Below are 230,686 nucleotides of genomic sequence, written 5' to 3' on the forward strand. Positions count from 1 at the left end.
GTAGACTGCTTCTAATTTGGTCTCTAGTGAATATTTGGTCATAGAAAAACTGCACCTCCCATTGTTATGTGTGTCTAACAATTGGGGTGCAGTTCATTTGTGGTTTGGGTCTTTTTATTTACAAATATAGGGATTATTTATTTCGATTCCACCAATGAAGGGAACAGTTTAGATGCATGTAGGTCAGTCATAAACTGATCAAATGTAGGAATATCAATCTGTTGCTGTGCATCAGACAGCGCAACGGCTGGATTTGGATGTACTTCTACCATTACTGCATCTGCACCTGCAGCTAATGCTGCTTTGGCAAGTGGTACTAAGATATCACGGCGTCCAGCGGAGTGAGTAACGTCCACTACTACTGGAAGATGACTCTCATTTTTCAAGAGAGGTACAGCAGAGATATCGAGTGTATTTCGTGTCCATTTCTCGTAAGTACGAATACCACGTTCACATAAAATAACATTTTTATTACCACGAGATACGATGTACTCCGCAGCATGCAAAAATTCTTCCATGGTAGCAGACAAACCACGCTTGAGAAGCACAGGTGTATTCACATTCCCTGCTGCTTTTAACAGCTCAAAGTTTTGCATATTTCGAGCGCCAATTTGAATCACATCTACATATTTGGTTGCCAATTCAATATCACTTGGACTAACGATTTCACTGATGACTTGCAACTCGTATTCATCTGCAACACGACGAAGAATCTCAAGACCTTCGACACCCAGTCCTTGGAAGTCGTAGGGAGATGTACGAGGTTTAAATGCTCCACCACGCATCAATGTCACACCATTATTTTTCAATGCTTTGGCTACAGCACGCACTTGTTCTTCTGATTCTACAGAACAAGGTCCAGCTACAATCGTAGGAGTACCATTTCCTACTTGAGTAGAACCCAAGGTAACAACTGTATCTTCTGCTTGTTTTTTCCGACTGACCAATAAGTGCTTTTTGGAATCATCTTTTTGTAACTGCAAAGATGCTTTGAAAATTTGTTTGAAAAGGTGACGTACTGCATCATTTTCAAATGGTCCTTCATTATGTTCAACTAAGCGATCGAGCATTTCTTTTTCACGCTCAGGATCAAACTTAGTAACACCCTGTTTTGTTTTTATATCAGCAATTTCTTGTACAATACTAGCTCTTTTACTCAAAAGGGAAAGTAGCTCTAAATTAATAGAGTCTAATTCCTCACGTAATTGTTTTACATTAGCATCGCTCAAACTTACTCGCTCCCCTCAACTCTACTAAAATATTCATTCATTTTAACTGAAATATAGCTTTATGTCATCCATTATCAGAAAAAAAGGCAACTATTTTAGTTGCCTTTTTTTACTATTTCAATGTATATATATCTTCATCTGTCTCTACTTCATCTTCCATTTTAACTTGAGTTACGCCTTCTCCAACGTTATCTTTTATAGAAATCAATTTATCTTGAACTTTGTCTCTCACTTCAGCCATTTTCCCAATTACATCAGTACTTTGCGTCTTTACATCAAGTACGATTTTTTTCCCTTTATCTCGAACAAAACCAATGCTCTTGTTTATATCATTTCTTACCTCTTTACCTGCTTTAGGAGCTGTCAAATATGCCAAAGTCGCCCCTAATGCTACTCCTACTGCTGCACCAATCATAAAATCTTTAAGGTTTATTTGCGTATCATTTTTGGACATCTTGCATTCTCCTCTTTTCATTATTTTGTCGCCATTCTTGAACAAGGTTCATGGCAGCACCTACAACTGCTAGAATTCCTCCTAGCTTCTCTTTGTTTTCAGCAGCTGCTTTGGAAACAAAGGTGGAAACTTCATTCATTTGCTTCCCTATTTTATCGATTGCCTGAAATAATGTTTTCGTATTTTCCGTTTTGCTTTTTATATTTTCGACTACCGTTCTTGTCTCTGACACTAATCCATTTGTATTAGTGAGTAGATCATGTGTATCTTTTTCTAAAATAGTTGCAGTCTGATTTACTTGATTCAGTGTTTGCTTCAGCTGTTGCAAGGTACTGATAAGGTAGATTACCAGAAACACAACAGCCACTGCGATAACTCCTACACTTATTTCGATGATCACAGGGAACTCTCCTTTATCTCATTTGCAATACTGCATAAATTTGGATTACTTTTCATTTCTAGTCTCACACATCTATAATAGGATGTGAGGCACAATATATTAACACGAGGTGAAATTTTCATGGAACATACGATTGTTGTAATGAAAGGCGACCAAACTGGTCAAGAACTTTTAGATGAAGCATTACGCATCTTAGATCCTAGTGTCATTCAATTTGATTTGCAATTTGAAACATATGATCTTAGTTTAGAGAATAGACGTGCTACCAAAAACCAAGTGGTGCATGATGCAGCCAAAGCAATGAAACGTTTTGGCTTCGGTCTGAAAGCTGCAACGATAACTCCAGAAGAAAAAGGAGACATCGGCAGTCCTAATGCTATTTTGCGTAAAGAGACTGACGGAAAAGTAATTATTCGTACAGGACGACGTATTCCTGGTGTTCGACCAATTGGTGGTACATATGCTCCGATCTCTATCATTCGCATGGCAGTTGGTGATGCCTATGGTGCCAAAGAATGGCGTGAAGGAGACGGCATAGATGAAATCGCATATCGTACGGAAACCATCGATCGGAAAACTTGTCGTGCAGTAGCTGAATATTCTTTTCGTCATGCCAAAAAGATGAAAGCCAAAGTATTCGGTGGACCAAAATTTACCGTTAGTCCTATTTACGAAGGAATGCTGAAAGAAGAAATGGATGCAGCAAGCCTTCGTTATCCAGAAGTTCGTTATGAACCTCAATTAATTGATGCTACGTATGCATTGCTTCTCAACCATTCAGGTGATCCATTGGTTATTCCTGCTTTGAACCGAGATGGAGATTGTTTGAGTGATATGGTCTTGCAATTATTTGGTTCTCTTGCAGGAGCAGAATCGATCCTCCTTAGTTTTAATGAAAATTTTGAACCAGAGACCATCATGGCTGAAGCACCCCATGGGACGGCTCCATCCCTTTTTGGCAAAAACATTGCGAATCCCATGGCTATGATATTAGCTGGCGCGTCCTTACTCACCTATATGAATGATCCAAAGGCATTGACCGCTTCGCGTGCAATCTACGAAGCTACCATTGAAACCGTTCGTGAGGGAATAAGAACTGCTGATCTATCTGGTAGTGCGACAACTACTGAATTCACTAATGAAATCATTGCTAAAATACAAACGAAGTTGGAAGTATGGAATACATTGCAAGGATTTTAAACAAAAGCGACGGGAAATTTTCCGTCGCTTTCCTTATTTACTGTTTTCCTGAAAAGATAGAAATTTGTATGTAATCTAATTATATACTAACTCATAGAAAAAAACAGCCCTCATAATTAAAAGGCTGCTTTTTTTATCCTTTTTTAGCAGAATAAGAAAATTTATATTTTATCTTATCTGCAAAGCGACCGGGGTGGGGGGTGATTGTGAATCGACTAGGAGCGTAGCGACGTAGCGAGACTTGTGCCCTTGTCTATGGTGCATAAGTGCAACTAGACCTCTGACTTCGCCTTAAAAGGCTTACCAATCGGTAAGTCTTCTTTTACTTTTTTTTGCCTTGGTTTATACTCTTTTTGCCTTCTAATATATCTCTTCCTAATTGTGGATTAGCGCGAATGGTTTCCGCAAATTGGGTTACCTCTTCCACATCAACGTCCGCTTGAGTTACTCTCATTAAATACTCCACTACCATTGGCATTCCACCTTTGTCGAATGCTCTTTTGGCCCCATTCATGATCTGGCCTAACTGCTGCTCGCTTAAAACCTTCTGCCCCATAACTGTATTGATCATATTCGTTAACTGTCCCAAATTTGGTTCATTACTCATACCTACACCTCCATCTAATCTTCTTGGCTATCCTATGCCCATATGAAAAAAGTGGGTACGGATTTTTTTGCCTAATTCATCTGATATCTAGGTATAAGTTTGATCAAGCATAGAAAACACAGAATAAACTGAGAAAAATTAGCAAAAACATTTCAATCACATCTACTCCTTCATCCCATCATCACTTCACTTTTTTATGTACATCTTTTGCTAGTAGACAAAAACCTAAATTTACAATACAGGGCAAATACCTGTACAAAGCAAAACAAATCGGCATAAGGTAAATCAGCTACCGAATCAATAAATCGGTACAAAAAACGAATGCATTGTTAGGGAGGTTCTACTATGGGCGGCTTTTCAGGAGGAGGAATCGGCTGGGGCTGGCACCGTCTTCTCATCTTCATACTTGTAATAGCTACTATCTTTGTATTTGCTGGTGGTTTTGGATTCTCTGGAGGTTGCTGCTAAGTATTTAGTACAGGAGGTGATGCGATGAGATAAGGCGGTAGTGGTTTTGCTTAGATTCTACTGATTTCTTATTCGTTATCACTACCATCTTTCCCACTAAATATCATTAAAAAATTAGAAAACAGGAAAGGAGGTGTCAAAATGAGTGGTTTTTCAGGTGGATTTTTCGGTTGGCACCGTCTTCTGATTTTCTTACTTGTTATCGCTACCATCTTTGTCTTTGCAGCTGGTGGAGTTGGCAGAGGTTGTTGCTAATAAACCATTAGTTTAGTAAGGAGGTGAGACAATGGGCGGCTTTTCAGGAGGTTTCTTTGGTTGGCACCGTCTTCTGATTTTCTTACTTGTTATCGCTACCATCTTTGTCTTTGCAACAGGTGGAATCGGCAGAGGTTGTTGCTAATAAATTAATTAGGCTTGTGGGGAGGTGAGACAATGGGCGGCTTTTCAGGAGGTTTCTTTGGTTGGCACCGTCTTCTGATTTTCTTACTTGTTATTGCAACCATTTTCGTCTTTGCTGGTTGTTTCTAAAGAACGTATAAAATCAGCCTAGAGGTTTCTCTAGGCTGATTTTTCATTCAAAAAACCCTTTGATTTCTCAAAGGGTTTTCTTCGTCATGGTAAATGATGCAATCGAATCCCAGTTTTATCTTTTTCTAAAAGTTGTAGTAAAAGATGATATTCTTCAAGCAGCATAGATTCAAAAAAACGCATCTCTTTTTTTAACTTGGATTGCTCACTTTTATATATGCTTAATTCTTGCTCACAACTTGCTAATTTTTCTTCAATCTCTAAAAGGCGCTTCTGTAGTTGCTCTTCTTCCCTTTGAATAGCTCCCACCTCTTTTCTACACCTGCTTCCTTATCTTATGTAGAAGTGGTCGAATCTGCTTTCCCAACTATACTTTTGGTTAGAGAAGAGGCAACACCGCTTGCATTGGTTTCTTGTTTTAAGTGCTCTATAAGCTGCAAAAGCTCCTCATATCTCGTCTTTACTTCTTTTTGTACCCATTCTACAGAATTATTCTCTTGTTGAAATTTTTGATTATCTTTTTTGATGCCATCCACCTTTTGTTTTGTTTTTGCAATGGATTGCGTCAATTTTGCTATTTCTTTTTGCTGTTTTATCCATGCTTGCTCGGTATGCTTTAATAGATCAATCGCTTCTGAGAAAGTATCTACTTTTGATTTGCGTTTTTTTTCTAACTGCGTATAAACTCTTTTCTTTTTAGCTTCACTATAGGATGTTGGATTTTGGCCTCTCAGTACAGCATTCCAGCGAAACCCACAAGCACCTGCTGTTCGGCCAATCTTCTTCCCTACCTCTGAGAATGCTGTTAGTTGTGTACCTCCTTGGCTGATGGTGTAGAGTACTAATTCACTTAGTAATTGATCTTCTTCTGGAGTCCATCGTCTTCCTTTCACCTCATTCATCCTCCTCCATATCAATCATTTTTGCTCTCCTATTAAATTGATTATGTTTTTTTTCATAAAAAATACCCATGTGCAACAGAAGCAACATGAGTATTTACAACTTTATTTTATTTCTGGCAATTGGCAGATCGGTATGCCCAATTTTTGTAGTTCACTTAAGTCTAATAAAATTACTTTCTCAGGCAATTTTTGCAGGCACATTTCCAACCATTGCAGGATTCCTTTAACAGACACACCTTCACATTCTGGTTGATAAGGACTCAAATAACCAATCGCTGATTTTGATAATTTTCGTGCACCTTGCACTTTTCCGCGGTTTAACTGATGCATAATAGCCGCTATTTGAATCAGTCCATGATAAAAATCATTACTTCGATCTTGTTGCCATAATTCTTCTAATACTTCATGTGCTTCCCAGTACTCACCTTGATGATAATGCTGGAAAAATTGGACATATAAGGGATGATAAGTTTGCATATGTATTCCTCCAAAAGAAAAAGACCAGATCTCTGGTCACATGAAAGAGGGTCAAAAAAAGAAAATAGAAGCGTGGTAGCTTGTCACTGCTCAAAAGCAGCCTTGCTTGTAAGCAAGGAGGTCAGCCCTACTTACAGATGACATTGTACCATAACGAACGTTTTTTGTCGATATTGTGACTTTTCATTTGTGTTGTTTTCAGAATATAGCTATATGTGTTAATTGCTGTGTAATGCTTCTTGTTTCCAAAATAAAGTATTTGCTCTCTGCACGTCACTTATAAGATGTAATAATTCAGAGGTTACTTATACTACCATTTCCGTTTTTATCTGAGCAACAATGCATGATCCACTTTAATACAGCGATTCATAACTACGATTAATCCATTTTTTCGAGCAAGTTCTGCTGCTTCTTCATTTTCCACTCCAAGCTGCATCCAGATAGCTTTTGCTTTGATTTGTACCGCTTCCTCTGCAACCGGATATACGGTTTCACTTCTCCGAAAAACATCTACGATGTCAATGGAGTCCTTGATGTCCAACAAACTAGCATAAGGTTTCTCCCCTAAAACAGGTTCTGTTAACATAGGATTTACTGGGAAAATACGATAACCTGCTTGTTGTAGTGCTTCTGCGATCATATAGCTTGTCCGCTCAGGCTTATTGGAAAGCCCAACAACGGCAATATTTTTCGCTTCTTTGAGCAGAGTTGCTCGTTCTTGGTCACTTGGATTCATGTTTGTCATCCTTCTTTCGCCTTTTTTTACCAATCTTATCATACCCGGTACAGCCAAAAATACCTTTGGCAAAAATAAACGTACACCTTCATGTTCTTGTGAATACAGTATGAATTTATGATACGATAAGCTAGGTTAATTTGCATAGAAACAAAGGGGCTAGACGATGATACAGACATCAACAAACAAATGGGTAAACAAATTGGCAGTGCTTTATCAAACCCTTTCTTTAAACAGTGAACCGAATATAAAAAATAAGTGTATCGATCTTATGCAAAAAATAGATAATCAAGAGTTAGCTATTGCCTTTACAGGTCACTTCTCTGCAGGTAAATCTTCGCTAATGAATAATCTTTTTAACATTTCACTTTTACCTACAAGCCCTATTCCAACTAGTGCAAATGTAGTGAAGGTAAAGCATGGTGCGGATAAAATCCAGTTTCGTTACTTCGACGGTAGTATACAAGAAGTAGTAGGGTCCTATAACGAGGAAGCTTTTCAAGCATTGTGTCAAGACGGAGACCGGGCGACAGAAATCCTTATCGAGCGGATGGATATACCTCTTCCTTCTGGTGTTGCTGTAGTGGATACTCCTGGCGTTGATTCTACAGATGAAGCACATCGGATTGCTACAGAAGCAAGTCTGCATATATCTGATGTTATTTTTTATATGATGGATTACAATCATGTCCAAGCAGAAGGAAATTTAAAGTTTGTAAAGGAACTTACTGATCGGGGAAAACAAGTATATTTGATCATCAATCAAATTGATAAACATCGAGATACAGAGCTTTCTTTTGCCGACTTCCAACAAGGAGTTGGGACTTCTTTTGCTGCTTGGGACATTCGTGTTGCAGGTATATATTTTACCAGTCTCAAACAACCAAAACACCCACACAACCAACTTACGCAATTGAAAGAACTCTTACATCGCTTATATAAAAACAAAGATCAATTAATCGAGCAGAATGTAGAACGAGAAATGAATTACTTGATCCAACAATACATTGATAAAAAAATATCTGCGCTTCCCTCTTTGGAAACCCTACAATCGGAATTACAAACGAATCAAGATAAAAAATCAAATTACCAACGTCAACAGGAACAATGGAAAATCGAAAAACAACAAATCGCTGATCAACTGATGAAAGATCTCGATCACATTTTGCAAAATGCATACCTCATGCCTGCTAATTTGAGAGAACAGGCAAAAACATACTTGGAAGCGATGCAGCCTGACTTTAAAATGGGCTTATGGTTTGCAAAAAAGAAAACAGAACAAGAGCGATCGCATCGGGAAAAACAGTTTTTTCGTTCTCTGGTGGATACCATCTCTACTCAATTAACGGGACATATCGAAGATCTCGTAATCCAGCATGCAAAAAAACATGATATTTTTCAAACATCCTTCGCAGATGACATCCATGAGTCGATACCAGAAATCACACGCGAGTTATTGCGTAAGACAATTAAAAAAGGTGCAGGTATCAGCGGAAATTATGTTTTAACATATACCAATGATCTGGTAGAAGAGATCAAAACCCTCTATCGTGGTTTTGTGCGTCAATATTTATCCGATCATTTACCCCAGTTAGAAGCAGAAGTAGAGCGCAACATACAAAAGGTTGAAATGGAATGTAAAAAATTAGAAACCCGTCTTCAGCATGTTGAGCAAAATTTGCAGATGCATGCTGATATCACAGTCAAACAAAAAGAATTGCAAATGTTGTTGGAGAAAGATACTGTGCATGTTCCTGATCATGTTGTAAAAGAACTCTTACAGGCAAGAAAAACAAGGGGAGAGACAACCTCAATCTTGACAGAATCTTTCGTGACAAATCAAGAGAAAACTACTCCCCAAATCGAGGATTTGCCGATTAGCAGTAGTTCCATGAAGCACAAAGAACAGCTCCTGCTCCAAGCAGAAGAAACGTTAGCGCCTGTATCCGAACTACAGATCTTTTTTAAACAATTGAAATCAAAACGTCTCCAACTGGAACAGCAACAATTTACCGTCGCTTTGTTTGGTGCTTTTAGTGCGGGTAAATCTTCTTTTGCCAATGCACTATTAGGTGCTTCCGTTTTGCCTGTATCTCCAAATCCAACAACAGCTACAGTCTGTCGTATTTGTCCTCCTTCTACTGAGCATTTGCATGGGATGGCTACGGTTGCTTTTAAATCACAAAAAACACTGCATCAAGAATTGCAACACCTTTTTCAGTTATTCCGTAAAGAAACATTGCCAGCAGATATAGGAGAAGTGATAAACAAAATTCCATCCCTACTGGACAGTCCACTGGAGACAACACGACAAAAATTGGCTATCCCATTTTTGCGTGCGATTCAAGATGGCTATACAGAATTAGAGCATCAGTTAGGAAGAACGGTGTCCATGAAGCAAGCAGACGCTACCTTATATATGGCAGACGAGAGAAAATCAGCTTTTGTGGAAGAAGTATCGCTGTATTATGAGTCCAATTTGTCAAAACTGGGCATTACCTTGGTGGATACTCCCGGTGCTGATTCACTGCATGCTCGTCACACAGATGTTGCTTTTCGTTATATGAAACAAGCAGATGCCTTGCTATTTGTAACGTATTATAACCATGCCTTCTCTAAGGCCGATCGTGAGCTGCTTATCCAATTAGGAAGGGTCCAAGATTCCTTTGCACTGGATAAAATGTACTTTATTGTCAATGCTGCGGATCTAGCCTCTTCAATGGATGAATTAAACAAAGTAGTTGCCTATGTCGAATCACAACTAAATCAGTACGGTATACGACACCCGAGAATGTATCCTGTATCCAGCTTAGAATCGCTGGAAGACAAAATGCAAAATCGTGACTTAAATAGAGATTTTTCCCATTTCGAACAATCCTTTTTCCGCTTCATCCAAGAGGATTCGCGAGCTGCTACCACAGGACGTATGATTACAGATGTGCAACAAGCTGTTAATTGGATTGAAGAGATGTTGACTGCACTGCGGACGAGTGAATCAGAAAAAGAAGACCAGCAGCAACGCTGGAAACAGGCAGAAGACCGACTGGTACAAGTATTTTCTTCCTTATCGAGTACAATGGAAGAACGCAATCTCGTTCAAGAAATCAAAACACTGCTATATTATGTAGGTGAGCGTCTTCGATTGCGTTACTATGATGAGTTTGCTTTTTATATCAATCCATCTACCATTCGCCAATCAGGCAGAGCAGGACGAACACAACTAGCTACAGCAGCTAAAGAACTTCTTTCTTTTATTGGTAACGATTTGATACAAGAGTTTCGTGCGACTTCGCTGCGATTGGAAAAATGGGTGCAAACAGCCTTATCTACTTTTACAGACCAGCAAAGCACACACTACAAAACACAATTGTCAGGTTTGTCATTAGGCATGCCAAATGAATTCATCTTACCCGAGATAGATTGGACGCAACCTAATTGGGAAGAAAATCATCCTATTTTTCAAAAAGCAATCTCCTTGTATAAAAACAATCAATCTTTCTTTGAACAAAATGGCCGAGATCGGATGAAAGAACAACTGAAATTGCAAGTAGATGAAGTGATTACTTCCCACATCACGCAAATAACAGAGAAGTTGATTACTTCCTATACCACTGCTTGGAAACAAAACATCGATAACCTATCATCTGTATGGACCAAACAAGTAATCGATCATTTTGCACGTCTTCACACCAGTTTACAAGGAAACATCGATGAACAGCCACTAGTTGAATCAAAGAAGAAACTAGAACAAATATTAACGCAGCTATCATGAATAAAAGATTAAGGGAAACATGTATCTCAAAGCTATTCTTTTACAAATACAGATATAAAAAAGACAATCGAAGGAGCAAATGTTAAGAGCGACCGACCTTCATGTGCTATATGCATCATGATAGGTCGGTCGCTCTTTGTTTGATCCTGCCTCCAGGCAATAGATGTAGGGTTTACCTAAACTCTTTTCATTCACTTCTTCCATTATCAAGCAAAGGACTTTATCCCAATTTCTGATTGTTTGAAAATGCCAAAATCAATCATTAACATGTTGGTACAATATTTTTATTGCTTTTTCATCTGTTGTATCGTAACTAATAACCTCGATTGCATCGAGAAAAATCGTTGTTAGACCATCCTTTTCACCAAAGTAGGATACTTTAGAAATAGTGGCAGTTTCTTTCGTAACAGTTGAGACAAAAGCCATTCACCCAATCAACGTTTCCATTTTCTCCGTCACTAATTTGAATAGAAACAATTTTGTTATTTGCTTTTGCTCTTTTTAAAACCTCTAACCCTAGATTTTCACCTATGTTGTCATAATCAAATCGTAAGCTAGTATGCTCCTGATTCAGAGCATTGTAAAGTATTTCTAATCTCTGTCATATTTGGTATGTTGATCGATACGAAATCATCATCTATCCTTCCAACCACAAAACCATCTTCCAAGCCCTCTGAAGTTACATGCTTCATCTGAAAGTGTTCTTCTGTTATATACTCTATAAATCCAACCGCACAATGCTCTGGGTCAGAAAGATCTGTATAAACGGAGGTTAATTTATTGCTTGAACTAATTGATCCCACATTGGATGTATACTCATTTATGACAAACCATTCATTTATATTATAAATATTAACATTATAATAAATAACATACCTTCCGATTGGAATCTATCATCATGTCTCATTCTACTTCTAACCAGATTACAAGCTCAGTTTGACTTGTTCTACCGAAATACGACCGTCTCAAATCGTAATAACCTCTTAGGATGTTTAAAGAAATGGGAGAATAAAGCAAATTGGTCCCACAATGATAGCGAATGTCCAAAAGGTACAAAATCAAGTACAAGTTGGGCAAACTCCACAAGTAGGACTACTTCGTAGTTCCCAACAACGTCGGAATCGCTATTTACGTTGGTGGGAGCAAACGAACAGAAAACTGGAATAGACCTAATTTTAGTTCATATTTACTGAGTATTCCCGTATTTTGTTCATTAATCCCGATACCCTGAGTCGTAAAAGGTAGATTTATGTAATAGCTAACGTCTTTATTTTCCATTATTTGTTCTTCCTTTATCATTAGCTATTACTCCTACCTTAATTATTTTTTGGTATAGTGTCTGGAGGGACTTCTTGTATAACTTCAGGTGGTTTACTATCCTCAGTATTCTTACTCATCATATATGGAGCTATATGGAATGATAATCCAATTAGAAATAGTATTAATGACTTCCATCTTTTATCAAGCTTTAATTTTATATGCATCTTAGTTGGATATATTACTCCAACTAAGAAAAATACTAGTAATAGATTAACTATGGAAATTACTATTAATCCAAATCCCATTTTTATATTCCCTTCTTATATATATTATTAAAAGTCCAAACTGGTGTTTAAATGATACTTTTTTCTGGGTTCCCTCAAAATCAATAATTGCATTGGCTCCAAATGAAACATTACCTTCCCACGTGTACATACTATTTTATATTCTCCTTCACCATATTCAGAAGTTAGCTTTCCTTTTGAAACAATAATCTTAACTACTTCCTCATATGTCATACCTGTTACAATGCTTTCAAATTCTTTTCGTGTAAATTCTGGGTCATCTACTTGTTTTTTTGTCTTTGTTTCTTCTTTCTTAACTACTGCTGTACTTTTTCTACTACATTTTCAACGCCGATAGACTTATTAATAAGCGTTCTGCTGTTGGATATATACGGAACTTGAATGCCTTGTGCCGACCGGACATTATAGCAATAATTAGGGTTGGATATATCGTACAGTAATATTTATTATTTATAAACTATTATTTATTATAAAAACAAAAAGAGAGCTGGTCTTTGCGTACCAAGTCATTTCTTCCATTTACTAGATAGATGGCCCCAAAATCGCTCGTTGCTCCTTCTTGGGGTATTGGGATTAATGGAACAAAATACTGGAATAGGCATTATCGGATATGCGTAAAACCCTTGTGTAAAAGGGATTACTCGTTTCTCGTACGCTTCCTTTCTTTGTCTGATCAGTGGATTTAGCGGATATAAATATAACCAAATACAGCCCTTAATATCCGATAAGGCAGTAAATATAACTAAAATTCATGTCTGGTAAGGTCTATTTCAGTTTTCTGTTCGTTTGCTCCCTAAACCCCATGCACATCAACCTAAGAAAAGTGAATGTTGGAAGTGATGATGATGGTAGAAACAAGTCTTATGTTTTTGGAAAAATAGGCATATCAAATAAACCCTTAGCAGAATTTACAATTATATACTTTGAATTGGGTTACCCGAATCAAACCAGCTCTCTATGCTACTTTTGTGGTATACTCATAGACAACACCCAATATATCAAAGACCGTTTTTTTCTTGTAACGATGGGACTTTCGCCCGTTTTTTCCTAGCAGATGGAATAGGCGAAGGAGGATCTTTGCATAAGCTTGGGTGTTTTGCTGTTGTATTGCTTGATGAAACAAAGGAAAATAGGTTTGAATGATGCGGAAAGCCTTGTATTCGATTAACTCGATGTGTTTTTTACGTAGCAAAATCTCTCGCATTTGAAACAAGGTAGTGGAGCAGATCAGGATGGCGATAAGCTGTCTATACAGATGACATTCTAACCTCTCCCGTTTCACTTCCTTACATCGGTCGATCTGAAAAAACGATTTCCATGTTTTAAACACGATTTCCACTTGCCAGCGTAAGGAATAAAGGTCATGAATCCGTTCCTTTGGAACGATCTCCCAGGCAATATTGGTAATATAGACATTGATTCCCATTAACCGCTTACTCTTCTCCGAATAGGTTACTCCCTTTTTCTTCTCTTTATAGGCTAGGTCTTTTCGTCTTTTTTGTACTTGGACATCAGTAAGTCGATACAAAATGACGCGAGCGAGTAACTTTTTATCCTTTCCAATGTAAGCATCTCGGATTTCCACGGTTTCACCTGGTTGCATCCGTTGCATGAGTTCTTCCAAATCTAGCTGGATATATTCCGTTTGTTTCTTGATCGTTCCATCTCGAAAATATTCTGGTTCTGGATTCTTTTGATAGATTTGGTTATTTAGCTTTAAACGAGATACATAAGAAACACTCGCTGATCCATCTGATCCAGATCATCTAGTGAAAAATAGCCTAGGTCTCGTATACACAAGTCACCCGGTCGTAGCGTGGATAAACAAGTGGTACCAAAGGTTTTGTCGTTCTTTTTTAGGATTGGCTGGAATTATGTGCAAATCGACATCCAATGGTGTCGATTGAAGTAACACTAGATTATGAGATGAAATACCTGTTTCTTCCTCGATTTCTCGAAGTGACGCACTTACTAAAGAATTGTCTTCCCTCTCACAATGTCCTCCAGGCAAAAGCCACTTATTTAATGCTAAATGTTTGATATGAAGTACTTTCCCATCATTGCGAACCACAACACCACTTGTAGTGATGTGTATAGGCATATCTGAACGAGATGTTATATCAGAGCCATTTTGCAATAAATCTTCGTAATAGAACAGTTGACTTGCTTTTTCTCTTGAGAGAAGTTAGTCAACTCGCTATACAAAAACGCAACCCTATTACTGGACTTCCATTTATTTTTTACACAAAAAGCCTTTCTTCCTTTTTATTTCTCTATATGGTATGAAAAGGAATTTATTTTCTTTTGTCGAAACTTTTCTTAGAGATAAATACTAGGAGGATTATATATGAATTGGATAAAAATCAATGGTGGACGTGGTGATTGGACGAAAGCCAAAGAGGGAGAAAATTATCATGGTTATAGTAACAAAGAAAACGAAAAACCACTGGAAACATTGCTAAAAATGCCGAAAGACAAAGGGAAATTTTTCACCCCTGCTCCAAAAAAATGGTAGTTCCATAGTCCTTGTTAGAGGTCTATTTTTATTTTCGAAAGGATGAAAGCATGTTTTTGGTATGGATGATTATCATGTTAGGTGGATATGGTGTTGTCAGCTTATGCGCTATGGGCATTCTCTCCTTTTTCATCAAGAAATTGTCAAAAGAATTAGGCTGATATCATTTTGATTGTCGTCATGAAGATAACGAGTGTGGGAACTCCTTAGAAAAATTGTTCAACACTCGTTATCCGTTTTAACGCACAAAACCCTACTCTTCTTCGTATTATTCTTCTAGTTTCATTGGTACAGTGAATATTTCATCACCTGAATATTTGCTTTCCAGTCTGTTCCACTGCAACAAGTTCCAAACATGTCTTATGCCTAGTGATCGTTTCTATATATAGGAAACTCAATTTGTCATCGTCCCTCCTCTGCTTCCAACTCAAGTAATATATCTGATACATACTGTTCCAATTCATAGATCTTCTCCAACTCTAAGTTAGCAATAACTTTTATCATGGCGATATGTAAGTCTCGAACATCTACTATATTCGCTTGATGAACAAAACGCCATACATCATCCCATTCTTGTTGGGTGATCGGTAGACGGGCATCTCCTCGCTTTTGTGACATGCCATAATCAATAAACAAATGGATGGCATCCAACCATTCTTTTCTGGTTTTGGCATCGCGAAAAGATTCCATCAAAACCGGATACTGTTCTCCTTCACAGGAATAGACGATAAATCTAACAATCTTTTGGCAGATCTGTTTTACTTGTCCCTTTTCCATTTTCTCCTCCCTCTGTGGAACGATCATACATAAAAGCTGCGGTATTCCCCTCTAACGAGATAAAAAGCAGCACTTATATAAAAAATATCGATCATCCGTTTAAGAAAGATATAAATGCACAAATCCATTCATCAATCCGACTACACTCACTCTCCATCCATTTAGAAAATATCTTTCTAGTGAATAGAAAATCTATTCAATCTAAGATGATAAGTGAGGTGGATAAGGATGAATACTTTTATAAAAATGGTTTTTTGGGATATAGAAAATTTAATTTTCAGAATTATAATGAGAAGTGTCTGCGGCTGTTATTTATATCATACATATAAATTCTATTTAGTTCAAATATTTATATTTTTATGATTAGTTGTGTTTCCTGTGTACTACCACCTTCATGTATAAAATTTAAAAAGCGAATCCAAGTACTAAACATACAGCTTCTCTACTCCATCCTCCGGTCAATAAAAAAAATGATACTTAGTCTTCATTGCAGTGGAATCATCTGTTACCCTAACATATTATACAGCTTACTATTCGTAAAAACATACTGACGAGATGTCCAATTGACATCTCGTCAGTGAGCGAATTCTAGTGAACTAAGAAAAGAGGATTTTATGCATTTCAGGGATGGATTCAAACAGCCTAACGTGTTCTGCGAAGGAGTTTATATGGCATTTCAATGTCAAGTCCCAGTTGTTTCTTGGATCGTTTTGCAACTCGATATCCAATTCTATACCATCTGGAAAAAATACATCAATGTGATATTTTTTAGGTTTGATGGGATTCTGACGAAGAAGATCCTTCACTGAAGAGATCAGCTCTTGACAAGTAAAACCTTTTTTCAAATGTAGTTCGAATACCCCTTCCAAACGGTTGAACTCAACCCCACTAACGGCTACTTTGCTGTTCTTAGACATAAGGCCTCTTTCGCTCATGTAATGGACATTCTATCCACTACTAATATTTTACGTTACCATCATTTCAATGGATTTTCAATAAATACAGAGTTATCAAGAGTTAACGTGAAAAGGGGATGGTTCTTCTCTCGTCGCACAATCTTTTACCATATTTTTTAAAAAAGCCTGTTGACTATGACACTAATGTCATCGTTTAGAATCTCCTTAAACACTTTTGAGGAGATGAATAAAATGAGTCAAGTTAATACAAAAAATACAGGAGTAAGCGTTATTGGTCTGGGACAGATGGGCTCTGCACTTGTGAAAGCGTTTCTAACCAAGGGATACTCAACAACAGTATGGAATCGTTCACCAGAAAAGGCAAAAGATCTAGTAGCTCAAGGAGCGGTCTACACTCCTGATGTCGAAGAAGCAGTAGCGACCAATTCATTAGTGGTCATCTGTGTGTTAGATTATCAAGCAGTTCACGAAATTTTGGATACGGTGGGTAGTACTTTATCAAATCGAACTTTGGTAAATCTTACGAACGGTACTCCTGAACAGGCTCGTCTGTTAAAAGAAAGAGTGACACAATTAGGAGTAGAATATCTCGATGGTGGGATCATGGCAGTACCTTCCTTAATCACAAGATCAGAAGCAGTATTGCTATACAGCGGATCCCAGAAAGCATTTGAAATGCACCGACAAGCACTAGATAGTTTGGGCACTAGTAAATATCTAGGTACTGATTCTGGGCTTGCTGCACTAAATGATTTGGCTTTGCTCAGCGGAATGTATGGTATGTTTGGTGGATTTATCCATTCCGTAGCACTAGTTAGATCGGAGAAAGTCAATGCCACAGAATTCACCTCAGAGTTACTTATTCCATGGCTTCATGCAATGATGACCACTCTGCCTAAAATGGCTCAAATGATCGACTCTGGTGATTATAAAACAAAAGATGCTAATTTAGAGATGCAAGCATCTCTGGACACAATCGGTGATGTAAGTCGAGCACAAGGAATCAGCACAGAATTAACAGATCCTATATTCTCCCTTATGCAACGTCGCGTAGCAGATGGTCATGGCGATGATGATTTCCCTAGTGTAATTGAATTATTGAGACAGTCAACTAATTAATTTAATGCTATAGTACTAGATTGCATTTTCTCCATACTTGCTAAGTAATTCATTAGATCACCTGACTTTATAGTATACTTTGTGTGAAGGCGACATTGGAAAGGAGGATCTTTTTTTGAAGATAAGCGAATTATCTAAAATCACAGGTGCCAGTATTCGTTCCATACGCCATTATGAGAAGAGAAATTTACTTACTTCAACTCGTCTTGATAATGGATACCGAGAGTTTGATAAATCTGCGATTGATCGGATTAAAACGATACAAATTTACTTAGGACTAGGTTTAACTACAGAACAAATAGAAGAAATCTTCAACTGCATGGATACCGACATCAATGAGGATTATGACTTTTTTTGTGATGAGATGTTACGTTTATATAAAGACAAATTAGATGAAATAAATTCCAAAGTGAATGCACTGTCCGTTGTAAAACATCGTTTAGAAAAGCAAATTAGCCAATTTTAAAGCATTTAGTTTGAAAACCATAATGTGAGTTGCCACCCATTCATGGTGATTGAGATATAATTCCAAAGTTATTTCAAAATAAAAAGCTAACTCTTCTTTTAAATAGAAAAGTTAGCTTTTTAAATATTGGATTTCATATGTTTAATCCACCTCCTCTTTCATCTGTGACCAATAATGCCCTCGAACCACTAAGAAACAGATCAATTGCACAAGAAAAAAGGACCACATGAAGTAATTGTCGGCTGATATACATGGAAACCTTGCGACTTAACCATTACTTTCACTACCCCAATAGTATAAAAGATCGAAAAGGACAATAAATAGCATAAGGTCACAGTACTCTTTCATTACATATAAAATAAAAGCAATTGCGGCAAAGAGATCCTTATTTTTTATTCCAAAAGACATGTAACTACTTTTCATATTCGTCATCGTCATCAGAAATGGTTAGTAGTGCTTGTTTCTCCTTGTGAAGATGGTTTTATTTCTTTATTGCAAGCAAGCTGAGTACTTTCACATTCCTCAAGCACTTTCGTTTCTTTGCAAAGATCGCAAACAACCGCTCATTTAATGGCTATACAACCTAGATCTACAGGGTTATCTTTTATCAGAAGTGCAGTGGTTACTAGCGTAGCCATTTATTCGACTAGAGTTCCCATATAAGAAAATAAATTATTTACTAGAGTAATGGCTATAATTGAATTATTGGCAATAAAATGTTTAAATAATTTTAGATCCTTTGGAAAACAGAAAATAAAAGAAAAACCAAAGGAAATAACACAGACAAACACACACTGTACCAAGAGCTTTAAGGAGTATTCGTGTATCATCTCAACCTCCCAAAATATTTAGAGACAGCACGCAGGCGATCTGCCTCTCTTCGTGGCTCAGATAAAGAGGAGAACAAGTGGAATAATGAACCCAAACCGTTCTTTGACCTACTTCTCTGGAAGCTCGCCAAGAGCGATGGGGATCCAGAAGAGGATCAGCTGGTCTTCTCATCACTGAATATTCTGAGATATTCGTTTCTGCGAAACAAGAAGCTGTGTGCAAGAATTATCTTCTGGTCTGCTTTGACTTCGCTTGTGGGTGTCCTCAGCTACTACTTTCTGAAGTGTGGACTGGAAGCAGATAGTAGAGAAAGTCAAATCTTTTTTCTTGTGATAGCAGCCTTCTTTTATGCGCTCACCGGACCAAGTTTTCCCTTTCATCTGACTTTTTACGATGGAGCTATCCTAAAAGCGGTCATCCGAAAGGACTTGACCGCAAAAATAGCTCAGAAGCTGATCGGAGTAAACCGTGAGTCGCTTCGCAAGTACCTCAACAAAAATGGGACTCCTTCCACTTTGGCGAAGTCGATTCCTGATTCTGTCAGTAGTGACTTGCTTGTCGTGGTGAAAGATCCGCTGATCTGGTCTTTCAGTGTTGGGGCTCTCTGGATTCTCTCCTGGGAGTATGCAGTTGCTTTAGTAGCTGGCTGTGCCTTGATCTTGCGGTTGGCCAAGCCTGCGATCCGTAAAAACCAAATGATCAGTAAAGACGCAGAAAAGATCAGTTCCAAAGTCCAGATTACATTGGACTCTTGGGCACAACTTCCACGACTGCACAGTGATCGAGGAATTTGCCAGTCCACAGCACAAAAACTAAAAAAACTCACAGAAGAGGAGGAGACACTCTATCGGGGTAACTCCTTCCATCGAGCATGGCTTGTAGCAGGTCCTCGTTCCATTGGTATCTTTCTGCTGCTTGCCAGTCTGCTCCCCTATGCAGTCTTCGTCAAGCACAGTGAAACGATCGATGTCATCCTGCTTGCCTCTTTCTTTTTCAACGGTTTCTCGGCATTCATTTCATCAATTGACTTCACTATCCGCGTGGCAGAGATGCGAGGAGAGTTGGTAAAGCTGGGCGAACTGCGCACTCTTCCTGATCGTCCAAAGGGAAATGTGAAGATGCAGGGATTCGAAGGGTTTAACCTTCAGGATCTTCAAATTCACTATGAGAACAAGACCTTGTTCCCAGACGGTCTGAACCTTTCAATCGGAACAGGCATCCCTCCAACAAATGGACAACCGGGAAAATCCCATAAGGTCGCTTTCGTAGGACCTTCCGGATGTGGCAAGACATCTCTTTCTCGCTTGCTCGCGCGCGATTTGGAAAAAACTGATGAAGACAACGGTATCTGGACAGGAGAGTGCCTTGTCCAGACGAACGGAAAGGAATACTCGATTGATCAGATTGACCTATTCTCCTTTTCTCAGAACATCATCTCTGTTCCACAGGAGACAGAAGTACTCTCAGCTGAATCCGTCGAACGAAACATCGAGTTGGCGATCGAGGCGCTTCCTCTTGTCAAAAGGAAAGAAATCGTCCTTAGACTAATGAAGCGAATGCAATTGTCTTTGGAGAGTCTCGATGAGCTGTGCCAAGATCAATCAGGTGGACAGCAGAAGCGTATCCAGATCGCTTCCGCGCTGTCCATTCTTGAAAAGCGAATTGTAAGCAATCCTCATCCTTCAGCAATCCTGCTCGACGAAGCTTTGTCGCAGCTGGATCAAGAGACAGCCGTCTTTGTTCTGGAAGCAATCGAGGAGCTGGCAAATGAGTATGGCGACACGATCGTCATGATCGCTCACTCTGATTATGCCATCTTTGACGACTCTTATGTATATGTCTTCGGACCGGACGGTCAAGGAATTATCGAAGAGGGTTGGAAGTTGGAACTCGCAAGTAATCCATCTTCTTCTTACAACAAGGTCTTCAAGGCCAAGTTCAATCCCCAGAGCTAACCTTTTATAGGTTTATCTGGAACCTTCCTGACATGAGAGCCAAGAAGTTGGCAGCATGGCAGGAAGGATACAACATTTAAAAACTTAATATTCACAAACTTAAAGCGCTAATATTTCTAAAAAAAGGAGATAGATAGTATTATTTCTGTATATGGGATATGGCAACCAAAAGCAAAATTAGGGACATATTTAAATATTTTACATATGAAGAAAGGGCATGTAGTGAAAATTCCTTCTCTCCGCCCGAAGTTATGCTTTTTCTTTATCAGAGGCATAATAGTTAACTAGCCAGATCTTAGTAAAAATATCTTGTAATAACCATGCCGATAAAATCACTCCTGAAACGGGAAAAATATAACTAAATATGGAAGTTCGTCCTGCCCCGATCGCTTGTACTCCAATCAAATAAAACCAATTCGCAAACGTAGCCAATAATGAGAGATAGTGTAGATAAAACCTAAATTTCTAAATGCATCTGCATCAACTTTGTAATTTTCGGATCATCTTCTATAATCATAAGTGAAACACAGTGTTTCTCCTCACATCTTCACTTAATCAAATATCTTAAAGGAATAAGACGCTGCGATGCAAAAAATTCCTTCTCTGAATGTCCATAAGTAAAAAAATCAACGGTTGACGTTATATAAAACAATGCAATAAAATCGAAACTATACTATGCGTTACGATAAGTTTGTCGTCCTTATTTTACGAAATTTTTTTATTATTTTAATCCACCTCTAGAAAGGGACTTGAAGATGTTTTCGTTTGTTATCCCTTGTTATAATGAAGAACCTATTTTACATCGTTTCCACAAAGCAATTACTACTGTGCTCCAAGAGAACAATCTCCCCTATGAACTGATTTTCGTTAACGATGGTAGTAAAGATCGAACGGTTGAGATATTGAAAGAAATTACAGAGCATGATTCACGAGCGCATTACGTGTCCTTTAGCCGTAATTTTGGTAAAGAATCTGCGATGTTAGCTGGACTGAACTTTTCTTCAGGGGAAGCAGTCATGATTATGGACGCTGATTTGCAGCATCCACCTTTTTTGATTCCACAAATGGTTCAAGCTTATCGGGATGGCTATGATCAAGTGATCACAAAGCGTACCCGCAAAGGGGAAAGTGGTATACGCACTCTTTTTGCCAGACTTTATTACCGTTTGATGAATGGTATGATCGATGTCATGTTGACAGATGGTGTTGGAGACTTCCGTTTACTCAGTAGACGAGCAGTAGATGCACTCTTATCTCTTAAAGAATACAATCGATTTTCCAAAGGATTATTCTCTTGGATTGGCTTCCGAGAGTATGTGATAGAGTATGAAAATGTACGCCGTGAACAAGGAAAGAGTAAATGGTCATTTGGCCAATTATTAAACTATGCGATGGATGGATTGATCTCGTTTAATAACAAACCTCTTCGGCTTGCCATCTACATGGGATCATTTGTTACGATCGCAGATATCTTTTACATTCTCTACACCTTTATCCAGATTTTAAAAAATGGTGTCGTTGTACCTGGTTATTTTACCATCATCTCCTCTGTCGGTTTTCTTGGTGGAATTCAGCTGATCTCTATTGGAGTAATCGGAGAATATATTGGCAGGATTTACTATGAATCCAAAAAACGACCTCATTATATTATCGAAGAGAAAAAGATTCAGTCACAAACTAAGAAAAGAAAGAATTCATCAAAGAAAGAGTTGGCATACAACAAATAGGAAAAAGACCCCTTCTTGAATCACGAAAGGGTCTTTTTCCTATGTTCAACCTGTTGATTATACTGGAACTTCTTCAGGAGATCCTTGGGCTATATGCAGTGGTGGTGGAACGAGCCAGCCTTTCTTCTTCAACATTTTTAATAGCTTCGCTCCGTATTGTGCATCTACCATATGAAATTGTCCGAACAACATCGCAATATCTTCACGTATAGCTTTACCCATTGCTTGAGAGTAAGCAACAAGTCCTGTTGCAATATCTTTGGAAACTGTGACAGCAATCTCCGCATCGTTGATTCTAGCGCCAGCAGGAATCCCTTCTAAATCTGCTGTTGGTCTTTCTGGTGGTGCTGGTGGTAATGCAACTCCATTTGCTTTTAATATTTCTGTAAGTTGTTGAATATTAGGTCTGATGACATTTTCAATTTTATCTTCTAAAAAGCTTCTTAAATCACTATCACCTGTATGATTGATAAACACTTGATAGCCAGACAATACAGCTTGATGTCCTGCTAAAGTTGTAGATAAATCAAAAACTTCCCCGTAATGTAATGGCTCCTTTTGAGGATTACCACCTAATACACCCTTCATAAACATCATCCTTTTCCGTTATTCGACTAATAGGTTTCCTCTTTAAGGATATTTTATGCAGATGATTTTAAAATTGATGTTTGCGTATGAACCAAGACTATAAATGAGACTTTCTTGGGAGCCTAATCGCTTAACTACCATTCCCTCCAATCTTCTTAACTATTGTTAGATTCATATAAAAATAAAAAGAACTTGTCTCTGAGGAGACGGAGTTCTTCTTTCGATTAAAATATAAGGTATTCTTTTGCGATATCTATATAAAAAATACTTACTATTGGTATCTGAATCTGGGTACGCAGTCAAATTGCGTACCCCAGCATTTTTCGCTTACCTGATATGTACCTCTATATTTGTACCAGGAAGCTTTTTACGACAAGGTGCATTTTCCTCCATACGGCACACGTTTTCCCCTGTTCATTCACCCTTTCATAGGTAAAGCCACTCTTATTTATCATAAGATAGTCAGTCCTTGATTCCTTTACCCCTGTATCCATATTAAGAGGGTCGTGGTAATAACCTCCCCATCCAACTTGGAATTCATCTTCGTTATCAACCTTCACTTCGAGGTTATTGGGGATACCCTTGATTGTTACATTAGTGAGATAGGTTGGTGTTATATTTGCGGACACAGTACACTCTTAGTATGTTTGAAAGGGACTCCTGTCACCTATATGTTAGTTCGGAGATTGTGAAAAGACAATTTATTTTGTAAATCCTATTTGTTTTGCTTTTAGGTGCTTTCTACTTCAAACAAATCGAGTACTTCTCTTTTAGATGTACATAGTAAATAATAGTGGATAGATAATCCTGGTAACGAGGCTTGGAAGTGTGAATTGTATTATAAGAAGTGTGAATTGTATTATAAGATGTAGTTCTTTTCGATCAACGAAAAATGTTCTTTGATATCTACTTAGAAATGGAAATATCCAACCATGAAACGACTTAAATTAGTCAAAGCAGTACCCTCCAAGACTCAAGTTCTTGAGGGGCATCGAAGAAAGCCTGTTACTTAGGAGCGCGCCTCCACGTGGATGCACCCATCCTCGAGCCAAATCAAGATCTTCTGACCGTAGCTCTCCAGACTCTTCTTGCCACCTCCGGCAGACTCACGACTTTCTCCTTCTCTTTGTAGGGAAAAACATTTTCTTTATTATACCAAAACTATTTTTCATTTACTTCTTTTATTTCATATATTCATAGCTTTTTAAGAAGAACCGCTCGGCTTGGTAACCAATATCTTCTTTGATACTACATACGTAAATGGAATTGCAATCAAAGAAGCCAGCAGAGGAGCTATATTTTCATCCATTCCTAGTTTATCAACAAGCAAATACACACTGCTGGTCGTTACGGTAACATTTACCACATAAGTAAGGGGAAATTGAAAAAATTTCTTAAGACTTGGTTTTGTTTTATAAGTAAAATACGTATTCATAAAGTACGAGCCAATCATACTGAGCACAAAAGCACTGATATGGGAAACGAGATATATCAAATGAAAAACATGTAAAAATAGAAGGTAAAGCCCATAGTAAGTACCAGTATTTACAACCCCTACGATGCAAAAACGCATCAATGGATAATACTTTTGCAAATTCATTTGTTGCGCTCCTTCACTAGCCTTTTTTCATGCTGTATTATACCGCAAAAATATTGAAGTATGGTTATTTTTTTCATTTTCAGCTTGAAGTCCTTCTTTATTAATTATATAATTTTTATCAATTATTTAGAGATGGGAGAGAATAAGAATGACATCAAAACGTACGTTGTTTGATAAGATTTGGGATTCACATGTCGTCCACCAAGAAAGCGGTAAACCATCTCTCCTCTACATAGATCTGCATTTGATACACGAAGTCACATCTCCTCAAGCATTTGAAGGATTGCGGTTAGCAGGGCGATCCATTCGCAGACCAGACTTAACGGTGGGAACCGTAGATCATAATATTCCTACGACAGATCGATCATTACCTATCGCTGATCCGATCTCACGCCAGCAGATTGAAACGCTGAGAGAAAATTGTCAAAATCATAAAATAACTTTATACGACTTGGATAGTAGAAATCAAGGAATAGTCCATGTGATCGGACCAGAGCTTGGGCTTACCCTTCCAGGTAAAACAATTGTCTGCGGAGATAGTCATACTTCCACTCATGGGGCTTTTGGTGCTTTAGCTTTTGGGATCGGCACTAGTGAAGTTGAGCATGTGATGGCTACTCAGTGTTTGCCACAAGCTAAACCAAAAACAATGGAAGTGCATTTTAAAGGAAAACTACCTTATGGAGTAACAGCAAAAGATGTTGTGCTGCATCTGATCAATCAAATTGGAACTGCTGGTGCGACTGGCTATGTCGTCGAATATACCGGTGAAGTAATCCGTAACATGTCGATGGAAGAACGCATGACCATCTGTAATATGTCGATCGAGGCTGGTGCTCGTGCAGGCATGATCGCTCCAGATGAGACCACTTTCTCTTACTTGCTCGGTCGCAAACATTCCCCTAAAGGGAGCGCATGGGAACAAGCAATCGCCGCTTGGAAAGAACTTGTAACCGATGAAGGGGCTACTTATGATGCGCGTGTCGAAATAGATGTCAATGAGATCGCTCCACAAGTAACATGGGGAACAAGCCCAGGTATGGGAGCAGATATAACTAAATTGGTTCCAGATCCATCTTCTTTTGAAACGAATACAGAACAAAAAGCAGCTGAGTTAGCACTAGAGTATATGGGACTTACTGCTGGTACACCTATATCAGAAATAACAATCGATCGTGTCTTCATCGGTTCCTGTACCAACTCCCGTATCGAAGACTTACGAGCGGCAGCAGAAGTAGTCGCTGGATACCAAGTAGCAGCAACCGTTCAAGCGATGGTTGTACCTGGTTCCCAACAAGTGAAGGAACAAGCAGAAGAAGAAGGTTTGCATCAAATTTTCTTGGATGCAGGCTTCGAGTGGCGTGAAGCTGGTTGTAGTATGTGCTTAGGGATGAATCCAGATATTATCCAACCTGGTGAACGCTGCGCTTCTACTTCCAATCGTAACTTCGAAGGTCGGCAAGGCCGGGGTGGTCGAACTCACTTGGTTAGCCCTGTAATGGCAGCAGCAGCAGCGATCAAAGGACACTTTGTAGATATCCGTAATTGGAATTTCAATAGAAAGGGGCAGACCAATGGAATCCCTTCGTAAACATCGAGGCATTGTCGCACCACTTGATCGTGCACATGTTGATACAGATGCTATTATCCCAAAGCAATTTTTAAAACGAATTGAGCGCTCCGGTTTTGGTCAATTCCTATTTTATGAGTGGCGTTTTGATGAAGCAGGCAACCCTAATCCTGCATTTGTCCTCAATCAACCTGCTTATAAAGGAACATCTATTCTTTTAGCACGAGAAAACTTTGGCTGTGGTTCTTCCCGTGAGCACGCTCCATGGTCTTTGACTGACTTTGGCTTTCGGGTGGTCATTGCCCCATCTTTTGCAGATATTTTTTATAACAATTGTTTTCAAAATGGAATGTTGCCACTTGTGCTTCCTGAAAAGGAAGTACAGGAATTGTTTGAGCGAGCAGCTAAATATGACGGCTATCAAATAACAGTAGATGTGGAAAACTTGGTAGTTACAGATGATTACGGTTTCCAAACTACTTTTTCTCTTGACCCATATCGTCAACACTGCCTCGTTAATGGGTTGGATTTTATTGGTCTGACGCTTCAACATGAAGACAAGATAGCACAGTTTGAACAAACGAGACAACTAACCTATTAAAAAACGTATGGGCTTCTCATACGTTTTTTATCCATATTTCCCCTTATCGACGAGCACGGCGAAAAAACTGGCAATGTTCGATAAACAATCATATTAATAATCGTAGCCAAAACCACTTTCACTAAATCATATGGTAAAAAGGAAACAGAAGAGAACGAATGTTTCTAGATCAATCGTCATGTGGAGACGATCGTAAACCAACCAATGCTTACTATATGGATGACCCCAATACCACCTATAGCATATATAAAAATTGAACCTTCCCTCCACCTAACTAACGCTTAGAGGTGAGGGATTATAGCCCTTGGTACCCCAAGGAAGTGAATTATATAGTAATCTTAATATATAGAATTGTACACATGACAAGTAGGAGTCTTAGGTGGGTTTCGTGAACGCTTCCTTCGATCGTCTGATGGAAAAATTCGCTAACGACTGGAGCGCCAACAACCTCGAAGCTTTATGGGTAACTTGGAGCGAACTGGCTCTTAAGAAGAGTACCTACAAAAAGGACTCAAGGCTGCTTTTGAGGACAACATCCGTAAGCAAAACACTGGCTAAGTAGCAAAGATAAACGCACACAAAGATCATTCTTTCTTCCTCAGAACTTTTCATGGGTTTAGATGATCACAAAACTTGTGATTCGTCGGTTTGCCCGGTACCAATTTCCCATACCTTCTTGCCACCCCCTCAGATCCATTGAGCTGGTGATTGATTTTTAATATATAATACTCAGAAACATTTCTCCATCACTGAGAATTAATTGGCATTATACCAATACCCTTTTAAAAAACCTACGCTTTACTTGCTTTCTTTACTCTTTCCTGTGGTGAAAAAGAAGGCATTGCACGATAGAGAGAGTACGTCAAAATCGCAGCCAGCACAGCTTTTGCGATATCCCCCGGCAAAAACACCACAAATACTTTATTAAAAATATCCATACTAAACGGTAAATGAGACACAAACAAAAACCAAGGAAAACCGACTGCATTGATAACTACTACTGATCCGATCAAAAACACCAGCAGTAGTTTCCACCAAGCGACTTGCTTGTTTCTCCCCATTCGTTCCAGACTCCATCCTACTAAGAAGGCTGTGATAAGAAACCCGAAGATATATCCTCCTGTAGGGCCAAATAGTATCCCGATTCCTCCAGCACCACCGCTTAATACAGGCGCACCGACTGCTGCTAATAAAATCCAAACAAATACACTGATCGTCCCCCAACGAGAACCTAAAATAGCTCCAACAAGCAAAACCATCATCGTTTGCAATGTGATCGGAACAGGTCCAATCGGGATTGCAATCTGACCACTTATTGCTAATAGAGCAGCAAATAAAGCAGCAAGTATCATATTTCGAATTAAAATAGAAGAAGATGACATATAAACATATTCCTTTCTCATTTACATTCTTTATTAGGATAATTTTAAAAACTCCTATTGTCAACTAGTTTCATATTTATGGTTTACAATTAGAATAAAAAACTAAGTTCCATTAACGGAATGATCAATAATAAAATCAAATAAAAATAGAACCTATTTAAAATGTAAAATAGGTCCTATTGCGTAGGAACGGGCTATTAAAAGGACTGACTCTCTTCCCTTGATTCTATTTACAAAACTATTTTAAGAAACAATTGGTTTTTTGAGGAAAAACCCATAGCTTATGGCGGAAACAATTAACAAAACTGCACCAATAAGAAATACATATTCAAAAGATCCTGTGGATTGTACTACAGCACCTGTAACAATTGGGGCTAACGCTGCTCCAATAAAACCACCAAAGTTTTGAATCGAACCTAGAGAAGCTACCATATTTTTGGGTGCTACGTCAGTCGCCAACGTCCATATCACACCTGTCGGAACAGAAGAGGCGAAATATGCGAGGGATAATAATGCGACACAAGTATTAATATCTTTCACATATGGAATCGGAATAACCGCAATCGCTGCTATGATTGCACCGCAGACAAGTGGAATTTTACGAGCTTTAATGGGTTGAAACCCTTTTCGAATAAAATAATCAGATATAATACCCCCAAGTGGAACACCGATAATTCCCACTAAAAATGGAATCGAAGCAATCCACCCTGTCTTCATTAAACTTAAACCACGATCTGTTTCCAAATAACCAGGAAGCCATGTTAAAAATGTCCACATCGTATATACAAGACCAAAGTTACCGATAATCATGTACCAAGTAGATTTGAATTTAAACAGATCACGCCATCTTACTTGTGCCTCAGTTTCTTTTGCTTCAGAGAGTTTCTGCACTTCAACCATTATTTCGTTCTTTTTTGGATCGCGATATGTCATCAACCATACAACCATCACAACTATCCCTGCCACACCAACGATAATAAACATAATCTTCCAAGAAAAAGCTAGCATCAGTGCTGTTAGTAATGGTGGTGCAATCCCATTGGCAATCTGTGAACCTGTATTGATAATAGCCAATGGTGTTCCACGATCTTTCTTTGAAAACCAATTGTTAACTGCTTTTACCGCTGATGGAAAGAAAGGTGACTCTGAAACCCCCAGTAACACCCGCATCGTATAGAAAAGCGAGTAAGTATTTGTAAAAGCGGTTGCAATCGTAACCGCAGACCATAGACCACTAGCCCATGCAAACATTTTTTTGGGACCAAATTTGTCCACTAACCAACCAGCAGGAAGGTTAGCCAATGCATACGGCCATAAGAAAGCGGACAACAATACACCCATTTCTAACGGAGATAAACCAAACTCTTTGGCAATGGTAGTATTGGCTACACTTAAATTTGATCGATCTAAATAGTTTATAACAGCTCCAACTAAAATTAGAATGACAAAAAACCAGCGCTTCTTGTTTACTGCTGAATCTATTCGTAATGTTTCGGTCTGCTGATCAGCCATGATTGTCAGTCACTCCTTGTTGTAAAATGATCGTCTCATACTTTCACAGGTGTATACGCTTTCAATTTATGCTTGTTGTCCCACCTCCTTTAAAGCTACACACCCGAAGGCGTGCTATTTTAAAATACCTACGGTGAACTCTACCTCACTATGGCAACAGCCTGGAGAAATTCTTTTGCTGCAACTGTTACTTTGTCAAAATCGCCGTCTTTTTGAGCAGCTTTTGAAATATAGCTTCCTACTCCCACTCCCACACAGCCAGCATTTATCCATTCAGACACATTTTGCGGAGTAACTCCACCTGTTGGTATAATTGGTGCTTGTGGCAGTGGTGATTGGATTGATTTTACATATTGAGGACCTAATCCTTCAGCAGGGAACAACTTTACGAAATCAGCACCTGCTTCCAATGTCTCCACTATCTCTTTTGGAGTAAAAGCACCACTTATCGTTATCGCTTGGTAACGGTTAGCAACCTTGATTATTTCGTGATTTAAATGTGGACTGACTAAAAGCTCAGCTCCTGCTAAAATAGCCGCCCTAGCCGTTTCTCCATCCAATATTGTACCTGCTCCAATTAAAATCCCTGAATCTGCATATTTCTTTGCTAGTATTTGGATAACATCAAGTGCATTTGGTACACTCATGGTGATTTCTAATGCCTGAATACCGCCTTCAATCGCAGCTTCTGCAACTTTTAATGCCTCTTGCTCACTTTCTGAACGTATGATGAGAACGATACCCGTTTGCACGATTTTATTTAAGTTTTCCAGCTTTCTCCACATTTGTTCTTGCCTCCATCAAAATTGTTATCTTAGCGTATATTCCATACGCCCTATCATTCATCCATATACAGCCTCTCACCACTGTAACCGAGCTGTCGAGAAAGCTTCCATGCTGTTTCTTTCACTAATTGAATGATCATTTCTTTTCGTTCTGCTGATATAGTAGAGTAAATACTTGCCACACTGATCGCTGCCACAGGTTGGTTTGTATGATCATAGATAGCGGAACCGATGCAGTACATCTCTAAATTATCTTCGCGATCGTCAATCGAGTAACCCCGTTCGCGTATTTCCTTCCTATCTTGCAAAATATCCGACAGAGTCACTTTTGAATAAGGTGTTTTACTCATAATCTCATTATCACTGTAAATGTATTGAATTTTTTCGGTTGGCATTGCAGCTAATAATGCTTTTCCAAGACCAGTTGTATGCAATAATCGTCGAGACCCAAGCTTGGCTGTCGGTCGCATGACAGAATCACTTTCTGCTTTATCTAGATAAACAACTTTCCCCCTATCTTCTATCCCCAAAAAAACCGTACTTCCCGTTTTACGATTCAACTCCTGTAAAAATGGTCTTGCTAATTGAGGAATTCCCATATTAGAAAGATAGGACATACCTGTTTCAAAAGCCCCAAGTCCTAACCGATAAGTTTTTAACCGCTGATCTTCAAATTCAATAAAGCCTTTATAGAGTAAAGTCTGTACCAACTCATATCCACTGCTCCTAGGCATGTTCATCGCGGTACAAATTTCGTTTAACGTTAAAGCTGAATTACTTTTAGAAAGTAGAACTAGCAAATCCAACGTGCGTTCTGCTGATTTATTGATACGAAGTTTTTCCATATACACTCCTCAATCTATGATTCACATATGTGAAATTATTTCGGTATTTCGATTTCGTGGTTTTAGCATATTATATTATGGCGGTTAGTTCAATAACCTTTTTCAAGGTTACTATTTGTAAATATAATAAATGAATTATGATGTTGAATTATATCGTAAATCAGTATAAGCTAATGGGGGAACTTCGCAATAGAGAATTCAATTCGTATATGTGAATATAATAACGCTTTCATTTTAAGGAGGATCAGATGTTGGAACCAACTGTCATCTTTTTGATTGGTGCAGCTGCATCAGGAAAATCCACGATAGGTAAACGTATCGCATCCAAATATCATTTCTGTTACTTAGATAAAGATATGATTTGCAACAAATTTACTGGTCAGCTATTAGAGTCAAAAGGATACTCTCCTCATGAACGAGATGGCAATGAATTTTATAACGATGTTGTGATGGACTTGGAATATCAAACATTGCTTGATATTGCAAATGATAATCTACAGCTTGGGCAATCCGTCATTTTAGATGCCCCTTTTCTCGCTTATTTTTCAAATAGCGATTATATCCACCAGTTAAAAGAAAGATACGAATGGACAAATATAAAACCTCTGGTATTACAAGTCACAATTGATTTTGCTGTTTTAAAAGAGAGAATGCACTCTAGGGAACTTGATAGAGATCTATGGAAATTTGCCAATTGGAATACTTATGTAGAGAGTATCAAAGAAAGAAAATGCTTGTGGGAAGGCGCTGAAAGGAGACAATTTGATAATAGTTCTTCGGAGATAGATGAGAAGAGATTATATGAGGTGTTATCGTTTTAACAAAGATATATCTATATCAAAAACATCCAACACTATAAAGCATTTTATCTAATTTATCACTTATTTTTATCTGCCTATACTTTTTTACTAACTTCTACTCTTGCACATGACGTTATGTCATGTGCTTTAATCATGTATAGAGGAGGAGTCAGAAAATGTATACGGTAGGTGAATTAGCAAAGATTGCAGGTGTAACAGTTAGAACAATCCAATATTATGACCATATTCATTTACTTGCTGCGAAACGAAAAACTAATAAAAACTCCAGATTTTACACAGAAAATGATTTGGTGAAGTTACAACAAATTCTTTTTTATAAAAAAATAGGAATGTCTTTAAATGATATAAAGAAGTATCTCGTTCATCATGAGGATAATAATGATTTAAAACACATGTTAAAAATTCAAAAAGAAATATTGTTCAAAAAAGAGATGGAAATAAAAACAAGTATTGCAGTAATTGATGCAATCCTATCCACAATAGATATTCATGAGCTTTATGATCTGGAAGAGATGATAAAGGTAACCATAAATCTAAACAAAGATTCGATCTTCACTTATGCAAATATCGATTTTGATCCTGAGACAACATCAGTATTTCAAGATAGATTTACTGACGATGGAGAAGTGGTGGAAGTCTATTGGCGATGGAAACGATTGGTTTTAGAAGCTTTTTGCCTCATAAAAAACCACATCAAACCGGAAAGTAAAGCAGGTTATCAACTGGGCGAAAAATGGCATGCCTTTGTTCATTTGGCGACAAATAATAGTCCAGAAATAATGGAGGCATACACGAAAACATATAAAGAAAGTCATTTATGGCCCACAGAAGATAAATTCTTAATGGATTATTGTGTTAATTTCATGGAGAAGGCACATCAATATTATCTTACAAAAAAGGACGATTAGATAAATGGAAAATCCAGAGAAAAATATAGGGAACTTTATATCTGAAAAAGCAAAAACAGACTTCTATCAAGCTTACAACGAAGCGATAAGCCAACTTCCGAAACCGAACAAAATAAATAATATTAAAACCCAATATGGTATCGTAAGTGTCTATTCTTTTTATAAAAAAGAAAATGAACACAAAGAGCCTCTACTCTTATTACCTGGACGATCTGCGTCCACCCCCATGTGGAAACCAAATTTGGAAGGATTGATGAAGGAAAGACCTGTTTATACGATAGATGCACTTGGTGAACCTGGAATGAGTGAACAAACTAGGCGAATAGAAAATCGGTTTGATCAAGCAAAATGGCTCCATGAAGTGCTTGTCCACTTAAAACTAGAAAAAGTTCATTTGATGGGAGTCTCTTTTGGCGGATGGAATGCAATGAATTTAGCACTGCTTCACCCTCAACAAATCGCCTCTATTAGCTTGTTAGACCCTGTTTTTGTATTTGAACCAATTTCCTTCAAGATGATTGCAGCATCTATCCCAGCATCTATTCCTTTTGTCCCAAAGTTTATTCGAGAAAAGATGTTGAGCTATATCTCTGGTGGTGCCGAAGTAAATGATAGTGATCCTATCGCTAAATTAATCGAATCAGGAATGAGCAACTACAAGGTTAAATTACCGATTCCTGCTCCTTTCAAAGATTCAGAGTTAGAGGATCTGGATGTTCCAATCCTTGCAATAATGGCTGGAAAGAGTACCATGCATAATTCTGAGAAAGCAGTGAAACGAGGGAAAAAATTGGTTCGAAACATTCAAATAGAAGTTTGGCCTGATGCATCCCATGCGATAAACGGTGAGTTTCCAGATGAAGTGAATGAAAAAATAATTTCATTTATACAGAATGCCGCGTAAAAGGAGCTTGCGTAACTATAACTGGATTGTATATTCAATATTTAGACAGACAAACAAAGCCGACAGTTTTTTATCCTCTATCTGGATCGCTCCCTTACGGAGATAAAAAATAAAGACAACCAGCTAGGTTGCCTCATTTCATCGTAGTATAATAAGTTGTTAGCATCTTAATTGGATTGTTCGATCTGTTGTTTTAGCTGATGCCTGTCTACATGATTTGCTCTATTTTTACCTACAATGCGTTTCTGCTCTCGCCATGGTGACCCGTAGTAAGATGTATCTGCTCTACGCATTTAGCTATATCACTATTAATCTGTGATCCTTTCAATCGCAATAGCTTCCATTTGTGTTTTTTGCGAATATAGTATGCTTTCTTGCGATCACGCGCTTTTTGTTTTTTGGAACTATGGTAAGCTGCACCATCACACTCAATAACTAGCTTGTATTTGGTGATTGCTAAATCACAGCGGTAGGGTCCCATCACATACTGTGCTTTCACACGATATCCCGCTTTTTTTAATGCAACATAGAGTTTTCGTTCAATCGGGCTCTTTCGTGTACGGATATAATGAATATCCGGTAATTTCCCCGTTTTTAACCATTGGTAAAAAAACAAAATGATACTACCTATATCATCCCGAAATCGAATCCACTGAATGAATATTGGTGGCAATGACTACACTCCCAGTTAAAAAGAATCTATTTTTCTTCTATAAATGTATGGATCATCTTACTTTTATACCACTATGTAGCGTTTATTTTGAAACATTACATGGTGGCTTGTTCATATGGACAAGTATGCTTCTATCACTTGTATGCCTCCTTCTGTCCGTTGCTCCTCTCAATCGAATAAAGATTTATCAAGCAATGAAAACTTACATCTCCATCCTTCGTTTTTCTCTCTAATATTTCGGTTAGGAATATGAATTACTCCAGTCTATTTTCTCTCTTTTTCGGACGAAATAACAGTGAACTATATATTTTATTATAATACAAAAAAAAGACAAAACCCCTTATGTTACAAATAAACTTTTGTTTTTACATACCATATTCCGCTTATTTCTTGTCCTCATCCTTCGATAATAAGGCATAATGGGAGGCTATCAAAAAATTAAAAAAGAAATTGAATAAATATATATAGAAATGTATAATTATTCATTATGGCGATCAGCATGGACCTGTGAAACTAAAAAACGAAACAGGAGTTGGTTATGTAAATGAATATCTTGACGATTCCACCTCAACTCACATCATGTGAGGGGAAAGATTTGTTAACATTAACGGATTTCTCACCTGAAGAAATTACTAGCTTGTTAGATCTTGCCTATGTACTAAAAAAAGACCATAAGAATGGGACAACATATCAGCCTTTAGCTGGAAAAACACTGGCGATGATTTTTGATAAGCCTTCCACTAGAACGAGAGTTTCCTTCGAAGTAGGCATGGTGCAATTAGGCGGACATGTAATGAATCTCAATCGCCAAGATATTCAGATGGGGAGAGGGGAAACGGTTGAAGATACGGCAAAGGTACTCTCCCGCTATATTGACGGCATTTTAATTCGTACATTTGATCACCAAACGGTAGAAACGTTGGCTAAACATACGTCCATTCCTATCATCAACGGATTAACAGATCACTATCATCCGTGTCAAGCTCTTGCTGATCTTTTGACATTACAAGAAGAAAAGGGAAATCTGAGCGGTCTAAAACTGGCTTATATTGGGGATGGGAACAATGTGCTCCACTCTCTCATGCATGGAGCTGCCGCTACTGGTATTCATCTAGCTATCTCCACTCCACCTGGTTATGAACCACTGCCGATCGTTTGGAAAGAAGCAAATGAATTAGCGAAAAAAACAGGTTCTACCATTACATTCCATCCAAATCCATATACCGCTGCTGAAAATGCTGATGCAATTTATACAGATGTATGGGCGAGTATGGGGCAAGAAAAGGAAAAAGAAAAGCGACTTCAGGATTTCATGGACTATCAAGTGAATCAAGCATTGATGGACAAAGCCAAAACGGATGCTATCTTCTTGCATTGCTTACCTGCCTATCGAGAATGGGAAGTAACAGCAGAAGTGCTAGATGGTCCACAATCAGTCGTGTTCAACCAAGCAGAAAACAGACTACATGCCCAAAAAGCACTGCTAGTGGCCTTACTTGGAGAAAGACAAGTCGTTTCAAAAGAAATGGATCACTCCGCATAAGAACAAAAAATATTAGTCCTAATTTTCAAGTATCTTTCTATTCGTTATAATGATGAATAGGGAACAGTGTCACTCACCCGAAAGGATAAGTAAGGTAAATGGCAAGTCTCGAAGAGGTCAAGACAGCCTTGCGAGCCAAAGGTTTCTCCGATGTAACTATGCCGCCAGATGAGAAGCTGACTCGTCGACTGCAAAAGCAATCAGGAGAGACAGCTGAACAACAGGCCACCTTCTGGGCTGCAAGAAAACGATCTGACCGTCGTAGGTAAGCTGATCTTTACTTGTCTGCGCTCCCTTGCCAAACGCGAGGGGGCACCAACTAGGGAACTAGGCTTCTTCACAAGTTATATTTCCAAAAGCTGTCTATGATTAAAGAAAAAAAACAAAAAAGGGGCTGTAGCCCCTCCCCTTATGATGCAAATAAACTTCCATGTTGTTTTTGTTTCCACACATATCGATAAAATACATAGAGAACAATAAGCATGATAATATCGGAAATTGGATAAGAGAGCCAAATACCAAGCAAACCCAATGGTCCCGATAATACTGCCGCTACTGGTACCATAACCAACCAGATACAACTAATGATGATGATGGTTGGTATGACCACAGTCCCTGTTCCACGCATGATACTTGATAAAATCATCGCATTCCCCATGATCATCATCGCCCATAAAACTGCAAATAACACATCATGTGCCATCGCAACGGTGGAGGAATCACTTAGAAACCAATACAAAATAGGATTACTAAACAAATAGACCACACCGATCAAAACAATTCCAATCAAATAATTGAGTCCCAGTGCATGTCGCAATAGGGATTGCAATCGATGGCTCGCTTGAGCACCGACAAATTGTGCTGCAAACACACCTGCCGCCATGCCCAGACTTAGCATTGGCATCTGAACAAAGTTAAGCACTTGAATCACTGCTCCATATGCCGCAGTTGCCTGTTCACCATGCTGATTAACTAAAAATATCACTGCTACTTCCGATAACGAAATCGCGATCATCTGCACACTGGATGGAATACCGATCTTTATCAATAACTTCAATATGGGTAGGTTTAGTTTCAAGTTACGAAAAAAGCTTCGATCTAAAGCCAAAACATGCTTTTTCCATTTTAGGTAAAACAGCAGCGCTATAAAAGAGATCAAAGTTGCTAAAACATTGGAAATGGCTGCCCCAGTAAGCCCCATCTGCGGCAACCCAATCCAACCAAAAGTGAATGCAGGTGTGAGGACAATATTTAAAACGGTGCTGATCAACAAAAAGACAAAGGGTGTCTTTGCATCTCCTGTACCTCTTAAAATCGTTGTATAACTTACATAGACGAACACTAGTGGCAGACTTGCAAAGATAATCTTTCCAAACTCAGACGCTTCTGGTCGGATCGTCGGAGCGGCTCCGATCAACTGTAGAATGCCATCTATAAAAACAACACCGATAATCGCCATTACTACACCGAGTAAAAAAGAAAATTTGATTGTGGTATCTACTGTTTTCGTCAGTTCATTTGTTTTTCCAGCTCCATACGCCTGTCCGATCAGTACTAAACTTCCTGATCCCAGACCAATTACTAAGGAAATCAGAAAGAAACTTACAGGCAAAATAGTACTAACGGCAGCAAGAGAAGTTTCTCCCAACCCTTGACCTATGATCATCGTACTTACGACTCCGCCTAGCGATTGAAGGATATTGCTGAGCATTAGCGGTATAAGAAAAACAATGATGGGTTTCCACATCGATTTGTTTGGATCTAATAAGTCAGGATGGATGGTTTGTTTTGTTTTTGTAGAATTTTCTACTTCTATCGGCTCAAAAGGTACCTCTATTACTCCCACAGAAGTAGTAGTTTTTTTATTTTCTTCCATTTTTTATCACATCCTTTGAAACAATATAAAATTTTTGCAAAAAAACGTGCTGATATGTTTTTAATTTTTGCGAGTTTTATATAGATACGATAAGTTTATTTTCTTATCTACCCAAAAAAAGGAGCCATGTTGGCTCTTTTTCCAGCTTATCTATTATGGACAAGATGTATTTTGAAACTCTACAAGGTTAAAATTGTGATTATTTGGATAACAGACCTTTTGTTTGGTGCTATTTCCGTCACACCAGTTTTTATATAAGAATGAACTCAACATACCATCTACTAATCGAAGTTTATCACTAGAATATATGTTTGTAAATCATTTTTCTGTTAGACAGGTCCAAGTAAAAAGTGTTACTCGCTTAATGGCTTGGTGCTGGTGTTTTTATTATTAGGATTGCAATTATTTTTTACTAGCTAAATGCGCTCTATTATTAAATTCAATAAAATCCACGTTGATATTGAGTAACATATTGTCTTTTCCAGTCTCTTGATCTGTGACCAAAATAAAATCACGTCCAACCTGACGCAACACTCCATACACTACTCGGCTGTTCCTCTCTCTGTTCTTCTCATAAGTAAGATAAACGGTAATCGTTTGCCCAACGTTTTTAGAGAGTAAATCTTCTGAGTATTTCCTAGCAGCCTGCTGTGAGACTCCTGGTTCTTGTGGCTGATTTGCCAAGTATGCACCATACGGATCATACCAATACATATGTAACCCCCACTCTCCTTTTTAATATACTTCTGGACAACTTCTTGTTGTAGGTACATAGAAACAATGAGCTTTGTATCTTCCGCTACCTGCTTGACCGAACCACTTTGGCGGGCAATTTCCTGGTGGCTTAAAAAACCACAGCGCATTTGTCCCTGGGTCTTGCCGTCTGCCATCAATCACTTGTTGTGCTAAACGAACCTCTCGATCTCTAGCCCGCTGATAAAAATATGGTCTTGTAGTAGCTTCAAAGCCACCCGGTTTCTGGAACACCATTTTCGTAATCGTATCGATATCTTTAAAGTCTAAACATCTTACCTTCACTCGATTGACTCCGACATTGCCCACCAAAAGCATGCCTGTATTTCCATCTTCTTCTGCTTCAGCTCGCATCAATCGAGCCAAAAGCTGCACCTCTTCTGGCTTATAGCGGATAACTGCCATGATGTCATCACCTCTTAGCAAAACTTATGCAACCAAATATTGTTTTATCCCTATTTTCATGTGAATAATGGTTATTTGGTATTCTTTCATCCCCAAAAAAAGTGCAGACTAAATCTCATTGGAATTAAAAAAGATGACCTCTTGTAAATACAGAAATCATCTTCTCCATATGATATGAATTCCTCTTACCTCAAATGTTTATTTCTTTTGAGGTTGTTGCATAAATAAATTAGAAAACTGGATAAAGTCGCTTGATATATGTGCCTACGGCACAAGTCGCACTATGCCACTATAGTGGCAAGTTGCGCTATGTTTTCCGCGTCTGTGGTGGGAAAATACAAAGAACGCTCCATCCACTCAAAGCGCAGATGTGCCCTTGTCTGAGGCGCACATCTGCGCTTTTGATACGAATAATGCAACGGCCTCTTTTGTAAAATAAAATTAAACCCTTACTTGTTTCTTCAAAGAAAGAAAATTTTTATTTAAAGCATGTTCTACATATAACTGAGCACTATGCTCAATTGTTTCATCACTTGGTGCATGTATACCACCAAAAGCAAACGGTGGGAGAAAAACAGCACCGACATAATTCATTGTGATTTCGAATGGGCGAAGTAGTTCATTTATCGTGTATTTCATTTCACCCTCTGGTCGATATTCGGTTAACGGCTCGCCAGTAGAAGTTGCGATCATCAACTCTTTGCCATGCATTTTTTTCCCCTTTGATCCATATGCCCAGCCATAGGCTAACACGTCATCAAGCCATTTTTTAAGAAGCGGAGGACAACTGCACCAATAAAATGGAAATTGCAGAATAATTCGATCATGATCTTCAACGAGTTGCTGCTCTCTTTTCACATCTATGTTCCAGTCTGGATAAATCTCGTACAATCGATGTACCGTCACTCCATTTTCTTTTTCTATAACTTCTGTCCATCTCTTATTTGCCTGCGAGGCTGAAAGATTTGGATGGGCTACAATTACTAGTATTTTCATTTATCATCTCTCCTCTAAAAAATTTCTTGCATAGTAATAGACAAACATCTATTTTATTTTGTGACATTCATTTTTTAGAGGCTAAGATGTTTTAGTTTTTCTGGATTTGCAACCATGTAAATGTTTTTAATACCAGAATGAATCGGATCAAATTCAAAACAAATAGATAAAACTATCTTATTTCGTTTCGTAAGCAATAACCCAATTTCTCCATTTAACTGAACAGTACTTAATTCGCCTCGAAGCTCTCCTTTCCTATAGATCCCTTCTAATAAGGCAAGTATATTATATCTGCCTTCGATTGGTTTGATCGCAGCTCGTACCTTTCCTCCTCCATCTGTGGTAATGCGTGCATCTTCAAGCATCAAATGCAGAAAAGGCTTAAAGTTTCCTGTTTGAAGGCAATGAATAAAAGCATCTGCAAGCTGTTTGTTGCCTGATTCTTGCGATGAGACCGATGGCTGCTTTTCTGGTAGTTTTTTTCTGGCTCTACTATAGATTTTTCGACAATTCACTTCCGTTTTATGGATTATTTTTGATATTTCGTCATATTCGAAGGATAGCACTTCTCTTAAAATAAACACAGCTCGCTCAACAGGTGAGAGGTATTGAAGTAATACAAGGAAAGCATAGGAAATCATTTCTTTTTCTTCGGCCACAAAATCTGGTGCTTTTCCTAAATCTTTCATAAGAGGCTCAGGGAGCCAAGGTCCTATATACTGCTCTTTTTGGTGGCGAGCAGAATTTAGAACATTTATGCATCGATTGGTTACCATCTTTACTAAATACGTTTTTACATGATTGATTTTTTCTAAATCTGATTGATGCAAATTTAGAAAAACATCATGAATGATATCTTCTGCTTCTGTAACGGACCCTAACATTCGATACGCTAGTCCAAAGAGAGATGATTTATAGTCGTGATACAATTGTTCCAATTCCATCCTATCGTCCTCAATCATTTTGTATTTTACCTCTTTTTATAACCTAACATAAAAATCCATTCTTCCCTAGATACCAATAATTATCCAGTTAGAAAATGAATGTCACAAAACAAAGTAAGAGTTTGTCTATTATTATGCAAGAAATTTTTTAGAGAAGAGACGATTTCCACATAAGTTCCATAAATATCGGAGGTATAGGATGATCAAAGGATTATATGAAGGGCATTTGCCTGTGAGCGATCTGGACAGATCCATTCGATTCTATGAAAACTTAGGACTCGAATTTGCTTGTAGAGGAGAAGGGAGAGCTTTTCTCTGGATTGAAAAAGGAAAAAGTTGGCTGGGACTATGGGACTGCGAGCAAGTGAAGATTCCTTATCATGTATCGATACGTCATGTAGCTTTTCAAATTGATCTCGCAGATATGGAGAAAGCAAAGGAGTGGTTGAAGGAGAAGGGAATAGAAGTGGTGGATTTTTATGATTTCGAACCCGCACGACAACCATTAGTTCTCCCTCACTATCCTCAAGCACATGCAGCTATTTACTTTGAGGACCCTGATGGGAATCTACTCGAATTCATTGCGCCAGTTGAATTGGATGTTGAAAAATATTTTGACATGATGAAGTTGGATGACTGGTATACCGAAAGAGGCAATCCCGGAAAGAATCAAGATTAATCACATCAATTAGCTACATTGAAATTTGTAGAAGTACTTTAGAACAGTTAAAAAATCGACTAAATAAAACAACTAGAAAGGGTTTTCGATTTGGATATCAAAAACTATTTATCTCGAATCGGTTTAGATCAAGACATAAAAAACAACCTTGCCGGTTTAACACAATTACAACAAAACCATGTAACCCAAGTCCCGTTTGAAAACTTGGATATTTTACAAGCTATCCCTTTATCCCTTGATCCTAATGAGCTTTATAAAAAAATTGTGGTCCGAAGAAGAGGTGGAGTCTGCTACGAATTAAATGGTCTCTTTCATGTTTTACTTCGAAGACTTAACTTCGATGTATGCATGTGTGCAGCAACAGTATATTTGAATGGCTCATGGTTTATAGAGGGAACACATCTAACAAATATTGTCCATTTGAATGGAGAGAAATATTCAGTAGATGTTGGATTTGGCGGCAATACACCAAGTATCCCAATTCCTTTAACTGGTCAAAAAATTTATGCTGTAAATAACTATTATCGAGTGAAATCATTTTTAGAAGAACAGAATATGTGGGTTTTAGAAAAGAAAGAAGATAGGAACTGGATAGCGTTATATAAATTCTCACAAAAAGAGAAAATAATAGACGATTTTAAAGATGTGTGTGATTTTACGCAATACAGCGAACAATCTACTTTTAATAAGGTGCCTGTCATTATGAAAGTGAAAAATCAAGGAAGAATTACATTGCGTGATCAATCATTGACTATTGTTGAGGGGTTGAATAAAACCAAACGAATCATTGATCCTCGGGAAGTAAAAAGCATTTATAAAGACTTATTTGATTTAGAAATCTAAAAACAGACACCTTATATAGATAACAAAAATAGAAGAAATTCGATGCTGGATTTTAGCTGATAAGATACTAAATGAAAGGAGGGGAAAAATGGAAGGTTTTTTATTAGGGCTACTTTCTGCATTATCCTTTGGTACTGCTGATTTCGTAGCAGGTTTAACTAGTCGTAGAATCGGTAGTTACACTACTCTCTTTTATATGCAAATTGTTGGTGTCATTGGGTTGGGTGCCTACCTACTCTTTAACGGAAATTGGAATGTGTATATAGATCATATGGATGCTGTTGGAATGGCGATGCTCTTTATGGGGATCGATTTAATCGGTATACTTTGCTTATATCAAGGATTAGCTACGGGCAACATTTCTGTAGTGGCTCCGATCACTTCTAGCTTCGCTGCTGTAACAGTAACTCTTGCGGTTATTTTTGGTGAGCGTCCGTCTCTCATCGTGGTTATAGGTATCATATTATCTATTGCAGGTGTTATATTTGCTTCTCAAAAGTTCGGCTCAATATCAAATAAAGAAAAATTCACTCTATCAAATAAAGGAACTCTATGGGCAATACTGTCATCCTTATTTTTGGGGATTGCATTTTTCGGTCTAAAATACCCAACTTTAGAAATAGGTCCATTCATGACTGTCTGGATTGGACGATTACAATCTGTTATTCTTTTACCTTTGATACTTGTAATAGCAAATCAAAAATGGAGAAAACCAAAAAAGAAATCAATATATCAATTAATTTTAGTTGGAGCACTAGATGTAATTGCTATCCTTAGTTACAACTTTGGTCTACTTCAAGCAGATACTACTATTGTGATTACTTTGACATCCCTTTTTGCGGTAGTAACCATTATATGGGGATTACTTTTCTTATCAGAAAAATTGAAATGGAATCAGATAGTAGGTATTACTTCTATTTTAGCTGGATTAATACTCATTGCTCAGTAGAATCGATTATACCAGAAACAGAAAATAAGTGGAGGGTATTCCACTCAAACCTGAATCCCCTCCACTTATTTTGCTTATTCAGTCTCGCCTTATGATATTCTACTCAAATCGTTTACACGTAATAACAGAGAGAAAAACACTGAGAACACCCAACAAAACCAAAATAGTATATTGTTGATTGAATTGAAAGATAACAGCTGCATTTTGAATTTGCATGATCACGATCGCACTAATAACGGTTGAAACTGTTGTTCTTTTGACGATTCCAAAGTAAAACAAAGGAATGAAACTAATAAAATCCGTAGCTGCTGAATGGATGACCATATCTTCCCCAAACATTAAAATGTCTGAAGAAGCAGGTGAAGCCGTGATGATAGAAAAGGAAATCAATATACAATAGAAATGTTGCTGTACATAATAGGGAGAAAATCAACAAAACCTTGGCTAATATGATTTTTTCTCGCTTGAGGGGATAACTATATACAATAGAAATCGTTTTATTTTTGTATTCGTCAATGACAATTTGGTTAATCAACGTTGCTCCAAACAAAGTAAATGCCATACGGTGAATAAGATTAACTAAATGAACAGCAGATTCATAGCTCTCATTAAAGCCAAAATCAATCAAGGTGAGAAATAGAAAACTCGTTCTCAATACAGAGAATAGATAAATAATTGCCTCTATCATGATAGAATGTTTCTTTAGTTTATTCCATTCCAATGAAATGAGATTACTCAAGAGATCCACCCCCATGGATTTGATGAAAAAAGTAATCCTCCAAAGAACTGCTATGTCTGTGGATCTCTTCAATATCAATATCATTCGTAATCAATACTTTTGGATATTTCCTTTTGTGACTAGTTAGGTCATAAATGCGAATTTGGTTTTCTTCTTTTATTTTTAGATTAGAAATCTGAAGTTCATGTTCCAATATATATACTGCCTTCGTCACATCACTTGTGATCAGTTCCATATAATCTGTCTGTTTCTTTTGGATATCCCCAATAGTAACTTCGTCTAACATTTTCCCATCTTTTATAATCCCGATAGTATCGGCTATTTGTTCGATTCCTCCTAAGATATGGGTTGAAATCAAAAAAGTAATCCCATACTCTTGGTTCAATAATTTTATTAAATCCCAACAGATCAAGACCATTAATCGGTTCATCCAAAATGACCAACTCGGGTTTTGTAATAATGGGTCTTGCCATGCCCAATCGTTGTTTCATCCCGAGAGAGAAATTTTTCACAGCCTTATTCTTAATATTTGTGAGTCTACTATCTCCAACACTTGTTTGATAGCTTGATCATCATAACATCCTAAATATCCACAGTGGATCTTCAGATTCTGCCAAGCTGTTAAATGTTCATAAAAGATCGGATATTCAATAATACTCCCTACTCTATTTAATAGATTCTTTGTGCTTATCGTTAGTTTTTGCCCAAGCTCTGTCAATGTCATCAGCATTTTCATGATGGTTGTTAAAAGAAAATATCTGAACTACATTTCTAAAATGATTTTAGCACACGCTCTATTCCGCCTGTCGGCTTGACCCACTTATTTGGAAACATTTGTAGCCTACTAAGCGAACTCCTATTTGCATATAATAGGTAACACAACCATATGTTCGGGAAGAAGTGTTCGCAATGATATTGCTTGTAGATATTCAATCCTTTTATGCGAGTGTAGAAAAAGCACATAATCCAGATCTAAAAAATCGACCAGTAGTGGTCTCTGGTGATCCCAATCGCAGAAGTGGAGTTATCCTCGCAGCTTGTCCGATAGCTAAATCATATGGAATAAAAAATGCAGAAACATTATGGGAAGCGATGAAGGCTTGTCCAGAAGTGGTGGTAGTAAAACCAAGGATGGAGCTTTATCTTCAGATTTCGCTACAAATAACGGCTGTATTAGAACGATTTACCGATTTGGTAGAGCCGTACTCGATTGATGAACAATTTCTCGATGTAACCGGCAGCGAGCGGTTGTTTGGGAGTGCAGAGGAAATCAGCAAAAAAATTCAACAAGCGATTTATGAAGAAGCACATGTGTATGCAAGAGTAGGTATTGGACCGAACAAAGTACTCAGCAAAATGGCGTGTGATAACTTTGCTAAAAAAAATAAGCAAGGCATTTTTCGCCTTGATCAAACAAATATAAAAGAAACATTATGGACATTACCTGTTAGCAGCTGTTTTGGTGTAGGACGACGGATGACACGAAATCTCCAGCGAATTGGCATCACCACTATTGGAGAGTTAGCACAATACCCATTGGAAAAACTGCAAAAACATTGGGGTATCAATGGACATGTTCTGTGGATGACAGCAAATGGGATGGATTTATCTCCTGTCACCCTCTCCTCCTTTAGCAAACAAAAAGCGATTGGACACCATATGACACTGCCACGGGACTATCGAACCGCAGAAGAGATTGAAGTAATTTTGTTGGAGTTGTGTGAAGAAGTCTGCCGACGGGTGCGACGGCAACATCTAGCAGGAATAACTATTCATGTTGGTTGTCGAGGGGCTGATTTTGATATCCCAACCGGATTTTCGAGACAACAAAAATTACCTCAATCCCAAAATGAAACCATGCCTGTCTATCATGCAGCGAAACAACTCTTTCATCAATATTGGGATGGAGCCCCTATTCGTTCTGTTGGGGTTAGCCTTGGCGGGCTATCTCCAGAATCCCCGATGCAACTCGATCTATTTGCAGATCGCAGCAAGCAGCGTGCACTAGGAGCGGTGGTAGATGAACTCAAAGATCGATATGGAAGTACAGCCATCCTCCATGCCGCTTCGCTCACATCTGCTGGTCAAGCACTAGAGAGAGCGAAGAAGATTGGAGGACATTATCGATGAAGTTAGATCGAAAAAATCTCCTCTGGGAAGGGAGTCGCATGTTTCTGCCAGAACACCGGCGAGCATTGTTGCAACAAAGAAAAAATGCTACCAAGCTCGCTGTTCCAAAAATAGATGAACAACAATTAGAAACAATGACTTATATACTCCAAGAAGCTATTGAATACGAACAGCCAGTATTGGCTACCTATGTAACAACCTACGAAGTAACTTGTTTTTGTGGGTTTGTAGATAAAGTAAATCAGATGGAGAAATACATCCAATTGAGCAATGGAAGTCAAACAGAGAAAATTCCTTTTTATCTATTGGTGGATGTGACTTGGCCTTAATATGTGAGGAGGAAATAAGGCGGACGTGGATCAAGGAAGTCCTCCATCCACGCCCTAACACTGTCTACGACTTCTTGATCTGAATGGTGATCACACCATTACGCTGAGACTTCTTCATGACTTCCACATCCTTCGGGAGATGGATAATCAGAGGATCCTTCGGCTTGATCTTGACGAGATTGCCACTTCCCAGCAGACTGGTATGGCACTTCAGCACACCATCCTGCTGCCTGGCAAAGGTCCAGAACTCACCATCATGGCGCTTTGGAGAAACGATCACAATACCTGTGTCGTTAAGGGTTTCCGGACCTTCAACCTGGTAATCTCCTGACCAGCCACTGATCTGGATGGTGTGAACGTTGTTCAGATCGTGAGCTGCTCGTGTGATACTCACATGAACTCCAATTTAGGGAAATAGACAGAACTTTTCCAAATAAGTATATCTGATATATGTGATAAAAAACAAATATATCTTACAGAAAATAATAAATCGTGCCAAATAAATATACGTTTATATGTTTTTTCAGAGAAATTTATTTAATAAATTCCTTTAAACTATTTCACTTTATCGGATAATTTAGTAGAATGGTAATATTACCTTTCATTACATCCTAGAGGAGGAACTCTATTGAAACAATTAGGCGAAGAAATATTTACTTGGTTCAAAGAAAGCCGTCAAAACAATCCTGTTTATTATGACAAAGATTATGCCCTATGGTTTGGTGCGACCGGTACATGGCACGTTTTTAGAAATGAAGATGTAAGGTATGTATTTAGCAATCATCAGATTTTTTCTTCGGAATATATGCCAAAAGTACAAGACAATTACTTAGATAAAGCAATGTCTTCCAATGATCCACCCTTCCATAGAAAACTACGCTTACTTGTTTCACAAGCCTTCACTCCCAAAGCAATGATGGATTTACAACCTTGGATCGAAGAATATGTAGATCAATTATTGGACCAAGTTATTACAGATTCTGGAAAAATGGAATTTGTCCGTGATATCGCAGTTCCGATTCCTATGCAAGTTATTGCAAGAATGTTAGGGGTTCCAAACAAGGATCATGCTATGTTTAAAGACTGGAGTTTTAAAATCGTCAAACAACCAACCAACGAAGCTGAGGCCAAAGAGTTTATCGAAGCACAACAAGCGATGGGAGAATATTTCAGAGAAGTTATTAAAGAGCGTACGGAAAAACCTGAAAACGATATCATTTCCCAATTGATTCAAGTGGAACTCGATGGTCAAAAGCTAACGGAAGATGAGTTATTAGGATTTTGTGTAGTACTCTTATTGGCTGGTAATGAAACTACAACCAACTGGCTCAGCAGCACCATCTTGACATTAGCCGAAAATCCAGATATTCAAGAACGTCTAGCTAAAAATCCAGATGATATATCCCTACTACTAGAAGAAGTATTGCGTCTTCGATCCCCAGCACAATATCAGACTCGAAAAGCCAAACAAGATGTGGTGCTAGGTGGGCAGACCATCAAAAAAGGTGATCTAGTCGCAGCTTGGCAAGCATCAGCTAACCGAGATGAAAGTGTTTTCCCAAATGCAGATCAAGTAGATTTGGATCGGAAAAATATGGATCACGTTGCCTTTGGTCATGGAATCCATTTTTGTCTAGGAGCACCACTTGCACGAGTAGAAGCTAGTGTTACCATAAAAAAATTGTTAGAACGAATTAAAAATATTCGCCTACAATCAGAAGATATTGAACTGAATCAAAGCACGGTTACCTATTCTATCAAAGAACTACCTATACGATTTGATAGAGTTTAATCCAATCATATGATATAAAAACAAAGAAACCACCTTATTTTGAGAGGTGGTTTCTTGTACAAATGCGAAATTTATAAGCAATAGCATGAAATATTTTCATTTTAAATTTGATGACTGACTGGTATCAAAAGATACCCAGCCAGTCACTTCCCTCAAATAGATGATGGTCTGTACCAACGGACTTCTTCAGCCAGCTGGCCTTCCAGAGGCTGTGTAAAATCATGGACAAGAGACCTTAAATAGGCCTCGCTCGGATTGGAGCTGATCTTCTGTCTCATATCACAGATCGCCCTCCGCTCTTCCAGACTGTCCACACCCATCAAATACGCGTCGATCATCTCCAAAAATATATCTTGGAGGGTCATCCGCCCAGCCATGTTTTTTCTCCTAATGAGGTATGAAGTGGACTTTCCACTTCCCAAAGTATATGAAAGATGCCCTTTGTTCGAATAGTATATAAGGAAAATCTTAACGGCCAAATAAAAAAATATTTACGATTTCTTATTGTATGAAGGTTGTGAAATCAAAAAACCCCGAGATCTACGGTATAGAACTCAGGGCTTCCTATAATCATCATTAGACCAATATTTTTGATCTTCCCATTCCCAAAGTAGCTTGTACAATACGCTTTGCTGCATCAGGGGATGCTATGGGCAAGAAGCGATCAACTTCTTTCTGTTGATACATACGCGACTGAAAAAACTTTTCAATTTGTAAACAAACTGTATCTGGTCTCGTTTTAAAAGCAACTCGATGATGAACCAAATATTGTTGATTTGCTTCTTCTTGTCCAGGAAATGCCTCAAACAATAGCATGGGAAGTTGTTTTGCTAGTGCTTCTGTGATCGTCACTCCTCCTGGTTTGGTAACGAGTAAATCCGCGGCTGCCATAAATAGTTCCATATCAGATCTATATTGTTCCAATCGTATATGATCACCATATCTTTTGCGCTTCAAACGATCATAGAGCGATTCATTTGAACCGGTCAATATGACAAATTGCATATGAGACAATGCATCTAACTCATCAACCACTTGTTCCAAAGGTCCTAAACCAAAACCCCCTCCCATCACCAAAATGACAGGATCATAAAGTGGTAACGATAGACTCGTTCGTGCATCTTGTTTGCATGTACTTTCGTAGTATTTGGGTTCAATGGGTAAACCTGTCTCTAACACTTTGACACCCGAACGCCAACGCAAGCGGTCAATGATATTTCGTTTTAACATTTTTTTTGGCACACATAGTATATCTGGCAGTTCCACTAGCCACATCGGATGTAATTCATAGTCTGTCACTACACCAATAGTGGGAACTACTTCCCACTCTGTAGGGAGTAACAAGAGAGAAAATGGGTGTGTAGTAACGATTTTTGTCGGCTGAAACTGCTCCAGACGTGATAATATTTTTCCACGTATCGTCAGACCAACCTTCTCCACAAACTCTTTCGATACATAGCGAACCAACCGAAATTGATAGGTCCAATCGTATAAAAGATGATAAAGTGATGGAAATTTGACAAGCATACCTTGATAACCTGATTGCAGCAGGGGATGGAAGGTCTTGGGAATCAATTGCAAAAGGTCAATCGTATCTGTTATAGCCCCGGTTTGATGAAATTGTGTTTCCAATGCTTTCGCAGCAGCATTGTGTCCCATACCAAAGCCAAGGGAAAGTAATAAGACACGTTCCATATTAATTTGATCCCTCCCTTGTATCCATATATCCCATTATCCTTATTTTACAGCCTTGACACTTTTTATCATTAAGAAAAAAGCTATTAAGCGGAACGGCACACAACGTCCAATGGGATACTTTATATCTTTGTGAGCGAGAAAACCCCGAGCTTCAGCGATGGGGATGAAAGCAAACGTGTCAGACAAGGAAGGAGTGTTTTTTACCCCTCTCATAAGTTATCTGACATTTTTTGAAAAAAATCTTTACAAACACCCATTCGCATGGTAATATGCACCATGAGCAGCGATAACCAAGCTGCTTAAGGGATTAATGGAACATCTAAACCGTGGGGCTCACGGGGTTAGCTTGGTAATGAAGTGGTCATGAGACTACCGTCCCAAGAATCCCCCACATTCATGCGTGGGGAGTGGTCAAACAATTCCTCAGTCTGAGACTGTCCGTTCAGTTTGGATTTTAACACAAATTCGTCAGGCTTGCGAGAAAGATACTTCATCCCATTAGACAAAAAAGACCTATAGAAAAATTATCTGTTATTCTTTTCCAAGGATTGAAGGGACATCTGAATCAGTTCTTTTACCAACCGACCACCCATCGCTCCTCCAACCTTTCCTGCATCTTCTGATCGCAAATCACGATTGCTTCCTTTTTGCAAAGGTACTCCTAATTCTTTGGCTAATTCCAACTTCGCTTCTTCTTTATTGTCAAAAGAACGACCGAGATCTTCACTAATCAGTTTGGTTTGTAATTGATCCAATTGATTTCTAGCCCCTGGAACAAGGGGATTTCGTTTTCTTCTACGAGACACTCGCATACACCTCCTAGAACTAGTTTGCGAAAATAAAAGAAAAACATACTGGGCAATTGTCTGCAAACTCTGTATAATGGATATATAGATTCCGTCCGACAACCGGCTCTCGTAAAAGTCCGGTTCTAGCCGAAAGGCACTCACATGTTCGCAAAGATCTCCTCGGTCCTGCGCCGAGTCGAGAACCACACCAACACGGAGAACAGCCTCTTCAAGTGGCTGCTGCCGATGATCCTCGTGATCGCCGGCTCCTACAACTGGTTCTCCACCATCGGGTGGGGCTCCACTGTCGGCATCATCACCGTGTCCCTCCTGACCTTCGCGGTCAAGGAGAACCGACTGACCCACATGGGCCAGCTCGGCACCGCCTACGGTATGGGGTGGCTGACGTTCAACGTCGCCGCACCGCTGGTACTGATCGACGGCTGGCAGCGACCCATCATCGCTGTCCTCGCCGCGTTCTACCTCAGCATCAAGCTGAGCAACTGGATGGACCACCGGCTCAAGTACGCCGGTGTCGCCACCAGTGCGATGGGAGCGATCATGCTCATCTGCCACCTGTTCAGCGTGGTCGAGTTCACTTCGCGTGACATCACCATGCTCTTCATCTACGGTGTCACCGTCGCGGGTCTGCTGATCTACATCACGCGGCTGAAGTCGAACCAGTCCAATGCTGCTTCGGCTGCCACGACTCCGGTCACCAAGGCTGCTTCGGCTGCCACGACTCCGGTCACCAAGGCTGCTTCGGCTGCCATGACTCCGGTCACCAAGGCTGCTTCGGCTGCCACGACTCCGGTCACCAAGGCTGCTTCGGCTGCCAAGGCTCCGGTCACCAAGGCTGCTTCGGCTGCCACGACTCCGGTCACCAAGGCTGCTTCGGCTGCCACGGGTCGTTCCCGGAAGCGCACGCGCGGTGGTTCCACCACCCGCTGATCAGCGCCAACGGGCAACAAACTAAACCAAAATTCATCGAACACCATCGATAGAACAAAGGTTTAATACCCCCAGCTGAGACCACGATTAATGGGGGGATCGTGGTCAAAGCGAACATGTAACATGTTGGACGGAAGGTCGGTCTCTAGCTGCTGCAGCAACTAGAAACTGGCCACCGACAAAATTCTAACCTTCCTATAGATAGCAAGAAAAACAAGGAAAAGTCTTTCCTTGTTTTTTTATTTTAAAATGTACAAAATTTATACAAAAGCTGATATACTAACAGTAACTGTCCGACGTCCACAAAGTGGACTCACTTGCGAAGGAAGTACTTCGATGTCTCAGTTCGACCTGAACCAGATCAAGACCCAGCTCTCCGACGGCTTCCAGAAGCACCGGAAGCTCATCGTGACCGTGCTGCTGGTCGCTCTGGTGGTCGGTGTGATCATCCCCGTGGTCCTGTGGCTCCTCGAGAAGATCATCCTGGGTCTCATCATCGGCGGCGCGCTGATGGCTCTCTTCTACGTCCTCAACGGCAAGTTCCGGACGTGGGTCAACAACAAGATCAAGGGCTTCTTCCGGAAGTAACCCGGACGGCGGCCGCTCTCCCCTGCATCAAGCAGCGGGAGATCGGCCCCAGCAAATTCTAACCTTCACATATACGATAAAAACCAAGACTGGTTGTCAGGTCTTGGTTTTTCATTTTCATAATAAATAAAAACCTCCTTGCATTCATCCAGTAGTCATGATATTCTGTTTCTGATTGAAAATTGAAAGGGTGAACCAAAAGCCAATGATCTACTAATCCTATTTCCAAAAAACATTTCAATACGAAATTTTTTATCTGGATAGGATTGGTATGGGCTTTTATATATATGTGACAAAAACTCGGTATGCTCTGCACTTGGAGTGTATTCTCTTTTTGTCGCGCCTACCTCTCCTCTATCCAGAAATATGGATGGAGGTTTTTTTATGATATTGGAGATGAACCATGTAAAAAAGCAATTTGGAGACCGTCTGTTATTCTCAATTGACCAACTGCGGATCGGGAAAGGTGATCGCATTGGTTTAATCGGAAGAAATGGAACGGGGAAAACAACTTTACTAGACATCATTGCGGGGATACAAAATGTGGACGCAGGAGAGATCACAACACGAGCTACCATCGCCACTATTCCTCAAATACAAAAAAACAATCACTTTCAAAGCGGTGGAGAGATGACACAAACAGCTATTCAAGAAGCCTTTGCAAAAACACCTGATGTCTTGTTAGCTGATGAACCAACAAGCAACTTGGATATCAAAAGTATCAAACAGCTGGAACAAAAATTTCTTCGCTAGGTGCAATGGTCATTATCTCCCACGATCGATCCTTTCTCGATGCCATCTGCAACAAAATATGGGAAGTGGAGAATCAGGCTGTCACCGTTTTTTCAGGTAATTACCAAACGTATTCCACTTGGAAAAAACAACAGAAAAAAAACAAGCCGAAGAATATGAGCAATATCAAAAAAAGAAAAAACAGTTGGAACACGCTATCTTGCTAAAAAAACAAAAAGCAGAAAAGATGATCAAACCTCCATCAAAACGAATGGGAACCTCAGAAACCAGACTGTGGAAAGTGAATAAAGGAGTCCAACAAAAAGCAGTACACCAAACGATCGATGCCATAAAAACCCGCATAGACAAGTTAGAAAAAATAGAAAAACCACAAGAATTACCTGTAGTGAAAATGAATCTGCCGAGCGAATCACCTCTCACCAATAAAACGGTGATTCAAGCAAAGGAAATCTCTGCAGTCATCGATGGGAGAACGTTATGGAAAGATGCTTCTTTTACCATTCGCACAGGAACAAAAACAGCAATCATCGGTGAAAATGGTGCTGGAAAAACGACATTGCTCAAACGGTTTCTGCAAAACCACTTGGAAGGAATTCAAATTAGTGCAGGCGTAAAATGGGGATATTTTAGCCAGCAAATCGACATTCTCGATCCTGCGAAATCCATTTTAGACAATGTACAAGCAACAGCTGTCCAATCCGCAGAAATGGTACGAACTGTGCTAGCGCGACTTTTATTCACTGGTAACGATGTCTATAAACCTGTAGAAGTACTCAGCGGCGGTGAACAAGTAAAAGTAGCATTTGCTAAGATTTTTCTCAGTGACATGAATGTGTTAGTGATGGATGAACCAACTAATTTTTTAGATATGGAGAGCATCCACGCATTAGAACAACTGCTGTCTCACTATGAGGGAACCGTTATTTTTGTCTCTCATGATCGCCGGTTTATTCAAAATCTAGCTGATCATATTTTAGAGATTAAAAATAGTAAGATTACTTCCTATACCGGTTCTATAGAAGCTTACCAAGCAAAACAACAAAGTTCATCCCAGCCAAATGAAGAAGAACTGCTCCTTATCGAAACAAAGTTAACGGAAATTTTAAGCCGCTTAAGTATAGAGCCTTCAGCCGAGTTGGAAAAAGAATTTACAACGATCCTCCAACGTCGAAAGGAATTAAACCAACAAAAGAAAGGAGCAAAATAATATGCAGATCCATTTTCAAGAGTTTCAGCTTCCCTCTTCTTTAGCTGCTCCATATGGCATTACAGTCAGCAAGGAGGGAGAGGTTTGGTTTACGGCAAACAAAGGCAATAAGCTTGGAAAACTAACAGCAGATGGAAAACATACAGTAATCGACATTCCGACTAAAAATGCAGGACTTATGATCATCACTGCCACCACAAGTGGAGAGATTTGGTTTACAGAAAATCAAGCAAATCAAATCGGAAAAAGAGACGAAACTGGAAAGATCATGGAATATCCGCTGCCTACAGAAAACGCAGGACCTTATGGGATAGCCGAAGGATTAGCAGGAACGATCTGGTTTACAGCATTATTAGCAAATAAAATCGGAAAAAGAGATCCAAATGGGAAAATAAGTGAGTACGATATCCCTACTCCAAACTCCTATCCCTCGTTTTTGACACTTGGATCTGATGGGAATATTTGGTTCACGGAGAATACGGCTAACAAAATCGGAAAAATCACACCTGAGGGAAAGATTACAGAATATGTGATTCCTACACCTAATTCAGGACCAGTCGGGATTACCAGTGGTCCAGATGGATGCCTTTGGTTTGTAGAGATAAATGGAAATAAAATTGGAAGAATAAGCCCAGCAGGAGTGCTAACCGAATATCTCCTTCCTACTAAAAACGCAAGACCTCATGCCATCACTGCTGGGTTTTATGATGATCTATGGTTTAGCGAATGGGGCTGCAATCAGATTGGAAGAATTACGATAGATGGAGAGATAACGGAATATCCTATTCCGACTAAAAATGCAGAACCACATGGAATTATCAGCGGAAAAGATGGGGACATTTGGTTTGCTGAAGAATGTGGCAGTATTGGACGAATTTTAAGTTCAAAATAGCACGTTAAATCGAATACCGAAATGACGAAAACGGCTTTGTTTGAAACAAAGCCGTTTTTCTTACATAAAGAAAAGAATACATTTATCTTTGACTAACTGCTCCAACGCAAACTTATCTGGACCTAGAGGCACCACGGCGGTAGAGTAAAATACCTGTACCAACTAGTAGTAAAACAACACCACCGCCGATAGCAGAGATATAGTTTGTCGCTGTTTTAGGCAAGACCCCGCCTGCAATAGATGTATTTGGTATTGGCTTCACTTCAAATGAAGTGCTAGAAGATAACGGATTGTTTTTTTCATAAACTTTTCCATCCACAACACCTATAAACTGCACAAAAGCAATATACTGTCCTGCTTTAAGTTGTTTATCGAACGTATGGGATAGGGATAAAGCTGTTGCATTTTCTTTGATGTATTGAAATCCTTCTATCACCTTGGCATTTTTGGAACCTATACCAATCAACCACGCACCTTTCACTTTCTTAGCTTGTTTGATCGTTGCACTTACTTTGTGTTTTCCATTTACATACTGATGTTTCATGGTTAAAACTGGCTTTACGGGGTTTTCAACCGATTTTATCACAACAGGTGTGCTGGCAAATAAGGCATTATTTTCGCCATAAACTTTCTCATCCACAACGCCCACGAATTTCACAAAGGCAACATACTCTCCTGCTTTAAGTTGTTTATCGAACGTATGGGATAGAGATAAAGCTGTTGCATTTTCTTTGATGTATTGAAATCCTTCTATTGCTTTGGCATTTTTGGAACCTATACCGATCAACCAAGTACCTTTCACTTTCTTAGCCTGTTTGATCGTTGCATTTACTTTGTGTTTTCCATTTACATACTGATGTTTCATGGTTAAAACTGGCTTTACGGGGTTTTCAACCGATTTTATCACAACAGGTGTGCTGGCAAACAAGGCATTATTTTCGCCATAAACTTTCTCATCCACAACGCCCACGAATTTCACAAAGGCAACATACTCTCCTGCTTTAAGTTGGTTATCGAACGTATGGGATAGGGATAAAGCTGTTGCATTTTCTTTGATGTATTGAAATCCTTCTACTGCTTTGGCATTTTTTGAACCTATACCGATCAACCAAGTACCCTTCACTTTCTTAGCCTGTTTGATTGTGCCACTTACTTTGTGCTTTCCATTCACATCTTTATATTCTGCGGTTAAAACTGGTTTTACGGGATTATCAGGCGATTTTATCGTGACAAGTATGCTAGCAGACAATGCACTCTTTTTCCCATCCACAATACCTTTGAATTTAGCGAAGGCAATATACTCCCCTGGTTTTAGGTGTTTGTCAAAGGTATAGGAGACAGATAAATCCGTTGCATTTTTTTTGGAGTATCGAAATCCTTCTATCGCTTCCGTATCTTTTGAACCAACGCCAATCAGCCAAGTACCTTTCACTTTCTCAGCCTGTTTGATCGTAGCACTTACTTTGAGCTTTCCACCACCGTCTTCATGCTTGATGGTTAGAACTGGATTTGTAGGATTGTCAGCCGACTTAGAAGTTACAGGTACGCTGGCAAAAAGTGCGTTCGTTTTTCCGTCTTTTTCATCATAAAGTTTTCCATCTACCATACCCGTGAATTTAACAAAGGCAACATATTCTCCTGGTTCTAAGGCTTTATCAAATGTATAGGAAAGGGATAAATTCGTTACATTTTTTTTGGTATATAGAAAGTCTTCAAACGCTTCCGAATCCTTTGGGCCGATACCAATCATCCAATCGCCTTTTACTTTTTTACCATTTTTGATCGTTCCGCTTACTTGGTGTTTTCCATTTATATATTCATGTTTAATGGTTATACCTGCTTCAGAGGAAACCACATTCACTCCACTTGACTCTTTGGCGAATAAAGCACTAGGACTAACTATCAATAGATAAGAAAGGAGCATGTATACGGATACAAACAAAGAAAGTTTTCTCTTCACACCAGTCCCTCCTCTTCATTTATTTATATTTTAAAAATATTTCTACTTCAAACTTTATTTTAGTCCAGCAGACTTGTCAATTGATTTCCCTATTCCAATTAGGAATTTTTCCATTTAAAAAATGAATTCCTTGAGTGAAAAATAAAAAAGAGCAGATCACCTAATATCTGCTCTTTTTGTTACTCTTTAAAGAATACATGTTTACCGATTTTCACTGTTTTATGCTTCTTTGCTTCATCAAACATCCAACCGGAAGTAGCTATCTCTGGGTTAAAGTAAAAGGTAGCTCCCTTCGTTGGATCAACACCACGAAGTGCTTCACGAGCGGCTTTATATGCTTCTTTGCTTGGTTTCAAAGCAAATTGCCCATCACTGACTGCAGTAAATGCTTTTGGCTCATAAATAACTCCCTTGATCGTACGTGGAAATCCCTTCGTTTCTGTTCGATTTAAAATAACTGCTGAAACTGCTACTTTCCCCGAAAATTTCTCCCCACGAGCTTCACTATGAACAGCTTTCGCTAGAAGTCGTACTTCTTCCGATGTTGCATTTGTTGCTTTTAATTGATGGGTCTTTGTCTTTTTTGGTTGTACCTTTTGGGAATTCATTTTTGAAGTTGACGGAGTTGGTTTTCCTTGTTTGGCAGTGGTTAGTTGATGGAGTTTCGTTCTTGTATCCTGATTCAGAATCCCATTGATAGGCAAACGATGAATTGTTTGAAACTGTGCAATACTATTTCGTGTATAGTCATCATCAACACGATTGATTGGCTTACGATAAAAACCTAATTTCTTTAGACGCAGTTGTGCATCCCTTACTTGTAACGTCTTTTCCCTTTTCATATCTATAGTAGAATATGCCGAATGTGATGGTTGTAATTGTGTCGGCACATAAATAAAACTAAATAGTGATGAAAAAACAAGTACATATTTGGTAATAAACATGCGTGATGTCCTCCTCTTTCTTGTTTTGCCAATGGGATTCGGAACACTCGTCCCATTATAAGGGGATCATTACATGCAAACTACCGGCAAAGTTTTCCGTCCAACAATTGGATTTGACAAATAGAGGTAACGTTACTTAGATATCAAGCTAAGCAGTGTTTTTCTGATGGTCTACCAGAAGAAAAGACTCATTTCTATCACTGTTTAGGCGAATTGAGCTTTGTCGCACGGTTTGCTGGTTTTAGATCTGATAAAAGAAAGCTATTTCCTCTGATATAATAAAGATGCCCACACGCAAGCTACAAAAATATGAGGAATCATGGCTATACAAAAAAAATCCACATGGCTCTTCTGCTTGACGTTGTCGTTGCTCTATGCAGTGATCGTGAATGCATACTACCTATACCCCTTCTCAAGGGTGTTGGAGCAAGCAGGTTGGGGTGACAAGCTACATTGGATCGAGTTCTCCTTTGAGGCAGGCACATTGCTCGGCATGGTGGTGTTGATTCCACTGACTATATGGCACTTCCCGACCAAGTTACCTATGTATCACATCTGCCTGGGCATTGCTCGCCGCGATGCTGGGGACAGGCTATTTGATCGTGTTTCAAGTACCTGTGCTGTGGCTACTGATCAGCTTGCGTGCCATGACAGGTATTTGTGCAGCGATCTTGTTCCAAGTTTGTCTCGATTTCTTTCACTGGGGAATCTGGCAAAAGGGGAGCAAAACCAACTTTGAGCAGGCAATTGGTGAGGAGCAATCTCGCCGTAACAATCTCTGCATTTTGTTAGGCTCCTCATTCTATTTCGTGACGTTTTGGCAGTTGGGAACAAACGATAGTTCTCACCTAGCCTGGTTTTCTACGGTGCTTGGTGCGATGGTAGTATTCGCTCTCTTGACGTTGGGCACATACCGCTTTCCAAAGGAACTAACATTCCCAAAGCCCAAAGCATCCACGATCAAGGTTTCTGTACAACCGGTTTCGCTCAGCGGGCTCTTTACCCGTCTAGCGATGATTTACGCTCCAGCTTGGGCAATGCTGGTGGCTGTGAATACGTACTTGCAACGGTATCTTCCCACGTTTGTGATGATCCCACTGATCACCGTCTGCGGATTGGTTGTAGGAAGCATGCTAGGCAACAAGCTGGGTCTAAGTTGGCTCCATGTTGGAATAGCCTGATCGTTCAAACGGGATTTGGCTTGATAAGCGTCTGTCCAGTGCTATTCTGGGTTACCAAGTCACCGGTCGTCCTGGCACTAGCGCTGTTGATTCTTTGGATTGGTGCGTCTTTCCAGGGAGTTGTCATCAACCGAGTGCTTCTGGTGCATGTACCAGAGAAGCAGAAGATCCTAGTGCAAAATATACACTCGCTAGCCCACAAACCTGGGCTACTGTTGATCGCACCGATTGGTATGGTTGAGTCAGTCATAGGCACCCGTTGGATGTGGCTGACGATACTGGTACTCGTGCCGATCGGTATCTTCAGTGCTAAGCAATTTCGTCTGCTTCAGCCAAGTGAAGCGGATAAACAGGAGCGCCGGCATTCGTTTGCCGGTGTACTGCTAGGAGTTACCCTGCATTTCACCCGGCGGTGGTAAAAAAGAAAAATACCGTCGATAGCCCTTTGTGTAGCTAAATTGCACAGAGGGCATCCCATTTTACAGTTCTAGATTAAAAGAAAGAATACACAACAGCCAAACACATCGATCCTCGTCAGCAGTTGAGTAAGTTTTGATGTGAAAACGACGGACCAATAGGTGTCCTTTAAAACTAAGAACACAGGTGTCACAGTGGAGAGTGGAGAAAGGTAGATAGTCCTTCTTCTTCTCGTACTTCTTGTCTCAGATCTTCTTGCCTAGGGCCTTACCAGGGCTTCACATGGAACCTCAACGATAATAGAGAAATTCCGTTTTAAAAATAGTCAACCTGTTGAAGTCTGGGATGTAGGCACAAGTAGAATGAATTAACCTCCAAACAATGTAAAAAAAACTCTCTTCTTCTAAAAAAGATGTAAAGGCAATAAAAACAACCAACTACTTGGCGTACAATAGTCGGTTTAAACATGTCTAAAATGTGTCTGAACATACAATTTACTTATTGGGTACCGTAAGGAAAAGTTCATTTACAAATTAAGGGAATTATAAAGAAGCTTGTTCAATTTTATTCTCTTTTCGTTTCCAAATGTTTACATCATGTTTTGTTAAAAAGGTATCAAATTAAATAAATATAGTCCCGGCTATTTAGTCAGTCTGTTGCAAATACTTGATACTGCTATGATGAATTAAAGGAGAAGCCATGAATGGAATGCAAGAACTATTTACAAAGGAATCGTCTCGAAAATCGGCTTAGCGTTGCAAATCCGCATTTTCCTAACCATGTCTTAAATAGAGAAAAATTATCGATTGATAAAATTTATTATTTCTTATCTGCCAAAAAAAGCAGCCAAATAAATGGCTACTTTTTTGTAAGCATTTTTACTTTGCTGCTTGATAACGGTTGTTTACTTCATCCCAGTTTACTACATTCCAGAAAGCACTGATGTAGTCAGGACGCTTGTTTTGATAGTTGAGGTAATATGCATGCTCCCAAACATCTAAGCCGAGTACTGGTGTGGCTCCATCTGTAAGCGGGCTGTCTTGGTTTGCAGTAGAAGTAACGGCTAACTTGCCATCTTTGACAACAAGCCAAGCCCAACCACTACCAAAACGCTTAACAGCTGCATCAGCAAATTGTGCTTTTAATTCATCAAAGCTACCAAATGTGTCGTCAATCGCTTGTGCAATCTCACCAGTTGGCGCTCCGCCACCATTTGGGCTTAGAATTTGCCAGAAGAAGCTGTGGTTTGCATGTCCACCACCATTATTACGAACAGCAGTGCGAATTCCTTCTGGCAGTTTATCTAAATTAGCAACTAATTCTTCAATGGATTGATCTGCAACATCTTGTCCTTCTAATGCTGCATTTAAGTTGTTAACATATGTAGCGTGGTGACGGTCATGGTGGATTTCCATCGTCAATGCATCAATATGAGGTTCCAAGGCATCAAAAGCATATGGAAGTGCAGGTAGTTCATATTTTGGCATTCTAATTCCCTCCAAAAAGTAAGTTGCTAGTATTCTTTCTCTTCTATTATGCGAAAAAAAACTTCTTTTAGTCAACCCGTTATCAACGATCTTAGTTGCCTTACATCGTCTAAAATATAGTCTGCTCCAAGCTCTTCAAATTTTGCACGTGCAGCTTGTCCGGTAAGTCCTGTTAATGTCGCGGCGAACCGGCAGCCCATTTTACGTGCAGCTAGAAAATCGGCAACAGAGTCTCCCACTACTAATACTTTGTCCCCATTTTCAATTGGAAGAGCAAGCTGCAAAGCAAGATTATCTGTTGTCTTTTCTCCGAGATATCCCAATACATAAGTAAAAGGATGTGGTTTCCCAAGCGGAGCTTCCTCTGGGTACGTATTCTCAGCTAATACCACATCTGAGGCTGTTACTATTCGATTTTCAGCAAAATAAGGCAACAACTTCATTTCACGAAGCGGTACTTCCATTTCTAAAAGAGGTCTTCCCGTACCGATCCCGAGCGTTATGTTTTGTGCCTGTAGATCAGCGAATAATTGCTGAAGCTCTTCGATAGGAGCCAAAGCTATCTCTTGAAATAAGAAACCCTTTTTCCCTTTTGTTCGCGCGTAACCTTCTTCTTGCCGGAACAGGTCTTCGCCAAAATACCATTCTTGATAAACAGAACTTCCTAACTCCCAAAGAGAGCTGATTCGTGAGAAATAATCTACATCAATTCCATATTGTCTTTTTACAAATTGATTGAAGTATACCAACAATTGATCTCGATTTAACTCCCCTTGTGATTCGTCAAATATAGAAGTAAAGATAGAGAAATCCGGTTTCAATCCATATGTATGTTTTTTTAATTCTAAGAGAGATTGTTCTGTGATCGGCTGAGAAAGCCAGTCTCTCGCAAATGAAGCGTCCAGTTTTTCGAGCAGCATCATTAATTGTGTGGTAAAAACAAGGTATACCATATCCCAATTGGCATTGATTCCTCGATCCTTCATCCAATCTAGAATCTTATCATCTTGAAAAACTTGCTTACGGATGGATCGAATTGTTTCTTCCTTTGGTGTTGTGGAATATTGATTGTTTGTAAGATGTAAAAAATGAGGACCGTACAGCAACTCCCAAACCGCTAGCGCTGATGCGTCAAAGCAGCGTTCTTCACTCAATATGACTCCATCTACATCAAATAAGATAAGTTGATACATATCGCTTCATTCCCTTTCAAAAAACGCTTTAATTCTTCTATCTTAAATGAGTATAGAAATAGAGTAAAGAAAACTTATCAAGCTGAATTTCGTTTTCAAATGAAAATCCAACTTATCTTATCTTCCCCATAAAAACATCACCAAAGTTAGTTAATTTTTAACATTTATCCACTCCAAATAGATAAAAAATTCGGTATGATGAGAGTACCTTCATGTGGAATGAAGGCGAGTTAGATTTGGAGGGAATTTAATTTGAGAAAGTTTAGAATCATCGGTATTTTGGTTGCTTTCGCCATGGTAATGTCCTTTATAGGATTACCAAAAGAATCATTTGCAGCCCCTGTCACCAAACAAATTGAGGTAAATAAAACAACCAACTATTTATATCTGTATGAGAACGGCAAAGTAATAAAAAAATACCGTGTTGCAACAGGAAAAACCAAAGAATTAACTCCTGAAGGAACTTTTCCCCTTGTAGTGAAAATCAAAAACCCTAGTTGGAAGAATGTTCCACCGGGTCCTGACAATCCATTAGGCCCTCGTTGGAATGGAATCAGTGTCAATGGAGATAACGGTAGATCTTATGGGATTCACGGAACAAACAATCCTAAGTCTATTGGAACGTACGCTTCAAATGGTTGTATTCGTATGCTAAGTAATCAAGTAACAGAACTCTACGATCTGATCTATGAAGGTGTACCCGTTTGGATTCACACGGGGACAAGTAATGGTATCTGGCGCGGAGATATGAGTGTCGGTTTAAAGCCGTCCACTGGATCTGTGAAAACGGTAAAAGATACTTATGCTTGGACTGGTCCATCCACTGGTTCCTTTAAAATAACCGCTGTTGCTAAAAATAAAGCACTAACCCGTACTGGAGTTTCTGGCAATTACACCCAAGTAAAACTAGCAAATGGCCGCCTAGGATTTATCTACAATGGAGATCTCAGCACTGGGCTTACCTTTAAATCTGCTTCTGGTTATGCCGAAGTAACAGTTGATAAGGCAAACGTTCGACAATCTCCAAGTCTTTCTTCCAATGTGATCGAAAAAGCAAAAAAAGGTTCACGTTATACTTTGCTCGCTGATAACGGAGAATGGTATCAAGTAAAAACAGCAAATGGCAAGATTGCTTATCTCAGTCACTTGGTAGCAAAAAAATGGGTAGTCACCGTAACAGCAAGTGTTGCTAACATTCGTGCAACTGCGTCGATGAAAGCTCCAGTTGTTGCAAAGGCAAACCGAGGAACGACAATAACCAAACTAGGTATGGTAGGAGAATTCCATAAAATACGCCTTGCGGACGGCACGATTGCTTATATCCATAAAACGGTTGCAAAATAAGAAGAACGACTCTGTTTGATAGCAGAGTCGTTTTTTTGTGTAAATTTGACATAAAGACATTTTAAATCCTTTGTGTATACATGTCTATATTCACTAAACGAAAAGAAATATACTATCGGAAAATGAAAAAGGAAATGAATAAAATAACTTCAGAGCATCATTTTCAGATACTGTAAAAAAATCTCCTTTTGAGCGTAAAGTAGAGCGACCTGCCGACATCCAAAGTTGTCAGCAGGTCACATGGTGCCCCTTCACTCAGGAGTTAGCTTCCTTTCTTTTTTCCAAGCGCTGCATCTGTCAACGCCTTCTGAGACGGGGTCTGCTGAGGCTTCTTCTTCGTATTCGGTAGATTTCCCTTACGGTTCTCGCGACCCTGGTGGTTAATACTACCCATATTTAAGCATCTCCTAAAGAAGAGGAAAGCGGAAATTGATTTCCCGCCTTATTTTCATTTATTTTATTGATAATTTGTTTCATAAAAACATCCACTCTGTTTCCTAAATGTAAATTAACTGTATCCAAAACGAACACTTTGTGTGGGAGCATATATGTTTCATCACTGTTATCTATTCTGCAATTTCCTTTTTTTTGAAAAATAAAAGATAACTTGAGTTCAAACGCAATCTCAAGTTATTTCTAAGTAATCCTTAATCGATCCCGTTATTCATAAACTTTCCAAAATTAATGAAAAACGAACTGGGGCCAGCTCAGTGGCTGAGTCTGTGTAAAAACGGTTTCGCTTTATCTGCACCTTTGATACTTCACGATTATTGTCTCCACTTTGATGCCCACTCGTCCATTCCTTGTAAAACGTTTTGAAAATCCATCCCTTTTTCTGATAAGGAATATTCTACGGTTATTGGTACAGTAGGAAATACTTTACGTTCAACAATACCAAATTGCTCTAAGTGTCTAAGTACATCTGTTAAAGACTGTGTTTTGATAAATGGTACGATTCTTTGCAGCTGTTTAAACCTTTTGGGGCCCTTGTAGAGTTCCACAAACACCGAGTGTGTCCACTTTGCACGAAGAATTTGCAATACTTCACAAATTGGAGGATTTAGTTCTTCTTCCTCTAAGGTTCTCAAAACCCAAACCTCCTTACAAAAAATAAGTTATTCAAAATAAATGGATTTTATCCAGTTCATTTGCCTTCTTACATTATGATCATAAGCATTTTATACTTCACAGTAGAAAACAAATTATGCAATGTTACATGTATGGTATATCAAATAACTCTGCATGAAAACATGAAGGAGAGATTAACCATGATAACAAATCGAAAAATTATACTAATGAATAGACCAACAGGAAAACCGTATAAAACAAATTTTGAATTTACCGAAGAATCACTCCAGCCTATAACAAACAAAGAAGTAACAGTAAAAACCCATTACTTATCTGTTGATCCTTATTTGCGTAATACGATGCGAAAGGAAAAATTTGTAGGACCTCCCGCACCACTAGGCGAAGTATTTGGTGGCGGAGCTGTTGGAGAAGTAGTAGAAACCAATAGCGATCTATTTCAAAAAGGCGATTATGTTTCAGGTCATTGGGGCTGGCAGACATACGCAAATGTGGAAGATAATCAAATAACCAAATTAAATGCTGAATTAGCTCCTATTTCAACAGCACTTGGAGTTCTGGGAATTGCTGGTTTAACTGCATACTTTGGAATGATAGAAATTGGAAAACCAAAAGCAGGCGAAACCGTAGTCATATCTGGAGCTGCTGGATCAGTTGGAATGCTTGCTGGTCAAATTGCCAAAATACATGGGGCACGAGTAATTGGGATTGCTGGTTCAAATAAAAAAAATTGTTACCTAAAGAATGAGCTCCGTTTTGATGGAACGATTAATTACCAAGCCACAACTAATTTGAAATCAAGTTTACAGCAAGTTGCTCCTAATGGGATTGATGTGTACTTTGACAATGTTGGGGGAAATATTTCTGATGCTGTTATGCCACTTATTAATTCTGGTGCACGAATACCCATCAGTGGACAAATATCTCAATACAACCTGGAGAAACCTGAATTAGGTCCGAGGATTGGCATGTTCCTAGTCAAAAATAATGCTCTTATCCAAGGTTTTGCATATATGCAATATGAATCACATTTTCCATATGCATTAGAGACTTTGAGTAAATGGATCAAAGATAACAAACTTAAATATAAAGAACATATAGTAGAAGGTTTTGAAAATACCCCAAAAGCATTTGAAGGTCTATTTTCTGGTGAAAATATAGGAAAACTTCTCGTCAGGATATGATTACTCCAACTTTTTTACCATTTTATTGAAATTACAAAACCAGTTTGTGATAAAACACAAAGTGGTTTTGTTTGTATTTGCATTCCTATATAATAAAAAAGTGACAAAATTAAAAACATGAGGTGTACCAATGAAAAAACGGTTGAAATTTGGACTTATGCTGACTTTGTTATTTTCCGTCTTTCTTCTTACTACAGGTTGTTTCGGAGGTCTAGATGACGCCCAAAAAGCAAGTGCTACGTATATAAATGCATTTTTTGCTAAATCTGAAAAGCCAACCGCAGAGGAACGATATCAAAAAATAGTATCTGTTGTATCTGCTAATTATGATAATAGCCCAGCAGACCCAGAAAACACCAGTGAAGCCCTCAGTTTTATTCAGAAACAAATGTTCAATGGAATAAGTACTCCCTATTTTATAGCCGATAATCCTAAACAACCACAGTCCGACACACGCCGCGTTGTTATTGTGAGATTTCCAAAAGGAACATTTACAGAAGATGTATTTAGTGGCGGAAGTGATGAAGATTCTTATGTCAACTTTGTGATAAACAAAGAAGGAGATGATTGGAAAATCATCGATATGGACGATTTAAATAGTGAAGATAGAGAAGCAATGAAGAGAGAGAAAATCGAGTGGAATGAAGTGGAACCTACCGACTACTTAAACTAAAAAAGTTGGAGAGGTACCTCTCCAACTTTTTTAGTTTCTTTTATTTGCCCGCTTGAAACATACGATCCAATGCCATTTTCGACCAATATATAATCTCTGGATCCACTTCAATTTGGTTAACTGGATTTCCTTCTACCACACTCTCTAGCGCCCAAAGAAGATGAGGACGATCAATTCGATTCATTGTAAGACATGGACACATGGTTGTACTTAATAGCTCAATATGTTTATCTGGATGTTCCTTTGCTAGACGTCCTACCAAATTCACCTCTGTCCCAATCGCCCATTTGCTGCCAGCTGGAGCAGCCTCTATCTTTTTAATAATATAATCAGTTGAGCCGTTAAAATCGGATCGTTGGACAACTTCAAACGAACATTCTGGATGGACTAAAACTTTTATTTCGGGATCACGTTTTCGCACCTGTTCAATATGAGTGGTAGTAAACTTTTGATGAACACTACAATGACCTTTCCATAAAATCATGCGCACATCGTGTAAATCCCCTTTAACTGCTTCCAGTTTAGCAGTATGAGGGCTCCAAATTACCATTTGTTCGAGTGGAATATTTAACTGTCCAAAAGCCGTATTACGCCCTAAGTGTTGATCAGGTAGAAATAAAATTCGTTTCTTTTGCTTGAATGCCCAAGTCAACACCTCTTTTGCATTAGAGGAAGTACAGGTAGTTCCTCCATGACGACCAACGAAAGCTTTGATTGCAGCGGTTGAGTTTACATATGTGACTGGAATGATTGTCTCTCCAAACTCTTCTACTAATAAATCCCAAGCCTCTTCTACATCTTCTATATCCGCCATATCTGCCATGGAACAACCTGCTTGTAGATCTGGCAATATAATTATTTGTTCATCTGCAGCTAATGTATCTGCAGTTTCTGCCATAAAGTGAACTCCGCAGAAAATAATAACCTTTGCGTCCCGTTCTCTTGCACCAATTTGCGACAGCTTCAGCGAATCCCCACGAAAGTCGGCATATTGAATTACATCATCGCGTTGGTAGTGATGTCCGAGAATAACTAGATCGCTTCCTAGGATGGCTTTTGCACTTTGAATTCGTCGATCCAGTTCCTCATCAGAAAGTTGGCGATAAACTTCTGGAAGCTGCAGATCAGATTGCATATTAATCATTTATTTCTGTCCCCTCTTCGACAAAATCCAAGCTAATATCGAGCGCTGTTGCAGAATGAGTTAGGTAGCCTACAGAAACAGCATCTACTCCGGTTTCTGCGATACTACGGATCGTTTCAGGAGTGATTCCGCCTGATGCTTCTGTCCAAACTCTTCCATCAATCATGGCAACTGCTTTTCGCAGTGTCTGTACATCCATGTTATCTAGTAATAAAGCATGAATTGGTAATTGCACTGCTTCTGCAACCTGTTCCAATGTATCTGCTTCTACTTCAATTTGAACCATATGACCTACTTGCTCCCGAACTTTCTCGACAGCTCTTTCTAAACTGCCAGCAAACGCAATGTGGTTATCTTTCAACATAACGCCATGACTTAATCCAAAACGATGATTCGTACCTCCGCCCATTCGCACCGCGTATTTCTCAAGTTGTCTCAATCCTGGAGTGGTTTTCCGTGTATCTAATACACGACAGGATAAACCATCTAACTTATCTACCAACTGACGGGTGAGTGTAGCAATTCCAGACATACGTTGTAAAAGATTTAAGGCAACTCGTTCAGCAGTGAGAATTGCTTTGGTAGAACCTGTCATAACTGCAATCGTCTGAAACACTTCTACTTGTTGTCCTTCTGCCACAGCTGGCTGAAAATCAAAAAAGGGATCCAACTCTTGAAAAACTTGCGCAATAATTGGTAAACCAGCAATAACACCTGGTTGTTTTGCTAAAAGAATTGCTGAACTTTGGTGATTTGATTCTACCAACGATTCTGTTGTAATATCACCTGTCCCGATGTCTTCGTTCAACATATCACGAATGGATTGACGCAATTGAATTGGGTTCATGCTGTAGTTTCTCCTTCACTTTATACTGTCTTAAAGCCCAATCTACTAGTGTTTCAGGGTAATCCGATCGGAAATGTCCACCCCGGCTTTCTTCTCTCCAAAGAGCAGATTTTATAATTATTTGTGCAACTTGTAACATATTTTGGGATTCTAAATAAGTTGGTGGTAATTGTTCAGAAATGGATATTAATTCCTCTAGACCTTGTTCCATCTCCGATTTCACACGTACAATCCCGGCATATTTCCACAATATGTCTTGGATTTGTTGTTTCCATTTTTCTTCTTTTTGTTTATCATTGCACAATCTTATGGAGACTTCATCCTCTTGCCATGATGAAAAGAGAAGAGGTGGGAAAGAGATTATCTTTTTAGCAACTTGCCTAGCAAACACTGCTCCTTCCAATAAGGAATTACTCCCTAATCGATTTGCTCCATGCACTCCTGTACAAGCTACTTCTCCACATGCAAACAAACGGCTTATGGACGTTTGACCAGATAGATCTGTCTTTATTCCTCCCATAACAAAATGAGCAGCAGGTGTTACTGGGATCAGATCAACTCTTGGGTCAATTCCAACCTGCATACAAGTTGCAAATATCGTAGGAAATCGTTTTTCAAAATTTCCTTTGATACTAGTTGCATCTAGATAGACCTGATGTCCATTCTTTGTTTCTTGGTAGATCGCACGAGAAACTACATCTCTGGGAGCTAAATCACCCCACTCTGAATACTTCTTCATGAAGGGGACACATTCTTCTGTTACCAAAATTGCTCCTTCACCGCGTACTGCTTCAGAAATTAAAAACATCGGATTTTGATCTACGTTCAGGGCAGTGGGATGAAACTGAACAAATTCCATATCAGCTAATACTGCTCCTGCTCGATAAGCCATAGCGAGTCCATCGCCCGTTGACACTATATCATTGGTTGTATATCTATAAACTTGCCCGCAACCACCAGTAGCCAAAACAACACCAAAACGTGCAAAATAACGATTTGCCCCTGTTTCCTGATCTACCGTAAGTGCACCGACACACTGCTCGTTTTGCATGATGAGATCAACTACCATCGTATGGGATACAAATGAAATAGAAGGTTGCTTCTTTGCGCACAACAATAAGGAGTCCATAATTCCTTTTCCTGTTGCATCCCCAGTAACGTGTAAAATACGCGCTTTACTGTGAGACCCTTCTTTAGCTAATGCAAACTCGGCCCCTTCTCTATCAAATCGTGTCCCCCAATCTGCAAGTAGCGAAATAATCTCAGGTCCCTTACGAACAAGCATATCAACAGATTTCCCATCTGCGTGCCCAACACCTGTACGCATTGTATCCTCCAGATGTAATTCGGGAGAATCCTCGTCACCAATTGCTGCTGCAATACCTCCTTGCGCTCGATAAGAATTACATGCCTCTTCATTGGATTTTGTGATAATTATCACATGACCGTGCTGTGCAAGCGATAACGCAGTAGTTAATCCAGCTATTCCGCTGCCAATAACTAGGAAATCTGTCACTCTTGCTGTCATATTCGTGCATCCCTTCACAAAAAAATCATTTGTTCACACAACTATCACTTTTATTTTCGCAGGATCTGAGATAATGTCAACAAAAATTTCATCAGTCTGTACGGTTCTCTTTTCGATATAATGGTTAACGTGAAGTACAATGATATCGTCTATATAAGGAATGGATGGTGAACATGGCTCTGTATCTTGACTATGGTGCAACTAGTCCTGTACGAAAAGAAGTTTTAAACGCAATGCTTCCCTTTTTCTCAGAACGTTATGGAAATCCAGGCAGTATCCATGATATGGGAAGTCAAGCTTATACACATATACAGCTAGCTAGAGAGCAGTTAGCTTACGCTTTAGGAGCTTCATCATCCAGAGAAATTTTGTTTACCAGCAGTGGAACAGAAGCTAACAACTTAGCAATTATAGGAGCAGCTCTCCATAACAAAAAACGCGGTAACCACATCATAACTACAGCAATAGAACACCCCTCTGTATTGGAAGCATGTCGCTTTTTGGAGCAAAGCGGTTTTTTGATAACTTATCTGCCCGTTGATTCCTATGGGCGAATCAGTATATCTGATATGAAAAAAGCTATTAAAGCCGATACCATATTGGTCAGCGTCATGGCTGCAAATAATGAAGTAGGTACCATTCAACCTATTAAAGAAATTTCGTATTTGTTAAAAGGAAAAGATATTCTTTTTCATACAGATGCTGTACAATTTTTTGGTAAGTTACCTTGTAAAGTTACCGATTTGGGAGTTGATCTATTATCGACTGGTAGTCATAAAATATATGGCCCAAAAGGCATTGGGGCACTTTTTGTTCGAAAAGGAGTACGACTTCAACCGTTGCTATATGGCGGTGGGCAAGAAAGAAATTGGCGTCCAAGTACTTTAAATACACCTGCAATTGTGGGTTTCGGTAAAGCTGCATCACTTTTGACTGAAGAATTGGAAGAAGAGAGCATACGACAATGTCAGTTGCGTGACTACTGTTGGCAGCAATTGCAACAACTCGGGGATAATGTTGTTCTGAATGGACATCCGACGAATCGTCTACCAAATAATCTGAACGTAAGCTTTCAAAGGTTAGAAGGACAAGCGATCTTACTCGAATTAAATCGAAAGCAAATCTATGTTTCAAGCGGCTCGGCCTGTAGTGCTGGTAAACATGCCCCCTCTCATGTACTTATGGCAATGGGCAATGATTTGGATAATGCTTATCAAAGTTTACGATTTACTCTAGGAAGAGAAACAACGAAAGCTGATATCGATTACTTATTAACAGAACTAAAAAAAATTACCCATTATTTAAAATCAATTATATAGGAGGGATCAAATCATTAAATATGTGGAATAAATTTCCGAAAGCAGCGCGAAGCTTGCTTATCACAACCATTATCTCAGCTGTTTTATGGGTACTGTATATTCTTATGCAGCAATGGAATTACCAAAAGCCAGATCAAGTTTATCTTATTGGAACTAATCTGTCTTATGGATTATCTTTTTTATTTTTCTTTGTGTTGATTATATTTTTGCTTTCTTTTATTCAACATCGATTTGATGCGAAGAAATTGCGAGTTCGATTTATTTTCTTTTCCATTTTTTATCTCATCATGGGACCTTTAACCTTGCTTGGCTTTGATAACTATTTACTCCTTACACAAAAAGGAATTGCGTACAATAATTTTTTCGATATTGAAGATGCAAAAATAAAAGAATGGCATGAAATCAATCAATTAGAATTAGACTACATGATCAATGAACATAAAAACATCTATACCCAAGATGATCTTCGTCTTTTGTTTACCATCCGCTACGATGATGGTACATCGATTGATCTGAACAATTATAATTCACCACTTTATCGCAGAGACCAATTTTTGAAGATATATTCTGTATTGAAAAAGAATGACATCCTAATAAAAGTAAAAAACCCCTTACCTAAAAACTTTAATGATGCAGATTCTTATTTAAATACTTTATTTTCTACAAAGCCCACTTCATGAACGAAGTAGGCTTTGTATGGAAAAAAATGAAAGCGTTTTCTATTTTCTATTGATTATTATCAGAAAAATATATTAAATTTATATAAAAGGTCCTTTCATCTGATTGGAGAGCATCATGCGTGACCCTGACTTCTTCATCGAGCAGAGAAAGAAATGGAAGGGCTTGGGTAACAGTGGATTTTACTGATTATTACCCACCATAGCGACGACAGATACTTTTAAGGGGAGTATCTGTCGTCGCTGAAATTTTAGAAACTTCTATTTCTTTAAGTTTATAATTAACGATTTAACATTAATTTTTTCTATTATGATAAACTCTTCTCGAATATTATGATAAGACTTTGGTTTTGGCTTCCTACTTTACCTATCACTGCGTCTAATAAAACAACAGAAGGGCTTGATTAAATAGCATAGCTTACTTTGTGTTACTATTAGCTAGATCTTTAGAGGCTCTCTCAAAAGCAAATAAAATTGTCGCCATTAGTAAAGCTAGAATCACAAATCCTAATCCCATCCAACCAAGATTCAAAACAGATGATATGTTTATTACATATCCCCCTAATGCTGAACCTAATGCGAATCCAAATTGAATGAAAGACGTGTTTACACTTATACCAATATCGGGAGATCTCGGTACTTGTGTCACTAAATATAATTGCTGTGCCGGTGATGTACCCCACGTTGCCAACATCCAAATCATGATAACAGCAATGAAACCAACTAAAGATAATAGCCCACCAATCAAAGAAAGCAGCAGTAACATAATAGCTTGTAGTAGCAACCCTATAAAAATGGTAAACTTAGGTCCTTTTTTATCAACAGTCAACCCCCCTACTCTCGAGCCTAAAAAACTGCTTATACCTGCTAGAAGTAGAACTCCGCTAATTTCCGCGATGACAAGGTTTGATTGTCCTTGTAAAAAAGGGGTCAGGTACGTAAATAATGTTGAGTATCCACTTATATAAAACAGCGTGATGATCACAGTTATCACAACTTTTTTATTTTTTAATACCGATAATTGCTTCCCTATTGTGATAGATTCTTTTTCTTTTATAGACGGGACATTCTTAAAGACAAAAATAAAGGGTATGAGTGTCAATACTCCAGCTGCGATAAATAGTCCTCTCCATCCAATTATGCTGCTAAGAAAGGTTCCAATTGGAACACCCAGTACAAGAGAACTACTTAACCCCATCAAGATGATTCCTATCGCATTTCCTCTTTTATCTTTTTCAACAAGGCGTGTAGCTACAGCCATTGCAACTACTGTTACAATTCCCCCGCTGACCCCCTGTAAGACTCGTGTAAAGAGCATCATTTCATACGAAAAGCTTGAGAAGGATAAAAAAGTGCTTGCGATAAAAACAAGAAGCATAGAAAGTAATAGTTTTTTTCTGTCTACATTAATGGTCAGAGCGATAATAATAGGTGCACCAATTGCCGACGATAGAGCAAAAGTCGTTACAAGCAATCCAGTTGAAGAAGTCGATACATGGAGATCGCTAGAAACCATTTGTATAATACCTGTGATAATGTATTCAATCGTTCCGATTAGAAATACGGCAAGTGCAAGTATATAAACTAACATTCTATTTTTCATGGTTGTTCTCCCCGCTTTCGATCGGAATTTGAATTTCAATTAATTGAATGTCTTCATTCGCTGACATCGGCAGATACACTTCTCTTCCAGGTTGATCTATTTTGATCTGATATCCATTTCGCTCAATCCAAAATGCTAAATCAACACATGCAGTACACGCCCTAGCCGAATCTGAGCGAAAGAGAAGTGTTGCCATGGATGATTCTGCGGGTAAAGATTGTATATTAAGGTTTCCTGGAAGAAAAGAGCTGTCTCCTTTATAAGCGTAACCAACCTCCAATTCAAACTCATCATCTTTGTTATTCGACTCTCTCCATAAAACTATTTGCGGTTCTGTAATTATTGAGCGGTGTCGTTTTTCTAATAATTGATCGAGTGTGTTGAAAAGACTCGGTATGTCTTCCGTTGATCCAGTTGAATAGAACGAAACAATTTGTTGTGAATTAATGGCTTTAATAATTACCTCTTGCTCCTTCTCTGCACATCCTTCAGCTTCAATCAAATTCATGCGTTCTTTAATACGGTTTAATTTTGATTGCTCCATTTCAATCATCTGCTTGATTTCACATTTTTTAAGTTTGAACATTCCTCGAATCTGTTCCAAGGAAATATCTTCATGCAAAAGATGAGTAATTTGTTGTAGAGTAAAGCCTAATTCTTTATAAATAAGGATACGATTTGCTTCAAAAAGCTGTTCTGCGGAATAATATCGATACCTAGTGCCTTGATCAACTTTTACCGGTTTCAAAATCCCAATTTGATCGTAATATCGCAGTGTTTTCAACGGAATCTTGCTCAACATGGAAAACTCACTAATTCTAAACAATGTAATCCCCCAATTCGTATGTTTGTTTGAGTATATACCTTCCAGTACGGGGGAAAGTCAACATTTATAACAAACAGTCAAAGCCAACACTCAATCAGTCTCACTTTAAAAATTTTAATATTCCTTCAATTTGTCTGAGTAACTTCTACCTTATGGGCATTAGTTTAGGTCTACTCTTCAGTTGTTCGCAAACAGACCAAAATAAATTACATACAGTAGCAGGGAAATATCTTCACGCCTATATCAAAAAAAGCTTGAATTCCATAAAGAAATTCAAGCCGCTCATAAACTTTTTTACTTTGCCAATTCATAAATTGCTTGCGCATAGATCGCTATCGCACGAATCAAATCATCTACATCGATATATTCATCCGTTTGATGTGCCGTTTCTACTTTCCCTGGAAAAATCGGACCATATGCAACACAGGTAGGAAGTGCTCTTGCATAAGTCGCACCTGCTACCGCTAAGGACTGGGAAGGTTTACCTGTTTGTTCTTCATATACACGAGCTAAAGTTTGAACTAATGGATGATTGTTGTCAAAGGAATGCCCAGGTTTATTATCGACAGAAGTGGCTTCTAGTCCAAACGGAGTTATTTTTTCCTTTAACTGTTCAATCAATTGTTTCCCATCTGCATGTATGGGATAGCGTACATTTACCCGAATGTATTGTTCTTTTCCAAGTACATATCGATAGACACCAACATTCACCGTTAGTTTCCCAACAATATTATCCTCTGTCACCATATCTAGCTTTTCACCAAAAATCCCATCTATGAAACAATCGTTTATCATTTGTACATATTGATGACCTTGCCCGTCTAGTTGTAAAGCGACTAAAAATCTAGCTAATTCTAAAGCAGCACTCAGTCCTTTTTCTGGTTCTGAACCATGATGCGCTCGACCATGTAAAACCAGTTTGAGATGTTCATCAGCTTCTTCCGCATATCCTTCTATATGATGTTTCATTAAGAAATCTTGATATGCTTCCTTCAGTTCAAATACATCTCCACTGCCGCCTAAAATAGCTGTGGCGTATTCTGGAACCATGTTTACTCGTTGTCCAGACTCAAACTTTTGTAAGATCCACTCACTACTGTCATTGCCTTCCTTTAGCGGGCCAGAAAATTGTACATCTAAAAACCCTTTTTCAGCAGTAATGATTGGAAACTCTGCGTCTGGTGTAAATCCGACTGTTGGAGTCTCCTCATGTTTCAAATAATAATCCATGCATCTCCAATGGGTTTCTTCATCTGTACCCAAGATCAAACGAACGCGTTTCGACAATGGCAATCCCAGTTCTTTAATGATTTTAAGTGCAAAATAAGAAGCCATTGTCGGTCCTTTATCATCTGTCGCTCCTCGAGCATAGAGTTTTCCACTGCGAATCTCTGGGGAAAATGGCGGAGATGTCCATCCTTCTGTAGCAGGTACGACATCAATATGGGTCAGAATACCAACAATCTCTTCACCTGCTCCATATTCGATGTGACCTGCATATCCATCTAAATTTTTAACAGTGAATCCATCTGATTTTCCTAATTCCAGCATGAACTGCAATGCATCGTTGATCGACTTTCCAAATGGAGCATCTTTTGTTGCTGTGGAATCATCCAACACACTTGGTATCTCCAAAAAATCTATTAATTTATTTAAAAAAACATCCTTCTTTAATTCTGCTTCTTGTATCCATTTCATTATTAATTCCTCCTGTCGTACTACACCATATGTATCTAACGCCGAATTTTAACGTTGTCACAAAAAAATAGGCCTTTTTAGAGTTTACCCTATTCATATGAGAAAAGTCGAAATTAGTTTGTTCTATTTTGCACATGAGCAAAACTATCTTAAAAATACATTATGCCACATATAACATAAAAATTTCCATTTTTTCAATCCAGAACAAAAAACTACCCCGAAGGGTAGTTTTAAATCTAAGCATGTACACTTTTGGCCAGAAAATTACCTTCTATCCACAAGTACAATAAATTCAAATCGCAAATGCAACTGGAGATTTCATTCATTTCGCCCATAAGGTCATAAAACCTTGTCTCATCTACTCGATCCAGGTGTTCAAAATAATCCATATATGTTCGCTCGAATGTTTTTATTGCTTCTGGTATTTTTGCACATACTTTTTGACACATCAATTCAAATTCAGCTTGTTCATGGTCACTGAGTTCTTCGTAGGGAACAAATAAAACAGGTTTCATCACACCTAAACGTTCATCCTGTTTTAAAGAATATTTCATTGTACTCTACTCCTCAGAATTGTTGTTGGGTGGATTTTCGATTACTTTTTTAGCTTGGTCTAACAATCCTTTTTTCTGCTTTTCATATTGCTTCAGATTCTCTTTGCTTTGTTTCCATTTTTGATCAATATCTTGTATTGCATTTGTAAATGATTGTTCCAACTCAGCTTCCTTCGCATGCCATTTTTGTTCCGTAAACCCTTTTACACCCTCATACCGACTATCAATCCAACCTTTGATCTTTTTGTATTCTAAGGCATTAATTTTCTTTTGGTTCTTGATCAAAGTATTCGCATCGGATAATCTTTGGTGTTCTTGATTTAAGTTTGTAACGATTTCCTGATATTTCAGATCAAGTCTATCGTTGGATACTTGATACCCCTTCACCATTTTTTGGATAGTCCGTAACTGCCAAGGTTCATTGATTTGTTTCACTTCATTTGCATGCACACGGGCTATTTGTTGCAAATCAATCAAATTATCCATTGGCTGATACTCACCACCGGTAGCTTCAGCTAAGTGAGTAAGCTCATTTTCATCTTTGGTTGGAACATCAATGCCAACTACATTAACCATTACACCCAATTTGGATGCACGCATCGCGTTAATTTGCTGCTCTAAATCTGCTCCACATGTATCTGAGCTATCAGCCAAAACATAAATGATATTTTCATTATTAGCTTTTTGCCGTTTTGCAAGATCAATCATGGATGCATGTAATGCTTCTACCAATGGACTCCAACCGATTGCTTTTTCTTTCGCGAAGTTTTCTTCCAGCTTTGAAACTAGTGTAGGACCTGCTTGATAAATAGGTTGGGTTTTCGTGCAAGAGACCTGTTTATCTTTTTTACGAGGCCCTCCTTTGTGTCCAAAAAGTCTTACAGATACAAAAGTATCTTTTGGAAGCAGCTTTATGTAACTAGACGTATACTGCTTGGCCCACTCATATCGGGATTTCCCTTTAAAATCTTCTGCCATAGTAGAACTAGCATCTACTAAAATAACAACATTACTAGGTTTAGGTGATTTAGGAGTAGCCGAACTTCCGCCTGTCCGCACAGTAGCTGCTTCTCCATGCTCCATCACACGCATCTTGGCTTGGTAATTTGGACCGATCATCGAAGATAAGCTATCTAAATCATTTTTATAATTTTGTCCAACCAATCCAAGTAAATAGGCGTAAACAGCATCTTCTGCTAATCCCTCAGGCATAACTTGCAAAGCTTGATTGACGCTACTGGCTTCATACGGAACAGTAGCATATCTGCCTTTCCCTTTATCTTCTAATATATTTTTTAGAACAGGGGAAGGTGTGGGAGGTGTAAAACCTTCTTCATATAATTGTTTCTCTTCATTTGCATTGTCTCGAATATCCGTTTTCTTTTCACTTACATTTTTCACTTGATTCCCTGTAACTTGCTGAATTTGTTCGATTACAAGTGAACATCCAGCCGTCAGAGAGAGGACAAAAATGAAAAGTAAAATCTTAACAAATCTCATATTACCCCCTACCGCCCAACAGTGCTGTTATAAGCTTACTGGATCATACTTGGTTTGACAACCATCGTCACCATGATTACCTTTGATTGGTCACATTTTGCGTAAAAGGTCGTCTTGCCGTATAATGAATGAAAATCATAATAGAATGTGTGATGACAGATGGACAAAAATAAAATTCGTGTAGTAGTAGGTATGTCTGGGGGAGTGGACTCTTCTGTAACAGCTTATTTACTCAAACAACAAGGATATGACGTAGTCGGTTTATTTATGAAAAACTGGGATGATACCGATGAGTTCGGACACTGTACTGCCACAGAGGATTATGAAGATGTACGGCGTGTTGCTACTCAAATTGGCATCCCTTATTATGCAGTAAATTTCGAGAGAGAATATGCGGATAAAGTGTTCCAATACTTTCTTGATGAATATAAAGCAGGGAGAACGCCTAACCCAGATGTGATGTGTAATCGAGAAATAAAGTTTGGAGATTTTCAAGAAAAAGCAAAACAATTGGGGGCAGACTACATCGCAACAGGTCACTATGCGAGAGTACATCATAGTGATCAAGGTTCTTCTCTACTGAGAGGATTGGACCCTACAAAAGATCAATCTTATTTTCTATATGCTGTACATCATGTGCAGCTAGATAATGTCCTCTTTCCAATCGGTCACCTCCAAAAATCAGAGGTACGAAAAATTGCCGAAGAAGCAGGACTCGCAACCGCAAAGAAAAAAGACAGCACAGGTATCTGTTTTATTGGAGAGAAAAATTTTCGTCAATTTCTTAGTCAATACCTTCCTGCGAAGCCTGGTGAGATTCAGACGATGGAAGGGAAACGCATCGGAACACATGACGGTCTCATGTACTATACACTCGGTCAACGCCAAGGCCTGCGGATCGGCGGATTCGAGAATGGTTCTGGGGAACCTTGGTTTGTAGCAAAAAAGGATGTTGAATACAATATTTTATATGTTGTACAAGGACAAGATCATGAGTCTCTCTTTTCCGCTGGTCTTACGGCTAGCCATCTAAACTGGTTACTGGCTGAACATCCGAAAGAAACATTTAACTGTACTGCAAAGTTTCGCTATCGCCAAGTAGACGTTCCTGTCACAGTCATTCCAAACGAAGACGGAACAGTAACAGTAAATTATGCAGAAAAAGAAAGAGCTGTTACACCTGGACAGTCTGTCGTATTTTACGATGGAGAAAAATGTTTGGGCGGAGGGATTATCGAATCTACTTTTTAATAGAGGTGTGAAACCTCTTTTTTTTGTGTCATTTTGCTGAAATTTCAAATTTATGGTATTATATTGTTACAAATTGTTATGAACAGGAGTGACTGGATGAAAAAATACAATACACGTCCCCATTATATGTTGTCATTGTTTTATGGGAAACTATCATCTTATCGAACACATTGGATTACTTCTACTTTTGTCTGTCTCCTGATCTTCTTTATTTTTCTTATTTATATGTATCAGTTTCTTTCCAAAACTTACATATTTCCTAAAAAACTCTCCTTTTTGCCAACTGTGATGACTACAAAAGCAACGCTCCCACTTTTGTCTGTACATAGGAAACATAAAATTTACACTTGTGAAAACACCAGAGACCATAAAACAAAGAAAGAACCTGTGAGAAAATCTCCCTCTAATGTGCACATAAATTCGCTTTCCTCCTCTAAGAGAAAACCAGCCAATCTGGATAATCCCAGAAAAAACACCGAAAATAAAACATACTCACTCAAACATTTTGAAATAAAACGCTCTAAAAATTCCTTTCATGCTTCTATCTTGTTGACTTATAAAAATAAATACAAAAAAAGATGAAAGCACGAGGCTTTCATCTTTTTATTTGGCGGGCCCTAGAGGAGTCGAACCCCTAACCTTCTGATCCGTAGTCAGACACTCTATCCAGTTGAGCTAAGGGCCCATATTTGATTTTTCCTTAAATTACTGTTGGGTTAACTAGTCTTAAAAATAAAGTTGTTGAAAAATGGCGGGCCCTAGAGGAGTCGAACCCCTAACCTTCTGATCCGTAGTCAGACACTCTATCCAGTTGAGCTAAGGGCCCATATGATTTTCAACAACGAAATTTATCATAACTCTTTTATAATAAAAAGTCAAGCATTTTTTATGACTTGAAATCTTACAAACAAAATTGTTATGTAGAGGTAACCGAATTATTTCAATCGAACTTATTTACCACTGAACTATTTTAACATGTACTCGTTTAAAGCACAACACCCAGATTTTAAAATTTTGTCGGAGATGAATGTCCATCATGCAAAGAAAGAACCTCATGGGCAGGAAAAAAGCATCTACCATCTCGCCGGTGTGATGTACTACACCGATAACTGGAAAGACCGCGCCCATCATCCTTCACGATTAGGAGAAAACCAGATTGGAGTGATCTGCTACGACACGGTTTTCTCGTACACCGATGGAACCGTTGTGTGCCGCACTTGGCAGATGAAGGGGCAAGAGAACATCCGCTACGTAGGATATACCCGTTTTTACCCACTTGACAAGGGATCGCGAGGAGTCAACTTCGAACCGCACAAAGTCGAAAGTGGTCACATCACGGTTCTTAGGGAAGATAGAAACGCGCAAGAAGTGTCGCGATTTCGAAAATCTTCGAGTCAGTTGAACAACACTGGGCATCCAATCTATAAAAGGACGCCCAGAAATATTTCCAAAGGGAATAATTTCTCAATAAACACCCCACCAAATAATGATTTGTATTATACTGTTTACAAGTTGTAACACTGACCTCTCCAACAAGGAGTACCAACATGGCTTACAACCTCACGGACGCTGATGCAAAGAAGGTGGAAGACTTCCTCTCCCGCGCTGAGGAGATGGCAGAAGAGGCGTACAAACTCTCCAAGAATGGATACGCACCAGACTATCACCTTGTGCAGATGTACACCAGCACTTCTGAATCCTACTCTCAGCTCGCCGAGAAGTACGCCAAAGTGAAAGAGCTCTAAAAGGTCAGTCCCCACATAGTAAGAGCACTCCTGTGCCAATGTGCGCTGTTCAACCAACGCACCTATGTGGGACTACTTTTATATTCATCGATAAACTAAACACCGAAACGAATATATTATCTTAATATTCTATTAATATGAATTTATTGAACCAGTTCACATTCTGATGGTTAGATGCTCTAAACTGCCAAAAATCATTTGGTGTGCAAATTCCGTTTTAATAATTTTTAAAGTGTATTCCGTGACAGCATCATCCCTTCCTACTGAGTAAGCGATTAATATTGAATGTTTCTAATGTTTCCTTGATGACTTGGTTTTTAAAACTCCTTTCCTCGATCTATATGAAACATTTGTAGTTGAAGAAAATCTCCCCGAACCGATGCAAAAAACCGCGCAACCAACTCTTTATTCTTCTGATAACCTATCATGAATTCAATAATCCCCCAATTGAAAAGATCAACCAGGACTCATATGTAATTCCATTTATATCGGACTCAGACATAAGTTAAATCACTGACCACCACCTTTTCACTTCTTCTTGGTGAAACTGACTATTTAAATTGAGCTTTGTTTAAGAAGAAACAAGGTCTTACTTTACTCCTTCATAATCCACCAATTCGTCGTCTAAACACGATGAACTCCCTCTTATATAATTCCGCTTTAATTTTCCGTATTAGGTCATAGTGTATGTGACCTATTTTTCTGTGTCCAGATAAGTGTAGAAGATCCCCCCAACCATCTACATGAAGAGGTGAGGGGTCTTAGAAACTTTCATCTACTGACGAAATATTTACTAAGCTTGTAACGTAGTTTCTACGCTAAGAAATTTTATTTCTCCGTTCAAAACCTCGCACCTATTTCTGTAAAAACTACCAATTAGAGTTGTAATTATTTGAAAAATACAACTCCAATTGATATAGTATTTCACAGAAGGTTCTAATCCTTCCCTTCAATACAAGTCTGGGTCCCTGTGTATGTATGCTCAGTTTTCAGCTCTGAGCTCATACACAGGGACCCAGACTGGCAGTTACTTGAAACTGTTTGTTTGGTGATCCCTCTATAACTTAATAAGGGGTTTTACCACATGAAAAAGTTCACATTGAAGCGTTACAACCTCACCAAGGCTCAAGTTAGGAAGAATTGTACCGATAAGGAAGGCAACTGGCTTCCTGGGGTGCTTGGAATCCTAATGATTGACAAAGGTATCAATGACCGCGGTGAAGCGAGAGGATTCTTAGAAGTTTTGGAGATTCCGTCTGATATGATCCAGCTGATCCTCGAAGATATTGAACCTGAATTGGTTCGAAATCTTCAACGAGTTGAGCAGACTCAGGTCAAGGAAGGTACGGAAGCTAAGAGTTCTCCCACGCCAGACACAAAGCTGCAAATGGCAACAACAATATTTGCCGCTCTGTTAGGGATATTTTTTACTACCTTCCCCAGTATTCTTGTTTCATTGATAGTGACAGACAAAGACCTCACTGGTCGAGTTCTCACCTATCTCAAAGAGTACTTCTGGGTTTTCCCGCTTGGCGTAGTAGCTCTGGTCATTGGAACGGTGTACGTTTTCCGTAAAATTTTTTCTGTCAAACAGTCTCAAAAGTAACCCACCAATTGAAGGAGATCATGTCTCGAGTAGACATGGTCTTGCTGATACCAACCCAGAAAGAGGATTCCTTCTTTCTTGCAAAATATAAAAACACACATCCATAGTTGGATGTGTGTTTATTTTAAAAGACGGAATCCATCAGGTCTGCCAAACAGTCTCAAAAGTAACCCACCACAGATATACTTATTTTTAACTTAATTTGGGGTCCCTGATGGATAGCGTCATTATAACACGGGTGGAAGTATATAGCAAATTAATTCAGGAATGATCAGAATATTATTTTAATCATGACTACCCGTAAAACGTGTGGTTTACTCAAGGCTTAAAAGTTTTACAGACATCCGTCATAAACATTTCGTTCTAATGTAATAAACACGCTGAATTTAAGGGTTTCCCATCCGCAAAAACTCTACATACGTCTTCTAACGTAATTAACTCGCCACTCAACCACACTATTTATATCTATTTATCGCTTCCCAAAACGAAAGAGAGCAAATTTGCAGTTTAACATATAAACCGGTGTATACCAACGAATATCCGCACTAGTTAAACGTTATCCCATTGAAAATATACTGAAAACAAATTAAACTAAAGTTAGTCATAACCTACCCCTACAGGAGGCTCCTGTGTCCGCTCGCGCTGAAATCGCTCCTGGTGTCCACTTCGACGGTGAGACGCTGGTTCACACCGTCGTGGACGAGTTCGGTCCTGCCGAGTTGAGGTTCAACGTCGCCCTGGCTGACATGTTCTCGACGCCCTACTTCTTCGCAGACGAGAAGGGCAGCGAGCGTTACGTCGACCCGGTAACGGGAGAGGTGACGGGCAAGATCGCCCCACGCCGCTAGTTGAGCACACAAGAGCCCACAGGACAACTCCTGTAGCTGTGCTCCACACGGAGTACACCTGAGCAACTGCTTCCATGAAGCGGCTGTTCGGGCTCGATTATAATATTTATGCACATAAATTTGACATCCTTTCCTTCGGAATAACGCAAATAGAACACCATTGAGTCTTTTCACGGTAAAAAACACCGCTGGAGTACTATGTACCTTTCAGCGGATTTTTAATGCCTTTATACAGCAAATTATTTTTTTCAGCAGTGGGAATTTGTTATTTTAGTATATATCTGGCGGCAATTGGATAGAAAACAGGTAGACTAATCCATCTGTTTACAGCAGTTCTACCCCTTAAACCTTCTGCTGCGACAAGCTGTAACAGGGGTTTTTCACCTTTTATTTCACGAACTAAAAAAGCACCTGCCCTATCCCGTTTATGACAACGGTTTAGACACGTGCTCACGCAGTTACCCACGTTTTAAAATATGAGATGGAGGCGGCACCCGGATTTGAACCGGGGATAAAGGTTTTGCAGACCTCTGCCTTACCACTTGGCTATGCCGCCATATGAAAAATTACGTATTTTTCCTTCTATTTATGTGGTTCATTTAATTTAACCGCCATTCATCAGACACTTGAATAGTCTACCATATTCTCCGAAAAAGTCAATACCATTTTTGGAAAAGGCATAAATCAATTTGAAATAATAGCAATTATTCATCGTTAGCTATTTTACGTAAAAATCAGTGACTAGACGATATCCATTGACACCAGTTTGTCGTCCTCACCTTCTTTAGCGTATAAAAAACACTAGGTGAAACGGACGAGTGCCCTTTCTCTTACTTTAGTCCAGATTCGAAAATCCCCTTGGTATGAAAGGTGATCCCTTCATACTCCAAAAGACCGCCTCCTATCCGAAGATACTTGATGGCAGATCTATTTTCATTGTCAATTCGGACATTCTTCTCAGCGATCTTGCCATTGTAAAGATGTCCATACCAGTTGTACGTTAGCTTCATACCTTTATTGGTAGTGATCTCTCTCCGTTGATTTCTGGCAGTGAAGTCACTATTTTCCCTTATCATTATAAACACAAACGCTCTACTGTGTCTTTTATGTATGAGAAAACATAAAACTTCAAACACTAGACCAGAAAGGAGTATACACATGATACCGATTGATTCCCCTATGGAAGGGAAACAACTGCAATTTGATACGATATCTCAAAAATTAGAACAAGATGATTTTCATTTAGGTGGAGGTTATACATATGATCATGGTTATTTTGACAAAGCTTTAGATTGGGAAGAAGAACAAGGGAATCGATACTTTCTTCGTGTACCTGTCTATCAAGTTAATGGGGATATCGGAGATCCAGATACATTAGTCCAAATCGGAAAACCTTTTGTCATCAAGCATGAATTTCGAACTCGTACCAATGATCCAAATGGAGATGCTGGTGTATTCAGCGGTTTGGTAGATCAGTTTACCACTCCGATCCCTGCGGAAGATGACCCAATTGATCCAAAATGGATCTCACGAGCAAAAGATATCCTGATCCATGTCGAAAATAAACTTATGTAGAATATTTACAACCCTAAAGAGTTGGTTTCCCCTATCAATCATTTAGACAAAAAAATGTTACTCCGGATATAGAGCAACATTTTTTACTACTTATTATTCTGGCAGGGGCGGTAGGAATTGAACCCACACTGGAGGTTTTGGAGACCTCTGTTCTACCATTAAACTACGCCCCTAAAACTTAACCACCAAATTTTTTTTGGTGGTTATTTGAGTTGGTGCTGGCAGCAGGAATCGAACCCGCGACCTACTGATTACAAGTCAGTTGCTCTGCCTGCTGAGCTATGCCAGCTTATTAAAAAGTGTTTCAAATGGTGGCTCGAGACGGAATCGAACCGCCGACACGAGGATTTTCAGTCCTCTGCTCTACCGACTGAGCTATCGAGCCATCTATGTAAAGATGGCGGAGAGGGAGGGATTCGAACCCTCGATACGCTTTTGACGTATACACGATTTCCAATCGTGCTCCTTCGGCCAGCTCGGACACCTCTCCAAACACTTTGTTTTTGTCAGGAACGAGATCTATCTTAACCCGGATAAGGGTATATTGTCAACCCTTTTTTATCTTTCTTTTTATTTCTTTTTTCTATTCAAGAATTTCCACTAAAACAGGCTTTTTTTGAAGCCATCAGTTATTGTTGATATCACTGCATAAATAAAGTTTATACATATTAGGTAGTCACTTGATGGTTGCCCACTTACGATACAAGTCGTACTATGTCATATCGCGGCAAGTTTCGCTATGTTTTCCGCGTCTGCTCTTCCTAACCAACAAAGACATTCCACTCGCGAGCATCTTCACTTATATGGAATCATGCAACAAGCTCAAAAAAATGATAAAATTTGAATAAATTCATATCCATCCCTGCAACTTGGCTATAAGAGAACAACAAAATTCACCTAAAATTTCTTATAGAGTTTTTAAATAAAATCTATTTACAAAACAGACGTTTCTATGTTATTGTAATAAACAATGAATTACATCATTTCAGTGTTACCTAAATAAAAGTTATCTAGCTTCCTTGTGTACGGTGTTACGCCGTATCAGCGTGCAAGCTTCTCATACATCATCCGGTCCCGCGTTACTATACTAGCCCTACCGGGGTGGGGGGTGATTGTGAATCGCCTAAGAAGGCAGTCGCCGCGATCACAATCGACCCCCCACCCCGGGGGCTAGCTCAGTGGCGTTACCAGATCATAGTGTTTTCGTAGATAACTTTCTTCAAAACCTAGCTAAAGCTCTCTAGCTAGGTTTTTTATTATATATGTATATAAGCAGCGACTGGTCACTTGCACGGATTCAAGTGACCAGTCCTATTGCGCTTTGAAGCAGAGAGTAAGGCTCTACAGGAATGAGTCAGTAGGAGATCCGAAGGATCTCTCCCGTCCCCGAAGACTCCGAAGCGCGTTCAACAGCTCTTCACGCTTCTCGTCGGGGACAAGGGAGAAGCGGAACGCCTTGGAGATCTTATCGGAGTCATCCTTGACCGTCAGTTCGATGGTGTCGCCATCGTCGACGAATTCAAACTTGTCAGACGGCTCGGTTGCCTTCTCGATGTGGGTAAGGAATCCAGCGGCATCCGCGACGTAATCATCCCCCAAACTCAGACCAGAACCTTGCCCTCCATCTCCCACGTACTGAATGTGAGAGTAGATGCATTCCTGAGCGATCAATTCAACACCCTGAAGGTTGTCGAAGCTGCTCATTTTTCCTCCGTCTATACGCAACGAATTGAACTTATCTTCAGTATAATCATCATCTTATCCATCTTTCATTTATCATTTTATTTATTATGAATTCAACCTAAATCTCCTTTATTGCGAATATATTTTCGGTTCTTTCTTGACGCAATTCTCTTAAATCGTATATATTTATTTAAAATAGTCTTTTTTAGCATACGTTTCAAAATCAAAACCATTGTGATATGACCTGACCGTTCTGTAGGTCAGGTTTTTATTTTGCACGAAAAAGAAAGGAGCCATCTTGTGTCAAAAGATCAAATCCGAAAAAAAGATGAAGCTGCTCACAAACAAGAATGGGATGAATTTGAAAATCACCTGTCTTGGTGGGAAGCAGAACAGCCACTCGCCCCCCTTCCTGTAGATCTGCAATTATTATTAATAAAAAATGATCGCACCTTTGTCGATGAATTGATGAGATTCATCATTCGTAACGAAAGTCAACATATATGGAATGAAAAAAAGAAACGGTATGATTACGTCAGTCCTCAGGAACTATCAAAACGAGATCGATCCTGGCTGTGGACTCTTTATCTATCCGATCATCCACTGGCAAGAGAAGGACTAAAACAATTACTCAAATACTTTACCTATCAGGACTTTAATCAATACGCTTCTAATTCAGGAGTATACGTCAGTTATTACAGCTTTTATGCGATAAGAAATGGAAGATATTTATATAGCGCTTTAAATAAAAACTACTTCCGTTATTTAAAAGCCATCTATAAATTAGCAGAAAAAAAGCAAGATACAGGGATTTTATCCAGGGTCGCATACCGATTTGAAGCGGACAGAGATTACTACAAGCTCATTGCTCCTCCTAAACAAACAACGGGAAACCAGCGAAGGTATGGTTTTACTCCTAAAACGAGAAGTTATTTGACGAAAAGAACTTGGCGTACCTTACGAAAATTAGGTGAGCAAGGGGCTAAAGAGTATATCAAATTAGCAACTGATCTCTTGTATCAATATACAACAAACGATGCGAAGCAAACTTATGTAACAAATCCAAAAACCAATCAAAAACAGTACATTCTATCTTATAAACAAAACTGGGTTCTAAACCATATTCTCTATCACAATAGTTCCCGTTTTACTTATGGTAGTGCAACTTGGCAAGAAACACCTGATGCCTACTTTCAAAAACCAGAACAACGAGAAGAAGCATTTCCCGCTTTATGGGACCAATACCCATATGAGTTACTGATGCTTTTATTAGAAGCAAATGCTTCACCTATCGTTGAATTTGCTGGAAGAGCTTTGCGTATAGGTAACCCTGCTTTTGTAGCTCAATTGTCTGACCATGTTATCAACCGATTACTACAATCCACTGAACCGTTCCGCCAAGAATTCGGTGTACGGGAAGTATTGAATCGTTTAGATAAAAATAACCCTGACCTAAATCGCTGGATGTCCTTATCCACACATAAAAACGGTACGATTCGCAGCTTGGCAAACGCTTTTTTACAGCAAAATTTTGTGACATGGTCTGATGAGACAAAGGCGCAATTGATACAGATGTTGTTAGCAAAATTGACAGAATCTCCTGATGCACCTTATTTGAGCGAATGGTTCACTTTTTTCGAAAGCGATTTGCGGGATGTACTAGCAAATAATATCAAGCTATCAATGATCACACCATTACTAGCTGATGTTCAACCTATCATCGTACAGTTTATATCCTTATTTCTTTCGGTCATTCACAGAGAATATGACCCTTACACAGCGGATGACTTGCTTCCTTTCTTGGAAAACGAATCAGAATCTATCCGAAAAACAGCGAGAAATATTTTACATAAAGATTACATGATGCTCTCTTGTACTCCAGCATTTTTGGTGAAATGGTGTGCTGTTCCCTACGAAGATAACCAAGTATTTCTCACACCATTTTTTGCAGATCGGATGCATTGGCTTATCCCGATCCTGCCAAAGTTCCTCGATGCTCTGTGGGCCGAAATGATGCAAAACGAACTACCAGAAATCAGCCAAAACTATATTTTAAACGATCTACTAGGCACTCTATTTTTAGCCGAACTAACGGATACACCAATCGATCAAGTTTTAGCACTTCTGAATCACACTGATACCAGCTATCAAGAACTTGGTGCAAGATTATTCGCTGCCAAGCAACCAGCAGTTGAGCAATTTACGATGGATCAACTACTTAACTTAGCACACAACCAAATTGCATTGTGCAGAAGTGAAGCTCGCAATATGATCATTCAAGTAAAAGATAAAATGACCGATGAGGGCTTAGTTAACTTAGTAGAAACTCATTGGGATGATACAAGAAATTGGGCATTTGCATATATGCGGACCATGTCTGTCGATCAATTCACTCCTACGCTTATCTATGGATTAATCGACAGCGCGCGCCAAGATGTACAAGCATTTGGGATGGAAATGGTAGACATTCATTTCGCTGATCTAGACATAACAGAATTACTACTTCGTGCTAGCGAAAGTACAGATCTGTTTGTACAAGAGTATGCACTGTCACTCGCAGAGAAAATCGAATGGACCAAAGATAAAATTACAAAACTTGAATTGTTCTTTCGAACGATTTTATTTAAAGTTCATCAAGCTAGAAAAGCAAAGCAAATGACATTGGATCTATTGGTCAAATTGGGGAAAACAGACCGCAGCATGGCAGAGAAGATCGTTCCTCTCCTATCGGATGTTGCTCATATCGGTGGAAAACGTGATTTTGAACGAATCTTATTTACACTAACGCAATTAAAAGCTCTCTATCCAGAAATAGAATCCCCCATACAAGTCCGATAAAGGAGGATACAGCATGTTATTCCAACAAACTTACGCTTCATCAAGCGGTGTCAGTCACGCTGGCGGTAATACACTCGTTAACTTTTCACCTGATTTAGGCAGAGAACCAACTTTTTTTCGTGGTAAAATTGCTGACCCGATTCGCTATCGCGATGCGATGATCGCACTTCGGGATGTAGTTGTCTCAGATCTCAACTTTAAGCCTAAAGACAATACGGCTTATCAAGAATGGGTGAAACAACAGTATTTACTTGATATCGCTGGTATTTTAGGGGAAAAAGCAGACATATCTATACGAATTCATGAATTACAAAAACGAATGACTGAATTAAACAAGCTCCGTACTGCTCGCATGGGCGATTACTACAAATCACGACGACAATATTTTAACTGGCTCTATAATAACGATAAAGACGCTTGGTTTGTGTTGGACCCTGTTATCACAGTGGCACCTGATCAAGTATTTTTTGAAGCTTTCTCATTGGATGAATCTTCTTATGGCAGATTGGCTGTTCATGAAGAACTTTTTACAGATGTAAAAGATTTTCAATACGGAACGACCAATATTGATTTCTCCGATAACTTATTAGCTGAACTAAAACGTATGCGCACCTATCGTCCTACTGAGTTTCAAGTAGATCCATCTGGATTTGAAGTTGCTACGGAAGGAAGAGAAGTTTACAAAGAGAAAAAAATCGATGTACCTACAAGTTGGATTCGTGGTTTCTTACAGGTTCAATCAGCCATGAGCATGCCAACATCTTCTTTTGAACTAAAACCGATCGACTTATATAACATCTGCAATTTCTTACGAAAACACAAAGAACAACACAGTCCTCGTTCTTTAAAATATATCTTACAGCCAGGAGAACCAGTAAAGCTCGTCATCGAACCGTGGAACGAAACAATCACCTTTGCAGGCTCGATTTATCTTGGTGATACTGCACAGGAGATTCGCACATGGGGTCGCAGACGATTGTTTTTACTTGAACGATTATTGCCTCTTGCTGACCGCATTACGGTTCATTTGCTAGGGACAGGTATGCCTAGTTTCTATGTCGTAGATATGGGTAACCTCAGCTTCACCCTTGGTTTATCTGGATGGACACGAAATGATTGGGCAAATGCTGGTAACTTTGACTTGATGATTGGGACGAGTACCAAAGCAACACCAAGCCAATCTGCACTTGTTTTTTCTCAGCTTAAACTGAAGAAAACAGCAACCGATTCGGAACTGGCCAATTGGACTCATCTTCCATCAGACATCGTACAAGCTTCCCTGCGTCAACTTTGCAGTGCAGGCAGAGTAATGTTTGACTTGGAGATCGGTAAGTATCGCTTGCGCGAACTGACTCGTGATCCGCTGCCAATGGATCAATTGAAATACACCAATCCTCGAGAAGAAGCAGCCAAACAATTGGTTGAAGGAGACAAAGTTACGCTCAAAAAGCGGACTTCTCAAGCGAATGGTTGGAACTTGGAAGGTACAGTGGAATCACAAAAAACACAAGTTCAACTAGATAAAGACGGGAAAATTGCATCCGCACAATGTTCTTGCTACTTCTACAAACAAAATCGATTGATGCAAGGACCATGTGAACACATGCTAGCTTTACTATCGGCTCATCAAAAATCATAGGAGAGGAGGAAACCATAGTGTCCGAAGAAAATAAAATGCTGACAAGAGAAGAGTGGATTGTAAAAATCCAGTCCGAAGGAAAAAATGAAACAATACGCAGCGAGATGATTCGGCTCGGCTTTTGGGAAGCACCCCATCTGAGTGAGGAAGAACGCGAACAGCAAGCCAAAGAAGATGAAGAATACAAAGAAGTACAGAAAGAATTACAAGCATTACAAAAGCAATCCAAGCAACTAAAAGATATCGACTTTTTGTTAAAAGAAGCACGAAAACGCCGAATTGAAGAAAGTAAACAAAGACGGGCAGAACGAAAAGAACAACGAGAAAAAGCACAAGCTGAAGCGAAAGAAAAATGGGAACAGTATCGCGAAACGCATGTCATCCATGTCGGTGACGGAGTTTCCTCAGGTCTTTCTTCCTTTGATGCTGATGAAGCTAAACTCATGCAACACAAATTACCATTGATACGTTCTGCTCTACAATTATCGGAAGATATGGGTTTTACCTTATCAGAAATAAAGTGGCTGACTTATCATCGAAACACTGCAACGATTAATCACTACACACGCTTTACTATCCCGAAAAAAAATGGCGGGAACAGGGAGATATCTGCACCCAAAACAAAGCTGAGGAAAGCACAAACATGGGTAAAAGCGAACATCTTAGATAACTTAGCAGTTCATGATGCTGCATATGGTTTTGTGAATGGAAAAAGTACGGTAAATAACGCGAAGCCCCATATCGGCAAAGATGCTGTTATCAAATTTGATCTAAAAGATTTCTTCCCTTCTATCTCGTTTGTTCGAGTGCGTGGATTGTTTGAATCGTTTGGATACAGCCGTGCAATCAGCACTTTATTCGCCTTAATCTGTACAGAACCTCCTCGCAAAGAAGTTGAGTTTGACGGGAAAATGTATTATGTAGCGATGTCGGATCGACAATTGCCACAAGGAGCATGCACCAGTCCAACAATCACCAACTTATTGTGCAGACGATTGGATGAAAAATTAACCCAACTGGCAACAGATAAAGGATTCACTTACACTCGTTATGCCGATGATCTCACCTTCTCTGGAAAAGAAGAATCTTTAAACCAACTCGGCTCCTTGATGAATAATGTGCGTAGTATTGTCGCCTTTGAGGGATTTGTGGTAAATGAAGAAAAAACACGAGTGCTCCGCGCTGGACGTCGCCAACGTGTCACAGGAATCGTCGTAAATGAGAAAGCCAATCTAACACGCAAAGACATTCGCAGTTTTCGTGCGTTGTTACATAATGTAGAGCAAAGAGGGTTGGACGAAGAAAATCATAAAAACCATCCGCACTTTTGGGACTATATCAATGGATATGTGAGTTATGTGCAAATGGTACGACCTGACATCGGTCAAAAGTTTGCAGCTCAAGTGCTGAGAATAGCGGAGAAATACGGTTTACCTGTACGTGTTCATGCTTAAAAACTAGGATAAATTTATCCTAGTTTTTTATATTCTCTTGAATTGAACACTCCCATCACCTACGCTATCGCTTAGAGGTGGGGATTCTTAGGAACTCCCGTCTAATATTTACTAAGCTTAGACCGCAGTCCCAGCGGCAAACAGTCTTATACCTTCTTGCAAAATGTTCGTTGCTGCGATGATGTCCCTGTCGTGTTATTCGTTACATTCGGGACATGTCCATGCTCTCAAGTTTAGATTCTTCACGTCTTTGTTGTGGTAACCACAACAGGAACAGAGTTGGGACGATGGGAATGTTTTTCCTACTTTCACCATTGTTCTTCCAAACCCACTCTGCCTTATACGCTAACATGCTTGTGAATTCTGACCATGAGTCATCTGTAATCGATTTAGCTAACTTATAGTTTTTGATCTGTTTTTCACTTGCAAATCTTCGATGCTGATGACTAGGTTTTCGTGAATCAGTTTCGAAGACAATTTGTGAAGGAAATCATGGCGAGCGTTGACTTTGTTCCAATTGGAACCTCTTCGGTACGTCTAGATAGGATGCGTTGTGCTTTTGCCAGTTACTGTTCATAATGGAGTAAAAATCGATTTGGTTTGACTTTTGTACCATCCGAGAGTATTGCAAAATCTTTTAAACCAAGATCGATCCCTACTGCTTTTTTCTTAGCTGGAACTATGGGAAAATAATTCCTTTCACACAGGACGGAAACGAAATACTTTCCGGATGGATTTACGTCTAACCGTAGCAGAAAGAATACGTCCATCGACTTCACGAGACTTCGCAAACCTCACCCAGCCTAGTTTCGGAAGTTTGATTTTATCCTTTCTATTTGAATATTTCGATTTATACATGGACTCGTGTAAGACTGCACCCGATTTCTCTTGGATTTCAATCTGGGTTAATCATTTGCCGATTCATCCCCCACTTATGGAAGATGGGGTATTCTCGACGCACTGACAGATAAATAATCACTTATCCTTATAAAAATACTAACAATGTACTATTATTCTTATAATTTCAATATCTTCTATAACTACTGCACATTAGCGAGATTAATACCGATAATGAATGTAATTAGCTTCTACACTTTAAACCGTTAAATGATACCGGAATAAACAGATAATTTACATTTTTTATTTAATGATAATTATAGATATTTTACGTTATAATAATGGAGGGAATCGAGAAGAAAAGGAGTTCCCAGTGTCTAAAACCACAAATGTAGTCGAAACAAAAAACTCCTCTGGGGCGATAGAAACTGTCACCTTCATCGGTCAGTTTTCTGACCTGTTGATGTTTCGAACTACCCCCTATGTTCTGGAGAGATCAAAAAAGGTCAAGCTGTTCGCCCAGCTCATTCAGAAGGGCGCCGAATATGTAATTGCCATTCGACGAGATGGTGAAGACAAAACCGAAAATCACCTCCGCTTCCACACCAACGAAGATGTTGTGGTGGATGGAGTAATATTCAGACACCGCTTTCCGTCCCAGAAGTAAAAACATATAGGACGAAAAACTGCACAGATACTTTCTAGTCTCTGTGCAGTCAGCACTTATCATATGAAAATATGTGAAATAAAAAAGCCATTCTACTCAGGATGGCTTAATTTAGTTTCCACCAACCTACAACCTAATAAAGCCCTGTACGTCAATCAATCAAAGAAACATTTTTTTGCACAACTTGCATAAATGCTTGAATTGCAGGTGAGAGCCACTTCTCTTTATGCCATAACATTTGTGTGTAGATCGGAAAGTGTGGCAACTCTATCGGAAGGACAACAAGCTCACCACGATCCAACTCAGTACGAACTACTACTTCTGGAAGAAAGGCAATTCCTATTCCAGACATGGCACATTGTTTGATTGCTTCCGCGCTACTAAACTCCAAAAACATATTAGCCTCTATCCCTTTTTGTTTCAGAAATTGGTCAAACAGAGTACGATATGTGCACCCCTTTTCATTAACCAAAAATTGCTCTGCTCGTAAATGTTCGGGAAGCAATTTTTGTTCTTTTCGCAAAGGATGATCCGAAGATACGAATAACTGGAACGACTCATATCGCAATGTTTCACTAGCTATAGAGGTAGATCGGATAGGTTCATCTAACAAAAATACAACATCTGCTTTCCCCTCACATAAGCTCTGTTTGAGATTATCATAGGAAATCGGTTTGAAAATAAGCCGAACACCTGGGTATTCTCTACGAAATTGCAGAAAAGTGGAAGGTAATCGATAAGCACATAAGACTTCATTTGCACTTATCGTCACTGTTCCCGTAATCTGCTCTTGACTGCAAACGACTTCTCTTGCTTCCTCCAAAGTTATTAATGCTTGGTTTACATACAACAGAAACCGTTTCCCTGCATCTGTTAAAATAAGCTGCTTCCCAAGACGATCAAACAGGCGAACTTTTAATTCTTTTTCTAATGCTTGCATTTGCATCGTTACATTTGATGGGACATAATTTAAGGCTGCTGCAGCTTTACTAAAATTAAGTGTGTTAGCTACTGTCTGAAAGGTTATCAGTTGACGAAGTTCCATGTTCAACATCCTTATTGTCAATAATTTTGAATCTACATATCAAAAACGTTAAATTTACTTGATGTTACTGCTAGTATACACTAACTCTACAACGAACTTGAAAGGGGTTTGAACATGGATTATAAAATCTTTCAACTAGGAGATGTCACTCTCCAATCGGGTGAAATATTACCGAATGCTTTTCTTGCTTATCAAACTTATGGAACACTAAATGAAGATAAGAACAATGTCATTGTTTATCCCACTGCTTTTGGTGATCAACATTATCAAAATGAATGGTTGATTGGTCCAGATATGGCACTAGACCCCAATAAATACTTTATAATCGTCCCAAATTTACTTGGAAATGGGCTATCCTCATCACCCAGCAATACACCAGCTCCTTTTGACAGGAGTAGATTTCCTAAAATTACCATTTTTGATAATATTTCTTTTCAATATCGTCTGATTACCGAGAAATTTGGAATTGAAAAAATAGCACTTGTGACAGGTTGGTCACTAGGAGCACTACAGACGTTTCAATGGGCAGCGAGCTACCCTGACATGGTAGAACGAATCGCTCCATTTTGTGGAACAGCTAAAACTTGGCCACACACCTATGTTTTTTTAGAAGGGGTAAAGGCACCTCTTGTTTCAAATGCCGAATGGGCGAATGGTGAATATACCCTTCAACCAAAAACCGCCATGCGATCAATTGGACGCGTTTACGCTGGTTGGGGTTTTTCTCAAGCATTTTATCGAAAAGAGTTATACCGTGAACTGGGCTACAACAGCTTAGAAAACTTCCTTACAGATTTTTGGGAGAAAAATTTTCTCAACATCGATGCCAATAATTTATTAGCTATGCTCTGGACAGGACAACATGGAGATATTAGTGCAAATCACCTTTATAATGGAGATTTTGAAAAAGCACTCCAAAGCATTCGAGCAAAAGCTGTCATCATGCCTGGAACTACAGACTTATACTTTCCTCCTGAAGATAGCCAATATGAGACAGAGCAGATCCCCAATGCTGTATTCCGTCCTATTGAATCGATATGGGGACATCTTGCAGGTCGTGGTATTCATGAAGTAGATACAAAGTTTATAGATGATCAACTTAGAAACTTGTTGAAACTAACTTAGTCGTACCATTTAATTCTGTATCTGAAGGTACTTGTACAACATAGCGATTAATAGGTGGTACAAATGACAGCTATCTATTTTAATGAATTTGGTTCTCCAGAAAATGATTTTAGTGCTTTACAAGCTTCCCGTTCCAGAGATTAACGATGATGAGGTTTTGGTGAAGATGATTGCAGCTTCTATCAACCCTGGCGACTTTCTGTTCATTCAAAATTTATATCCGGAGCCTAAGAAGCTTGTCTTCCCTAAACAAATTGCTGGAAATTATGGTGCTGGCATTATTATAAAAGTGAAAAAAATATTTCATATAAACCCGGAACTTTTGTTACACTCGGTTATTTTAATACGTGGTCCGAATATGCCGCCGTACCAGCTGAATGGCTCATAGCCTTACCACCAGACTATCCCATCGAAAAGGCTGCATAGTTTTTTAACATCATTACGGCATGGGATTTACTTGAAACATCTAAAGTTAAGTCAGGTCAATGGCTTGCCCTTACAGCAGGGAACTCCAATGTGGCAACAATGGTTTCCCAATTAGCCAGACAAAAAGATATAAATGTCATCTCCATTGTTAGGCAAACATATAACCATTTGAATCTACAAGCTTTATTAGGGTCTTCTTATGTAATTAATCTATCAAAGCGTCCTGTTAGTATCCGAGATCCATGGAGATAACACAAAACAAAGGATTAAGTGGTGTTACCGATGCCGTTGGCGGTCCACTCACAGGTGATTTGATTCAATCCCTATCATTCGACGGACAAGCCGTTATTTATGGGAATTACAGCACCGAAAAATTTGAACTTCATAACTATGATATTTTGATGAAAAACATCGGAATCAAGGCCTATCTCTACCGGTACTTCTTAACTCCACCTCAACAAAAAGATGAGAAAACGCTTCAAGAAATAATAGATGCAACAGAAAATAACGATTTTCAAGTTTCTATTGGTGGGATGCATCCTTTGGAAGACTATAAAGCAGCTATCCATGAAAGTCTCTATCGACCTGAACAAGGAAAAAGATATTTTATATTTCCTAAATAAATTTACCAAAATTTTACATTAAAAAACTCTCTTTTCTAGCTTCATCAGAAAAAAGAGTTTTTTTCCATGTTTTCTATTGATATTGCATTTAAAACATAGTTGGTCGAACACTTGGATCATGATTAGCAATTGCTGCCACACAATCTTCACGCTCTGAGAACTCTTTTACCCATTGCAAAGATTGATATGCAAGCTCATCATCCACCGTATTACCTGGTAAGATTTGCTCTTTCCATGATTTTTCTGCATATCCAACATCAGATACGAGTAAAACCCAGCCAGCTTCCACTCGAACTAAAACGGACATATGGCCAGCTGTATGACCAGGAGTAAATACAAGATAGACAAGTCCATCCCCAAATAAATCTTTTCCTAGTTGATGGGGACCAAAAGGAATCTTTTCTAATTTTACTAGTTCGAAGTCAATATCTTCGTACCATTTTTCTTTGGACTCATCTCGATGGTTTTTCCATTCTTGTTCACTTACTAAAATACGTTTTGCACCACTCAACAACTTTAAACCACTGATGTGATCGACATCTAAATGCGTGATAACCACGGTATGAATATCTTCAGGAGAAAGATTTCTTGCAGCGAGCTGTTCTTTTACGGAATGTCCTTCTGGCAGCTTATACTCGATAAATTGATAAATATCTTCTCCAAGATGTTCTTTGGGATTGGTACGTATATCTTCATGCCACCCTGTATCCACTACAATGTTTCCTTGAGGATGTTCGATAAGATAGCTGGATACAGGAACTTTTTCCTGAAACTCTTTTCCTCTTTGGTCAAATGACGGAATGACCTCCAGTTCCTTAAAAGCAAGAGACCGATCATATGTGAGTTCTCCAGCATGCAATACATGAACTTTTGCATAGTTGCTCATTTTTATATCCCCTTTTTACCTCAAATTTCATTGTTTTTGATTAGTTACTTGCAGTATGAATCGATTAGAAAAGAAAGAAAAGAAGGCACTTTCAAGTTCCCAGGAACAAAAAAGTGCCTACTTTTTATTTTCAAACGTATCTTTGATAATGGCAATAACGAATAAACAACGGAGTGATTTTATGCATATCTACAAGGAAAGAAATACGTTTATTCAGAGCATAACAATCTTAGCTGTTAGTTCCATTCTAGTCGTTTCCTTAATGTATGTGGCAATACCTTTAATACCTGCCTTAGAAAATGAATTTCATGCCACAGTAAATCAGACGGTGTGGGTAAATAGTATCTATGGAATCTCCTATGCAATTGGGTGTTTGATATTTGGGATATTCTCTGATCGTTTTCACCGGAAATCCATTTTATTCCTCGGCCTTGCTGCTTTAACAATTACAACACTCGCAGTTAGCTTTAGCAGTTCATTGGAATGGCTAATCACGCTAAGAGTCATACAAGGAGTCATTGCTTCATCCGTTCCTGTTATTTCGATTGCGTATATCAATGATGTTGTTTCCCAGCGTTATCGTTCACTGGCTATATCCATATTGAGCAGCAGTTTTTTGTTATCTGGCATTTTAGGTCAATTATACGGTCAAGCAATAGGAAACTGGCTTGGCTGGAGAGGAGTTTTTGTTATTTTAGCAATAGCTTATGGATTAATCCTATTTTCTTTTCCTCTTCTTCCAAAAGGAGCAATACCTACTAAAGAATATTCTTTTAATCAAATGATGAACCATATGATACGAGTCTTCAAAATTTCAGCGCTCGTTCTGTCTTTTTTTATCATGGCAATCATATTTTTAAGTTTTGTTACGTTTTATTCCGGTTTGGGCTTATTTATAAAACAAAAATTTGATATGGGAAATCAAGGGTTAATGTGGATAAGAGTAGCAGGCATACCGAGCATTTTACTTTCGCTCTTTGCTAGTTCCTTTATAAAACATTTTGGAGCCAGACAGGTATTAATAACAGGCTTACTCACTACAGGAATAGGGTTAACGATAGGGACAGCAGCAGAATCAATTCCAACTTTGGCTATTGCTAGTATCATTTTTGTAATGGGGATTGCTGTTGCTAATCCCAGTGTAATCGTAATAGTAAGTGAATTAGCAGGAAAAACACGGGGAAGTGCAGTAGCGATCAATGCTTTTTTCGCCTTTGCAGGTGCTAGTTCCGGCTCTTTAGTAGCAGTTTACATCAAATCTTTTTCATTTTTATGTCTTGCATTAGCTTTGATACTTCTACTAGCAGTCATTATCACATTGGTTTTTATTCGAATTAAAGACAGCCATTCAAAAGAAAAACTTAGCATTGGTCGCTAAGTGATCAAAGGTTTGATATTTTGTTTTCTTTTTCCATGTTCTGCATTTCTATCATGTTTTCACCCCAATTACAGAGTGCCTGCAAAACGGGTTGAAGAGTAAGACCCAATTCGGTTAATTCGTATATGACTTTTAACTGTTTTCCTTCAAAAACCGTTCTTGAAATAAGACCATCAGCTTCTAATTCACGCAGAGACTGAGTAAGCATCTTCCGGGTAATAACAGGCATCAATTTCATTAATTCTCCTGATCTTTTTGGACCATGGGTAAGGTGACACAGGGTAATAGTTTTCCATTTCCCACCAATGATATCCAAGGTCAGTTCTGCAGGAATATTATAATTTTTGTTCGTGAAATTTTCCACTTTATGGATCACCTACTTATTTTCAAGATTTATTTCACAAACAAAGTAAACTCTACTCCTTATTGATTATATGAAAAAAAAACGAGATTTCAAAGTATGATGGTATGGAAATTTACTACCCCCATTGTCATGTCCCTAACAATGGAGAATTTCATAAGCTACTATAACTTTTTTGAATTACCGCAAGTGGTTTACAGTCTGCAACCATAGCAAGACCAGCACCTTAAGGAATGTCCTGCTGATAATGCTCTTGTAGTGACCAAAAGAAGGTACACTTGTCAGCCATTCCATACAAAAAAGCAACCTTTGCAGTTATAGGTTGCTTTTTTTCTACTTTAATATTCTCCTTTAATTACAAAAAACGAACCCCGAATGGTACCAGCTAGTTTAGACTTCTGCCTAGCAAACTTAAACTTCCCTTCTAACTCCGCTGGTACTTCCATCCCCTCCGAAAGCTTAAATCCAACGGCCCTCTTCTTAGGGTTATCAATTGGATACATAACGTTAACCGCAAGCCCATCCTCATAAAAGACGTAGGCAAATTTGATATTTTCTACTTGAAAACACGATGTTTCTAAAGGCTTGGCTGTAAACTCAATATCACGCTCTTCTTTCAATATTCGATTCACATAAACTAGGGTCTCCTGGCTTTCACTAGCAGATGCAACTGTAAATTCATGCTTGTATTTGTTCATAAAATATCGGGCTTCATTAGCACGTAAACCAGCAAGTGCTTCTACTACAGGAGAAGACTCTAAACCAACTACAGACACATTTTTAAAATCAACCATATAGGACATTTCGATCTCTCCTTGTATCTCTTTATTTCTAAGTGCAGGCACATTTCTCGCTCTTTAAGCAAAAACTAGCCGTTTGTACTATGTGACTATTAAAGTACCATACCTTTAAATTCTGCCAAATGTCTAACTTCTCATTAAAATTATCCGTCTTTTTTCATTCACTATCTACTTAACGTCTTATAGGACACCAAAAGGTGACTCTTATGATTATAGGTCACCTTTTGGTGTCTTGTCAATGGTATTTTTTTATTGTTTTTAACATCAAATAACTACCAAAAAGATTCACCTTTCATAAGCATATTTATGAATTTCACAGAAACTCTAGAGCAGGTGAATCTCTAGACTATTTGTATCAAAAAACTTCCCTCATTGCCAGAAATCCAACAACAAAGGGAAGTTTCATAAGCTATTATACTCCTTTGATTACCGCAAGTGGTTTGCATTCTGCAACCACAGAGGCAAGTCCAGCACCTTCAATCGAATCAATGATTTGATCCACATCTTTGTAAGCTTGTGGACATTCATCAAGGATGCTTTGCAGGGTACGTTGATTAACTAATACCTCTTCGTCTGTACCTACTTTCATGGATTCTGCAAATTCATCGATAGTAATCAATTCTTTGGTAGCACGTCTGGAACGAACACGACCAGCTCCGTGGCAGATCGAGTAGAAGTTTTTCTCTCCGCCTTTGGCTCCAACCATGATATAGGAAGATGTTCCCATTGAGCCGGGGATCAATGCAGGATGTCCCGTTTCTTTGTATGCTTCTGTATTTAAAAAATGTCCCGCTGGCAATGCTCTTGTGGTTCCTTTACGGTGTACCATCATCGGCTGATTGCGATGGAATTCTTTTAATGCATAGTTGTGCATCAAATCGTATAACACAGGTGCTTCAAAATCAGAACCAAATACTTCTTTAAACCCTTCTCGCACTCCATATGCCAACATATGACGGTTCACCACTGCAAAGTTTAATGCTGATTGCATGAGGTTAATGTATTGTTGCCCTTGATCAGAATCGATCGGAGCAAAGACGAGGTTGGGGTCTGGAGTTCCTACTCCCCATTTGTTCATTGCTGCTTTAAAATCTTTGGTATACTTGGGTCCCATCATTCCACCCCAAGCACGGGAGCCAGAATGGATCATGATGACAACTTGTCCATCTTCCAAGCCCCATTTTTCAGCGATTTCTTGGTTTTCCTCTCGGATGTGGATAGCTTGTATTTCGATAAAATGATTCACTTGTTACTATTACGAATTCTCCATAACCTTAGAGAAACACTTTGTTTTGTTCTATTGAGGTATTTCGATGAAGCCTCAATACTATTGGAGATAATATACTTGTCTTCATGTGTCCATCTTTTACGATTTCTTATCTTCTTCATCGTTTTTGGTCTTTTCCAGTTGAGTATTTCTTTAGCTTTTTCTATTTTTCTTGGAATTGCCAAGCAATCTTCATAATATAAAACTCTTGCAATAGATTGAGCATCCTCTTTAAATACTGCTATATTATGGACTCTATCGCGTTTATTTGGTGAACTTTTTTTTAATTTTCCAGTAGTCTTATAAATGAGTTGAGGTATGCATGAGCAATATGTTCGCAAGAAGTAACAACGGAAATATAAGGAAATCCATTTGAAGTTAGTCCTAAAGAGCCGTCACCATCAATGTACCCTCTAAAATAATCTACTTCTGAGTAGGAAGATCTAGGAGGATAGATTAAAGATGATTTCTTTCCATAGAACATACCTAATTTAATCAACTGTTCACGAAATTTATGATCATATACTCGTAAAACTGAAGACTTATATCCTTTTTTATAATTTGTATCACGGACACGAGTATAAATTGTAGAAGTACATGGAATTATCTTGTGGAATTGTTCCAAAATTTCTTTATCATTTGAGTTTACTTCGATAGTAAGTCTTCCTTTTTTTCCTCTGCTCTCACTTGACATAGAACCATCTGCTTGAATAAAACCAAAAAAATATGCAAAAGAAGGACATTTTAAATCAATATTCACAATCATTTCCCCTTGAGTTTGTTGAAATGATTATATTAATTTTTCTGAAGGAATCAAGTATTTCGTAATGGGTTGATCATTTCTGTCAACCTCTATAGGTTCTTCTTCCCTATAGGTCGGAGCACACCTTCATCCCTAACATAAGTTAGTAGGATGCCCAAGTCCCTCTGCTCTCTACGGGGCGTTTTATCGCTTCCCACGGAATTCCCATCTCAGGGTTTCCCGTTTTGGACGAGTTTTTGACTAATACATTACTGTACTAGGGAGGCAATCATTGTACCTCCACCAAGCGTTCCCACTTGCTGCCAAGCACGGCTCCACATTTTATCTGGAATATGTTCCAAGAAGGTCGTATCAAATTCAAACTTCGCATGTTCGACATGAGTCAATGATTTGCGTTGTTTCGGAGTATAGCGATCTGGGATATACTCAGGTGGTAAGCCATGCAAACCTTCCGATACGATCTTTTCTACTCGAATATTTTTATAATGAGATGCCGCCCGTTCATTAGCTGGCACAAATTTTTCAATTGATTTTATCAGCTCTCGCCTTAGTTTTTTATCCTGAATATCTTCTTTTTTCAGCGGGGTCAAATGAACACGCATTCCACAGCCGATATCCGAGCCCACAATCGATGGGGATACAAATCCATCTCGCATATTCCACACAGCTGTTGTTCCGATACATGTTCCGATCCCGACATGTGCATCAGGGGTGTAACTCATGTGTACATTCCGCGGTATTTGCAAGTTATTATCCGCCATATGATACACTTTGTCTTCGAGTGATGCGAAAACTTCATCATTGGCAAAGATATGAAGCTTTCCATGAGACAATTCTACTTCTCTGTGATTTTTGCCATGATTTTTTAACATTTTTACATAATCTCCTTTATAGGAAAAGAACCAACATTTGATATTTTACTATTAATTTGATTATAAAGCCATATTTTTTAGCGTTTTTGCTAATAAAAAAGCTAATTCTTTAAAGAAAAAGAATCAGCTTTTTAAATATACATATTTATAATAATAGATAGTCTATACATGTAAATTTATTGATGTCCAATCATGTGTGCCTAGAGCCATGGCAGAATATCCGCATGACCCTAGACAGTAAAAAGAAAATATGGCTCGCTAGATTATTTCCTCAGATTATGTGCCTTTCCGATCACATACCCAGCAGCAGTAGCGCATGCGCAACCAACTAGACTTCCATCGGTCACGCACGCAATACCGACACAAACAGCAATCGGCTTTGCTGTACCCTCTACTGCTTTTCGGAGAACCTTCTTTGCCTTTTCCTTTTTACTCATCGGCTAAGACTCCAATCTTAGATCCCACCGCTTATTTCTTATTATAAATACAAAAACCGCAGCCAACAAATATAAAAAAGAGACCCCTTAAAAAAAAGGAATCTCTTTTGTTTAAAAATCAAAGTTATCTGGATCTGGACCTACACGCAAATCTTGGTTTAACTCACCAATCCGTTTCATTTCCTCATCTGTTAACTCAAAATCAAACACAGAAGCATTTTCGATAATACGCTGTTTTTTCGTCGACTTAGGAATAGTCACAACCCCATTTTGCAAATCCCATCGGATAATCACTTGGGCAGTTGATTTGTTGTATTTCTTCCCGATTTCCTTTAACACTTCATTGTCTAGCAATTGTCCTTGCATCAATGGGGACCACGCTTCTACTTGAATTTCTTGTTCTTGACAGTACCTGCGAAGCTCTACTTGTGTCAGACGGGGATGAAATTCTACTTGATTGATCACCGGCTTCACCTCTGCATTTTCCATCAAGTTTTCGAGATGATGAATTTGAAAATTACTCACACCAATTGCTCGGATTTTTCGTTGATGATACAACGTCTCCATTGCTTTCCAAGCTGATTGGTACTTGCCTTCCACAGGCCAATGGATTAGGTAAAGATCAAGATATTCCAAATCTAATTTCTGTAAACTTGTCTCAAAAGCGGCTAAGGTTTCATCGTAACCAAGATCAGCATTCCACACTTTCGAAGTAACGAACAAATCTTCACGGTTAATACCAGCTGCTTTTAGTCCTTCTTTTATGCCTTGACCTACACCTTCCTCATTCGCATAGACAGCAGCAGTATCTATGCTTCGATAACCATGTTCAATTGCAGTTTTTACTGCATTAACCAGCTCAGGGCCTTCCTCTACTTGAAATACACCAAGTCCCAGCCATGGCATCTTTACACCATTGTTTAATGTAGTTGTAGATTGTAGTTGATTAACCATTTTTATTACTCCTTTTATTTTGTATCGTTTTTTTCCAATCTCCAGCTCCACGCGGTCAGTATAATTGCAGCAACTACCATCAGACCTCCAATCCATGGGGTGTGAATCAAACCGATAGAATCGGTAATCGATCCTCCCAAGTATGAGCCCAAGGCAATACCTGCATTAAAGGCTGCAATGTTGATAGCGGATGCTACATCTACAGCACTCGGTACAAAACGTTCCGCAAGCATGACCACATACACTTGTAAACCTGGTACATTCATAAATGCAAATAATCCCATAAAAAACACCGTTATAAGTGCAGCCACTGGAAAAGGAGCTGTGAGGGAGAACACAAATAATACAATAGCTTGTACCAAAAACATAAAAAATAATGCTTTGATCGGTTTTTTATTTGCTAATTTTCCACCAAGCATATTTCCAATGGCGATGGCGATTCCATAAACAAGCAGTATAATCGCGACCGTAGACGCTTTAAATCCAGATATCTCTTGAAGTAATGGAGCTAAATAGGTGAAAACTACAAATGTACCACCATAACCTAAAGCAGTAATGATAAAAATCAATAAAAGCCGACCATTCGTAATTAACTTTGCTTGATCTCTCCACGTAGTTTGCTTGCCTTTACGCAAATCAGAAGGAATCAATACCATCGTAGCAACCAATGCAATTATACCTACCACTACAATTGCCACAAACGCAATTCGCCAACCAAGTTGTTGACCAATAAAGGTCCCTAAAGGGACACCTGTCACGGTAGCTACTGTCAACCCTGTAAACATCATAGAGATCGCACTGGCACGGCGGTCTTCTGTTACCAAATCGGCTGCAATGGTCGAACCGATCGACATAAACACACCATGCGCTAAAGCAGACACCACTCGGGCAAACAATAAAACGCTGATATGTGTTGCAGCCGCTGCGATGCTATTTCCGATGATAAACACAACCATAACCCATAGCAGCAATGATTTTCGTGACATTCGTGATGTTAAAGATGTAAGCACGGGAGCACCAATCATCACTCCTAAAGCATATAAAGAAACGGTCAAACCTGCTGTAGTGACCGGAATTTTCAAGTCAGTTGCAATAAGTGGTAATAAGCCGACACTGATAAATTCCGTTGTACCGATAGCAAAAGCACTTATCGCTAATGCGAGCAGTGCCAACGTACTTCTTTTACTGTTGGAACTCATCTTTCTTCTCTCCTTCTCTAACTCTAGTCGTGCTGCCTAACGAATAGAAAAATCACACAAAACTAGAGTATTATTATGTGGATCACAAGATCTTATTATGAGAGATGAATCCCCTGTCGTGAAGTACGTACTTTCTAGTAATATAGGCACTTAAAAGTAACGTAGTATTCGTGGTGGATATAACTATTTGCCAAACAAAAACGCACAACCTTCTATTGCTATGCGTTTTTCATTTTCTATATAAAGTTTTCTTATATTCTTGGGCTGAATACTGGTAATATCCGTCCAATGTTGTCAAGTTATCCAATCTCCTCATAAACACCAGTGCTTCTTCTTCGCCTAAAGGTTCGTTTTTGCTTTATTACTTCGGACAAATATTCGTTTTCTTAACAGGAACAATATATCGTAGTAATTTTTGAATACTGAATATTATCATTTGTTGGCAATATATTTATAACTTTTGTATGTAGGTGTTGAATTTAGAACAATCGTCTAGTTTTTGAAGTTGATCTTTGTTCTAGGCTTCTTTGTGATATTTAAGTTATGATATCCATAGAGATATGCACAATTTTTGCGAAACGGAGTAGAAACAAAATGGTAGACTTCCATCATAACTTTCATTTGTTTTTTGATGGATTCGGGCTGCAGCTACAAAGGCCAAATGTTCCGAAACCAATCCCTCTTCGTACGCAAATTGGAGAAGGAACTTTTCGTCGATTTGTTCCTCGAACTGATCTTGATATCGTATTTTCCGACTTGACATTTTATGGAGACTTCCTGATGCCGCTAACGACAAAAACGCCAATGGTTGAGATTCATTATTGTTTACAAGGAACGAGAGTCATTCATGTCGAACGAAATCAATACGAATTTGCACCTGGGATGTGTGCGCTTGAGCTAATTGACGCAGGGAAAGCGCAGTTCGAATTTACTGGTAATCAGCCTTATCAGGATTTGTCAATCGCGCTCCCTATCTCGACCTTTCATCATTACATGGAAGATATCTCGGGTGACAGACATCTTGACTTCTTCAGTCTTCTTGGGAGAAAACCATTTCGCCTTTTTCATGAGCTCATTGATCCAGCGGCTGCCGTACTCATTAGACGGTTGACACAAGCCGGGCAAAGCGTGAGAAACTTGGAACTGGAGTGCATTGCGTTGGAGCTTCTAATGTCGGCCTTTCAATCATTCCTTTTTGAGCAAAAACTTCCGAAGTTATCCAGAATTGACAGACAAAAAATACAACAGGCAAGAGATATTATGTTGAAGAATATGACGAATCCCCCTTCGCTAATCCAACTTGCTCGTATGATTGGCCTTAACGACAACAAATTAAAAATTGGCTTTAAAGAATTATATGGAACGACCGTATTTGGTTATTTGAGGGAAAAACGTCTGGAAAAAGCCTTTCTCCTTTTACAACAAGGAGACCTGAATGTGAATGAAACTTCGCTTACGGTAGGTTATGCCAACCCTAGTTACTTTTCGGAAGCGTTTCGGAATAAGTACGGTGTGAACCCCGGAAGTTTGCGTAGACGTTCATTTTGATTTGCAGCATATATAATCTTGAAAATTGTTTGATTGAAAGACTGTTCTTTTGAGCAGTCTTTTTTTGGGTTCAATCTCCTTGTGACCGCGAAAATACTCCATCTAGTGGTAGAGAAGGAATCGATTCGGCTGTATTCTAAAAACCATGAAGGCTTTGGGGAAGAAATCGCTGCTTGATGAAACATCGACGACATGCTGAACCAAGCTCAATGATGTGATATTGGGAGGGTGAAAATGACAAATAAAACAGGGGTGAGCAGATTACTGGAAATCGCTGGAGAGAAGCGCGGACTGATGCTGGTCTCTGGCCTGTTATCTTCGCTTAGCGCCGTTTGCATGCTGGTGCCTTACGTTTCTGTCTTTTTCATTTTGAAAGAGTTGTTGGAACACGCAGCATCACCAGTTTTGACAGATGGAGCAAAGATGATCCGTTGGGGCGTTATTGCTTTAATAGGCTTAGTATCCGGCTTGGTCATGATGTATGCAGGAGGGATGGTTTCTCATATCGCCGCTTTTCGTATTCTTTATGGTCTCAGAATCAAGCTTTCCAGCCATATCGGCAAGCTTCCACTTGGCTGGCTGAACAGTAATTCGACGGGAGCTGTCAAGAAAACGCTGGAACATAACGTGGAGAAAGTGGAAATGTTCATTGCTCATCATTTGCCAGATCTCGTTCATGCTGCTGTCACCACAATCTTGACGATCGTCGTGATGTTTACGCTAAATGTTTGGCTGGCGATTGCGTGCATCGTGCCGATTGTCCTCGGTTTCGCGTTTCAGATCGCGCTGATAAGCGGTCCGAAGACGAAAGAAAACCTCAAGCAATGCCATGATTCGCTGGAACGGATGAATGCCTCAGCCGTCCAGTATGTGCGGGGAATGCCAGTTGTCAAGGTGTTCGGGCAAACCGTGCAATCATTCCGCCAATTTTATCATGACATGATCCGCTACCGTGACAATGGTGTGAAATTATCGGATCAGTTTCAAAACGGAAGTTTGATTTTTAATGTGATTCTCGGCTCGATTGCCGCATTTGTTCTGCCTGTCGGCGTGTTTTTCTTGAGTCGTGATCCGGGAAGTATTGCCTTCGCCACCATTCTGCTGTTTTTCTTGGTTATGGCACCAAGCATATCCACCCCGATGTTTAAAATCATGTTTCTGGCTGAAACTCTAAGAGATATTAAGGAGGGCGTTCAGCGCATCGACCGCATATTGGCGCAAGAATATATTCCGGAACCTGAGCATTCGAGAAGACCGACTTCTTTCGATGTTTCATTCGCTCATGTCTCTTTTTCATATGGAACGGATCCTACGGATACCAATGTACTTACGGACATTTCCTTTACCGCCCGCCAAGGGGAAGTGACGGCGCTCGTTGGTCCGTCGGGAGCGGGCAAATCGACCGTTGCCAATCTGGTGCCTCGTTTCTGGAATGTGAACACGGGAGCGATCCGCATTGGTGATGTGGATATTCGCAAAATGGCGACCTCTGATCTGATGAACACCGTAGCATTTGTGTTTCAGGAATCGTTTTTGTTTTCCGATACCGTGTACAACAATATCGCGGTTGGGCTGCCAGAAGCAACGTCGGAAGAAGTTTACGCAGCAGCAAAGGCGGCGCAGTGTCATTCGTTCATTGAGAAGCTTCCGCTTGGTTATGACACGCTGATTGGAGAAGGAGGAGTTTATTTGTCCGGCGGGGAGGAACAGCGGATATCCGTGGCTAGAGCGATTCTAAAAAACGCGCCCATACTTGTGCTCGATGAAGCCACGGCGTTTGCCGATCCGGAAAACGAGTATGAGATGCAGCTGGCGTTGAAAGTGTTGATGAAAAACAAGACGGTCATCGTTATCGCTCATCGACTGTCAACCATTCGAGATGCGCAGCAAATTCTCGTTATGGAAAGTGGGAGAATCGTCGAGCAGGGAAGACATGAATCCCTCATCTCTGCTAACGGCTTGTACAGTCGCATGTGGCGTTCCTATCGTCATGCGGCACAATGGCATATGGGCAAACAGGAGGTGAATGCTGAACATGAACATGCTACGCAACATTACGGCGGATAATCCGCACTCGTTGATCAAACCTGTTTTTTACACAATCATTTCTAATTTGGTGGGATTGATACCTTTTGTGCTGTTGGTAGAAGCTGCGAAATTGATCTTTAATCCGTTTGTCCACCCCGATACACCGCTTGATACAGCACGACTCTGGTGGGTGTGCGGCGGTCTGGCGGTTTCGCTTGTTCTCTTGTTCGTCTCTGAAATTCCTGCCTACCGTTCCCAATACCGTGACGCATACAGCGCAGCAGCGGATGGACGGTCGCGTCTTGCCGAGCATTTGCGCAAGTTGTCTTTAGGGTACCTAAACAAGCGCGATCCGGGTGATCTTGCCAATATGATGGTGGGCGATTTTGCAGTGATAGAACATAGCATCTCCCACTTAGTTCCACAGATGATAGGGGCTGCTATCATGCCGGTTCTAGCCTTGATCGGCTTGTCTTTTCTCGACTGGCGACTGGCGCTTTCCCTCTTCGCGGCGTTGCCGGTGGCAATTCTGCTGGTGCTCTTGACGTCCGGCATTCAGCGCAAACTCGGCTCTCAACATATACGTGCCAAGATCGATGCTTCCAACCGGTTGCAAGAATACTTGAACGGTATTCAGGTGATCAAAGCTTATAACCTGACTGGAGAACGTTTTGTACGGCTAGAACAGTCATTCAGGGAATTGATGCGGCAGAGCATCCGTTTTGAAGGGATTTTGGGACCGATTGTGCTGAGCGCGATTGTCTGTGTTCGTGCTGGTCTTACCCTGATGGTCATGGTTGGCGTTCATCTGTTGCTAGACGAGAGCTTGGATATTATCACATTCGTAGCGTTCCTGATCATCGGAACCCGCATTTTCGATCCGCTGACGACAGCACTCGCAGGATATGCGGAGTTTCGCTATTCCGAGCAGGCGGGTGAACGCATCGTGCAGCTTTTGAGGGAACCAGTCATGCAAGGAGAGCGGCATCCCCCTGAAGGTTATGATGTCGAATTGAAACAGGTTACGTTTGGATATCTGGATCAACCAGTCTTGCGCGACGTGAACGTAAGTATGCCGGCAGGTTCCTTCACCGCATTGGTCGGCCCTTCGGGTAGCGGCAAAAGTACCATTCTTCGGCTCATTGCCCGTTTTTACGACCCGGAAAAGGGAATGGTGACAATGAGTGGAGAGGATATTCGTGCCATGAACCCAGAATCGTTGTTGCAAAAAGTATCCATGGTGTTTCAGGATGTGTACCTCATTCAGGATACGATTGCAGGCAATATCCGGTTCGGACGAAGCGACGCAACGCGAGAGGAAATCGAGGAAGCAGCGCGGCTTGCTTGTTGTCACGACTTTATTATGAAGTTGCCAAATGGTTTCGACACGATGGTAGGCGAAGGGGGAAGCACACTGTCAGGCGGAGAAAAACAGCGAATTTCCATTGCCAGGGCAATACTGAAAAATGCGCCGATCATTCTCCTCGATGAAGCAACAGCTTCCCTCGATCCAGAGAACGAAGTGGAGATTCAGAAAGCAATCGATCGGCTTGTTCGAGGCCGAACTGTCATCGTAGTCGCTCACCGACTCAAAACCGTGCAGCATGCCGACCAGATTGTTGTACTGGATCGTGGGCGGGTCGTGGAGCAAGGCCGCCATAAAGAATTGCTTTCATTGAATGGCCTATATGCCCTTCTGTGGAGACGGCAGCATGATGAAGGGAAGTAGCGGATGACTCTGTGAATGGGAGTATTTGTGAGGATGATATCAAAGGGCTTTCTCAGTTTATTCATCATTCATTCGTAGGAAACAAAAACGATCAATAAAACTTTGTCAAAACTAGACTGAGATATATTGTTATTTGGATAAACGAATAAATTTCAATCTGAATATGTTTTCAGGGAGAGAATGATATGAAATACACCGTTATTACAGGAGCAAGCTCAGGGATAGGATATGAAACCGCCTTAGCGTTTGCTGCTCGTGGCAAAAATTTAATTATCGTAGCAAGAAGATTAGAAAGATTAGAGGAGCTTAAATCAGCAATTCAGAAAAATAATCCTGATTTAGATGTTGTTATTCATACAAGTGATCTGTCTGTCACTGACCAGGCATATACACTGTATAACAGTTTAAAGAAGTATCAAATTAAGACTTGGATAATAATGCCGGTATAGGAGAAGCATCTTCTGTAACCGATCAAAATTTAGATAAAGTAGAAACCATGTTGCATCTCAATATAGAATCATTGACAATCCTTTCTACCCTATTTGTAAGAGATTATTCCCAAGTGGAGGGAACACAATTAATTAACGTATCATCAACAATCGGATATGCAATTGCTATGAGTAGTATTACTTATTCTGCATCCAAATATTTTGTTAGTGCATTCACAGAAGGGCTTGCAAAAGAACTTGAACAAAAAAGTGCAAAAATGAAGGTGAAAGTTTTAGCACCAGCAGTAACGAAAACAGAATTCATGAAACATGCAATGGATGGAAAAGAATTTGATTACAAAGCAAATCTCCCTATGCATCACACAGCTAAGCAAATGGCTGGTTTTATGTTGGAGCTTTATGACAGTAACAAAGTGGTAGGGATTGTAAGTGAAAAATATGAATTCCAATTAAGAGATCAAATTTATCCCATACTTGATTTTCGGGAGATACAGAAAGATTAAACCATGAAGGACAATCCCAATTTCCTTTTAAAGTTAGCATTTGAAGAAAGAATAACGCCTGAAAAAAGAGAACAATGGAAGGATGGCAATCATGTCAAATATGAACAAAGCTGTAGTTATTGGGGCAGGAATCGCTGGATTGATAACGGCAAGAATGTTATCGGATTATTATAAAGAGGTATATATTGTGGAACGCGATGAATTATCGACAACACCAGCCAATAGGCAAGGCACTCCACAGTCTTTCCATCCTCATCGTGTACTGCCACGCGGTCATATGATTTTAGAGCGCTACTTTCCTGGTTATACAAATGATCTATTAGACCACGGTGCTCATCCCTCGGACGCCGAAGAGATGATGCTTGTTAATCAGTTCGGTACTCTTGTAGTCCGTCCTCCTTCCGGGAGTGCTTCAAGCAGCAGAGCATTGTTAGAATGGGTGCTCCGTCGCCGTGTACAAAACATCCATCATGTTCACTTCTTAACCAATACGGAAGTTACAGGTTTAATGTCATCCAAAGACCAACAAACAATTATTGGAGTATATACAAAAGAGCGCAACCAGAATAAACAGGAAGGTATGCTAACAGCAGACATGGTGATCGATGCTGCTGGTCGCACTTCGAAGGTCATCAAATGGTTGAATTTGCTCGGTCATACTGTACCGGATCAAGAGGTACTCAAGGTATCTCTTGGCTATAGTACCCAGTACTACAAGATTCCTCCGCAAGCGGAAAAACACTGGAAATCGGTTATATCTGATGCACATCCAGCTAAAGGAATTGGTACTGGTACGCTAATGCGCATTGAAGATAATATAGCTGGAACATTGCTGTTTAGCGCGGGTGGTGAGCATTATCCTTCCACGAAACCGAATGAATATAAAGAGGAACTTAAGAATCTAGGTACATCAAAAATTTTCGAAATCGTGGGTAATTTAGAACCTTTTCAAGGTCCTCGCGGATATCGTACGTCTGAATCAATTCGGCAACATTTCGAGCAAATAGAGAATTGGCCGTCAGGACTGCTTGTTCTGGGAGATTCGTTCTGTACCTTTGACCCCATTTATGGACAAGGAATGACGGTTGCTGCAATGGAAGCGGAAACAATTGCAAATTGCCTAGAAGAACAGAGGAGCAATCCACAGCCATATTTTGAGCGACACGTGCTGCATCGAATGCAGGAAACCATCGAACCGGCTTGGTGGCTGAGCTCTACTGCTGATTTACGATGGAAAGGTGTCGAATATATTGGTGCAACACCCTTAAAAGGGGTTACATTCGCCCAAAAATACATCGACTTGTTTACAAAAAAGGCAACGGAATTGGCAACAAATGGTGACAGCAGATTTTATCTCATGCAGTTCTTGATGAATTCCTTGGTTCTACCTCCTAGTAAATTCTTTAATGAAAAAATACTTACCATGATATTGAACGATAATGGTTCACCAGAAGAAAAACAATTAAGAACAGAGCTTGGTGTTCAGGACCCTCAACTATTTCAACAGCGAATAGAGGAAATAATTCCATCGTTTGATGCTGCATTCGATGAGCGCTTGAAGGACGTTCTTATGGCTTTCGAACAGTAATAATTTATGGAGGTGATATTTTGAGGTCGTTGCATTATTCACTTGGAAAGCGAAGATGTGTGAGGGTGGATCGTCCTTTGTGTTTGTTTCCACAACAGACGCGGAAAACATAGCGCAACTTGCTACCGTAGGTATTGGCATAGTGCGACTTGTGCCCTTAGGTGCACACACATCACAGTGTTCAACTTTTATTTATGCAACAGGCTCTTAATGTTTATGAAGGGTATCCTACTAATTCTGTCAAGATAGATACATGTAGTAAATTCAAAAAACTCTGCCTTCCCCACTAGGACGAGCACAGAGCACATGTTACAACATTCAGAATATTAATTACCATTGCAATCCCGTCTTTCTTCCCACGATTGAAACCGTGGGCTTTCAGTCGGCAAAAGTCTCTCATTATTTTTTCTTTGAAGTTTGTGTTCCTCCATCCTATGCCCTGTGCTCAACATATGTAAAAACAAATACTTCAACTGTTGTTACGATTTAAAAATCTGTATAGGATTGGTTAATCTCTTGGTCAAATCCTCTTCATTAACATCCATCTTAACAATTTATGCGACAAAAGAACCGTCCCCTTGTCGAACAACAATTTGTTTCCAAACAAAAACACACAACCTTCTAACTGTTATGTGTTTTTCTTTTTTTCTATATAAAGTTTCCTTATTAACTTGGGCTGAATCCGGAATTTGGATCCAGCCTGAGGTATCAGGTACCCAAACGGATACCCAACCTCGTATCAGACAGTCTTTCCCAGAGCAGATGAAGGTCCCCGTACTCATCAGAGTGCAGCTCCATGCTCCTGAGACTCGCTGAGATCTTCTGGATGAGGAGTTCGATCAATTCAAACGCTTTGCTCACATCATCCAGTGAGAGAGCGGCGTAGATCGCACTCAACTCTTCCTCATACTGTTCACGAGCTGCTTCAGGAGCTCGTGAGATGTAGTCGATTCGCTGGTTAGACTGGTCAGAAGTCATCATATTCTCCTCACGACTTGCTTCTATTATAGAATAGATACCTTGAAGAAAAAAGAATAAATCTTCTAAAAAAGATACTTACAATCTTTTCTTGGTTATAATAAAGTTATATTTTTTTAGAACAGACAAAGTCAGACAAAAACCGAATGTTATCTCCATTCCACACTATTTGCATGGAATGATACCCCCAAAATATAGAAAAGAGGGAAACCATGAATAGAAAGAAGTACAATATATCTGTTGAAGCTACCTTAGAAGTAATCGGCGGGAAATGGAAATGTGTGATTCTTTGTCACCTGATGCGTGGAAAAAAACGAACAAGTGAACTGAAAAAACTGATGCCTGCTATCACTCAAAAAATGCTCACCCAGCAACTAAGAGAATTAGAAGAGGATGGCGTTATCAATCGAATTATTTATCAGCAAGTACCACCAAAAGTGGAATATGAACTCAGTGACTATGGGCATAGCCTTGAAGGGATATTAAATGCCTTGTGTAATTGGGGGGATCAACACATTATCCGAGTTTATGGAGATAAAGAAGGAATGCTGGAAGAAAGTATTTTAAATCAATAAAAAAAGAGTGAACGAGAATCTCACTCTTTTGCTAACTTCACGATGTCTTTTACTTCCAAAATAGAAGCAGGATAACCGCGTTGAACACTATGGATCATTGCTAAGCCGACTTCACGTAAAGTAGAAACATAAGCAGGAAAAAGTCGTTGTAATACAGGATACATCCAAGTAAACAGATAGTACCATCGCTTTGTATTGTTTAATCCTTTGGTAGGCTGCATATAACCAGCTCGAAATAAATAAATCGCATGGAAAGGAAGTTGCAACAAATCATTTTCCGTTTTGCCCTTCACTCTTGCCCACATACTTCTTCCTTTTTCCGAACTATTTGTACCTGCACCAGAAACATAACAAAAAACCATAGCAGGATTTTGCTTTACCAAGAGATTTGCGATATATAACGTTAGATCATAAGTGATCCGAGCATACTCCGTTTCTTTCATTCCAAAAGAGGAAACACCTAAACAGAAGAAACAAGCATTATAATCAGTTAACTGATCTTTTATCTCTGATAAATCAAAAAAATTCGGTTGGAGAATCTCTTTTAGTTTAGGATGTGAGATGCCACATGGCTTTCTGCCCAGAACCAGCACATGCTCCACATCGTCATGGAGCAAACACTCATGCAGCACGCCCTCACCCACCATTCCTGTTACTCCCGTGATGATTACTCTCATCCCATCGCTTCTTCCTCTCCGCTTTGTAAAGTATGACCCCATTTCTCGCCCCACTGTCGCATTTGAATCAAGATCACACCGAACTCTTTCCCTTTTTGGGTAAGCGAATATTCCACACTGACTGGCACAGTAGGATAAACTTCCCGATGGACAACATCCATTTTTTCTAACTGACGAAGCGTATCTGTTAACGACTTTATACTAATATTCCCCATATTTCTCCGCAGTTGATTAAATCGCTGTGCTTCGTGACACAATTGAGCAATAACATAGTAAGACCATTTTCCACTGATGACATCTAATGCAGCATTTATAGGGATGCTACAAACTTGCATATCGTTTATATTCATGATACTCACCTACTTACTATTTATCAGTAACTCTATGCAAAGAGGATATACCAAAAAAAAGTGCGTTCTTACTAAAGTATACCATCTGCCTTACCATGAAAGTAGCGGATATCAAGGAGGGGAGAACAGATGGATAAATCAAATAAAACAATTTTAGTTTTAGGAGCTACTGGGCAACAAGGAGGTTCCGTGTTATCTCAGTTATTGGCAGAAGGTTGGAAGGTACGAGCACTTACTCGAGATCCTAACAGCGTGAAGGCAAAAACGCTCATAGCAAATAATATAGAAGTCATAAAAGGTGACTTAGAAAATCGATCTACACTTGATGGTGCAATGAAAAATGTATATGGAGTATTTAGTGTACAACCTTTTGAGCCTATTGATATGTGGAAAGAAGTTCGATTGGGCAAAAATGTTGCGGATGCAGCAAAAAAAACAAATGTGAAGCATTTTGTTTATACATCTTTTGCGGGAACAGATGAACAAGCAAAATTTCGCGATATAGCGAAATGGGAAATCGAAAAATATATTCAACAAATCGGTCTACCAGCAACCGTTTTTAGACTTCCTGTCTTTATGGAAAACTTTCTTGCATTTACTCATTATGGATTACAAGACGGAATTTATGCTGATGCTACAAATCCAAATATACCTACCTATCTCATAGCTGTGAAAGATATCGGAGTATTCGTCTCGCTCGCGTTTAAAAATCCCGATAAATACCTTGGTAAAACTATACCGCTTGCTAGTGATGCTGTCACTCCTGTCGATATCGCAGCGGCTATTACGAAAATTTCAGGAAAAACAATTATGTACAAACAAATTCCACTTGAGGAACTTCGCCGACAGAATGAAGATATAGCCCATTTATATGAATGGATCAACAAAGGAGGCATTTATGTAGATTTATCTTACTTACGAACTATCCATCCCAGCCTCATGACTTTTGACAAATGGTTATCCAAAAAAGGTAAAATAAAGTTCGAGGCATTTTTTCAGGAAAACAAAAGAAAATAAAAGTAAATAAATAAATAAATAAATTGGAGGCTAATTTCAATGAATGTTGATGCAAAACTACTGTTTCAACCTCTACAAACCGAAAATCTGGTGCTCTCGAATCGGATTGTGATGGCACCTATGACACGTGCTTTTTCACCCAATGGGATTCCAACGGAAGAAGTAGCTGCCTACTACAAACGGAGAGCAGAAAATGAAGTAGGTCTGATCATAACAGAAGGCACTGCCATCAACCATCCTGCTGCTTCCAGTGATCCAAATGTTCCTTTTTTCTATGGAGAAGAAGCGTTACAAGGTTGGTCCAAAGTGGTCGAAGCGGTTCATGAAGTCGGTGGTAAAATCATTCCTCAACTCTGGCATGTTGGTATTCAACGTCCCATAGGCAGCCTTCCTTTTCCAGATGCAAAGCCAATCAGCCCTTCTGGTATTACTTCGACAGGTGAAAAAGTTGCCGAAGCGATGACAATTGAAGAAATCGAAGCTATCATTGCAACCTATGCTCAAGCAGCAGCAGAAGCAAAACGTATCGGTTTTGACGGAATCGAGCTGCATGGTGCACATGGATATTTGATTGATCAGTTTTTATGGGATGCTACCAATAAACGTACTGATAAATATGGTGGTGATTTGGCAGAAAGAACACGTTTTGCGGTGGAAGTGCTTGAGGCATGCCGAGAAGCAGTAGGACCTAATTTTCCAATCGTGTTTCGTTTTTCCCAATGGAAGATAGCAGCCTATACGGAAAAATTAGCAAAAAATCCAACAGAACTAGAACAACTTCTCCTTCCACTGTCCGAAGCAGGAGTAGATATTTTTCATGCTTCTACACGCCGTTTTTGGGAAGCCGAATTTGCAGGATCGGACTTGAACTTAGCTGGATGGACCAAAAAAATAACGAACAAACCTGTAATCACAGTAGGTTCTGTCGGTTTAGATGATGTATTTGCCCCAGGAGTAAACGCAAAAACTGATCCTATTGACAGCTTAATCGATCGATTGGAAAAACAAGAATTTGATCTGGTCGCAGTTGGACGTGCCTTATTAGTTGACCCAGCTTGGGCAAGTAAATTGCATAGGGGAGATACAAATGAAATGGTCCCTTATTCGCCAGAAGCATTAAAAACACTGTACTAATTCACAAAAAAGACGGGAATATATTACTGGGACTCCGTCTTTTTCATATGAAAATGATAATCTAATTGGTTTTTGGCGCACAACGCATGCCGATATAACAACATTGCGTTCCATTCGCTAGTGTAGAAAATACTACAGGCATCCAGTCATTGCTGACCACTCCTGACCCAGGAGCTGCAAAGGCTGTTTCTGAGATTGGTATAAGACTAACTTTGATTGGAGGAGAAAGATCTTTCATACCATCAACAAACTCATAAACCAAATGAAGTTTACCACGTTGCTCTGTGATGCGTATGAAAACACCTTCACGTCTATAATTACCGACAAATGGTTTAACATCCACAACAGGAGGAACAGCTGATGGTTCAAATTCAGGCGGCATTTTCACCCCAGCCAATTCACTCAGAAGCTCTTTAAAAAGAGAAGTGTAAAGTTGGTGAGCTCCTCCTCCATTTGTTAACAAAGCAATGGCGACTCCACTGATCGGTTCCACCCGCAAGTAGCCATATTGACCGATTGTAGCTCCGTCATGACCAAAGCCTTTTATTCCTTCCCAATCGTAAAGTGTCCACCCCAATCCCCAACCATCAGCACTCACTGTCCACTTGTCAGGAGAATCTACTTCTCGTTGCTGCATGGTATATACTGTTTCAGGTTTTAACACTTGTGTCCCATCAAAAGCTGCTCCTCCATCAAGGTGCATTTTTGCTAGACGAACAATATCAGCAGCAGTAGCACAGAGAACTCCACCATAAGGACCAGACGATCGTGGTAATGGATTCCATGTTGATGATGGTTCTGGGTCTTGTCCAGGTACACCTAGATGACCCATCGCCGCTGGAAAACGAAGTACATCTTCTGGTAATGTCACAGTACTTTTAAGCCCTAACGGCACACACAACCTATCCCTCAATGCCTCATCCCAAGTCTGACCTGTAACTGCTTCAATAATACGCCCCAATACATTGTATCCTACACTGCTATAGGAAATTGCCATTCCTGGAGGACAATCTAAAGCTACTTCTTTGCTTGCTTCAACGTATAAAGCGAGGCAATCATCCCCTCGACCAGTATCATATGTAAAATCGCAGGTTAGACCACTAGTATGACTGAGCAGCTGCCTTATGGTGATCTGTTTGGTCGCTTCCTCATCAGCAGTGCCAAACTCAGGCAGTACATCTATCACACGGGTATCTAAATCAAGATCTCCAGATTCTACTAATTGCATAATGAGTGTCGCCGTATGAATCTTCGTGATTGATCCTACTTGAAACAAGGAGTCAGTAGTTACCTCTACTCCAGTTCCTCGATGCAATACCCCACTACCTAATTCGTGTATTTTCCCATCGATGAGCACTGCTAAAGATGCACCAGGAACTCGATGAATTGCTCGAAGCTCATCGAGTTTCTTTTGCCAGTAAGCGGTATCGAACGCAGGAATAGATATTTTTTCGATTTTATCTTTTTGATTATTCATGATAATCCTCCTCTAAAAACACGCTTGTAATCCTATAATTTCTCATCATCACAAGTAATAAAACAATCCATATTCCATTTTATTAACCAATCGGTTAGTTAAGACTATACTCTATACTAACCGATTGGTCAATGTATTTTTAAAAAATACTTGATAGCCATGCAAAAAAAATCTATTCTCCTCTAAAACGAAATAAAATCCCGCTTTCCATCAAAGATGAAAGCGGGATTTCTATTTCAATTCAAAAACAAAGTTACTTAATCCGAAGTCTCAATTCCATTACGAACCATATGACAAAATCGATCCATCTTTTCATATAAACGCATCGCATACTCATCATCTATCGCATTCTTATCTGTCAGTTCAGTTAAAAATTGTTTCTCAAAATGCTCCAAAGTCATCATCAGGAACTCCATTGCTTCATTTCGTTTGATTCCTGATTGAAGAGATACTCTGGAAAATAATTGTTCCCACAATTGATCCTTCTCTTGAAACACATCTCCATATTCGTCTTCCAAATCAGCTTTTAATTCATCAGGAGTCAAATAAAAAGCTTCATACACCAACTTGGATTCATTAGGATTTTTTCGGTAATATTCAAATTTGTTTTGCATGGAAAGGCTAACCGCTTGAAAAAAATCCCCATCTTTCAGGACCGTATCCATTCGGAATGCTTGACCACCCTTTTGATAGCAATGTTCCAATAAGCTAAAATACAGCTTCTTTTTACTTTTGAAATGATGAAAGATTAATGCTTTCGAAATACCAGCCGCTTCTGCCAACTTCCCTGTGGAAGTATTTTTATAGCCATATTGTGCAAATACCGCAAGACACGCTTCCAAAATTTTTTCTTTTTCATAAAGTTTTTGAGGCAACTTATTTCTTCCTCTCTCACTTACTAACCTAACGATTAGTAAAAATTATAATTATATCTGATCTACCGGTCAATATTCATGAAAACAAGTACTAATTTTTATTGCTCCCAAAATTTATATATCCTTTACGATCACTATTTCACATACAAGTAAAAATCCCAACCATCATCTGCATAGAATGGTTGGGATTTTATTAATCTTCTTGACGCAAATATCTGCGATCTTTTAAAAATAATCTCCAAAAAAGATAAAATCCAGGAACCAAAATTGCTAATCCTACCACATACACCCAAAACAACGGACGAAAGGTAACTTCCCCAGTGAATCCTGTCGTTATTGTCATATATGGATAAACAATATACGGCATATGAGCAGCCGCGTAAGCGTAACTTGCAATGATATACTGCACCACGATTAACAACACTGCAACTCTTGGCTTGCCGATACTGTCATTCTTAGCATCTGGCCACCAGAGTGCGCTATAACCAACTAAATAAAAGAGAATCGAGAGTATAAACCATTCCACTTGCTCCTTTAGGTTATCCAAAAACCATTTGGATTCCGGCTCCAATACCAATAAGACTAATATTGCAGAAACCAAAGTCGCAGGACCCACAATTCTAGCATTTCGTCGATAAATTCGATATGTTTCTTCTTTCCCAGCTTCCCGTGCATAATCCGCAAGAAAAAGAGAAGACAGAAAGAGTTCTGATGTTAGACCAAATAACATGTAGTAGTAAGTAGATATGCTCGTCAACCATTTGGCGGTAAGTAGCGTTTCGACACCCTGACGGATGGCAATAAAAGGACCTTGGGTGACTGGTAATGCGCTAATTAATAAGATCGGGATAAAAAAACCTGCTATTCCTGAAATGATACGAAGTGTTTGTTGGTAACTTTGGACAGAATAGGCAAAAACCATAAACGCACTCCGTAAGCTAATGAGAATAAGAACAATACTAACAGGTACAAGTAAAACAGTACCTAGTGTAAAGGCTGCTTTTGGATAAAAGCTAACAAATGAGACAACCAAAAGAACTAGAAATGTATTGGTTACTTCCCAAGTCGGGGATAAAAATCGGTTGGCAATCACCCCCGCATCTGTATGTCTGCGCAAATAAAACATAGACCAAAAGCTAGCACCAAAATCGATTGCACCAAAAATCGCATATAAAAAAAGAAATATCCCTACGATAAAGCTAGCAATCACCTCAGGTAGCATCTATATCACCTCGTTTAGCCAATTCTTTTGTTAGCGGATTCCGCTTGAAATAAACATGCATGACAACGACAACCAATACACTTAATAACAAATACAACAAGCCAAACAATACAAACAGATCACCAACATGAGCTGCTCTTGTAGCTGCTTCCGTCGTGCGTTGATACCCATAGATTGTCCAAGGCTGGCGGCCACTACAGCTAAAAATCCAACCAAACTCTATACCAAGCATAGCTAAAGGACCTGAGATCACAAGAAGTCGCACCAACCACTTGGGAAATGCTTTTTTCCGTTTACGATAAAAAAACCACCAATAAACTAGAGCGATAAAAGATAATGCAAGTAAAAGCATACCAACCCCTACCATTGCATTAAACAAAGTATGAACATAAGATGGAGGCCAAGTTTCCTCTGGAAATTCAAATAAACCTTTCACTTCTGTACTTGGCAAATTTCCAGCTAATATGCTAAGAGCATAAGGTATTTCGATTCCATATTTCACTTCATGAGTAGCGGGATCAGTATACCCTCCGATAGACAGAGGAGCATAACGCTGGGTTTCAAATAATCCTTCGGCGGCAGCTAGTTTTTCAGGGGAATGCTCATGTAAACCTTGTGCAGAACCATGACCCGAAAAACCTGTGATGGCACTCATAAGAAATCCCACTACCAAAGACACCAATAAACTTTTCCGATGAAAAACAAGGACTTTCCTCTCTTGTGTTGGTGTTTTGAGATATCGATATGCCGACACAGAAGCAATGGCAAATGCACCGGCCATAAAAGCACTGATAGATACATGAAAAGCAGCCCACCCATAGCTCGGATTGAAGAAAGCTGCCCATGTATTCACATTTGTAATTGTTCCATCTGCATACATATCAAAGCCTGCTGGTGTATTCATCCATGTATTCGCAGAAGTAATGAGCGCAGCAGATGCTGTTGCCCCCAAACAGACAAAAAAAACAGATAGAACCCGCATTTTTCCAGACAATCGATCTGCTGCATATACATAGATGGACATAAATAATGCTTCTAAGAAAAAAGCAAAAATCTCAATTTGAAAAGGAATCGAGATCACTTGCCCGACTATTTTCATAAAACCAGGCCATAACAAAGTGAGCTGAACAGCAACGATCGTTCCACTAGGAATCCCGACTCCCAATAAAATCGCAAATGTCTTTGTCCAACGTTTTGCCATCAGTTCATAATCTTTATCTTTCGTTCGTTGATAAATAATTTCACTTACCAAAATCATAAAAGATATGCCTACTGCTAGAGTGGCAAAAATAATATGAAAAGCTAATGATGTGCCAAAAAAGGCTCTCGTGATTGTCGTTTGATCCATTTTTCGACCACTTCCAAAAACTTATTTTACAGCAATTGTCGTCTTTCATCCCACGGTTTGAATCGTGGGATGAAAGACGACGTTGCTCAAAACCCCCAAAAATAGGGGTTGCAAGAGCAACAAATATTTTGTATATTAGAACGCATGATCGGTGATCATCCTACTGGTTGTAGGTTTGTTCTTTGAAAATGTAATGGTATAGGGTTTCGGTGACAAATGGATACGTCTTCCACCGAGTAAAACCATTAGAGGCAGAGAAGAACTAGAACGCTGGTAACAGGCGTTCCGCCCATGTGGGTACACTTCTAACTGCATGGGATGGGCTGATGAGACAGCCCTGAACTTAGGAGTTGCACAAAACAGAAATGGATTGCGTGCGTTAACTACCTAAGAATCCCACGACTTCTAGTCGTGTGGAGTCTCAATTAGTACTTTCCTATACTCATCTCTTTTATGAAAAAAAGCAGAACTTTTTACCAAGAATTCTGGTGAAAAATTCTGCACTATTGAAAATAAACTAACTCCATTACTGCGCGTACGACTTTGTTCACATTTGGTAAATACGCATGTTCCAATGCAAATAGCGGATATGGCACATCATAGCCAGCTACTCTTTTGATCGGTGCTTCCAGTGAATCGATTACTTCTTCAGACAGCCGAGCAGCTATTTCTGCCCCAACTCCACATGTGCGGGGGGCTTCATGGACAATAACAACCCTTCCCGTCTTTCGTGCTGAATCAAAGATGGTATCTTCATCGATTGGAGAAAGGGACTGTAGATCGATCACCTCAGCTGAGATATCTTGTTCGATAAGCATTTGACTTGCATCTATAAGGATAGGAATCATCGCACCCCATCCGATTAACGTTACATCTTCTCCTTCTCTCCATCGCTTTGCTTTATCAATCGGACAAGTAAAATAAGAGGAAGGGACTTCCTCTTTGCGAGATCGATAAAGACGAAGGGGTTCTAAAAAGAGAACTGGATCAGGGCATTCAATCGCCCCCAGCAGTAAACCCTTTGCTGTATAAGGAGAGGAAGGGACAACTACACGCAAACCTGGAGTGTGAACAAAATAAGCTTCTGTGGAATCTGAGTGCAATTCTGGTGCGCCGATTCCACCACCGTAAGGAGCTCGAATCACCATCGAATTGGAAAAAACCCCTTGAGATCTCAATCGCATACGAGCAACATGGGAAACGATCTGCTCAAATGCTGGTGTAATAAAACTTAAAAACTGTATCTCTACAATTGGTTTAAATCCTCCCATCGCTAACCCCAAAGATGAACCTACAATGCCAGCTTCAGACAACGGAGTATCAATAACCCGATCACTGCCGAACTGCTCCCAAAGACCTTCTGTCGCACGAAAAACTCCACCGTTTTTGCCAATATCCTCTCCCAATAGCAAAACATTTTCATCCAACTCAAGGGCAACACGCTGTGCATCAGCAATGGACTGAACCATTGTTAACATCTTCCGATGCCTCCTCTTGTTGCTTCTCTAACCAATTTGGCAACTGATAATAAACATGATTAAATAATCCTGATGGGAGATTTGGTGTCTTTTGTTCTACTTCTTTCATGGATTGATCTAAATGAATTGCCATTTTTTCGTCTTCTTTTGTCAGCTGTTCTTCATCCAATAATCCTTCCTTTATACACAATTGTTCATAGCGATAAAGAGGATCACGATTTAGCCAGACTCTTACCTCTTCTTCGCAGCGGTATCGACTTGCATCATCTGCTGTAGTGTGTGCTCCAGTTCGGTATGTCATAGCTTCAATTAATGCTGGTCGTTTTTTCTTTCTTGCATTTTTAATCACATCATAAACGGCTAATATGTCATTTCCATCTACTTGGTACTCATCGATCTCATATGCTTTTGCTCTATCAACCACAGATTTGGTAGCAGATTGTTTTTCAAATGGAACACTTATGGCATATCCATTATTTTGACAGAAAAAAAGCACTGGTAGATGAAAAACACCCGCAAAATTTAACGCCTCATGAAAATCCCCTTCCGATGTAGCACCATCGCCAAAATATGCGATTGCAATAGCATCTTCCTTTCGTTTTTTGATCGACCATGCTGCTCCAACTGCATGCGGCAACTGTGTAGCAATAGGCACTGTTGGAGGAACATATCGATAACCAATTGGAGGTTTGCACCCTTCTATATGACCACTCCAATACTGAATGATGGAAGTTGTAGGAATTCCGAGTGTAAAGGCAACACCTTGTTCACGGTAACTTGGAAAAATCCAATCCAGTTTATTCAAAGCAAGTGCACTTCCAATTTGAGATGCCTCCTGTCCTTCCACAGGTGCATAAGTTCCGATCTTTCCTTGCCTTTGCCATAAGACCATTCTCCTATCAAACAATCGAACAAAACGCATAAAATGCAACAGTTTTATTTTTTCTTGCTGGGAAATCATCTGCCAAAATGCGCTTCCTGTATTCGTTAATGCCCCGCATGGCAATAAATGGTTAATTAACATAGGACACCCCGCCATCTTGTTGTCTAATTAGTCTATTCAAGATAACGTTAGGCGTTCGTGGTAAAAATTACTTGGTTTGCATCGGTTTTCAGTAATAAATTTGTTTGAAATTAATTTATTTACAAAAGAAAATAGCCGGGAAACCCGACTATTCTGTAGGTGTTGTTGCATATTTAGAAGTTTCATTTACGCAATCTTCGCAGATAATTTTTTCACGGAAATAAAAAAGCTGCTCAATACTTCCACAGATCACACAACTAGGATTGTAGCGTTTCAGTACAATATGAGTCTCATCAACAAATATCTCAACACCATCTTGAGGTTGGATATTTAATTTTTCTCTTAATTCTTTAGGCAATACTATTCTACCTAAATGATCGACTTTTCGTATGATGCCAATGCCGTTCATGTTCCATCCCCTTTACTTTATTTAATTATGCAAACATTGCCATCCGTTCTATCATACCAAATTTTCCGATGGGGAAAATAATACAATCTATGGACAAATCAAAAAAGCCATCGATTTTCTTCATCAAATGGCTTTTTTGATACATTTAACGTCTATTTTTTCTTCTTTCCAAAAAGAGAACTGCATTAGAATTTCTGGCACTGTTTAATTGCTTCTACCGCCTTTGATTTTTCCAGCGATGAGAAATCCTCTAGTTTTTCACCTAAATAAGTAGCCCTCACTACAGAACGCAATATTTTTCCATTCTTTGTTTTTGGAAGATCAGGAACAAAATAAACTCGTTTAGGGCGAAACATTTTTCCCATTTTGTCTGCGACAAACTGAGTTAATTCTGATTCAAGTCCACTAGTATCTTCAACTTCTGAAAGATGATGCAAAATGACAAAGCAAATAACAGATTCGCCTTTCTCCTTATGCGGAACACCGATAGCACAAGCCTCTAAAACTGCATGATGTCTAATCAAAATGGACTCCAGCTCAGCTGGTCCCAACCTCGCACCGCCAATTTTTATCGTGTTATCTGATCGACCATGTGTATACCAATGTCCATCAACTTTACTAACCCAATCTCCATGGACCCATACATCTTTCCATCTTGCCCAGTAGCTCAGCATGTATCGATCTTTGTTGTTCCAGATGCCCTTTGTCATTCCTACCCATGGCTGTCGAATCACTAACTCGCCTATTGTCTGAGTGCTAGAGGTTCCAGATGGATCTAATACATCCGCATCCATACCCGGCATAAAACTGTTAAAACCACAGGGGACTTGGGCTTTTATTAAAATATTTCCCAATATACCTCCAGATACTTCTGTCCCGCCTGCATAATTAAAAATAGGAATTTGTTTTTTTCCAACTTGTTCAAATAACCAATACCAAGATTCTTCTGTCCATGGTTCCCCTGCGGAACCAAAAACCTGCAGGGAACTGGTATCATGTGTCGTAAGCCACGATTCGCCATGTTTCATCAGCGAACGGGCAATAGTAGGAGATATTCCCAGATGCGTTATCCCGTATTTTTCTACAATCGACCAAAGTCGGTCTGGTGTAGGATAATCTGGAGTGCCTTCGTAAAGCAGCATTGTACTTCCATTCATCAACGCACCAAACACCATCCAAGGCCCCATCATCCATCCCATATCTGTAGACCAAAACAATATATCTCCAATACCAACATCCATCACATAACCGGCATCAAACCCAGCCTTAATAGGAAAACCAGCATGTGTATGTACAGTACCTTTTGGCTTGCTAGTAGTTCCAGAAGTATACAAAATCATGAAAGTTTCATCTGCTTCAGCTATATATGGAACAGCTGGCGGCAGCTGATCTACGGGAGTATCCCAAAAAATATCTGTGTTTTCATTTTTTTCGATATAACACCCTAACTTCTTCACTACAACAACTTTTTCAATTGCTGTGTTTTCAATTGCTTTATCTACCTCATCTTTCATACGTATCAACTTACCGCGTCTCCAAAATCCATCTGCGGTAATTACCGCTTTTGCACCACAGTCTTTGATCCGGTATTGAAGTGCAACTGATTTATACCCAGAAAAACAAGGAACTGCAATCGCTCCAATTCGAGCTATCGCTAACATGGCAATCACATTTTCTGCTATCATAGGCAAATATATAACAACTCGGTCTGTTGGTCCTATACCCATCTGGAGAAGAAGTTTTGCAAATCGATTTACTTCGTATAAAAGATCACGATATGAATACTTGGTAGACTTACCGTCTTCTCCTTCCCATATAAGGGCTAGTTGGTTTCTTCTCATTGAATCTTCTACATATCGATCTAAACAATTAATAGTAATGTTTAATTTTCCATCTACAAACCAACGAGGAAAAGCTTTTCCTTGGTCTAATTGGATAACTTCGTTGTAGTCTTCATTCCAAATAACCCCCATATCCACTGCAACATCATGCCAAAACCTACCTACATCAGAAATAGAATATTGATAAAAATCATCCCAATTTTTAAAGTTCAACTTTTGCATAAATTTATATAATCTGCTCTGTTCTATCTGTTCTTGTGTCGGAATCCAGACAGATTGTTGTTTCATATCCAAAAAACACTCCTTGAAAAATAAATAATGAATTAAAATTGCGTTTACATAATAAAAGACTATCACTTATACGAAATAATAATACTTACCCTATCAAACTCTTCATATTTTGCCTACTATATGTGAATATTGCTGACAAAAATGACATGGATTGATACGATATGGTGGATGATAAAAGGAACTATCTAACTTTGACTACCTTTGAAGGAGAAATAGAAAATGGAGCAAAAGTACTTGAAACGAACGATAAAAAAAGAAAATTTGTATAGTACTCATCTGGAAACAGAGAAAAAAGCTTTGGTGTATCTTCCACCAGACTTTGATACAAATCAAAAATATCCTGCATTATTTCTACATGATGGAGATGACTACTTTTCATTGGGGAGAATTGCGACTCAAGCAAATAAACTCATCGATGAACAAAAAATAGAACCTCTCCTTATGATAGCTATACCAGTAGAGAAAAAGCTTCGTACACGTGAATATTCCCCTATCGGAGACCGACAACAAGCCCACATCGCTTTTATGACGGAGGAATTACTTCCTTATATACAGGATCGTTATCCTATTAATAAGGAACAGTTAGTAGTTGGAGGCTCTTCCCTAGGAGGAACCGTTTCCTTACATATGGCTCTTGAGCATTCATCCATATGGAACAAGATATTATCACAGTCTGGTGCTTTTCTGTCACAAACCTTTTCAGCACTGTCCGATAAAAAACTCAACTGGCTTTCTATCTACCAATCGATCGGTTTGGAAGAAACAAATGTCTCCACTCATATAGGAGAAGTTGACTTAGTTCAGCGAAACCGAAAAGCCCGTGCTATTTTACAAGCAGGTGACGCAAATGTTCACTATTTAGAACAAGAAGGCGATCATACTTGGGGTACATGGCAAAAAGAGTTACCTACAGCTCTTCAGTTTTTCTTTGGAAAGTGATGCAAAAAAAGGACTAGATTCTCTTTTATAGAGACATCCAGTCCTTTTTCAATCAAATATTACATAGAGAGTGGGTTTTGGATCATAGGACACTATGTTAGCAGAAGATTATATATCGCCAAAATCAATCCGGCCACTAAAAGCAAGTGTATAAATCCACCCAATGTAAACTTTGTCAAAAAACCTACCAACCATACAATAAATAAAATACTAATGATTGTCCATATCATACATGATCCTCTCCCATTCTGTTTGATTTCAAAATAAAGAGAGAGTAGCGACTTACTTTTCTTCTAGTAGAAAGCAGTCGCTACCCACCATGAACGAAAATGTAGTCTTTGTATATGTCTGTCACAACCACTTACCTCTATTCGCTAGTAGATCACCAATAACTTTGGTAATCTTTTCAACTATCAGCTCTCACTAGTAGAGATAGGAATCGTGTTGAGGTCTTGTTTCTACAATCAAGAAGATTTTCCCTTGATCGAGCCGTTCCTCCAGTTCCTCTGCTTCTGTCCGAGTAAACCCAATTTGTTCTAGGTCGTTACGAAGCTCGTCCCCTTTTTTCATAAAGAGATTTTGCAAGGTAGCTTTTACACCTACTTCTGTTACACCAAGTGTATTTAGACCACATTCATTTGCTACCCTTTTCGTTCGATCTGTATCATGAGCGAGAACATACATCTCATCAGAATTGGTACCTTGGCTTTTCAAGCGTTCTGCCTCTACCACTAAGTACTCATCGTTTTCAAACTCTCTAAATACTGGTCGTAAATCCATTAGAAACTCCTCCTTGTAATTGTTGGAATCTTCTGTCAACGGAAGTTACCCCGATATCTTTCGAGTATTTCTAGCGTCTTACTCTACTGTCCGCAAATTCAATTTCGCCTTTTTCATTCTTTCGGATGGGTTGCTTTTTTATCTGTCTTAGTTGGAGTCTACACTAGACTGCAACTAAGAAGGAGACAATCAAGTGAATCCCCCCTATAGAATTTTTGAAATAAAGCGTTAGTGTGTTGGATTCTTCGATGTTTCATCCAAACCCATTTTTAGTAAGGTGTTAGATGTATTGATTTGTTTATTTGGAATATTTGTTTTTTGCGTTTGAATAATAGTAACATTGCATTCATAAATCGTAAAGGGGGAAGAAAAAATTCAGAAGACTCATAAAATTAAAATCCACGAACAACCCCTCTATTAAAGGTTTTTATGATCAAAATAAATTTACAAATCGATCTCTGCTTTATATAAGAATTTCAGATAAATAGAAAAAAACGTATAAAACGAATCTCGAAAACAGCAAAAAAGATCTGTAGGATGTAAACCCACAGATCTTTTTTATAAAAGAAAACGATTAGGGTCCAAGCTTCTCCTTGTACCATTTTTTGTTCTGTTCAAAAAAATGCTCATAATGATACATGGTTAAAAAGAGAGTTCCTATTAAATGATTCTGAAGGGGATGTACGTTTTTGGGTTGAACAGTGGTATTCAACCGAAACCGTTTGATATCCGTTCCATGTATATCCACATGACTATCTACTTTTTCTATCATCGATTGAATCTGCGCAATTAAACTCTCAACGATTTCATCCATAAAAGCAAAATGCTCGATAACGTTTGTATGAAAATATTTCTTTTTTAATTCATCTAGCGTTAAGGTTTTAAAGTTTGAAATAACTTCTTTGGAGAAAGTATGCCTTAAAAAAGGGCCCAGAACCGTTACACTATAAGGAGTAGGTTCAAATAAAAGAAGGTAAATCAAATCAAACCATGCTCTTTGTTCTTGAGGAGTTTCTACTGATGGAGATGGGGTATCCTCATCAGTTACTGTTTGTTTGGTAACAGGATTTGATATATTTGGTGCATGGTGTAGAGTCGTTTTTAAAAATAGATTAGAAAATTCTTCGTACTCCCGTGTGAACATCAACATTTCGTGCCAAACTGAATCTACTTCTTCACTATACATAGGGGTTGTCTTCAATAATGCTGCCATGATTAAAAATCGTTCCCACTCAAACCAGCGATTTTCAAATTCGATTAGACTAATATAATGTTCTCGAATCACTCTTTCTTGAATCCATGCCCGATAATTTTTCGGATAAGATTGTTCTAAATGTTGTAACATATGTTTCATTGCTATTTTGTATTCTTCTCCATAGTTTTTGGTACCGAGATTTGGCAACACATAATTTCTCTCTTTGTTTATTTTCTTAGCCTGTCGATAAAAAACCATCGCCATAATCATCATACCTATTAGTATAAATAATAAAAAAGCTGCAAATAGCTCCAAAAATTGTTCTCCTCTCTATGAGCAGAAATAGCAAAATAAAAAAAGCCAACCCAAACACTCTTTAATAAGCGCTTGGGTGGTCTATTTATTTACAAAATGCATTATATGCTTGAGTCAAATTAGCTGTAATGATTTCAACTGGTACATTTTCGATTTCATGACGATGAATCATATGAACCAACTTACCATCTTTCATAATTGCAAATGATGGAGAAGATGGAGGTTCTTGCCCAAAGTAAGTACGTGCTTGTTCGGTCGCTTCCTTATCTTGACCTGCAAACACTGTATACAAATGATCAGGTTTCACTTCATTTTCCAAAGAAAGACCAACAGCAGGACGAGCAAGTCCAGCAGCACAACCACAAACAGAGTTGACCACTATTAGAGCTGTTCCTTTTGCGCCTTCCCCTTTTAATGCTTCATCCACTTCTTCTGGAGTGGTTAATTCTTTTATCCCTAATTGCGTAAGTTCATCACGCATATGTTGCGTCATCATACGCATTTGTTCTAGATAAAAATTTTGCATCGATATCCCTCCTCCCGTTATTGTAACCAACAAAGGCACGGGAGTAAATGGGCAGGACATTGACAATGATGTTTGGAAAACCAAAGCCAATGTCCCGTCCCTTTCCACTACACAAAGGGATGCAGAAGGGAGTTAATCTGGGTCATCAGAAACTTAATGGCTGTACCCGATCCCCGACCATGAATAGTAGCGTCCTTCAGCAACCTGCACAGAGCTATCAGTTCTGCTCGCTTACGGTCACTCTCTGGGTAAAAAGCTACCGAGCTTTTTACCTTTTCCAGAAGCTCCACTACCACCTGATCAGGCGGACAGGGATCCAAGAGAGAAATGGAGTCAATTTGTCCTGAAACAGCTCATCTCGCCTGCTCATCTTTCCTCCTAAGATCCAAGGGACAGTTATGCTTTCATACTAACATAATAAGAATATTTTATCTATTCGTTATGATCTCTGGATTCATATCATGTTGAAATAGTCGCTGATTTGCTACTTCTTCCCATCTGGTACCTGTTTTGCCATAGTTGGCATAAGGATCAATACTCAGCCCTCCGCGTGGTAGAAATTTTCCCCATACTTCAATGTATTTTGGATCCATAATCGCACGTAAATCCTTCATGATCGTAACAATGCAATTTTCATGGAAATCACCATGATTACGATAACTAAATAAATATAGCTTAAGTGATTTACTCTCCACTATTTTCTCGTCTGGGACATAGCTGATGTAGATAGTTGCAAAGTCCGGTTGACTGGTGATTGGGCATAAACTTGTAAACTCTGGACAATTAAATTTGACGAAATAATCGGTGTCTACATGTCGGTTTGGAAATACTTCTAAAACCTTTGGATCATAGGTAAAGGAATAATTCGTCTGTTTTCCTAAATGCTGCAATGTTGGTTCTTCCATTTATGTATGCACCCTTTCATATCTTACAGTTGCTTCTTCTGTTTCCTGTACTTCTACCCACTGCACCGTAGGTTTATTAATTTGTTCCATGCAAAGACGTTCTATTTCTGAGAAAAAAACTTCCGCCACACGCTCTGTCGTTGGAGAAAATCCACCGAGTTCCGGATTAAATTCAGGAAAATCATTTAACAGATGATGGTCATACTTTTTGGTGATAGCTTGCTTTACAATTCGATAATCGATCAGCATATGTTTCTCATCTAACCGAGGACCCTCTATACAAAAAGTAACTTTATAATTGTGTCCATGAATTCGTTCGCATTTGCCAGCACCATATACTTGGTGAGCACAAGCTAACCAAAAATTTTTTATCAATCGATATCTTCCAACCACTTTTCCAACACCATCTTTTTCATCGATTAGGGACTTTATTCCCCTTGCTACTTCTGATACGTAATCGGATCAGCTACGCCTGCTTCTTGGAATCCTTTCATGCGCAAACGACAACTATCACAAGCACCACATGCAGCTGTTCCCCCAAGGTAACAAGAAGTGGTCAAATGATAAGGGACGTTTAAAGAAACTCCGATTTTAATCGTGTCAGCCTTGCTTAACTGGATGATCGGTGTCTCAATCGATAACTTTTCTTCACTTGTCACTCCTACCTTCGTAGCTAAGTTAATTGTTTGTGTCATCGATTCGATAAATTCTGGTCGGCAATCAGGATAACCACTAAAGTCTACCGCACTAACACCCACGTAAATACGTTTCGCACCTATTACTTCTGCATAGGCTGTTGCCAACGAGAGAAAAATCATGTTCCGAGCTGGTACATATGTATTTGGTATTTGATCGGTTACTCCACTGATTTGTACCATCTGAGTTTTATCTGTCAAAGAACTCCCGCCAAGCTGTTGAAAAAAAGACAGATTTACGACCCGGTGATACTTGGAAACACCATAGTACTCTGCAATTTGCCTCGCGCATTCTACTTCTCTCTCATGCCTTTGCTCATAATGAAAAGTGATGGGATACAAATCATATCCTGCTTCTTTCGCTATCCCCATACAAGTAGTACTATCTAAACCTCCACTAAGTACAATAACTGCTTTCATCGCTATACTCCCCTTAAATCTGGATCCCAAATATATTTATGTGTTTGTAGATTTAATTTCACTTTGGTAAGTTTATCAGCTAAAATCCAATTTACCAACGTGTCCGGTGCAAGTTTTCCCCAGACAGGGCTAAACAGTCCTGTTCCCTTTTGATGAAGCTCCTTATAGGTCTGCACAGCCACTTCGTAATCATTTCGATCTTGAATGACAAATTTTATTTCATCTTGTTCCTCTAAGTAATGAAAATTTTCTGCTACCATCTTTTCCATTTCCCCACTGGCAGGCAGTTTGTAATCCATGATAAATCGTACTTTTTCTTTGACCTTCTCTCTGTTGTTTCGCAAATCAATAAAGGCTTTAAGGTTAATTGCACCATTTGTTTCTATATGGATATCTTCTATAAAAGGTAGATCTGCTATTTCTTTGATTAGAGCTAATGACTTTTCACCATGCATCAAGGGTTCTCCACCAGTTAAACAAACATTTACATTTCCTAATTCCGTAACTTTCTCTGTTATTTCTTGAATCGTAGCAAAAAATTCTACTTTTGCAGGTGCATAGCTATATGTCGTATCACACCATGTGCAGCGAAGGTTACAGTTAAAAACCCGAACAAACGTAGTCGGAAAACCAGACTTCAATCCCTCTCCTTCAACGGTTTCAAAAATTTCAACCATTGGCAGTTTCATAAACTCACCCTCCAAAGCTGTCAAAATAACGATTCATTATAACATATATGGAAAAGTTCACACTTCAACTAACACTATTTCTTCTATATATTGGTCTTAACTTCAATCGTATAGCAGAGACTTCTGTGTACAAATCTGTTAAAATACGTAATTATCCGATATATAATGGAGGAGTTTGCTTTGGAGCCAAAACAACAACTTTCCGATTTGCAAGGTACACTTAAAAATACAAAAAACAAAGTTGTCCCTTTCTTTTTAAAAAACAAAAAATGGAGTATCGTTCTAATCGCATTGGTTTTCATTATTGTTGCAGCTTATATAGCTGGCGCCTACTTGATGAATCCAAGAGATACCGTAACTAGTTTTGAACAAGCGGTGCGAAATGGTGATGTGAAAACATTAAAAGGGCTGATTCATTCTCCCGAAAGCCAAGTAAAAGTAGACGAAAAGCATCTAAAAGATTTGATTACATACAGCAAAGAAAACGAAGAATATTTACCTAAAATCATTGGTAATATGATGGCACAAATTAATGATGAAGAAAATGGTATCCCTAATTCTGGTGGAGCAACGGACTTTTATTTGAAAAAGACATCTATTCCTCTCTTTTATAGTCACTTTACTATTCAATTCCGTCCTTATTTTCTAGAATTATCAACGAATGAAGCGGGCAGCACCCTAAAACTAGATAATAAAAAAGTATTCCAAACAACAGACAAAGAGAAAAAGCATACGATTGGTCCACTAATGCCTGGAATTTACAAGACTTCAGCAGAGAAAAAATTTCAGTATGCACTTCTTAGTCAAGAAAATTCTGTAACAGCATTTGATGATGAAAATGCAACTTCCACATCCGATCTTGAATTATATGGCGGCTCATTAGAATTAGAAAGCAATTTTGAAAATACTTCTATTTTTATCAATGGAAAATCAATTAACCAAACCATTAAAACGATGCCTAAAATTGGTCCCATTTCCTTTAATGGAACGATTCGCATACATGGTGAACAACAATTTCCTTGGGGGCTGGAAAAAAGCGCTGAAGCTTTAGTAGAACAAGAAACAAGCAGTGTAAATATCACTCCCGTCCCATTTGCAACCAATGCCACTCGTAAACCGATTATTACTCTCATCAATAACTACTCCAAACAAGAATTACTTGCACTTGTTAACCATGATCCAAATAAATTTACAACCATTGGAGATAGTTTGAAAGCCCGATTTATCGAAACCATTAACAATAATGTTCAATTCGAAGAGACATGGAAAGGAAAGGCTCTTGGTACGCGTATTGATTTTGACAATGTGACACTTTCCCTTAATGAAGAAACTAAGATCTATGAAGCGACGATCCCAGTGGAAATACATGCCAAATATAGAAAGTACTCACGTTACGATTCAGGAGATGAACCACTCGAAGATAAAGTCGACTACTACAAATTAACCTTATCTTATAACGAGAAAACGAAGACTTGGTTGATCACAGATAAGGAGGATCAGTACTCCAATACAAGTAATTATTTCAATGGAAAAAACACGGTAAAAAGTGAGTTTAAATGATAGAATAAATATGTCCAAACTCCAGCGTAAAGGAATCCAAATGGCAGACCAGAAGAACAACCCACAGCACGGTCAGTGGTTCGAATGTTTTGTAGAGCTGGCAGATGGAACTTGCTTCTAGGCTTATGAGGTAATCCTACTTGATGGTGCTTATACATCAGACGGAGGTACTCTGTCTATCAAAGCAGGAACTCTAGGAGCGGACCTTTTAGGCACCACTACCCAACAGAGACAAAGCCTATCAAGCTTACGCTGTAGGGCACCTGATACCCATTCACCCTGTTACCAGATTAATTTGGTAGCAGGGTGAATTAATTTTAAACGAAAATTAATTACAGTAAATCTCAAATAAGGTAATTAGATAAGAATAATAAAAATCATTGTATTTTTAATTCGTTTTATATAATATTGACTCATTGATAACTCATAAAGGACAAGGTGGTAACATGAAAAAACTTGGAATTCTCGCTTCATTTTTAGCACTTTTCTTATTTGTAGTTGGTTGTTCCCAAAAAACTTCAAACGGGGATAATAACAACAAGAATGAAACAGAAACACCTCAAATAGAGCAAACCCCACTTGCTGTACTAAAAGAAAATCAAAAAGTAATGAAAACAATCCAAGGTTACAAATATAGCCGTCAGACAAAAGAGAACGCAGATGGACAATCCTATGACAACACAGAAACAGGAGAAGAACAAATAAACCCTGCTGTTTCCCACTTCACTACCACCAAAGGCACTGAATATTACTATGAAAAACAAATGATTTACAAAAAAGAGAATGGACAATGGGTCAAATATGCTAACCCAGATGGAAAAGTATTAGTAAGTGTTACCTTTATCAATTTAGTAGATCAACTGTTGAAACAACTTGGAACAAAAGACGAACTTCCTGGTATTACCGTAAACAAAGTTGCAAATGACTATGTAGTGTCAATCGATTATTTAGATTACAAAAACCCAGAGATGAGCGATACCGAATTTACACAGTTTAAAAATGAAGCGCAGACAGCAAAAATCGAATTAACGATTGATGCAAATACGTTTGAACCAAAAAAATATCTATATAATTATGTATTGAAAAATGGCAGCACTCGCTCTGTAGATATGACTTTAAGCGCTTATAATACACCTGTAACCGTTCCTGCTGATATCGTTAGCAGCGCAAAAAGTACCCAATAGTTTCTAATAAACGTTAAAATAAACGTCCGGTTATCGCTGGGCGTTTTTGTTTTACAATCTTATATTAAAGAGAGTTATTGGTATCATTGCTCTATCCAACGCTGATGCACCACAATCATTCTAAGCACTTTAAATGCTTATTCTTACCTATGTTTTTCTCTACTTGCCAATTGATTTTTCCCTTATCTAAAAATTTCATTATTTGAAGGGGATTAAATTGGATAGAACTTTTTGGAAAACTTATACCTCTGATTTACTAGAATATGATCCTTACCGTTTGAATATGAAAAAAACACAAATTTCCTGACTTAATGTCTGCTCCACCAGATGCCTATATGAACTAAGTGCTATCAAATAATTTCAAGAAAAAACTAGGGCTTATTTAGTTCGCCCTAGTTTTTATCCTTTTAACCAGAAATAAACAGAAGCAATGGTGGCAATAAACCAGACTGGCCATAAATTTGGGATCCATCTTCCTAGTAAAACTTCAAAAAAACCTTCGTTTGTTCCCACTAAGGACGCACTCTGTTCGCTCCAAATTAATAAATATCCTGTCTTTACATCCATTATGCGATCTAAATAATTACCTGCTAACTTTTCTGCTATTTTATCTTCTTTCCCCACAGGAATATAGGTTACTTGTTGTTCTACTCCTGCTATCCAATTTTCGTCCAATTGAAACAACCAACCACTAGGTCGATGGACTCCTACTTCCACAAAATCAACAACTTGGAGTCCTGCACTTAGTTCTTGTTGTAACCAACGAACCATTTTCTCTGGCTCTGTATGCACGGGGAAAAATTGATACAACGGGACTTTACGTTCTCCCATGCCCGATCCTCCCGATACTATTTCGCGATCTGCTTACAATGTTCTGCTGCTTGTTTGAGCGACGGTACAAATGTCGACATTTGATCTACACTCATTCTGGACACTGGCCCTGATACTGCAAGAGCCGCAAGTAAATGACCATCTCGGTGAAATACTGGTACGGATATCGCAGCTGTGCCCGTTTCTCTTTCCTCTACACTTAAGGCATAGCCATTCTGCTTAATATCTTCTAATTGTCTCTCATAATCTTGTATTTCTTGCTCTGACATACCAGACTGGGCTAATAAACGATTTCGATCATTTTTCGGCAGAAAAGCCATAAAGACTTTACCAGAAGCACCGACGATAATAGGCATCCGTACTCCGATTGGAGCTACTCGTCTGATCGCTTGATTGGATTCCACTGCCTGTACACGAATACGCTCTGTTCCATCTTGTATGTATAAACTTACTGTTTCATCCAGAGTATCTCGCAATAATTCCATCTCAGGGATAAATAACATAGCCGGATCACTGGATTGATAGATTTGACCAGCTAACTCCCAAATCCTTATTCCTAATTGATACTTATCCGAACGTAAGTCTCGTTTGATAAAACCTTTTCCTTCAAGAGTCGCAAGGAGTCGGAAGACAGTACTTTTATTTAACCCAGTCTCTCTGGCTATTTCCGTTAGACCAAGCTCTGCGTTGTTGGTAAAACATAATAATATATCTAAAGCACGTTCTGCTGCCCGTACTGTATTTTTCTTCTCATCCATTTCAAGACCTCCTCGCAAAGCCTTTTGTTCATTATATAACAAAACACCTCTGTTGAGGTGTTTTGTCCGTATCTATAGAAGAATGTAGATTTATCGTTACCCCTGTCGGGGAGGTCACTTAGTCCAAATTAAATCCAAGAACTTTCCCTTTTTCCGTTCTCAATAGGAAATAACATTTGAAATGTAAGCTTTCCATCTGCTTGTCTGGCCTTAATACTCCCCTTATGCAATTCTACAATTCGTTTGACAATCGCCAATCCCAATCCTGTACTACCATTTGATCGTGCAGAGTCTCCTGTAACAAAGGTATCAAATAATCGAGAAAACGTCACTTCGTCTATGATTTCTGCCTGATTGATTACGGTTAACTCTGCAAATTCCCCTCTTCGATTCAAAGATATTCTCACAACACTTGGCTTTACAGCATAACGAATAATATTTTGCATGAGATTATCCATTAGACGGACAAATAAAATAGGATCTACTTCTACCTGTAACGACTCATCCTGAAAGTCCATTTGTACTTGTAACTGTGCCTGTTCGAGTAGAAAGACTTCCTCTTCCATTTGTTGATAGAGCAGATGCTGCAGAGTATGCGTTTTTGGCCGGAATGGAGCTTCGTGATACATGAGTTTGTTAAACAAAAACAATTGATCAGTCAAACGCCTTAATACGTCTGCTTTTGATAACGCTATCTGAACATACGTTTCTCGTTGCTCTGTTGATAAATCGCGTTGTTCCAATAGATAGCGCAAGTAACCAATGATAGAAGTTAAAGGTGTCCGAACATCATGAGAAAGATTAGTAGTCAGTTCCATTCGTTCTTCCTCTAATTTCTGCTGATTTTCTATGCTGCTTTTTAACTTACTTGCCATCAGATTTACATGGGTTGCAATGCTACCAATCTCATCTTTGCTGCGTTCGGCTAGGGAGATACTCAAATCACCGTGAGCGATTTTATCTAGCCCGCTTGTAATCTCTTTCAATTGTTTTAATTTATTGTTGGTAAGAATAAAATAAGTCAGCAAAAATCCCAATATCCCAAAAGAAATCGTAAAAAACGGATTTCCTTTGTCATAAGTAGTCGAATTACCAGTTAATTTTTTTTGCATAAACAAAAAGACATACTTTCCTTCATACAGTATCGGTTGAAAAGCATAAAATGTTCGTTTTTCCGGATAATTGGATGGTTCTTCATTATTTTGCATTGATAGTGAAATATAATCCGAAAATTTGCGATAAGGATCCTTTGAATCAGTAGAATATGCAAGAATATGACTTTGATCATTAATGATAAACATCCTGCTTTGGGACTCCGAACTGTATTTAGTCAAAAGGCTATTCCACTTTGATATTGGTTGCATTTGCAGATTAGACACGTATTTTTCTAATTGTTCTTCTAATTGAAAACGAAGAGGATAATAATAACGAGTGTAACTATCTATTTCTACCTTTCCACCGATCAATGCACAAACAAGACTTACACAAAGACTGATTAGAATGTAAGAAATAAAAAGCCCACGTATACCTACACTGATTTTTCTCATCTTAATCTATCCTTGCAGCAGCTTTATACCCTACTCCCCAAACAGTTTGAATGATAGTTGGCCGCTTAGGATCTCGTTCGATCTTTTCTCTGATCTTTCGGATATGTACCATCACAGTATTATGGGATGTGAGCATTTCTTCTTTCCAAATTCGTTCATAAATCTGCTCTGTTGGCATTACAATATCAGCATGTTGCGCCAATAAAAGTAAAATATCATACTCTCTTGGGGTCAAAGATACTAATTTATCCTCTACTTTTACTTCTCTCTTCCGCACATCAATCGATACATATTGAAGAGATATTTTTTCTTTGCTAGAAGTGGGAGTCGTAAATTGAAAATATCTCCTAAGTTGTGCTTTCACTCTTGCCATCACTTGTAGAGGTTGAAATGGTTTGGTTACATAATCATCCGCACCCATACTCAACCCTTGAATTACTTGTATATCATTTGCATTTGCAGTTAGCATAATGATCGGCATTTGATGATTTGTACGAATTGCAATGCATGCTTCCAAACCATCCATCTCTGGCATCATAATATCTAGTAAAACAAGATCTATTTTTTGTTTCTCTATTGTTTTTAAAGCTTCTGCTCCATTAGAAGCATGCACCACTTGATACCCTTCATTTCGCAAATACAATTCTAGCAAGTTTCGAATATCTCGATCATCATCCACTACAAGAATCGTTGTCGGCATTTAATTGCTCACCTTTGTCATTTTTTTTTGCCGATAAGCATGGATCACTTGAAAAACAACAATGCCTAGTAAAATAACTCCTAGTGCTACATATCCCCAATTGCGGCTTGTTGCGGCAATCACAGGAATTGCTTGTCCAAATTGATAACCGAGCCAGAAAAATGCTCCAGTCCACGCGAGCCCAATGGAATAGGAATATAAGGCATAATCTCTAAATTTCATTTTGTTACTTCCCACTACGTAAGGTATTACATGTCGGACAACTGGTAAGAAATAGCTGACACAAAGCGCAAACTTACCATACTTCTGTACCAATTTTTCCGATCTTTGCAGATAAGAACGCCATTTTTCTTTCTCACGAAACTTTTTGGTTAAGCCTACTCCATAATATCTACCTAATGTATATCCAATCGATAAACCAGATACTACCCCTAAATAAGTGATAACAAAGGAAGGAGCAAGCTTTAATACACCTAGTGAAGAAACAAAGCCACCTGTCATGACAATCACTTCGTCCGGAATAGGCATACCGACAATACCTAACCAAAGACAGAAAAATAATGCCACGTAACCATATTGACTAATCCAATCCATCAATTGTTCCATTCCCATTTTACTCTTCCTCCTTTCAACAAGAACCAAACTGCTACTAGTCTCAATAAAAGACAGAATGGGACAACTCCATAAATCATTAATTTTATTAGATTACCATCTACCATAACTCTCACCCACCTAACTTACAAATATAAACGAAACTTGGTGGAATATTTATCGGAACAAATCTAACATCTACTTGTCCAAAATGATTCAAAAGGTATTTTTTCATTTGTAAGGAATACTGAAACTGAACAAAAATACCATCATTCATTAAAACGCTACTTGCTTCTTCTAAAATTCTTGTTGTTAACATACTAGGGAAATTAGCAAATGGCAAACAGGATATGATTGCATCTACTTTTTCAATGTTGTTTTTCTGGAGTACAACTTGCATTTGCTGCGCATCTTCTGCATGTTGAAAGTGCGGAAATCGATCTTGGAGTTGTTTGCTAAGAATCGGGTCATTTTCAAAGATAAACGCTTTTGCATCTGGAGAGATTCGATTTGCTATTGCATTTGTGACAACACCAGTACCTCCACCTAGTTCTACTACTGTTTTTATTTTGTCCCAAGGAATTGGATCTACTAATGCATGAACTAAAAATTTAGAACTGGGAACAATACTACCTATACTTCGTGGAGATTGAAGAAAACGACCCAATAATTGTAAATGCATGATGCACTTCCTTTCATCGCTTTACATTCTAGTTGCTTTACATTCTAGTGACGAAAAGGGAAAAAAATAGTAAGGAATTCTTAAGATTCCCTGAAGAAAAAAAGTTATTAGCTGATTTACAGAAAACCCTTATCACGGTATAATAATTACGAAAAAGAAACTGTGTTTCATCTAGTGAAACTAAAAAGGAGGTATTCCCCATGGATTTATCTACTGTACGTGTTCCCTTAACCGTTAATGGTCGTCCATATGTGATCTATGATATCAATCAATTAGAAAAACAAGGATTAGGCGATGTCTCCCGGCTTCCCTTCTCTATTAAAGTAATACTAGAAGCAGCTGTTCGCGGATTTGATGGCAAATCAGTGACTGCTGATCACATTGCTCAACTCCTGAATTGGACAAAAAACAAAAGTGAAAAAGAAATCGCATTCAAACCTGCACGTATTGTGCTTCAAGATTTTACTGGTGTCCCTGCTGTTGTAGATTTAGCAGCACTTCGGTCTGCTATGTCTCGTGTTGGTGGTGATCCAAAACGCATCAATCCTCTTATCCCTGTTGATTTGGTCATTGACCACTCTGTTATGGTGGATGAAGCAGGAACAGCCACTGCTCTTTCCAATAACATGAAACTGGAATTTGAACGAAACGCAGAACGTTATCGTCTACTTCGCTGGGCAAAAGAGGCATTTTCTAATTTCCGAGCAGTACCACCAGCAACTGGAATTGTGCACCAAGTAAACTTAGAGTTCCTAGCCAGTGTGGTAACTTCTCGTGAGGAGAAAGGAGAAACAGTACTCTACCCTGACTCCCTAGTAGGAACAGACTCCCACACCACCATGGTAAATGGTTTAGGTGTCGTCGGTTGGGGTGTTGGTGGTATCGAAGCAGAAGCTGGAATGCTTGGCCAACCATTGTATTTTGTAACTCCAGAAGTAGTCGGATTTAAACTTACTGGAAAATTGCCTGAAGGTGCTACCGCTACAGACTTAGCTTTGACGGTAACAGAACTTCTTCGTAAAAAAGGCGTTGTTGGTAAGTTTGTTGAGTTTTATGGAGCAGGACTTAGCAACCTCAGCTTAGCTGATCGTGCTACCGTCGCAAATATGGCTCCTGAATATGGCGCAACGGTCGGGTTCTTCCCTGTTGATGAAGAGTCTCTTCATTACCTTGCGCAAACAGGTCGAGACAAAGATCATATCGATTTGATCCGTGAATACTGTATTGCTCAAGGATTATTCCGAACAGACGATACACCAGATCCATATTTCCGTGATACAGTTGAACTGGATTTAAACAATGTAAAACCAAGTTTAGCAGGTCCAAAGCGTCCACAGGACCGTGTAGACCTAAGCAATATGAAAAAAGTGTGGCAAAATACACTTGTCAAACCAATTGACGAACGCGGTTTTGGATTGACAAAAGATAAATTAGATGCGACTGGCTCCATTACACGTGATGGCAAAACGTATGAACTTCCTCACGGTGCTGTCGCTATCGCTGCTATCACCAGCTGTACCAATACCTCTAATCCATCTGTGATGATCGGAGCAGGGCTTATTGCGAAGAAGGCTGTTGAAAAAGGATTAGAAGTCCCTGCATATGTAAAAAGCAGTCTAACTCCTGGTTCCCAAGTAGTGACCAGATATTTAGAAAAAGCTAACCTACTGCCTGCCCTTGAATCACTCGGCTTTAATGTTGCAGGTTACGGTTGTGCCACTTGTATCGGAAACAGTGGACCACTAGCAGATGATGTAAGTAACGAAATTGCCGACCATGATCTCACCGTTGCCTCTGTACTCAGTGGGAACCGTAATTTTGAAGGCCGTATTCATCCATTAGTCAAAGCTAACTATTTGGCATCTCCGCCACTTGTGGTTGCTTATGCACTTGCTGGAACAGTGAATATCGACTTTGAAACAGAAGCCATTGGCAAAGACAGAAATGGAGAACCTGTTTACCTTCGCGATATCTGGCCAAGTTCATTTGAAATTAGCGAAGTCATGGAACAAGCAATTGATAGTGAACAATTCCGTAATCAGTACAGCAAAGTCTTTGATGCAAATGAAGAGTGGAATGCACTACCTACACCAAAAGGAGTCTTATATGAATGGGATGAAAAATCCACCTACATTCAAGAGCCACCATTCTTTGTAGATTTAGCTTCTCAAGCCGGCACTATTGAATCCATTCGTGGAGCTCGGGCACTTGCTATCTTTGGTGATTCTGTCACAACAGACCATATCTCTCCGGCAGGCAGTATTGCACCATCTAGTCCAGCTGGTCGTTATTTGCAAGAAAATAATGTTGCTGTAAGAGATTTTAACTCCTATGGTTCACGTCGCGGAAATGACCGTATTATGACAAGAGGTACATTTGCCAATATCCGCATTCGTAACAAAATGGTTCCTGGATCAGAAGGCGGTGTAACCAAACATATCCCATCTGGTGAAGTTCTCTCGATTTATGAAGCAGCTAAACGCTACCAGCAAGAGAACACTCCTCTTGTTGTATTAGCTGGAAAAGAATACGGTACAGGTAGCTCTCGTGACTGGGCAGCAAAAGGTACCAACTTATTAGGTGTCAAAGCCGTTATCGCAGAAAGCTTCGAACGTATTCACCGCAGTAACTTGGTTGGGATGGGAGTTCTCCCTCTTCAATTTAAAGAAGGTGAATCTGCAAGTTCTCTTGGCTTTACTGGTGAAGAAGTGTTCCACATTGCAGGCTTAAATGATCAAGTAAAACCAGGAGACAGCTTGACCGTCCAAGCGATAAAAGCAGATGGTTCTTCTGTATCCTTCCAAGCTCTTGTCCGTCTGGACAGCGTAGTAGATGTTGAATACTACCGCAATGGTGGTATTTTGCAAACCGTACTTCGCCAAATTTTAGATGATCAAGGTGTTACTGTTTAATCTTGATTTAAGCTTACTAAATACAAGTAATGAGGAACACGCACTAAGGTTTTATTTGATCTACGACTGAAGTCTTAATCATAAAAGCGGCCATGTAGGCCGCTATTTATTATGAAGTGAAATATCGATAACAAGATAAATTTGTAAGTTCAGAAAAAGAGTGTTTTTATCCATCTTATTCATACTAATTCCATCGAATCGGAAACTTAATCATGATTGTTTTAGAAAGGAGCATTGTTTATGGGTAGATCATCTTATTCCATCCATCTTCCATACCCTTTAAGCATCAGACAAACTTTATCTCTTAATAAGCATCCTTTTCCTTGGTCGAAAGCTTTGTGTGCGAGTTTAGCGGCTTCTATTACTGTAATTATCGGATTATTATTTGGAAATCTAAAATATAGGCTCATAGCAGGACTCGGAGGATTTACTATCTCTACGTATTTCAAATCCCTTATGCACAAAGCGAAAAAAAATAGGAATAACTGGTACCTCCCTGCTACGGACGCTTGCAGCTCATCCCGCGATTTAAACAGTGGTTTTCTCGCTTGAAATGTTATAAAAATGCTCCCCTACCATTACTCTTTCCATCAAAATTCAAGAAGGAGTAGTAAGATACATCCTCATCTTCTACTCCTCCTCGAATTTTTTGTGTTATTGATTGACACCTTTATTTCTCAACCACCAGTATGTATTGTTTCTTCCCAATCGATCTATTTCGTCTAACAATTCCTTAATTCTTGGCTCAACCACTTCCTGCGCTAAATCCCCATTCAAATGCTTTCTCACCAAGTCAATATATAGCTGCATCGTCTCAAGAATATCCATTGCATTTTTATCTATTTTCCGGTCATTTTGTCCTTGAAAACCCATTACTTCCTGAATTAATTTTTCCACGTCCAATTTTTGTTTTTTCATGATGTATAAAACTCCTTTTAACGCTATTTGACAAATTATTCTTCAATTAAATCATAACAAGCTTGCTCCCTCATCGTCCAGTGCCTCTGGTCTTACATTTAATATTAAAAACTTTTTATCTTCGACATTGAACAACAAACAAATTGAAGATCGATTTATATTAGAACGTACCATGCAAGAAACTCACATGAAACAGGAGTACAAATGCTGAGGATCGTGTTCCAGAGCACGGACAACACCCTTCCCTTCGGAAACATCACCATCGGTGTTGAGGACCCCGGAAACTACGACTTCGCCAACTACAAGCTGTACGTGTTCGAAACCAAGGAGAACGGTGAAATCGTTCACCACGACCTTTCGAACGCGACGCAGAACACGGGCGAAAAGCGTCCCGGTCCCTCGTTCAACATCGAGGACAACACCCTCTACGTCGGCAACGGCCAGAGTTGGGCGGCTCCCACGTGGAACGAGCAGTTCGTCTTCGAGCTGTGCAACCCTGAGGACTACATCCTCGCCGATGGGAAGCTGATGAAGAAGAACTGAGTTATGCTCCGTTGAGCTGCCCAGCATCGCTTCTACAGCATGTGGGCTCCCCCCTGCGCATACTACTTGTGTAGGGGACTCATTTTATTCAATGCTATTGGTAAGTTCCCTCACTCACTCCCCTCTACTTCAAAAATAATAAAGAGAATCTGGCGATCTCTAACCAGTTGTTCTAGTTCTTTGGAGAAGGATATTTTTGCAATTCCTATGAAAATAAATAACACTCCTTTGGCTGTTCCCTTCACAAAATAAGAATTTTCATTTGAAAATTTAATAATTTTATAATATATATTGATCATTGTATTTAATTTCGATATCATAAACTCAACCAAGATCATTTTCTTACATATTTCTAGCCACCACAATAAAGCGCTTTCATTTAAGGTGGTCTTTCTTGTTTTCTATCTTGGTTTGCAGATTGTTATAAATTAGGGGGTACTTATGCTAGGAAAAAAACTAATAGCGTTGGGAATGGCTTCTCTTCTGGTAGGAGGAAGCGTGATTGGTGCGAAACCAGCAGTTGCGCAAGAGGCTACTTCCAATGTTGATGTCAAACAAATTGTCGCAAACATGACCCTAGAAGAAAAAGTTGGTCAAATGTTAATGCCTGACTTTCGGAACTGGCAAAAACAAGGAAACAGCAAAGCCACTGGTTTTACCATAATGAATGATGAAGTAGCCTCTATCATAAAAAAATATCATCTTGGCGGCGTGATTTTATTTGCTGAGAATGTGGTAGGAACAGAACAAACCACTCGCTTAGTAGATGGATTGCAAAATGCAAGCGAAAAAATCCCTCTGTTCGTTACTATTGACCAAGAAGGTGGGATTGTAACTCGTTTGCAGTCTGGAACAAACATGCCTGGAAACATGGCATTAGGTGCTGCACGCAGTGAACAACATGCATATGATACTGGGAAAGTGATTGGGGAAGAACTATATTCACTTGGAATCAACGTAAACTTTGCTCCAGATATGGATGTAAACAACAATCCATCCAATCCTGTTATTGGTGTTCGTTCATTTAGTAACAATCCTGAGTTAGTGTCCACACTTGGTACAAGCTTAATCAAAGGACTGCAAGATCAAAATATTGCTACTACAGCAAAGCACTTCCCAGGACATGGTGATACTGCTGTAGATAGTCACTATGGTTTGCCGCTAGTAGATAAAAACCAAGAACAACTACGCAAAGTAGAATTATATCCATTTCAAAAAGCAATTGATAATGGTGTAGATATGATCATGACTGCACATGTTCAATTCCCTGCTTTTGATAACACCACTTACACCAGCAAAAAAGATGGTCAACAAATCATGGTACCTGCTACATTATCCAAAAAGATTTTGACTAGTTTATTGCGTGACGATATGGGCTTTGATGGTGTTATCGTAACAGATGCGCTTAACATGCAAGCAATCGCAGAAAACTTTGGTCAAGCAGAAGCTGTTATCATGGCACTCAATGCAGGTACAGATATTGCTCTGATGCCAGCACCTGTAACGTCTTTGGCTACCGAGAAAAACTTAGATAATGTATTTAAAGCCGTCATCCAAGCAGTAAATGATAAACGAATTCCGATGTCTCGTATTAATGAATCTGTCGAACGTATTCTTACACTTAAAATCAAAAGAGGAATCTACAAACCAGGAACATCCTACACTGCTGATGTAGACAAACTTGTTGAAAATGCATTGCAAGTCGTTGGAAGCAAACAACACCAAGCAATTGAGAAAAAGATCACAGCAGATACTGTGACCTTGTTGAAAAACGAAGACAAAACTTTACCATTTAAACCTAAGAAAAACGATAAAGTCGTTGTTTTCGCACCAAATGAAGATCAAGTCCTAGCCATGAAAACAAAAATCGCTGCTCTTGTGGCTTCGAAAAAGATAAAACCTGTTGATGTACAAGGATTTACGTTTGCGAACAAAACCTTTGATGATAGCATGAAAAAAGCAATCGATGAGGCAAAGTATGTGATAACTGGCTCCTATGTGGTGAAAAATGACCCTGCTGTTAACGATGGTGTGATTGATGACACGGTGATCGATAGCAGCAAATGGGCTACTGTTGTACCTCGTGCGATCATGAACTATGCACAAGGAAAAAACAAAGAAAATGTAATTATCAGTTTGCGCAATCCCTATGATGCGGCTAACTTTTTGGAAGCCGATGCATTATTAGCTGTGTATGGATTTAAAGGATATTCCAATGGTCGTTACAATCAACCAAACATCCCAGCTGGAATCGATGTTATCTTCGGTCAAGAGAAAACCGCAGGAAAGCTTCCCGTTGATATTCCATCTGTTACTGATCCCACGAAGACACTCTTTCCATATGGATATGGATTGGACATTCGCAATGGAAAGCTGTTGAAATAATTTTCTAGATAAGAAAAGGACAAGTTCACGAGAACCTGTCCTTTTTATGTGGTCTTTCTTGAATATTTATTTTGGAGAGGCGGTTCTGTCTTCTTCAGATAGAACCGCCTCTTCTAGAAGGGATACTTAGGACTTATCGTCCTTCTCCCAGATGTAAAGATCACCTTCAACATCAGGGGCCCCAAGAGCCGACACGATCTTCTTCCTCACATCGTCTGCCAATGCCAGCAGAGAAATCAATCGACCTCCTGGAGGAAATTGCATTTCCACATCCGACGGCTTCTCAGTACGATTGAGAGCACGGTATACAGCGATGCTGACACCACCGATTGCAACCTTCTTCCAAAACTTCGGCTTCTGCATGCTACTCCTTCTAGACTAGGAATTTTCTCTGTGGTTTTATCATATCAGAAGTCTTTATAGGGGTGGTATATATATTTTTTTCTATCTTTTTAATAATTTTTTCTGCTCCAACTCCTCCATTATATTTTTTCCCCCATTCGCACATAGAAGCCAATTCAGGATAGAGTTGTTGACCAAATTCACAGAATTCGTACTCTACACGTGGAGGAGCCTCCTTATAAACTGTTCGAATTATCACTCCATCTGCTTCTAATTCCCTTACATGCTGTGTCAACATCTTCTGTGTTATATCTGGTATTGCTCTCCTTAATTCTCCCGTTCTCATAGGTTGACGACGCAACAAATATAAAATAAATGTCTTCCACTTGCCAGCAATCACATCCAATGTTGCTTCGAATGGTACATGATAATTCTTACTATCTGTTCTGCCCATATCGTCATCCCCCTTACCATACTTGAAGAGTAACCAAAAGGTACCTATGGCACAAAAAAGCACTTACTTACTTTTATATAGTTATAGTGAAATAATATAAACAGATAAGTTCCATTGCTAATTTACTTTTTATGATATCAAATGATAGACACTTGGAGGCTCAAAAGATGAAAAACAATAAAATTAGAGTTGGAATTATTGGTGCAAATCCAGATAGAAGTTGGGGAAGTGTTGCCCATTTGCCAGCATTACAAAAACTCCCACAATATACGGTGACAGCTGTTGGAGCAACTAGTCAGGCATCAGCCGACAAAGCTACCAAACATTTTGGGATTCCCCATGCATTCGCTGATACTTTCCAGTTAGCAAACCATCCAGAAGTGGATTTGGTCACAGTCGCAGTTAAAGTTCCACACCATCAAACGTTGATTCAAGCAGTTTTGAAAGCTGGAAAACATGTTTTTAGTGAATTCCCACTCGGAAAGACAACAAAAAAATCTAAGAACATCCTACATACTGCACATTCTAGTGGAGCCCGCCATTTTGTTAGACTACAGTCACGTGCTAACCCTGAACTTGCCTATGTGAAACATATGATAAACAAGGGCTATGTAGGGGAAGTACGTGCAGTACATGTCAATTACTCTCTTCCTGTATATCCCACACCGCTCTGCTACGATTGATCAAGATCATGTATACCTGTTAGATGAAAACAATGGAGCAAATAACTTAACTATTACTACTGGACACCTGCTAGATGTAATGATGTATTTATTTGGCTCTTTTATTGATATCTCTGCAACACTTCGAACAGATTCCAAAATCGTTCCAGTCATCGAGACAGGAAAAAAAATAATTGCTACTTCTCCAGATCACCTTGTCATCACTGGAACATTGGAAAATGGCGCGCTCTTTTCTACACATGTTCGTAATACATTTAACAGCAATTTTTCATTCGAGATCAATGGTTCAAAAGGAGATCTGGTCTTAACCTTTCAATCCGTATCACCTAGTAAGATGTTTCAGATTGACCCATTTATCATCTTAGGCTCACAAGGAAAAGGAAATGTACTCAAACAACTTTCTGTTCCATCAGAATACTACCTAGCACCAAAAAATATCGAATCCATTCCTGCATACAACATTGCACAACTTTACACCATTATCTATCAAGACTTAAAAGATAATACACATGTTGCTCTTAGTTTTCATACAGCAATAAACATCCATCAGCTTTTTGATGAGATCCGCCTAGCAGCAAATACAAAGCAAACACATACGCTTTCTAAAAAAGTATGATGCTAAAAAAGCCGATTACCTTCTTTATAATAGGTAGATCGGCTTTAATCCATCACACTCCATAGACTAGAAAAAAGACTCCTTTGCAAGGAATTTCTGAGGACAACACTCTACCTAATTCTCCTGAATTTTCAAACCAGAAAACGTTTGCATTGCTTTGTACCAGCCTTCAACCGTTCCTTCTTTCACACTTGCGGTCAAATACTTTCTTCTACCTAACCTACGACAAGATCCATTTTCCAATAAAATCAAGTCATCTGCACATTCTGCAAATGCTAAATTATTAGTGCTGATAAGTACAATCTGATCTTTGGGCTGGCGTGTGATTTCTTGCCACAATATCTGTTTGCCAATTGGATCTAGTCCTCTGGTTGGTTCATCTAATAGCAAAATATTAGGTGATTTCACAAAACATTCTGCAAGGAAATAACGCTTTAATACTGGACCTATCAATTTGGAGACTGGTGTCTTTCTCCAACCTGCTAATCCCCACCTCGCGATGCATTCTGCTGCATGTTTTCTTGGAGATGCCACACGACGAAGCTGAGCGTAATAAAGCAGTGTTTCTTCTACTGTTTCGTCATAGCGAAGTGCTGGTACTGTTGGTAGATAAGCTATTTTGTCTCTCCAATCACTCAAACTCGTAGAATCACTTGCAACAACACTACCTCGGGACCATATAAATCTTCCGCCTTCTCGGGAACCATATGTTATCCTTCCATCGTCTGGCAGCATTGTAGCAGCTGTCAACCTAAGTAATGTAGACTTACCAGCGCCTTCAGGACCTAAAATGACAGTAACACCAGCACGAACCGTAGCTGAAAAATCGAGTAACCCTAGAATACTTTTCTTCTCTTTAAGAGAATTCGAACCTTTATGAGAATTGTACTTTTTTGTAATATGTGACCATTCAATCCACAAATCAGCCATCCATCCTTTCTCTACCCTTATTCTTGGGTTAACTCATGATCTAAACAAAATAGGGTAATAACCCATTTAAAATTCCATCTCTTTGGTAAATAATTCTATTATACAGATATCTTACCATGAATAGGGAAAAAGAAAAGATAGAAACTGCAAAAAACACACAAATGTAAATAATAAACTTTTTTGTCATAAATTATATTTGGATAAAAATGTATTAATTTATAATTTCATCCATGTAACGTTTTACCTGCAAAAAGGCAAACATAAAAATCGACTCCAGTAAAACACGGAGTCGATTGCATGTTATGCTTGATTTGCTTTTTTCGCAGCTTCAACCGGAGCTTCGTAATTAGGATGATCGGTTGCTTCTGGGCAGTACTCTACATAGATAACTTTATCATTCTTATCTACTACAAAAACCGCACGGGTAAGAAGACGAAGATCTTTTATGACCACTCCATAAGCTGTACCGAAGGAAAGATCACGATGATCAGATACAGTCTGCACTTGATCAATACCTGCTGCACCACACCAACGCTTTTGAGCAAATGGCAAATCAACACTAACTGTCAATACTTTTACATTGTCTAATTTGCCAGCTTCTTCGTTAAAACGACGTGTTTGTGCATCACATACACCCGTATCGAGGGAAGGAACAACACTGATGATACGAACTTGTCCTTTGCTATCATCTAGTGTTACAGGAGAAAGGTCATTCGCAAGTGCAGTAAATGCTGGAGCTTGATCTCCTACTCTGATTTCAGGACCTAGAAGTGTTTTAGCTGCTCCTTTAAATGTAATAGCTGCTTCGCGTTCGATTGTCATGATAATACCTCCTACATATGTATCCCAAGTTCTCTTGAACTTAGGGTTTCTTTCGATTGATATTTCATCCTATAGTTTATCATAATCCTTTGCGAATGCGAGCTTTAGGTTTAAAATAAAAGATGGTGATAAACGATGGAAATAAAAATAAGTGAAATAGCAGCAACTAAATTACGATTACTATTATGGGAAGAAACGACAAATGTAGCCCTCGCAATCCGCATTGTTTTGCTTACTTCTGGCTGCAATACACCTTCATTTGGAATTGAGGTAATTGAACAGAAGAAACAAATGAAAACAAAAACCGTACAGAAGATACCGATCGTTTGGTATCCTGACGATGAACAATGGCTGGTTGGCATTTCAATTGATTTAAATCGAGAGAATGGGAAATTTATCATCGATCATCCAAATCCTTCTCAACTATCAAACTGTACAATGCAACCCCAAGGAGTTGATAACGATTTGGACAAATAAATGGATATGGGTACTGTTTGGCTGTATTCTCATTTTTTGCTGCTCTATTCTCTATCTGTATATCAAAGTATCCCGTTTTGATGAGCAACAAATAGGCAACGAGCATAAAGACGCAGCAATCATACTCGGTGCAGCCTTGTGGCATAACAAACCTTCTCCAGCACTCCGAGAGAGACTGAACACTGCTCTGCAACTGTATAAAGATAAAAAAATTGATCTATTCGTTTTATCTGGCGGTTTGGGTAATGATGAACAACAATCCGAAGCACAAGCGATGAAAACTTATCTACTTCGCCGAGGTGTACCAGAAGACAAAATGATTTTGGAGGGGAAATCAAGCAATACAAAAGAGAACTTAGCATTTACTGCTGTTCTCTTAGGAGATAAACCCATCGATTCTATCTATCTCGTAACACATGATTATCATATGACAAGAGCATTATTGTATGCAAAACAGGCAAACATAACGGTGTCTCCGGCACCAGCACATTCTACTGTTTTGTTTGAACCTTATCATAAATTACGTGAGTGCGCAGCCTTATGGAAGCTCTATTTGTTCGACTAGGCGGATTAATGATTTATCCCATATTTCGATAAAGATAGATGAGGGCACATCATTTGGGAACTTCACCAATTCATCTAAATACTGCTTTGCATCTGAGATTACTTTATCTACTCGGATTCCTTCCCAATGATCAGGATAGATGGTTAGTTTCGGGATGGCAGACTGCATCAGCTTAATCGCTCCAGGACGGTTTCCTTGTCTGGCATGATAACAAGAAACAGCAACCTGCAATAATCCTTGATAGAAAGGCTCTCTGCCTTCTTCTAACCAGAGATCTTCCAGTAGATCATGACAGGTGTAGTAATCCTCCAATTGGTTAAAGGTATACAAAAATGTGATATACTGATTTGCATACATTGTCCCACCTCATTAGAAAAGGATGAGAAATTTTGAATACAAATGATAAGACTACCCCTGATCTTATAACATTAGTAAATGAAATAAAAAGTCATTTGAATGTAGTGAATGCAGCTCTCATACAACCAGAAGATTTCTCTACAGATAATTATGATGACATCGCTGAATTATATTATTATGTGAAAAAGAAGCAAGGCAAATTGACTTTAATGGAAATTGAAGGAGTTCTGGACGAACTACGTTCCCTACGTCAATCAAAATAACGCCTTAATAATTCAGGAAGTGGTTTGCTCTTTCGATTTTCTAAATCGATCGTCACGCTGATGACCTCAGCATCTGCAACCACTTCTCCTTTTTCATTTTTTATCTCTTGAAAAAACACAAAACTACTCTTGCCACATCGCAGCGGTTTTGTCTGAATGGTTAGTCTGTCACCTTGTTTGGCTTCTTTTCGGTACTGGATATGAATACTAACGGTTACAGTTCCCACTCCCATTGCCTTAAACTCATCAAATGGCAGTTTTACTTGGTTATACCACTCTTCTCTTCCCCACTCCAGATACTCTAGGTATTTTGCATTGTTTACATGCCCCATCACATCAATCTCTGTAGAACGCACTTCAATCGATAAACAAACTTCCATCAAATCCCCCCTGTCTTCCTTCAAGTTTATAAAGAAAACTTGGTAATTGGCAAGTCTTAGACGCAGATAGAACCTTAGTTGCTCTTTCTTTATTAGGGGTAGAACCACATGCCCATCAAGCTAAGTGAAACGAATGTTTTTCACGAAATACCTAACACAAGAAAGCCATGCTATTTTGAAGAGGAAGGCACACCAAATAAGCCTAAATAAGGCTTAATTTTGAAAACTATACTCCTTTCGAAGTCGAAATGGTATACTCATAGACAATACTCAAAATGTCAAAGACCGTTTTTTCTCATAGCAGTGAGATTTTCGCCCATTTTTTCCCAATAGATGGAATAGGCGGAGAAGGATCTTTGCATAAGCTTGGGTGCTTTCCTGTATAGCTCGATGGAACAGAGGAAAATACGTTTGAATAATATAAAAAGCTTTATACCCGCTTAACTCTTTTTGTTTTTCTCGCAGCAACAACTCTCGCATCCGAAATAAGGTAGAGGAGCAAATAAGGATGGCAATAAGCTGTCCATAGAGATGGCATTCTAGCCTCTCTCGTTTGACTTCTTTGCATCGATCCATTTGAAAAAACGATTTCCATGTTTTGAACACGATCTCCACTTGGCAAGGCAAAGAATAGAGGTTATGAACTCGTTCCTTGGGAACGATCTAACAAGCAATGGTAATATAGACGTTGATTCCGGTTAACCGCTTGCTTTTCTCGGATTATTTCACTCCTTTTTTCTTCTCTTTATAGGCTTGATCTTTTCGTCTTTTCTGTACTTGAACTTCCGTCAGACGGTATAAAATGACTCGAGCAGGCAGCTTTTTATCCTTCCCAATGTAAGCATCTCGAATTCCCATGGTTTCTCTTGGCTACATTTAACCCATCTTTTCTTCCATATCCAGTAAGAGATACTCCGTTTTTTTCTTAATTGTTCCATTTTGGGGAAATTCAGGTGCTGGATTCTTTTGATAGTTCCGGTTATTGAGCTTCTAACAAGATACATAAGAAACACCACGCCCATCCATCTGATCCAAATCCTCTAGCGAAAAGTAACCAAGGTCTCGGATACACAAGTCTCCGGCTCGAAGGTGGATAAGCAAGTGGTGCCAAAGGTTTTGTCGTTCTTTTTCCCTGCACCTACGTCCAGATTTAAAAATTGTCCACTATGTAAGTCGTATTTCAATTGGATCTTCACCCCAGTCGTATGACTACATCCTCCCGTACCTGGATAATGATCGGTCAGAGAATCCGGTAATTGAAACGTGGTAGAATCCGAAATCCGGATTCGCAAAAAATGATCACGGTATTCATTTGGGATGGCACTCGCTGAACCTAGTTCTGCTTTTAGGAGGCGTGCAAACAATTGCGGAAGAAAGGCAACTGCTTTTTCGTTCCACCGTTGATTTAGACCTTCGGGGCTCATGCTGATCTGTGTTGCAGCTTCTAGTTTACTACATAGTTGAGTAAGCGAGGTACTGGCTAGATTGTGACTCAATCAAACACACAAGGTAACCAGATCTTGGCCCCGATATTTGTTCGTTCGTCTCACGTATTTGGTTGCTTTTGCCAACTTCTCCAGTTCGGTTGGAGAGAGATATTTTTGCAATACCTGCGAAAACAAATGAAGTTCTTCTTTGGTGGATACATTCACAGAAAAACACGTCATCCTTTCCATTTTCATTTCCTAAAGAAAGAATAGCGTGTTTTTTTCGGTTTGGGGGACTATTTTGTTGGTATGAGGTAGAACCAGCAACTCTCGCCTGAGAGGTAAACGAAACCATATAATGGAATAAACCAATCCCAAAGAAGATCTAGATTCATTATTTTATATCGGGAATGACGTTATCACCCGATCATACTCATCCTGAGCTTTTGTTATGGCTAATTTCGAGTAAACTTCAAGCGATTGACGGCTCTAGTATCACCGGAATAGGGTTGAATCAAAGCATCATCAATCCCTTGCTTCTTTAACCAAGTAATTAAGAAATGACGGAACTTATGTGGCGAAATGGATTGTTCCATCCCAGCTAAATCAGAATATTTTTTGAGGATTTTTCGAATGCCTCAATCCGTATACTTCTTTTTCCATGAAGACTCAAACGTAGCACATGGAGAACGCAAATTTCATAGTTCATCCGATTGATCCGCAAGTTCCCTTTTGAATCTTTTTCAATCACATTGTCTTTTCATTTGGCAGGAACAATATCTTGAATCGGAACATCATCTTTTCATGCATAATTTATCTGGGTACTACCCAAAGGCTTCAATCACAGGTTGGTGATTCTTGTTGTTGGAACGAAATTGCAAGGTCTTAAATGATTTATAGGAACTACGTATTTTATAGTATACCTTCCTTGGAATTCCACATGTTTTACAGGCCTTCCTCCTTAACTAGATCTGCAAAAGCTTTGTAAGCATAGCTCACATATTTTTCTCTACTTCTGATAAGACCTGTTTCAATAAATTGATAAGACTCGGGTATAGGGTACACATGTAAATCTTCATATGGACCTTTTAAAACCGATCTAGGCAAAATGGTAGACGTCAACCCAGCTCTTACACTGCTTAAAATCGTTTCTAATGAACTAATCTCAATGAAGTTCTTTAGAGCAACTCCCTCATCCTTCAACCATTGTTCCAATTTCATTCTGAAAGGACAACCTTTTGGAGAGATGGCCCACTTTTGCTCTATTAAAGCTGAGACATCTACTGTCCTGCCAGATAATAATACAATTTCATCCATTAATAAATAGTCGATAACAAAATTTGTAATAGTAAGCTCACCTGTTACAAAAGCAGCATCTAATTCAAAGTTCTTTACCTTCTCCATTAATTCAAGAGGATTGCCTGTTTCTAAACTGAGAGATACTTGTTCATACTGCGATTGATAAGAAGCAATTAGGTTCATGAAATTTCCGCACGTAACCGTTTCAACAACACCTATTTTTAATGAGCCACTTGGTTTACCGTGATCTTGAAGTATTTTGATCGACTCATCTGCCATTTGCAAAATTGAATCTACATACTTACGGAAAAGTGCGCCTTTTTCTGTGATCTGAACTCCTTTAGGTCTTCTATAAAAAAGCAGGACTCCCAACTCATCCTCTAGTTTACGTAACCTTGCAGTTACATTGGACTGAACATAATCTAAACGCTCTGCAGCTCCAGAAATGCTTCCTTCTTCTGCAATTGCTTGAAATAACTTTAGGTCGCTTAGTTCCAAGAATTACACCACCCATCATTCGAAGTGATATCAATATCACTAACAATCATTATACTTGATAATAATATGCATGTATACTCGACTTAGACAATAAAAAATGGAGGAGAAAAAATGGTCTAGCATTAACGATTTTCAGAAGTAATTGGAGCAGTCACGTGGAAGCTCCTGGTTTGCTGCCAAAGATCCGGCTGATCGCGCTTTCGGCAAACACCGGCCTCTACAGTCATGTGGTGCCGAATATAGGAAGTCGTTTTTACTCATTCCGCCCAAGTGGTATTGCATGCCAATGTGCTGGACGGTGGAATGCCACAAAGGGAGGGAGCGCGGTTGTTCCAGTGAACAAGCCGTTAGGGACCAGCGGCAATTCGGACAACGGTAACAGCCTTTGCGTATGCGAATCGCATGGTTCCGTTCCCGAATCTGTCCGCCGTGGCGCTGCAGGAGGCGGCTAGCCATACAAAGGACCAACTGCTCCGCCGACTTCGGTTTTACGATGGGGGTTTTACATTTGTCTTCTTTTCCATAACGCTTTTGTGAGAGAAAGCTTGTGCGAGGAAGGCGGGGTTGTAGCTCATAACGTCTTCTTTTTGTTTTTCCTTTCGCTGCTCCTTGGACAATCAATGGCGATACAATTTCCGACTGCACACGCCATTCATTGTCTCTTATCACGCCAACCTTGGCAAGAAAAATCCGCTCATTTCCCTGTCGGGAAATGAGCGGAAACAACAGTCGCTAGCCATTATTCGGGAGGTTTTAAAAAACTAATCCCTAGGTAATTTAATTAAATTGAAGATCAGAAGGAGTGATTCTCTTGGAAAATCCATGCACCATTGAAGGGCCTGCTGGACGCACACTTCAGGCCATGAGGCTCGCCGGACCGCGCGAATGGGTCGGGCTCGCGCTTCTCTCCCTACCAACCATCCTACTCGGGCTCGACTTGACGCTGTTGCATCTGGCGTTGCCGGCGCTGGCAATTGATCTACGGCCGACGAGCGTACAGGCCCTATGGATCGTGGACGCCTATGGCTTCATGATCGCCGGCTTCCTTATCACGATGGGAACGCTGGGTGATCGCATCGGGCGGCGTAAGCTGCTGATGATCGGGGCGGTTGCCTTCGGAATAGCTTCTGTACTCGCGGCCTATTCAACCAGCGCCGCCATGCTTATCGCAGCACGCGCGGCGCTTGGTGTGGCAGGCGCGACACTGATGCCATCGACGCTAGCACTTATCAGCAACATGTTCGTCAACCACCACCAGCGTGCGCTGGCAATTGGGGTTTGGGCAACTATGTTCGCGCTCGGCATGGCGGCTGGGCCAGTTGTGGGCGGTGTATTGCTGGATCACTACTGGTGGGGTGCGTCCTTTCTTGTCGCGGTACCGGTGGTCGGGCTCCTGCTTGTATCTGCACCATTTCTCCTTCCGGAATACCGGGCACCACAGGATGGCCGGTTGGATATCCTGAGCGTCATCCTTTCTCTCCTGGCCCTGCTACCCATCATCTACGGCATCAAGCAGATCTCCAAAGATGGGCTCAGTACCGGAACGACGCTCGCGATTGCTGGTGGGCTTGCCTTTGTGATCTTGTTCGTTCGGCGACAGCGCCGACTGGAAAGTCCTCTCATTGACTTGAATCTTTTCACTAGTCGGGCTTTCAGCGTTGCATTGGTTGTACTCCTTGTGGGTCTCATCGGCGTCGGCGGAACGATGCTGCTGGTCACTCAGTACCTACAACTGGTCTCCGGCCTATCGCCGCTGATGGCGGGGCTTTGGATGGGGCCACCGGCGCTCGCTATGCTTGCCGCTGGCATCACAGCACCGCTTGCAGCGCGGCGTATTCGGCCCGGCTATGTGATCGCGGGCGCGCTCGGACTGTCGGTCATCGGCTATTTGATGCTCGCGCGTCTCGAAAACGAGCCATCTGGCGTTGCTTTGGTCACAGCCGCGTTTTCATTTGTCTATCTCGGTCTTGGCACTATCGCCGCGCTCGGCACGGACCTGGTGGTAGGCGCGGCGCCAGCGGAGAAGGCAGGATCAGCCTCGGCCATGTCCGAGACTCTGCAGGAACTCGGCCTAGCGGTTGGCATTGCCACGCTGGGTAGCCTCACGACCGCCGTCTATCGCAACCGGATGTTCGATCAGATACCCGACACGCTGGCTCATGATGTCCACAAGGCCGTCGGAGATAGCCTCGCGGGGGCATCTTCGGTAGCGCAAGAACTGCCTCCTGGCTTGCTTGAGGAAGCGCAGGCAGCCTTCACGGCGGGATTCAATGTGGCAGCGGCAACGAGCGCAGTCAGCATTTCGATCCTCTCCATACTCGCAGCCGTCACCTTACGCCATGTTGGAACCGACAGCGATGAAGCGGTTGAATCCAAGCAGGGGCAGAATCAGCAACCGAACGACGCATCCTAATTTTCCCGATAAATGTAAAAACGACTTGAGATGTCCCAAGTAAGGTCCAAGTCGTTTTGTATTTAATTCTTTTTCTCTGTAGCGAATTTTTGCTCCAGAGATTAAAGATTGAAAAAACAGATCAGAGATAGTGAAAGTGGTTTCCTTCAGGAGAGAACTCCTGTGTTCAAAACCGTTGATTATCCATCATTTTAAATGGAGACTTTGTTTTTATCATCTGATTTCTGCAGGAACACAATAAATAATAAAGTCCCGGATTTCAAAATGGTATTCGAACTTCGAGCATATTGCTTTTTTCTTGTGGAAATCAATGATGGATATACTCAAATACATAAAAAAGTATCAACTCCCGTATTTATATAAATTTCTAAAAAGGAACATATATAATAAATAATGGGAATTAGATGAGCTAATTGACCATTTTACATTCTAGAACCAGAGCATCTAAGACATACGACACGAAATAAGGAAATCTATGCACAGAGAAAAGAAACGATTGAGCGAGTTTTTGCCGATATGAAAGTCAAGCATGGTATGCGCTAGACGAACCTGAGAGGAAAGTGAAAAGTTCAGCACCAAGCGATGCTTGTTTTCGCTGCCATGAATCTGAAGAAACTCGCCATCGCCAGGTGACGAATTCTTCCTTCTCGTCGATTTTTTGATGGTTTTGCGCAAAAATTTATCTTTTCACATACGAAAGCACTTCTGAAACGATTTTCAGAAATGCTTTTTCTTCGGTCTGAAACAAAACTAGTTAGGCTTGTTTGTTATGCCATCCTTTTTCATATGCCAAGATTCTTCTATGTTGTTTACTCCCTTTTCATCTTTCACTTCTCTTAGCTTGATGGCTATGGGGTAGAACCAGCATCCATGTCACGAAACTCTATTTGACCAATAGATGGAAAATCTATCTGGCGGACTAGAACAAGAACCCTATCACCTCAAACTCAACTGCTAGCCATGATCAAAGTTAATCCTAAATTGTTTTTGTGTATCATTGTTCCAGCTAATAACATACCATCAATGCTCACTGTACGATATAAGGATACTTGCACATCGCCAGTGGTCACCGCTTCGATCCGAACGGAACACCTGCAAGGGTGTACCAGCTTTGCTCTACCAGAGATCATTCACTTGTAAAGGTTCTATTTGATCGCTCCTTAGTCGTATCAACTAAAGAAAAATACACGCTTAGACATATAATAGGCGATATCCTACACCCTAACGATCACGGTAAACTTTTGTTAGATGAATTATGAAGGCTTATATATCTCATTTAAAACGAAATAGCCAAATCTACCAAATCCATCTATTTTCATCATCTTTGGTGCAGCGAAGCAAGACAGAACAGCTTGATAGTATGCGACTACCCCCTGTAAAGTAATACAAGATTGATCCTTTAAAACATACTATATGTGAGATTAAGAGATGGGAGAAATTCGGGTACTTATAGCTGAGGATGACAAAGAGATTAGGGAATTACTAAGGAAATATCTTGTAAGAGAATTATATAAGATAGATGTAGCAGTAGATGGCGAAGAAGCACTTACCTTGTTTGATCGATATAAATACAGTCTTATCATTTCGATATTCACTAATGTCTCCATACCAGCACCAATCGTTATGGAAGATGCAAAGAGATGAAAGGAGAAGGTACAGTCAAGAACGTTCCATTCCTATATGGATAAGATATAACAATGAAGTGTATGACTAGCAAATATCAAAGGAAAAGTATTTCATCAAAAAATGCACTGGTTCCTATTTAGAACCGGTGCATTTTATTGATGTGTATGAATAGCAAGACTTTTACATAGATCCATCGAAAATTATCATAGTGGTTAATATAATTGTCGATAAGATGAGTATTAGCATGGATACTGGTTCTAGGCACTTATATGAGGTCTAATACTATTCTTCCCAAAAAAATAAATAATGGATACCCATTATTTTTAGCATATATAAATCATCACTTGACCAGAACAAATATTCGGTTATAATAAACAGGAGAGAACTTTTGTTCGGGAGGTCTTGCCATGTATCGCTCTTTGCTTGAAACTAGTCAAGCATTACCTATTCCTGCAGTTCCCTATATCACCATGGAAAATGATATTATGTACAAACTAGAACATGCATTTTCAATTGAAAAACCACTACTTATTTTGTATCAAAGCCCCTTTGGACATCATCAGTTCAGTGGCTATATCACAGAAATCGCCACTCATGATCAATGGATTTGCATGGAAAATGGAATGTTAACAAAGAGAATTGGCATCGAAGATATTCTGCTGGTGGTAGAGTGGAAATAATTGGTCTACTCTTTCACTTCGTCCCAATAACCTCCAAATATCAAACCCTTTTCATCAGGAGGTTTACCTGAATTTGCTTGATTTGCTTCATAGATATGATCCTTGTATGTGACACGATCCCCAACTTGGTAATCCACACTATCATCCCAAACAGGATAAGCTTTCTGCGGAACAGTAGCAGAAGGAGCATCTTCTTTTGGTTTTTCTATTTCTGTTGGTGAATCTGCTACCATCTTTTTATTTACAGGTAAACTTTCCTTGGTAGTTGTGATGGCAGTCGTTTTTGGTGGTAATATTGCTTTTGATTCTGGTACTTTCTTTATTTGGGGAGGTTTATCCATCTTTGTTTTTTTCGTTGAAATAGGTACGTCTGAAAGACTACTAGCTCGATTTTTTTTTATGCTGTATATATATTCTTCGCTGACCGGAATTGGTGAAATGATGGAATATGTCACAAAAACAACCACACTCAAACTGATGGAACATCCAATCATCCGATATCGTTTCATCTTGACTAATTTTTCAAAGGCAACTTGCTTTGCAAGACAATCTAGGCGGCTCTCTAACATTTTTTTGGGTTTAGTCATAAATATTCCTTCTTTCCTATGACTTTCCAATTTTTATTATACAGAATATACAGGAAAAAGAAAGCTATGGTTTTTGTATTATCTATTGAAACTTTTAGGTTAGAAGTTCCTCACAGCTTCCTTCACTCCATAAATAATTTATAAAAAACCAAGATAGACCGCTTCATTTACAATTAGCGATTTATCTTGGTTTTTATTTTAAAAAAGTAATTCTTATTTATTTAAAATAGTAATTTCTCAACTCAAACTTGGTTGTTTGATAGTCATGGATTCTGCCATTTTTAGTGGGTGAGAAAATCGCGACATCAATTTTCTCACCTAGAGCTATACAGCTGCTTCTGATGCTTCTTTGCTGCCTTGACTCCCTTCTTAATAAAGAGCATCAAAGATGATTTCATGAAGACGCTGACGATCATCCGCATTATTAAGGTTTCAGACCCTATGCAAAATGTATTGTCAACAGTTAAGGATTCTACTTTTTTAACAAAAAACAGATATCATATTATTCTTCTAATTCAAAGGTAAGAGAAGACTCTTTTTTAAAATGCTTATACTAAAAACTATCAATCCATCGTAAACTGATAGAAAGTCATAAAACATTCATTCTCTTATTTAGCTAAAATCAAATCTAGATATTCCGCTGAGTAGTTTTGGCAAAATAGTTTAGATGAAAACCTTCTCGGTTGAACCCATTTTTATCGAGTTCATCCTTGTTGTATCCATCCTCATCAAAACGAGTACTGTTTCGATGATACCCAAAACCATTGAACCCACTGCTATCAAAACCGTTCAGGTCAAAGCATTCATCGTCGTAACGGGTTCCATTGCGGTAGATGCCCTCACGGTTAAAACCCCTCAGATTGAAGCTGCAGGCATCATACCCTTCTCAATCGAAGCGAGTTTCATTACGGAAGGCACCTTTTCATTGAACCCTTGCAGGTTGAAACCTCGTTTGTCGTTTAATAGCTCTTTAAATTCGTCTCACCATAAAATACCGCCTTCACAAATTACAAGTTTGAAGGAGCCAATTTGTTTGTAACAGTGTTTCAAGATTGCAAAATGACAGGCTCTACATTTGGCGATGCAACTATGTCTGGAGTTTCGATTAAAGGAGAATTGGTCTTATACCTCACTAAGACACCAAAAATTACATTAATTGCAAATTATCAGGTGTGCAATTAATCGAAGCAGATCTATATCAAATGAGTTTCGAAAAATCTGATCTGAGAAATGCCAATCTATGTTATACACAAGTAGCTGGAGCTTCCTTTCAGGGAACAGATTAAAGAGGAGCAATATTAGATGGTATAGATTTGAAAAATGTAAATCGAGCGCAGATAGATTTAGTACAAGTGGTAAAATTAGCAAAATCTCATGGTGCAAAAGTAGAGTAGAAAAAGCCAATTGGTTGATAATCCATATGATCTTTTATCTTAAATAATTGCAAACAACATGCATACTCGGCAAATCCTCTAAAGGCATACTTTTCGGATTAAATCAACAGAAAAAAATTGTAGATATATAATTCATTACCAAAGGCTCAGAAAACGTAATCATAACAAATCTGACAACTCTTTTCCTTTAATTCGAAAAATCAGATCTCATAATGAATACCGATTTCTGTTATGTCTACTAGTGAATTTATGATGAACTTTGACCATTTTCGTTTGCCTATTTTGACACATTTCATCTTTACATCTATATCTGCATTTACTTCATCCGTCTTCACACCGTCGATGGAAAATCTGCTTTGTTGAGCAAGACGACTCAATTCACTTTTTGATGAATTTGGACCACAGTTTTTGTAATAATTCTGAGAAAAATAATTTGATTGGCATCTATTGAGACAACTGGAATTTCATCAGAAATTATCTTTTTAGAAAAAGTATCAGCAAACCACTTTTTCTCTTCTTTGCCAACCTGATTTCCATGATAGGGATGTACAATTACCCCTGCCAGCATTTTTTATTCCACTTTCTATGATCATGATTCTCATTGACCGATTGGGGGCAGCCTTTAGCCTGATGTCGCTGAAGACAATCTTATTGTGAAATCCTTTGCGCAAGCCAAAGAACCATATAGTTCCTGGAGGGACAGGAAGCTCTTTTTCGAGTATACTGGAATGAAATGTGGGTTTTATCGCAAATACTGGAGGTTTAAAACTTGACCATCGAATCAGAACATGATCTCATCGCTCTGCAAAGGATCGGCCGCATCGTCGCAATGGCCCGTGAAAAGATGCTGTCTTCTGTCCGTGCGGGAGTCACAACGGCGGAACTCGACCATATCGGTAAAAGAGTGCTGGATGAGCATGGAGCTATCTCCGCTCCTAATATTACCTACGGTTTTCCGGGAACAACCTGCATCTCCGTGAATGAGGTGGCTGCACATGGCATTCCTGGCCCTCAGGTACTGGAGGAAGGTGACATCGTTAATATTGATGTGTCGGCGAAGCTGAGGGGATATTATGCTGACACCGGAGCAACGATAGTGGTAGGAACCCGTTCGCCGCACAAGGAAAAACTGTGTCAGAGCTCGCTTCGCGCGCTGAATCAGGGGCTTCAGAAGGCCAGAGCGGGTGCGAAGATCAGCAGCATCGGACGGGCGATTCACAACGAAGCCCGCAAGGACGGCTTCACCGTAATCCGCAATTTGTCGGGGCACGGCATTGGCCGTGAACTGCATGAGATGCCAGACAGCATTCTGAATTACTATGATCCCCGAGACAACAGGCTGCTCACGAACGGATTGGTGATCGCGGTAGAAACCTTTGTATCGGACGGAGCAGAATATGTAGAAGAGAGCGCTGACGGTTGGGGGCTGCTGCTGCCGGACCAACACTACGCTGCACAGTTTGAGCACACGGTTGTCATTACCAAAGATAAGCCGCTCATCTTAACGGCAGTGTAGTTTCACCTCGAATCTTAATCATTTGAAAAAACGGCTTCCTTCATTTCAATGGCAGTCGTTTTTTCGTACGCATTCAGAGTAGAGGAACCACGATTCATTACGCAATATGTGCGACATAGGGACGGCTCTTCTGTTGCATTGGATTTGATGTACTAACCAAACAAAAAACTGTGCATTTGCTCTATTTGATTTTTGATCTGTTTTTTCACGTCTAGATTTACCTTTTCAAATGTCATCAATCAATATTTCTTTTGCTCTTGTCTATTATCCATAATCCGATTGCTTTTCCATTCAAGATTATACTTGCTCTCGATTCCCCTATTTTGTTAAACAACAATCCGTAATTTTTTTGATCCACATACAAAAATCTGCTTTCATAATACCCTTTTAAAGAGGGATCATCATAAGCTAAAAGAGTTAACCAACCATCTTGTTGAAAGAAGTGTCCAGATAAGATGATAAACCTCTCACGGTCATGAAATGCTCTATATTTGTTCCATCTAACTCAACTATGATAACCTCATCAGCTAATTCTCTGATCGAATCTCGGATGACTTTTACACTTAGCCCAGACCACCAAGCAATATCTTTGATGGAAACAGGTCCAAATCGATCAATATAATAGTGAACTAATTTTTTCTGCGCTTCTTTTATATCCATATGATATAAATGTAATTTTGGATAGACAGATGGAGTATAGCCATAATAGCGCTCTTCTTTTCCCCAATGAGTACTTTTGTTGATATAGCACAATTCACCAGCTTCCCATAATTCTTTCATCGCTGTGGTAATTACTTTGTTATCTTCGTCCGACAAATTCCCTAACTCAAATTTTACCAAATTGACTATTTCCTTCGGAGTCATTGGTTTGTTCTGTACAAAAGATAAAATAATGGATTTAATCTTGGAAACATAGTCCATGTTCGCACCAATTTTTTTATTAGAGTGTAACAATCTGCTAATCGATAATGCATAGTAGCACGATGGGCAATCGGAGCATACTCCAGCGGTAAAAATATGTAGTGTCCTTCTCATACATCGAAGTTTAATATGATCTATTTTGACATATAGGTGATCCCATAAAGCTTGAGTTTCAAAACCAGGAACCCTCGAAAACAACGTAGTAAATGGAGTAGGTAAACGTGCAGCATGAAGACCGAAGAGATTATCAATGGCATTACTCACATTTTCTGATTGGAATTTTGGCAGAACACTCTGTTTCATAAATATATAGTTGATCACTTTTGATCTATCTAATTTTTCTTTTGTGATTGTTAGACTGCTCATCTTTCAAAAACTAAAATGGATTCTTTTTCATTCTCATTTGAAAAAGAATCCAGCCTTTATAAAAAATTATTCCATACAAATCTTGTTTTGTCCTCTAGTTCAACAAATAAACAAATGTTCTATCAATGAAAACTAAACCCACATGCTTGATTTAAATGATCGCAAATTTGACGTAAGACAAGATGCGTATAATTTAAACCGTTCAATTTGACGAATTTTTCTTTTTCCATTAACGAGGAGTAGAACTTAGTTAATTGTTGGTGGTAACGTTTAAAAGCTTCTTCGTTTGTTAAATCTGGCCATATATCTATTCCAGAATTGTAACCAAAATACGGCTTAGTTAGATAGTGACGTTGAAGTGCAACCTCACATGGAACTTCTACATAAAACGTAGCATCTGGTTTTTTAGCGAAACGATAACACTCTTGAATATATTCAGGTGAAATACCTCTTACTGTATCTCGGGTATAAGCTGTGTATACCCACCGTTAATTGATTACTCTTTTGTTTTTCCTTCCAAAGCCTTCTCACTAATTATTGTCACTGTTTTTAGTCCACACACCCACAGTCTTTTAAAGTAAAAGAAAAAAGCATCATCATGAAGCATGTCTCACAAAGGAGACTGCCATGACAATGCTGTATATCATTAATCTTTATTTATTCAACCGCAAAACCAAAGAATCTGCGGCTTCCATAATAACCTCAGGTAGTGTTGGATGTGCATGGATGGTGAGGCTCAAGTCTTCGGCAAGCGCACCCATTTCAATAGCAAAAGCTGCCTCAGCGATCAAAGAGGATGCCTCAGGTCCTACAATTTGTACACCTAGAAGAAGTCCGCTGTCTTTATCCGCTACGACTTGAGCAAATCCCTCAGATTGATTCATGGATAGCGCACGTCCATTTGCTGCAAAGGAATAGCGGGTAGTCACTGGGTTATATCCTTCTTCTTTTGCTTGTGCCTCGGTGAGCCCTGTGTAAGCAATCTCTGGGTCACTGAAGATGACAAAAGGCATCGCTTGATAATCGATAGCGCTTTTTTGTCCTGCGATCACTTCTGCTGCTACTTTTCCTTCGTAACTAGCTTTATGGGCAAGTAATGCTCCACCTGCGCAGTCACCGATCGCATAAATATGCTCTACGCTTGTGCGGCACTGATCATCTATTTTAATAAATCCACGTTCGTCTAATTCTACACCGATATTTTCTAAGCCGATGTCATCGGTATTTGGTTTACGTCCCACAGCAACAAGGCAGTAATCTGCAGTAAACTCTTTTTCTTCTCCACCGATAGAAGCTTTAACGACAACTTCTTCGCCTTTGTTTTCCCCACCTTGAACCATGGCTTCGGTGATGACTTCCACACCGAGTTTTTTCAACTTCCGGGAAACGATTCGGGTAAGTTTGTCATCTGTGCCAGGTAGTAAGGACTTTGTACCTTCTAAGATGGTAACTTTAGAACCTAGTTTTGCATAAGCAGTACCTAGCTCTAGACCAATATAGCCTCCACCTACTACTACCAATCTTTCTGGAACTTCTTGCAGATTTAATGCTTCGGTAGAAGATAGGATACGCTTTCCGTCAAAAGGTAAGATTTTTAATTCAAATGGACGAGAACCAGTAGCAATAATGATATCTTGGAACTTATACGTTTGGCTGGATGTTTCACTTACTACTCGCACAGCATCTTTTGCATTGAAGAAGACATCGCCAGTAACCACCTCTACTTTGTTGCCTTTCATCAATTGACCAACGCCGCCAGTGAGTTTTTTTACCACACCATTTTTCCAATCCATCAGTTTCTTCATGTTTACTGCAACTTCACCTGTGACTTCCAAACCAATCTCTTCTGCTTCTTTCATTTGGGTGAAGCGTTCTGCTGCAGTGATGATTGCCTTACTAGGGATACAACCGCGATTGAGACAAACTCCACCAAGCTCATCTTTATCTACAATCGTGACACTACGGCCTAGCTGCGCTGCACGTGCAGCAGCAACATATCCTCCTGGTCCAGCTCCAATAACGAGTACATCAACTTCTTGTGCTAAATCTCCAACTACCATTTATCTCATCTCCATCATCAATAGGTTGGGGCTCTCAATGAGGCGTTTTACTTGGCTGAGGAAACGAGCAGCCACATCTCCATCGACTAAGCGATGATCAACTGTAAGGGACAAGTACAATTGTGGACGAGCGACAATTTCACCTTCATACACAACTGGTTTTTCTTTAATCGTACCTACACCAAGGATGGCCACCTCAGGCTGATTAATAATAGGGGTGAAGTATTGTGAACCATACCCACCAATATTCGAAATCGTAAATGTGCCGCCTTTTAACTCTGACGCTTCTAATTTCATTTCGCGTCCTCGTGAAGCTTTATCCGCAATCTCGTCAGCTAGATCAAAAATCGATTTGCGATCTGCATCACGCAGTACAGGAACGATCAACCCATTATCGATTGCAGTAGCCATTCCAATATGATAGTAATTTTTTATCACAATTTCTTGCTTTTCATCGTCAATCGAAGCATTTAATGTTGGGAATTGACGAAGCGCAGCAATAACAGCTTTCGTAATGAATGGCAAATAGGTTAGTTTTGTATTTCGTTCTTGGGCAACTGGTTTTGCCCACTTGCGGATGGCTACTAATTCGGTAGCATCAGCTTCATCCATAATGGTTACATGTGCTGATGTATGTTTACTTTCTACCATGCGTTTTGCAATGGTCCGACGGATTCCCCGCAATGGAAGACGCTCTTCTGTACCTGTTTCTACTGGTGCAGGTGCAGTACTTGCAGGTGATGTTTTTTCAGTCAATAATTTCACTTCATCTGCTTCTGCTGATTTCGTGTCTCCACCTTCTGCGAACTTGCGGACATCTTCTGCTGTGATCCTACCATTTTCACCTGTAGCAGTTACTTGATGAATATCGACACCAAGTTCACGAGCCAACTTGCGAGTAGAAGGCATAGCTAGTACTTTTTGTTTTTTGTCAGCAGCTGGCTTACTTTCTTCCTTTGCTGCAGGTTTTTCTTCTTTAACGGGCTCTTCTACTTTTGCTGGTTCTTCCGAAGCTGCTTGATCTTCTTCTTGATCATTCACTTCTCCTTCGGCATCAATTACAGCAATAACAGAATGAACGATTGCAATTTCACCTTCTGCTACTTTGACTTCTTTTACTGTACCAGTTACAGGAGAAGGGATTTCTACGACTGCTTTATCTGTTTGAATTTCCGCAAAGGGCTCAAACTCTTCAACTTTATCTCCTGCTTTTACAAATAGCTTAACAATTTCACCCTCGTGGATACCTTCACCCACATCAGGCAGTTTAAATTGATATGCTGCCATATGTAAGTCCTCCAATCAGTCTAAAAGCTCTAAGAGACGGTGGTTTTCCACCGCCTTACCCTAGTAAGACATCACTTTTTGTATTGCTTTTTTCACACGGTCAGGGCTTGGCACCCATTCTTCTTCAATCAGAGGGAAACCAAGAACAGTACTTGGACCGGTTACACGAAGAACTGGAGCTTCTAAATGGAAAATAGCTTTCTCATTGATTTGAGCGATCAATTCACCAGCAATTCCAGCTTGTTTCGGTGCTTCTTGGACTACGATAGCACGATTTGTCTTTTCAATGGATGCAACAACAGTATCCATATCAAGAGGACTCAGTGTGCGCAGATCAATAACTTCTACACTTATCCCTTCTTTTTCAGCAGCTTCAGCAGCCTTAAGGGAAGTGTGAACCATCGCACCATAAGTAAAGATACTGACATCTTTACCTTCTTTAACAACGTTTGCTTTGCCGATCGGTACGGTATATTCACCATCTGGAACCTCTCCTTTGATGGAGAAGTACAGCTTCAAATGCTCCATAAAAAATACTGGATCATTATCGCGGATAGCTGAGATAAGCAGTCCTTTTGCATCATAAGGATTGGAAGGACAAACTACTTTAATACCAGGAGTTTGTGTAATAAGTCCTTCTAAACTATCACTATGTAATTCTGGAGATTTTACGCCAGCACCAAACGGTGCACGAAACGTAACAGGACAGTTATAACGACCACCAGAACGATAACGCAAACGTGGTGCTTGAACCAAAATAGAGTCCATCGCTTCGAATATAAAACCGATAAATTGAATCTCTGCGATTGGGCGAAATCCTTGTGAACCCAATCCTACGGCAAGACCACCAATACCTGATTCAGCAAGTGGTGTATCAAATACTCGATCTTCACCAAATTCTTTCTGTAAGTTTTCCGTTACTCGGAAAACACCACCGTTCACCCCAACATCTTCTCCGAAAATAAGTGTATTTTCATCTTGGGATAACTCTACACGCAATGCATCATTTATCGCTTTTACCATTGTTAATTGTGCCATGTTTATATCCTCCTAGTCCGCATACTCCGCTTTTTGTTCTTCCAGATGGGGAGGAGTCGTTTCATACATACTATCAATCAGATCAACCATCTTCATTTTTGGATATTGATCTGCTTTTTTAATTTCATCTGCCACCGTTTTCTTGGCTTCTTCGATGACCCCAGTTTCCATCTCTTCTGTCCAAAGTTTTTTGCCTTCCAAATATTTGCGGAAACGAGTTAGTGGTTCTTTTTGTTCCCACTCGGTTGGTTCTTCTTTGGTACGGTATCTTGTTGGATCATCCCCAGACATGGAGTGAGGCCCAATTCGATAGTTTAATGCTTCGATTAGTGTTGGTCCTTCACCAGCAGCCGCTCTCTCTTTTGCTTTGGAAACTGCTTGGTATACAGCCAAGACATCCATACCATCTACTTGAATGGAAGGAATACCAGCAGCAAGTCCTTTTTGCGCAAGAGAGCTGGCTGCAGTTTGCTTAGTAACAGGAGTAGAAATGGCATAACGATTGTTTTGAACAACAAAGACAACAGGTAACTTATACACACCTGCGAAGTTCATTGCTTCATAGAAATCACCCTGTGAACTACCACCATCGCCGGTATAGGTGATTACGATGTTCTTCGTGTTCCGTTTCTTTAATGCCATCGCTACACCAGAGGCTTGTACATACTGGGCTCCAATAATAATTTGGGGCAATAGTACATTAACACCTTCTGGTATTTGTCCACCATGCTGGTGTCCACGAGACCATAGGAATGCCTGATACATGGGATAACCATGAAAATGCAATTGTGGAATATCACGGTAACCAGGCAAGATAAAATCTTCTTTGTCTAATGCATATTGACTACCGATCATGGTTCCTTCTTGCCCTGCAACAGGCGCATAAAATCCTAAGCGACCTTGACGTGCTAGTCCTGTAGCTCGTTGATCCCAAACACGCGTAAAGACCATGCGTTTCATCAACTCTTGTAACTGTTCGTCACTGAGATTAGGGACTTCATCTTCATTGACAACTTTACCTTCAGGTGAAAGCACGGAAAAAGTAGTAATAGGAGCTACTTTGATTTCCGATTCCAGTAGACTCTGGGCTTTCTGTTTGGTTCTAGCCATGAAAGATCACCTCGAAAAAAATATCGACAAATAAGTATGATTCAAGCAACTATTTGGAGCAGTTTTGGAGTAGTTGAACTGTAAAATGAATGTTTCTATGTATTTCAGACATAACTACTGTTCTCACTCATGTCTATCATACCGTAACCCTATGTCATCTTCAAAGGCACAGGAAAAGGAATGAATATACCAATGGATATATCCATAAGAAATGATAGTTTATTTGTAGCATGCGCCTAATAAACAGCTACTATACCAATTATACATCCAAATAGTAGAATTACCTGAAAAACAGTTAAAACGTAAAATAATACCCTCTCTAACTCTACTGCTTTCGGCGCAAAGAAACAATACATAAAAAGATAGTATTTTCATATGATGTCATGTTTTAATAGCAAGAAAAGTTGAATTTCAATTCCTTTCCTCCATCTGAATGACAAGGATCAGGTTACTCATCGTATCTGAAACTGCCACTCATTTCGGTTATATTTACCAATCAAATTTCGAATCTTTAAGAGATGTGTTAAAATAGTACTATTTGATAAGAAACCTTGATTTGTAAAGTCCAACCATATATAAAAACACATGAAAAGCCTCCTGTAATTTGTATACATTCTCTATTTTAACAGATAAAAGGATGATAATCGTGATTTTAAATAATCAGAAAACCTCACTACTATGGGGGGATAAACGGTACCATACATGGAATCATCATCTGAGGAAAGTACATGGTCAAAAAATATGTAAAATACCACTTGATGGAGGATTCACCTGTCCAAACCGCAACGGTGAGGTAGCAGTTGGCGGATGTACCTTTTGCAGCGCCAGAGGTTCTGGTGATTTCGCGGGTTATCGACGTGATGATTTAGTAAAACAGTTTGCTTCTGGTAAAAAAATGATGCAAGAAAAATGGCCACACGCAAAATATCTTGGCTATTTTCAAGCATTTAGTAACACATATGCTCCTGTGGAAGAACTACGCGACAAATACGAAGCTATCTTAGAGCAAGAAGATGTGATTGGCTTATCTATCGCAACCCGACCAGATTGTCTCCCGGATGATGTGGTCGAATATCTTGCAGAACTGAATGAGCGTACTTATCTTTGGGTGGAACTAGGACTTCAAACGATCCATGAGCATACTTCAGACTTGATTAATCGTGGACATGATTCCCAGTGTTTTATAGATGGAGTTGCTAAACTACGGAAACATGGTATACGTACATGTGCCCATATTATCCATGGATTACCCGGCGAAAAACCTGATGAGATGCTGGAAACTGTCCAAGCATGTGCCAATATGGATATTCAAGGTATTAAGATTCATCTATTGCATCTTTTAAGAAATACCCCAATGGTCAAACAATATGAAGCTGGACTATTAAAATTTCTAGATAAAAATACCTATGTAAACCTTGTATGTGACTCGCTTGAAATGCTGCCACCTGATGTTATCATCCACCGCATCACAGGAGATGGACCACCTGAGATCATGATGGGACCTATGTGGAGTACAAAGAAATGGGAAGTTTTAAATGCGATTGATAGGGAAATGGCAAGACGAGGATCCTGGCAAGGGAAATATGCAAAAGCAAGAAACCAAAAAGAAATCAATAAAACAGCATGAGTACAGATCTTCAGAGGCAATCACCTTACTTTTATGACTCGCCCCACTTTCTCATAGAAAGCGGGGCGTTTTGTCGTCAGTTAATCTTACTTACTCAACTGGCGACGCTTGATCCATTTGCGCGAGTAGAACCAGATCACCAAGATCATCGCTTGGCATAGATACTGAGCAGATTCTGCATAGTACAACGCCTGCCATCCCCAGTTATATTTGGAGGTCAGCCAAATTCCAGATACTAGCAGAACCGAACTTGTCGACACCGCGATGAAAACAGGTTTTGTATAGGAGACACCTTTGAACACACCAGTTACAACGAATGCGATTGCCCAGAAAGTTTCACCGATCACCATCATCGACAACATAAAGCCTGCATGTTGAAGAACCTCTGGGTCATCAGTGAAGAAGCGAACCATCCACTCTCCACAGAAGAATTGAAAGAGCCAGATCACCACGGACAAGAAAGTGACCAGACCAATTCCCCAGGTACAGTAACGCATCACTGCCCGATAGTCCCTCTTTCCATATTGCTCACCCACCAGTGCAATTGTCGCACTAGCCAAACCCGTCACCATAGGTGGCATGATGAAGTTCTTGATCTGAACGACAATTCGTGAACCTGCGTAAATATCAGGTCCAAAGGGAAGGAAGACTCGAAAATAATAGAACATCGCTGCCTCGTTGGACAACCCACCTGCAATGATGGAAGAAGACTGGATCGTCAACCTTTTCAAGATCAACCCATCCAGCTTCCATGACTGCTGAGTCCCGAGGAAAATTTTTCGTCGAACAATTGGGATGAGATAGCACATGCCTACCATCTGAGAAAAGACAGTTGCACAAGCTACTTCTACAAGTCCAAAATGGACGAAGAACAACACTGTATTGAGACCCAGCTGACAGACATTCATACAGATACCTGCATGAAGCGATGATTTGCTGTCTTTGATCCCAAGGAGTGCACTTCCTAACGTGGCCATCAGAAACGAAAGGATTGATGCACCTCCGACGATACGCAAGTAATCTGCACCAATGCTAACGATTTGTTCATCTGCTCCATAAAGTCGGAGAAGCTCTGGAGCAAAGCCGATACAGAGAAAACCAAACACTAGACTCAGAGCAACAGACAGGTAAATCGCTTGGACCGTTACCACCTGTCGGTACTCTCTACGCGATTGTACTTTTGTCCGCAAAGAAATTAGATGCTTATATTCCCTGTTGCCCTTAACTGTTGTGTTTTTCCTTTTTGATCGCCTCCATACATGTAGAAGCGACTTTTCTTTCTTTTTAGAACCCGCTTTCAGCGGCAACGTTTCAGACACCAACGCAGTTGTCATACTAGAGATGCCATACCGAAATACATACACAACGAGAAGGACAGTAAACGCTAGTCCTACTGCGCTTACTTTATCCAAACCTAGGGTGGCCACAAAGATGGCATTGATGAACAAGCATCCAACCTGCAGAAAGTTGTCGAAAATGGTTGGACGTGCGAGTCTAATCAGATTCCGCACATAGTGATTCATGTGATTCCTTACGGTAGAGATCGATATCTATGATTCGAGTATATTACAAAATAGAAATAATAGGAATATTATCTATCATTAATTTATTTAGGAAAATAATTAGATCTTGTTGTATTTGGGAAATATTAACCTCAATCATGTTAGTTACTGTTAAGTAGCACAAACAGTTTGTGTACCTTTCTGATCCAACAAAGAAGAAGTAACGAATCATCCAATCATAGTGGAAATAATAGCGACTCTTATGACAATTTCCAGTGATGAAAGTTGAGTTTTCTGTTGAAACCTTCAAATTAGAGGTGTATTTACACATCGCAAAAATAATGTTGATGTCCCATAGAATATTCATTCTGTGATACGTAAGAATGTTTCCTTTCTCACTTGTGGAATCAACATGCTGGCATGAAGTCGATATTTATGTATAACGTAAGGAAATATGCTTATATGCAGACAATCGAAAAAGAACGCTAGGAGGAAGTGAGGGAACATAAATCGCAAGTACTCTTATTTACATTTTCTTCAAGATTTATTTAGAAATGCTAAACAATACTCATCCTCCAAGTAATCGAATACAATCTCCATTACATGGGGGACATATTTGTGACCTTCTGGCTATTATTTATCTGTTTTACCATCCAGTCACTTGTTCACCCTTTAAAGGCAGGGCGAAATTCACATCAATTTTCCAAATTTAGTAATGATTTCTTCGAATTTAACTGCATCAACATTACGTCCAGAGAGGATCGTAGCGACGTTCTTTTCTTTCACATCAATGCATCCAGCGAGTAGTGCGGCAACGCCGACAGCTGCCGACCCTTCGATATTCAGGTTATGCTCCTCGTAAAGCCATGCCATCGCCATTGAAATATGGGGCTCTTCGACGAACTCACGATATCGAAACATCTTGGGCCGATACCGCCGCTGAGTCCTTCCGCCAAAAGACTCCTCATAGGTAACTGAGACGATCTCACCTGCATGCAAGGAGTAGTACCAAGGCGGCGACGCCACTGACTGAACGCCGATAATCCGAATATCCTTTTTGATCGATTTAGCCGCGATGGACAGCCCACTGAGCAGAGCACCTCCACCAGCAGGGACGATCAAGATGTCAATGCTGAGATTTTCTTCTCCCTCTAGCATCTCCAATCCAATCGTACCATGCCCAGCAATGATCGCCGGATCCTCAGACTCGTGAATAAGATACCAATCGTTTTCACGAGCCAGCTTTTGGGCTTGAACCTCTGCTTCGTCGTAGGTAGTTCCATGCTCAAGCAGCTCGCCACCGTTACGAAGAATTCCTACCCGCTTTTCCGAGATGGTATACGCAGGCACGACGACCCAAGAAGGAATCCCAAGCAACTTTGCCACATAAGTGACGGCCAAGCCATGGTTCCCGCATGAAGCAGTAACCACACCTTTCTGACGCTCTTCTGGTGTCATCAACAGCATCCGAGACATCACTCCGCGGATCTTGAACGCACCAGTTCTCTGGAAGTTTTCCTCCTTGAACCAAATGCTCTTTGCCCCTGTAACCGCCGCCAGCTTAGACGACTGATTCACGAATTCGCGAATCCGCTCTTTCGCCTCGCGAATGTGATCATACGTTACATCTAGTGGATGCATTAAAGCTCCTATTTCTATGAATGATATTGAGAATTATTAGCGATATGGTGCATTCGTGTTGAAAAAATCTGAATAAATCATAGGCTTGTTCATTCGTACATCTATTAAACACATCTACCTTATGCTTTTTGTTCTCTATAATTTTACATCCTCCACACTTTGAACTCCACAAAGAGTCCAGTGTGAAGGATGTATGTGTGCCTACTACCACTAAGTTTTCGGGGTAGCAAGTCATCTAAGACTCAGGGAAGACTCCCAGTCTAATCTCATTCTCTTCTACTTTACTTGCCCCACGACAACAGCGAGTCGGTTATACCCAGGCCGAATGTCGTTCTCCCCAGATGTCACGAACATCTTGTGCTTCTTCACTGAGGACATATTCTTAAATGCCTCATCTACCTCTTCCTCAGAGAACGATCCCATAGGGATTTGCACTCCATAAGGAGTTGCGAAGGGACCTGATTCCAACACAACCACGATGGCAAAACGTCCATCGCTTCTAACATACCGAAGCATGTTACGCCAAGTCCACTCGCCTATGTGCTTGTTCTTGCTCATGGCCTCTCCAATGTAGAGACCAAAAACTGCCTCGTACTGCCACTCTGGTGTCCAGAGTGGATTGCCTGCAACGCAGCGGGTAGCTAGGACGGCCCTATCCAAGGAATCGCGAAAATGCTTCCCTCCTTGGTGACCAATAAATGTGTCATAGGGAATCCATGTCTCAGGAGTAAAAATGTCCTGTTCGTTTCCCCGAACGTCTCGACCGCGGTACACCTGACCATCAAGGCCTAGGAGATCTGTCATGTAGGCGCGATCGTTGGGAAGGGCTTCAAGCTGATCAATGATGCCATCAGGCTTGAGATAACCGATCATTGCCATGGGACCTAGAAAACTTGCTCCTAGATTGAAAACTCCAACGGACTCAAGGCTCTTTGGCCTTGTGGGAAACTCCTGAAAAAGAATTTCCAGAGTTTCCTGGTCGTCCTTAGGACAGGAATAGCTTTGCAAGTAGCTGAGCGGATTGCAACAACTAGCCCACAGGGGGAGGTTGTTCGAGAGTGGCTTAGAACTTTCCACAACAGACTCCTTCAATTGTTGATGCTAATAGACTGTTATGCCAACTTTATAGTTGACATTGCGTTCAGAAGGATTTTCTTTTTTATCTCCACCTGAACACTGAACCTTGAATTCATCGAATTCGTCGTCCAACGACGATGGCGGTTCCTCCATGTCCCTCACGGAAGTTGATGCGAACTTCCTCCGCTGTGCATTCCACAGGGAGCATAGCGAACATCTCCACTACATCCTCGATGGTCAGATTAACCGCAGGGAAGAAAGTGAACTCTCCTGCAGAGTAGCCGGTTGATCCAAGGACAATCGTGATCACAAACGGAGCACCGATCCGCAGAGAGTTGATAAACGACCTCCACGCATCGAGACACTCGTCCTTGGATGTAGTGATCGATTCTGCACAAAAACCAGAAGCTCCAATGCCGAACCGACTGGGGAATCTCTCCCCGAGGGTATAGATATCTCCTTTAACAGCCTTTATCCGGCGCTGAGCATCCAGGAGCGTATTGTAGAAGAGACTTGCGTCACCGTAAATCTCTCCACCTTTTCGCAAGATGTGGGCACCATGTTCTCGCCAGATTACACGAGTGTCTGCCTCCACCTCCTGTCCGAGCAGATCTAGGCCCCGATAGAGGTGAGGACCCCCGTTTGCACCGAAATGCATCTGGTACTCCAGATTGCTTTGGCTCTTATCTGCCGCAAAAACCATCCCAGACTTAAGGAATCGCAGCAGAATCATGCCCCAAAGAGGGTACGGACCCGAGCCTGCATCAATCCCAGGAGCATCGATACTTTCGGGCATTACAAGCATCTTCTTGAGTTTCATGAGAGAAGCCACTGTGGTTGCTCGATCAACCAGTCTGAAACCCTCTTGGCTGTATGTTGTATAGTCAGCCGGATTGAACAAATTGAACGGCGTATGCAGCATTACTAATTCCTTTCCTTCTATCCACGACCATCGTAGATTGATCTAATTATATCAAATCTACAATCCAGATAAATAGAAAAGTTTAATTTGCAAGAAGATTACACCAATATGAAATAACGAACAAAATGCAGAGATCTTTACACAGGAGCAATAATTTATTCATCTAGAACTAAGTACTCTATCATCTTTGAACTTCCATAGGTTGCAGAGCCTGATGGAACGGAACTTACAACATCTTATTTCGCCATAAAAAATGCACCCCTTAAAAATTGGTTTTTTATAGCCAATTTTTAAGGGGTGTTTGTCAATAAACAAGGATGTTTTTTAATGAAAAAGAAAAAAACCGAGGCTTATCGGTTTTTCTTCTGCTTCGCAGCTAGTGCACTCAAGCGCTCTTCACTGCTCTTCATCCACTTTTTCATCATATCTTCAAAATCGGTAGGATTATTGTTGTTATTTCTCCGTGATCCACCGCGGCGGTCTCCTCCACCACGCTTGTTGTCGCGGGCTGGTCGATCATCACTCAATGCTTTGATCGAAAGGGATATTTTTCCGGATGGGTCAATCGATAGCACCTTTGCTTTTACGCTTAGTCCTACTTGGAGAACATCTTCAACTTTTTCTACATATTTACTAGAGATTTGGGAAATGTGGACCAAGCCTGTTTCTCCCGACTCTAATTTAACAAAGGCGCCAAAGGGTTTCGTTGAGATTACCTCTCCTGTAACGACGGCCCCTTCCTTTAACTCACTCATTATAACACTCCCGAAAGGATAATCAGTTCCGTAAAAAGATATCATTATTTTCATTCCTTGTCAATGGGCGTTTATGACTCCCTACAATCGATTTTCTTATTCTATCTGCAAATTTCATATTCATGTGAATCGAGACATAATATTATTAGAATATTCAATAATGTCCTGTGCAACGTTTTACCCTGTTTTCCAACTCCATGAATTTTGTTATACTAGGTCGAATGCATTCAGACATGATAACTACTTAAAAAACAAAGGAATGAGGATGCAGATGGATAAGGTTCTTGGGAAATCAGCAAACACCATCCCACTTGAAGGCATGCTGCACAAAAATCTTTCAGTTGCCGAATTAACAGAACAGGCCGTAAAAAGGAAAGAAGCTGTTTTAACAGAAAACGGTGCACTTCGTGCAGTAACTGGTGAGTTTACTGGTCGTTCACCACTGGACAAATATACCGTAAACAATGAACTAGTTGCAGAGAAAATGGACTTCACTACTAACCAAGCCATGGAACCCGAAAAGTTTGCAAAAGTTTATGCTCGTTTAGAAGCATACTTAAAGGAAAAAGAATTATTTATTTTTGACGGATTTGCTGGAGCAGACCCAGATTATCGCTTACCAATCCGTGTTATCAACGAGTACGCTTGGCATAATTTATTTGTTCATCAATTATTTATCCGCCCTACTGAAGAAGAACTCGCGGAACATGTTCCTTCCTTTACTGTGATTTGTGTACCACATTTTGAGATCAATCCCGAAGAAGATGGGACACGTTCCAAAACACTGATCGCTGTTAACTTTGAACAACGAATGGTCATCATCGCAGGTACACATTATGCTGGTGAAATGAAAAAATCTATCTTCACAGTAATGAATTACTTGTTGCCAGACCAAAACGTCATGCCCATGCATTGTTCTGCAAATGTCGGAAAAGCAGGAGATGTAGCACTCTTTTTTGGCCTGTCTGGGACTGGTAAAACAACACTCTCTGCTGATCCAGAACGTGGTTTAATCGGCGACGATGAACATGGTTGGTCTGAAAATGGGGTATTCAACTTTGAAGGTGGATGCTACGCAAAATGTATCGGTCTCTCAGCTGAAAAAGAACCTCAGATTTGGAACGCAATTCGATTTGGTACCGTGCTTGAAAATGTTGTCTTAGATGATAACCGTATTCCTGTTTATAGCGATAATACCCTTACGGAGAACACTCGGGCAGCATATCCAGTTGATTTCATCGACGGTGCGGTTATTCCTGGTGAAGCAGGACATCCAAAAGTTATCTTATTCTTAACAGCGGACGCTTTTGGTGTATTGCCTCCAATTTCCAAACTAACTCCAGAACAAGCAATGTATCATTTCTTATCTGGCTATACCAGTAAATTAGCAGGTACAGAGCGCGGCGTGACAGAGCCAGAAGCGACATTCTCCACTTGTTTTGGAGCACCATTCTTACCAAGACCTGCTCATGTGTATGCAGATCTTTTAGGCAAAAAAATCGCAGAACACCAAACCCAGGTTTATCTTGTGAATACGGGATGGACTGGCGGAGCATATGGTGTTGGCAAACGAATGAACCTAAAATATACCCGTGCGATGGTTACAGCAGCATTAAACGGAGAGCTTAACAAAGTTGGATATATTCATGATCCTGTTTTTCAATTCTCTATTCCAACTCGTTGCCCTGGTGTTCCTGCTGAGTTATTAAATCCACGTAATACATGGAGCGATCATGCAGCATATGATAAACAGGCGAATGCTTTGGCAGAACGTTTCCAAAAGAACTTTACAAAGTTTGCCAGTGTAGACGCAAAAATAGTTGATTCGGGACCAAAACTGTCATTATAAAATAAGAAAACAACTCTATCGAAAAGAGGAGTTGTTTTCTTATTTTTCCGCCCCTACATCCGTTTCGATGACGGGGGTTTCCTCTCCATGACCTCATTTGCTTTATTGGTCCCTATATTCATCTTTATTAGGAGCTTTTGGCATTTCTCTATTTCATTTTCGTAAGGATCTCATGTCGTCCAAACGATTGAAAACAGTCTATCTGTAAGATCTTGCGGGACAAGAAAATCATCTATCGTCTCAAGAAGTTCCTCGTAACGAGTTTGAATGTTAAAATAAAAAATACTCCTTGATATCTCCTTTATACAGCAAATGACAGAATACTATTATAAAATTTAATTGACAGAAATAAAAAAAGCCCTCAAGGGGCTAAAAGCTATTACAAACTGCTCTCCTTTTGTCTCTCCAACTGGATTAACCGTTTGCTCAGTACACGGAGGCGGTTCTTCAGTTCATTGGCCCAAGACTGGTCGGGTTTCGAGATGAGAAGAAGATCGAGAGACAAATCAATTTGTTCCCTTAAAACTGCCTCTACATCATCCTCCTGGAAGCTAAAACAGGATTCCTTCCAAGTAGCCATGAGTTCGGGGTCGACTTGTTCGTAGAGGGACGTTTCTTTCACACGATCTTCTAAAGCATACTCTAGCACCAAATCAAACTGCTCTTTGGCTGCCGGGTGAACCTCGACATTGTGGCAAACAGGACAAAATAGCAACGGTACCTGATGAACTTTCACTGATTTTTGTTTCAGTGATCCAACCATCCCAATCATGCTAGCTCCACAACAGTAGATCATGTTATATTCCCTCCTTACCCCTCAATGATCAAAATAGATCAAAAAAGGTCTGAAGAACTTGTTTGTTACTAATATTTTACCACAAAATTTTGTTTATAAAACCTTCAAGTACTACCATTTTAAAAAAAATTAAAGGTAGTAGTTTCCTGGAAATACCAACCAATTTGTTCATATTTTCAGCAGGAAATCTATCGTTTTTTTCATACAACAAAAAAATAGCTAGAGACCGGGTCTCTAGCTAGGACAAATTTCTCTTTTTTCTTACCTTATTAACACCAGCCCATGTCACAGTTTTGAGCATATTGATCTTCAAAAGCATAGGAACCAACCGCATACACATGAGATTGATCCAGCTCAAACCCATCATACATGGTCATGCCCTGACCTTGTACAGGCAACTCACCGATTGGTTGATGATTATGGTACAAGATCAACTTTCCGCCTTCAAACTTACCGGTAATTTTTCTTGTAATATTAACGCGATAATCACTCATCGGTGAACCTCCTGTCACTTATTCAGATACACTCTGTTGATATTGCTCAGCTGAAAGAAGTTGCTCTAGCTCACTTTCATTTGCAATCTCAACTTTAATCATCCAACCAGCCTCATATGCTGCTTCGTTCACATCTTCTGGTGTATCTTCCAAACCGCCGTTAACAGCAATAACCTTACCAGAGATCGGAGCATACAATTCGGAGACAGTTTTCACGGACTCTACGCTACCAAATACATCGCCTGCATGAATCTCAGAACCTTCTTCGGGTAGTTCAACAAATACAATATCTCCAAGTTCTGATTGAGCAAAATCAGTAATACCAATTGTAGCAGTGTTACCTTCTATTTTTACCCACTCATGTTCTTCTGTATAACGAAGTTCTGCTGGTAGATTCATGATGTTGTCGCCTCCGCCTGTAACACTCTCTCTAATGGTTTTTTTAGCATGGATAGTGCTTTTTCTCCTGCTGAACGATGACGAAGAACGCCCTCACGATCAAATAAATAAAATGCAGGAACAAATTCGTTTTGAAAAGCATCCACAACATTGTGTTCGTTATCAATTCCTTGCGCATGTTGCAGTTCATACTTGGCTATGGTTTCTTTCACAGCCACAATATTGGTATCCTTTTCAGAGCGAGGCATATGAATCCCAACAATCTGTAAATCTGGATATGCTTCGCGCATTTTATTGATCTCAGGCAGGCTCTCTTTGCACATTCCACAACTAATAGACCAGAAATGAACAAGCACAGGTTTTGATGCTAGGTCATTCTTGTTAACTTCTCCATTCACCCATTCTGTTATACCGGAAAGTGCTGGCATTTCAGTACGCAAACGCATTGGCATAGTCAATTCCTCCTCGATAGAAAATGAAAAGAGCGAACGACCCCTATAATAGGAGCCGTAATTTGGTATTCTTTATAGATTTTTTTGACCAGGTTTCCAGTCAGCTCCACAAAGTCCGCCTGTTTGCAACGCTTCAAGAACACGTAAGGTTTCATCCACGCTGCGACCTATGTTGTTATCAGTTACAACTTGATAACGAACAATTCCTTCTGGATCAATGATAAAGAGTCCACGAAGTGCAATCCCTTCTTCTTCTAGAAGAACCCCATAATCTCTGCTTACACTATGAGTTGTATCTGCTCCAAGAGGATATTTGATTTCACCTAAACCATTATCATCACGAGATGTATGTATCCATGCACGGTGTGAGTACTTGCTATCTGTACTTACTCCAAGAATGTCGCAGTCAAGGTCAGTAAATTCTTCATAACGATCACTTAAAGCAGTGATTTCAGTTGGGCATACAAAAGTAAAATCTAATGGGTAGAAAAATAGCACCAACCATCTGCCCTCATAATCAGCTAAAGAAACCTTTTCATCTAGGGTCTCCAAGTTTTTGGTACTTTCCATTTCAAAAGCTGGCGCTGGTAAACCTACTAAACGAGATGCCATTTCTTCTAGTCCTCCTAAATACATTACATTTTATCGACTATATTATATCCAATTAGTGTACATTGGAATGCAAATTTAAGATAACATACTTACGAAATGATAGTCAATACTAGATGAGATTAACTATAATCTAAAAAGCATTCTCATCTATTCGCAAGAATACCTATTTTTATACCGAGAAAAGTGCACTAAAATAAAAGAAAGGAGTGTAAAATATTGGAGCAAATTATTTCTATTTTTATCTGTTTCATTTTATTAGCAGGTTTTGTTCTATGTTTGACCAGAAAAAAGAAAACAGCCTTCCAAAAGCTCATATGGTTACAAATGGACCAGTTGCAATTCGACCTAATGCTCAAGGAGCAGAAGTTTGGTTTGAATCGATTCCATACCCACCATCTAAAGAAAAATATCCGATTCGTTCTAACGGAGGAATATGTCCAAATACAAAAGAAAACCATTCTGTTTCCATATCGGATGAGTTTGATTGGTATCAAGATGAGGTATTATATATCCAATTACAAGATCCCAAATATAAAGGCTATGATGTAGCACCTGTAGCAGTGGAACAAATTGGCACAGAAGTCCTAAAGAGCACTCTACAATTAAAGAAACGGATCACGTAGGAGCAAAAAACGCAAAACCTGCACGTGTGTTCATTAAATTTAAAAAAGGTGCACTTTATCAGAAGCGGTTCCTAATTATTAATGAAACTGGCCAAACTCTCAAAACTAGTTAAATTTTTCGTTCTTTCTAGTGTGTTTTCATGTATCATAGAAGGAGAACTTTATTTTATTTTCATTCAAGGAGGTAAAATCCTTTATGTCACAAATGTTTGATGTAATCGAGTCCATACAGGGAGCTGCTGCTCGATTTGAAATTTTGCGCTATAAGCCACTCCAAGTAGCTAGTTTATACAGTGCACAAAAAGCAGGTTCACGTCTGCATCAAGTACGTGTTGTACTGCAAAATGGTAGTGTCATCACAGAAGCTGGTGCATTATCATTTGCAAAAGGTCACATTACTGCTGATAACAACGTTGGAGGTGGAAAGGGAGCTGCTGGTTTGCTGAAAAACATAGCAAGTTCTATGTTAACACAAGAATCCACTTTTAAACCAAGTTACACCGGTTCTGGTGAAGTATACTTAGAACCAAGTTTTGACCATTTTCTACTATATCAATTAAATAACGAAGAAATTATCGTTGACAAAGGTATGTTTGTTGCTTGTGAAAGTTCGGTAAGTGTTGGTGTAGCTGCTCAAAAATCCATTTCAGCAGCATTAAAAGGTGGAGAGGGACTTTTCCAAACAAGCCTGAAGGGTTATGGATTAGTTGTTCTTCAAAGCCCTGTTCCAGCACATGAAATCATGAAACTTCAATTAAATAATGAACGCCTTCAAGTAGATGGCAACTTTGCTATTCTTCGTAATGGTAACATCAGCTTTACCGTCGAACGTTCAGCAAAATCAATTGTAGGTTCTATGACAAGCGGAGAAGGATACCTACAAACATTTACTGGAACTGGATCTGTTTGGGTTGCACCTACTTTTCCTATCTATCATCCTCCAGTTGTCCCACCAAGAGCTTAGTAACTCACAACCACCAGTTTAAACTGGTGGTTTTTTATATTAGTGCCTGTTGCATTATTCGTCCAAAAAGCGAAGATGGTCACCTAAGATTTGGACCTTAAAAGCATAGCTATCGAGCGGCTGTATACTGTTTTCATATTTTATTTATGCAACAACCTCTTTATATAAAAATAACACTTGACATGACACTATTTGGTGTCCTATTATGAAATTGTGAAAAGGACACTATTTGGTGTTGGATTAATAGACAAAAATTGCGGAGGACGGTGTTGTGAAGGGGAAAAAAGTTAATGGATGTTTATATGCTCCATGAGTTAACTGAACCGTTTCAATGGGTCGCACGTGGTACCCAAACTTAGCTATCCTTAAAAATGCCCGTCTTGCCCCATCAGTCGAAAAGTTGGCAAGAAAACCCGATATCGCCTAGATGCAGAACTGCTTCGAGAGATTCGAGATTGGGTGAAATATTGCACAAAATTTTGCAATAAAGAAATATCTTTAGACAAATTATTAGAGGAGGAGCAATAAATGCCGACAGTTTCATTGGATTTTCAGTTTTCTAGTTCCATCGACCGTGTTTGGTTAGCATTAACAGACTCAAAAAAACTTGCAAAATGGGTAATGAATAATAATTTTAAACCAGTAGTCGGTCACAAATTCCAGTTTTGGACAGAGCCAAATAAATGGTGGGATGGAGTTGTTGATTCTGAAGTGCTTGTTGTGGATGAGCCCAATACGCTATCTTACACTTGGATCACAGACGGAGAAAACACGATAGTGACATGGACATTGAAAGAAGTAGACGGCAATACCCACTTAAGTCTTGTTCACACCGGATTTGAAAATGAAGGTCATGCGTACAATGGAGCGAAACTTGGTTGGATAAAAATGGGGAACCAACTTGAAAAGATGTTAGCAGAACTGTAATACGAATGGTACGTTACTTAAAATAACTGGAGGAAATCTTCATGTTTATATTTTCCATCGTTCTTCAATCTTTACTAATCGCCTATTATATCTTCTCAGGAGTCAATAAGATCGCTGGAGCCAAATATTGGGTTGATGTATTCAATCAAATTAAATTACCTCATTGGTTTCGTGTCGTTACAGGCTATGTCCAACTTGTTGGGGCCACAATGCTTATTATTGGCTACTGGTTCGAAGGGGCAGTAATATGGGGTGGAATTTGGCTTGGAATTACGATGATAGGGGCTATTATCGCACATATCAGGGTCAAAGATCCATTCAGCAAAACGGCTGCGGCTATCGTATTTCTTGTATTGATCATTATTTTAGTAACAATAAATGCAGATAGTCTTTTTCAACCCTTTTCATAAAAGTATCATAATTAAACTAATTGTCCTGACTCGATTATCGAGTGTATAAAGAGGAATTTCTTGATAAGAAGGAATTAATATTATCAAATAATCAGATTATTGTTTTTCCCTTCAACTGATATAGATAAACCCTTTAGTAACCCAATATATAAGTGCCCGTTGCATAATTAACGGTTCCAAGCGCTTTGTAAATACTAGAACCGATTTTCAAGTTAGCCAGAAAATCAAATCTAATAAGTAAACTAAATCCAAATGACATGTCGATCGTAGCAATCAATACCTATTGGAGTCAAAACTATCCAATCATTCGCGCACAAGCGAAATACATTCCTTGACCAAGTTGATATTTTAGCACAAGCATTTCAGAAAGCTGAATCAGCAGATACTTCCCTGCTGGGTATCGGCAATTGAGGAATGGAGACTATATTTTTGCATGTTTAGGGGAATCCTATAAATTGAAGCTATTTATTATGCACAGAAGCAGAAAAAATTGTGGTACTTGATTAGCCTCTAACCAAAAATTTGTTTTTGATCATATAACACCTTTGTAATTTGCAAGTTGTTATTTCTTCTTACACTTTTTAGGAGATGTACAAAAATACCCTGTATTCTAATAAAAGTTAAAAAAGTCCAACCCACAAGAGTTACATCCTATCAAGAAGCCGGATAATAAAAAAATCTTCTTTATTTAAACCTTTCCTCCACCTACGCTAACTCTTAGAGGTGGGGGATTCTTGGGTAGTACTTGGTACTTCAAGGAAGTGGACCAAGCCTCATACCGTAGTCCTACTTCGATTAATCCCAAACCTTCTTGCAAGATATTTATGTGCTGCGTTGAGATGAATGCCACATACTGGCATCTCTTTAATTGAGCTCCTTCACTGCGTAAAACATTAGAGGCAGAAAGAGAACTAGAACTACTGGTAAACAAACACCACTGGAACTTACTTTGGTCCAAGCGTTCTGCTCATGCGGTACACATCTAACGCATGGGACGGGCTAAAAAAACAGCCCTGAACTCTGAGTTGCAAATGAATTACATGAGTGAACTACCTAAAATCTCACGACTTTAGTTGAGTCTTTCTTTCGTTTTCCCATTACTCTTGTCATTGACGGAGTACCTTTTACCCTCCTCAGATATTCTTTTGAATGCAATGCCATCCAATCACATTTCGTTTTAGATTCTACCATTTCAGCATGCATAGTACCAAGAACACATTTTATCAACATATTAGACATTATTTTGTACCAATCATAAGGTAAAAATACATTCCCATGTCCTGAATTTTTTGTTATTCTATTGAGGTGCTTTTTCAAATGTTTAATTATCCCAACTAAAAACCCACTAAATTCACCGAAAAATATTAAAATTTACATTGGAAATAAGCATATTCAGACTGTTTTTATGTCTAAATTGTTAATCTTAAACATATTTAGTCAATTTTTTTCATTATGAAGCAGGAAATAGTCTGTTTTAGCCTAATATATATAGGCATACGAGGAGGTATTACCTAAATGTTAAAATTTGTTAAGCGTTATTCTTTACTAGCCCTCATGGCTATCTTTGCTTTTAGCTTCATCCCATCTATGGCTTCTGCAACTACACTCAAACAGGAAGTAGATTTGAAAATTTTGGGTGAAGCAAATGTATTGAACATTGCAAAAGTCGGTGGAAAATGTGACAAAATCTATGTACAAATCCGTACGAAAGAACTAAATAAAATAGTAGATGTAAGCAAGTTAAAAGTTTCTCTGAAGTATGATATCTACCATCATATCAACAAAAATGCTTTAAAAGGTAAAATCGTAGCAAATGGAGAAGTTTCTACCAAACAAAAAGGTGATTTCTACGAAATCTCTTATGATCCAACTGCTAATCCAAATGGACCTGCTGGTAACTATGCTTTAAAAGTATACCTTGTTATCGGTAAACATAAATCTAAAATCCCAGTTATTGTTAACGTGAAAATTAATGAACCATGTAAAGGCAACAACAATGGTGGCGCTAACAACGGTGGTACAAACAATGGCGGTACTGACAATGGTGGTACTACAAATAACGGTGGTACTGACAACGGTGGTACAAACAATGGCGGTACTGACAATGGTGCTACAAACAATGGCGGTACTAACAACGGTGGTACTGACAATGGTGCTACTAACAACGGCGGTACAAACAATGGCGGTACTGACAATGGTAGTGCAAATGCAGGAACTAATGCTGGTGCGAACGCTGGAGCAGCAAATGCTGGTAAAACCCCAGGTGGTAAACTACCAAAAACAGCTACCAACTATGCTAACACCGCAGTTTTTGGTGCAGCACTTGCTCTAGCTGGTGTAGCAGTACTTGCTTATCGTCGTCAAACTAACTAATACATAAAAAAAGCTACGTAATCGTAGCTTTTTTTATGTCCATTTTTCTTTCCATTCTTCTTCTTTAAATCCAACGGATATTTTTTCTCCATCTGTTAGAATTGGTCGTTTGATAAGCATCCCGTTAGAAGCTAACAAATCTATTTTTTCTTGGTCGGTCATGTTCGGCAGACGTTTGGAAAGTTCTAACTGGCGATAAACTTGTCCACTGGTATTAAAAAATTTTTGAATTGGAAGCTCACTGACAGAAATCCACTTTTTTAGTTCTTCTACTGTAGGCGTCTCTTCGACAATATGTCTATTATCATAAGATATTCCTTGATTATCAAGAAATTGCTTAGCTTTACGGCATGTTCCGCATTTCGGATATTGTAAAAAGGTTAACATCGATCTTTACTCCTATTCCTTTTTAAACTTCTGATCACTTTTATAAGGGATATCTTCTCTTTTTGCACGTACATTCACCACACGAGCCATCGTAAACAAAAGATCAGACAATCGATTTAAATAACGTCTGACTTCCCCATTTGCTTCTTCCAATCTACAAAGTGTTACGACTCTTCGTTCTGCTCTTCTCGCAATAACACGACAAAGATGAAGCGCAGCTGCTTGACTTACACCTCCTGGAAGGATAAAAAAACGTATAGGAGGGCATTTTGCATCATAACGATCAATTAATTGTTCCAAATCATCCACCATATGTGCATGCACTTTATAACTACGATTTTTACCTACTTGGGCTAAATCACCACCAGCATCAAATAAATGATGCTGAATAATGGTCAAATCATCGATTAAATCTGCATGTTCCCTATCTAGTTTCGCTATAGCATCCCCAATGAATGCATTCAGTTCATCAATTGTTCCATAAGCCTCTACCCTGCTATCATCTTTGCTCCTTCTGTCTCCTATTAAACCAGTCTGACCTTCATCCCCTGTTCGTGTGTATATTTTCATTTCTTTTCCCCTTTCAATAATATTTGTGGAACTCTTTGATATGGGTGATCCATCAAGATCGGCTCTACTTCAAACGTTTTTTTGATATTATCAAAAGTTACTATTTCTGAAGTAATTCCCATATCCACCATCTTGCCTTCTTTTAATAGAAAACATCGATCACTATACAAACTAGCCAGATTAATATCGTGAAGCACAGAAATAATAGTAGTTTGCTTCTTTTGCTGCCATTTCCGTAATAAATCAAAGAATGTAAGTTGGTAGTAGATATCTAAATAAGTAGTTGGCTCATCCAATAGAAGAATTTCTGGTTCCTGTGCAAGAGCCAGTGCTATCGCTACTCTTTGTCGTTCTCCTCCGCTCAGTTCGCTCATTTGCCGTTTGCGAAGAAGAGCTGTATCTGTGAATGATAGAACTTCTTCTACTATTTCCAAATCCTCTTTTTGATACCATGGTAAATTCAACTTTTTATATGGATAACGCCCCATTCTTACAATCTCTTCCACCGTATTCGGCATATCTGGTAATGCTTCCTGCGTAAGGTAGGCAATTATTTTTGCTCTTTCTTTGACAGGATACTTTTCTATCCTTTTTCCTTTCAAACAAATTTGCCCATCATTAATCTTTGTACTTCCAGCAATACAAGATAGTAAAGTGCTTTTTCCACTACCATTTGGTCCCAGTATACTTACCCATTCGTTTGAATGAATTTGAAAATTAATATTTTGGAGAATTGGTTTTGTGTCATACCATTTACTTATTCCCTCTGCACTTAAAATCATGAGGATTCTCCAGTCATTTTTTGAGTAGTTTTATGTAACAAAATCGCAAAAACAGGTGCTCCAAAACAAGCTGTTATAACCCCAACTGGAATTTCCCGTGGTTCAAATAACACCCTTGTCAGCGCATCACTTCCAACTAAAAATATTGCTCCCACGAGAAAAGAATAAGGAATCAGGTAACGATGGTCAGATGTTTTTATTAGTATCCTGACAAAATGAGGAATAACTAGTCCGACAAATCCAATCATACCGGATACGGATACAGCAATTGATGTAATCAGTGATGCAATGACTAATAAAATAATTCTTGTTCGATAAACAGACACACCTAAATGGGTAGCCGGTAGTGTACCTAGTAAAAAAATATTCAATTCTCGACTGCCAAGCCAAAGTAAAAAGCCACCTACAAAGCTTACTGGAAGCAAGAATAGAACATGATCCCAGTCACGAAGAGTGAAACTGCCCATTAACCAAAATTGAATGCGAGCAAGCTCTGTTTGTGACATCGATAATAAAAAAGTAAGAATGGCTGCAAAAAAAGCATTTACCACCACACCTGACAATAACAAAGATTGCACCTGTAATCGCGATCGAGTGAGTAGAAGCACACAAGCCAGCGCTAAAACTGCACCAAGAAAAGAAAAGATAGGGATTTGCCATCCCTGCAAGAGAAGTACACCCCAACCGCTTGTTATCGCAATAACAGCACCAACTGCTGAACCAGAAGAAATACCAAGTATGTACGGATCAGCTAGCGGATTTCGTAGTAATGATTGATAGATGGCACCTGCTAGAGCTAACGATCCCCCTACTAGGGCAGCAACACATACACGAGGAAAACGAATTTTCCAGATAATAGCGCTAGTTGCTGGATCAGTTTTTACCAATCCAAATAGAGTCCCCCAAACTTCCTGTACGGAGATGGAAGTACTTCCTACAGACAGTGCAATACTCATAGTTAGAAAAAGAGTGAGGAAAAAAAATACTCCCCACCACATATCACCTATTCTTTTCATGTTTATTTTACCTGACCAGGGTAGAATGTTTTTGCGAGTTGATGCATCGCTTCCATAATCCGAGGTCCAGGTCTTGATACGATATTGGGATCAATGGAAGTAATTCTTTTTTCCTGTACTGCACGTATGGCGTTCCAACCAGCTCGATTTTGAATGGTTTTGGTATCTCCATACATGGAAACAATAACATCAGGATTCCATTTTACAACTGTCTCTGATTGTACTTGTGGCCAACCGTTTAAGTTTTTTGCTACATTATCGCCGCCAGCAATACTAGTTAATTCATTCAATAAGGTACCTTTACCTGCTGTAAATAAAGAAGGATCAGATTCTAGCCAGACCTTCACAGCTTTCTCTTTCTTTACTGCTGCTACCTGACGGAAAATTTTAAGTTTCTCTGCTTCCATTTTTCCAATTAATTTATCCGAATTACGGAGTTGATTTGTTACTTGTCCTGCTATATCGATCGATTGGTATACTTCTTTAATTGAATTTGCATCCAATAATACAACCGTAAGCCCTAATTTCTTTAATTTATCAACCGTTTCTTTACCATTTAGGCTAGATGCAAATATGATATCCGGTTTTTGCGCCAATACTTTCTCTGCATTTATCGTCATATCACCTACTTTTGGTAGGCTCTTCACTTCTTTTGGATAGTCGTCATTGGTTGTAACACCAACTACATTTTTCCCTGCACCTATCGCAAACAATATTTCAGTATTGCTTGGTACTAATGAAACAATACGTTCTGGTAATTTAGGTATCGTTACTTTATTTCCCGCTTGATCCGTTATGGTTAGAGGATAACGAACATCACCAGAGTCTACCGGAGAATTTTCTTCCGTCGTACTTATGGCTTGACATCCCATTAAACTTAAAAGAAAAACAATCATAAAAGACCATAAAGCAAACTTTTTCATTTTTTCCTCCTCAAACATTTGTGAATTTCTGGGAGGTTACATGCGAAAAATTCGCATCTCCTTTATCCCGAAGGAGAACGAAACCAGAAAAGTAGGCAGGTATCCTGACTTTGGTTCATCAGCTTCTAGCGCCTTCCCATCACCATCATGGTAGTAGATGGTAGACATAACAAATGCCTACAAGACAGTGGCTCAAAACTAGTTGCCTCTTCCATCACAGTGGCGGGACCGTGCTGGATTTCCACCAGCTTCCCTCTTTTATAACCTACTTCTTACATTGTCGTTCACTTCATTATAACATTGTGAGCGAGAAAACCCACAGTAGGGGTAGTGGGATGAAAGCAAGCGCCAGACGAGGATAACTTTTGTCATCTTAGAGGTTGGTGAAATCGATCCTTCGTGGTCGGAGTTTGTTTCGATGTTGAAATACAAAGCGAAAGAATATAGAAGAAAAGTGGTAAAGGTAGAAAAATTCTTTCCCTCCAGCCAGCTTTGTTCGTGTTATGGTCATCGAAACCAAGAAGTGAAGAAGCTACGGCTACGAGCATGGACTTGCCCTCAATTGCAACGAACACCATGACCGAGACATCAATGCAGCCAAGAACATTTGCAAGAAGGTAGAAGATTACTTGCCATGGGTCTCACGGTCTAAGCTTGTAAACTTCTTTGGAGTACCGAGGATTACCCATGAATCCTGCTGCTTTAGCCGTGCATTTATGAACAGAAGGGTTACAAACACACTACCAATTGATCTGTTTCTCTAAACCGCGTCGATATCGTCGAAAATGAGATCTTTGCTCCAAACATACCATCATACCAAGGCATACGATGGTAGCCCAAACAGCCAAATGCGCGGCTAAAACGAAACCAAAAATAGAAACTGATGCAACTGTAAAGTAAGTAGAAAGAAAATAATATTTGGTTATAAATAAACTAATGAGAAAAGCCAATGCCCCTACAACAATAAGGATGGGACTTAATACTAATGTAGATCCTGCTGCTACTGCAAAAGTATTACATTTTGTTAGAAAAATTGCAGCTACTACTGCTATGATTGCTGCTAAATATGCTGCTATCCACCCAGCTATGAGATAAGCAAGGAAGGTAATACATAACCCTTTTATCATATCCAGTAACCAATAGACAATGATTGAAATTGTATAATGACGTGGATGAAAAGCAATTAATTTTGGGATAGGCACAAGCATAATTCCAACACTGAGTAAACTTGTTACGATTATCATTACACAACCTCCTGTCCTTTTTGCAATTCTTATGAGCGGAACAAAAAGTTAGAACAAAATTTATTTCATGCATTTCATAGAGCTGATTTCAGATTGAAACACTACTGTATAAACAAGTCTAATTGATTAAATTCTATTCACTTTTTATGAAACATAAAAAAGCTTGCCGACCTTTATCAGTCGACAAGCTATATTAGAAAATCTCCATTCAAGTGGTCTTACTAATTATTATCCCCACCATTTTTGCGATTTCCACCGATCCATCCGGTGTTATCCGCATTATTGACACCATTATCTTCACCTGCTGCAGCATTTTCTCCGCCTTGATCTACGTTACCATTATTATTAGGTCCATTGTCATTGTCATTCTGGCCGTTTTGATCATTTGTTTGAGGGATACAACCTTCTGGTTGACCGTTCTCATCACAAGGCTGTGGTTGTTGTTGTTCTTGTTTTGCTTTTACGATTACCTGCACAGCACCAGACGATTGTTGTGCCGGTCCTGAGCCGCTAGCTTGTGTATCTGTTGCAATTACTTTGTAGTAGTAAGATTTCTCTCCACCACCACCAAACAAGCCACCATTTGGAGCTTGAACACTGGTATCAGTAAATGAATTTCCACTAACATTTGTCTGTAAATCGCTAAAGTTAACGCCATCTTCAGAGCGTTGAATTGTATAGACGACTCTACCATCTTGTTTTTGCCAACTCAAATGCACGCTGTTGTTATCTGCATTGTAACTTCCAGATAGATTTGGAGCTTTCAACTGGAATGGAGGTACTGGATCTGGTACTCCTTCTGGCTTTTTAAATTTTTCCACCTTGCCATTTAATGTGTTCTTTAACACGTAGTTAAACACTTTCGCCGGCATAGAACCACCAGTGATTTTTGCAGTTCCTTTCACGCCATCGACTGTATCATTAAATACATTTACTGCAAGTACAAGACTTGGTGTATATCCTACAAACCAGCCCGCATTTTCTTCTTGAATGGTACCAGTTTTACCGGCTACCTCGGTTTTCACTTTTACCGCTTTATGTGCTGTACCACCTGGGTTTTCAACAACTTCTTTCATCATTAAAGTCATATACCAAGCTGTTTGAGGGGAGAATACTTTGCTTGGATTTCCCTTAGCATTAATCTCTTGTCCATCTTTTGGTTTTATTTCTGTTCCATTTTTATCCACGATTTTTGTAATAGTATGAGCTGTTACCATTTGACCATTATTTGGAAAAGTAGAGAAGGCTTGCGCCATACTGATTGTGTTTACCCCATGTGTTAATCCCCCAAGTGCTAGGGCTGCAGGTCCTTTATCTTGTGGAACCAAAGGCAACTTGAGTTTGTCTTTTCCATAGGAATATGCTGTATCTAGTTTTACATCTTCCATCAACATCTTGACGGTTACTACATTCAGTGAACTATAAACGGCTTTGTTCATGGTTACATTGCCTGAATATGATCCAGAGAAGTTTTTAGGTGACCAATCCCCCACCTTGTATTCTTTATCTTCTAATGGAGTATAAGGATTAAACCCTTTCTCTTGAACTGCTGGAGCAAATACAGTAAGTGGTTTGATAGATGATCCTGGTTGAATTAACTCACGGGCACGGTTTCGACTTCCTGGTTTGTAATTTCTTCCTCCGCCAATAGCTCTAATTAAACCCGATTTAGAATCCAATAAGGTTATACCTGAATCCACTGCTCCCTCGTAACTTTCTTTACCTTCGAATAACTCCTCTTTTTGCAAAGCTTCTTCTACTACTTGCTGAGCATGAGTATCAATTCCAGTATAAATCTTATATCCATTTGAATTAAGTTCTTCATCATCTAAGTTATATCGATTTTCAATTTCTTTTAGTACTTGGTTTGTATAAGCTTGGTATTTGGACTGCTTACTATACTTGGCCAAGTATTCCTCATTCGTACCAAGTGGCAATTTTTGTAGTTTCTCTTTTTCTGCTACTGATATAATAGGTGGTCGATCTTCGGTCTCTGCCATTTTCATCAGTACTACGTTTCTTCGCTCGATTGCCTTTTGCATACCCTTCTCACTGCGATATGGGTTATAGGTAGATGGTGCTTTTGGCAGACCTGCTAAGAAAGCAATTTCTTGTGGTTCTAATGTTTGTGTTTTTAAATCCTTACCAAAGTAAATCTTGGCCGCCATTTCAATACCAGCTACTTGGTTACCAAAATCAATGTAATTGAGGTAGGTTTCTAATATTTTATCTTTGTTGTACTGCCGCTCAATATTAAGCGCAGCACCTATCTCTTTTAATTTACGTGTATAAGTTTTTGTTCTATCTTGGAGGAGTACGTTACGTGCTACCTGCATGGTAATCGTACCACCACCCTCACCTTTACCAAGAGAAATAACGTTTTTAATAACTGCACGACCGAGTCCAAACCAGTCTACTCCAGAGTGTTCATAAAAACGCTGATCTTCTACTTTTACAAATGCTTCTGGTAAGTCAGGGTTCGTTTTTTTCAATGTTTCCATCGAGATATATTCCCGATAGACAGTCCCTACTCGACCAATTTGATTTCCTTTTTCATCAAATACACTTGTGGAGAAGTTCAATTTTTCTAATTCCTCGATCTTATAAACATTCGCAGACATCATAACAGCTGAACAACCACCTACGATTAACAACAACGAAGTGAGCCCAACTAGGATAAACCATTTTTTGTTAAAAAAACGACTATATTTGCCTTTTTTTCCGTTTTTCCCTGACATTTGACTTACTCTGGAACCTAATCTTTCTGTTCTCGTTCTTGGTTGAAATGATTGCTGATTATTACGACGTTGATTATTGCGACGTTGAAAATCATCCATCCAACTTACCTCCTATAAAACATCTTGCCTTCCAAACTTATTCCTATCTCTATTGGAAAACATGCTTTTCCATTTCAATTCTTATTAAATTATAAAATTCCAATCAGAACTTATGCCCATTTTGGCATGATAACATTATAACGCAAAGATAATTTTTTGGGTAATTTCTCACCAAAAAATATTACAGTAATGTTACGAATAATTCGCTATATTTATTCGTTTTCCCTTTAATGGATATTATTAGCCCTTTGTATCAATGTCAATAAAGAAAAATTGCCAGTTTATCTGCCATATAAAGGAGGTAATTTTGATGCCTATTTTTTACCAAAAAAAAGAGCCAAACATTTGGCTCTTCTTAATTGAACAGTTGAATCCAATATATTACATCCACTACCCAATCCGGGATATACGGGCTTGATAACCATTGTAGTGCGTCTTCAAAAAAGTAGCTGGCTACACTCAATGCGGCAATTCCCAACACAAGAACAATCACAATTGCTATAACAAGACATCCAACGACAGTACCTATCATGGATATTCCCCCTTATAAATAATGGTAAGAATCCGAGAGTTATAAAATTTTGTTACCATTTCAAATGACTAGTAATGATATCAGTCCAAAACCAAATAAATAAACATTGCCCAAAACCGCTCATAAAACCTGTAATCATGCGCAAAGTATTTGTGCTCTCACGCCATTTTAACAGCTGAGTAAAACCATCTAGGAACATAGGAAGTTGAAAAAGAATCCCTAATAGAAGAAAATAAATATTTTTATGGATAAAAGCAAAAAAAGGTAGAGTGAGGTATGCAGTATAGATAGCCGTGCATCGCGCACAAAGAGGAAATTGTTTCCCATTGAAAAAAAGAGAACGATCTGCTCTTCGATGACAAGGAATCTGATAAAGAATTTTAGATAAAATCAATCACAACCACATCCACAATCGCCTAAGTCAAGACAATCACAAATATCCCACTTACTTTTTTTCTTCTTCTCTCCTCCATGACTATGACTTTTATTCCAGCGCTTATTCAAAAAAGAAGAAAGTAAAGGTACGATTCCTGATACGACTAAGGCTGGTACACCAGCTAATACATATCCACCTGCTACAAGCTGAAGACCACTGATTGCAAAAACAAAGAAACTAATAAGTATGAGAAAAAACAACTATGATCCCTCCTTCTTCATTATTGTGTATGATTTTAATTATTCCATGAAATCATTATACTATATTCATAAAGAAAATTAAAAAGTATCCTACGGGATACTTTTTAATTAGTATACGATTCCTGTTCTTTTGTGTGTTCTTTCTAATCTTTTACTTGAAATATCAAAAAAACGCCCATCATACTGTTTGACAAATCCTCGATTTGGATCTATATAACCTGATCCCCATGTCGGATCCATGATCAACCATTCTCCATTTACTTTCGCCTCTACCCAAGCGTGGTTTTGACCATTTGCTACGCCTTCCACAAACCGAGATGGTATTTCTAGGGAGCGGAGTAGAGATAGAGTAAGAAAAACATAATCCTGACAAACTCCTTTTTTTAGCTGCAACGATTTTATTGCACTGTCGTTCCATTTAAAACTATTTTGTTCAAATTTCTGCATATCGTAGTTCATATTTTTAGCAACATAGCGATATATCAACTTCGTCCGTTCATAGTTGGTATTGGCATTTTTGGTAATTTTTTTTGCAAGCTGATTTATTTTTGGATGATCAGGTTCAATTCCTCTGCTTGGAAGAAGATCACGTTTGTCTTCATCTGCGTAACTGGAAACTTGAAACTTTGCTACCATAAAAAAACGAAAATAATCACGTTGTTGGCTCGTTATTTCTGGAACATACACAATCACATCATAATTACCTGGACCAAAACGAAGAGGAATAAAACTATTAAAAACAAATTTCTTAATAGGCACAAAATAAGTTGCTAATAAGCCGTCTTTTTTCGTTTGTACGATAAGATGAGTCGTTTCCTTCGCTTGTTCAGCAGTGGAATCCAAATATCCCTTTACCCGATAGCTATATTCCCCTTGTCCCCCTCCTGCAATAGGGGCCGTTAGATGAATACCCCTTTGCTCATACATCACCGAATATTGGACAGGGGAACGGTTATCTTTTGTTTTGTTTTCTACATAAAATTTTGCTCCATTACGAAAATAGTTTGTTCTCGTATCATCAGGCAAAAGTATCTCCAATTGATGTACGCCTTCTCCATATAACAATGGAATTGTCTCATGGAATGTTGCTTTATTCGTAGTTGTAATAATCCTCTGCCATTTCTTATTCCCTTTTTGAACTTGAATAAGTATTTTTTTCTTCACAAATTCCTTGCTCAAACTGCCCTCTATTGCAATAGAACCTTTGCCGGTTAAGTAACCTTCTGTAGGGCTAGTTAATTGCATTTTCTGTTGTTTTGCTAATAAACTGTATGTCACATCTGCTTGTATATCTGGACTTTGATTTACGACCGTAAATTGAGAAAAAAGGTAATACGATCGGTTCTTCTGAGTTCCTGGAACATAAATCTTTACTTGATAATCACCAATTCCGGCGAATAATTTTATTGATTCGGAAAATTTACCTTCTTTTATTGCTGTGTAGTACTCAAATCTTTTGGGGAGTGAATTTTTAGGTTCTCCTTGAAAGGTAACCTGAATCCACATATGCGTTTGGGCTAATTTATGATATTGCTTCACAAATCCATCTACTGTAAAAGTCGATTCTACACTTGAGTCATCATATTTTGGAGAATATACTTGTCCACCTAATTGTTTACCATAAGAAGTGAGAGAAATCGGAGTTTGTTCATAACCAGTGTTAAATTGCTGTTCTATCGTGCTAAGATCAGGTAATTTATTACTACAACTTGCTAACGTAATCAGGGTGAGTAATACCAATAAGATCCGTTTCACCAATCTAGCCTACCTTTCTAAACACAACCAATCCACCAGTTTATCCCATTCCATACATCCTCCGTTAAATCCTTTTTGTATACAAAAAAGAGAATTGATAGCACAAACTGCCGACAATTCTCCCCAATAAATAAACACCAAAGATCAGAATTGAGTTTAAATAAAATCACCACAAATAGTATACATTGAATAAGGGTTAATTGTAAATGAATGAATCTGGCAAAGCTTACAATTAAGCCAAAAGCAAAGCTATTTTTTCGTTATCTCTCTATTTCAGCCAAGAATGCGGTTTCGTCCAAGATAGTAACGCCTAACTCCTGGGCTTTCTTCAGCTTGGAACCTGCCTTCTCACCAGCGAGTAGAAAATCCGTTTTCTTACTCACACTATTGCTTACTTTTGCACCTAATTGTTCTAATTTTTCTGCTGCTTCTTGACGTGACATACTCTCTAATGTCCCTGTAATAACAAATACTTTCCCAGCAAAACGATGATCACTGTCATTAGCATGAACAATCTTAGGTCCTTTATAAGTCATATTAACATTGGCACCTTGTAATCGAGACAATAGCTCTTTTACTTCTGGTTTTTTAAAATAAGTCACGATACTTGTAGCCATTTTGGGGCCTACTTCCTCTACTGCAAGAAGATCTTCTTCTGATGCATGCACAATAGCATCCATTGTTCCAAAATGCTCAGCAATCATCTTCGCACCTTTGGAACCGACAAATCGGATACCTAAACCAAACAGCAATCTTTCCAAAGAATTACCTTTACTCTTTTCAATAGAAGAAAGTATGTTATCAACTGATTTTTCACCCATTCGAGGAAGTGCGAGCAAGTCCTCTTTTTGCAAATAATAAAGATCTGCTACTGATGAAACCAACTTATGTTCATACAATAAAATAACAACCTTTTCCCCCAGTCGTTCGATATTCATTGCACCACGGGATACAAAATGAATAATACCTTCCCTGATCTGAGCCGCACAAGCAGGATTAATACAGCGAAGAGCAACTTCTCCTTCTAAACGAACTAACTCACTATTACATTCTGGGCAATGCGTTGGCATATGAAAAGCAACTTCTTCACCTGTACGCTCCTTTGTAATCACACTTACCACTTCGGGGATAATGTCGCCCGCTTTCTTGACGACCACATGATCTCCTAGAAGGAGCCCCTTTTCACGAATGATATCTTCGTTATGTAGAGAAGCTCTTTTCACCGTTGTACCGGCCAAGACAACTGGTTTTAAAATCGCAGTAGGAGTGATAACACCTGTCCGACCAACACGAAGTTCGATATCCTCTAAGATAGAAATAGCCTCTTCGGCAGGGAACTTATAAGCAATCGCCCAACGTGGACTCTTTGCAGTAAAACCAAGCTTTGTTCGTAACGCATAATCATCAACTTTGATTACGATACCGTCAATCTCATAGCCAAGTTTGCTTCTTTCCAACTGCCAATGCTCGATATATTCCCAAACCTCATCAATACTTGTAGCAACCTTCCATTCTGGATTTACTTTTAATCCTAGTTTCTTGATTGCACGAAAAGTTTCTTGATGTGTGGTATATACTTCTGAAGATCCATCCATCCCATAAATAAATAGATCCAGCGCTCGCTGCGCAGCTAGTTTGGGGTCCAGTTGGCGAAGTGATCCCGCTGCTGCGTTACGGGGATTTGCAAATAACGGTTCGCCGTTATCTGCTCGTTGTTTATTGATACGCTCAAATTCTTTTTTAGGAAGATATGCTTCTCCCCTCACTTCTAAATTAATGGGAGTTGCTAACTTTAATGGCAATGAGCGAATCGTTTTTACATTTTGGGTAATATTCTCGCCAATTTGTCCATCGCCTCTTGTGGCACCTAGGGAGTAGATACCATCTTGATAGCGAATAGAGACAGCAAGACCATCGATCTTTAATTCACATACATACGTGATTTGATCCAATCCAGTGGCTTTTTTTATTCGTTGATCAAACTCCATCAAGTCTTCTCGATTAAATGCATTACTAAGAGAGAGCATCCGACTGGTATGCTCTACTTTCTCAAAAAAGGGCAGTGGTTCTGCACCTACTCGCTGTGTTGGTGAATCTGCTGTTTGTAACTCTGGAAACGATGTCTCTAACTGAATCAATTCTTGCATCAACCGATCATACTCGGCGTCGGAAATAATTGGATCATCAAGAACATAATATCGAGTATTATGCTCTTGAAGTTGTTGATGCAAGGATAGTACACGTTCTTTGGCATCAGCAAATTGCATTACACAGCCTCCCTATATTTTTTCAATTGGGGCAAATTGGGCTAACAGCTTCTTCACTCCTACTGGAGCTGGAAAAGCAATGTTTAACTCTTCTCCATCTACTTTTACGACAGTTCCTATTCCCCATTTTTTATGATTTACTTGATCTCCAACCGTCCAAACACCCACGGGACGGGGAGTAGGTCGATTGACAATTCTTTTTTCCACTCTTGGATTTGTTTTGCCTATCTCTTGTAAGAGAGCAGGAGATATCTCTGCAAGGAAACGAGAAGCAGTATTCATACTAGTAAAACCGTATAATGTTCGACTTCTCGCTCGAGAAAGATATAACATTTCTTCTGCACGAGTTACCGCGACATAAGCAAGTCTTCTCTCTTCTTCCATTTCTACTTCATCTTCCAATGAGCGGCTATGTGGAAATATATTTTCTTCCATTCCCACTATGAACACATGAGGAAACTCTAATCCTTTTGCGCTGTGTACCGTCATAAGAGATACGGTATCTGTTTCTACTGGATCATTATCCACTTCTGCTACTAATGCTAACTCTGTTAGTAGCGCTAGGATACTTTTATCATCATTTCTGTTTTCAAATTCTTTCGCCACGGAAATAAACTCATCAATATTTTCCAACCTAGCTTGTGCTTCGATTGTTTTTTCTTTTTTATATTCTTCTCGGTATTGAGCTCGAGATAATATTTCTTCTGTCATCTCTACAGCTGACAAATAATCCGCCATTCCATGGAATGCTTGGATCATTTGCACAAAACCAGTCAAAGAATCTTTGGTTCGTTTGGAAAGACCTATGTAATCTACTTCTAGGATTGCCGAAAAGAGCGATACTCCTTCATTTGCTGCATGTACACGTATTTTATCCATTGTCGTAGCACCAATACCACGTCTTGGGACATTAATAATCCTCTCTAAGCTGATATCATCATGCGGATTTACGACAACACGTAGATACGCCAAAATATCTTTAATCTCTTTGCGTTCATAAAACTTGATTCCACCAACTACTTGATAAGGTACATTTGCTTTGAGTAAAAATTCCTCTAATACACGTGATTGCGCATTGGTGCGATACAAAATGGCAAAATCTTGATATGCTTTCCCTTCTCTACTCAATCTAGCAATAGTATCTACAATAAAATATGCTTCTTCTTGTTCATTTTCAGCAACAAAAAGAGAAATTTTTTCCCCTTCCTCTTTGTCGGTCCATAGATTTTTAGGTCTCCGTTCGGTATTATTCGCTATAATTTGATTCGCAACTTCTAAAATATGCTTGGTTGAACGGTAGTTTTGTTCCAGTTTGATCACTTTTGCATTTGGGTAGTCCTGTTCAAAACGAAGGATATTTTGAATATCCGCCCCACGAAAACGGTAAATAGATTGGTCCGAATCACCAACTACACAAATATTTTTATGACCTTCTGCTAATAGTTTCATTAATAGGTATTGTGCATGATTTGTATCCTGATACTCATCAACATGTATATATTGGAATTTTTTTTGATAGTAATCCAATACATCTGGTACTTGTTGAAATAAATTAACTGTTACCATTAAAAGATCATCAAAATCTAGAGACTCATTGGTCCGTAGCTTTTGTTGATATCTTTCATAGACTTGAGCTGCTATTTGCTCCATAAAACCAGAAGCACTTGATCGAAAAGCATGTACATCGATCAATTGGTTTTTCGCCTGACTGATTTGGAAAAGTAAATTACGAGGCTCGAATTTTTTTGGATCTAGATTTTCTTCTTTTAATATTTGTTTAATAACAGATAATTGATCTGCTGTATCAAGGATCGTAAAACTGTTTGCATACCCAATACGATCGATATTTTTACGTAAAATACGCACACACATCGAGTGAAAAGTCGAAACCCAGATATCTTGTGCCATGGAACCTATAAGCGCAGAGATACGTTCTTTCATCTCTTTTGCTGCTTTGTTGGTAAATGTAATCGCTAAGATATTCCAAGGATGAATCCGTTTTTCCCCCAATAAATAAGCTACACGATGCGTGAGTACCCGTGTTTTTCCACTTCCTGCACCAGCAATAATCTGTACAGGACCATCTGTAGTTAATACTGCTTGTCTCTGTACATCATTTAGACCTTCTAAAGATATTGTTGCAGACTGCACTTAACTTTCTCCTCTCTTTTTTATGGATTTTATCCATTTCACCGTTTGTATCGCTTGGTTTAAATCATCATAAATCAAGTTTCCTACTACTACCATATCAGCCCAAGCAGCCATCTCTTCGGCCTGTTGCTGGTTAGAAATACCACCGCCATAACAAAAATGGGTGTTTTGAAGGATGGGAGAAACTTCACGCACTAGGTCGACTAGACCATACGTTCCGCTATATTCTACATAAAAAATGGGAATTTGCAACCATTCTGCCATCCGTGCATATGCGATTACGTCAGATATTTGCTGGTTTGTATTCGCATTTGTCCGCTTTGCTACTTTTGCATCTGGATTTAAAACAACGTAGGCTTCCAAGATCACTTGATCCCAAGGGATAAAAGAACCAAATGCCTTTATGGTTTGGTGATGTATACCGAGAATCCATTTCGCATCATTTGTATTGAATATAGTAGGTGTCAAGTAACCTGTAAAACCTGGCACTAATGAGGTTGAAGTTGAAATTTCCTGATAATATGGGATGGAATAATTTCGTAATTTGGAGAGTAGATATGCGGTATTTTGAAAGGTGATATCATCTGTTCCACCTATGATAATCGCATCTGTGTTTGATGTTGCAATTTGATGGATGGCATCATCTGTTATCGGTTTTGCTGGATCTAGTTTGAAAACATGCCTCCATTTTTTCACTTGCTCTCGTAACATATCAAAACCTCCGCTTTTCATTATACAACTTTTCTACAGAAGACAAAGATAGAAAACCGTTGATGCCTTTAACCACAGAGGTTTCTTTTTGGATGTATATAACAAAAAGCGACTTTCATAGCAGCCGCTTTTTGTTTATGATTTTCCTTCTATGCGATCTAGCACTAAATGGTATCCATCCATACCATATGCTAGACATCTTTTTACTCTCGAGATGGTAGCTGTACTTGCACCTGTTTCTTTCTCAATCTGTGTGTAAGTTGTCCCAGTACGTAACATTTTTGCTACTTCCAATCGCTGTGAGAGTGATTTTACTTCGCCAACCGTACACAGATCTTCAAAGAAAGCATAGCATTCTTCCATATTTTTCAAATTGAGAATAGCCTGAAATAGTTGCTCCACTTCACGCCTGCTCAGTTTATCCAGCTGCATATACGTCCTCCGCTTCCGCTCCCATGGTTGATTCCTTTATTCTACACGAGCATTCGAAACCCTTCAACAAATGTTATCAGATTTTTAAAGCAATCGCACCTTTTAAAGTATGCCTTTACAAAAACAAAACATAGTAATCCACTTGGAAATCTATATATTTTTTCGTAAGTTTGTTATAATCGATTTATTCATAAGAACTACACACAGAAATGGGAGCGATGAACGCCGACGATCAAATCGAAAAGCTGGAGAGAGAAATTGCCAACTTTAATCGAATCATCGCTTGGTTGACATCAAGTGAGTATCAGAAGCACTATCGAAAGCAACAATGGCGTGCTTGGATCATGTACCTGTTCATCGGGAATCTTCCAAAAAACAAAGAGTGGATGTTTACAACCCAAAGGGTAGAAATCCCCATCATCTGCCTTTCTCGAGGGGATTCCCAAAAAATCCCAATCAAGAAGATAAACCACTGGCTTCTGGCCATGCAGATGCATGTGTACAAATGGTGGGCCAACCGCCTTCCACTGAAGGTATCTCATGATCGCGGGCGAATGAGCGTTCCATTCCCTTACCTTATTCGTGAGGATACGGAAGAGCATATCACGCTCCTGCACATGTTCCGTGATGAGAAGGTGGTGCTTCTTGACAAGCTCAGAAAGAAGCTGGGTGTAGATCAGTCAGCACAAACAAGGATCAACCGGTTGAATGTCTGTATGATGTAGGCAGAAAATAAGAAAATAGATGCTTACTTTGTTGGCCAGAAGATAACCTTCTGGCCAACACGCATTTGGAGATACTATGTCACGTCCCTATCAATCTATCATTAATTAGGTTACAATAGACGATGATTAAGTAAGGAGGGCATGAAAATGTCAGTAAAAGGGAAAATCACACTCGAAAATGGAAAAGCAATCGAATTAGAGTTTTATCCAGAAGCAGCACCTAATACAGTAGCGAACTTTAAAAAATTAGCCGATGAAGGTTTCTATAATGGACTCACCTTCCATCGCGTCATCCCTGGATTTGTTAGCCAAGGTGGTTGTCCACAAGGTACTGGATATGGTGGAGCCGGATACACCATCGCATGTGAAACAGAAGGAAATCCTCATCAGCATGTGCCAGGTGTACTTTCAATGGCCCATGCAGGCAAGGATACAGGTTCTTCACAATTCTTTATTGTTCATGAAAACCAACACCATCTAGATGGCGTACATACTGTTTTTGGTAAAGTCACCTCTGGTTTTGAACATGTGGTCAACATGAAACAAGGAGAAAAAATGCTAGAAGTACAAGTTTGGGAAGAAAAGTAGTATACGTAAAAAGAGGCTTCCTAAAGTAGAAGCCTCTTTTCTTTTCATTTCGAATGATTGGAGGTCTTACTATATTTATTTTTGGAATTACATTCGTCCTTATCATATGTCTCTTTGCTCTAATTGCTACTTTCCAGTTGGGAAGGACTCAAAACAAACAACACAATCAGCATTATGATCAAAGCCGAAATAAAACTCTTTTGCTACTAAGTTTTATTTATTTGATTGCTATTTTACTCGGACTCTTTTGCGTCTACTATTTTATATTTTAAGATTTTCACACCCCTTTTCTTCCATTAGAAGAAAGAAACATCCATCTGTTAGACAAATATATGGGGCACACATTGGTTGAATGTCTGCCTTATCATCCCTCTTTATCCTGACACTACTAGCACGTGGCGGAAGGGCATCTTCCATGAGCTGTAGCCAAGGACCAAACGTATTGATCACAATATCTGCCCCAGCTTGATACAGCAAAACAGCTCTGTCTGGTGTATAAGTATATCTTAGGAAGGGAACACCTGCCGCTTTGGCCGCCTCAAAGTCCGAGACCGAGTCACCCACCATCGGACACTTTTCTGGATTAGCTCCAAGTACATCCATCGCTTGATTCAGAAACAGTGGATTTGGTTTGAGTTTCTCTGGATTTGCATCAGAACATCATGTACCCAAATGGACAGGTTTTCGTGTCTTCGGTCTTAAAGTACTGTGTCAAGTTCCACTTCCTCATTGTTTCAAGGTCATTGGATGAACATTCACGATTTCTCCTGTATTGTCGAGATGCTCGGTACATGAAATAAAATGTAAAGATGATAAGTTGATCATTTCCATTTTTTTCTTTTATACATTACACCTGCAAGGTGAACAAACCTACTAGTTCCACATGACTTGTCTGAGGAAACATATCTACAGGCTGTACTTCTTGCAAGTGATACCCATGCTCACTCAAATATTTGGCATCTCGAGCAAAAGTGGCTGGATTACACGATACATAGACGATACGTTTTGGTTGTATTTTCGTTGCTGCATCCAAAAATGCCACATCACAGCCTTTTCGAGGAGGATCAACAACCAATACATCTGCATGCATCCCTTCTTCTTGCCACTTTGGAAGAATCTCTTCTGCTTTGCCTAATTCAAATGTAACATTTTTGATTTTATTCAAAACTGCATTTTGCTTTGCATCTTCAATCGCAGCAGGCACTATTTCCATTCCGTACACCTTTTTTGCTCGATCTGCCAAGTACAGCGAGATAGAACCAATCCCACAATAAGCATCGATTACGATTTCTTCTCCTGTGAGGTTGGCGTATTTTTTGGCTTGCTCATACAATACTTTTGTTTGCGTTGGATTCACTTGAAAAAAAGAGTGGGGAGAGATAGCAAATTGTATCTCACCGATGGTGTCATAAATAACAGGCATCCCCCAAAGCAAACGATTTTCACGACCCAAAATAACATTGGTTCTATTGGTATTTATATTTTGCTGGATGGATGTAACAATTGGAAAGGAACGCCGAATTTCTTTTATTACATCCTGTTCAGAAGCGATTTTCTCTCCATTGGTTACGAATACGACCATTAATTCATTCGTATGTACACCTTGCCTTAACAGTACATGCCGTAATATTCCTTTATGTGTAGTCTCGTTATAGATTGGAATCTGTAACTTTTCTACCAACTGCTTAATCTTTTTCGTAAGCTCTGTCTGCAACTCATTTTGAATAAAACAAGTTTCCATATCTACTACTTGGTGAGTACCTAGCTGATAAAATCCAGCTACGACTTTCCCTTCCAACGTTGCAAAGGGAATTTGAACTTTGTTCCGATAACTCCATGGATTTTCCATGCCTTTAACCGGATGTATGATCACATCCGAGAACAATCCAATCCGCTGTAATTGATCTTCCACTTGTTGTTGTTTTAACTTCAATTCTTCCCCATACGAAATATGTTGCAACTGGCATCCTCCGCAACTCTCAAAATGCGGACAAACAGGGTCTATTCGTTCTGGATGTGCCTCTAAAACCTGTAACAGTTCCCCTTCTGCAAACGTCTTTTTCACTTTCGTTACACGTACTTTTACCTTTTCTCCAGGTAAAGCACCTCCAATAAAAATCGCAAAACCATCGTATCTGCCAACACCTGTCCCGCTATGGCCAAATCCATGGATCATACATTCAATTATTTGTCCTTTTTGGACAGGAGGCTTTTGCTTCATGGTTTTTAGCTCCTATGTAGATAAATTTTCTAAAGCAACAGATTCAATCCAACGGGAAACATTGGGATGTGGTAAATATGCTTTTCCATCATAGATATAAGACAGACCTTCCAAACGACCTGGTACTTTCTTGTTTGTGAAATATCCTTCACTCAAAAAAAGTGGCAAGAGAATAACGGTGCCTTGATTACTAGCTTCTTCTAAACGAACTCGTAAGTTATCTGGTAATGTAAATGCATAGGAGATCGATCTCGCAGACAGTCTAGTTTGTAACTGGGAAGCAATTTGGTCAGCTACTCTCTCCCATTCTGTTTGGAACCAAGGAAGATCACTACCATGACCAACTAATAATACATGCTCATCTGCTAGATTTTGTGACAATGATTTTACCCGTTCTACCAATATTTCTACAATAAGCGGGTGATCGTTCATTGGAGATAGAAGTTTTATGAAAGCGGTATGTTTGATCGGTTCTTCGTCCATTTCGATACGTGGATTTGGTTGTAATCCTAATAGATAACTGATCTCTTCTATATGTGTACTCCCAGAAGATACAAAAAGTGGTACTGCTATAATATCTGTTACACCCATTTTCTCCAGTTGATGAATACCATGAGCAATCGTACGATTTTCTACCATCTCTAGAAAGCTAACGATAATCGGAACTGGTACTTGTACCTTATTGATACAATCATCTACTTGCTTAACCCAGTTTTCATTACTAGATCCATGTGAAATGATCAATACACCTTGCTGTTTCATTCTTCGTCATCCTCCCTTTCCTCAATTTTGGATTCTTGATAGGAAAGCCATATAGATACAGCGTATAAAATCGTCAACAAACCTAAGAGAGTAAAGACAATACCATGCAAGGAGAAAGCAAAGAGTGCATTTGCAACCAATATAACCAAAAATATAAGATAGGCTTTCTCCGAAAATCGCTCACCTCTGAGCTTCATCCAACCAAACAGATGATAAATAGACATAATGAATAAGATGATGGCAATAGCTGGGTCAACGAACAAAAAGTAAACTCCAATTAATGTAAATAACAAGTATACCAATAATTCTCTTCTCCTCAGTTTCCCTTATTATCTTCGGAAGAAATACGAAATTGGCTAACATTCCCCTGTTTCATTGTCCGCTTTTCTCTTCCTATTTCATGTACTTGGTTCAACTGCAAATTTCCATCCATATGGTACTCAGAAAAAACTCGTCCCATCTGGAACGAGCCTTAAAACAAACAAATTCATTCTCAGAGTTTATCGGACAATCATTTTATTGACCAACCTCTTCACGAATCAATTGGTTCACTAATTGTGGATTTGCTTTTCCTTTTGTTGCTTTCATCACTTGTCCAACTAAAAATCCGAGTACTTTATCTTTACCACTTTTTAATTCTTCTACAATAGCTGGATTTGCTGTCAATACATCGACAACTGCTGTCTTGATAGCACCTTCATCACTGATTTGAACCCAGCCTTTTTCTTCTACAATAGCAGAAGGTCTCTTACCTGTAGTTAGGATTTCCTTGAGGACATCTTTTGCAATTTTACTGCTAATGGTTCCTTTTTGGATCAAGGTAATCATCTCAGCTAAATGACCAGAAGATAATGGTGTATCTTTTAGTTCCAATCCGTTGCTATTTAGATAACCCAATACTTCTGAGAGCAGCCAATTGGATGCTAATTTTGGATCTGCACCTTTTGAAACTGTATCCTCAAAGAAATCAGCCAATGCACGACTCGAAGTAAGTACTCCTGCATCATAAGCTGGAAGCCCGAATTCACTTTGGTATCGAGCTACTCGCTTATCTGGAAGTTCAGGAAGCTGTGCTTTGATTTCTTGTTTCCATGCTTCATCAATTTGCAAGCGCACCAAGTCTGGCTCTGGGAAATAACGATAATCATGAGCTTCTTCCTTGGATCGCATGATTTTAATGGTATTTAGTTCTTCAGACCAACGAAGGGTTTGTTGAATTACTTTTTCCCCATCATCTAAGACTTCCGCTTGACGAACTTCTTCAAATTCCAATGCACGCTCTACGTTACGGAAAGAGTTTAAATTTTTCAACTCGGTTTTTGTGCCAAATTTGTCTGCACCAACCAACCGCAGGCTGATGTTTGCATCACAACGCAAGGATCCTTCTTCCATTTTCACATCGGAAACGCCAGTGTATTGAATGATCGACTTGATCTTTTCTAAGTATGCTTTTGCCTCTTTTGGAGAACGCAAATCTGGTTCAGACACGATCTCGATTAACGGTACACCCACACGGTTAAAATCAACAAGCGAGGAATCTCCATCGTGATTTAACTTTCCAGCATCTTCTTCCAAATGAAGACGAGTGATACCAATTCGCTTTGTTTCTCCATCCACTTCAATATCAATCCAGCCATGTTCTCCAATTGGTTGATCAAACTGGGAAATTTGATATGCTTTTGGCGAATCTGGATAGAAGTAATTTTTCCGGTCAAATTTGGTGTTCTCTGCAACTTGGCAATTGAGCGCCATAGCAGCTTTCATCGCGAAGTTTACCGCTTGTTTATTTAACACTGGCAGGACACCAGGATGCCCCAAGCAAACGGGACATGTCTGCGTATTTGGCGGAGCTCCAAAAGAAGTTGAACATCCGCAAAATATTTTGGTGTTGGTAGCAAGCTCTACGTGTACTTCCAATCCGATTACTGTTTCATACTTGCTCATGCTTTAACTCCTCCTAGTGCAGGTATTGCAAGCGTCCCAGCTGATTGTTCATAAGCATGAGCAACACGAAGGACAGTCTCTTCTGCAAAGGCCTTACCGATAATTTGCAATCCAACAGGAAGTCCGTTTGCTAGCCCTGCTGGTACACTGATTGCTGGTAATCCAGCTAAGTTGATCGGAATCGTACAAAGATCATCGAGATACATCGTCAATGGATCAGATATTTTTTCTCCGATACGATATGCAGTGGTTGGTGCTGTAGGTCCTACGATTACATCATGGTTAGCAAAAATATGATCGAAATCTTGTTTGATCAGCGTACGAGCTTTTTGTGCTTTTACATAGTAAGCATCATAGTAACCAGAACTAAGAGCATAAGTACCAAGCATGATACGGCGTTTTACTTCTGGACCAAATCCATTGCTTCTGGACTGTTCGTAGATATCCAAAAGGTTTTTTCCTTGACGCACCCCATAACGAATACCATCAAAGCGAGCTAGGTTAGAAGAAGCTTCTGCTGGAGCAAGTATGTAATAAGTGGCCACTGCATATTCCAAGTTTGGTAGAGATACTTCGGAGATATGTGCACCTAACTCTTCTAGTTGTTTCACTGCTTTTTCAATCTGTTCTCTTACTGCTGGATCAATTCCATCTCCCAACATCTCACGAGGAACGGCTACTTTTAGCCCTTTGATTTCCCCTGTTAATGCGGAAAGATAATCGGGTACTTCTTTTGCAACTGAAGTTGAGTCCGACTCGTCATGTCCAGCGATAGTTTGCAGAACATAAGCAGCATCTTCAACAGTTTGGGTCACTGGTCCCACTTGATCCAATGAAGATGCAAAAGCAACCAAACCAAAACGAGATACACGTCCATATGTAGGTTTTAATCCAACAACTCCACAAAAGGCAGCAGGCTGGCGAATAGAACCACCTGTATCTGATCCCAGTGCAAAAGTTACTGCTCCTGTTGCAACTGCGGCTGCTGATCCCCCACTTGAACCCCCAGGAACACGGGTTATATCCCACGGATTTTTCACAGGATGAAAACTAGAATTTTCATTCGATGATCCCATCGCAAATTCATCCATGTTGGTTTTTCCCATGATAATCGCATCTGAGGAAAGCAATTTTTCTACTACTGTTGCGTTATAGATAGGTTGATAGTTTGAAAGCAATTGGCTTGCGCAAGTAGTGGTTATACCTTCTGTGCAGAGGTTATCTTTCACACCTGCTGGAATCGCTGCAAGTAAGCCTCTCTCTGAGCTGGTATTTAGCTTTTGCTCAAGTTCCTTTGCTTTTTTCCTAGCGCCCTCTTCATTGATAGCAAGAAAAGAACCTATTTCTGGTTGTACTTCCTTGATTCTCGTTAGAGAATCTTCTACTATTTCACTTACTGTCCGTTCTTTTTTTGCTAATTGACGATGTATTTCACGTATGGACAATCGATTTTCCTCCTATTCTTCAAACACCGCAGGTACGCGGAATGAACCATCTTTTTGATCAGGTGCATTGAGTAAAACTTTTTTTCTATCAAGTGATGGTTTCACGGTATCTTCACGCATCACATTCACAATCGGATAAATATGGCTGGTTGGCTCTACATTATCCGTATCTAGCTCATTTAATTTCTCTGCAAATTGCAGAATATCATTTAATTGACTTGTAAATTGTGTTTTTTCTTCTTCTGACAACGACAATCGAGCAAGTTTCGCCACATGCTCTACTTGCGCGCGATTTATACTCATATCCGTTCACCCCAATATGTAAACATTGCCTCCAGTATAGCATAAGCAATGGTCAGATTTATAGTTTTGAAGTAGGTTTGTTTGGAAGAAGGTTACTCTAATGTTTTATTAATAGATGATGTCATCATACCAGATGTATCTTAATAATTAATTAATTTCATTTTCTTCCATCTTTTTATTACAATATATATAAGTTGTCCATCTCTTTCAGAAAGGTCTCATCATGATCCCATTAGAAAACCTCATGGAGGAAATCTTCGCCATCGTCCGTCAGACACCGAAAGGAGGACAGATCAGGCTCTCTTCTAAGCTCCTGGAGAAGTTCCGCTCCAGTCCTGGAGAGATAGGGAATCTCGGAGCTCAGATCGGAAAGGAACAAATCCTTCTGAGCGATCTGTTCCGCCTGCTCTGGGAGTACTCCCAGATAGACACAAATACCAAGCAGGTGCAGCTTCCTCTGACGGCAATTAAGGCCCTTCGAGCATACATGAATTTTCTTGAAGGTGAGGGAGACTATGAAACCGCGCTCAAGGCATTCAACAAGGCATATAAGCAAGCCGAGCGTGTAACTGCTCCGAAGGTAGATGAATGAAACAACTGAATAAATGTCCTAGGGAAAAATTACTAGGATGCAAAACACCCGGACACATTTCTATGTCCGGGTGCGTAATCTGTGAATCTATTTTTGAGAAGAAACTACTACGTCCTTACTCTCCAACGTAAAAATCTGCCCATGTTCAGTTAAAACAATTCGATCTTTTTCCTCACCAGCTGCCTTTAATAACCGTTGCAATGGTTCTTCCACTGGTTCTTGCGATAATACAAAGGTATTCCAGTGTATCGGAATCAATAATTTCGCTCCAGTATCCAAAAACATCTGCCATGCTTGTTCTGGAGTACAATGATGTCGTTGAAAAGCATCTGGAGAATAAGCTCCAATTGGCATAAATGCTAAGTCTATTTCGCCTTTTTCCGCAAGCCAGGAAAAATCTGGTGTATAAGCAGTATCTCCAGGGAAGAAAATACGTGTATTGTTTCGTTCTATCAAATAACCAGTAAAACCATAACTGTGATTCCAAGGGAAACGATTTCCCCAATGCTTTACAGGTACAGCTTGGATGGTTACATTTTCATCTATCGTTAAGGTTTCTTTCCCGCTTAGTTCCCTCACTTCCGTAAAAGGCAGGCGTTTTAACAAACCAGAAGTCCCACTAGCTGTGATGACTTTTGTATTTTTATTTGCGATTCGTTTTAAGGTTGGCATGTCAAAATGATCCATATGACCATGAGACAACAAAATTAAATCAACTGGCCCGATATCTTCCAAGCGCAGTGCGGGTGCGATATGTCTTGCAAGACCCATCTGATAAAACCCAAGGGAGACGCCGACTTTATGTCCAAAGACTGGATCAGTCAAAATACGATATCCATATAAATTGATGAGAACCGTAGAATGACCTATCCAACCGACTGTTACTCTATCGGAACTCCAGGTGGAGGGTTCCAAATATTGAAATGGTTTTTTAAAGCTAACTTTTGCACTGTATCGCCAACGCATAAACAGGAAAAGAACTACACTAAGCAGACACAAACCTACAATAACGAGGAGTATCCAACCTATTATTTCCATTTTGACATATACTCCTTTTGCAAGAAATCCTAACTTATTCTAAAATAGCATAGGGAAGCGAATAAATATATCACAAATTATTCAAAAATAAAATAACTAGCTTGATCTTCGGAAAGGAAGATTCTATGATACGCCTATTTGCCACTGATCTAGACGATACCTTATTGAACCATGAAAAACAAATTGATCAACACAATTTGGATGCACTCGAAAAACTTCAACAATTCGGTGTGCAAGTTGCTGTTGCTTCAGGTCGCAACGAAGTAGAAATAGATCATGTGATCAAAAACGTACCTGGTGATTTCCATCAAATCTGTCAAAATGGTGCGTTTATTTATTTGAATACAGGAGAAAAAATTTACGACGGCTACTTTGAACCCGAATTAGCCAAACGAATCCATCAAGTGGGCAAGGAAGCTGGAGTTTATTGCTTTATTGGGACAGCACGCCATATGTACATCTCCGAAAAAAACTCGTTTATCGAAAGAAAATCCGAACAAGTTTCGATCCATTTAGAACTTGATCCAACGATCGAAAAGCGCATAGGAACCGACTTTTTGCCTAGTAAATTTTGCTACTTAGGGGAAGGACCTGAACTACAGCAGTTGAAACAATTGATGCTCAAAACATTCCCTGGACAAATCGACGTATTTATCTCCGCTCCCCACTGCTTGGATGTCATGCCATTAGGAGTTAACAAAGGCAATGGCATTGGTCACCTGGCTAAACACCTTGGAATCGATATTTCCGAAGTAGCTTGTATTGGAGACTCCGAAAACGATATCCCCATGTTCCAAGTCATCCCTCACAACTTCGTGATGAGTGTGGCAAAACCTTCCGTCAAACAAGTAGGGAAGCATGTGGTCGACCATGTTTCAGAAGCAGTCGACTGGGTATTAAAATATAATGAAAACCTTACACTACAACAAAAATAATAGGCTTATCGTTCATAAAAAAGATTAGGATTCAGAAAAGGAAAATAGTCGAATTCTAATCTTCTTTCATTGAATACAATTAGGTGAAATTTATCAGAAGCTTAGGATATAATGAATGAAATGATGTCCCGTTAGGTGAAGGGAAGCTCTCATGAGCAGCAGCCTGGTATACTCGACCAAGTCCGGCGACCCGTCCTGTGACACTCGGGATGTCCAGGACATCAAGTCCCTCATCCGAGCAGAACTTAATGACCTCCAGTTCGCTGGCTGGGGTGAAGACGATGAGCGCGTGCAGAAACTGCGTGCGATCGTTGCTCTGTTCGGCGAAGGAAAGATCAACGATGCATTCGTGAAGATCGTGGACTACGTTCATGATCACGGCTCCTACAATGTCAATGATGCGGTTGACATCATCGAACAGATGGACATGCCCGAGGATCGCTAGTGAAGCAGCAGCTTCCCTGATGGGGCATTACGCCAGATCTTACGTAAGTGAGCTCTGGCACCCCACTTTCCATTGTTTCAAAAATTGCATGATCATAATGAATCATTTTTCTATATTTCCGAATGCTCTAAGCGAACAATAGTATAGATAAAGTCATAAGAACACTACCAAACTGAATTGCAATTACAATGAAAAATTTTTGGTATGGACAAGGTATTCACCAAACAAGAAAAGGAACATCTCTTTCCACTTGGAGATGTTCCTTTTCATATCTTAATAAATTAATTTCCTTTGTTCGCTTCGCTTTTCGTAACTTTCTTCTCTTCGTCATCCAAAACGCCACTCATGCCATTTTTGAACTCACGAAAGCTTTTACCGACTGCTTTGCCGAGCTCTGGTAGTTTTTTTGGACCGAAAAGGAGGAGTGCGACGATCACGATGAGAATCCATTCAAAACCATTTATGCCCATCTTTTTCCCTCCTCTGCTTTGCTAACCATTTTATATTATACTACCAAAGACACAAAAACCAATACGGAAAATCTTACATCCGTTTATGGAATTGTCTATTCGACGTTTGTAAAACAAATGAAGTTCTTCTTCTAATTGTGGTCGGCTTCACAAAAACAAGCCATCCTTTCCTTTTTTGATGCAAAGAAAGAATAGCATGTTTTTTCGTTTGGGAGACTATTTTGTGATCCGTTTGATGAAAATCTATGGTGACTCTTTTTGGAGTAATACCACTGCGTACTGTATCGAATTTCCCATCTTCATGCCAATCTTTATCTATAGAAAAAAGTTATTATCGGCGGGCACATCAGGATACTGTTTTCCTGATGCACCCTCACACCTACACGGTGGGCTTGACGATCTTGCGGAACGCCTCGACCTCATCCCTCACCTGCTGGGAAAGATCAAGCTTCAGCCACAGGTCAAGCAGTTCCATCCAGAGCTGCTCACACTTGTCAATCAGCTCACGCTGGGGACGGGAGTCCTCGTGAAGTGCGAACATCCCCTGCTGGAAGAAATCCTGACCCTTGAGCCAGCTCGGGAAGCGGAACTCACGGATCTCCTTCCCTCCGTACAGCGGAGAGAGGTAGCACTCGACATTCCCCTCGAACGCTCGGAGTGCAGTGTCGATCAGGTCCGCCTGTCCGATCCATTCGAACTCGAACTGCTTCAGGCGAGCCTTGAAGGCACTGATCTGCTTCAGCAGCTCGAAGCTGGGAAGCTCGTTGGGTTCACTGGTCTGAAGACGCTGCTCCAGGTTCGCGAAGATGGCCAGGTCGTTGTCCGACGGCTTGTTGCGGTCGTCGAAGTTGTGCTTCTTGATGAAGCTGAGCTGCTTGATGAACTCCTCGCGCGAGATGTCCTGACCGAGCAGGATCACGAGGTTGTACCAGACGGCGCCCACGATCGAATGAAGCTGGTAGGTGTTCTGGTTGTCGGTCACGTTAGATACCTTTCGGTAGGACTGGACTTGTTGACTTGCTTTTTATTTTACCATTGCATATAAGAAGAACAAATATTTAATAAATGAAAAGATAAAGAACACTGATAAATTAGATGAGTACCACAGAAAATGCTTTTTTGTTAACAAATCACAGAAAAACATTTGTTCTAATGATTCTTTCTATTGTTCTACTTATCATAATAGTAGCCTAGTTGGTCTATTACTATATTTCCTTTAGCTTAATAGGCATGTGGGTGTTTGTTCATCTTCTATTCATACAGATCCTCTATACTTAACTTAAGATTGGAAACGGAAAGGAGAGTTCAAGATGGCTCGTATTTTAGTAGTGGATGATGATGATCATATCCGCGAAGTTATTAGCATCTTTTTAAAACAAGAAGGATTCGATGTATATGAAGCCATTAATGGAAAAGACGCACTGCAACAGCTAGATATTATTCAGATAGATATGGTTATTTTAGATATCATGATGCCTCAAATGGATGGATGGGAACTATGCTTGGAACTGAGAAAGTTTTATGATTTCCCTATCCTGATGCTCACAGCGAAAGGAGAGACAACTGATAAAGTCAAAGGATTTAGAGTTGGAACAGATGATTACTTAACAAAACCATTTGAAACAGAAGAACTCATCATGCGGGTAAAAGCATTGCTCCGGCGGTATCAAATCATCTCCTCGAACCGTGTAAATCTAGGAGAGATACTCTTGGATCGTTCTCGGCATGAAATCTTTTACAACCAATCCCCTATTTCTATCCCACTCAAAGAATTTGAACTCTTATTCGAATTTGCTAATTACCCCAACAGAACCCTTACGAGAGAACACTTGATTGAGCGTATTTGGGGATATGATTTCAATGGAGATGAACGAACAGTCGATGTGCATGTCAAACGTCTACGCGAACGGTTTCCAGAAGGACGATTTGGATTCGCTATCCGTACTGTTCGAGGATTGGGGTATCGCTTAGAGGTAGCAAAAAATGTCTAAAGGCAAAAAACTACTTGGCAGTATCACAGGTATTAGTATTGTTGTCCTTTTCTGGTCTATTGCATATTGGTTGGTAAATCTTTTATTCCCCATATTGGGAATCGTAACGAATGAGTATGTTAAAGATCTCCTCGTCGGCGTACTTGGTTTTTTACTGATGATATCCACCATTTATCTTATCGGAAAGCTTTTTCACTCTCATCGTGACGATGTTTTTCATATCATTGTGGATGCCATCAAACAAATTAGCAAAGGCAACTTCAAAGTAAAATTAAATCTTGATCGAGTTAATAAAGGACATCCATTTGCTACGATTGCAACGAGTATTAACAATATGGCAGAGGAATTGAATGAAATGGAGACGATGAGACAAGCGTTTATCTCCAATGTTTCGCATGAGATTCAGTCCCCACTCACTTCTATTCGAGGGTTTGCGCGAGCTTTACAAAATGATGATATTACACAAAGCCAACGCAGTCATTATATCGAAATCATCATAACAGAAAGCATCCGTCTATCAAAATTGAGCGATAATCTAATGAAATTAACCTCTTTAGAATCCGATCATCCCTTTACTGCAAAACCATACCGATTGGATAAACAACTGCAACAAATCATTTTGGTTAACGAACCTCAATGGTTGGCAAAAAATATGACAGTAGAACCTATCCTATCGGAGGTAGAAATTACAGCAGATGAAGATTTACTCAATCAAGTATGGACAAACCTTTTGCATAATAGCATGAAGTTTACCAACGAACATGGGACTATCACGATCAGCTTGGAACTAGTGGGTGATAATGCGATTATCCAATTCGAAGATACAGGTGCAGGTATATCGCCTAAAGATCAACTCCACATTTTTGAGCGATTTTACAAAGGAGATAAATCTCGCAATCGAAACGAAGCTGGAAGCGGACTTGGGCTTTCAATCGTAAAAAAAATCGTTGACTTACACCACGGAACCATTGAAGTGAAGAGTAAAATAGGAAAAGGAACGAAAATATCTATCTCCATTCCTTCTCGATACAGCAAGCGATAAAAGATACTAGAAATACCTTTTTTTGCTATATAGACAAAACTTTTTGGGTTCCAATGCTTTACAATGATTTTAAGTATTGGAGAAGGAGGAGTTAGATGACAGAAAAAAAATTTAGTAGGATGTCCCTTGCAAGCATTGCTTTTCTTACCAGTCTCTGCATTCAACCACAATGGACAGGAGCTGTAGAGGATAATCCAACCAAAGGTGAAATCGTTTTCAGCGAAGACTTTCAAGACCTCCAAGTCGGTGAAAATAAAAAGTGGGGATGGAAAACAGGAGCATACGAATTTTGCACGAGAAATCCCAAAAATAACAAATATGATAATTTGACTACTGATGCTATGAAAATCTTAGATGGTAACTTGCATATCAAAGCTACCAAAAATCAAGATGGTTCTTGGAATACAGGTCTCCTCACTACAGGTGATTCTTGTGATTCTGGAGGAAATCAGTTTCTTGTGAAACCAGGAGACTTTATGCTCACACATGTAAAACTTCCTACTGGAAATGTTGGCGCATGGCCTGGATTTTGGACGTGGAAAGACGGAGGAAATGAAATAGATGCTTTTGAATGGCATTCGGACAAGCCTCACCTTTTGGAGTTTACCAATCATGTTAATCCCGCTGTCCACTATTATGAAAATAAAACCCTCATAGGATCAGGAAAATGGATTTATATTGGTGTGAAATTAGGAGTAAATAATAACACATGGTATGTTGGTACCACTAAAGACGATTTACAAGCGGTTTGGTCTGATCAAACAGGAGTAGGTGCAAATTGGTCTGCATACATGATTGCCAATTTATCTGTAAGCAGCGACAATCGAGCACCAAAAGGGGATCAATCTATCGATTATTTGATTGATTCCATTCAAGTATTTCGATAATACAAATATTACAGTATAATACTAATATTCCTACTACAGAAGAGGATCCCATGATCATCCAGGCTGTTGAAACCATCGAAGAAGCCAAAGCAGCTATCGCATGGCTCGACCACCAAGTGTTTGAGCACGAAGTGAAGCAACAGATCAAAATCTTGGCAGAATTTGCGGATGGAGGATGCCTTCTCTTTTGCGACTACCAAGAACAGATCGAAGCTGAGATTGCTCGGGTTCGCAACGGTGATCCACTCAAGTTGGATTACCACCCAGTAGTCGCTGCTCTGATCTACTTCTTCGCTAGGCACTGTAGATAAATTTATGGGGGCCTACTCTAGTAGGATGGATGTGATAAATCGATAACTCGAAAAGTCGCATCCTCCCATAAACAATGCAAAGCTCCTTTACAGGGGCTTTTTCCATTTTCCAACAAATTGTTGGAAAAATACAGCAGACAACCAAGCTGTGATTTTATTTTTATTCGTAATGATGTATAATAATTCATATAACTGATTCATTACCTTTTTGAAGGAGTAGAATGAATATCTCCATTGTCCAAGTCCTTTCGACGATCGATGAGACAGTACAACAAATAAAAAAAGATATTTCTCATTTCCGTCGTCATGGAGATTTGCATGAAGATACCATTATTGCTCTAGAATCTCGTGTAAAGGACTACTGCTTCCTGCGCCACTTTATCCTTACAAAGGATCAACAGAACCATACATCTTGGGTTCAGATTGTGATTGTGGATGCGAAAAGGATGAAAAAAAACAAAAAGTTGTTTGGTGTGTATTCCAAACAAATGCTAGAGATTGTTCTTCCCTATCTCGCTCATACCCTATTTTGCAACTGAGAAAAATGGTGATGGCATACGAAGTTGTCCATCACCAAAAAAACCCCCACTCGCTCTTGCGAATGGAGGTTGTAATTCCTATAATGCTTCTGAAATAGATTGTGCTTGCAAGAATAACAAGAGGTAGTCACGTCCACCAGCTTTGGAGTCTGTACCAGACATATTAAATCCACCAAATGGATGAACACCAACCAATGCACCAGTACATTTGCGGTTAAAGTAAAGGTTTCCAACATGGAACTCTTTGCGTGCTTTTTCCAATTTGAGACGATCGCGACAAATCACTGCACCAGTCAAACCAAATTCGGTATTATTGGCAATTTCAAGTGCATGATCAAAACTATCCGCCTTGATAAATGCGAGTACTGGTCCAAAAATTTCTTCTTGAGAAATACGAGCTTGTGGATCAACATCAGCAATAACAGTAGGCTGAATAAAATATCCACTATCATCTCCTTTTTCTCCACCAGCTACAAGGCGCCCCTCTTTTTTACCTATCTCGATGTATTCCAGAATTTTGTTATATGCCTTGTCATCTACAACAGGACCGAGGTCAATCGTGATATCGTCTGCTTCTCCAAGTTTTAAGCTCTTTGTTTTCTCTGTTACTTTTGCTAGTAATTCATCATATACATTTTGATGAACAATCGCTCTGGAACATGCAGAACATTTTTGCCCTGCAAATCCAAATGCAGACTTCACAATAGAATCCGCTGCTAGATCAATATCAGCATCTTCATCTACCACGATCGAATCTTTTCCGCCCATCTCTGCAACTACTCGTTTGATCCATTTTTGTCCTGGGGCTGTTTTCGCTGCTTTTTCATTGATACGAAGTCCTACTTCCCTAGAACCGGTGAAGGAAATAAAACGAGTCATTGGATGTTGAACAAAATACTCACCCACAACTGGACCTGGTCCTGGAACATAATTCACAACTCCTGCTGGCAGACCTGCTTCCTCCAAAATCTTCACAAATTGATAAGCGATTACATTTGTTGGAGTAGCTGGTTTTAACACAACTGTGTTCCCTGCAACAATGGCAGATGTCGTCATCCCAACCGTAATGGCAAGCGGGAAGTTCCATGGAGGAATAACTGCTCCAACACCAATTGGCAGATAGACTAGTTCATTCTGCTCTCCCACCAATGGAGTTACAGGTTGACGTTCGCTGAGACGAAGCATTTCTCTACCATAAAACTCCATGAAATCAATCGCTTCCGCGGTGTCACCATCTGCTTCCGGCCAGCTTTTCCCTGCTTCCAAGACCATCCAAGCAGAAAACTCATGCTTTTTGCGTCGAAGAATAGCTGCTGCTTTAAACAGTACACTGGCACGCGCCGCTGGTTCCACATGTTTCCACCATGCAAAAGCATCTACTGCGGTTTGCATGGCATGTTCTGCTAGTTTCTCATCCGCTTCGTTTACCACACCAATTACTTGCTTTGTATTCGAAGGATTAATGGAGTCCACTTTGTTCTCAGTTTTGATATGTTTTCCGCCGATAATAAGATCGTATTCTTTACCAAGTTGCGATCTCACCTTATCTAAAGCATCCTCAAATGCTTTGCGGTTTTCTTTTTGGGAGAAATCAGTAAACGGTTCATTGCGAAATGGAATCATCGATATACTTCCTCCTACATTTTTTTATATCTCGATAAAATTGTAACGCACCAAAACACGAAAAACAATCATTCACACCACTTCATTGTCTATTTCTCGTATAATTTGTATAATAATAACAATAAATTAAACTTTATTTGTGATAAATTCATAAGTAGGTGTAGACATATGTCAATTACAAGAAAAATTGTATTATCGCTTGCTGCCAATCGAGTTGTTCGCTCTATTGCTAGCAAATACGGCTTAAAACTGGGCGCTGGACGTTTTATTGCTGGTGTTACGCTAGAAGAAGCCATCAAACGGACAAAAGAACTCAATGAGCAAAACTTATGGGTAACCCTCGATCATTTAGGGGAAAGCATCACCTCCAAGCAAGAAGCGTCGGAAGCAACTCGTATAGCGATCGATACCTATGCAGCCATTTCCCAAGCAGGATTAATCAAAACAAATGTTTCCGTTAAGTTGACACAACTTGGTTTAGATATAGATTCTTCCTTTTGCTTAGAAAATATGAGAAAAATTACTGCCAAAGCAAACGAAACAAATAATTTTTTACGAATCGATATGGAGGATACTCCACGTATTGATGTAACAATGGAAATTTTCCAAAGCCTCTTATCCGAATTTGGAAGCGCTGTCATTGGTATCGTCATCCAATCTTACCTCTACCGATCAAAAGCAGATGTAGAGAAGCTTGGGAAGCAAGGGGTGAACCTTCGAATTGTAAAAGGCGCATACAAAGAACCAAAAGAAGTGGCATTTCCAGCAAAAAAAGATGTTGATGATCAGTTTATCGCATTAGTAAAACAACATCTTTCCAATGGTGCCTATACAGCCATTGCTACGCATGATGAGAATATGATTCATCCTTTACTTGCTTGGATCAAAGAGAACAACATAGCGGATCATCTCTACGAATTTCAAATGCTATATGGAATCAGAAGTGATCTTGCAAGAAAGTTGGTAGCAGAGGGCTACAAAGTGAGAGTTTATACACCGTTCGGTAAAGAATGGTACCCCTATTTCACGAGACGTCTCGCAGAAAGACCTGCAAATGCTTTGTTTATCCTTAAAAATTTATTTAAAAAGTGAAGAAACCATCCTAACGATTGACTGATATAGCTTATAAAATGATAACCTTCATCATATTTAGGAAAAAGAGCCCAAATGTGCTCTTTTTTTATATTACTTGAAACCCTCCCTTCACCTACGCTAACGCTTAGAAATAGGAATTATTGGATAATTCTTAGTACCTCAAGGAAGTGAACCAAGCTCAAACGGTAGTCCCTACAGCGATTATTCGCAAACCTTCTTGCAAAATATTCATAGCTGCGTTGATATCTCGATTATGAGAAACACTCCGTGCTGGGTACGTCCATTCTCTCCATTGGAGATCCTTTACCGCTTTGTTTTTGCATTCCACAACGGAAGCAGCGTTGGCCTTCCCGACCTTCACTAGCGTTCAACCATTGTGTCTTGTATTCAAGCATGGAAACAAACCTCAAACCAGGATGCATTGATATCTTCGGTAGTATCTGGGAGCGTATTATTTCTCCATTCGAAAGGATGGCGAAATGCTTTCATCCTAAGTCGATTCCGATCGCTTTCTCTTTCCCACTGGAAGATAAGGACAATAGTTCTTCTCACAAAGAACCGAAAAAAAATATTTTCCTGATGGCGTACGGCGAACAGTGGCAGAGAGAATACGCCCTTCTACTACCTTCGACTTGACAAACTTTACCCAAGCCCAGCTTCGGGAGTTTCATCTTATTTCCCTTGATACCCCCTACTGGTAATTAATTTTTCTTTTCGATCTTGGTAGTGTAAGATTGGAGTAAGTTCCGCTTCTTTTTGAAATGAGGGGCCTCGTTCTGCTTTTGGAAGAAACGAAGAAAAGCATCATCAACATTCCGTAAAGAGGATTGCAACGCATAGGCATCTGCTTCTTCTAGCCAATGAAACTGTTGTTTCAAATTAGAAGCTTGGCGCAAATCGAATAGGTGAACCCTTTCCCCGTTTCCTGTAAGTATCGTTCCATTTTGCTAAGAAGTGATTGAACTTATGGATGGAAATGGCTTGTTTTTTTGTTGGATACAAACGAAAAAAAACGGAATGCTTGGTGCTTTCTCCTTTCTAGTTTTTAAGGCTGATGATACACATGGAAACAAAAAAAGGAAATATTCCGGTGCAAATTCCTTTCGGCTAACTCCGAACCGACATTCACCACCCACTTAGCTAATGCTTGAAGTGGGAGTACTCTTTCGGAGGCGAGATTGATAGAAACAAGACCAATAAAGCTTCGCAGTTTACCGTGAATTACGAAAGGGGCAAAGGAAATGGAACTGCAAGAAGAAATCCTATCCATTTTATCCGAGAATGCTCGACTCACGATGGAACAAATCTCCCATATCGTAAACCAACCGATTGATATTGTACAAGAAACCATTGATACATTGGAAAAAAATCAAGCTATCATTGCTTATCAATGTGTGATAGATTGGAAAAAAATCGGGAAGCAAAGAGTTCGTGCACTCATTGATGTGCAAGTTACTCCTCAACAATCTTATGGTTTTGATGTGATCGCTAAACGAATAGCTATGTATGAAGAAGTAGTGAATGTCTATCTGATGTCTGGAGCATATGATCTATCCATCTCATTGGAAGTGGATTCACTCGAAGCTGTTGGTCGATTTGTAACCGAAAAACTTGCCCCTCTTGATTTTGTCGTTAATACCCGAACGCACTTTATCTTAAAAAAATTCAAAGAAGCAAATGTACTCCTTGACACGGAAGGGCCAGATAACCGATTGCATATTGCTCCTTAACTATGGAAGAAGGTTGTGTTGACATGGATTTAGAGTCGAAACTATCTCCGATTGTAAGAGATATGGCTCCATCTGGAATTCGTCGTTTTTTTGATTTGGTAACTCAAATCCCCGATGCTATATCTCTTGGGGTAGGAGAACCTGATTTTGTGACTCCATATCATATTCGAAAAGCTGTGACCGAATCCTTAGAACATGGTCCAACTAGTTACACATCTAACCAAGGTTTACCTGAACTTTTAACCGCTATATCGGCATACTTAGAAAAACAATTCCACTTAAAATACCGAGCTGAAACAGAACTCATCACGACGTTTGGAGGAAGTGAAGCGATTGATCTCGCTTTGCGTGCTCTTATATGTCCAGGGGACGAAGTATTGGTTGTAGAGCCGTCCTATGTCTCTTATGAACCATGTGTTGTCTTAGCAGGTGGGATTCCTGTACCTGTAGCGACACATGCCAGTGAAGGATTCAAACTGCGAGTGGAAGATTTAGAACGAAGAGTAACACCAAAAACCAAAGCACTCATCATTTGTTTTCCTAATAATCCAACAGGTGCCATCATGACCGCAGAAGATTATGCTCCAATCGTAGAATTCGTCAAAAAACATGAGTTAATTGTTATTTCCGATGAAATCTATGCAGAGCTTACCTATGGTGGAAAGAAACATGTTTCCATCGCTTCTTTTGATGGAATGAAAGATCATACGATTTTAATCAATGGTTTTTCCAAATCATTTGCCATGACTGGCTGGCGAATTGGCTATATCGCAGCTCCAGAAGTTCTCTGGAAAGGGATGCTAAAAATTCATCAATACACTGCGCTATGCGCTCCTCGCATGAGTCAAATAGCTGCTCTTGAGGCTCTTCAAAACGGCATACAGGAATGCAACAACATGATGCAGCAGTATGATCGCAGACGCCGCTTTGTCGTTCACTCGTTAACAGAAATGGGCTTAATTTGCATGAATCCTGAAGGGGCTTTCTATGCCTTCCCGTCCATCGCTTCTACAGGACTTGATGCAGAGACATTTGCAGAACAACTGTTATTGGAAGAAGGAGTAGCTGTTGTTCCTGGGGGTGTATTTGGTCCAAGTGGTACAGAACATATTCGCTGTTCCTATGCTACTTCTTTGGAGAGGTTGGGAGAAGCGATGAAGCGGATGACGCGATTTGTTGATAGGAAAAGAGAAAAAAATGCAGATGATCTTCTGCGATTAGGATGAAAAAAGACCTGTACAGGTCTTTTTTTTGTTTGACAACTCCCCACGGCTTTAGCCGTGGGATTCTTGGGTAATCCTCGGTACTCCAAGGAAGTTTACCAAGCTTAAACCGTGAGCCCCACGGCAAGTAACCTTCTACCTTCTTGCAAAATGTTCTTTGCAGCATTAATATCTCGGTCATGGTGCTCGTTGCAATTGGGGCAAATCCATGCTCGTAGCTGTAGCTGCTTCACTTCTTTGTTTCGATGACC

228 protein-coding genes, 7 tRNA genes, 10 pseudogenes and 1 riboswitch (1 of these 246 cut by a window edge) are annotated in these 230,686 nt (G+C 39.4%); of the genes and pseudogenes, 94 read left to right on the top strand and 151 right to left on the bottom strand.

The window, feature by feature from the left end:
• Positions 1–137: 137 nt before the first annotated feature.
• From GSM42_RS08455 to GSM42_RS08465, 3 genes are all read right to left on the bottom strand, one after another.
• Positions 138–1,229: a bifunctional 3-deoxy-7-phosphoheptulonate synthase/chorismate mutase gene (locus GSM42_RS08455; protein WP_160801118.1), complete on the bottom strand. Its 1,092-nt coding sequence runs from the start codon at positions 1,227–1,229 to the stop codon at positions 138–140.
• A gap of 112 nt (positions 1,230–1,341) precedes the next feature.
• Positions 1,342–1,683: a YtxH domain-containing protein gene (locus GSM42_RS08460; protein WP_160801119.1), complete on the bottom strand. Its 342-nt coding sequence runs from the start codon at positions 1,681–1,683 to the stop codon at positions 1,342–1,344.
• On the bottom strand, positions 1,670–2,083 hold the full coding sequence (locus GSM42_RS08465; protein WP_160801120.1) for a DUF948 domain-containing protein: 414 nt from the start codon (positions 2,081–2,083) through the stop codon (positions 1,670–1,672). The genes GSM42_RS08460 and GSM42_RS08465 overlap by 14 nt, the downstream gene beginning before the upstream one ends.
• Positions 2,084–2,203: 120 nt before the next feature.
• Between GSM42_RS08465 and GSM42_RS08470 the strand changes: the two genes are divergently transcribed.
• On the top strand, positions 2,204–3,283 hold the full coding sequence (locus GSM42_RS08470) for an isocitrate/isopropylmalate family dehydrogenase (RefSeq protein WP_160801121.1): 1,080 nt from the start codon (positions 2,204–2,206) through the stop codon (positions 3,281–3,283).
• A 322-nt stretch (positions 3,284–3,605) separates the two neighbouring features.
• On the opposite strand, the gene GSM42_RS08475 is transcribed toward GSM42_RS08470, so the two are convergent.
• Positions 3,606–3,890 (bottom strand): hypothetical protein, encoded by a 285-nt coding sequence (locus tag GSM42_RS08475; RefSeq protein ID WP_160801122.1) that lies wholly within the window; start codon positions 3,888–3,890, stop codon positions 3,606–3,608.
• Between the two features lie 345 nt (positions 3,891–4,235).
• Here GSM42_RS08475 and GSM42_RS20990 point away from each other — a divergent pair, with 345 nt between their 5' ends.
• Positions 4,236–4,358 (top strand): hypothetical protein, encoded by a 123-nt coding sequence (locus GSM42_RS20990; protein WP_275402140.1) that lies wholly within the window; start codon positions 4,236–4,238, stop codon positions 4,356–4,358.
• 612 nt (positions 4,359–4,970) lie between these two features.
• Here GSM42_RS20990 and GSM42_RS08480 read toward each other — a convergent pair.
• The 4 genes from GSM42_RS08480 to GSM42_RS08495 form a co-directional block, all read right to left on the bottom strand.
• Positions 4,971–5,195: a hypothetical protein gene (locus GSM42_RS08480; RefSeq protein WP_160801123.1), complete on the bottom strand. Its 225-nt coding sequence runs from the start codon at positions 5,193–5,195 to the stop codon at positions 4,971–4,973.
• A gap of 26 nt (positions 5,196–5,221) precedes the next feature.
• Positions 5,222–5,779, bottom strand: coding sequence for a hypothetical protein (locus GSM42_RS08485; RefSeq protein WP_275402141.1), 558 nt, complete (start codon positions 5,777–5,779; stop codon positions 5,222–5,224).
• Positions 5,780–5,890: 111 nt separating this feature from the next.
• Positions 5,891–6,265, bottom strand: a complete 375-nt coding sequence (locus GSM42_RS08490) for a DUF309 domain-containing protein (protein ID WP_160801125.1) — start codon at positions 6,263–6,265, stop codon at positions 5,891–5,893.
• A gap of 325 nt (positions 6,266–6,590) precedes the next feature.
• Positions 6,591–7,010, bottom strand: coding sequence for a CoA-binding protein (locus GSM42_RS08495; protein ID WP_160801383.1), 420 nt, complete (start codon positions 7,008–7,010; stop codon positions 6,591–6,593).
• Positions 7,011–7,167: 157 nt separating this feature from the next.
• On the opposite strand from GSM42_RS08495, the gene GSM42_RS08500 reads away from it, so the two are divergent.
• Entirely contained in the window at positions 7,168–10,773 is a 3,606-nt protein-coding gene (locus GSM42_RS08500; RefSeq protein WP_160801126.1) for a dynamin family protein, read from the top strand.
• A gap of 255 nt (positions 10,774–11,028) precedes the next feature.
• Here GSM42_RS08500 and GSM42_RS08505 read toward each other — a convergent pair whose 3' ends face one another.
• The 6 genes and pseudogenes from GSM42_RS08505 to GSM42_RS08535 form a co-directional block, all read right to left on the bottom strand.
• Positions 11,029–11,199: a hypothetical protein gene (locus GSM42_RS08505; protein WP_160801127.1), complete on the bottom strand. Its 171-nt coding sequence runs from the start codon at positions 11,197–11,199 to the stop codon at positions 11,029–11,031.
• Between the two features lie 128 nt (positions 11,200–11,327).
• Positions 11,328–11,576, bottom strand: coding sequence for a hypothetical protein (locus tag GSM42_RS08510; RefSeq protein WP_160801128.1), 249 nt, complete (start codon positions 11,574–11,576; stop codon positions 11,328–11,330).
• 325 nt (positions 11,577–11,901) lie between these two features.
• Complete coding sequence (locus tag GSM42_RS08515; RefSeq protein ID WP_160801129.1) at positions 11,902–12,072, bottom strand: hypothetical protein; 171 nt, start codon at positions 12,070–12,072, stop codon at positions 11,902–11,904.
• A gap of 17 nt (positions 12,073–12,089) precedes the next feature.
• Complete coding sequence (locus tag GSM42_RS08520; RefSeq protein WP_160801130.1) at positions 12,090–12,338, bottom strand: hypothetical protein; 249 nt, start codon at positions 12,336–12,338, stop codon at positions 12,090–12,092.
• Between the two features lie 955 nt (positions 12,339–13,293).
• Positions 13,294–14,195 (bottom strand): annotated as a pseudogene (locus tag GSM42_RS08525) (IS4 family transposase); the annotation flags it as partial.
• On the bottom strand, positions 14,140–14,439 hold the full coding sequence (locus tag GSM42_RS08535; protein ID WP_237446544.1) for an NUDIX domain-containing protein: 300 nt from the start codon (positions 14,437–14,439) through the stop codon (positions 14,140–14,142). The pseudogene GSM42_RS08525 and the gene GSM42_RS08535, both read right to left, overlap by 56 nt.
• 246 nt (positions 14,440–14,685) lie before the next feature.
• Here GSM42_RS08535 and GSM42_RS08540 point away from each other — a divergent pair, with 246 nt between their 5' ends.
• Positions 14,686–14,853 carry a hypothetical protein gene (locus GSM42_RS08540; RefSeq protein ID WP_160801132.1) on the top strand — a complete coding sequence of 56 codons (168 nt, stop codon included), beginning with the start codon at positions 14,686–14,688 and terminating at the stop codon, positions 14,851–14,853.
• A gap of 402 nt (positions 14,854–15,255) precedes the next feature.
• On the opposite strand, the gene GSM42_RS08545 is transcribed toward GSM42_RS08540, so the two are convergent.
• The gene (locus tag GSM42_RS08545; protein ID WP_160801133.1) at positions 15,256–15,630 is read right to left on the bottom strand and encodes a hypothetical protein; all 375 of its coding nucleotides are present in this window, start codon (positions 15,628–15,630) and stop codon (positions 15,256–15,258) included.
• A gap of 596 nt (positions 15,631–16,226) precedes the next feature.
• A complete protein-coding gene (locus GSM42_RS08550) occupies positions 16,227–16,547 on the bottom strand; it encodes a hypothetical protein (protein ID WP_160801134.1) in 321 nt (106 codons plus the stop codon).
• 231 nt (positions 16,548–16,778) lie between these two features.
• On the opposite strand from GSM42_RS08550, the gene GSM42_RS08555 reads away from it, so the two are divergent.
• The 3 genes from GSM42_RS08555 to GSM42_RS08565 all read left to right on the top strand — a co-directional run bounded on the left by GSM42_RS08555 (position 16,779) and on the right by GSM42_RS08565 (position 20,918).
• Entirely contained in the window at positions 16,779–17,666 is an 888-nt protein-coding gene (locus GSM42_RS08555; RefSeq protein WP_237446528.1) for an NAD(P)-dependent oxidoreductase, read from the top strand.
• A gap of 115 nt (positions 17,667–17,781) precedes the next feature.
• On the top strand, positions 17,782–18,132 hold the full coding sequence (locus GSM42_RS08560) for a MerR family transcriptional regulator (RefSeq protein WP_160801136.1): 351 nt from the start codon (positions 17,782–17,784) through the stop codon (positions 18,130–18,132).
• Positions 18,133–19,205: 1,073 nt separating this feature from the next.
• On the top strand, positions 19,206–20,918 hold the full coding sequence (locus GSM42_RS08565) for an ABC transporter ATP-binding protein (RefSeq protein WP_160801137.1): 1,713 nt from the start codon (positions 19,206–19,208) through the stop codon (positions 20,916–20,918).
• A 249-nt stretch (positions 20,919–21,167) separates the two neighbouring features.
• Here GSM42_RS08565 and GSM42_RS21345 read toward each other — a convergent pair.
• A pseudogene (locus tag GSM42_RS21345) lies at positions 21,168–21,359 on the bottom strand (EamA family transporter); the annotation flags it as partial.
• 314 nt (positions 21,360–21,673) lie between these two features.
• Here GSM42_RS21345 and GSM42_RS08570 point away from each other — a divergent pair.
• Positions 21,674–22,645 carry a glycosyltransferase family 2 protein gene (locus tag GSM42_RS08570; protein ID WP_160801138.1) on the top strand — a complete coding sequence of 324 codons (972 nt, stop codon included), beginning with the start codon at positions 21,674–21,676 and terminating at the stop codon, positions 22,643–22,645.
• A gap of 57 nt (positions 22,646–22,702) precedes the next feature.
• On the opposite strand, the gene GSM42_RS08575 is transcribed toward GSM42_RS08570, so the two are convergent.
• Both GSM42_RS08575 and GSM42_RS08580 read right to left on the bottom strand, forming a co-directional pair.
• Complete coding sequence (locus GSM42_RS08575; RefSeq protein ID WP_160801139.1) at positions 22,703–23,233, bottom strand: DUF3231 family protein; 531 nt, start codon at positions 23,231–23,233, stop codon at positions 22,703–22,705.
• A 1,204-nt stretch (positions 23,234–24,437) separates the two neighbouring features.
• On the bottom strand, positions 24,438–24,833 hold the full coding sequence (locus tag GSM42_RS08580) for a GtrA family protein (RefSeq protein WP_160801140.1): 396 nt from the start codon (positions 24,831–24,833) through the stop codon (positions 24,438–24,440).
• A gap of 148 nt (positions 24,834–24,981) precedes the next feature.
• Here GSM42_RS08580 and leuC point away from each other — a divergent pair, with 148 nt between their 5' ends.
• Positions 24,982–26,424, top strand: a complete 1,443-nt coding sequence (gene leuC / locus GSM42_RS08585; protein WP_160801141.1) for a 3-isopropylmalate dehydratase large subunit — start codon at positions 24,982–24,984, stop codon at positions 26,422–26,424.
• Entirely contained in the window at positions 26,408–27,004 is a 597-nt protein-coding gene (leuD, locus tag GSM42_RS08590; RefSeq protein WP_160801142.1) for a 3-isopropylmalate dehydratase small subunit, read from the top strand. Before leuC ends, leuD begins: the two co-directional genes overlap by 17 nt.
• A gap of 791 nt (positions 27,005–27,795) precedes the next feature.
• On the opposite strand, the gene GSM42_RS08595 is transcribed toward leuD, so the two are convergent.
• From GSM42_RS08595 to GSM42_RS08610, 4 genes are all read right to left on the bottom strand, one after another.
• Positions 27,796–28,386, bottom strand: a complete 591-nt coding sequence (locus GSM42_RS08595) for a biotin transporter BioY (protein ID WP_160801143.1) — start codon at positions 28,384–28,386, stop codon at positions 27,796–27,798.
• A 243-nt stretch (positions 28,387–28,629) separates the two neighbouring features.
• Positions 28,630–29,898, bottom strand: coding sequence for an MFS transporter (locus tag GSM42_RS08600; RefSeq protein WP_160801144.1), 1,269 nt, complete (start codon positions 29,896–29,898; stop codon positions 28,630–28,632).
• 140 nt (positions 29,899–30,038) lie between these two features.
• Complete coding sequence (locus GSM42_RS08605; RefSeq protein WP_160801145.1) at positions 30,039–30,683, bottom strand: bifunctional 2-keto-4-hydroxyglutarate aldolase/2-keto-3-deoxy-6-phosphogluconate aldolase; 645 nt, start codon at positions 30,681–30,683, stop codon at positions 30,039–30,041.
• Positions 30,684–30,736: 53 nt separating this feature from the next.
• Positions 30,737–31,528: an IclR family transcriptional regulator gene (locus tag GSM42_RS08610; RefSeq protein ID WP_160801146.1), complete on the bottom strand. Its 792-nt coding sequence runs from the start codon at positions 31,526–31,528 to the stop codon at positions 30,737–30,739.
• A 248-nt stretch (positions 31,529–31,776) separates the two neighbouring features.
• On the opposite strand from GSM42_RS08610, the gene GSM42_RS08615 reads away from it, so the two are divergent.
• From GSM42_RS08615 to GSM42_RS08625, 3 genes are all read left to right on the top strand, one after another.
• Positions 31,777–32,349, top strand: a complete 573-nt coding sequence (locus GSM42_RS08615) for a P-loop nucleotide/nucleoside kinase family protein (RefSeq protein ID WP_237446529.1) — start codon at positions 31,777–31,779, stop codon at positions 32,347–32,349.
• Positions 32,350–32,504: 155 nt separating this feature from the next.
• Positions 32,505–33,257, top strand: coding sequence for a MerR family transcriptional regulator (locus tag GSM42_RS08620; protein WP_160801147.1), 753 nt, complete (start codon positions 32,505–32,507; stop codon positions 33,255–33,257).
• 4 nt (positions 33,258–33,261) lie between these two features.
• Complete coding sequence (locus tag GSM42_RS08625; protein ID WP_160801148.1) at positions 33,262–34,161, top strand: alpha/beta fold hydrolase; 900 nt, start codon at positions 33,262–33,264, stop codon at positions 34,159–34,161.
• A gap of 232 nt (positions 34,162–34,393) precedes the next feature.
• Here GSM42_RS08625 and GSM42_RS08630 read toward each other — a convergent pair whose 3' ends face one another.
• Positions 34,394–34,834, bottom strand: coding sequence for an endonuclease domain-containing protein (locus GSM42_RS08630; RefSeq protein WP_160801149.1), 441 nt, complete (start codon positions 34,832–34,834; stop codon positions 34,394–34,396).
• Between the two features lie 544 nt (positions 34,835–35,378).
• Between GSM42_RS08630 and argF the strand changes: the two genes are divergently transcribed.
• Complete coding sequence (argF, locus tag GSM42_RS08635; RefSeq protein WP_160801150.1) at positions 35,379–36,377, top strand: ornithine carbamoyltransferase; 999 nt, start codon at positions 35,379–35,381, stop codon at positions 36,375–36,377.
• A gap of 98 nt (positions 36,378–36,475) precedes the next feature.
• Positions 36,476–36,646, top strand: a complete 171-nt coding sequence (locus tag GSM42_RS08640; protein ID WP_160801151.1) for a hypothetical protein — start codon at positions 36,476–36,478, stop codon at positions 36,644–36,646.
• Between the two features lie 140 nt (positions 36,647–36,786).
• Here the strand turns inward: GSM42_RS08640 and GSM42_RS08645 are convergent, their stop codons facing one another.
• The 5 genes from GSM42_RS08645 to GSM42_RS08665 form a co-directional block, all read right to left on the bottom strand.
• The gene (locus GSM42_RS08645; protein WP_160801152.1) at positions 36,787–38,253 is read right to left on the bottom strand and encodes an MATE family efflux transporter; all 1,467 of its coding nucleotides are present in this window, start codon (positions 38,251–38,253) and stop codon (positions 36,787–36,789) included.
• Positions 38,254–38,655: 402 nt separating this feature from the next.
• Positions 38,656–38,967 (bottom strand): spore coat protein GerQ, encoded by a 312-nt coding sequence (locus tag GSM42_RS08650; RefSeq protein ID WP_160801153.1) that lies wholly within the window; start codon positions 38,965–38,967, stop codon positions 38,656–38,658.
• 21 nt (positions 38,968–38,988) lie between these two features.
• Positions 38,989–39,411 carry a cell wall hydrolase gene (locus GSM42_RS08655; protein ID WP_160801154.1) on the bottom strand — a complete coding sequence of 141 codons (423 nt, stop codon included), beginning with the start codon at positions 39,409–39,411 and terminating at the stop codon, positions 38,989–38,991.
• A 441-nt stretch (positions 39,412–39,852) separates the two neighbouring features.
• A complete protein-coding gene (locus GSM42_RS08660; RefSeq protein WP_160801155.1) occupies positions 39,853–40,407 on the bottom strand; it encodes an NAD(P)H-dependent oxidoreductase in 555 nt (184 codons plus the stop codon).
• 74 nt (positions 40,408–40,481) lie between these two features.
• A complete protein-coding gene (locus tag GSM42_RS08665) occupies positions 40,482–41,369 on the bottom strand; it encodes an RNA polymerase sigma-70 factor (RefSeq protein ID WP_237446530.1) in 888 nt (295 codons plus the stop codon).
• 181 nt (positions 41,370–41,550) lie between these two features.
• Between GSM42_RS08665 and GSM42_RS08670 the strand changes: the two genes are divergently transcribed.
• The 3 genes from GSM42_RS08670 to GSM42_RS08680 all read left to right on the top strand — a co-directional run bounded on the left by GSM42_RS08670 (position 41,551) and on the right by GSM42_RS08680 (position 43,822).
• Positions 41,551–42,030, top strand: a complete 480-nt coding sequence (locus GSM42_RS08670) for a VOC family protein (RefSeq protein ID WP_160801156.1) — start codon at positions 41,551–41,553, stop codon at positions 42,028–42,030.
• Positions 42,031–42,120: 90 nt separating this feature from the next.
• A complete protein-coding gene (locus tag GSM42_RS08675; RefSeq protein WP_160801157.1) occupies positions 42,121–42,873 on the top strand; it encodes an arylamine N-acetyltransferase family protein in 753 nt (250 codons plus the stop codon).
• Between the two features lie 88 nt (positions 42,874–42,961).
• Entirely contained in the window at positions 42,962–43,822 is an 861-nt protein-coding gene (locus GSM42_RS08680; RefSeq protein ID WP_160801158.1) for a DMT family transporter, read from the top strand.
• Between the two features lie 99 nt (positions 43,823–43,921).
• On the opposite strand, the gene GSM42_RS08685 is transcribed toward GSM42_RS08680, so the two are convergent.
• From GSM42_RS08685 to GSM42_RS20565, 3 genes are read right to left on the bottom strand one after another with little or no spacing between them, the layout of a single operon-like run.
• On the bottom strand, positions 43,922–44,146 hold the full coding sequence (locus GSM42_RS08685; protein ID WP_160801159.1) for a hypothetical protein: 225 nt from the start codon (positions 44,144–44,146) through the stop codon (positions 43,922–43,924).
• Positions 44,112–44,561 (bottom strand): ABC transporter permease, encoded by a 450-nt coding sequence (locus GSM42_RS08690; RefSeq protein ID WP_160801160.1) that lies wholly within the window; start codon positions 44,559–44,561, stop codon positions 44,112–44,114. Before GSM42_RS08690 ends, GSM42_RS08685 begins: the two co-directional genes overlap by 35 nt.
• Positions 44,554–44,991, bottom strand: a complete 438-nt coding sequence (locus GSM42_RS20565) for an ATP-binding cassette domain-containing protein (RefSeq protein ID WP_237446555.1) — start codon at positions 44,989–44,991, stop codon at positions 44,554–44,556. The genes GSM42_RS08690 and GSM42_RS20565 overlap by 8 nt, the downstream gene beginning before the upstream one ends.
• A gap of 479 nt (positions 44,992–45,470) precedes the next feature.
• On the opposite strand from GSM42_RS20565, the gene GSM42_RS08700 reads away from it, so the two are divergent.
• Positions 45,471–46,691 carry a DNA polymerase IV gene (locus GSM42_RS08700; RefSeq protein ID WP_160801161.1) on the top strand — a complete coding sequence of 407 codons (1,221 nt, stop codon included), beginning with the start codon at positions 45,471–45,473 and terminating at the stop codon, positions 46,689–46,691.
• Positions 46,688–47,020, top strand: coding sequence for a YolD-like family protein (locus tag GSM42_RS08705; RefSeq protein WP_160801162.1), 333 nt, complete (start codon positions 46,688–46,690; stop codon positions 47,018–47,020). Before GSM42_RS08700 ends, GSM42_RS08705 begins: the two co-directional genes overlap by 4 nt.
• A 64-nt stretch (positions 47,021–47,084) precedes the next feature.
• Here GSM42_RS08705 and GSM42_RS08710 read toward each other — a convergent pair whose 3' ends face one another.
• Positions 47,085–47,414 carry a hypothetical protein gene (locus tag GSM42_RS08710; RefSeq protein WP_160801163.1) on the bottom strand — a complete coding sequence of 110 codons (330 nt, stop codon included), beginning with the start codon at positions 47,412–47,414 and terminating at the stop codon, positions 47,085–47,087.
• Positions 47,415–47,648: 234 nt separating this feature from the next.
• Between GSM42_RS08710 and GSM42_RS08715 the strand changes: the two genes are divergently transcribed.
• On the top strand, positions 47,649–48,812 hold the full coding sequence (locus tag GSM42_RS08715) for a cytochrome P450 (protein WP_160801164.1): 1,164 nt from the start codon (positions 47,649–47,651) through the stop codon (positions 48,810–48,812).
• A 152-nt stretch (positions 48,813–48,964) separates the two neighbouring features.
• Here the strand turns inward: GSM42_RS08715 and GSM42_RS08720 are convergent, their stop codons facing one another.
• The 3 genes from GSM42_RS08720 to GSM42_RS08730 form a co-directional block, all read right to left on the bottom strand.
• Complete coding sequence (locus tag GSM42_RS08720; protein WP_160801165.1) at positions 48,965–49,189, bottom strand: hypothetical protein; 225 nt, start codon at positions 49,187–49,189, stop codon at positions 48,965–48,967.
• A 199-nt stretch (positions 49,190–49,388) separates the two neighbouring features.
• Positions 49,389–50,507: an MGDG synthase family glycosyltransferase gene (locus GSM42_RS08725; RefSeq protein WP_160801166.1), complete on the bottom strand. Its 1,119-nt coding sequence runs from the start codon at positions 50,505–50,507 to the stop codon at positions 49,389–49,391.
• Between the two features lie 527 nt (positions 50,508–51,034).
• Positions 51,035–51,316, bottom strand: a complete 282-nt coding sequence (locus GSM42_RS08730) for an alpha/beta-type small acid-soluble spore protein (RefSeq protein WP_338055276.1) — start codon at positions 51,314–51,316, stop codon at positions 51,035–51,037.
• 144 nt (positions 51,317–51,460) lie between these two features.
• On the opposite strand from GSM42_RS08730, the gene GSM42_RS08735 reads away from it, so the two are divergent.
• The 5 genes from GSM42_RS08735 to GSM42_RS08750 all read left to right on the top strand — a co-directional run bounded on the left by GSM42_RS08735 (position 51,461) and on the right by GSM42_RS08750 (position 55,689).
• Positions 51,461–52,249 (top strand): hypothetical protein, encoded by a 789-nt coding sequence (locus tag GSM42_RS08735; RefSeq protein ID WP_160801168.1) that lies wholly within the window; start codon positions 51,461–51,463, stop codon positions 52,247–52,249.
• Between the two features lie 336 nt (positions 52,250–52,585).
• Positions 52,586–52,837 (top strand): hypothetical protein, encoded by a 252-nt coding sequence (locus GSM42_RS08740; RefSeq protein ID WP_160801169.1) that lies wholly within the window; start codon positions 52,586–52,588, stop codon positions 52,835–52,837.
• A gap of 384 nt (positions 52,838–53,221) precedes the next feature.
• Entirely contained in the window at positions 53,222–53,590 is a 369-nt protein-coding gene (locus tag GSM42_RS20575; protein ID WP_237446531.1) for an ATP-binding cassette domain-containing protein, read from the top strand.
• 118 nt (positions 53,591–53,708) lie between these two features.
• On the top strand, positions 53,709–54,797 hold the full coding sequence (locus GSM42_RS08745) for an ATP-binding cassette domain-containing protein (protein WP_237446532.1): 1,089 nt from the start codon (positions 53,709–53,711) through the stop codon (positions 54,795–54,797).
• 1 nt (position 54,798) lies between these two features.
• The gene (locus GSM42_RS08750) at positions 54,799–55,689 is read left to right on the top strand and encodes a Vgb family protein (protein WP_160801170.1); all 891 of its coding nucleotides are present in this window, start codon (positions 54,799–54,801) and stop codon (positions 55,687–55,689) included.
• 112 nt (positions 55,690–55,801) lie between these two features.
• On the opposite strand, the gene GSM42_RS08755 is transcribed toward GSM42_RS08750, so the two are convergent.
• Together GSM42_RS08755 and GSM42_RS08760 are read right to left on the bottom strand one after the other, a co-directional pair.
• Positions 55,802–57,649, bottom strand: a complete 1,848-nt coding sequence (locus GSM42_RS08755; RefSeq protein ID WP_160801171.1) for a hypothetical protein — start codon at positions 57,647–57,649, stop codon at positions 55,802–55,804.
• Positions 57,650–57,828: 179 nt separating this feature from the next.
• Entirely contained in the window at positions 57,829–58,593 is a 765-nt protein-coding gene (locus GSM42_RS08760; protein ID WP_160801172.1) for a cell wall hydrolase, read from the bottom strand.
• A 319-nt stretch (positions 58,594–58,912) separates the two neighbouring features.
• Between GSM42_RS08760 and GSM42_RS08765 the strand changes: the two genes are divergently transcribed.
• A complete protein-coding gene (locus GSM42_RS08765; RefSeq protein ID WP_160801173.1) occupies positions 58,913–59,332 on the top strand; it encodes a hypothetical protein in 420 nt (139 codons plus the stop codon).
• A 139-nt stretch (positions 59,333–59,471) separates the two neighbouring features.
• Positions 59,472–59,774, top strand: a complete 303-nt coding sequence (locus GSM42_RS08770; protein ID WP_160801174.1) for a hypothetical protein — start codon at positions 59,472–59,474, stop codon at positions 59,772–59,774.
• A gap of 1,295 nt (positions 59,775–61,069) precedes the next feature.
• Here GSM42_RS08770 and GSM42_RS08775 read toward each other — a convergent pair.
• Complete coding sequence (locus GSM42_RS08775; RefSeq protein WP_160801175.1) at positions 61,070–61,678, bottom strand: superoxide dismutase; 609 nt, start codon at positions 61,676–61,678, stop codon at positions 61,070–61,072.
• A gap of 71 nt (positions 61,679–61,749) precedes the next feature.
• A complete protein-coding gene (locus GSM42_RS08780; RefSeq protein WP_160801176.1) occupies positions 61,750–62,871 on the bottom strand; it encodes an HAD family hydrolase in 1,122 nt (373 codons plus the stop codon).
• A gap of 252 nt (positions 62,872–63,123) precedes the next feature.
• Between GSM42_RS08780 and GSM42_RS08785 the strand changes: the two genes are divergently transcribed.
• Positions 63,124–64,215, top strand: coding sequence for a L,D-transpeptidase family protein (locus tag GSM42_RS08785; RefSeq protein ID WP_160801177.1), 1,092 nt, complete (start codon positions 63,124–63,126; stop codon positions 64,213–64,215).
• A gap of 767 nt (positions 64,216–64,982) precedes the next feature.
• Here the strand turns inward: GSM42_RS08785 and GSM42_RS08790 are convergent.
• On the bottom strand, positions 64,983–65,303 hold the full coding sequence (locus GSM42_RS08790) for a winged helix-turn-helix transcriptional regulator (RefSeq protein WP_160801178.1): 321 nt from the start codon (positions 65,301–65,303) through the stop codon (positions 64,983–64,985).
• 180 nt (positions 65,304–65,483) lie between these two features.
• Between GSM42_RS08790 and GSM42_RS08795 the strand changes: the two genes are divergently transcribed.
• Together GSM42_RS08795 and GSM42_RS08800 are read left to right on the top strand one after the other, a co-directional pair.
• Positions 65,484–66,485 carry an NADP-dependent oxidoreductase gene (locus GSM42_RS08795; RefSeq protein WP_160801179.1) on the top strand — a complete coding sequence of 334 codons (1,002 nt, stop codon included), beginning with the start codon at positions 65,484–65,486 and terminating at the stop codon, positions 66,483–66,485.
• 130 nt (positions 66,486–66,615) lie between these two features.
• Positions 66,616–67,158 (top strand): hypothetical protein, encoded by a 543-nt coding sequence (locus GSM42_RS08800; protein WP_160801180.1) that lies wholly within the window; start codon positions 66,616–66,618, stop codon positions 67,156–67,158.
• Between the two features lie 40 nt (positions 67,159–67,198).
• Here GSM42_RS08800 and nadA read toward each other — a convergent pair whose 3' ends face one another.
• From nadA to nadB, 3 genes are read right to left on the bottom strand one after another with little or no spacing between them, the layout of a single operon-like run.
• Positions 67,199–68,302: a quinolinate synthase NadA gene (gene nadA / locus GSM42_RS08805; RefSeq protein WP_160801181.1), complete on the bottom strand. Its 1,104-nt coding sequence runs from the start codon at positions 68,300–68,302 to the stop codon at positions 67,199–67,201.
• Positions 68,295–69,149, bottom strand: a complete 855-nt coding sequence (gene nadC / locus GSM42_RS08810; RefSeq protein WP_160801182.1) for a carboxylating nicotinate-nucleotide diphosphorylase — start codon at positions 69,147–69,149, stop codon at positions 68,295–68,297. Before nadC ends, nadA begins: the two co-directional genes overlap by 8 nt.
• Entirely contained in the window at positions 69,115–70,677 is a 1,563-nt protein-coding gene (gene nadB / locus GSM42_RS08815; protein ID WP_160801183.1) for an L-aspartate oxidase, read from the bottom strand. The genes nadC and nadB overlap by 35 nt, the downstream gene beginning before the upstream one ends.
• Positions 70,678–70,850: 173 nt before the next feature.
• Between nadB and GSM42_RS08820 the strand changes: the two genes are divergently transcribed.
• Together GSM42_RS08820 and GSM42_RS08825 are read left to right on the top strand one after the other, a co-directional pair.
• A complete protein-coding gene (locus GSM42_RS08820; protein WP_237446533.1) occupies positions 70,851–71,996 on the top strand; it encodes a cysteine desulfurase family protein in 1,146 nt (381 codons plus the stop codon).
• A gap of 20 nt (positions 71,997–72,016) precedes the next feature.
• Positions 72,017–72,676 (top strand): hypothetical protein, encoded by a 660-nt coding sequence (locus tag GSM42_RS08825; protein ID WP_160801185.1) that lies wholly within the window; start codon positions 72,017–72,019, stop codon positions 72,674–72,676.
• A gap of 415 nt (positions 72,677–73,091) precedes the next feature.
• Here the strand turns inward: GSM42_RS08825 and GSM42_RS08830 are convergent, their stop codons facing one another.
• The 5 genes from GSM42_RS08830 to GSM42_RS08850 form a co-directional block, all read right to left on the bottom strand.
• On the bottom strand, positions 73,092–74,276 hold the full coding sequence (locus GSM42_RS08830; RefSeq protein WP_160801186.1) for an MFS transporter: 1,185 nt from the start codon (positions 74,274–74,276) through the stop codon (positions 73,092–73,094).
• Positions 74,266–75,102 carry a MerR family transcriptional regulator gene (locus GSM42_RS08835; RefSeq protein WP_160801187.1) on the bottom strand — a complete coding sequence of 279 codons (837 nt, stop codon included), beginning with the start codon at positions 75,100–75,102 and terminating at the stop codon, positions 74,266–74,268. Before GSM42_RS08835 ends, GSM42_RS08830 begins: the two co-directional genes overlap by 11 nt.
• A 294-nt stretch (positions 75,103–75,396) precedes the next feature.
• Positions 75,397–76,800 carry a dipeptidase PepV gene (pepV, locus tag GSM42_RS08840; RefSeq protein ID WP_160801188.1) on the bottom strand — a complete coding sequence of 468 codons (1,404 nt, stop codon included), beginning with the start codon at positions 76,798–76,800 and terminating at the stop codon, positions 75,397–75,399.
• Between the two features lie 236 nt (positions 76,801–77,036).
• The gene (locus GSM42_RS08845; RefSeq protein ID WP_160801189.1) at positions 77,037–77,354 is read right to left on the bottom strand and encodes a hypothetical protein; all 318 of its coding nucleotides are present in this window, start codon (positions 77,352–77,354) and stop codon (positions 77,037–77,039) included.
• A 6-nt stretch (positions 77,355–77,360) separates the two neighbouring features.
• Positions 77,361–78,854 carry a vWA domain-containing protein gene (locus GSM42_RS08850; protein WP_160801190.1) on the bottom strand — a complete coding sequence of 498 codons (1,494 nt, stop codon included), beginning with the start codon at positions 78,852–78,854 and terminating at the stop codon, positions 77,361–77,363.
• A gap of 159 nt (positions 78,855–79,013) precedes the next feature.
• Between GSM42_RS08850 and mnmA the strand changes: the two genes are divergently transcribed.
• On the top strand, positions 79,014–80,105 hold the full coding sequence (gene mnmA / locus GSM42_RS08855; protein WP_160801191.1) for a tRNA 2-thiouridine(34) synthase MnmA: 1,092 nt from the start codon (positions 79,014–79,016) through the stop codon (positions 80,103–80,105).
• A gap of 608 nt (positions 80,106–80,713) precedes the next feature.
• Here mnmA and GSM42_RS08860 read toward each other — a convergent pair.
• Positions 80,714–80,790, bottom strand: a tRNA-Arg gene (locus GSM42_RS08860).
• Between the two features lie 64 nt (positions 80,791–80,854).
• Positions 80,855–80,931 (bottom strand) — tRNA-Arg (locus GSM42_RS08865).
• A gap of 721 nt (positions 80,932–81,652) precedes the next feature.
• Between GSM42_RS08865 and GSM42_RS08870 the strand changes: the two genes are divergently transcribed.
• The 3 genes from GSM42_RS08870 (at position 81,653) to GSM42_RS08880 (ending at position 84,304) form a co-directional block, all read left to right on the top strand.
• Positions 81,653–81,850 carry a hypothetical protein gene (locus GSM42_RS08870; RefSeq protein WP_160801192.1) on the top strand — a complete coding sequence of 66 codons (198 nt, stop codon included), beginning with the start codon at positions 81,653–81,655 and terminating at the stop codon, positions 81,848–81,850.
• Positions 81,851–82,934: 1,084 nt separating this feature from the next.
• Entirely contained in the window at positions 82,935–83,456 is a 522-nt protein-coding gene (locus GSM42_RS08875) for a hypothetical protein (RefSeq protein ID WP_160801193.1), read from the top strand.
• A 629-nt stretch (positions 83,457–84,085) separates the two neighbouring features.
• Positions 84,086–84,304, top strand: coding sequence for a hypothetical protein (locus GSM42_RS08880; protein WP_160801194.1), 219 nt, complete (start codon positions 84,086–84,088; stop codon positions 84,302–84,304).
• A gap of 482 nt (positions 84,305–84,786) precedes the next feature.
• On the opposite strand, the gene GSM42_RS08885 is transcribed toward GSM42_RS08880, so the two are convergent.
• Both GSM42_RS08885 and GSM42_RS08890 read right to left on the bottom strand, forming a co-directional pair.
• Positions 84,787–84,860: transfer RNA gene (locus GSM42_RS08885), tRNA-Cys, on the bottom strand.
• 274 nt (positions 84,861–85,134) lie between these two features.
• The gene (locus GSM42_RS08890) at positions 85,135–85,389 is read right to left on the bottom strand and encodes a hypothetical protein (RefSeq protein ID WP_160801195.1); all 255 of its coding nucleotides are present in this window, start codon (positions 85,387–85,389) and stop codon (positions 85,135–85,137) included.
• Between the two features lie 73 nt (positions 85,390–85,462).
• On the opposite strand from GSM42_RS08890, the gene GSM42_RS08895 reads away from it, so the two are divergent.
• Positions 85,463–85,879, top strand: a complete 417-nt coding sequence (locus tag GSM42_RS08895; protein ID WP_160801196.1) for a YugN family protein — start codon at positions 85,463–85,465, stop codon at positions 85,877–85,879.
• 99 nt (positions 85,880–85,978) lie between these two features.
• Here GSM42_RS08895 and GSM42_RS08900 read toward each other — a convergent pair.
• From GSM42_RS08900 to GSM42_RS08920, 5 genes are all read right to left on the bottom strand, one after another.
• Positions 85,979–86,052: transfer RNA gene (locus GSM42_RS08900), tRNA-Trp, on the bottom strand.
• 40 nt (positions 86,053–86,092) lie between these two features.
• Positions 86,093–86,168, bottom strand: a tRNA-Thr gene (locus tag GSM42_RS08905).
• Between the two features lie 20 nt (positions 86,169–86,188).
• Positions 86,189–86,264, bottom strand: a tRNA-Phe gene (locus tag GSM42_RS08910).
• A 13-nt stretch (positions 86,265–86,277) separates the two neighbouring features.
• Positions 86,278–86,369 (bottom strand) — tRNA-Ser (locus GSM42_RS08915).
• 851 nt (positions 86,370–87,220) lie between these two features.
• Complete coding sequence (locus GSM42_RS08920; RefSeq protein ID WP_160801197.1) at positions 87,221–87,583, bottom strand: hypothetical protein; 363 nt, start codon at positions 87,581–87,583, stop codon at positions 87,221–87,223.
• A 279-nt stretch (positions 87,584–87,862) separates the two neighbouring features.
• Here GSM42_RS08920 and GSM42_RS08925 point away from each other — a divergent pair, with 279 nt between their 5' ends.
• The 3 genes from GSM42_RS08925 to GSM42_RS08935 are packed head-to-tail and all read left to right on the top strand — an operon-like array spanning position 87,863 to position 93,493.
• Positions 87,863–90,400, top strand: a complete 2,538-nt coding sequence (locus GSM42_RS08925) for a hypothetical protein (protein WP_160801198.1) — start codon at positions 87,863–87,865, stop codon at positions 90,398–90,400.
• A 13-nt stretch (positions 90,401–90,413) separates the two neighbouring features.
• Positions 90,414–92,039, top strand: coding sequence for an SWIM zinc finger family protein (locus GSM42_RS08930; RefSeq protein WP_160801199.1), 1,626 nt, complete (start codon positions 90,414–90,416; stop codon positions 92,037–92,039).
• A 17-nt stretch (positions 92,040–92,056) separates the two neighbouring features.
• On the top strand, positions 92,057–93,493 hold the full coding sequence (locus tag GSM42_RS08935; protein WP_160801200.1) for a reverse transcriptase domain-containing protein: 1,437 nt from the start codon (positions 92,057–92,059) through the stop codon (positions 93,491–93,493).
• A gap of 117 nt (positions 93,494–93,610) precedes the next feature.
• Here GSM42_RS08935 and GSM42_RS08940 read toward each other — a convergent pair.
• Positions 93,611–94,398, bottom strand: a pseudogene (locus GSM42_RS08940) (RNA-guided endonuclease TnpB family protein); the annotation flags it as partial.
• 305 nt (positions 94,399–94,703) lie between these two features.
• Here GSM42_RS08940 and GSM42_RS08945 point away from each other — a divergent pair.
• Positions 94,704–94,997, top strand: coding sequence for a hypothetical protein (locus GSM42_RS08945; RefSeq protein ID WP_160801201.1), 294 nt, complete (start codon positions 94,704–94,706; stop codon positions 94,995–94,997).
• Positions 94,998–95,148: 151 nt separating this feature from the next.
• On the opposite strand, the gene GSM42_RS08950 is transcribed toward GSM42_RS08945, so the two are convergent.
• Entirely contained in the window at positions 95,149–96,042 is an 894-nt protein-coding gene (locus GSM42_RS08950; RefSeq protein ID WP_160801202.1) for a LysR family transcriptional regulator, read from the bottom strand.
• 114 nt (positions 96,043–96,156) lie between these two features.
• Between GSM42_RS08950 and GSM42_RS08955 the strand changes: the two genes are divergently transcribed.
• From GSM42_RS08955 to GSM42_RS08970, 4 genes are all read left to right on the top strand, one after another.
• Positions 96,157–97,167: an alpha/beta fold hydrolase gene (locus GSM42_RS08955; RefSeq protein WP_160801203.1), complete on the top strand. Its 1,011-nt coding sequence runs from the start codon at positions 96,157–96,159 to the stop codon at positions 97,165–97,167.
• 103 nt (positions 97,168–97,270) lie between these two features.
• On the top strand, positions 97,271–97,555 hold the full coding sequence (locus GSM42_RS08960) for a hypothetical protein (RefSeq protein WP_160801204.1): 285 nt from the start codon (positions 97,271–97,273) through the stop codon (positions 97,553–97,555).
• Positions 97,556–97,683: 128 nt separating this feature from the next.
• Positions 97,684–97,845 carry a hypothetical protein gene (locus GSM42_RS08965; protein WP_160801205.1) on the top strand — a complete coding sequence of 54 codons (162 nt, stop codon included), beginning with the start codon at positions 97,684–97,686 and terminating at the stop codon, positions 97,843–97,845.
• Positions 97,836–98,216, top strand: coding sequence for an MDR/zinc-dependent alcohol dehydrogenase-like family protein (locus GSM42_RS08970; protein ID WP_160801206.1), 381 nt, complete (start codon positions 97,836–97,838; stop codon positions 98,214–98,216). Before GSM42_RS08965 ends, GSM42_RS08970 begins: the two co-directional genes overlap by 10 nt.
• A gap of 88 nt (positions 98,217–98,304) precedes the next feature.
• On the opposite strand, the gene GSM42_RS08975 is transcribed toward GSM42_RS08970, so the two are convergent.
• Positions 98,305–99,102 carry an N-acyl homoserine lactonase family protein gene (locus tag GSM42_RS08975; protein WP_160801207.1) on the bottom strand — a complete coding sequence of 266 codons (798 nt, stop codon included), beginning with the start codon at positions 99,100–99,102 and terminating at the stop codon, positions 98,305–98,307.
• A 181-nt stretch (positions 99,103–99,283) separates the two neighbouring features.
• On the opposite strand from GSM42_RS08975, the gene GSM42_RS08980 reads away from it, so the two are divergent.
• Entirely contained in the window at positions 99,284–100,480 is a 1,197-nt protein-coding gene (locus tag GSM42_RS08980; protein WP_160801208.1) for an MFS transporter, read from the top strand.
• 4 nt (positions 100,481–100,484) lie between these two features.
• Here the strand turns inward: GSM42_RS08980 and GSM42_RS08985 are convergent, their stop codons facing one another.
• The 8 genes and pseudogenes from GSM42_RS08985 to GSM42_RS09020 all read right to left on the bottom strand — a co-directional run bounded on the left by GSM42_RS08985 (position 100,485) and on the right by GSM42_RS09020 (position 107,133).
• Complete coding sequence (locus GSM42_RS08985) at positions 100,485–100,844, bottom strand: winged helix-turn-helix transcriptional regulator (protein WP_160801209.1); 360 nt, start codon at positions 100,842–100,844, stop codon at positions 100,485–100,487.
• A gap of 335 nt (positions 100,845–101,179) precedes the next feature.
• The gene (locus GSM42_RS08990) at positions 101,180–101,644 is read right to left on the bottom strand and encodes a phage tail protein (protein ID WP_160801210.1); all 465 of its coding nucleotides are present in this window, start codon (positions 101,642–101,644) and stop codon (positions 101,180–101,182) included.
• Positions 101,645–102,053: 409 nt separating this feature from the next.
• Positions 102,054–102,884 (bottom strand): annotated as a pseudogene (locus tag GSM42_RS08995) (RtcB family protein); the annotation flags it as partial.
• 307 nt (positions 102,885–103,191) lie between these two features.
• A complete protein-coding gene (locus GSM42_RS09000) occupies positions 103,192–103,668 on the bottom strand; it encodes an LAGLIDADG family homing endonuclease (RefSeq protein WP_160801211.1) in 477 nt (158 codons plus the stop codon).
• A gap of 278 nt (positions 103,669–103,946) precedes the next feature.
• Positions 103,947–104,543, bottom strand: a pseudogene (locus GSM42_RS09005) (RtcB family protein); the annotation flags it as partial.
• Positions 104,544–104,806: 263 nt separating this feature from the next.
• Positions 104,807–104,980 (bottom strand): hypothetical protein, encoded by a 174-nt coding sequence (locus GSM42_RS09010; protein WP_160801213.1) that lies wholly within the window; start codon positions 104,978–104,980, stop codon positions 104,807–104,809.
• Positions 104,981–105,091: 111 nt separating this feature from the next.
• Positions 105,092–105,934: an aldo/keto reductase gene (locus tag GSM42_RS09015; RefSeq protein ID WP_160801214.1), complete on the bottom strand. Its 843-nt coding sequence runs from the start codon at positions 105,932–105,934 to the stop codon at positions 105,092–105,094.
• A 14-nt stretch (positions 105,935–105,948) separates the two neighbouring features.
• Entirely contained in the window at positions 105,949–107,133 is a 1,185-nt protein-coding gene (locus GSM42_RS09020; protein WP_160801215.1) for an MFS transporter, read from the bottom strand.
• 594 nt (positions 107,134–107,727) lie between these two features.
• On the opposite strand from GSM42_RS09020, the gene GSM42_RS09025 reads away from it, so the two are divergent.
• The 5 genes and pseudogenes from GSM42_RS09025 (at position 107,728) to GSM42_RS09045 (ending at position 114,978) form a co-directional block, all read left to right on the top strand.
• On the top strand, positions 107,728–108,681 hold the full coding sequence (locus GSM42_RS09025) for a helix-turn-helix transcriptional regulator (RefSeq protein WP_160801216.1): 954 nt from the start codon (positions 107,728–107,730) through the stop codon (positions 108,679–108,681).
• Positions 108,682–108,915: 234 nt separating this feature from the next.
• Entirely contained in the window at positions 108,916–110,748 is a 1,833-nt protein-coding gene (locus GSM42_RS09030) for an ABC transporter ATP-binding protein (RefSeq protein ID WP_160801217.1), read from the top strand.
• The gene (locus GSM42_RS09035; protein ID WP_160801218.1) at positions 110,717–112,438 is read left to right on the top strand and encodes an ABC transporter ATP-binding protein; all 1,722 of its coding nucleotides are present in this window, start codon (positions 110,717–110,719) and stop codon (positions 112,436–112,438) included. Before GSM42_RS09030 ends, GSM42_RS09035 begins: the two co-directional genes overlap by 32 nt.
• A 185-nt stretch (positions 112,439–112,623) precedes the next feature.
• Positions 112,624–113,390 (top strand): annotated as a pseudogene (locus GSM42_RS09040) (SDR family NAD(P)-dependent oxidoreductase).
• A gap of 91 nt (positions 113,391–113,481) precedes the next feature.
• Positions 113,482–114,978, top strand: a complete 1,497-nt coding sequence (locus GSM42_RS09045; RefSeq protein ID WP_160801219.1) for an NAD(P)/FAD-dependent oxidoreductase — start codon at positions 113,482–113,484, stop codon at positions 114,976–114,978.
• A gap of 708 nt (positions 114,979–115,686) precedes the next feature.
• On the opposite strand, the gene GSM42_RS09050 is transcribed toward GSM42_RS09045, so the two are convergent.
• Positions 115,687–115,959, bottom strand: coding sequence for a hypothetical protein (locus GSM42_RS09050; RefSeq protein WP_160801220.1), 273 nt, complete (start codon positions 115,957–115,959; stop codon positions 115,687–115,689).
• 209 nt (positions 115,960–116,168) lie between these two features.
• Between GSM42_RS09050 and GSM42_RS09055 the strand changes: the two genes are divergently transcribed.
• Complete coding sequence (locus tag GSM42_RS09055; protein WP_160801221.1) at positions 116,169–116,531, top strand: winged helix-turn-helix transcriptional regulator; 363 nt, start codon at positions 116,169–116,171, stop codon at positions 116,529–116,531.
• Between the two features lie 20 nt (positions 116,532–116,551).
• On the opposite strand, the gene GSM42_RS09060 is transcribed toward GSM42_RS09055, so the two are convergent.
• Together GSM42_RS09060 and GSM42_RS09065 are read right to left on the bottom strand one after the other, a co-directional pair.
• On the bottom strand, positions 116,552–117,208 hold the full coding sequence (locus GSM42_RS09060; RefSeq protein WP_160801222.1) for a Rossmann-fold NAD(P)-binding domain-containing protein: 657 nt from the start codon (positions 117,206–117,208) through the stop codon (positions 116,552–116,554).
• Positions 117,205–117,558, bottom strand: coding sequence for a winged helix-turn-helix transcriptional regulator (locus GSM42_RS09065; RefSeq protein WP_160801223.1), 354 nt, complete (start codon positions 117,556–117,558; stop codon positions 117,205–117,207). The genes GSM42_RS09060 and GSM42_RS09065 overlap by 4 nt, the downstream gene beginning before the upstream one ends.
• A gap of 129 nt (positions 117,559–117,687) precedes the next feature.
• On the opposite strand from GSM42_RS09065, the gene GSM42_RS09070 reads away from it, so the two are divergent.
• Positions 117,688–118,575 carry an NmrA/HSCARG family protein gene (locus GSM42_RS09070; protein WP_160801224.1) on the top strand — a complete coding sequence of 296 codons (888 nt, stop codon included), beginning with the start codon at positions 117,688–117,690 and terminating at the stop codon, positions 118,573–118,575.
• A 39-nt stretch (positions 118,576–118,614) separates the two neighbouring features.
• Positions 118,615–119,709, top strand: a complete 1,095-nt coding sequence (locus tag GSM42_RS09075; RefSeq protein WP_160801225.1) for an NADH:flavin oxidoreductase — start codon at positions 118,615–118,617, stop codon at positions 119,707–119,709.
• Positions 119,710–119,770: 61 nt separating this feature from the next.
• On the opposite strand, the gene GSM42_RS09080 is transcribed toward GSM42_RS09075, so the two are convergent.
• The 8 genes from GSM42_RS09080 to GSM42_RS09115 all read right to left on the bottom strand — a co-directional run bounded on the left by GSM42_RS09080 (position 119,771) and on the right by GSM42_RS09115 (position 129,671).
• Positions 119,771–121,186: a serine hydrolase domain-containing protein gene (locus GSM42_RS09080; protein ID WP_160801226.1), complete on the bottom strand. Its 1,416-nt coding sequence runs from the start codon at positions 121,184–121,186 to the stop codon at positions 119,771–119,773.
• Between the two features lie 257 nt (positions 121,187–121,443).
• A complete protein-coding gene (locus GSM42_RS09085) occupies positions 121,444–122,061 on the bottom strand; it encodes a TetR/AcrR family transcriptional regulator (RefSeq protein ID WP_160801227.1) in 618 nt (205 codons plus the stop codon).
• A gap of 193 nt (positions 122,062–122,254) precedes the next feature.
• The gene (locus tag GSM42_RS09090) at positions 122,255–123,283 is read right to left on the bottom strand and encodes a cytochrome d ubiquinol oxidase subunit II (protein ID WP_160801228.1); all 1,029 of its coding nucleotides are present in this window, start codon (positions 123,281–123,283) and stop codon (positions 122,255–122,257) included.
• Positions 123,273–124,631 carry a cytochrome ubiquinol oxidase subunit I gene (locus GSM42_RS09095; RefSeq protein ID WP_160801229.1) on the bottom strand — a complete coding sequence of 453 codons (1,359 nt, stop codon included), beginning with the start codon at positions 124,629–124,631 and terminating at the stop codon, positions 123,273–123,275. Before GSM42_RS09095 ends, GSM42_RS09090 begins: the two co-directional genes overlap by 11 nt.
• 503 nt (positions 124,632–125,134) lie before the next feature.
• A complete protein-coding gene (locus GSM42_RS09100; protein WP_160801230.1) occupies positions 125,135–126,109 on the bottom strand; it encodes an alpha-ketoacid dehydrogenase subunit beta in 975 nt (324 codons plus the stop codon).
• Positions 126,081–127,133: a thiamine pyrophosphate-dependent dehydrogenase E1 component subunit alpha gene (locus GSM42_RS09105; RefSeq protein WP_237446534.1), complete on the bottom strand. Its 1,053-nt coding sequence runs from the start codon at positions 127,131–127,133 to the stop codon at positions 126,081–126,083. Before GSM42_RS09105 ends, GSM42_RS09100 begins: the two co-directional genes overlap by 29 nt.
• 148 nt (positions 127,134–127,281) lie before the next feature.
• Positions 127,282–127,542, bottom strand: a complete 261-nt coding sequence (locus tag GSM42_RS09110) for an AbrB/MazE/SpoVT family DNA-binding domain-containing protein (protein WP_160801232.1) — start codon at positions 127,540–127,542, stop codon at positions 127,282–127,284.
• A 185-nt stretch (positions 127,543–127,727) separates the two neighbouring features.
• A complete protein-coding gene (locus tag GSM42_RS09115; protein ID WP_160801233.1) occupies positions 127,728–129,671 on the bottom strand; it encodes an AMP-binding protein in 1,944 nt (647 codons plus the stop codon).
• A 222-nt stretch (positions 129,672–129,893) separates the two neighbouring features.
• Between GSM42_RS09115 and GSM42_RS09120 the strand changes: the two genes are divergently transcribed.
• On the top strand, positions 129,894–130,613 hold the full coding sequence (locus GSM42_RS09120; protein ID WP_160801234.1) for an alpha/beta hydrolase: 720 nt from the start codon (positions 129,894–129,896) through the stop codon (positions 130,611–130,613).
• A gap of 92 nt (positions 130,614–130,705) precedes the next feature.
• On the opposite strand, the gene GSM42_RS09125 is transcribed toward GSM42_RS09120, so the two are convergent.
• From GSM42_RS09125 to GSM42_RS09160, 8 genes are all read right to left on the bottom strand, one after another.
• A complete protein-coding gene (locus tag GSM42_RS09125; RefSeq protein ID WP_160801235.1) occupies positions 130,706–130,843 on the bottom strand; it encodes a lmo0937 family membrane protein in 138 nt (45 codons plus the stop codon).
• Positions 130,844–131,036: 193 nt separating this feature from the next.
• Positions 131,037–131,393 carry a YflT domain-containing protein gene (locus GSM42_RS09130; RefSeq protein WP_160801236.1) on the bottom strand — a complete coding sequence of 119 codons (357 nt, stop codon included), beginning with the start codon at positions 131,391–131,393 and terminating at the stop codon, positions 131,037–131,039.
• A 574-nt stretch (positions 131,394–131,967) separates the two neighbouring features.
• A complete protein-coding gene (locus tag GSM42_RS09135) occupies positions 131,968–132,903 on the bottom strand; it encodes a glycine-rich domain-containing protein (protein WP_160801237.1) in 936 nt (311 codons plus the stop codon).
• An 85-nt stretch (positions 132,904–132,988) separates the two neighbouring features.
• On the bottom strand, positions 132,989–133,429 hold the full coding sequence (locus GSM42_RS09140) for a BrxA/BrxB family bacilliredoxin (protein ID WP_160801238.1): 441 nt from the start codon (positions 133,427–133,429) through the stop codon (positions 132,989–132,991).
• A 428-nt stretch (positions 133,430–133,857) separates the two neighbouring features.
• Positions 133,858–134,334, bottom strand: a complete 477-nt coding sequence (gene queF, locus GSM42_RS09145) for a preQ(1) synthase (protein WP_160801239.1) — start codon at positions 134,332–134,334, stop codon at positions 133,858–133,860.
• On the bottom strand, positions 134,335–134,709 hold the full coding sequence (locus tag GSM42_RS09150; RefSeq protein ID WP_202404866.1) for a 6-pyruvoyl trahydropterin synthase family protein: 375 nt from the start codon (positions 134,707–134,709) through the stop codon (positions 134,335–134,337).
• Between the two features lie 65 nt (positions 134,710–134,774).
• Positions 134,775–135,449 carry a 7-cyano-7-deazaguanine synthase QueC gene (queC, locus tag GSM42_RS09155; RefSeq protein WP_160801241.1) on the bottom strand — a complete coding sequence of 225 codons (675 nt, stop codon included), beginning with the start codon at positions 135,447–135,449 and terminating at the stop codon, positions 134,775–134,777.
• Positions 135,450–135,451: 2 nt separating this feature from the next.
• Entirely contained in the window at positions 135,452–136,138 is a 687-nt protein-coding gene (locus GSM42_RS09160; protein ID WP_160801242.1) for a 7-carboxy-7-deazaguanine synthase QueE, read from the bottom strand.
• 180 nt (positions 136,139–136,318) lie between these two features.
• Here GSM42_RS09160 and GSM42_RS09165 point away from each other — a divergent pair, with 180 nt between their 5' ends.
• Both GSM42_RS09165 and GSM42_RS09170 read left to right on the top strand, forming a co-directional pair.
• Positions 136,319–137,698, top strand: coding sequence for a TcaA 3rd/4th domain-containing protein (locus GSM42_RS09165; protein ID WP_160801243.1), 1,380 nt, complete (start codon positions 136,319–136,321; stop codon positions 137,696–137,698).
• A gap of 446 nt (positions 137,699–138,144) precedes the next feature.
• Positions 138,145–138,882, top strand: coding sequence for a hypothetical protein (locus GSM42_RS09170; RefSeq protein WP_160801244.1), 738 nt, complete (start codon positions 138,145–138,147; stop codon positions 138,880–138,882).
• A gap of 399 nt (positions 138,883–139,281) precedes the next feature.
• Here GSM42_RS09170 and GSM42_RS09175 read toward each other — a convergent pair whose 3' ends face one another.
• From GSM42_RS09175 to GSM42_RS09200, 6 genes are all read right to left on the bottom strand, one after another.
• Positions 139,282–139,713, bottom strand: coding sequence for a hypothetical protein (locus tag GSM42_RS09175; RefSeq protein ID WP_160801245.1), 432 nt, complete (start codon positions 139,711–139,713; stop codon positions 139,282–139,284).
• Positions 139,714–139,730: 17 nt separating this feature from the next.
• Positions 139,731–140,471 carry an IclR family transcriptional regulator gene (locus GSM42_RS09180; protein WP_160801246.1) on the bottom strand — a complete coding sequence of 247 codons (741 nt, stop codon included), beginning with the start codon at positions 140,469–140,471 and terminating at the stop codon, positions 139,731–139,733.
• Positions 140,472–140,599: 128 nt separating this feature from the next.
• Entirely contained in the window at positions 140,600–142,018 is a 1,419-nt protein-coding gene (locus tag GSM42_RS09185) for a HAMP domain-containing sensor histidine kinase (RefSeq protein WP_160801247.1), read from the bottom strand.
• A 1-nt stretch (position 142,019) separates the two neighbouring features.
• Entirely contained in the window at positions 142,020–142,718 is a 699-nt protein-coding gene (locus GSM42_RS09190) for a response regulator transcription factor (RefSeq protein ID WP_160801248.1), read from the bottom strand.
• A complete protein-coding gene (locus GSM42_RS09195; protein ID WP_160801249.1) occupies positions 142,719–143,330 on the bottom strand; it encodes a DedA family protein in 612 nt (203 codons plus the stop codon).
• 112 nt (positions 143,331–143,442) lie between these two features.
• Positions 143,443–143,991 (bottom strand): class I SAM-dependent methyltransferase, encoded by a 549-nt coding sequence (locus GSM42_RS09200; protein WP_160801250.1) that lies wholly within the window; start codon positions 143,989–143,991, stop codon positions 143,443–143,445.
• 200 nt (positions 143,992–144,191) lie between these two features.
• Here GSM42_RS09200 and acnA point away from each other — a divergent pair, with 200 nt between their 5' ends.
• Positions 144,192–146,903, top strand: a complete 2,712-nt coding sequence (gene acnA, locus GSM42_RS09205) for an aconitate hydratase AcnA (protein WP_160801251.1) — start codon at positions 144,192–144,194, stop codon at positions 146,901–146,903.
• Between the two features lie 654 nt (positions 146,904–147,557).
• Here acnA and GSM42_RS09210 read toward each other — a convergent pair.
• Positions 147,558–147,821, bottom strand: coding sequence for a hypothetical protein (locus GSM42_RS09210; protein WP_160801252.1), 264 nt, complete (start codon positions 147,819–147,821; stop codon positions 147,558–147,560).
• A gap of 204 nt (positions 147,822–148,025) precedes the next feature.
• On the opposite strand from GSM42_RS09210, the gene GSM42_RS09215 reads away from it, so the two are divergent.
• Both GSM42_RS09215 and GSM42_RS09220 read left to right on the top strand, forming a co-directional pair.
• Positions 148,026–148,364, top strand: a complete 339-nt coding sequence (locus tag GSM42_RS09215; protein ID WP_160801253.1) for a hypothetical protein — start codon at positions 148,026–148,028, stop codon at positions 148,362–148,364.
• 441 nt (positions 148,365–148,805) lie between these two features.
• Positions 148,806–150,749 (top strand): glycoside hydrolase family 3 protein, encoded by a 1,944-nt coding sequence (locus GSM42_RS09220; protein ID WP_237446535.1) that lies wholly within the window; start codon positions 148,806–148,808, stop codon positions 150,747–150,749.
• Positions 150,750–150,875: 126 nt separating this feature from the next.
• On the opposite strand, the gene GSM42_RS09225 is transcribed toward GSM42_RS09220, so the two are convergent.
• Positions 150,876–151,112 carry a hypothetical protein gene (locus GSM42_RS09225; protein WP_160801254.1) on the bottom strand — a complete coding sequence of 79 codons (237 nt, stop codon included), beginning with the start codon at positions 151,110–151,112 and terminating at the stop codon, positions 150,876–150,878.
• Positions 151,113–151,122: 10 nt separating this feature from the next.
• Entirely contained in the window at positions 151,123–151,545 is a 423-nt protein-coding gene (locus tag GSM42_RS09230; RefSeq protein WP_160801255.1) for a winged helix-turn-helix transcriptional regulator, read from the bottom strand.
• Between the two features lie 167 nt (positions 151,546–151,712).
• Here GSM42_RS09230 and GSM42_RS09235 point away from each other — a divergent pair, with 167 nt between their 5' ends.
• The gene (locus tag GSM42_RS09235; protein WP_160801256.1) at positions 151,713–152,228 is read left to right on the top strand and encodes a Gfo/Idh/MocA family protein; all 516 of its coding nucleotides are present in this window, start codon (positions 151,713–151,715) and stop codon (positions 152,226–152,228) included.
• Positions 152,179–152,844, top strand: coding sequence for a Gfo/Idh/MocA family oxidoreductase (locus GSM42_RS09240; protein ID WP_237446548.1), 666 nt, complete (start codon positions 152,179–152,181; stop codon positions 152,842–152,844). Before GSM42_RS09235 ends, GSM42_RS09240 begins: the two co-directional genes overlap by 50 nt.
• A gap of 114 nt (positions 152,845–152,958) precedes the next feature.
• Here GSM42_RS09240 and GSM42_RS09245 read toward each other — a convergent pair whose 3' ends face one another.
• Entirely contained in the window at positions 152,959–153,774 is an 816-nt protein-coding gene (locus GSM42_RS09245; protein ID WP_160801258.1) for an ATP-binding cassette domain-containing protein, read from the bottom strand.
• A 300-nt stretch (positions 153,775–154,074) separates the two neighbouring features.
• Positions 154,075–154,596, bottom strand: a complete 522-nt coding sequence (gene tpx, locus GSM42_RS09250; protein ID WP_160801259.1) for a thiol peroxidase — start codon at positions 154,594–154,596, stop codon at positions 154,075–154,077.
• 135 nt (positions 154,597–154,731) lie between these two features.
• Here tpx and GSM42_RS09255 point away from each other — a divergent pair, with 135 nt between their 5' ends.
• The gene (locus tag GSM42_RS09255) at positions 154,732–155,073 is read left to right on the top strand and encodes a hypothetical protein (RefSeq protein ID WP_160801260.1); all 342 of its coding nucleotides are present in this window, start codon (positions 154,732–154,734) and stop codon (positions 155,071–155,073) included.
• Positions 155,051–155,638, top strand: a complete 588-nt coding sequence (locus tag GSM42_RS09260; protein WP_160801261.1) for a YdcF family protein — start codon at positions 155,051–155,053, stop codon at positions 155,636–155,638. The genes GSM42_RS09255 and GSM42_RS09260 overlap by 23 nt, the downstream gene beginning before the upstream one ends.
• On the opposite strand, the gene GSM42_RS09265 is transcribed toward GSM42_RS09260, so the two are convergent.
• The gene (locus GSM42_RS09265; protein ID WP_160801262.1) at positions 155,612–155,995 is read right to left on the bottom strand and encodes a DUF309 domain-containing protein; all 384 of its coding nucleotides are present in this window, start codon (positions 155,993–155,995) and stop codon (positions 155,612–155,614) included. The genes GSM42_RS09260 and GSM42_RS09265 overlap by 27 nt on opposite strands.
• 32 nt (positions 155,996–156,027) lie before the next feature.
• Here GSM42_RS09265 and GSM42_RS09270 point away from each other — a divergent pair, with 32 nt between their 5' ends.
• Positions 156,028–156,258, top strand: a complete 231-nt coding sequence (locus GSM42_RS09270) for a DUF1128 family protein (RefSeq protein WP_160801263.1) — start codon at positions 156,028–156,030, stop codon at positions 156,256–156,258.
• Here GSM42_RS09270 and GSM42_RS09275 read toward each other — a convergent pair.
• The 4 genes and pseudogenes from GSM42_RS09275 to GSM42_RS09290 all read right to left on the bottom strand — a co-directional run bounded on the left by GSM42_RS09275 (position 156,246) and on the right by GSM42_RS09290 (position 159,862).
• Positions 156,246–156,638 carry an acyl-CoA thioesterase gene (locus GSM42_RS09275; RefSeq protein ID WP_160801264.1) on the bottom strand — a complete coding sequence of 131 codons (393 nt, stop codon included), beginning with the start codon at positions 156,636–156,638 and terminating at the stop codon, positions 156,246–156,248. The two genes, GSM42_RS09270 and GSM42_RS09275, sit on opposite strands and share 13 nt — an antisense overlap.
• Before the next feature lie 226 nt (positions 156,639–156,864).
• A pseudogene (locus GSM42_RS09280) lies at positions 156,865–158,290 on the bottom strand (IS4 family transposase).
• A 230-nt stretch (positions 158,291–158,520) separates the two neighbouring features.
• Positions 158,521–158,661, bottom strand: coding sequence for a hypothetical protein (locus GSM42_RS20580; RefSeq protein ID WP_237446536.1), 141 nt, complete (start codon positions 158,659–158,661; stop codon positions 158,521–158,523).
• Positions 158,662–159,010: 349 nt separating this feature from the next.
• Positions 159,011–159,862, bottom strand: coding sequence for a LysR family transcriptional regulator (locus GSM42_RS09290; RefSeq protein ID WP_160801265.1), 852 nt, complete (start codon positions 159,860–159,862; stop codon positions 159,011–159,013).
• An 811-nt stretch (positions 159,863–160,673) separates the two neighbouring features.
• Here GSM42_RS09290 and GSM42_RS09295 point away from each other — a divergent pair.
• The 4 genes and pseudogenes from GSM42_RS09295 to GSM42_RS09310 all read left to right on the top strand — a co-directional run bounded on the left by GSM42_RS09295 (position 160,674) and on the right by GSM42_RS09310 (position 164,581).
• A complete protein-coding gene (locus GSM42_RS09295) occupies positions 160,674–162,275 on the top strand; it encodes an MFS transporter (RefSeq protein WP_237446537.1) in 1,602 nt (533 codons plus the stop codon).
• Between the two features lie 432 nt (positions 162,276–162,707).
• Positions 162,708–162,908, top strand: a pseudogene (locus GSM42_RS20585) (transposase); the annotation flags it as partial.
• Between the two features lie 795 nt (positions 162,909–163,703).
• A pseudogene (locus GSM42_RS09305) lies at positions 163,704–163,859 on the top strand (response regulator); the annotation flags it as partial.
• Between the two features lie 449 nt (positions 163,860–164,308).
• A complete protein-coding gene (locus GSM42_RS09310) occupies positions 164,309–164,581 on the top strand; it encodes a hypothetical protein (RefSeq protein ID WP_160801266.1) in 273 nt (90 codons plus the stop codon).
• A gap of 5 nt (positions 164,582–164,586) precedes the next feature.
• On the opposite strand, the gene GSM42_RS09315 is transcribed toward GSM42_RS09310, so the two are convergent.
• Entirely contained in the window at positions 164,587–165,168 is a 582-nt protein-coding gene (locus GSM42_RS09315) for a carbohydrate-binding protein (protein ID WP_160801267.1), read from the bottom strand.
• Between the two features lie 1,029 nt (positions 165,169–166,197).
• On the opposite strand from GSM42_RS09315, the gene GSM42_RS09320 reads away from it, so the two are divergent.
• Both GSM42_RS09320 and GSM42_RS21350 read left to right on the top strand, forming a co-directional pair.
• Positions 166,198–166,350 (top strand): hypothetical protein, encoded by a 153-nt coding sequence (locus GSM42_RS09320; RefSeq protein ID WP_160801268.1) that lies wholly within the window; start codon positions 166,198–166,200, stop codon positions 166,348–166,350.
• 20 nt (positions 166,351–166,370) lie between these two features.
• Positions 166,371–166,454 carry a pentapeptide repeat-containing protein gene (locus GSM42_RS21350; RefSeq protein WP_420820984.1) on the top strand — a complete coding sequence of 28 codons (84 nt, stop codon included), beginning with the start codon at positions 166,371–166,373 and terminating at the stop codon, positions 166,452–166,454.
• A 308-nt stretch (positions 166,455–166,762) separates the two neighbouring features.
• Here GSM42_RS21350 and GSM42_RS09330 read toward each other — a convergent pair whose 3' ends face one another.
• Together GSM42_RS09330 and GSM42_RS09335 are read right to left on the bottom strand one after the other, a co-directional pair.
• A complete protein-coding gene (locus GSM42_RS09330) occupies positions 166,763–166,939 on the bottom strand; it encodes a hypothetical protein (protein WP_160801270.1) in 177 nt (58 codons plus the stop codon).
• Positions 166,936–167,130 carry a hypothetical protein gene (locus tag GSM42_RS09335; protein ID WP_160801271.1) on the bottom strand — a complete coding sequence of 65 codons (195 nt, stop codon included), beginning with the start codon at positions 167,128–167,130 and terminating at the stop codon, positions 166,936–166,938. Before GSM42_RS09335 ends, GSM42_RS09330 begins: the two co-directional genes overlap by 4 nt.
• A 201-nt stretch (positions 167,131–167,331) precedes the next feature.
• Between GSM42_RS09335 and map the strand changes: the two genes are divergently transcribed.
• Positions 167,332–168,078, top strand: a complete 747-nt coding sequence (map, locus tag GSM42_RS09340) for a type I methionyl aminopeptidase (RefSeq protein WP_160801272.1) — start codon at positions 167,332–167,334, stop codon at positions 168,076–168,078.
• A 417-nt stretch (positions 168,079–168,495) separates the two neighbouring features.
• Here map and GSM42_RS09345 read toward each other — a convergent pair whose 3' ends face one another.
• The 5 genes from GSM42_RS09345 to pdhA all read right to left on the bottom strand — a co-directional run bounded on the left by GSM42_RS09345 (position 168,496) and on the right by pdhA (position 174,860).
• The gene (locus tag GSM42_RS09345) at positions 168,496–169,365 is read right to left on the bottom strand and encodes a DNA glycosylase AlkZ-like family protein (RefSeq protein ID WP_160801273.1); all 870 of its coding nucleotides are present in this window, start codon (positions 169,363–169,365) and stop codon (positions 168,496–168,498) included.
• 653 nt (positions 169,366–170,018) lie between these two features.
• Positions 170,019–171,425: a dihydrolipoyl dehydrogenase gene (gene lpdA, locus GSM42_RS09350; RefSeq protein WP_160801274.1), complete on the bottom strand. Its 1,407-nt coding sequence runs from the start codon at positions 171,423–171,425 to the stop codon at positions 170,019–170,021.
• A complete protein-coding gene (locus tag GSM42_RS09355) occupies positions 171,426–172,712 on the bottom strand; it encodes a dihydrolipoamide acetyltransferase family protein (RefSeq protein WP_160801275.1) in 1,287 nt (428 codons plus the stop codon).
• A 60-nt stretch (positions 172,713–172,772) separates the two neighbouring features.
• A complete protein-coding gene (locus GSM42_RS09360) occupies positions 172,773–173,750 on the bottom strand; it encodes an alpha-ketoacid dehydrogenase subunit beta (protein ID WP_160801276.1) in 978 nt (325 codons plus the stop codon).
• A gap of 12 nt (positions 173,751–173,762) precedes the next feature.
• Positions 173,763–174,860 carry a pyruvate dehydrogenase (acetyl-transferring) E1 component subunit alpha gene (gene pdhA / locus GSM42_RS09365; RefSeq protein WP_160801277.1) on the bottom strand — a complete coding sequence of 366 codons (1,098 nt, stop codon included), beginning with the start codon at positions 174,858–174,860 and terminating at the stop codon, positions 173,763–173,765.
• 646 nt (positions 174,861–175,506) lie between these two features.
• Between pdhA and mnmL the strand changes: the two genes are divergently transcribed.
• The gene (gene mnmL / locus GSM42_RS09370) at positions 175,507–176,487 is read left to right on the top strand and encodes a tRNA modification radical SAM protein MnmL/YtqA (protein ID WP_338055280.1); all 981 of its coding nucleotides are present in this window, start codon (positions 175,507–175,509) and stop codon (positions 176,485–176,487) included.
• Between the two features lie 86 nt (positions 176,488–176,573).
• Here the strand turns inward: mnmL and GSM42_RS09375 are convergent, their stop codons facing one another.
• The 5 genes from GSM42_RS09375 to GSM42_RS09395 all read right to left on the bottom strand — a co-directional run bounded on the left by GSM42_RS09375 (position 176,574) and on the right by GSM42_RS09395 (position 182,384).
• Positions 176,574–178,010 carry an MATE family efflux transporter gene (locus GSM42_RS09375; protein WP_160801279.1) on the bottom strand — a complete coding sequence of 479 codons (1,437 nt, stop codon included), beginning with the start codon at positions 178,008–178,010 and terminating at the stop codon, positions 176,574–176,576.
• Positions 178,011–178,679: 669 nt separating this feature from the next.
• A complete protein-coding gene (locus GSM42_RS09380) occupies positions 178,680–179,630 on the bottom strand; it encodes a threonine ammonia-lyase (RefSeq protein ID WP_160801280.1) in 951 nt (316 codons plus the stop codon).
• Between the two features lie 276 nt (positions 179,631–179,906).
• Positions 179,907–180,707 carry a hypothetical protein gene (locus GSM42_RS09385; protein WP_160801281.1) on the bottom strand — a complete coding sequence of 267 codons (801 nt, stop codon included), beginning with the start codon at positions 180,705–180,707 and terminating at the stop codon, positions 179,907–179,909.
• A gap of 112 nt (positions 180,708–180,819) precedes the next feature.
• Positions 180,820–181,629: a hypothetical protein gene (locus GSM42_RS09390; RefSeq protein WP_237446538.1), complete on the bottom strand. Its 810-nt coding sequence runs from the start codon at positions 181,627–181,629 to the stop codon at positions 180,820–180,822.
• A 350-nt stretch (positions 181,630–181,979) separates the two neighbouring features.
• Positions 181,980–182,384: a S1 RNA-binding domain-containing protein gene (locus GSM42_RS09395; protein ID WP_160801283.1), complete on the bottom strand. Its 405-nt coding sequence runs from the start codon at positions 182,382–182,384 to the stop codon at positions 181,980–181,982.
• A 271-nt stretch (positions 182,385–182,655) separates the two neighbouring features.
• On the opposite strand from GSM42_RS09395, the gene pckA reads away from it, so the two are divergent.
• Positions 182,656–184,233 (top strand): phosphoenolpyruvate carboxykinase (ATP), encoded by a 1,578-nt coding sequence (gene pckA, locus GSM42_RS09400; protein WP_237446539.1) that lies wholly within the window; start codon positions 182,656–182,658, stop codon positions 184,231–184,233.
• A gap of 379 nt (positions 184,234–184,612) precedes the next feature.
• Here pckA and GSM42_RS09405 read toward each other — a convergent pair whose 3' ends face one another.
• The 5 genes from GSM42_RS09405 to GSM42_RS09425 form a co-directional block, all read right to left on the bottom strand.
• Complete coding sequence (locus tag GSM42_RS09405; RefSeq protein WP_028777849.1) at positions 184,613–185,029, bottom strand: hypothetical protein; 417 nt, start codon at positions 185,027–185,029, stop codon at positions 184,613–184,615.
• A 269-nt stretch (positions 185,030–185,298) separates the two neighbouring features.
• Positions 185,299–185,523: a DUF2553 family protein gene (locus GSM42_RS09410; protein WP_160801285.1), complete on the bottom strand. Its 225-nt coding sequence runs from the start codon at positions 185,521–185,523 to the stop codon at positions 185,299–185,301.
• 18 nt (positions 185,524–185,541) lie between these two features.
• Positions 185,542–185,922 (bottom strand): glycine cleavage system protein GcvH, encoded by a 381-nt coding sequence (gcvH, locus tag GSM42_RS09415; protein ID WP_160801286.1) that lies wholly within the window; start codon positions 185,920–185,922, stop codon positions 185,542–185,544.
• Entirely contained in the window at positions 185,919–186,368 is a 450-nt protein-coding gene (locus tag GSM42_RS09420) for a TlpA family protein disulfide reductase (protein WP_160801391.1), read from the bottom strand. Before GSM42_RS09420 ends, gcvH begins: the two co-directional genes overlap by 4 nt.
• 78 nt (positions 186,369–186,446) lie before the next feature.
• Positions 186,447–186,986 carry a peroxiredoxin gene (locus GSM42_RS09425; RefSeq protein ID WP_160801287.1) on the bottom strand — a complete coding sequence of 180 codons (540 nt, stop codon included), beginning with the start codon at positions 186,984–186,986 and terminating at the stop codon, positions 186,447–186,449.
• Positions 186,987–187,258: 272 nt separating this feature from the next.
• Between GSM42_RS09425 and GSM42_RS09430 the strand changes: the two genes are divergently transcribed.
• From GSM42_RS09430 to GSM42_RS09450, 5 genes are all read left to right on the top strand, one after another.
• Complete coding sequence (locus GSM42_RS09430; RefSeq protein ID WP_160801288.1) at positions 187,259–187,609, top strand: hypothetical protein; 351 nt, start codon at positions 187,259–187,261, stop codon at positions 187,607–187,609.
• 196 nt (positions 187,610–187,805) lie between these two features.
• Complete coding sequence (locus tag GSM42_RS09435; RefSeq protein ID WP_160801289.1) at positions 187,806–188,573, top strand: AIM24 family protein; 768 nt, start codon at positions 187,806–187,808, stop codon at positions 188,571–188,573.
• A gap of 528 nt (positions 188,574–189,101) precedes the next feature.
• Positions 189,102–189,500, top strand: coding sequence for an SRPBCC family protein (locus tag GSM42_RS09440; RefSeq protein ID WP_160801290.1), 399 nt, complete (start codon positions 189,102–189,104; stop codon positions 189,498–189,500).
• 41 nt (positions 189,501–189,541) lie between these two features.
• Entirely contained in the window at positions 189,542–189,910 is a 369-nt protein-coding gene (locus GSM42_RS09445; RefSeq protein ID WP_160801291.1) for a DoxX family protein, read from the top strand.
• Between the two features lie 1,515 nt (positions 189,911–191,425).
• Positions 191,426–192,283: an LPXTG cell wall anchor domain-containing protein gene (locus tag GSM42_RS09450; protein WP_160801292.1), complete on the top strand. Its 858-nt coding sequence runs from the start codon at positions 191,426–191,428 to the stop codon at positions 192,281–192,283.
• Between the two features lie 33 nt (positions 192,284–192,316).
• Here the strand turns inward: GSM42_RS09450 and GSM42_RS09455 are convergent, their stop codons facing one another.
• From GSM42_RS09455 to GSM42_RS09475, 5 genes are read right to left on the bottom strand one after another with little or no spacing between them, the layout of a single operon-like run.
• Positions 192,317–192,670 carry an arsenate reductase family protein gene (locus GSM42_RS09455; protein WP_160801293.1) on the bottom strand — a complete coding sequence of 118 codons (354 nt, stop codon included), beginning with the start codon at positions 192,668–192,670 and terminating at the stop codon, positions 192,317–192,319.
• Between the two features lie 12 nt (positions 192,671–192,682).
• Positions 192,683–193,240, bottom strand: coding sequence for a cob(I)yrinic acid a,c-diamide adenosyltransferase (locus tag GSM42_RS09460; RefSeq protein ID WP_160801294.1), 558 nt, complete (start codon positions 193,238–193,240; stop codon positions 192,683–192,685).
• Complete coding sequence (locus GSM42_RS09465; RefSeq protein WP_160801295.1) at positions 193,237–194,022, bottom strand: ABC transporter ATP-binding protein; 786 nt, start codon at positions 194,020–194,022, stop codon at positions 193,237–193,239. The genes GSM42_RS09460 and GSM42_RS09465 overlap by 4 nt, the downstream gene beginning before the upstream one ends.
• Positions 194,019–195,038, bottom strand: a complete 1,020-nt coding sequence (locus GSM42_RS09470; RefSeq protein WP_160801296.1) for a FecCD family ABC transporter permease — start codon at positions 195,036–195,038, stop codon at positions 194,019–194,021. The genes GSM42_RS09465 and GSM42_RS09470 overlap by 4 nt, the downstream gene beginning before the upstream one ends.
• A gap of 2 nt (positions 195,039–195,040) precedes the next feature.
• Positions 195,041–195,961, bottom strand: a complete 921-nt coding sequence (locus GSM42_RS09475; RefSeq protein WP_160801297.1) for an ABC transporter substrate-binding protein — start codon at positions 195,959–195,961, stop codon at positions 195,041–195,043.
• A gap of 77 nt (positions 195,962–196,038) precedes the next feature.
• Positions 196,039–196,245, bottom strand: a riboswitch (cobalamin riboswitch).
• Positions 196,246–196,349: 104 nt separating this feature from the next.
• On the opposite strand from GSM42_RS09475, the gene GSM42_RS21155 reads away from it, so the two are divergent.
• On the top strand, positions 196,350–196,541 hold the full coding sequence (locus tag GSM42_RS21155) for a zinc ribbon domain-containing protein (RefSeq protein WP_420820986.1): 192 nt from the start codon (positions 196,350–196,352) through the stop codon (positions 196,539–196,541).
• Between the two features lie 160 nt (positions 196,542–196,701).
• Here GSM42_RS21155 and GSM42_RS09485 read toward each other — a convergent pair whose 3' ends face one another.
• From GSM42_RS09485 to GSM42_RS09530, 10 genes are all read right to left on the bottom strand, one after another.
• On the bottom strand, positions 196,702–197,205 hold the full coding sequence (locus GSM42_RS09485) for a glycerol-3-phosphate acyltransferase (RefSeq protein WP_160801299.1): 504 nt from the start codon (positions 197,203–197,205) through the stop codon (positions 196,702–196,704).
• A 221-nt stretch (positions 197,206–197,426) separates the two neighbouring features.
• Positions 197,427–200,042 carry a transglycosylase domain-containing protein gene (locus GSM42_RS09490; RefSeq protein ID WP_160801300.1) on the bottom strand — a complete coding sequence of 872 codons (2,616 nt, stop codon included), beginning with the start codon at positions 200,040–200,042 and terminating at the stop codon, positions 197,427–197,429.
• Positions 200,043–200,397: 355 nt separating this feature from the next.
• On the bottom strand, positions 200,398–200,574 hold the full coding sequence (locus GSM42_RS09495; RefSeq protein ID WP_160801301.1) for a hypothetical protein: 177 nt from the start codon (positions 200,572–200,574) through the stop codon (positions 200,398–200,400).
• A gap of 52 nt (positions 200,575–200,626) precedes the next feature.
• Positions 200,627–200,968 (bottom strand): DUF2085 domain-containing protein, encoded by a 342-nt coding sequence (locus GSM42_RS09500; RefSeq protein WP_202404867.1) that lies wholly within the window; start codon positions 200,966–200,968, stop codon positions 200,627–200,629.
• On the bottom strand, positions 200,965–201,210 hold the full coding sequence (locus tag GSM42_RS09505) for a hypothetical protein (RefSeq protein WP_160801302.1): 246 nt from the start codon (positions 201,208–201,210) through the stop codon (positions 200,965–200,967). Before GSM42_RS09505 ends, GSM42_RS09500 begins: the two co-directional genes overlap by 4 nt.
• A gap of 108 nt (positions 201,211–201,318) precedes the next feature.
• Positions 201,319–202,965 carry a transglutaminase domain-containing protein gene (locus GSM42_RS21160; protein ID WP_160801303.1) on the bottom strand — a complete coding sequence of 549 codons (1,647 nt, stop codon included), beginning with the start codon at positions 202,963–202,965 and terminating at the stop codon, positions 201,319–201,321.
• Between the two features lie 260 nt (positions 202,966–203,225).
• Positions 203,226–205,232 (bottom strand): NAD-dependent DNA ligase LigA, encoded by a 2,007-nt coding sequence (ligA, locus tag GSM42_RS09515; protein WP_160801304.1) that lies wholly within the window; start codon positions 205,230–205,232, stop codon positions 203,226–203,228.
• A 12-nt stretch (positions 205,233–205,244) separates the two neighbouring features.
• The gene (gene pcrA / locus GSM42_RS09520; RefSeq protein ID WP_160801305.1) at positions 205,245–207,383 is read right to left on the bottom strand and encodes a DNA helicase PcrA; all 2,139 of its coding nucleotides are present in this window, start codon (positions 207,381–207,383) and stop codon (positions 205,245–205,247) included.
• Complete coding sequence (pcrB, locus tag GSM42_RS09525) at positions 207,384–208,094, bottom strand: heptaprenylglyceryl phosphate synthase (protein WP_160801306.1); 711 nt, start codon at positions 208,092–208,094, stop codon at positions 207,384–207,386.
• A gap of 135 nt (positions 208,095–208,229) precedes the next feature.
• Entirely contained in the window at positions 208,230–208,526 is a 297-nt protein-coding gene (locus GSM42_RS09530; protein WP_160801307.1) for a YerC/YecD family TrpR-related protein, read from the bottom strand.
• A gap of 218 nt (positions 208,527–208,744) precedes the next feature.
• On the opposite strand from GSM42_RS09530, the gene GSM42_RS09535 reads away from it, so the two are divergent.
• Together GSM42_RS09535 and GSM42_RS09540 are read left to right on the top strand one after the other, a co-directional pair.
• Complete coding sequence (locus GSM42_RS09535) at positions 208,745–209,251, top strand: hypothetical protein (RefSeq protein ID WP_160801308.1); 507 nt, start codon at positions 208,745–208,747, stop codon at positions 209,249–209,251.
• A 147-nt stretch (positions 209,252–209,398) separates the two neighbouring features.
• Positions 209,399–209,839, top strand: coding sequence for a peptidylprolyl isomerase (locus GSM42_RS09540; RefSeq protein ID WP_160801309.1), 441 nt, complete (start codon positions 209,399–209,401; stop codon positions 209,837–209,839).
• 261 nt (positions 209,840–210,100) lie between these two features.
• On the opposite strand, the pseudogene GSM42_RS09545 reads toward GSM42_RS09540, so the two are convergent.
• The 7 genes and pseudogenes from GSM42_RS09545 to gatC form a co-directional block, all read right to left on the bottom strand.
• A pseudogene (locus GSM42_RS09545) lies at positions 210,101–210,469 on the bottom strand (HAD family hydrolase); the annotation flags it as partial.
• Positions 210,470–210,686: 217 nt separating this feature from the next.
• The gene (gene rlmD, locus GSM42_RS09550) at positions 210,687–212,060 is read right to left on the bottom strand and encodes a 23S rRNA (uracil(1939)-C(5))-methyltransferase RlmD (RefSeq protein ID WP_160801311.1); all 1,374 of its coding nucleotides are present in this window, start codon (positions 212,058–212,060) and stop codon (positions 210,687–210,689) included.
• 12 nt (positions 212,061–212,072) lie between these two features.
• Positions 212,073–212,822, bottom strand: a complete 750-nt coding sequence (locus GSM42_RS09555; RefSeq protein ID WP_160801312.1) for a sirohydrochlorin chelatase — start codon at positions 212,820–212,822, stop codon at positions 212,073–212,075.
• Positions 212,819–213,124, bottom strand: coding sequence for a hypothetical protein (locus tag GSM42_RS09560; RefSeq protein ID WP_160801313.1), 306 nt, complete (start codon positions 213,122–213,124; stop codon positions 212,819–212,821). The genes GSM42_RS09555 and GSM42_RS09560 overlap by 4 nt, the downstream gene beginning before the upstream one ends.
• 214 nt (positions 213,125–213,338) lie before the next feature.
• Complete coding sequence (gene gatB / locus GSM42_RS09565; RefSeq protein WP_160801314.1) at positions 213,339–214,766, bottom strand: Asp-tRNA(Asn)/Glu-tRNA(Gln) amidotransferase subunit GatB; 1,428 nt, start codon at positions 214,764–214,766, stop codon at positions 213,339–213,341.
• Positions 214,763–216,211 carry an Asp-tRNA(Asn)/Glu-tRNA(Gln) amidotransferase subunit GatA gene (gene gatA / locus GSM42_RS09570; protein ID WP_160801315.1) on the bottom strand — a complete coding sequence of 483 codons (1,449 nt, stop codon included), beginning with the start codon at positions 216,209–216,211 and terminating at the stop codon, positions 214,763–214,765. The genes gatB and gatA overlap by 4 nt, the downstream gene beginning before the upstream one ends.
• Positions 216,212–216,223: 12 nt before the next feature.
• Positions 216,224–216,514, bottom strand: coding sequence for an Asp-tRNA(Asn)/Glu-tRNA(Gln) amidotransferase subunit GatC (gatC, locus tag GSM42_RS09575; protein WP_160801316.1), 291 nt, complete (start codon positions 216,512–216,514; stop codon positions 216,224–216,226).
• A 223-nt stretch (positions 216,515–216,737) separates the two neighbouring features.
• On the opposite strand from gatC, the gene GSM42_RS09580 reads away from it, so the two are divergent.
• On the top strand, positions 216,738–217,106 hold the full coding sequence (locus GSM42_RS09580; protein WP_160801317.1) for a hypothetical protein: 369 nt from the start codon (positions 216,738–216,740) through the stop codon (positions 217,104–217,106).
• Positions 217,107–217,193: 87 nt separating this feature from the next.
• Here GSM42_RS09580 and GSM42_RS09585 read toward each other — a convergent pair whose 3' ends face one another.
• The gene (locus GSM42_RS09585) at positions 217,194–218,144 is read right to left on the bottom strand and encodes an MBL fold metallo-hydrolase (RefSeq protein WP_160801318.1); all 951 of its coding nucleotides are present in this window, start codon (positions 218,142–218,144) and stop codon (positions 217,194–217,196) included.
• 125 nt (positions 218,145–218,269) lie between these two features.
• Between GSM42_RS09585 and GSM42_RS09590 the strand changes: the two genes are divergently transcribed.
• Both GSM42_RS09590 and GSM42_RS09595 read left to right on the top strand, forming a co-directional pair.
• A complete protein-coding gene (locus GSM42_RS09590; protein WP_160801319.1) occupies positions 218,270–219,079 on the top strand; it encodes an HAD family hydrolase in 810 nt (269 codons plus the stop codon).
• A gap of 151 nt (positions 219,080–219,230) precedes the next feature.
• On the top strand, positions 219,231–219,524 hold the full coding sequence (locus GSM42_RS09595; RefSeq protein ID WP_160801320.1) for a hypothetical protein: 294 nt from the start codon (positions 219,231–219,233) through the stop codon (positions 219,522–219,524).
• 281 nt (positions 219,525–219,805) lie between these two features.
• Here GSM42_RS09595 and GSM42_RS09600 read toward each other — a convergent pair whose 3' ends face one another.
• Both GSM42_RS09600 and GSM42_RS09605 read right to left on the bottom strand, forming a co-directional pair.
• A complete protein-coding gene (locus GSM42_RS09600) occupies positions 219,806–219,994 on the bottom strand; it encodes a twin-arginine translocase TatA/TatE family subunit (protein WP_028777887.1) in 189 nt (62 codons plus the stop codon).
• A 379-nt stretch (positions 219,995–220,373) separates the two neighbouring features.
• Entirely contained in the window at positions 220,374–220,976 is a 603-nt protein-coding gene (locus GSM42_RS09605; protein WP_160801321.1) for a hypothetical protein, read from the bottom strand.
• 328 nt (positions 220,977–221,304) lie between these two features.
• On the opposite strand from GSM42_RS09605, the gene GSM42_RS09610 reads away from it, so the two are divergent.
• The 5 genes from GSM42_RS09610 to GSM42_RS09630 all read left to right on the top strand — a co-directional run bounded on the left by GSM42_RS09610 (position 221,305) and on the right by GSM42_RS09630 (position 224,764).
• Positions 221,305–221,985, top strand: a complete 681-nt coding sequence (locus tag GSM42_RS09610; protein ID WP_160801322.1) for a response regulator transcription factor — start codon at positions 221,305–221,307, stop codon at positions 221,983–221,985.
• Positions 221,978–223,027, top strand: a complete 1,050-nt coding sequence (locus tag GSM42_RS09615; protein ID WP_160801323.1) for a sensor histidine kinase — start codon at positions 221,978–221,980, stop codon at positions 223,025–223,027. Before GSM42_RS09610 ends, GSM42_RS09615 begins: the two co-directional genes overlap by 8 nt.
• 95 nt (positions 223,028–223,122) lie before the next feature.
• Positions 223,123–223,914: a LamG domain-containing protein gene (locus GSM42_RS09620; protein WP_160801324.1), complete on the top strand. Its 792-nt coding sequence runs from the start codon at positions 223,123–223,125 to the stop codon at positions 223,912–223,914.
• A gap of 50 nt (positions 223,915–223,964) precedes the next feature.
• Complete coding sequence (locus tag GSM42_RS09625) at positions 223,965–224,225, top strand: hypothetical protein (RefSeq protein WP_160801325.1); 261 nt, start codon at positions 223,965–223,967, stop codon at positions 224,223–224,225.
• 221 nt (positions 224,226–224,446) lie between these two features.
• A complete protein-coding gene (locus GSM42_RS09630) occupies positions 224,447–224,764 on the top strand; it encodes a hypothetical protein (protein ID WP_160801326.1) in 318 nt (105 codons plus the stop codon).
• Between the two features lie 78 nt (positions 224,765–224,842).
• Here the strand turns inward: GSM42_RS09630 and pruA are convergent, their stop codons facing one another.
• On the bottom strand, positions 224,843–226,387 hold the full coding sequence (pruA, locus tag GSM42_RS09635) for an L-glutamate gamma-semialdehyde dehydrogenase (protein WP_160801327.1): 1,545 nt from the start codon (positions 226,385–226,387) through the stop codon (positions 224,843–224,845).
• A gap of 168 nt (positions 226,388–226,555) precedes the next feature.
• Here pruA and GSM42_RS09640 point away from each other — a divergent pair, with 168 nt between their 5' ends.
• Entirely contained in the window at positions 226,556–227,479 is a 924-nt protein-coding gene (locus GSM42_RS09640) for a proline dehydrogenase family protein (RefSeq protein ID WP_160801328.1), read from the top strand.
• Positions 227,480–227,660: 181 nt separating this feature from the next.
• Here GSM42_RS09640 and GSM42_RS09645 read toward each other — a convergent pair whose 3' ends face one another.
• Together GSM42_RS09645 and GSM42_RS09650 are read right to left on the bottom strand one after the other, a co-directional pair.
• A complete protein-coding gene (locus GSM42_RS09645) occupies positions 227,661–227,843 on the bottom strand; it encodes a zinc ribbon domain-containing protein (protein ID WP_160801329.1) in 183 nt (60 codons plus the stop codon).
• A 518-nt stretch (positions 227,844–228,361) separates the two neighbouring features.
• The gene (locus GSM42_RS09650; RefSeq protein WP_160801330.1) at positions 228,362–228,484 is read right to left on the bottom strand and encodes a hypothetical protein; all 123 of its coding nucleotides are present in this window, start codon (positions 228,482–228,484) and stop codon (positions 228,362–228,364) included.
• Positions 228,485–228,723: 239 nt separating this feature from the next.
• On the opposite strand from GSM42_RS09650, the gene GSM42_RS09655 reads away from it, so the two are divergent.
• Both GSM42_RS09655 and GSM42_RS09660 read left to right on the top strand, forming a co-directional pair.
• Complete coding sequence (locus GSM42_RS09655) at positions 228,724–229,212, top strand: Lrp/AsnC family transcriptional regulator (protein ID WP_160801331.1); 489 nt, start codon at positions 228,724–228,726, stop codon at positions 229,210–229,212.
• A gap of 23 nt (positions 229,213–229,235) precedes the next feature.
• Positions 229,236–230,438: an aminotransferase class I/II-fold pyridoxal phosphate-dependent enzyme gene (locus tag GSM42_RS09660; protein ID WP_160801332.1), complete on the top strand. Its 1,203-nt coding sequence runs from the start codon at positions 229,236–229,238 to the stop codon at positions 230,436–230,438.
• Positions 230,439–230,539: 101 nt separating this feature from the next.
• Here the strand turns inward: GSM42_RS09660 and tnpB are convergent, their stop codons facing one another.
• Positions 230,540–230,686: the final stretch of an IS200/IS605 family element RNA-guided endonuclease TnpB gene (gene tnpB, locus GSM42_RS09665; protein WP_160801333.1), read on the bottom strand. Its footprint extends 963 nt past the window's final position; the window shows 147 of its 1,110 coding nt (coding positions 964–1,110); its start codon lies off the right edge, out of view — the gene reads right to left on this strand; it ends in the stop codon at positions 230,540–230,542.

It is taken from the genome of Shimazuella alba (genome assembly GCF_009831235.1).
GTDB classification, from domain to species: Bacteria; Bacillota; Bacilli; order Thermoactinomycetales; family Thermoactinomycetaceae; genus Shimazuella; species Shimazuella alba.

Excerpts from the sequence above, each read along its gene's own strand:
- GSM42_RS08460 (WP_160801119.1), bottom strand. The coding sequence starts at position 1,683 with ATGTCCAAAAATGATACGCAAATAAACCTTAAAGATTTTATGATTGGT.
- GSM42_RS08470 (WP_160801121.1), top strand. The coding sequence starts at position 2,204 with ATGGAACATACGATTGTTGTAATGAAAGGCGACCAAACTGGTCAAGAA.
- GSM42_RS08475 (WP_160801122.1), bottom strand. The coding sequence starts at position 3,890 with ATGAGTAATGAACCAAATTTGGGACAGTTAACGAATATGATCAATACA.
- GSM42_RS20990 (WP_275402140.1), top strand. The coding sequence starts at position 4,236 with ATGGGCGGCTTTTCAGGAGGAGGAATCGGCTGGGGCTGGCACCGTCTT.
- GSM42_RS08490 (WP_160801125.1), bottom strand. The coding sequence starts at position 6,265 with ATGCAAACTTATCATCCCTTATATGTCCAATTTTTCCAGCATTATCAT.
- GSM42_RS08495 (WP_160801383.1), bottom strand. The coding sequence starts at position 7,010 with ATGACAAACATGAATCCAAGTGACCAAGAACGAGCAACTCTGCTCAAA.
- GSM42_RS08500 (WP_160801126.1), top strand. The coding sequence starts at position 7,168 with ATGATACAGACATCAACAAACAAATGGGTAAACAAATTGGCAGTGCTT.
- GSM42_RS08505 (WP_160801127.1), bottom strand. The coding sequence starts at position 11,199 with ATGGCTTTTGTCTCAACTGTTACGAAAGAAACTGCCACTATTTCTAAA.
- GSM42_RS08515 (WP_160801129.1), bottom strand. The coding sequence starts at position 12,072 with ATGATAAAGGAAGAACAAATAATGGAAAATAAAGACGTTAGCTATTAC.
- GSM42_RS08520 (WP_160801130.1), bottom strand. The coding sequence starts at position 12,338 with ATGGGATTTGGATTAATAGTAATTTCCATAGTTAATCTATTACTAGTA.
- GSM42_RS08535 (WP_237446544.1), bottom strand. The coding sequence starts at position 14,439 with ATGCCTATACACATCACTACAAGTGGTGTTGTGGTTCGCAATGATGGG.
- GSM42_RS08540 (WP_160801132.1), top strand. The coding sequence starts at position 14,686 with ATGAATTGGATAAAAATCAATGGTGGACGTGGTGATTGGACGAAAGCC.
- GSM42_RS08545 (WP_160801133.1), bottom strand. The coding sequence starts at position 15,630 with ATGGAAAAGGGACAAGTAAAACAGATCTGCCAAAAGATTGTTAGATTT.
- GSM42_RS08550 (WP_160801134.1), bottom strand. The coding sequence starts at position 16,547 with ATGTCTAAGAACAGCAAAGTAGCCGTTAGTGGGGTTGAGTTCAACCGT.
- GSM42_RS08555 (WP_237446528.1), top strand. The coding sequence starts at position 16,779 with ATGAGTCAAGTTAATACAAAAAATACAGGAGTAAGCGTTATTGGTCTG.
- GSM42_RS08570 (WP_160801138.1), top strand. The coding sequence starts at position 21,674 with ATGTTTTCGTTTGTTATCCCTTGTTATAATGAAGAACCTATTTTACAT.
- GSM42_RS08575 (WP_160801139.1), bottom strand. The coding sequence starts at position 23,233 with ATGAAGGGTGTATTAGGTGGTAATCCTCAAAAGGAGCCATTACATTAC.
- GSM42_RS08580 (WP_160801140.1), bottom strand. The coding sequence starts at position 24,833 with ATGAATTTGCAAAAGTATTATCCATTGATGCGTTTTTGCATCGTAGGG.
- leuC (WP_160801141.1), top strand. The coding sequence starts at position 24,982 with ATGACATCAAAACGTACGTTGTTTGATAAGATTTGGGATTCACATGTC.
- leuD (WP_160801142.1), top strand. The coding sequence starts at position 26,408 with ATGGAATCCCTTCGTAAACATCGAGGCATTGTCGCACCACTTGATCGT.
- GSM42_RS08595 (WP_160801143.1), bottom strand. The coding sequence starts at position 28,386 with ATGTCATCTTCTTCTATTTTAATTCGAAATATGATACTTGCTGCTTTA.
- GSM42_RS08600 (WP_160801144.1), bottom strand. The coding sequence starts at position 29,898 with ATGGCTGATCAGCAGACCGAAACATTACGAATAGATTCAGCAGTAAAC.
- GSM42_RS08605 (WP_160801145.1), bottom strand. The coding sequence starts at position 30,683 with ATGTGGAGAAAGCTGGAAAACTTAAATAAAATCGTGCAAACGGGTATC.
- GSM42_RS08610 (WP_160801146.1), bottom strand. The coding sequence starts at position 31,528 with ATGGAAAAACTTCGTATCAATAAATCAGCAGAACGCACGTTGGATTTG.
- GSM42_RS08615 (WP_237446529.1), top strand. The coding sequence starts at position 31,777 with ATGTTGGAACCAACTGTCATCTTTTTGATTGGTGCAGCTGCATCAGGA.
- GSM42_RS08620 (WP_160801147.1), top strand. The coding sequence starts at position 32,505 with ATGTATACGGTAGGTGAATTAGCAAAGATTGCAGGTGTAACAGTTAGA.
- GSM42_RS08625 (WP_160801148.1), top strand. The coding sequence starts at position 33,262 with ATGGAAAATCCAGAGAAAAATATAGGGAACTTTATATCTGAAAAAGCA.
- argF (WP_160801150.1), top strand. The coding sequence starts at position 35,379 with ATGAATATCTTGACGATTCCACCTCAACTCACATCATGTGAGGGGAAA.
- GSM42_RS08640 (WP_160801151.1), top strand. The coding sequence starts at position 36,476 with ATGGCAAGTCTCGAAGAGGTCAAGACAGCCTTGCGAGCCAAAGGTTTC.
- GSM42_RS08645 (WP_160801152.1), bottom strand. The coding sequence starts at position 38,253 with ATGGAAGAAAATAAAAAAACTACTACTTCTGTGGGAGTAATAGAGGTA.
- GSM42_RS08650 (WP_160801153.1), bottom strand. The coding sequence starts at position 38,967 with ATGTATTGGTATGATCCGTATGGTGCATACTTGGCAAATCAGCCACAA.
- GSM42_RS08655 (WP_160801154.1), bottom strand. The coding sequence starts at position 39,411 with ATGGCAGTTATCCGCTATAAGCCAGAAGAGGTGCAGCTTTTGGCTCGA.
- GSM42_RS08660 (WP_160801155.1), bottom strand. The coding sequence starts at position 40,407 with ATGAAAATACTAGTAATTGTAGCCCATCCAAATCTTTCAGCCTCGCAG.
- GSM42_RS08665 (WP_237446530.1), bottom strand. The coding sequence starts at position 41,369 with ATGATTGAGGACGATAGGATGGAATTGGAACAATTGTATCACGACTAT.
- GSM42_RS08670 (WP_160801156.1), top strand. The coding sequence starts at position 41,551 with ATGATCAAAGGATTATATGAAGGGCATTTGCCTGTGAGCGATCTGGAC.
- GSM42_RS08680 (WP_160801158.1), top strand. The coding sequence starts at position 42,962 with ATGGAAGGTTTTTTATTAGGGCTACTTTCTGCATTATCCTTTGGTACT.
- GSM42_RS08685 (WP_160801159.1), bottom strand. The coding sequence starts at position 44,146 with ATGGTCATCCATTCAGCAGCTACGGATTTTATTAGTTTCATTCCTTTG.
- GSM42_RS20565 (WP_237446555.1), bottom strand. The coding sequence starts at position 44,991 with ATGAACCGATTAATGGTCTTGATCTGTTGGGATTTAATAAAATTATTG.
- GSM42_RS08700 (WP_160801161.1), top strand. The coding sequence starts at position 45,471 with ATGATATTGCTTGTAGATATTCAATCCTTTTATGCGAGTGTAGAAAAA.
- GSM42_RS08705 (WP_160801162.1), top strand. The coding sequence starts at position 46,688 with ATGAAGTTAGATCGAAAAAATCTCCTCTGGGAAGGGAGTCGCATGTTT.
- GSM42_RS08720 (WP_160801165.1), bottom strand. The coding sequence starts at position 49,189 with ATGGCTGGGCGGATGACCCTCCAAGATATATTTTTGGAGATGATCGAC.
- GSM42_RS08725 (WP_160801166.1), bottom strand. The coding sequence starts at position 50,507 with ATGGAACGTGTCTTATTACTTTCCCTTGGCTTTGGTATGGGACACAAT.
- GSM42_RS08735 (WP_160801168.1), top strand. The coding sequence starts at position 51,461 with ATGTTCGCAAAGATCTCCTCGGTCCTGCGCCGAGTCGAGAACCACACC.
- GSM42_RS08740 (WP_160801169.1), top strand. The coding sequence starts at position 52,586 with ATGTCTCAGTTCGACCTGAACCAGATCAAGACCCAGCTCTCCGACGGC.
- GSM42_RS20575 (WP_237446531.1), top strand. The coding sequence starts at position 53,222 with ATGATATTGGAGATGAACCATGTAAAAAAGCAATTTGGAGACCGTCTG.
- GSM42_RS08750 (WP_160801170.1), top strand. The coding sequence starts at position 54,799 with ATGCAGATCCATTTTCAAGAGTTTCAGCTTCCCTCTTCTTTAGCTGCT.
- GSM42_RS08760 (WP_160801172.1), bottom strand. The coding sequence starts at position 58,593 with ATGTTTATTACCAAATATGTACTTGTTTTTTCATCACTATTTAGTTTT.
- GSM42_RS08765 (WP_160801173.1), top strand. The coding sequence starts at position 58,913 with ATGGCTATACAAAAAAAATCCACATGGCTCTTCTGCTTGACGTTGTCG.
- GSM42_RS08770 (WP_160801174.1), top strand. The coding sequence starts at position 59,472 with ATGGTAGTATTCGCTCTCTTGACGTTGGGCACATACCGCTTTCCAAAG.
- GSM42_RS08775 (WP_160801175.1), bottom strand. The coding sequence starts at position 61,678 with ATGCCAAAATATGAACTACCTGCACTTCCATATGCTTTTGATGCCTTG.
- GSM42_RS08780 (WP_160801176.1), bottom strand. The coding sequence starts at position 62,871 with ATGTATCAACTTATCTTATTTGATGTAGATGGAGTCATATTGAGTGAA.
- GSM42_RS08795 (WP_160801179.1), top strand. The coding sequence starts at position 65,484 with ATGATAACAAATCGAAAAATTATACTAATGAATAGACCAACAGGAAAA.
- GSM42_RS08800 (WP_160801180.1), top strand. The coding sequence starts at position 66,616 with ATGAAAAAACGGTTGAAATTTGGACTTATGCTGACTTTGTTATTTTCC.
- nadA (WP_160801181.1), bottom strand. The coding sequence starts at position 68,302 with ATGATTAATATGCAATCTGATCTGCAGCTTCCAGAAGTTTATCGCCAA.
- nadC (WP_160801182.1), bottom strand. The coding sequence starts at position 69,149 with ATGAACCCAATTCAATTGCGTCAATCCATTCGTGATATGTTGAACGAA.
- nadB (WP_160801183.1), bottom strand. The coding sequence starts at position 70,677 with ATGACAGCAAGAGTGACAGATTTCCTAGTTATTGGCAGCGGAATAGCT.
- GSM42_RS08820 (WP_237446533.1), top strand. The coding sequence starts at position 70,851 with ATGGCTCTGTATCTTGACTATGGTGCAACTAGTCCTGTACGAAAAGAA.
- GSM42_RS08825 (WP_160801185.1), top strand. The coding sequence starts at position 72,017 with ATGTGGAATAAATTTCCGAAAGCAGCGCGAAGCTTGCTTATCACAACC.
- GSM42_RS08830 (WP_160801186.1), bottom strand. The coding sequence starts at position 74,276 with ATGAAAAATAGAATGTTAGTTTATATACTTGCACTTGCCGTATTTCTA.
- pepV (WP_160801188.1), bottom strand. The coding sequence starts at position 76,800 with ATGAAATGGATACAAGAAGCAGAATTAAAGAAGGATGTTTTTTTAAAT.
- GSM42_RS08845 (WP_160801189.1), bottom strand. The coding sequence starts at position 77,354 with ATGAAATATTCTTTAAAACAGGATGAACGTTTAGGTGTGATGAAACCT.
- GSM42_RS08850 (WP_160801190.1), bottom strand. The coding sequence starts at position 78,854 with ATGAGATTTGTTAAGATTTTACTTTTCATTTTTGTCCTCTCTCTGACG.
- mnmA (WP_160801191.1), top strand. The coding sequence starts at position 79,014 with ATGGACAAAAATAAAATTCGTGTAGTAGTAGGTATGTCTGGGGGAGTG.
- GSM42_RS08870 (WP_160801192.1), top strand. The coding sequence starts at position 81,653 with ATGGCTTACAACCTCACGGACGCTGATGCAAAGAAGGTGGAAGACTTC.
- GSM42_RS08875 (WP_160801193.1), top strand. The coding sequence starts at position 82,935 with ATGAAAAAGTTCACATTGAAGCGTTACAACCTCACCAAGGCTCAAGTT.
- GSM42_RS08895 (WP_160801196.1), top strand. The coding sequence starts at position 85,463 with ATGATACCGATTGATTCCCCTATGGAAGGGAAACAACTGCAATTTGAT.
- GSM42_RS08920 (WP_160801197.1), bottom strand. The coding sequence starts at position 87,583 with ATGAGCAGCTTCGACAACCTTCAGGGTGTTGAATTGATCGCTCAGGAA.
- GSM42_RS08930 (WP_160801199.1), top strand. The coding sequence starts at position 90,414 with ATGTTATTCCAACAAACTTACGCTTCATCAAGCGGTGTCAGTCACGCT.
- GSM42_RS08950 (WP_160801202.1), bottom strand. The coding sequence starts at position 96,042 with ATGGAACTTCGTCAACTGATAACCTTTCAGACAGTAGCTAACACACTT.
- GSM42_RS08955 (WP_160801203.1), top strand. The coding sequence starts at position 96,157 with ATGGATTATAAAATCTTTCAACTAGGAGATGTCACTCTCCAATCGGGT.
- GSM42_RS08960 (WP_160801204.1), top strand. The coding sequence starts at position 97,271 with ATGATTTTAGTGCTTTACAAGCTTCCCGTTCCAGAGATTAACGATGAT.
- GSM42_RS08970 (WP_160801206.1), top strand. The coding sequence starts at position 97,836 with ATGGAGATAACACAAAACAAAGGATTAAGTGGTGTTACCGATGCCGTT.
- GSM42_RS08975 (WP_160801207.1), bottom strand. The coding sequence starts at position 99,102 with ATGAGCAACTATGCAAAAGTTCATGTATTGCATGCTGGAGAACTCACA.
- GSM42_RS08980 (WP_160801208.1), top strand. The coding sequence starts at position 99,284 with ATGCATATCTACAAGGAAAGAAATACGTTTATTCAGAGCATAACAATC.
- GSM42_RS08990 (WP_160801210.1), bottom strand. The coding sequence starts at position 101,644 with ATGTCCTATATGGTTGATTTTAAAAATGTGTCTGTAGTTGGTTTAGAG.
- GSM42_RS09010 (WP_160801213.1), bottom strand. The coding sequence starts at position 104,980 with ATGAGTAAAAAGGAAAAGGCAAAGAAGGTTCTCCGAAAAGCAGTAGAG.
- GSM42_RS09015 (WP_160801214.1), bottom strand. The coding sequence starts at position 105,934 with ATGGTTAATCAACTACAATCTACAACTACATTAAACAATGGTGTAAAG.
- GSM42_RS09020 (WP_160801215.1), bottom strand. The coding sequence starts at position 107,133 with ATGAGTTCCAACAGTAAAAGAAGTACGTTGGCACTGCTCGCATTAGCG.
- GSM42_RS09025 (WP_160801216.1), top strand. The coding sequence starts at position 107,728 with ATGGTAGACTTCCATCATAACTTTCATTTGTTTTTTGATGGATTCGGG.
- GSM42_RS09030 (WP_160801217.1), top strand. The coding sequence starts at position 108,916 with ATGACAAATAAAACAGGGGTGAGCAGATTACTGGAAATCGCTGGAGAG.
- GSM42_RS09035 (WP_160801218.1), top strand. The coding sequence starts at position 110,717 with ATGAACATGCTACGCAACATTACGGCGGATAATCCGCACTCGTTGATC.
- GSM42_RS09045 (WP_160801219.1), top strand. The coding sequence starts at position 113,482 with ATGTCAAATATGAACAAAGCTGTAGTTATTGGGGCAGGAATCGCTGGA.
- GSM42_RS09050 (WP_160801220.1), bottom strand. The coding sequence starts at position 115,959 with ATGATGACTTCTGACCAGTCTAACCAGCGAATCGACTACATCTCACGA.
- GSM42_RS09055 (WP_160801221.1), top strand. The coding sequence starts at position 116,169 with ATGAATAGAAAGAAGTACAATATATCTGTTGAAGCTACCTTAGAAGTA.
- GSM42_RS09060 (WP_160801222.1), bottom strand. The coding sequence starts at position 117,208 with ATGAGAGTAATCATCACGGGAGTAACAGGAATGGTGGGTGAGGGCGTG.
- GSM42_RS09065 (WP_160801223.1), bottom strand. The coding sequence starts at position 117,558 with ATGAATATAAACGATATGCAAGTTTGTAGCATCCCTATAAATGCTGCA.
- GSM42_RS09070 (WP_160801224.1), top strand. The coding sequence starts at position 117,688 with ATGGATAAATCAAATAAAACAATTTTAGTTTTAGGAGCTACTGGGCAA.
- GSM42_RS09075 (WP_160801225.1), top strand. The coding sequence starts at position 118,615 with ATGAATGTTGATGCAAAACTACTGTTTCAACCTCTACAAACCGAAAAT.
- GSM42_RS09080 (WP_160801226.1), bottom strand. The coding sequence starts at position 121,186 with ATGAATAATCAAAAAGATAAAATCGAAAAAATATCTATTCCTGCGTTC.
- GSM42_RS09090 (WP_160801228.1), bottom strand. The coding sequence starts at position 123,283 with ATGCTACCTGAGGTGATTGCTAGCTTTATCGTAGGGATATTTCTTTTT.
- GSM42_RS09095 (WP_160801229.1), bottom strand. The coding sequence starts at position 124,631 with ATGGATCAAACGACAATCACGAGAGCCTTTTTTGGCACATCATTAGCT.
- GSM42_RS09100 (WP_160801230.1), bottom strand. The coding sequence starts at position 126,109 with ATGTTAACAATGGTTCAGTCCATTGCTGATGCACAGCGTGTTGCCCTT.
- GSM42_RS09105 (WP_237446534.1), bottom strand. The coding sequence starts at position 127,133 with ATGTTAATTAACCATTTATTGCCATGCGGGGCATTAACGAATACAGGA.
- GSM42_RS09110 (WP_160801232.1), bottom strand. The coding sequence starts at position 127,542 with ATGAACGGCATTGGCATCATACGAAAAGTCGATCATTTAGGTAGAATA.
- GSM42_RS09115 (WP_160801233.1), bottom strand. The coding sequence starts at position 129,671 with ATGAAACAACAATCTGTCTGGATTCCGACACAAGAACAGATAGAACAG.
- GSM42_RS09120 (WP_160801234.1), top strand. The coding sequence starts at position 129,894 with ATGGAGCAAAAGTACTTGAAACGAACGATAAAAAAAGAAAATTTGTAT.
- GSM42_RS09125 (WP_160801235.1), bottom strand. The coding sequence starts at position 130,843 with ATGATATGGACAATCATTAGTATTTTATTTATTGTATGGTTGGTAGGT.
- GSM42_RS09130 (WP_160801236.1), bottom strand. The coding sequence starts at position 131,393 with ATGGATTTACGACCAGTATTTAGAGAGTTTGAAAACGATGAGTACTTA.
- GSM42_RS09140 (WP_160801238.1), bottom strand. The coding sequence starts at position 133,429 with ATGCAAAATTTTTATCTAGAACAAATGCGTATGATGACGCAACATATG.
- queF (WP_160801239.1), bottom strand. The coding sequence starts at position 134,334 with ATGGAAGAACCAACATTGCAGCATTTAGGAAAACAGACGAATTATTCC.
- queC (WP_160801241.1), bottom strand. The coding sequence starts at position 135,449 with ATGAAAGCAGTTATTGTACTTAGTGGAGGTTTAGATAGTACTACTTGT.
- GSM42_RS09160 (WP_160801242.1), bottom strand. The coding sequence starts at position 136,138 with ATGAAACTGCCAATGGTTGAAATTTTTGAAACCGTTGAAGGAGAGGGA.
- GSM42_RS09170 (WP_160801244.1), top strand. The coding sequence starts at position 138,145 with ATGAAAAAACTTGGAATTCTCGCTTCATTTTTAGCACTTTTCTTATTT.
- GSM42_RS09175 (WP_160801245.1), bottom strand. The coding sequence starts at position 139,713 with ATGGGAGAACGTAAAGTCCCGTTGTATCAATTTTTCCCCGTGCATACA.
- GSM42_RS09180 (WP_160801246.1), bottom strand. The coding sequence starts at position 140,471 with ATGGATGAGAAGAAAAATACAGTACGGGCAGCAGAACGTGCTTTAGAT.
- GSM42_RS09185 (WP_160801247.1), bottom strand. The coding sequence starts at position 142,018 with ATGAGAAAAATCAGTGTAGGTATACGTGGGCTTTTTATTTCTTACATT.
- GSM42_RS09190 (WP_160801248.1), bottom strand. The coding sequence starts at position 142,718 with ATGCCGACAACGATTCTTGTAGTGGATGATGATCGAGATATTCGAAAC.
- GSM42_RS09195 (WP_160801249.1), bottom strand. The coding sequence starts at position 143,330 with ATGGGAATGGAACAATTGATGGATTGGATTAGTCAATATGGTTACGTG.
- GSM42_RS09200 (WP_160801250.1), bottom strand. The coding sequence starts at position 143,991 with ATGCATTTACAATTATTGGGTCGTTTTCTTCAATCTCCACGAAGTATA.
- acnA (WP_160801251.1), top strand. The coding sequence starts at position 144,192 with ATGGATTTATCTACTGTACGTGTTCCCTTAACCGTTAATGGTCGTCCA.
- GSM42_RS09210 (WP_160801252.1), bottom strand. The coding sequence starts at position 147,821 with ATGAAAAAACAAAAATTGGACGTGGAAAAATTAATTCAGGAAGTAATG.
- GSM42_RS09215 (WP_160801253.1), top strand. The coding sequence starts at position 148,026 with ATGCTGAGGATCGTGTTCCAGAGCACGGACAACACCCTTCCCTTCGGA.
- GSM42_RS09220 (WP_237446535.1), top strand. The coding sequence starts at position 148,806 with ATGCTAGGAAAAAAACTAATAGCGTTGGGAATGGCTTCTCTTCTGGTA.
- GSM42_RS09225 (WP_160801254.1), bottom strand. The coding sequence starts at position 151,112 with ATGCAGAAGCCGAAGTTTTGGAAGAAGGTTGCAATCGGTGGTGTCAGC.
- GSM42_RS09230 (WP_160801255.1), bottom strand. The coding sequence starts at position 151,545 with ATGGGCAGAACAGATAGTAAGAATTATCATGTACCATTCGAAGCAACA.
- GSM42_RS09235 (WP_160801256.1), top strand. The coding sequence starts at position 151,713 with ATGAAAAACAATAAAATTAGAGTTGGAATTATTGGTGCAAATCCAGAT.
- GSM42_RS09240 (WP_237446548.1), top strand. The coding sequence starts at position 152,179 with ATGTCAATTACTCTCTTCCTGTATATCCCACACCGCTCTGCTACGATT.
- GSM42_RS09245 (WP_160801258.1), bottom strand. The coding sequence starts at position 153,774 with ATGGCTGATTTGTGGATTGAATGGTCACATATTACAAAAAAGTACAAT.
- tpx (WP_160801259.1), bottom strand. The coding sequence starts at position 154,596 with ATGACAATCGAACGCGAAGCAGCTATTACATTTAAAGGAGCAGCTAAA.
- GSM42_RS09255 (WP_160801260.1), top strand. The coding sequence starts at position 154,732 with ATGGAAATAAAAATAAGTGAAATAGCAGCAACTAAATTACGATTACTA.
- GSM42_RS09265 (WP_160801262.1), bottom strand. The coding sequence starts at position 155,995 with ATGTATGCAAATCAGTATATCACATTTTTGTATACCTTTAACCAATTG.
- GSM42_RS09275 (WP_160801264.1), bottom strand. The coding sequence starts at position 156,638 with ATGGAAGTTTGTTTATCGATTGAAGTGCGTTCTACAGAGATTGATGTG.
- GSM42_RS20580 (WP_237446536.1), bottom strand. The coding sequence starts at position 158,661 with ATGGAACAATCCATTTCGCCACATAAGTTCCGTCATTTCTTAATTACT.
- GSM42_RS09310 (WP_160801266.1), top strand. The coding sequence starts at position 164,309 with ATGTATCGCTCTTTGCTTGAAACTAGTCAAGCATTACCTATTCCTGCA.
- GSM42_RS09315 (WP_160801267.1), bottom strand. The coding sequence starts at position 165,168 with ATGACTAAACCCAAAAAAATGTTAGAGAGCCGCCTAGATTGTCTTGCA.
- GSM42_RS21350 (WP_420820984.1), top strand. The coding sequence starts at position 166,371 with ATGAGTTTCGAAAAATCTGATCTGAGAAATGCCAATCTATGTTATACA.
- GSM42_RS09335 (WP_160801271.1), bottom strand. The coding sequence starts at position 167,130 with ATGCTGGCAGGGGTAATTGTACATCCCTATCATGGAAATCAGGTTGGC.
- GSM42_RS09345 (WP_160801273.1), bottom strand. The coding sequence starts at position 169,365 with ATGAGCAGTCTAACAATCACAAAAGAAAAATTAGATAGATCAAAAGTG.
- lpdA (WP_160801274.1), bottom strand. The coding sequence starts at position 171,425 with ATGGTAGTTGGAGATTTAGCACAAGAAGTTGATGTACTCGTTATTGGA.
- GSM42_RS09355 (WP_160801275.1), bottom strand. The coding sequence starts at position 172,712 with ATGGCAGCATATCAATTTAAACTGCCTGATGTGGGTGAAGGTATCCAC.
- GSM42_RS09360 (WP_160801276.1), bottom strand. The coding sequence starts at position 173,750 with ATGGCACAATTAACAATGGTAAAAGCGATAAATGATGCATTGCGTGTA.
- pdhA (WP_160801277.1), bottom strand. The coding sequence starts at position 174,860 with ATGGCTAGAACCAAACAGAAAGCCCAGAGTCTACTGGAATCGGAAATC.
- GSM42_RS09375 (WP_160801279.1), bottom strand. The coding sequence starts at position 178,010 with ATGAATCACTATGTGCGGAATCTGATTAGACTCGCACGTCCAACCATT.
- GSM42_RS09380 (WP_160801280.1), bottom strand. The coding sequence starts at position 179,630 with ATGCATCCACTAGATGTAACGTATGATCACATTCGCGAGGCGAAAGAG.
- GSM42_RS09390 (WP_237446538.1), bottom strand. The coding sequence starts at position 181,629 with ATGCTGCATACGCCGTTCAATTTGTTCAATCCGGCTGACTATACAACA.
- GSM42_RS09395 (WP_160801283.1), bottom strand. The coding sequence starts at position 182,384 with ATGAGTGAGTTAAAGGAAGGGGCCGTCGTTACAGGAGAGGTAATCTCA.
- pckA (WP_237446539.1), top strand. The coding sequence starts at position 182,656 with ATGGATAAGGTTCTTGGGAAATCAGCAAACACCATCCCACTTGAAGGC.
- GSM42_RS09405 (WP_028777849.1), bottom strand. The coding sequence starts at position 185,029 with ATGATCTACTGTTGTGGAGCTAGCATGATTGGGATGGTTGGATCACTG.
- GSM42_RS09410 (WP_160801285.1), bottom strand. The coding sequence starts at position 185,523 with ATGAGTGATTATCGCGTTAATATTACAAGAAAAATTACCGGTAAGTTT.
- gcvH (WP_160801286.1), bottom strand. The coding sequence starts at position 185,922 with ATGAATCTACCAGCAGAACTTCGTTATACAGAAGAACATGAGTGGGTA.
- GSM42_RS09420 (WP_160801391.1), bottom strand. The coding sequence starts at position 186,368 with ATGCGTTTGCGTACTGAAATGCCAGCACTTTCCGGTATAACAGAATGG.
- GSM42_RS09425 (WP_160801287.1), bottom strand. The coding sequence starts at position 186,986 with ATGGCATCTCGTTTAGTAGGTTTACCAGCGCCAGCTTTTGAAATGGAA.
- GSM42_RS09430 (WP_160801288.1), top strand. The coding sequence starts at position 187,259 with ATGTTTGACCAGAAAAAAGAAAACAGCCTTCCAAAAGCTCATATGGTT.
- GSM42_RS09435 (WP_160801289.1), top strand. The coding sequence starts at position 187,806 with ATGTCACAAATGTTTGATGTAATCGAGTCCATACAGGGAGCTGCTGCT.
- GSM42_RS09440 (WP_160801290.1), top strand. The coding sequence starts at position 189,102 with ATGCCGACAGTTTCATTGGATTTTCAGTTTTCTAGTTCCATCGACCGT.
- GSM42_RS09445 (WP_160801291.1), top strand. The coding sequence starts at position 189,542 with ATGTTTATATTTTCCATCGTTCTTCAATCTTTACTAATCGCCTATTAT.
- GSM42_RS09450 (WP_160801292.1), top strand. The coding sequence starts at position 191,426 with ATGTTAAAATTTGTTAAGCGTTATTCTTTACTAGCCCTCATGGCTATC.
- GSM42_RS09455 (WP_160801293.1), bottom strand. The coding sequence starts at position 192,670 with ATGTTAACCTTTTTACAATATCCGAAATGCGGAACATGCCGTAAAGCT.
- GSM42_RS09460 (WP_160801294.1), bottom strand. The coding sequence starts at position 193,240 with ATGAAAATATACACACGAACAGGGGATGAAGGTCAGACTGGTTTAATA.
- GSM42_RS09465 (WP_160801295.1), bottom strand. The coding sequence starts at position 194,022 with ATGATTTTAAGTGCAGAGGGAATAAGTAAATGGTATGACACAAAACCA.
- GSM42_RS09470 (WP_160801296.1), bottom strand. The coding sequence starts at position 195,038 with ATGAAAAGAATAGGTGATATGTGGTGGGGAGTATTTTTTTTCCTCACT.
- GSM42_RS09475 (WP_160801297.1), bottom strand. The coding sequence starts at position 195,961 with ATGAAAAAGTTTGCTTTATGGTCTTTTATGATTGTTTTTCTTTTAAGT.
- GSM42_RS09485 (WP_160801299.1), bottom strand. The coding sequence starts at position 197,205 with ATGATAATCGTAACAAGTTTACTCAGTGTTGGAATTATGCTTGTGCCT.
- GSM42_RS09490 (WP_160801300.1), bottom strand. The coding sequence starts at position 200,042 with ATGGATGATTTTCAACGTCGCAATAATCAACGTCGTAATAATCAGCAA.
- GSM42_RS09495 (WP_160801301.1), bottom strand. The coding sequence starts at position 200,574 with ATGATAGGTACTGTCGTTGGATGTCTTGTTATAGCAATTGTGATTGTT.
- ligA (WP_160801304.1), bottom strand. The coding sequence starts at position 205,232 with ATGCAATTTGCTGATGCCAAAGAACGTGTACTATCCTTGCATCAACAA.
- pcrB (WP_160801306.1), bottom strand. The coding sequence starts at position 208,094 with ATGTTACGAGAGCAAGTGAAAAAATGGAGGCATGTTTTCAAACTAGAT.
- GSM42_RS09530 (WP_160801307.1), bottom strand. The coding sequence starts at position 208,526 with ATGCAGCTGGATAAACTGAGCAGGCGTGAAGTGGAGCAACTATTTCAG.
- GSM42_RS09535 (WP_160801308.1), top strand. The coding sequence starts at position 208,745 with ATGAACGCCGACGATCAAATCGAAAAGCTGGAGAGAGAAATTGCCAAC.
- GSM42_RS09540 (WP_160801309.1), top strand. The coding sequence starts at position 209,399 with ATGTCAGTAAAAGGGAAAATCACACTCGAAAATGGAAAAGCAATCGAA.
- rlmD (WP_160801311.1), bottom strand. The coding sequence starts at position 212,060 with ATGAAGCAAAAGCCTCCTGTCCAAAAAGGACAAATAATTGAATGTATG.
- GSM42_RS09555 (WP_160801312.1), bottom strand. The coding sequence starts at position 212,822 with ATGAAACAGCAAGGTGTATTGATCATTTCACATGGATCTAGTAATGAA.
- gatB (WP_160801314.1), bottom strand. The coding sequence starts at position 214,766 with ATGAGCAAGTATGAAACAGTAATCGGATTGGAAGTACACGTAGAGCTT.
- gatC (WP_160801316.1), bottom strand. The coding sequence starts at position 216,514 with ATGAGTATAAATCGCGCGCAAGTAGAGCATGTGGCGAAACTTGCTCGA.
- GSM42_RS09580 (WP_160801317.1), top strand. The coding sequence starts at position 216,738 with ATGATCCCATTAGAAAACCTCATGGAGGAAATCTTCGCCATCGTCCGT.
- GSM42_RS09585 (WP_160801318.1), bottom strand. The coding sequence starts at position 218,144 with ATGGAAATAATAGGTTGGATACTCCTCGTTATTGTAGGTTTGTGTCTG.
- GSM42_RS09590 (WP_160801319.1), top strand. The coding sequence starts at position 218,270 with ATGATACGCCTATTTGCCACTGATCTAGACGATACCTTATTGAACCAT.
- GSM42_RS09595 (WP_160801320.1), top strand. The coding sequence starts at position 219,231 with ATGAGCAGCAGCCTGGTATACTCGACCAAGTCCGGCGACCCGTCCTGT.
- GSM42_RS09600 (WP_028777887.1), bottom strand. The coding sequence starts at position 219,994 with ATGGGCATAAATGGTTTTGAATGGATTCTCATCGTGATCGTCGCACTC.
- GSM42_RS09610 (WP_160801322.1), top strand. The coding sequence starts at position 221,305 with ATGGCTCGTATTTTAGTAGTGGATGATGATGATCATATCCGCGAAGTT.
- GSM42_RS09615 (WP_160801323.1), top strand. The coding sequence starts at position 221,978 with ATGTCTAAAGGCAAAAAACTACTTGGCAGTATCACAGGTATTAGTATT.
- GSM42_RS09620 (WP_160801324.1), top strand. The coding sequence starts at position 223,123 with ATGACAGAAAAAAAATTTAGTAGGATGTCCCTTGCAAGCATTGCTTTT.
- GSM42_RS09625 (WP_160801325.1), top strand. The coding sequence starts at position 223,965 with ATGATCATCCAGGCTGTTGAAACCATCGAAGAAGCCAAAGCAGCTATC.
- GSM42_RS09630 (WP_160801326.1), top strand. The coding sequence starts at position 224,447 with ATGAATATCTCCATTGTCCAAGTCCTTTCGACGATCGATGAGACAGTA.
- pruA (WP_160801327.1), bottom strand. The coding sequence starts at position 226,387 with ATGATTCCATTTCGCAATGAACCGTTTACTGATTTCTCCCAAAAAGAA.
- GSM42_RS09640 (WP_160801328.1), top strand. The coding sequence starts at position 226,556 with ATGTCAATTACAAGAAAAATTGTATTATCGCTTGCTGCCAATCGAGTT.
- GSM42_RS09655 (WP_160801331.1), top strand. The coding sequence starts at position 228,724 with ATGGAACTGCAAGAAGAAATCCTATCCATTTTATCCGAGAATGCTCGA.
- GSM42_RS09660 (WP_160801332.1), top strand. The coding sequence starts at position 229,236 with ATGGATTTAGAGTCGAAACTATCTCCGATTGTAAGAGATATGGCTCCA.